This is a genomic window from Flagellimonas aurea (assembly GCF_017313785.1).
Classification (GTDB): domain Bacteria; phylum Bacteroidota; class Bacteroidia; order Flavobacteriales; family Flavobacteriaceae; genus Flagellimonas; species Flagellimonas aurea.
The window spans coordinates 576,714-763,353 of record NZ_JAFLNL010000001.1; the positions used below are offsets into that span (position 1 = coordinate 576,714).

Annotated in this window: 175 protein-coding genes, 1 tRNA gene and 1 pseudogene (1 of these 177 running past the window's edge); 79 read left to right on the forward strand and 98 right to left on the reverse strand. The window is 42.5% G+C overall.

Annotated elements, in window-relative coordinates; genetic code table 11:
* The 4 genes in view from J0656_RS02520 to J0656_RS02535 are tightly spaced (at most 4 nt apart) and all read left to right on the forward strand, a layout consistent with a single transcriptional unit that may run on beyond the window.
* Positions 1–346, forward strand: the 3' portion of a protein-coding gene (locus J0656_RS02520; protein WP_207031259.1) for a tetratricopeptide repeat protein. The gene continues 572 nt to the left of window position 1, outside the view; only the last 346 of its 918 coding nucleotides appear in the window; its start codon lies off the left edge, out of view; its stop codon occupies positions 344–346.
* Positions 346–1,125 (forward strand): lipoprotein insertase outer membrane protein LolB1, encoded by a 780-nt coding sequence (gene lolB1 / locus J0656_RS02525; protein ID WP_207031261.1) that lies wholly within the window; start codon positions 346–348, stop codon positions 1,123–1,125. Before J0656_RS02520 ends, lolB1 begins: the two co-directional genes overlap by 1 nt.
* 1 nt (position 1,126) lies before the next feature.
* The gene (locus J0656_RS02530) at positions 1,127–2,353 is read left to right on the forward strand and encodes a murein hydrolase activator EnvC family protein (RefSeq protein ID WP_207031262.1); all 1,227 of its coding nucleotides are present in this window, start codon (positions 1,127–1,129) and stop codon (positions 2,351–2,353) included.
* A gap of 4 nt (positions 2,354–2,357) precedes the next feature.
* Positions 2,358–3,194 carry an aldo/keto reductase gene (locus tag J0656_RS02535; RefSeq protein WP_207031264.1) on the forward strand — a complete coding sequence of 279 codons (837 nt, stop codon included), beginning with the start codon at positions 2,358–2,360 and terminating at the stop codon, positions 3,192–3,194.
* 3 nt (positions 3,195–3,197) lie between these two features.
* Here the strand turns inward: J0656_RS02535 and J0656_RS02540 are convergent, their stop codons facing one another.
* Positions 3,198–3,710, reverse strand: a complete 513-nt coding sequence (locus J0656_RS02540) for an acyl-CoA thioesterase (protein ID WP_207031266.1) — start codon at positions 3,708–3,710, stop codon at positions 3,198–3,200.
* 58 nt (positions 3,711–3,768) lie between these two features.
* The gene (locus J0656_RS02545) at positions 3,769–4,713 is read right to left on the reverse strand and encodes an HU domain-containing protein (RefSeq protein ID WP_207031268.1); all 945 of its coding nucleotides are present in this window, start codon (positions 4,711–4,713) and stop codon (positions 3,769–3,771) included.
* Between the two features lie 105 nt (positions 4,714–4,818).
* On the opposite strand from J0656_RS02545, the gene J0656_RS02550 reads away from it, so the two are divergent.
* On the forward strand, positions 4,819–5,715 hold the full coding sequence (locus tag J0656_RS02550; RefSeq protein WP_207031270.1) for a DNA-processing protein DprA: 897 nt from the start codon (positions 4,819–4,821) through the stop codon (positions 5,713–5,715).
* A gap of 329 nt (positions 5,716–6,044) precedes the next feature.
* Here the strand turns inward: J0656_RS02550 and trpS are convergent, their stop codons facing one another.
* Complete coding sequence (trpS, locus tag J0656_RS02555; protein WP_207031272.1) at positions 6,045–7,013, reverse strand: tryptophan--tRNA ligase; 969 nt, start codon at positions 7,011–7,013, stop codon at positions 6,045–6,047.
* A 115-nt stretch (positions 7,014–7,128) separates the two neighbouring features.
* On the opposite strand from trpS, the gene J0656_RS02560 reads away from it, so the two are divergent.
* On the forward strand, positions 7,129–7,866 hold the full coding sequence (locus tag J0656_RS02560) for a lysophospholipid acyltransferase family protein (protein ID WP_207031274.1): 738 nt from the start codon (positions 7,129–7,131) through the stop codon (positions 7,864–7,866).
* Here the strand turns inward: J0656_RS02560 and J0656_RS02565 are convergent.
* Entirely contained in the window at positions 7,863–8,075 is a 213-nt protein-coding gene (locus J0656_RS02565) for a hypothetical protein (RefSeq protein WP_207031276.1), read from the reverse strand. The genes J0656_RS02560 and J0656_RS02565 overlap by 4 nt on opposite strands.
* A gap of 8 nt (positions 8,076–8,083) precedes the next feature.
* Positions 8,084–8,515: a sensor histidine kinase gene (locus J0656_RS02570; RefSeq protein ID WP_207031278.1), complete on the reverse strand. Its 432-nt coding sequence runs from the start codon at positions 8,513–8,515 to the stop codon at positions 8,084–8,086.
* On the opposite strand from J0656_RS02570, the gene J0656_RS20075 reads away from it, so the two are divergent.
* Positions 8,507–8,662, forward strand: a complete 156-nt coding sequence (locus J0656_RS20075; protein WP_237688819.1) for a hypothetical protein — start codon at positions 8,507–8,509, stop codon at positions 8,660–8,662. The genes J0656_RS02570 and J0656_RS20075 overlap by 9 nt on opposite strands.
* A 38-nt stretch (positions 8,663–8,700) precedes the next feature.
* Here J0656_RS20075 and J0656_RS20410 read toward each other — a convergent pair.
* The 5 genes and pseudogenes from J0656_RS20410 to recA all read right to left on the reverse strand — a co-directional run.
* A pseudogene (locus J0656_RS20410) lies at positions 8,701–9,114 on the reverse strand (7TM diverse intracellular signaling domain-containing protein); the annotation flags it as partial.
* 693 nt (positions 9,115–9,807) lie between these two features.
* The gene (locus tag J0656_RS02580; protein ID WP_207031282.1) at positions 9,808–11,265 is read right to left on the reverse strand and encodes an outer membrane beta-barrel protein; all 1,458 of its coding nucleotides are present in this window, start codon (positions 11,263–11,265) and stop codon (positions 9,808–9,810) included.
* A gap of 10 nt (positions 11,266–11,275) precedes the next feature.
* Positions 11,276–11,806, reverse strand: a complete 531-nt coding sequence (locus J0656_RS02585; RefSeq protein WP_207031284.1) for an RNA polymerase sigma factor — start codon at positions 11,804–11,806, stop codon at positions 11,276–11,278.
* Positions 11,807–11,834: 28 nt separating this feature from the next.
* Positions 11,835–12,278: a hypothetical protein gene (locus J0656_RS02590; protein ID WP_207031286.1), complete on the reverse strand. Its 444-nt coding sequence runs from the start codon at positions 12,276–12,278 to the stop codon at positions 11,835–11,837.
* 99 nt (positions 12,279–12,377) lie between these two features.
* Positions 12,378–13,385 carry a recombinase RecA gene (gene recA, locus J0656_RS02595; RefSeq protein ID WP_207031289.1) on the reverse strand — a complete coding sequence of 336 codons (1,008 nt, stop codon included), beginning with the start codon at positions 13,383–13,385 and terminating at the stop codon, positions 12,378–12,380.
* Between the two features lie 268 nt (positions 13,386–13,653).
* On the opposite strand from recA, the gene trhO reads away from it, so the two are divergent.
* The 7 genes from trhO (at position 13,654) to J0656_RS02630 (ending at position 21,056) form a co-directional block, all read left to right on the forward strand.
* On the forward strand, positions 13,654–14,685 hold the full coding sequence (gene trhO, locus J0656_RS02600) for an oxygen-dependent tRNA uridine(34) hydroxylase TrhO (protein WP_207031290.1): 1,032 nt from the start codon (positions 13,654–13,656) through the stop codon (positions 14,683–14,685).
* Positions 14,686–14,788: 103 nt separating this feature from the next.
* Positions 14,789–15,949 (forward strand): PSP1 domain-containing protein, encoded by a 1,161-nt coding sequence (locus tag J0656_RS02605; RefSeq protein WP_207031293.1) that lies wholly within the window; start codon positions 14,789–14,791, stop codon positions 15,947–15,949.
* On the forward strand, positions 15,939–16,430 hold the full coding sequence (locus J0656_RS02610) for a gliding motility lipoprotein GldH (protein ID WP_207031295.1): 492 nt from the start codon (positions 15,939–15,941) through the stop codon (positions 16,428–16,430). The genes J0656_RS02605 and J0656_RS02610 overlap by 11 nt, the downstream gene beginning before the upstream one ends.
* Positions 16,430–18,754, forward strand: a complete 2,325-nt coding sequence (locus tag J0656_RS02615) for a penicillin-binding protein 1A (RefSeq protein WP_207031298.1) — start codon at positions 16,430–16,432, stop codon at positions 18,752–18,754. Before J0656_RS02610 ends, J0656_RS02615 begins: the two co-directional genes overlap by 1 nt.
* A 100-nt stretch (positions 18,755–18,854) precedes the next feature.
* Positions 18,855–19,556, forward strand: a complete 702-nt coding sequence (locus tag J0656_RS02620; protein WP_207031300.1) for a CoA transferase subunit A — start codon at positions 18,855–18,857, stop codon at positions 19,554–19,556.
* Between the two features lie 2 nt (positions 19,557–19,558).
* A complete protein-coding gene (locus tag J0656_RS02625; RefSeq protein WP_207031302.1) occupies positions 19,559–20,212 on the forward strand; it encodes a CoA transferase subunit B in 654 nt (217 codons plus the stop codon).
* A 325-nt stretch (positions 20,213–20,537) separates the two neighbouring features.
* Entirely contained in the window at positions 20,538–21,056 is a 519-nt protein-coding gene (locus J0656_RS02630) for a GNAT family N-acetyltransferase (RefSeq protein ID WP_207031303.1), read from the forward strand.
* Here the strand turns inward: J0656_RS02630 and J0656_RS02635 are convergent.
* Positions 21,002–21,361, reverse strand: a complete 360-nt coding sequence (locus J0656_RS02635; protein ID WP_207031305.1) for a hypothetical protein — start codon at positions 21,359–21,361, stop codon at positions 21,002–21,004. The genes J0656_RS02630 and J0656_RS02635 overlap by 55 nt on opposite strands.
* A gap of 140 nt (positions 21,362–21,501) precedes the next feature.
* On the opposite strand from J0656_RS02635, the gene J0656_RS02640 reads away from it, so the two are divergent.
* Positions 21,502–22,203 (forward strand): helix-turn-helix domain-containing protein, encoded by a 702-nt coding sequence (locus J0656_RS02640; RefSeq protein WP_207031307.1) that lies wholly within the window; start codon positions 21,502–21,504, stop codon positions 22,201–22,203.
* Here the strand turns inward: J0656_RS02640 and J0656_RS02645 are convergent.
* The 6 genes from J0656_RS02645 to J0656_RS02670 form a co-directional block, all read right to left on the reverse strand.
* Complete coding sequence (locus J0656_RS02645; RefSeq protein ID WP_207031308.1) at positions 22,178–22,666, reverse strand: very short patch repair endonuclease; 489 nt, start codon at positions 22,664–22,666, stop codon at positions 22,178–22,180. The genes J0656_RS02640 and J0656_RS02645 overlap by 26 nt on opposite strands.
* A 68-nt stretch (positions 22,667–22,734) precedes the next feature.
* Positions 22,735–23,481, reverse strand: coding sequence for a succinate dehydrogenase/fumarate reductase iron-sulfur subunit (locus J0656_RS02650; RefSeq protein ID WP_207031309.1), 747 nt, complete (start codon positions 23,479–23,481; stop codon positions 22,735–22,737).
* 6 nt (positions 23,482–23,487) lie between these two features.
* On the reverse strand, positions 23,488–25,491 hold the full coding sequence (locus J0656_RS02655) for a fumarate reductase/succinate dehydrogenase flavoprotein subunit (RefSeq protein ID WP_207031310.1): 2,004 nt from the start codon (positions 25,489–25,491) through the stop codon (positions 23,488–23,490).
* Positions 25,492–25,493: 2 nt separating this feature from the next.
* On the reverse strand, positions 25,494–26,159 hold the full coding sequence (locus tag J0656_RS02660) for a succinate dehydrogenase cytochrome b subunit (protein ID WP_207031311.1): 666 nt from the start codon (positions 26,157–26,159) through the stop codon (positions 25,494–25,496).
* Positions 26,160–26,411: 252 nt separating this feature from the next.
* On the reverse strand, positions 26,412–27,032 hold the full coding sequence (locus tag J0656_RS02665) for an SIMPL domain-containing protein (protein WP_207031312.1): 621 nt from the start codon (positions 27,030–27,032) through the stop codon (positions 26,412–26,414).
* A 62-nt stretch (positions 27,033–27,094) separates the two neighbouring features.
* Complete coding sequence (locus tag J0656_RS02670) at positions 27,095–27,709, reverse strand: collagen-like protein (protein ID WP_207031313.1); 615 nt, start codon at positions 27,707–27,709, stop codon at positions 27,095–27,097.
* Positions 27,710–27,962: 253 nt separating this feature from the next.
* Between J0656_RS02670 and J0656_RS02675 the strand changes: the two genes are divergently transcribed.
* From J0656_RS02675 to J0656_RS02685, 3 genes are all read left to right on the forward strand, one after another.
* Positions 27,963–28,697, forward strand: a complete 735-nt coding sequence (locus J0656_RS02675) for a LytR/AlgR family response regulator transcription factor (RefSeq protein ID WP_207031314.1) — start codon at positions 27,963–27,965, stop codon at positions 28,695–28,697.
* 9 nt (positions 28,698–28,706) lie between these two features.
* Positions 28,707–30,239 (forward strand): sensor histidine kinase, encoded by a 1,533-nt coding sequence (locus tag J0656_RS02680; protein ID WP_207031316.1) that lies wholly within the window; start codon positions 28,707–28,709, stop codon positions 30,237–30,239.
* Positions 30,240–30,322: 83 nt separating this feature from the next.
* Complete coding sequence (locus J0656_RS02685) at positions 30,323–31,210, forward strand: RimK family alpha-L-glutamate ligase (protein ID WP_207031318.1); 888 nt, start codon at positions 30,323–30,325, stop codon at positions 31,208–31,210.
* A gap of 11 nt (positions 31,211–31,221) precedes the next feature.
* Here the strand turns inward: J0656_RS02685 and J0656_RS02690 are convergent, their stop codons facing one another.
* Positions 31,222–31,653 carry a hypothetical protein gene (locus J0656_RS02690; RefSeq protein ID WP_207031319.1) on the reverse strand — a complete coding sequence of 144 codons (432 nt, stop codon included), beginning with the start codon at positions 31,651–31,653 and terminating at the stop codon, positions 31,222–31,224.
* A gap of 183 nt (positions 31,654–31,836) precedes the next feature.
* Complete coding sequence (locus J0656_RS02695; protein ID WP_207031320.1) at positions 31,837–32,226, reverse strand: DUF2721 domain-containing protein; 390 nt, start codon at positions 32,224–32,226, stop codon at positions 31,837–31,839.
* 79 nt (positions 32,227–32,305) lie between these two features.
* On the opposite strand from J0656_RS02695, the gene J0656_RS02700 reads away from it, so the two are divergent.
* The 3 genes from J0656_RS02700 (at position 32,306) to J0656_RS02710 (ending at position 34,480) form a co-directional block, all read left to right on the forward strand.
* Positions 32,306–33,598 carry an aminopeptidase P family protein gene (locus tag J0656_RS02700; RefSeq protein WP_207031321.1) on the forward strand — a complete coding sequence of 431 codons (1,293 nt, stop codon included), beginning with the start codon at positions 32,306–32,308 and terminating at the stop codon, positions 33,596–33,598.
* Between the two features lie 5 nt (positions 33,599–33,603).
* Complete coding sequence (locus J0656_RS02705) at positions 33,604–33,780, forward strand: hypothetical protein (protein WP_207031322.1); 177 nt, start codon at positions 33,604–33,606, stop codon at positions 33,778–33,780.
* Positions 33,781–33,850: 70 nt separating this feature from the next.
* The gene (locus J0656_RS02710) at positions 33,851–34,480 is read left to right on the forward strand and encodes a cation efflux transmembrane domain-containing protein (RefSeq protein WP_207031323.1); all 630 of its coding nucleotides are present in this window, start codon (positions 33,851–33,853) and stop codon (positions 34,478–34,480) included.
* Positions 34,481–34,653: 173 nt separating this feature from the next.
* On the opposite strand, the gene brnQ is transcribed toward J0656_RS02710, so the two are convergent.
* Positions 34,654–35,943 (reverse strand): branched-chain amino acid transport system II carrier protein, encoded by a 1,290-nt coding sequence (gene brnQ / locus J0656_RS02715; RefSeq protein WP_207031324.1) that lies wholly within the window; start codon positions 35,941–35,943, stop codon positions 34,654–34,656.
* 242 nt (positions 35,944–36,185) lie between these two features.
* Between brnQ and J0656_RS02720 the strand changes: the two genes are divergently transcribed.
* The gene (locus J0656_RS02720; RefSeq protein WP_207031325.1) at positions 36,186–36,440 is read left to right on the forward strand and encodes a DUF1660 family phage protein; all 255 of its coding nucleotides are present in this window, start codon (positions 36,186–36,188) and stop codon (positions 36,438–36,440) included.
* A 121-nt stretch (positions 36,441–36,561) separates the two neighbouring features.
* Here J0656_RS02720 and thiL read toward each other — a convergent pair whose 3' ends face one another.
* Positions 36,562–37,608, reverse strand: a complete 1,047-nt coding sequence (thiL, locus tag J0656_RS02725; RefSeq protein WP_207031327.1) for a thiamine-phosphate kinase — start codon at positions 37,606–37,608, stop codon at positions 36,562–36,564.
* Between the two features lie 248 nt (positions 37,609–37,856).
* Between thiL and J0656_RS02730 the strand changes: the two genes are divergently transcribed.
* The 10 genes from J0656_RS02730 (at position 37,857) to J0656_RS02775 (ending at position 46,266) form a co-directional block, all read left to right on the forward strand.
* Positions 37,857–38,186 (forward strand): HesB/IscA family protein, encoded by a 330-nt coding sequence (locus J0656_RS02730; protein ID WP_207031329.1) that lies wholly within the window; start codon positions 37,857–37,859, stop codon positions 38,184–38,186.
* A 40-nt stretch (positions 38,187–38,226) separates the two neighbouring features.
* Positions 38,227–39,672, forward strand: coding sequence for a Fe-S cluster assembly protein SufB (gene sufB, locus J0656_RS02735; RefSeq protein ID WP_207031330.1), 1,446 nt, complete (start codon positions 38,227–38,229; stop codon positions 39,670–39,672).
* A gap of 87 nt (positions 39,673–39,759) precedes the next feature.
* The gene (gene sufC, locus J0656_RS02740; protein WP_207031331.1) at positions 39,760–40,512 is read left to right on the forward strand and encodes a Fe-S cluster assembly ATPase SufC; all 753 of its coding nucleotides are present in this window, start codon (positions 39,760–39,762) and stop codon (positions 40,510–40,512) included.
* Positions 40,513–40,589: 77 nt separating this feature from the next.
* Positions 40,590–41,906, forward strand: a complete 1,317-nt coding sequence (sufD, locus tag J0656_RS02745) for a Fe-S cluster assembly protein SufD (RefSeq protein ID WP_207031332.1) — start codon at positions 40,590–40,592, stop codon at positions 41,904–41,906.
* A gap of 27 nt (positions 41,907–41,933) precedes the next feature.
* Positions 41,934–43,160, forward strand: coding sequence for an aminotransferase class V-fold PLP-dependent enzyme (locus tag J0656_RS02750; RefSeq protein WP_313790172.1), 1,227 nt, complete (start codon positions 41,934–41,936; stop codon positions 43,158–43,160).
* Between the two features lie 72 nt (positions 43,161–43,232).
* Positions 43,233–43,655, forward strand: coding sequence for a SufE family protein (locus tag J0656_RS02755; protein ID WP_207031333.1), 423 nt, complete (start codon positions 43,233–43,235; stop codon positions 43,653–43,655).
* Between the two features lie 6 nt (positions 43,656–43,661).
* Positions 43,662–43,991, forward strand: coding sequence for an iron-sulfur cluster assembly protein (locus J0656_RS02760; protein WP_108245524.1), 330 nt, complete (start codon positions 43,662–43,664; stop codon positions 43,989–43,991).
* 22 nt (positions 43,992–44,013) lie between these two features.
* Positions 44,014–44,247, forward strand: a complete 234-nt coding sequence (locus tag J0656_RS02765) for a TIGR03643 family protein (RefSeq protein WP_207031334.1) — start codon at positions 44,014–44,016, stop codon at positions 44,245–44,247.
* Between the two features lie 29 nt (positions 44,248–44,276).
* Positions 44,277–44,783 (forward strand): DUF2480 family protein, encoded by a 507-nt coding sequence (locus J0656_RS02770; RefSeq protein ID WP_207031335.1) that lies wholly within the window; start codon positions 44,277–44,279, stop codon positions 44,781–44,783.
* Between the two features lie 550 nt (positions 44,784–45,333).
* Positions 45,334–46,266 (forward strand): DUF3078 domain-containing protein, encoded by a 933-nt coding sequence (locus tag J0656_RS02775; RefSeq protein WP_207031337.1) that lies wholly within the window; start codon positions 45,334–45,336, stop codon positions 46,264–46,266.
* A 262-nt stretch (positions 46,267–46,528) separates the two neighbouring features.
* On the opposite strand, the gene hflX is transcribed toward J0656_RS02775, so the two are convergent.
* Positions 46,529–47,740 (reverse strand): GTPase HflX, encoded by a 1,212-nt coding sequence (gene hflX, locus J0656_RS02780; protein WP_207031339.1) that lies wholly within the window; start codon positions 47,738–47,740, stop codon positions 46,529–46,531.
* Between the two features lie 148 nt (positions 47,741–47,888).
* Between hflX and J0656_RS02785 the strand changes: the two genes are divergently transcribed.
* From J0656_RS02785 to J0656_RS02795, 3 genes are all read left to right on the forward strand, one after another.
* Positions 47,889–50,618 (forward strand): M14 family metallopeptidase, encoded by a 2,730-nt coding sequence (locus J0656_RS02785; protein WP_207031341.1) that lies wholly within the window; start codon positions 47,889–47,891, stop codon positions 50,616–50,618.
* Between the two features lie 20 nt (positions 50,619–50,638).
* On the forward strand, positions 50,639–51,589 hold the full coding sequence (locus tag J0656_RS02790) for an endonuclease/exonuclease/phosphatase family protein (RefSeq protein ID WP_207031343.1): 951 nt from the start codon (positions 50,639–50,641) through the stop codon (positions 51,587–51,589).
* A gap of 150 nt (positions 51,590–51,739) precedes the next feature.
* Positions 51,740–53,935, forward strand: a complete 2,196-nt coding sequence (locus J0656_RS02795; protein ID WP_207031345.1) for a S8 family serine peptidase — start codon at positions 51,740–51,742, stop codon at positions 53,933–53,935.
* A gap of 687 nt (positions 53,936–54,622) precedes the next feature.
* Here J0656_RS02795 and J0656_RS02800 read toward each other — a convergent pair.
* From J0656_RS02800 to hemA, 12 genes are all read right to left on the reverse strand, one after another.
* Complete coding sequence (locus J0656_RS02800) at positions 54,623–55,336, reverse strand: 3'-5' exonuclease (protein WP_207031347.1); 714 nt, start codon at positions 55,334–55,336, stop codon at positions 54,623–54,625.
* Between the two features lie 9 nt (positions 55,337–55,345).
* Positions 55,346–55,816 (reverse strand): methylated-DNA--[protein]-cysteine S-methyltransferase, encoded by a 471-nt coding sequence (locus J0656_RS02805; RefSeq protein ID WP_207031349.1) that lies wholly within the window; start codon positions 55,814–55,816, stop codon positions 55,346–55,348.
* Positions 55,816–56,937, reverse strand: coding sequence for a CNNM domain-containing protein (locus J0656_RS02810; RefSeq protein WP_207031351.1), 1,122 nt, complete (start codon positions 56,935–56,937; stop codon positions 55,816–55,818). Before J0656_RS02810 ends, J0656_RS02805 begins: the two co-directional genes overlap by 1 nt.
* A gap of 40 nt (positions 56,938–56,977) precedes the next feature.
* Positions 56,978–58,285 carry a serine hydrolase domain-containing protein gene (locus J0656_RS02815; protein WP_207031352.1) on the reverse strand — a complete coding sequence of 436 codons (1,308 nt, stop codon included), beginning with the start codon at positions 58,283–58,285 and terminating at the stop codon, positions 56,978–56,980.
* A 13-nt stretch (positions 58,286–58,298) separates the two neighbouring features.
* Complete coding sequence (hemB, locus tag J0656_RS02820) at positions 58,299–59,288, reverse strand: porphobilinogen synthase (RefSeq protein WP_207031355.1); 990 nt, start codon at positions 59,286–59,288, stop codon at positions 58,299–58,301.
* A gap of 23 nt (positions 59,289–59,311) precedes the next feature.
* Positions 59,312–60,100, reverse strand: coding sequence for a PhzF family protein (locus tag J0656_RS02825; RefSeq protein ID WP_207031357.1), 789 nt, complete (start codon positions 60,098–60,100; stop codon positions 59,312–59,314).
* 28 nt (positions 60,101–60,128) lie between these two features.
* Entirely contained in the window at positions 60,129–61,031 is a 903-nt protein-coding gene (hemF, locus tag J0656_RS02830; RefSeq protein ID WP_207031359.1) for an oxygen-dependent coproporphyrinogen oxidase, read from the reverse strand.
* A gap of 2 nt (positions 61,032–61,033) precedes the next feature.
* A complete protein-coding gene (locus J0656_RS02835) occupies positions 61,034–61,519 on the reverse strand; it encodes a DUF6973 domain-containing protein (RefSeq protein WP_207031361.1) in 486 nt (161 codons plus the stop codon).
* On the reverse strand, positions 61,516–62,541 hold the full coding sequence (gene hemE / locus J0656_RS02840) for a uroporphyrinogen decarboxylase (RefSeq protein WP_207031363.1): 1,026 nt from the start codon (positions 62,539–62,541) through the stop codon (positions 61,516–61,518). The genes J0656_RS02835 and hemE overlap by 4 nt, the downstream gene beginning before the upstream one ends.
* A 69-nt stretch (positions 62,542–62,610) precedes the next feature.
* Positions 62,611–63,282 (reverse strand): uroporphyrinogen-III synthase, encoded by a 672-nt coding sequence (locus J0656_RS02845; protein WP_207031365.1) that lies wholly within the window; start codon positions 63,280–63,282, stop codon positions 62,611–62,613.
* Positions 63,260–64,186: a hydroxymethylbilane synthase gene (hemC, locus tag J0656_RS02850; RefSeq protein ID WP_207031367.1), complete on the reverse strand. Its 927-nt coding sequence runs from the start codon at positions 64,184–64,186 to the stop codon at positions 63,260–63,262. The genes J0656_RS02845 and hemC overlap by 23 nt, the downstream gene beginning before the upstream one ends.
* The gene (gene hemA, locus J0656_RS02855) at positions 64,183–65,439 is read right to left on the reverse strand and encodes a glutamyl-tRNA reductase (protein ID WP_207031368.1); all 1,257 of its coding nucleotides are present in this window, start codon (positions 65,437–65,439) and stop codon (positions 64,183–64,185) included. The genes hemC and hemA overlap by 4 nt, the downstream gene beginning before the upstream one ends.
* Before the next feature lie 210 nt (positions 65,440–65,649).
* On the opposite strand from hemA, the gene J0656_RS02860 reads away from it, so the two are divergent.
* Positions 65,650–66,528, forward strand: coding sequence for an AraC family transcriptional regulator (locus J0656_RS02860; RefSeq protein ID WP_207031369.1), 879 nt, complete (start codon positions 65,650–65,652; stop codon positions 66,526–66,528).
* A 13-nt stretch (positions 66,529–66,541) separates the two neighbouring features.
* On the forward strand, positions 66,542–67,300 hold the full coding sequence (locus J0656_RS02865) for a ThuA domain-containing protein (protein WP_207031370.1): 759 nt from the start codon (positions 66,542–66,544) through the stop codon (positions 67,298–67,300).
* Here J0656_RS02865 and J0656_RS02870 read toward each other — a convergent pair.
* From J0656_RS02870 to J0656_RS02880, 3 genes are all read right to left on the reverse strand, one after another.
* The gene (locus J0656_RS02870) at positions 67,286–68,110 is read right to left on the reverse strand and encodes an N-acetylmuramoyl-L-alanine amidase-like domain-containing protein (protein WP_237688821.1); all 825 of its coding nucleotides are present in this window, start codon (positions 68,108–68,110) and stop codon (positions 67,286–67,288) included. The genes J0656_RS02865 and J0656_RS02870 overlap by 15 nt on opposite strands.
* A gap of 25 nt (positions 68,111–68,135) precedes the next feature.
* Positions 68,136–69,485 (reverse strand): hypothetical protein, encoded by a 1,350-nt coding sequence (locus tag J0656_RS02875; protein WP_207031371.1) that lies wholly within the window; start codon positions 69,483–69,485, stop codon positions 68,136–68,138.
* Between the two features lie 85 nt (positions 69,486–69,570).
* Positions 69,571–70,644 (reverse strand): mechanosensitive ion channel family protein, encoded by a 1,074-nt coding sequence (locus tag J0656_RS02880; RefSeq protein ID WP_207031372.1) that lies wholly within the window; start codon positions 70,642–70,644, stop codon positions 69,571–69,573.
* A 146-nt stretch (positions 70,645–70,790) separates the two neighbouring features.
* Here J0656_RS02880 and hemH point away from each other — a divergent pair, with 146 nt between their 5' ends.
* The 4 genes from hemH to J0656_RS02900 are packed head-to-tail and all read left to right on the forward strand — an operon-like array spanning position 70,791 to position 75,241.
* Positions 70,791–71,837 carry a ferrochelatase gene (hemH, locus tag J0656_RS02885; protein ID WP_207031373.1) on the forward strand — a complete coding sequence of 349 codons (1,047 nt, stop codon included), beginning with the start codon at positions 70,791–70,793 and terminating at the stop codon, positions 71,835–71,837.
* Positions 71,838–71,871: 34 nt separating this feature from the next.
* Positions 71,872–72,663 (forward strand): DUF3050 domain-containing protein, encoded by a 792-nt coding sequence (locus J0656_RS02890; protein ID WP_207031374.1) that lies wholly within the window; start codon positions 71,872–71,874, stop codon positions 72,661–72,663.
* Between the two features lie 47 nt (positions 72,664–72,710).
* Positions 72,711–74,087, forward strand: a complete 1,377-nt coding sequence (locus J0656_RS02895; RefSeq protein WP_207031375.1) for an MATE family efflux transporter — start codon at positions 72,711–72,713, stop codon at positions 74,085–74,087.
* Between the two features lie 53 nt (positions 74,088–74,140).
* Positions 74,141–75,241, forward strand: a complete 1,101-nt coding sequence (locus J0656_RS02900; protein ID WP_207031377.1) for a lactonase family protein — start codon at positions 74,141–74,143, stop codon at positions 75,239–75,241.
* Here the strand turns inward: J0656_RS02900 and J0656_RS02905 are convergent, their stop codons facing one another.
* The 6 genes from J0656_RS02905 to J0656_RS02930 form a co-directional block, all read right to left on the reverse strand.
* Positions 75,242–76,336 carry a TFIIB-type zinc ribbon-containing protein gene (locus tag J0656_RS02905; protein WP_207031379.1) on the reverse strand — a complete coding sequence of 365 codons (1,095 nt, stop codon included), beginning with the start codon at positions 76,334–76,336 and terminating at the stop codon, positions 75,242–75,244.
* Positions 76,337–76,519: 183 nt separating this feature from the next.
* On the reverse strand, positions 76,520–77,659 hold the full coding sequence (locus J0656_RS02910; protein ID WP_207031381.1) for an SPFH domain-containing protein: 1,140 nt from the start codon (positions 77,657–77,659) through the stop codon (positions 76,520–76,522).
* 99 nt (positions 77,660–77,758) lie between these two features.
* Positions 77,759–78,835 carry a DmpA family aminopeptidase gene (locus J0656_RS02915; protein WP_237688822.1) on the reverse strand — a complete coding sequence of 359 codons (1,077 nt, stop codon included), beginning with the start codon at positions 78,833–78,835 and terminating at the stop codon, positions 77,759–77,761.
* A 61-nt stretch (positions 78,836–78,896) separates the two neighbouring features.
* Positions 78,897–79,403: a DinB family protein gene (locus J0656_RS02920; RefSeq protein WP_207031383.1), complete on the reverse strand. Its 507-nt coding sequence runs from the start codon at positions 79,401–79,403 to the stop codon at positions 78,897–78,899.
* A gap of 18 nt (positions 79,404–79,421) precedes the next feature.
* Positions 79,422–80,846 (reverse strand): Gfo/Idh/MocA family protein, encoded by a 1,425-nt coding sequence (locus J0656_RS02925; protein ID WP_207031384.1) that lies wholly within the window; start codon positions 80,844–80,846, stop codon positions 79,422–79,424.
* Between the two features lie 10 nt (positions 80,847–80,856).
* The gene (locus J0656_RS02930) at positions 80,857–81,645 is read right to left on the reverse strand and encodes a 3-keto-disaccharide hydrolase (RefSeq protein ID WP_207031385.1); all 789 of its coding nucleotides are present in this window, start codon (positions 81,643–81,645) and stop codon (positions 80,857–80,859) included.
* Positions 81,646–81,752: 107 nt separating this feature from the next.
* On the opposite strand from J0656_RS02930, the gene J0656_RS02935 reads away from it, so the two are divergent.
* From J0656_RS02935 to J0656_RS02965, 7 genes are all read left to right on the forward strand, one after another.
* Complete coding sequence (locus tag J0656_RS02935) at positions 81,753–84,887, forward strand: WD40/YVTN/BNR-like repeat-containing protein (RefSeq protein ID WP_207031386.1); 3,135 nt, start codon at positions 81,753–81,755, stop codon at positions 84,885–84,887.
* A 77-nt stretch (positions 84,888–84,964) separates the two neighbouring features.
* Positions 84,965–88,090, forward strand: coding sequence for a VPS10 domain-containing protein (locus J0656_RS02940; protein ID WP_207031387.1), 3,126 nt, complete (start codon positions 84,965–84,967; stop codon positions 88,088–88,090).
* A gap of 18 nt (positions 88,091–88,108) precedes the next feature.
* Positions 88,109–88,654 carry a CopD family protein gene (locus J0656_RS02945; RefSeq protein ID WP_207031388.1) on the forward strand — a complete coding sequence of 182 codons (546 nt, stop codon included), beginning with the start codon at positions 88,109–88,111 and terminating at the stop codon, positions 88,652–88,654.
* Between the two features lie 130 nt (positions 88,655–88,784).
* Positions 88,785–90,200 (forward strand): sensor histidine kinase, encoded by a 1,416-nt coding sequence (locus tag J0656_RS02950; RefSeq protein ID WP_207031549.1) that lies wholly within the window; start codon positions 88,785–88,787, stop codon positions 90,198–90,200.
* Between the two features lie 39 nt (positions 90,201–90,239).
* Positions 90,240–91,022 (forward strand): enoyl-CoA hydratase/isomerase family protein, encoded by a 783-nt coding sequence (locus tag J0656_RS02955; RefSeq protein WP_207031390.1) that lies wholly within the window; start codon positions 90,240–90,242, stop codon positions 91,020–91,022.
* 24 nt (positions 91,023–91,046) lie between these two features.
* Positions 91,047–92,600: a hypothetical protein gene (locus J0656_RS02960; RefSeq protein WP_207031392.1), complete on the forward strand. Its 1,554-nt coding sequence runs from the start codon at positions 91,047–91,049 to the stop codon at positions 92,598–92,600.
* 109 nt (positions 92,601–92,709) lie between these two features.
* Positions 92,710–93,783, forward strand: a complete 1,074-nt coding sequence (locus tag J0656_RS02965; protein WP_207031394.1) for a PA0069 family radical SAM protein — start codon at positions 92,710–92,712, stop codon at positions 93,781–93,783.
* Between the two features lie 65 nt (positions 93,784–93,848).
* On the opposite strand, the gene J0656_RS02970 is transcribed toward J0656_RS02965, so the two are convergent.
* The 4 genes from J0656_RS02970 to J0656_RS02985 all read right to left on the reverse strand — a co-directional run bounded on the left by J0656_RS02970 (position 93,849) and on the right by J0656_RS02985 (position 97,222).
* A complete protein-coding gene (locus J0656_RS02970; RefSeq protein ID WP_207031397.1) occupies positions 93,849–95,273 on the reverse strand; it encodes a Gfo/Idh/MocA family protein in 1,425 nt (474 codons plus the stop codon).
* A 65-nt stretch (positions 95,274–95,338) separates the two neighbouring features.
* Positions 95,339–95,998, reverse strand: coding sequence for an HD domain-containing protein (locus J0656_RS02975; RefSeq protein ID WP_207031399.1), 660 nt, complete (start codon positions 95,996–95,998; stop codon positions 95,339–95,341).
* Entirely contained in the window at positions 95,998–96,732 is a 735-nt protein-coding gene (locus J0656_RS02980) for a lysophospholipid acyltransferase family protein (protein WP_207031400.1), read from the reverse strand. The genes J0656_RS02975 and J0656_RS02980 overlap by 1 nt, the downstream gene beginning before the upstream one ends.
* Before the next feature lie 79 nt (positions 96,733–96,811).
* Positions 96,812–97,222, reverse strand: a complete 411-nt coding sequence (locus J0656_RS02985; protein ID WP_207031402.1) for a BrxA/BrxB family bacilliredoxin — start codon at positions 97,220–97,222, stop codon at positions 96,812–96,814.
* Positions 97,223–97,344: 122 nt separating this feature from the next.
* Here J0656_RS02985 and J0656_RS02990 point away from each other — a divergent pair, with 122 nt between their 5' ends.
* On the forward strand, positions 97,345–98,082 hold the full coding sequence (locus J0656_RS02990) for a TerB family tellurite resistance protein (protein WP_207031403.1): 738 nt from the start codon (positions 97,345–97,347) through the stop codon (positions 98,080–98,082).
* Here J0656_RS02990 and J0656_RS02995 read toward each other — a convergent pair.
* Positions 98,079–99,233, reverse strand: coding sequence for a PepSY-associated TM helix domain-containing protein (locus J0656_RS02995; RefSeq protein ID WP_207031404.1), 1,155 nt, complete (start codon positions 99,231–99,233; stop codon positions 98,079–98,081). The two genes, J0656_RS02990 and J0656_RS02995, sit on opposite strands and share 4 nt — an antisense overlap.
* A gap of 239 nt (positions 99,234–99,472) precedes the next feature.
* Here J0656_RS02995 and J0656_RS03000 point away from each other — a divergent pair, with 239 nt between their 5' ends.
* From J0656_RS03000 to J0656_RS03010, 3 genes are all read left to right on the forward strand, one after another.
* Positions 99,473–100,057 (forward strand): HupE/UreJ family protein, encoded by a 585-nt coding sequence (locus J0656_RS03000; RefSeq protein ID WP_207031405.1) that lies wholly within the window; start codon positions 99,473–99,475, stop codon positions 100,055–100,057.
* Between the two features lie 85 nt (positions 100,058–100,142).
* Entirely contained in the window at positions 100,143–100,580 is a 438-nt protein-coding gene (locus J0656_RS03005) for a deoxycytidylate deaminase (RefSeq protein ID WP_207031406.1), read from the forward strand.
* A gap of 14 nt (positions 100,581–100,594) precedes the next feature.
* Positions 100,595–102,223, forward strand: coding sequence for a S41 family peptidase (locus J0656_RS03010; RefSeq protein WP_207031407.1), 1,629 nt, complete (start codon positions 100,595–100,597; stop codon positions 102,221–102,223).
* A 1-nt stretch (position 102,224) separates the two neighbouring features.
* Here the strand turns inward: J0656_RS03010 and J0656_RS03015 are convergent, their stop codons facing one another.
* Entirely contained in the window at positions 102,225–102,425 is a 201-nt protein-coding gene (locus tag J0656_RS03015; protein WP_207031408.1) for a hypothetical protein, read from the reverse strand.
* 9 nt (positions 102,426–102,434) lie between these two features.
* The gene (locus tag J0656_RS03020) at positions 102,435–103,019 is read right to left on the reverse strand and encodes a MarC family protein (protein ID WP_207031410.1); all 585 of its coding nucleotides are present in this window, start codon (positions 103,017–103,019) and stop codon (positions 102,435–102,437) included.
* A 122-nt stretch (positions 103,020–103,141) separates the two neighbouring features.
* Here J0656_RS03020 and J0656_RS03025 point away from each other — a divergent pair, with 122 nt between their 5' ends.
* A complete protein-coding gene (locus J0656_RS03025; protein WP_207031412.1) occupies positions 103,142–103,714 on the forward strand; it encodes a DUF3109 family protein in 573 nt (190 codons plus the stop codon).
* On the opposite strand, the gene J0656_RS03030 is transcribed toward J0656_RS03025, so the two are convergent.
* The 4 genes from J0656_RS03030 to J0656_RS03045 all read right to left on the reverse strand — a co-directional run bounded on the left by J0656_RS03030 (position 103,704) and on the right by J0656_RS03045 (position 109,907).
* Positions 103,704–105,671, reverse strand: coding sequence for a tetratricopeptide repeat-containing sensor histidine kinase (locus tag J0656_RS03030; RefSeq protein ID WP_207031414.1), 1,968 nt, complete (start codon positions 105,669–105,671; stop codon positions 103,704–103,706). The genes J0656_RS03025 and J0656_RS03030 overlap by 11 nt on opposite strands.
* 15 nt (positions 105,672–105,686) lie before the next feature.
* Positions 105,687–106,421, reverse strand: coding sequence for a LytR/AlgR family response regulator transcription factor (locus tag J0656_RS03035; RefSeq protein ID WP_108245468.1), 735 nt, complete (start codon positions 106,419–106,421; stop codon positions 105,687–105,689).
* A gap of 1,114 nt (positions 106,422–107,535) precedes the next feature.
* Positions 107,536–108,189 carry a gluconate 2-dehydrogenase subunit 3 family protein gene (locus tag J0656_RS03040; RefSeq protein ID WP_207031416.1) on the reverse strand — a complete coding sequence of 218 codons (654 nt, stop codon included), beginning with the start codon at positions 108,187–108,189 and terminating at the stop codon, positions 107,536–107,538.
* Entirely contained in the window at positions 108,189–109,907 is a 1,719-nt protein-coding gene (locus tag J0656_RS03045) for a GMC oxidoreductase (RefSeq protein WP_207031418.1), read from the reverse strand. Before J0656_RS03045 ends, J0656_RS03040 begins: the two co-directional genes overlap by 1 nt.
* Before the next feature lie 136 nt (positions 109,908–110,043).
* On the opposite strand from J0656_RS03045, the gene J0656_RS03050 reads away from it, so the two are divergent.
* The 5 genes from J0656_RS03050 (at position 110,044) to J0656_RS03070 (ending at position 115,258) form a co-directional block, all read left to right on the forward strand.
* Positions 110,044–111,042, forward strand: coding sequence for a sugar phosphate isomerase/epimerase family protein (locus tag J0656_RS03050; protein WP_207031419.1), 999 nt, complete (start codon positions 110,044–110,046; stop codon positions 111,040–111,042).
* 23 nt (positions 111,043–111,065) lie between these two features.
* Positions 111,066–111,509, forward strand: coding sequence for a DinB family protein (locus tag J0656_RS03055; RefSeq protein WP_207031420.1), 444 nt, complete (start codon positions 111,066–111,068; stop codon positions 111,507–111,509).
* A 23-nt stretch (positions 111,510–111,532) separates the two neighbouring features.
* Positions 111,533–112,762, forward strand: coding sequence for a nucleoside permease (locus J0656_RS03060; protein WP_207031421.1), 1,230 nt, complete (start codon positions 111,533–111,535; stop codon positions 112,760–112,762).
* Positions 112,763–112,864: 102 nt separating this feature from the next.
* The gene (locus J0656_RS03065; RefSeq protein WP_207031422.1) at positions 112,865–114,100 is read left to right on the forward strand and encodes an MFS transporter; all 1,236 of its coding nucleotides are present in this window, start codon (positions 112,865–112,867) and stop codon (positions 114,098–114,100) included.
* Positions 114,101–114,121: 21 nt separating this feature from the next.
* Complete coding sequence (locus J0656_RS03070) at positions 114,122–115,258, forward strand: Gfo/Idh/MocA family protein (RefSeq protein ID WP_207031423.1); 1,137 nt, start codon at positions 114,122–114,124, stop codon at positions 115,256–115,258.
* Positions 115,259–115,307: 49 nt separating this feature from the next.
* Here J0656_RS03070 and J0656_RS03075 read toward each other — a convergent pair whose 3' ends face one another.
* Positions 115,308–115,772, reverse strand: a complete 465-nt coding sequence (locus J0656_RS03075; protein ID WP_207031424.1) for an ASCH domain-containing protein — start codon at positions 115,770–115,772, stop codon at positions 115,308–115,310.
* 9 nt (positions 115,773–115,781) lie between these two features.
* Positions 115,782–117,485, reverse strand: coding sequence for a GMC oxidoreductase (locus J0656_RS03080; protein ID WP_207031425.1), 1,704 nt, complete (start codon positions 117,483–117,485; stop codon positions 115,782–115,784).
* Between the two features lie 142 nt (positions 117,486–117,627).
* Between J0656_RS03080 and J0656_RS03085 the strand changes: the two genes are divergently transcribed.
* The 6 genes from J0656_RS03085 to nadD all read left to right on the forward strand — a co-directional run bounded on the left by J0656_RS03085 (position 117,628) and on the right by nadD (position 122,303).
* Positions 117,628–118,680: a sugar phosphate isomerase/epimerase family protein gene (locus J0656_RS03085; protein WP_207031427.1), complete on the forward strand. Its 1,053-nt coding sequence runs from the start codon at positions 117,628–117,630 to the stop codon at positions 118,678–118,680.
* On the forward strand, positions 118,677–119,423 hold the full coding sequence (locus J0656_RS03090) for a 3-keto-disaccharide hydrolase (RefSeq protein WP_207031429.1): 747 nt from the start codon (positions 118,677–118,679) through the stop codon (positions 119,421–119,423). The genes J0656_RS03085 and J0656_RS03090 overlap by 4 nt, the downstream gene beginning before the upstream one ends.
* A gap of 37 nt (positions 119,424–119,460) precedes the next feature.
* Entirely contained in the window at positions 119,461–120,180 is a 720-nt protein-coding gene (locus J0656_RS03095; RefSeq protein WP_375587862.1) for a 3-keto-disaccharide hydrolase, read from the forward strand.
* 84 nt (positions 120,181–120,264) lie between these two features.
* A complete protein-coding gene (locus J0656_RS03100) occupies positions 120,265–121,122 on the forward strand; it encodes a YicC/YloC family endoribonuclease (RefSeq protein WP_207031433.1) in 858 nt (285 codons plus the stop codon).
* A complete protein-coding gene (gmk, locus tag J0656_RS03105; RefSeq protein WP_207031435.1) occupies positions 121,119–121,715 on the forward strand; it encodes a guanylate kinase in 597 nt (198 codons plus the stop codon). The genes J0656_RS03100 and gmk overlap by 4 nt, the downstream gene beginning before the upstream one ends.
* Before the next feature lie 3 nt (positions 121,716–121,718).
* Positions 121,719–122,303, forward strand: coding sequence for a nicotinate (nicotinamide) nucleotide adenylyltransferase (nadD, locus tag J0656_RS03110; protein WP_207031438.1), 585 nt, complete (start codon positions 121,719–121,721; stop codon positions 122,301–122,303).
* A gap of 1 nt (position 122,304) precedes the next feature.
* Here nadD and J0656_RS03115 read toward each other — a convergent pair whose 3' ends face one another.
* The 3 genes from J0656_RS03115 to J0656_RS03125 all read right to left on the reverse strand — a co-directional run bounded on the left by J0656_RS03115 (position 122,305) and on the right by J0656_RS03125 (position 126,644).
* Positions 122,305–123,027 (reverse strand): DUF6503 family protein, encoded by a 723-nt coding sequence (locus J0656_RS03115; protein WP_207031439.1) that lies wholly within the window; start codon positions 123,025–123,027, stop codon positions 122,305–122,307.
* Between the two features lie 36 nt (positions 123,028–123,063).
* A complete protein-coding gene (locus tag J0656_RS03120; RefSeq protein WP_207031440.1) occupies positions 123,064–125,358 on the reverse strand; it encodes an inorganic phosphate transporter in 2,295 nt (764 codons plus the stop codon).
* Positions 125,359–125,429: 71 nt separating this feature from the next.
* Positions 125,430–126,644: a porin gene (locus J0656_RS03125; RefSeq protein ID WP_207031441.1), complete on the reverse strand. Its 1,215-nt coding sequence runs from the start codon at positions 126,642–126,644 to the stop codon at positions 125,430–125,432.
* A gap of 301 nt (positions 126,645–126,945) precedes the next feature.
* On the opposite strand from J0656_RS03125, the gene dgt reads away from it, so the two are divergent.
* Entirely contained in the window at positions 126,946–128,304 is a 1,359-nt protein-coding gene (gene dgt / locus J0656_RS03130) for a dGTP triphosphohydrolase (protein ID WP_207031442.1), read from the forward strand.
* On the opposite strand, the gene J0656_RS03135 is transcribed toward dgt, so the two are convergent.
* Positions 128,301–129,359, reverse strand: coding sequence for a DUF3078 domain-containing protein (locus J0656_RS03135; protein ID WP_207031443.1), 1,059 nt, complete (start codon positions 129,357–129,359; stop codon positions 128,301–128,303). The genes dgt and J0656_RS03135 overlap by 4 nt on opposite strands.
* Positions 129,350–131,161 (reverse strand): 1-deoxy-D-xylulose-5-phosphate synthase, encoded by a 1,812-nt coding sequence (locus tag J0656_RS03140; RefSeq protein ID WP_237688823.1) that lies wholly within the window; start codon positions 131,159–131,161, stop codon positions 129,350–129,352. Before J0656_RS03140 ends, J0656_RS03135 begins: the two co-directional genes overlap by 10 nt.
* Positions 131,162–131,211: 50 nt before the next feature.
* Between J0656_RS03140 and J0656_RS03145 the strand changes: the two genes are divergently transcribed.
* Positions 131,212–131,661: a nucleoside deaminase gene (locus J0656_RS03145; RefSeq protein ID WP_176618924.1), complete on the forward strand. Its 450-nt coding sequence runs from the start codon at positions 131,212–131,214 to the stop codon at positions 131,659–131,661.
* Between the two features lie 53 nt (positions 131,662–131,714).
* On the opposite strand, the gene J0656_RS03150 is transcribed toward J0656_RS03145, so the two are convergent.
* From J0656_RS03150 to aspS, 4 genes are all read right to left on the reverse strand, one after another.
* Entirely contained in the window at positions 131,715–131,909 is a 195-nt protein-coding gene (locus J0656_RS03150; RefSeq protein ID WP_108245446.1) for a cold-shock protein, read from the reverse strand.
* An 83-nt stretch (positions 131,910–131,992) separates the two neighbouring features.
* Positions 131,993–132,253 (reverse strand): hypothetical protein, encoded by a 261-nt coding sequence (locus J0656_RS03155; protein ID WP_207031444.1) that lies wholly within the window; start codon positions 132,251–132,253, stop codon positions 131,993–131,995.
* The gene (locus J0656_RS03160) at positions 132,250–134,034 is read right to left on the reverse strand and encodes a chloride channel protein (RefSeq protein WP_207031445.1); all 1,785 of its coding nucleotides are present in this window, start codon (positions 134,032–134,034) and stop codon (positions 132,250–132,252) included. The genes J0656_RS03155 and J0656_RS03160 overlap by 4 nt, the downstream gene beginning before the upstream one ends.
* Positions 134,035–134,098: 64 nt before the next feature.
* Positions 134,099–135,847 (reverse strand): aspartate--tRNA ligase, encoded by a 1,749-nt coding sequence (gene aspS, locus J0656_RS03165; RefSeq protein ID WP_207031447.1) that lies wholly within the window; start codon positions 135,845–135,847, stop codon positions 134,099–134,101.
* 366 nt (positions 135,848–136,213) lie between these two features.
* On the opposite strand from aspS, the gene J0656_RS03170 reads away from it, so the two are divergent.
* Positions 136,214–136,564 carry a toxin-antitoxin system YwqK family antitoxin gene (locus J0656_RS03170; RefSeq protein WP_207031449.1) on the forward strand — a complete coding sequence of 117 codons (351 nt, stop codon included), beginning with the start codon at positions 136,214–136,216 and terminating at the stop codon, positions 136,562–136,564.
* A 72-nt stretch (positions 136,565–136,636) separates the two neighbouring features.
* Here J0656_RS03170 and J0656_RS03175 read toward each other — a convergent pair whose 3' ends face one another.
* The 7 genes from J0656_RS03175 to J0656_RS03205 form a co-directional block, all read right to left on the reverse strand.
* The gene (locus J0656_RS03175; protein WP_207031451.1) at positions 136,637–140,149 is read right to left on the reverse strand and encodes an efflux RND transporter permease subunit; all 3,513 of its coding nucleotides are present in this window, start codon (positions 140,147–140,149) and stop codon (positions 136,637–136,639) included.
* Positions 140,150–140,169: 20 nt separating this feature from the next.
* On the reverse strand, positions 140,170–141,342 hold the full coding sequence (locus J0656_RS03180) for an efflux RND transporter periplasmic adaptor subunit (RefSeq protein ID WP_207031453.1): 1,173 nt from the start codon (positions 141,340–141,342) through the stop codon (positions 140,170–140,172).
* Positions 141,343–141,364: 22 nt separating this feature from the next.
* A complete protein-coding gene (locus tag J0656_RS03185) occupies positions 141,365–142,696 on the reverse strand; it encodes a TolC family protein (protein ID WP_207031455.1) in 1,332 nt (443 codons plus the stop codon).
* Positions 142,697–143,302 carry a TetR/AcrR family transcriptional regulator gene (locus tag J0656_RS03190; RefSeq protein ID WP_207031457.1) on the reverse strand — a complete coding sequence of 202 codons (606 nt, stop codon included), beginning with the start codon at positions 143,300–143,302 and terminating at the stop codon, positions 142,697–142,699.
* Between the two features lie 92 nt (positions 143,303–143,394).
* Positions 143,395–143,544, reverse strand: coding sequence for a hypothetical protein (locus J0656_RS03195; RefSeq protein ID WP_207031459.1), 150 nt, complete (start codon positions 143,542–143,544; stop codon positions 143,395–143,397).
* Entirely contained in the window at positions 143,522–143,956 is a 435-nt protein-coding gene (locus J0656_RS03200; RefSeq protein ID WP_207031461.1) for a hypothetical protein, read from the reverse strand. The genes J0656_RS03195 and J0656_RS03200 overlap by 23 nt, the downstream gene beginning before the upstream one ends.
* Positions 143,946–144,494 carry an RNA polymerase sigma factor gene (locus J0656_RS03205; protein WP_207031463.1) on the reverse strand — a complete coding sequence of 183 codons (549 nt, stop codon included), beginning with the start codon at positions 144,492–144,494 and terminating at the stop codon, positions 143,946–143,948. Before J0656_RS03205 ends, J0656_RS03200 begins: the two co-directional genes overlap by 11 nt.
* 174 nt (positions 144,495–144,668) lie before the next feature.
* Here J0656_RS03205 and J0656_RS03210 point away from each other — a divergent pair, with 174 nt between their 5' ends.
* Positions 144,669–145,652 carry a polyprenyl synthetase family protein gene (locus J0656_RS03210; RefSeq protein ID WP_207031465.1) on the forward strand — a complete coding sequence of 328 codons (984 nt, stop codon included), beginning with the start codon at positions 144,669–144,671 and terminating at the stop codon, positions 145,650–145,652.
* On the opposite strand, the gene J0656_RS03215 is transcribed toward J0656_RS03210, so the two are convergent.
* From J0656_RS03215 to J0656_RS03225, 3 genes are all read right to left on the reverse strand, one after another.
* Positions 145,649–146,791 (reverse strand): lycopene cyclase family protein, encoded by a 1,143-nt coding sequence (locus J0656_RS03215; protein ID WP_207031466.1) that lies wholly within the window; start codon positions 146,789–146,791, stop codon positions 145,649–145,651. The two genes, J0656_RS03210 and J0656_RS03215, sit on opposite strands and share 4 nt — an antisense overlap.
* 79 nt (positions 146,792–146,870) lie before the next feature.
* Positions 146,871–147,335, reverse strand: coding sequence for a hemerythrin domain-containing protein (locus tag J0656_RS03220; RefSeq protein ID WP_207031468.1), 465 nt, complete (start codon positions 147,333–147,335; stop codon positions 146,871–146,873).
* 118 nt (positions 147,336–147,453) lie between these two features.
* Positions 147,454–149,724 carry a TonB-dependent receptor gene (locus tag J0656_RS03225; protein ID WP_207031470.1) on the reverse strand — a complete coding sequence of 757 codons (2,271 nt, stop codon included), beginning with the start codon at positions 149,722–149,724 and terminating at the stop codon, positions 147,454–147,456.
* Positions 149,725–149,803: 79 nt separating this feature from the next.
* Between J0656_RS03225 and J0656_RS03230 the strand changes: the two genes are divergently transcribed.
* Positions 149,804–150,460, forward strand: coding sequence for a metal-dependent transcriptional regulator (locus J0656_RS03230; protein WP_207031472.1), 657 nt, complete (start codon positions 149,804–149,806; stop codon positions 150,458–150,460).
* Positions 150,460–151,281 (forward strand): ZIP family metal transporter, encoded by an 822-nt coding sequence (locus J0656_RS03235; protein WP_207031474.1) that lies wholly within the window; start codon positions 150,460–150,462, stop codon positions 151,279–151,281. The genes J0656_RS03230 and J0656_RS03235 overlap by 1 nt, the downstream gene beginning before the upstream one ends.
* A gap of 1 nt (position 151,282) precedes the next feature.
* On the opposite strand, the gene J0656_RS03240 is transcribed toward J0656_RS03235, so the two are convergent.
* The 6 genes from J0656_RS03240 to J0656_RS03265 all read right to left on the reverse strand — a co-directional run bounded on the left by J0656_RS03240 (position 151,283) and on the right by J0656_RS03265 (position 161,879).
* Positions 151,283–152,407: an efflux RND transporter periplasmic adaptor subunit gene (locus tag J0656_RS03240; protein ID WP_207031476.1), complete on the reverse strand. Its 1,125-nt coding sequence runs from the start codon at positions 152,405–152,407 to the stop codon at positions 151,283–151,285.
* 2 nt (positions 152,408–152,409) lie between these two features.
* On the reverse strand, positions 152,410–156,753 hold the full coding sequence (locus J0656_RS03245) for a CusA/CzcA family heavy metal efflux RND transporter (RefSeq protein ID WP_207031478.1): 4,344 nt from the start codon (positions 156,751–156,753) through the stop codon (positions 152,410–152,412).
* A 77-nt stretch (positions 156,754–156,830) separates the two neighbouring features.
* Positions 156,831–157,232: a hypothetical protein gene (locus tag J0656_RS03250; protein WP_207031480.1), complete on the reverse strand. Its 402-nt coding sequence runs from the start codon at positions 157,230–157,232 to the stop codon at positions 156,831–156,833.
* Between the two features lie 155 nt (positions 157,233–157,387).
* Entirely contained in the window at positions 157,388–160,504 is a 3,117-nt protein-coding gene (locus tag J0656_RS03255; protein ID WP_207031482.1) for a VPS10 domain-containing protein, read from the reverse strand.
* Positions 160,505–160,639: 135 nt separating this feature from the next.
* Positions 160,640–161,116 carry a hypothetical protein gene (locus tag J0656_RS03260; RefSeq protein WP_207031483.1) on the reverse strand — a complete coding sequence of 159 codons (477 nt, stop codon included), beginning with the start codon at positions 161,114–161,116 and terminating at the stop codon, positions 160,640–160,642.
* 4 nt (positions 161,117–161,120) lie between these two features.
* The gene (locus J0656_RS03265) at positions 161,121–161,879 is read right to left on the reverse strand and encodes an SDR family NAD(P)-dependent oxidoreductase (RefSeq protein ID WP_207031484.1); all 759 of its coding nucleotides are present in this window, start codon (positions 161,877–161,879) and stop codon (positions 161,121–161,123) included.
* A 153-nt stretch (positions 161,880–162,032) separates the two neighbouring features.
* On the opposite strand from J0656_RS03265, the gene J0656_RS03270 reads away from it, so the two are divergent.
* Genes J0656_RS03270 through J0656_RS03280 form a run of 3 tightly spaced genes read left to right on the forward strand, consistent with a single transcriptional unit; the run spans position 162,033 to position 163,283 of the window.
* Entirely contained in the window at positions 162,033–162,479 is a 447-nt protein-coding gene (locus J0656_RS03270) for a hypothetical protein (RefSeq protein WP_207031485.1), read from the forward strand.
* Positions 162,480–162,481: 2 nt separating this feature from the next.
* Positions 162,482–162,886 carry a DUF2141 domain-containing protein gene (locus J0656_RS03275; protein ID WP_207031486.1) on the forward strand — a complete coding sequence of 135 codons (405 nt, stop codon included), beginning with the start codon at positions 162,482–162,484 and terminating at the stop codon, positions 162,884–162,886.
* 4 nt (positions 162,887–162,890) lie between these two features.
* Positions 162,891–163,283, forward strand: coding sequence for a DUF423 domain-containing protein (locus tag J0656_RS03280; protein ID WP_207031487.1), 393 nt, complete (start codon positions 162,891–162,893; stop codon positions 163,281–163,283).
* Here J0656_RS03280 and J0656_RS03285 read toward each other — a convergent pair.
* The 5 genes from J0656_RS03285 to J0656_RS03305 form a co-directional block, all read right to left on the reverse strand.
* Positions 163,280–163,993: a DUF4097 family beta strand repeat-containing protein gene (locus J0656_RS03285; protein WP_207031488.1), complete on the reverse strand. Its 714-nt coding sequence runs from the start codon at positions 163,991–163,993 to the stop codon at positions 163,280–163,282. The two genes, J0656_RS03280 and J0656_RS03285, sit on opposite strands and share 4 nt — an antisense overlap.
* Before the next feature lie 84 nt (positions 163,994–164,077).
* Positions 164,078–164,830, reverse strand: a complete 753-nt coding sequence (locus J0656_RS03290) for a DUF4097 family beta strand repeat-containing protein (RefSeq protein WP_207031489.1) — start codon at positions 164,828–164,830, stop codon at positions 164,078–164,080.
* 19 nt (positions 164,831–164,849) lie between these two features.
* A complete protein-coding gene (locus J0656_RS03295; protein WP_207031553.1) occupies positions 164,850–165,635 on the reverse strand; it encodes a HEAT repeat domain-containing protein in 786 nt (261 codons plus the stop codon).
* Positions 165,636–165,637: 2 nt separating this feature from the next.
* Positions 165,638–166,162, reverse strand: coding sequence for an RNA polymerase sigma factor (locus J0656_RS03300; protein ID WP_207031491.1), 525 nt, complete (start codon positions 166,160–166,162; stop codon positions 165,638–165,640).
* Positions 166,163–166,300: 138 nt separating this feature from the next.
* Entirely contained in the window at positions 166,301–167,182 is an 882-nt protein-coding gene (locus J0656_RS03305) for a helix-turn-helix domain-containing protein (RefSeq protein ID WP_207031492.1), read from the reverse strand.
* Between the two features lie 241 nt (positions 167,183–167,423).
* Between J0656_RS03305 and J0656_RS03310 the strand changes: the two genes are divergently transcribed.
* From J0656_RS03310 to J0656_RS03320, 3 genes are all read left to right on the forward strand, one after another.
* Positions 167,424–167,696 (forward strand): DUF983 domain-containing protein, encoded by a 273-nt coding sequence (locus J0656_RS03310; protein WP_313790173.1) that lies wholly within the window; start codon positions 167,424–167,426, stop codon positions 167,694–167,696.
* A 90-nt stretch (positions 167,697–167,786) separates the two neighbouring features.
* On the forward strand, positions 167,787–168,656 hold the full coding sequence (locus tag J0656_RS03315) for an alpha/beta hydrolase (protein WP_207031494.1): 870 nt from the start codon (positions 167,787–167,789) through the stop codon (positions 168,654–168,656).
* Positions 168,657–168,715: 59 nt separating this feature from the next.
* A complete protein-coding gene (locus tag J0656_RS03320) occupies positions 168,716–169,153 on the forward strand; it encodes a nuclear transport factor 2 family protein (RefSeq protein ID WP_207031495.1) in 438 nt (145 codons plus the stop codon).
* Positions 169,154–169,428: 275 nt separating this feature from the next.
* On the opposite strand, the gene J0656_RS03325 is transcribed toward J0656_RS03320, so the two are convergent.
* From J0656_RS03325 to J0656_RS03340, 4 genes are all read right to left on the reverse strand, one after another.
* Positions 169,429–169,572, reverse strand: a complete 144-nt coding sequence (locus J0656_RS03325; RefSeq protein ID WP_207031496.1) for a hypothetical protein — start codon at positions 169,570–169,572, stop codon at positions 169,429–169,431.
* A gap of 7 nt (positions 169,573–169,579) precedes the next feature.
* Entirely contained in the window at positions 169,580–171,796 is a 2,217-nt protein-coding gene (gene feoB, locus J0656_RS03330) for a ferrous iron transport protein B (RefSeq protein WP_207031497.1), read from the reverse strand.
* Positions 171,793–172,035 carry a FeoA family protein gene (locus J0656_RS03335; protein ID WP_207031498.1) on the reverse strand — a complete coding sequence of 81 codons (243 nt, stop codon included), beginning with the start codon at positions 172,033–172,035 and terminating at the stop codon, positions 171,793–171,795. Before J0656_RS03335 ends, feoB begins: the two co-directional genes overlap by 4 nt.
* A gap of 89 nt (positions 172,036–172,124) precedes the next feature.
* Positions 172,125–172,799: an SCO family protein gene (locus tag J0656_RS03340; protein WP_207031555.1), complete on the reverse strand. Its 675-nt coding sequence runs from the start codon at positions 172,797–172,799 to the stop codon at positions 172,125–172,127.
* Between the two features lie 151 nt (positions 172,800–172,950).
* On the opposite strand from J0656_RS03340, the gene rseP reads away from it, so the two are divergent.
* The gene (gene rseP, locus J0656_RS03345; protein ID WP_207031499.1) at positions 172,951–174,300 is read left to right on the forward strand and encodes an RIP metalloprotease RseP; all 1,350 of its coding nucleotides are present in this window, start codon (positions 172,951–172,953) and stop codon (positions 174,298–174,300) included.
* Between the two features lie 69 nt (positions 174,301–174,369).
* Positions 174,370–174,443: transfer RNA gene (locus J0656_RS03350), tRNA-Asn, on the forward strand.
* Between the two features lie 231 nt (positions 174,444–174,674).
* Here J0656_RS03350 and J0656_RS03355 read toward each other — a convergent pair.
* From J0656_RS03355 to J0656_RS03385, 7 genes are all read right to left on the reverse strand, one after another.
* Positions 174,675–177,752 carry a metallophosphoesterase family protein gene (locus J0656_RS03355; RefSeq protein WP_207031501.1) on the reverse strand — a complete coding sequence of 1,026 codons (3,078 nt, stop codon included), beginning with the start codon at positions 177,750–177,752 and terminating at the stop codon, positions 174,675–174,677.
* A 314-nt stretch (positions 177,753–178,066) separates the two neighbouring features.
* A complete protein-coding gene (locus tag J0656_RS03360) occupies positions 178,067–178,966 on the reverse strand; it encodes a hypothetical protein (RefSeq protein ID WP_207031503.1) in 900 nt (299 codons plus the stop codon).
* A gap of 591 nt (positions 178,967–179,557) precedes the next feature.
* Complete coding sequence (locus tag J0656_RS20330) at positions 179,558–181,831, reverse strand: S41 family peptidase (protein WP_207031505.1); 2,274 nt, start codon at positions 181,829–181,831, stop codon at positions 179,558–179,560.
* Between the two features lie 579 nt (positions 181,832–182,410).
* Positions 182,411–182,758 (reverse strand): hypothetical protein, encoded by a 348-nt coding sequence (locus tag J0656_RS03370; protein WP_207031507.1) that lies wholly within the window; start codon positions 182,756–182,758, stop codon positions 182,411–182,413.
* Between the two features lie 30 nt (positions 182,759–182,788).
* Positions 182,789–183,136, reverse strand: a complete 348-nt coding sequence (locus J0656_RS03375) for a hypothetical protein (RefSeq protein ID WP_207031509.1) — start codon at positions 183,134–183,136, stop codon at positions 182,789–182,791.
* A gap of 22 nt (positions 183,137–183,158) precedes the next feature.
* A complete protein-coding gene (locus J0656_RS03380; RefSeq protein ID WP_207031511.1) occupies positions 183,159–183,509 on the reverse strand; it encodes a hypothetical protein in 351 nt (116 codons plus the stop codon).
* A gap of 10 nt (positions 183,510–183,519) precedes the next feature.
* Positions 183,520–184,710 (reverse strand): hypothetical protein, encoded by a 1,191-nt coding sequence (locus J0656_RS03385; protein ID WP_207031512.1) that lies wholly within the window; start codon positions 184,708–184,710, stop codon positions 183,520–183,522.
* A 156-nt stretch (positions 184,711–184,866) separates the two neighbouring features.
* Here J0656_RS03385 and J0656_RS03390 point away from each other — a divergent pair, with 156 nt between their 5' ends.
* Positions 184,867–185,082, forward strand: a complete 216-nt coding sequence (locus J0656_RS03390; protein WP_207031515.1) for a helix-turn-helix domain-containing protein — start codon at positions 184,867–184,869, stop codon at positions 185,080–185,082.
* Positions 185,083–185,246: 164 nt separating this feature from the next.
* On the opposite strand, the gene J0656_RS03395 is transcribed toward J0656_RS03390, so the two are convergent.
* Positions 185,247–186,023, reverse strand: coding sequence for a hypothetical protein (locus J0656_RS03395; protein ID WP_207031517.1), 777 nt, complete (start codon positions 186,021–186,023; stop codon positions 185,247–185,249).
* Positions 186,024–186,640: the final 617 nt, after the last annotated feature.

Genomic DNA, 186,640 nt, shown 5'->3' on the forward strand with positions numbered 1-186,640 from the left:
TATCGTAGAAAACCGCGCAAACCCGGATGACCCATTGGCCCAACAAAAGGCCCAGATGGAGCAATTAATAGCAGCGTCAAATTTTAAAAAGTTATTGAACGATTCCCAAGAAGCGTTAGATGCCTATCCCTTGCAGCCCTATTTTTATTATGCCTACGGAACAGCTTTGAACAATACGGGAAATCCCAATAAAGGTGTAGAGGTTTTGGAAAGTGGTCTGGACTACTTATTGGACGACGATGGTTTGAAGAATAAAATCTACCGGCAGCTTTCCGAAGGGTATTCCAAAATTGGAAATACCCAAAAAGCGAACGAATATTTGAACAAGATCAATTCAGGATTATAATGAACCTATATAAAAACATATCTAGAATCGGCTTGATTACAGCCTTTCTTCTTGCACTTGGTGCCTGTAAAAGTACCAAGTCCATCACGGGAGGAGAAATCAATCCAAAGTTATCGGCGAAGAATATCATCAATGCCCATTATTCCAATGAGCCCAAGTTCAAGACTTTGAGGGGGCGGGTCAAGATTGATTATACCAACGGAGACGATTCCCAAGGGGTAAACGTAAGCCTTCGAATGGAAAAGGATAAGGTGATATGGATGAGTGCGCCCCTTGGTGTGGTCAAGGCCCATATCACCCCAGAAAAGGTGTCTTTCTACAACAAGCTCCAGAACGAATATTTTGATGGCGACTTTAGTTACTTAAGTGATATGCTCGGAACGGAATTGAATTTCGAAAAAGTGCAGAACCTACTTCTTGGAAATGCCGTTATCGATTTAAGAAAGGAGAAGTTCAACTCGGAAGTGTACAATGGCAACTATCAACTAAAGCCAAAAGCTGCGCAGGAATTCTTTAAGATACTGTTTCAATTGGAGCCCAAAAATTTCAAAATAGCCTCCCAACAAATATCCCAACCGGCAAGCTCAAGACAGTTAATGGCAAATTATACCTATCAGGATATTTCTGGAAAAATACTTCCGGAGGATATTAAGATAGTGGCAGAGGAAAAAGGGGAATTAACCACTATAGATTTAAGTTTTCGTAACTTGGAACTGGATAAATCCATGACATTTCCCTATAAAGTGCCCAATGGATACGATAAAATTACATTAAAGTAATATGAAAGGTAAATTTTCATATTGTGTTTACTGTTTGATAGTTATATTTTTTATCTCGGTAAAGTCATTTGCTCAAACCAGTGAGCAAAAGGCTTTGGAATCCAAGCGGGAACGTCTTCAGGAAGAAATTAAGGAAATCAACAGACTGCTCTTCGCCGAGCGTAAGGAAAAGGGAACTGTTTTGGATCAGATGGAAGCTTTGGACAACAAAATAAATGTCCGTCAAGAACTGATTCGTGTTACCAATCAACAGTCCAATTTGCTCAACAGGCAGATCAATGTCAATATCAGAAATATCAGTAAGCTCCGTGAAGATTTAAAAATCCTAAAGGATGATTACGCTGAGCTCATTCAAAAAACCTATCAGAACAAATCGCAGAACAACCGCTTGATGTTCCTGTTGTCTTCCGAAAATTTCTATCAAGCATTTAAAAGACTTCAATACATGCAGCAGTATGCAAAGCATCGGAAGAAGCAAGGTGAGGGGATTGTCAAAAAAACAGAGGAACTTACCCAATTGAATCAAGACTTGGTACGTCAACGAAAGGAAAAGGACCAACTTATTGCGGAGAATCAGAAAGCTAAGGCGGAACTGTCCAAAGAAATAGAGTCACAAAGAAGCCTTTTAACGAGCATAAAACAAAACGAAGCCAAATACACATCTGCAATTGCAGAAAAGCAAAAGGAGGCCCGCAAAATTGATCGAGAGATAGAGAGAATGATCAAAAGCGCAATTGCAAGTTCCAATAAAAGCTCAGGAAACTCTGCAAGCAGTGCCACATTCGCCCTAACGCCAGAAGCGAAACTATTGGCCGATAACTTCTCATCCAATAAGGGAAGGCTCATTTGGCCAGTGGAAAAAGGTATAAAAAGCCAAGGATATGGTGTGTATGCCGATAAACTCTATCCGGGAATCAAACATAGGAACAACGGAGTTACCATCACCACAGATAAAGGCAGTATAGCAAGGGCCATTTTTGAGGGTGAGGTTATTGCTATCTTATCTGTCCCAGGTGGAAACAAAGGGGTACAGATTAAACACGGAAACTACATCAGTACATACTATAACTTGTCCAATCTCTTCGTAAAAAAAGGGGATAAAGTGACCGCCAAAGAGGCATTGGGAGAAATAAATACCAATCGGTTGGACGGCACCACCAAATTGAAGTTCTATTTGTATAAGGACTCTAATCGTTTGAATCCCGAAGATTGGATCTATCAACTGTAACACTATGAAAGAAATAACAGATTTACAAGGCTCTTTTGAATTGCACAATGGGGTCCAGATGCCCTATTTTGGATTGGGTGTATATCAATCCGAGGACGGAAGCGAAGTGATCAATGCCGTAAAAGCTGCATTGAACCATGGTTATCGCCATATAGATACTGCGTCCATTTATGAAAACGAGGAGGGCGTTGGCACGGGTATCCGTGAAAGCAACGTGGACCGAAAGGATGTTTTTTTAACGAGCAAGGTCTGGAACACCGATCAGGGGTATGATGCTACTTTAAAGGCTTTTGACGCCAGTTTGGAACGTTTGGGTACCGATTATCTGGATTTGTACCTCGTGCATTGGCCCAAAGGCGAAATTTCCAAGGAAACATGGAAGGCATTGGAAAAGTTGTACAAAGAAAAAAGAGTCCGGGCCATTGGCGTGAGCAATTTTTTACAGCATCATTTGGAAGATTTATTGAGCTCTGCAGAGATTGTGCCCATGGTGAACCAAATGGAATTCCACCCCTATTTGGTGCAACAGGACTTGATTGATTTCTGCAATTCCAAAGGAATTCAATACGAAGCGTGGTCCCCGTTGATGCAGGGAAATATCTTTGATCTGGACGTTATGAAAGAACTGGCATCAAAATATGAAAAGACCATTGCCCAGGTCGTGTTACGATGGGATCTGCAAAAAGGTGTGGTCACGATTCCAAAATCATCCAAAAAAGAACGTATTGTCGCCAACTCCGACCTTTTCGATTTTGAATTATCAAAAGAGGACGTAGAACTGCTCGATGGATTGGAAAAAGGCAAACGGTTTGGCCCAGATCCGGATAATTTTGCTTTTTAAGTATTAAGAAGTAAAAAGCGCTTTGAGCTCCGTAGCATCCGCAGGTTTCATTTTACCGGCAAGCACCAAACTCAACTGTTTTCTCCTCAGGGCGGCAGCAAAACGTTCCTTTTCCAAGTCGGTTTCTGGGTCTAATGCGGGTACTTCGGTTGGTTTCCCGGTATCATCCACCGCAACAAAGGTATAAATCGCCTCATTGGCCTTGGTACGCTCTCCCGTAAAGCGATCCTCGATCCAAACATCGATAAAAATCTCCATGGAAGTATTGAATGCGCGAGAAACGGCCGCTTCAACGGTTACAACACTGCCCAAGGGCACCGCTCTGTTAAAAGCTACGTGGTTCACCGAAGCAGTCACAGTGATTCGTCGGCTGTGCCTACGGGCCGCAATACTGGCAGCTCGGTCCATACGGGCCAAGAGTTCCCCGCCAAAAAGATTGTTGAGGGGGTTGGTTTCACTGGGCAACACCAAATCGGTCATTACCGTGCGGGATTCACTGGGTTTTTTAGCGCGCATACCTTTAAATTTTGCGCAAAGATATTGAAGTGTGGAATGGTTTTAAACGAAAGCGGGATTATTTCTCGGAAAGCAACCAAGCATCCCTTGAATCTTCGGCTTTTACCTTTCTTAAAAAGGCGAGTGCCTCTTTTGGTTCGTCAAAACTATCGTAGGCCACTTGGTGAAGTCCATACTTGTTCACGCCCAAGTAAAAGGCATTGTACCCTTTATTCTTGAGTTGCGCTACTTTTTTGTCGGCATTTTGCTCCTCACGAAAAGCACCGGCAATTACATGGTGCTTGCCCAATCGCTTTTTTGTCACATTAATGTTGATGGCCGGGAGCTCCAAAGGAGCACTTTCAAAAAACGTGGCCTCTTGGATCAAACGGGAAACCTCCTGTTGGGCATCTTGCTGAGCGGCCACTTCTTTCTGTTGAAAGTCGCCATAAGTGCTATAGGAAGTTACGCCCAAAGAAACCGCCAACAAAAACACGGCAGCATATTTTAACCAAGGCCTGAAAGATGTCTGTTCCCTTTTCTCCGGAGTGATGATAAAAGGAATGCGTTCTTCCATTTCTTCCACCTCTTCTTTGATCACTTCTCTCTGGATAGGAGTCGCAGCAAAAGTGGATAGACCAAAGGAAGATGTCAAAAAGTTGATTTTTTCCTCAGGTTGGAACTGGATACGCTGCTCGCTGTTGTGCCACAACTTACCAATCCCAAAAAGTTCAATGCTTTCGCCCTGTGCCAATTTGGAGTTCCAATCTTTGGCAATGTTTTCCACTTCCTGAAGCATATCTTCATACCTCAAGTTCTTTTCTTTGGAAATATGGGATACCAACAAACCATCATTTTTGGAAAGTTGGGCGTTAAAGGAGATGGTCTTGCTTGGAGGCACCAATGTATTGGTTGCCAAATCAATTTCTGCGGATTTACCGTGGGCCAAGAAAGCCCCAAAACCAGGTACTACAACACAATTGTAATCGAACAACAATTTTTCTATGTATGAATCTATCCGCATAGGCACAAATATTGTAAAAAATGAGACAGTACAAAATAGGCCGGATAACTTTTTATTAACATTTGAAAATCTGTATTTTGTGGACAACTTTGACGCCCAAATCAAATGACTGAACCTGAAATTATTGCGGTCTTACGGCTGCAAAAAATTCCGGATTTCGGAGATGTTACCGCTAAAAAATTAATTGCCCATTGTGGAAGTCCATCGGCCATTTTTGAGGACAAGCTCTATCACCTTTTAAAAATCGATGGCATAGGAAGGATGACCTTAAAGGGTCTTTTTGATCCTGTCCATTTGGAAGAAGCCCAAAAAGAGTTTGAATTTCTGTCCAAAGAAGACATCGATATCACATATTTTATGGATGATAATTACCCTGCCCGTTTGAAGCATTGCGTGGATGGCCCGATTTTGCTTTTCCAACGGGGAAATATCAACTTGGACAATCAAAAGGTCATCAGTGTGGTAGGTACGAGGAACGTGACCAACTACGGAACATCATTTTGTAATCAATTTATTGAAGAATTGGCGCCGCTGAACCCAGTAATTGTAAGTGGGTTGGCCTACGGGGTGGATATTGCCATTCAAAAAGCAGCAATGGACCATGGATTACAGACCATTGCCTGTATGGCCCACGGCTACCATCGCGAAGTATTTGCCGTGCCGGGCAGAGCGACCGATAAATGGAGCAAGGGCTGCAACGACCTCATCAAATATCAAAAAGCACACTTATTGACCTCTGCCGCCGAGCTGGTCTACACCTTGGGATGGGAAATTGAGGAAGAAAAACAGGAAAAAGCGGTGCAAAAACAGCTGTTCATCGAGTTGGACGAAACAGAACAGTCAATCTACTCTTATTTGCAAGTAAACGGAAAACAACTGCTGGACACCGTTGCTGTGGAGTGTAATCTACCCATTTTTAAAGTTTCTTCAACTTTATTGAACATGGAAATGAAGGGGGTGATCCGACCATTGCCCGGTAAAATGTTCGAGGCGGGTAGTTGATATAGGGAGAGGGATTCAGGTAAAAGATACAGGAGTTGTATTGATAAATGTTAGGATTTTTAAAATGAAGCACCTCTTCAGCTTAAAATTGGCATTAGCATCTGCCGTTCATCTGGAAAAACAGCAACATAAACGAATTAAAGTATTTAAAAAATACAGCTCATCGATGCAAGCGACAACAGAACAGTCACTCTGTTTTTCGGCGTATTTCAACGGGAAGTTGCCACTAAAAATCGAGATTTTGCCAGGGTTTGGTCCAACTCAGCGAGTTTACTACATTCAGGCTTCTAGAAAACAAAAGGCGATTATATCAAATTGACGATGAAAGGCTAGTATCCCAATTTTTCACGAACCCTTGCCAATACCTTATCGGCGACTTTGCGGGCTTTTTCTGCTCCAAAGGCCAAGGCTTCGTCCACTTCGTTTTTGTGGTTCATGTAGTACTCGAACTTTTCGCGGGGCTCTTCAAACTTTTCCACGATGAGCTCGTACAAGGCCTGCTTGGCGTGTCCGTAGCCGTAGTTCCCCGCCAAATAGTTGGCGCTCATTTCCTCTACCTTCACTTGGGGAGCCAATAGTTTGTATAGGGCAAAAACATTATCCTTGCTTGGGTCCTTGGGGTCTTCCATGGGAGTACTGTCCGTAACAATGCCCATAATCTGTTTGCGCAACTTTTTGTCCGGCTGGAACAAATTGATGAGGTTCCCACGGCTTTTGCTCATTTTTTCTCCATCGGTCCCGGGTACGTACATGGTTTGTTCGTGAACTTTGGCTTCGGGAATTACAAAGGTTTCGCCCATTTGGGCGTGGAACCGGGAGGCCACATCGCGTGTCATTTCCAAATGTTGCAACTGATCCTTCCCTACGGGAACGATATCGGCATCATAAAGTAAAATATCGGCGGCCATCAACATGGGATAGGTAAATAACCCCGCGTTTACATCTTCCAGCCTGTCGGCCTTGTCCTTAAAGGAGTGGGCCAACGTCAACCGTTGATATGGAAAAAAGCAGCTGAGGTACCAGGCCAATTCGGCAGTTTGTGGAACATCGCTCTGTCTGTAGAAAACAGTTTTTTCAATATCTAGGCCGAATGCGAGCCAAGCTGAAGCTATGGCGTAGGTATTGTTGCGTAGTAGTTCCCCATCTTTAATCTGGGTAAGCGAGTGCATATCTGCGATAAAGAGGAAGGAATCATTCTTTGGGTCCTGTGCCATTTCAATGGCCGGTGCAATTGCACCCAAAATATTCCCCAAATGGGGTGTTCCTGTACTTTGTATGCCCGTAAGTATTCGCGCCATGCCTAGTTTTTTGCCCGTAAAAGTAAGCATCCCTAACGTATAAAAAAAGTGGCTGTTAGTCTAAAAGATGGGATGCTACTAAAGCTAAAATTTGGAAATACTTTACATTTGGAAGATGCTTGGAGCAATCAAAAATTTGGGGCATGTGTTGTATAGGGTCTGGTTCTATATTTTGGTTACCGTTCCTATTATCCTTTTTTTTCCGGTTTTGCTTCTTTTGACCATTTCTGAAAAGACGTATCACCAATTTTTTTGGCTTGCCCGAAATTTGTGGGCCAGGCCCATTTTATATGGAATGGGTTGTTTTCCAAAAATTGTGCGGCAACAGCGCATGGAGAAGGGAAAAAGTTATATGTTGGTGGCTAACCATACCAGTATGCTGGATATTATGTTGATGCTGCTCGTTAGCCGTAACCCGTTTGTGTTCGTTGGAAAAAAGGAGCTTGGGGGCATTCCTATTTTTGGATTTTTTTACAAGAGGGTCTGTATACTGGTGGACAGGGACAGTGTTAAAAGCCGGACAGGGGTATACAGGCGGGCCCAGAAGCGGCTCAACCAAGGTTTGAGCATTTGTATTTTTCCTGAAGGAGGTGTCCCAGAGGAACATATTGTACTGGACAAGTTTAAGGATGGCGCGTTTAAAATGGCCATTGCCCACAAAATTCCTGTAGTTCCCATGACGTTTTTGGATAATAAAAAGCGCTTTTCCTTTACTTTTTTTAGTGGAGGGCCAGGACGGATTCGAGCCATTGTCCATCCTTTTTTCGAGACAGGAATTCTAGCAGCTTCCGATACCTCGACTATGCGGGAAGAGGTTAGACAGGTTATCCTGGAGGATTTAGAGAAGAATTAAAGAATCTTTAAAGGTATTCGAACGATTACTTTTGTTCCCATTGGGTGGTTGTTCTCGTCATATTTGTCCACAATGGTAATAGCGTCTTTGCTTTCGCCCAATGATTGCAACCTAAGTTTGGTGACCTCGAGACCTCTTGATTTTTTTTCATTTTGATAGATGTGGAGCCCCTCATTTGCTGCTAATCGGCGTACTCCTGTATCGTCCACAATACAAATTAAATAGTTGCTGTCAGTATTAAAAATGATATCCAATTGTTTTGGCCCGGATTTTTTGGCAATAGGCCATGTATCAGGGCGTTTTCAACGAATGGTTGTAAAATCATTGAAGGTATTTCTATTTCTTCGGGATCAATAGCTTCATCTATCGTAATGTTGTACGAAAAACTATTGTCGAATCGCAACAGTTCCAGGGATAGGTAATCTTCCAGCATTTTAATTTCATCCGCTAAAAGAATGTTGATCTCCATGGAGCTTTCCAGAACATTTCGGGTAAGCCGACTGAATTTGTTCAGATACTTTAAGGCACTTTCAATTTTTTTAACGGATACCAAATGTTGTATCGCACTTAGGGAATTAAAAATAAAATGGGGGTTTATTTGGGCCCGTAGCGCTCTTGTTTTTTCAAAAAGAGCCCTTTGTTGAAGCATAAGGTTTTTACGGAACTCCAGATGGATTTTATAGAAGAGACCAAATGCGAATATGCAACGGCCTATAATTATATAATAGAGCCCATCCAACAGAAGTCCGTCTTCCTGGGTCGAAAAAATGTCCTTACCAAAGGGGCGGCAAAGTAGGCAGATGTGGCCAGGGCCATAACATAGGCTAAAGGGTCCTTGCCAACATACATTAGGTACGCTAGACCCAAAAGTGCAGTAAAATTAAGTATGGCGTAGGCATTTTGGGTGATAAAGATAAAGCCTATGGTGTCCTCAAGAACAAACAGAACACCAATGCAGATCAGGATTATGATATTGAGAACTGCGAGCACTTGGACCAGAAAATGAACAAATGGATATTCTCTTTTAGATTGAAGGAAGCTTGCAAAGAAGAAAAGATACACAATATTGTCCACGAACAAGAAACTCTGCGAGACCCAATAGGATATATAGTTGTCGTTGAAAACAAACTCATAAATCCCAAACTTAAGGCCACATACGTACACGAAGGTCACCACAATATAAATGGAATACCAAAGAAACTCCGATTTTTTGATGAAGAAGTAAAAGGACAATGTTGTAAAACACATGAAAAAACAAAGCCCGGTAAAGAAATAGTAAGGTAACTGGTCTTCAAAATGCTGTTGGGCAATAAATGGATTGGGAGAGGTGTTGCTAATGGTGAAGCACCAATTCTGAACATCTTCCTTAAAGGTAATCCAGCTTTGCTTGTATTAATAAATGCCCATCATCGAGCAAGTTGTTCACTTTCAACTTTAAAAATGAGTAGTAATATGAATGATTAACTAGGCTGCTCTCGTTGTTTTCGTCAAACCTGCCTATTTTTCTAGTAACCATTTTATTTTGGGATTCCAGATATAGGGTGGCATGATTAAATCAAGTTGCTCAATACAGCAAAAGGATACAATATTAAAAATGAAAGCACGATCCATAAAATAGGAGAAAGATGGATTGGCAACATAACACTTACTCTCCCTAACTTAAGATGGCTACATGAAATTTTATGTGAAGTTTATTTTACTCCTTTTAGCCAGGTCCCATAGGATATCTCCTTCATTTTCTTTTCCCATCAGGGGATTTGGAAAAGTATATGAGAATGTCTTCAAACTGTTCAGGGTTCACACTGTCAACAAGTTGGTTGGTATATAAATTGAAAAGCAAGAAAAATATGTGAATGTTTTTTTGCATAAAAAAAGCGCCCTGAAAATGGACGCTTAATTAATTGCTTAAAGGAGCAATCTTCCTAACCAACTTCTTCTGTGCTAAAACTTAAAGGTAAATCCACTGTACACGCCAATGGAGTAGGGCTGAAAATTACCGGAAACATTCGAAAACGTATTTAGCTGGTACTTGAAAACGGGTTCCACATTAAACCTGAATTTTGGAGTAAAGTGATAATTGAGCCCCATACCAAAGTTTGCACTAAAGTTTAATGAATTGATGTTGTTGGCCTCTCCCATTTCGGTGACCAGTTCATTGGATTCCAACAAAACCGAGTTGTTCACAAGGAACAATGAACTTACGCCCCCTATAAGGTCAACCCCGAATTTTTTGTCGAGCAGGGCATAGTTTACTTCCAACGGAACTTCGATGTAGCCCAATTGTTGGACCATTTTCCCCTCCAAGCTAGGTACTTCATTAAAAGCGACTTCTTTGGCACCCAACACAGGGGAATTGTTCTTTGCACTTTCCTTGCTCTGGACCAGTATGGTCTCGGAATTTTGGTCGTAATCTATGTTCGCGATCCTATTGCTCGCTGCTGCCTGTAGGGTAGAGGAAAAGACCACATCGTTGGTGTTGTAACCAAAGTTTACCCGGTGCACCCCGGAGCGTATCTTTACTTTTTTGCCAACCTCATAGGCAACGTTGACGCCATAACTCAAGTTGAGGTTTCCTGTTTTGGAATTAGCGGTAAAATCAGCGCCTACGGGAGACCCATCACCTGCACCATTAAAATACACGGGCGCCAACGATGGACCAACGGACCATTTTCCAGAATTGTTTTTGGCGACTGCTTCCTCCAATCCTTCCTGTTCGGCAATGGCATCATAGATGGACTGCTTTTCAGATTCATCCTTTTCTGTTATATTTTCGGCAACCTGTTCATCGTTCTTTTCGGATGACAGGGTCGATTGTTTTTCAGAAGATTCCTTCCGGTCATCGTTCATAGCAATGGCACTGTTGTTTTTTGCACCTTCGTCATCTGTAGAAATTCTTTCAGCTTCTTTTGAACGGCTATTAGTGACCTGAGCTATTGCATTTGAAGCATTTCCGTTTGATGTGGAAATAGTATTTTCAATATTTGAAGCTTTGGTTTTGCCAAAACCGTTATCCGCAGCTTGATTACTTTTTTGAATCGGGGAGTCTTCTTCAGAGGTGTCCGCCAAACTATTTTGCCCATTTGGATGGGTAGTGGGAGGGATGAAATCTCGATTTATCTCCTCTTCTGGATTTGTTCTACTTTCGGGAACGGTACTATTTTCCGTATCCGTTATAATTTGCTCCTGTTCTTGTTCCTGTCCGAACGGATTAATGGCAAGCAATGCGATGACCAAGGCCGCCGCCGCACCCCCTAGGCCCCACCAAATAGGAACGGCCCGCTTCTTTTGCTTTTTCTTGTCCAAAGAAGCTTCGATGGAAGCCCAGACCTTTTCGTCCGGAACTTCCTGAAAGTCCTGAAAGCTTTCTTTGAACAATTCCTCTAAATTCTTTTTCCCCATTGTCTTCTATTTAAGCAATGTTTATTTTGGCTTTTTCTATTTTTTCCCTCAAAATGGCCTTTGCCCTTGCCAAGTTCGATTTTGATGTTCCAGTGGACGTCCCCAACATCTCACTGATTTCTTTATGGCTGTAGCCATCGAGCACATATAGGTTGAATGTTAGCCTATACTTGTGTGGCAACTCTTGAATGTACCCCAGTAATGTAGATAGGCTTATATCCATATCCTCCGTCTCTACCTCCACCTCTCCTTCAGTGTTTTCAGAAACCACGTTAAGGTGCTGGTCTTTTCTGTACTTTTGGAGCACGGTGTTTACCGTAATTCTTTTGATCCAACCCTCAAAAGACCCTTTAAAACCATATTGGTCAACTTTGTCGAATATGGTCATAAAACTGTCGTGCAGATTGTCTTCCGCCTCCGTTTTGTTACGGGAGTACTTCAGGCACATACCGAAAAGAATACCGGAGTATCTCCGGTATAGTTCAGCCTGTGCCTGTCGGTTGCCCTTTTGACAGTTATGTATCAATTCTTCAAGATCCAAATGTTGGTCAATTTTGGATTGTTGCTATTTAATTTGTCGGTTCACTTTCTTCCGCAATCGGAACCGTGTATTCTAAAAATTTAGCATTTCCTTCTTCATCATCCCCGGCATAAAAACGGAAGGTGTAGTCCTTGGTGTAAATTACATTAAATTTTAAGGTGGCCGTTACTTCTTCAACGGCTTCGGTACAGGCTCTGTCCTCATCGGTGAGCACGGAACCGACCACTACGACATCACGACCCGTTTCGGCAGTTTGCGATACATCGAAACCTTCAAAAAATGTACAACCATTAGGTCTTAGGTAGGTTACTTCAATATCGTACGTTTTACCAAACTCGAACGATTCTGGAACTTCGGCCTCCACTGTGGTAAGGGCAGTAAAGTAAAAATTGGGGGAATCATCATCCACCTCACAGGAGATGAACCATGAGCATGCCACGATCAACATAAAGGGCATTAACATTTTTTTCATAATAAAAATCCTTTTATTCCCTAGATGTGCAGTATGCGTAGGGGTTGCGTAGGATTTTCACAACCAAAAGTTAAACTCCCCAAAAAATCGATAAAAGGGCTATTCGCTTACAGCGGCGATGGCTTCTTTTATTTTGCTCTCCAATTCTTCGGATAGTTCGGGGTTGTCCACAAGGAGAGCCTTAACAGCATCTCTTCCCTGCCCCAATTTGGTGTCGCCGTAGCTGAACCAAGAACCACTTTTCTTTACGATTTCGTAGGCAACTCCCAAGTCGAGTATTTCTCCGATCTTGGAGATTCCTTCACCGTACATAATATCGAACTCCGCGGTTTTAAAAGGAGGGGCCACTTTGTTTTTTACCACCTTCACCCTGGTCTTGTTCCCTTGGACATCGCCATCGGTACTTTTTATTTGGGTAGAGCGTCTAATGTCCAGTCTGACGGAAGCATAGAATTTAAGAGCGTTACCACCCGTTGTGGTTTCCGGGTTCCCGAACATTACGCCAATTTTTTCACGTAATTGGTTAATAAATATTACGGTACATTTTGTTTTGCTGATGGTTGAGGTCAGTTTTCTCAAAGCTTGGGACATCAATCTGGCGTGCAGACCCATTTTTGAATCCCCCATTTCTCCCTCGATTTCACTTTTTGGGGTCAATGCGGCCACGGAATCCACGATTACGATATCGATGGCTCCGGAACGTATCAGGTTTTCTGTGATTTCCAAAGCCTGTTCCCCATGATCGGGCTGGGAGATGATCAGGTTGTCGATATCAACCCCTAATTTTTTGGCATAAAAACGGTCAAACGCATGTTCTGCATCTATAAATGCTGCGATACCTCCCGCTTTTTGAGCTTCGGCAATGGCATGCAGCGTCAATGTGGTTTTACCTGAAGATTCCGGACCGTAAATCTCGATTACCCTTCCTCTCGGATATCCGCCTACACCAAGTGCAATATCCAATCCCAAAGAGCCAGAAGGAATCACTTCGACATCTTCAACAACGCTATCGCCCATTTTCATGACAGCACCTTTGCCGTAGGTCTTGTCCAACTTGTCCAACGTAAGTTTTAGTGCCTTTAATTTTGCTTCTTTCTCTTTGCTCATGGTAAAAATTGTTAGGAAGGCTAAAATACCATTTCTTTCCACATGAAAAAAAGGGCACGCAACCTTTTTAATAACAATACATCTTAAGGGCACTAACTCATCTCCATAGAGCCGTTTAGGGCTCGCAATTGCTATGAGGAAGAAAATTCAGCTATGAAAAACGGTAATGGATTAAGGGGGCCTTCGCGGCCCTTTTAATTTTACTCTCCCTTTAATTTTTATCTTTGCACAAATTTTAGAACCATTCTTTAACTTAATCAAGTATAGCATGCAACTGTACAACACATTAAGTGCAAAGGAAAGGGAAGCCCTTATCGAAGAAGCCGGGAAGGAACGGCTTACCATCTCTTTCTATCAATATGCACGAATCGGCAATCCACAAATTTTAAGGAACCATCTTTTTTTGGCCTGGGACGACATGGAAGTTCTGGGGCGGATTTATGTGGCACACGAAGGGATAAATGCCCAACTATCGGTACCAGCAGAAAACTTTAATGTATTCAAGGAACATTTGGACAGTATTTCCTTTTTGGAAAATGTACGATTGAACATTGCAATAGAGCAGGACAACAAATCTTTTTTGAAACTGAAAGTAAAGGTCAGGGACAAGATTGTGGCAGATGGATTGAACGACGACACTTTTGATGTCACCAACAAGGGCATACACGTGGGCGCGGAACAGTTCAACGAACTTATTGAAGATGAGAACACCGTTTTGGTCGATATGCGAAACCATTACGAAAGTGAGATTGGACATTTTAAAAATGCCATCACGCCCGATGTGGACACCTTTAGGGATTCTCTCGATATTATAGAACAGGATCTGGCCGAGCACAAAGAAGATAAAAAACTGGTAATGTACTGTACCGGTGGCATCCGTTGCGAGAAGGCAAGTGCTTACTACAAACATAAAGGCTTTAAGAATGTCTACCAGCTGGAAGGCGGGATTATCGAGTATACCCGACAGGTACGCGAAAAACAGCTGGAGAATAAATTTCTGGGCAAAAACTTTGTTTTTGACCATAGGAGGGGAGAGCGTATTTCGGAAGACGTGATAGCACACTGTCACCAATGTGGTAAACCTTGCGACACCCATGTAAACTGCGCCAACGAAGCTTGTCACTTGCTATTTATACAATGTGAAGAATGTGCCGAAAAAATGAACAATTGCTGTTCAGTAGACTGCATGGAAATACATGCATTGCCTTATGAGGAACAAAAACGTTTGCGTAAGGGCAAAGGAGCCAGCAATAAAATATTCAAAAAAGGCAGGTCCCCGGTTCTTAAATACAAGAAGTAGTATTTCAATGCTGCAACAATTTGTAGTATATTTACAACTAGTAATTTTTTATGAACCCTTTTTAGGGAAGCGCATTAAGTTTCCTTAAATCAAGATATTATATATGGCGTGTAGCAGTTGTTCAACCGGCAAGGATGGACAACCGCGTGGTTGCAAGAACAATGGTACTTGCGGCACTGATGGTTGTAACAAGCTGACAGTCTTTGACTGGCTTTCCAATATGTCGTTGCCCAACGGTCAAAAACCTTTTGATTGCGTTGAGGTACGTTTCAAAAACAGTAGAAAGGAATTCTATCGAAATACGGAGAATCTTACCTTGTCCATTGGCGATGTGGTGGCCACTCAGGCCAAATCGGGCCACGATGTTGGTGTGGTGACCCTGACCGGCGAATTGGTGCGTATTCAAATGAAGCGCAAAAAGGTATCCCTGGACGACAAGACCATTCCCAAGATTTACCGAAAGGCCACGCAACGGGACATCGATATTTGGCAAAAATGTAGGGATAGGGAAGAGGAAATAAAAAAACGTTCCCGGGAAATAGCCATTTCGTTAAAGCTCGAAATGAAACTCAGCGATGTAGAGTTCCAGGGAGACGGGTCCAAGGCAACGTTTTATTACACTGCAGAGGATCGTGTTGATTTTAGACAGTTGATCAAGGATATGGCCAAGGCCTTTGGAATCCGAATAGAGATGCGTCAAATCGGTTATAGACAAGAAGCACAGCGGTTGGGGGGCATCGGTTCCTGCGGACGCGAACTTTGCTGTTCTACCTGGTTGACGGATTTCAGGTCCGTGAGCACGGCATCGGCACGTTATCAGCAATTGGCCTTGAACCCCCAAAAATTGGCCGGGCAATGTGGAAAGCTCAAATGTTGCCTCAACTATGAGCTGGACATGTATCTGGAAGCATTGAAAGATTTCCCACCATCGGATTGCAAGCTTAAGACCCAAAAAGGATTGGCCTTCTGCCAAAAGGCGGATATCTTTAAAGAAACCCTTTGGTTTTCGTATAAAGATGAGCCAGCAACTTGGCACACCCTTTCCAAAGACCAAGTTTTGGAAATTCTGGAACTTAACAAAAAAGGTGATAAAGTTGCCAGTCTTGAGGAGTACGCCGCAGATAATGTAGCGGAAGAAAAGACTACTTTCGAAAATGTCGTAGGCCAGGACAGCCTTACCCGTTTTGATAGGCCGAAGAACAAGAAGAGAAGAAAGAAAAAGCGTAGAAAACCAAAATCCAAAGCATCCTCCAATGCGAAATAAATTTTTGTTTCTTTCGATTGCGATTCTTACCCTGTCGTCTTGTAACGAATTGTTGGTTTATTCAGAGTATAAACCGGTTAAGGAAGCCAAATGGGAGATGGGCCAAGATGTCGATTTTCAATTTTCGGAACTGGATTCTACCCAAACCTACAACCTGTTCATAAACATTAGGAACGATGATAATTTTGCCTTTAGCAATTTATTTTTGATAACCGAGTTAGAATATCCGAGCGGCAATACCGTTAAGGACACGTTGGAATACAGAATGGCCGAACCCAATGGGGAATGGCTTGGAAAAGGAATGGGCAGCGTCAAGGAAAATAAACTTTGGTTCAAGGAAAACATCGATTTTCCCGATTCCGGCGTATATAAGGTGAATATTTCCCATGCCATGCGTAAAAATGGCGATGTGGAAGGCCTCCATGTTTTGGAGGGAATAACGGATGTTGGTTTGGAAATAGAAAAAGCACCCAAATTATAATGGCAAAGAAACGTCACAAAAAACAGCAGCAGAATTTTTTCCCCTTTATCAAGTGGTTTTGGATCATATTCGGAGCAGGTGTCCTATCCGTAGTACTTATTTTTCTACTGGCCTCATGGGGAGTGTTTGGGGAAATGCCAACCTTTGAGCGTTTGGAAAATCCCGAGACCAACTTGGCCACCGAGTTTATCTCCTCTGATGGTGAAACTTTGGGGAAACTCTATTTGGACGACAACAGAACTTGGGTAGACTACGAAACCCTTCCGCAAAACATTGTAGATGCCTTGGTAGCTACCGAGGATGCCAGATATTACGACCATTCCGGTATTGATGCCCGCGGATTTGCAAGGGCCTTGGCCTTTTTGGGGACCAAGGGTGGGGCAAGTACCATTTCGCAGCAATTGGCACGCCAACTTTTTGTGGGAGTTAGATCCAGGAACTTGTTTGAGGCAGTAACCCAAAAAATAAAGGAGTGGGTCATTGCAACCCGTTTGGAGAGAAACTATACCAAACAGGAAATCATAGCGATGTACCTTAATATTTACGATTTTGGGTACAATGCGGACGGCATTCGTTCCGCATCCAGGATTTACTTTGGAAAAGAGCCTGCCGATCTCAAAACCGAAGAATCCGCTGTTTTAGTGGGCATGCTCAAGAACTCATCGCTCTACAATCCAATGCGCCGTGAGGAACTGGTGTTCAATCGACGCAATACCGTACTTGGACAAATGGCAAAGTATGGATATATCACAGAAAAGGAGAAAGACTCGTTGCAAAGCAGGGAAATGAAAATAAATTTTAATCCCGAATCGCATAGGGAAGGATTGGCCACCTATTTTAGGATGTACATGCAGCGCTATTTGAACCAGTGGGTCCGTGAAAACCCAAAACCGGACGGGGAGCATTACAATATATATTTGGATGGACTGAAAGTCTACACCACCATCGACTCCAGAATGCAGCGTAATGCGGAAGAAGCCGTACAGGAGCACATGAGTAATTTGCAAGCCGAATTCTTCCATCAAAACACACCAGACCGTAACCCTACCGCTCCTTTTTTGGATTTACGAAAAGGAGAAATAGATACTATTTTGCGAAATGCCATGAAGCGTTCTGCAAGATGGCGTCATTTGAAGCGAGAAGGATTGTCCGAAAAAGATATCGAGGCCACTTTCCATAAACAAACGGAAATGACCGTTTTTGATTGGAACAGCGATTCCTACGAGAAAGACACTATCATGACACCGATGGACTCCATTAGGTACTACAAGACCTTCCTACGCACCGCCATGATGTCCATGGAACCCCAGACCGGTCACGTAAAGGCATGGGTTGGCGGAATTGATTACAAACACTTTCAGTACGATAATGTTATTCAAGGTTCAAGACAAGCTGGATCATTGTTTAAGCCATTTGTATATGCAGCTGCCATTGATCAATTACGATATTCTCCCTGTTATACCCTTCCTGATAACCAATATAGTATTGAGCCAGGAAAGCATGGGAATATGTTGGCATGGACGCCAAAGAATTCCGATGGAAAATATTCAGGGGATGATATGACCTTAAAGAATGCACTGGCCAATTCGGTAAACACCATCACAGCGCAACTTATTGATAGAGTAGGCCCGGGAGCTGTAGTTTCCATGGCCAAAAATATGGGGATTACCAAGGAAATCCCTGCAGTACCATCCATTGCACTCGGTACTCCAGATGTAAGTGTGTATGAAATGGTGGGCGCCTTCGGGACTTATGCGAACCAAGGTGTATATGTGAAGCCCGTAATGGTAACACGCATCGAGGACAAAAATGGCACCGTGCTTTTTGAATACAAACCAGAAACAAAGGATGTCTTGAGTAAGGATGTTGCCTATGCGATGATCAATCTTTTGGAAGGGGTAACCCAATACGGTTCTGGGGGACGTCTAAGGCATACTTATGGAAAGAACAACACCGTATATAAGAAAATTATAACCGGCTACCCATACGAATTGACAAACCCGATAGCAGGTAAAACAGGGACCACACAGAACCAAAGTGATGGTTGGTTTATGGGAATGGTGCCCAATTTAGTGACCGGTGTTTGGGTCGGTGGAGACGATAGGTCCATACACTTTAGTGGATTAAGTTATGGTCAGGGGGCATCTATGGCATTGCCGATTTGGGCCCTTTATATGAAAAAGAACTATGCCAACGATGAAATTGGTGTTTCAAAGGAAGCTTTTGAGGTGCCAGAAGAAATGTCAATAGATTTGGATTGTTCCCAACAACAAAAAGACGAAAATATCGATACCGATGATGATTTGGACGACTTAGACTTCTAGTTCAACTCATTTTTGAAAAAATAAAGCCCCAAGCATATTCTAATTTGCTTGGGGCTTTTTTATTTAAATCGTAATTTCAGGGAATATTAATAAGAATTCTATGATCAATAAAAAAGTTGCCAATGTAGCCGATGCCTTGAAGGGAGTAGAAGATGGAATGACGTTCATGTTAGGTGGATTTGGCCTATGCGGAATACCGGAGAATGCTATTGACGAACTCGTGCAATTGGGTATTAAAGATATCACTTGCATATCCAACAATGCCGGAGTGGATGATTTTGGACTGGGACTGCTCTTGCAAAAGCATCAAATCAAAAAAATGATATCCTCCTACGTGGGCGAAAATGACGAGTTCGAACGTCAGATGCTGAGCGGCGAACTGGAAGTGGAACTGACACCCCAAGGAACGCTTGCAGAGAAATGCAGAGCGGCACAGGCAGGGTTCCCTGCCTTTTATACCCCTGCGGGATACGGAACCGAGGTGGCTGAAGGCAAGGAAACCCGTGAGTTCGATGGCAAGATGTATGTTTTGGAGCCCGCTTTTAAAGCTGATTTCGCTTTTGTCAAAGCTTGGAAAGGAGACGAGGCAGGCAATCTCATCTTTAAAGGGACTGCGCGTAATTTTAATCCATGTATGTGTGGTGCGGCTACAATTACCGTGGCCGAGGTAGAAGAACTACTTCCGGCAGGTAGTTTGGACCCCAACCAGATTCATATTCCCGGAATATTTGTACAGCGAATTTTCCAAGGGCGGAAGTATGAGAAAAGAATTGAGCAACGAACAGTTAGACAGAAAGCATAGATATGTTGGATAAAAACGGAATAGCAAAACGTATAGCGAAAGAGGTCAAGGACGGATACTACGTCAACCTCGGTATAGGAATACCCACATTGGTCGCCAATTTCGTGCGGGACGATATCAGTGTAGAATTTCAAAGTGAGAATGGCGTTCTTGGGATGGGTCCTTTCCCTTTCGAAGGGGAAGAAGATGCCGATATAATTAATGCAGGCAAACAGACCATTACCACATTGCCCGGCGCTTCATTCTTTGATTCTGCAACCAGTTTTGGCATGATACGTGGCCAACATGTCCACTTAACCATTTTAGGCGCTATGGAAGTGGCGGAGAACGGTGATATCGCCAATTGGAAGATACCCGGTAAAATGGTGAAGGGTATGGGAGGCGCCATGGATTTGGTGGCATCTGCGGAAAACATCATAGTGGCAATGATGCACACCAACAGGGACGGAGATTCAAAACTTTTAAAAAGATGTACGTTGCCGTTGACGGGCGTGGGTTGCGTTACAAAAATCGTGACCAACCTTGCGGTATTGGAGGTGACGGACCAAGGATTTAAACTGTTGGAAAGAGCACCAGGTGTTTCCGTAGAGGAAATCAAGAACGCAACCGAAGGGAGGTTGGTTGTGGATGGTGACGTTCCGGAAATGAGGATTTAATAAATATCCTTGGCATTTTTACAACATTTTAAAGCTATTACACAACAATAGTTTTAGAATGCCGTTCATCGATTATATATTTGGTTATATCGAAATTTTTACCCAAATTAACACCACCAAAACCGCTTTGACCATGGCACTAAAAACACAGACTACAATGGATGAAAACGTCCAAGTTTACCGAAACGATTTTTTCACAGGATTTATGCTTTTGATTAAAAAGCTTTTTATGCTTTAAATCAGTAATATCCCCCTGAAAAATTTGGAGCCAACACCCTTGTTCGGCTCTTTTTTTTGCTATAATTTTAAAGAAAACCATTCAGATATGTCGCTTCACTTTCGGGAATGCGAGGGTACCGATTTGGATACCTTGGTGAATATATCCAAAAGCACCTTTTCCGATGCCTTTGAAAAGGACAACGACCCCGAAGACTTCCAGAAATATATCAATGAGGCCTTCCATTATAAAAAGCTAGCCGCCGAACTCGCAAATAGGGATAGTCTTTTTCATTTTGTTTATGACGATGAAACATTGGTGGGCTATTTCAAATTGAATATTGGTGCCGCCCAAACCGATGTGCACGACCCCAATGCCCTGGAAATTGAACGCATTTATGTTATAGGAGAACATCAGGGCAAAAAAATCGGTTCTTGGATGCTCAAGAAAGTAATGGCCCAAGCTGAATCATTAAAGAAGAATTACATTTGGTTGGGAGTTTGGGAGCACAACCCAAAAGCCATTCAATTTTACCAAAGGCATGGCTTTGCCAAGTTTGGGGAACATCCGTATTATATTGGTTCAGATAGGCAGACAGACTGGTTGCTCCGGCTAAATATTAAGTAATCCGCCCAGGTAAACATTATCCCCCCCGCTTGTAATTTATGCGCTACGGAGTTTTCAAAAGCGGCATGCATCAACAGAGAGATTGCCTTTGCATTCAGCTTTGTTAGACTATTTGTTCTGTATACCACATCACGAATAGTGGAAAAGCTCACATTGCTCTTAATGGCAATATTGGCCAAATCGTTTTTGGATGTGTTTCTGCGGAGAACCTCGGAGAGCTTTTTGCTTATCGGTTTGCCGTAATTTTCATCAGTAAAGATCAGTTCGATTTTAAGGAGTGGCCCAAGGCCTTTCATGGAACCCATATATAATTCAAGTTTAAATAATTATATGTCGGGGTCAGATCCTATTTTCTATATTTGGCTTGTAACCCAATTACAGAAAAGTAGATAGATTGCTGCGTTAAGCGCATATTGCGTAACAATAGTACACAATATAGAAATAAATGTATATAATCAAGCAGTTACGAAGAAAAAATAATATAAGTCAATCGCAATTGGGCGAGGAAATTGGGGTAAGTCTTCGTACGATTCAGCTCTACGAACGCAAGGACGCCAATATCCCGATCAAAAATCTAACCAAGATAGCCGAGTATTTTGGCCTTACCATTGCCGAGCTGTACATGCACGAGGTAAACGATATGGGCGAGGCCTATACCAAACGTCAGCCATTTACCAAGCATGGAAGCGTTTTTTACCCATTGGAGCATGGTAAATATTTGGTTATGGCTCCTTTGATACTGATAGAGTGGCAAAAAGAATATATTGTAAATATACGGAAGGATAACTTCAGCAATCCATTTCAGGGAGGTTTTATTATTGATTTTTTAACCGAAGAACCCCACCGTATATTCGAAGTATCTGGCGATTCCATGAACGATTCCAGTGCTGAATCCATTCCTAACAAAGCATACGTTCTTGGTCTGGAAATCAAAAAAGAATCGTTGACCCGTAATGAGACCTTATGGCGGCAATCCTATATATTGGTTTGTGCGGATAGGATTATCTGTAAGCGGCTTACAGGATATAATAAAGAAAAAAGGACATTGGTTTGCCACAATTTGAATACTTCTCCAGAATTTCAAGATTTTGAATTGTCTTTGGAAGATGTGCTACAAGTCTTTAGGATAGTGAAAAAGCAGCTTTGACCTTGTTGAGGTGGGTCAATACCTGCTCCAAACACCCATCCAAGTCCTTTTTTATTTCAGTTTCCCAAAATCGGAAGACGGTATATCCTTTGTCCTTTAATGCCTGATTTACTTCTTGGTCCCGTTGTATGTTGCGTTCAATCTTTGGAATCCAGAACTCACGGTTGGTCTTGATTTTTTCCTTTCGTTCTTCCCAATTATGGCCATGCCAGTATTCCCCATCAATAAATATGACGGTCTTGTACTTTTTAAGGGCGATATCAGGCTTTCCGATGAGTTTTTTATAATCGATTCGATATCTATAGCCCGATTGCCATAATGCTTTTCTAAAGGCAAGTTCCGGCTTGGTGTTCTTACCTCGTATTTTTCCCATGATCTTGGAACGTTCCGGTGTCGTATAGAAACCTGATTCCTCATTGAATCGAGGCACTTTGATGCGTTCTTTTGGGTATTCTTTGCGCATACCGTAAGATAACAAAAAACCCAAACTCCTATTGGAATTTGGGTTTTGTATGTCGAAATGAGATTTGTTTACCCTTTTAAGGTAGCGGATAAGTATTCACGGTTCATTCTAGCAATGTTGGTCAATGAGATACCTTTTGGGCATTCCACTTCACAAGCTCCCGTGTTGGTACAGTTACCAAAACCTTCCAAATCCATTTGGCGGACCATGTTCTGCACACGCTCGGTAGCTTCCACCTGACCTTGGGGCAACAGGGCAAATTGAGAAACTTTGGCAGATGTGAACAACATCGCACTTGCATTTTTACAAGCGGCCACACAGGCCCCACAGCCAATGCAGGTTGCAGCATCCATAGCTTCGTCAGCAGCATGCTTATTGATGGGAATAGCGTTGGCATCTATAGTATTTCCAGAAGTGTTCACGGAAATATATCCGCCGGCTTGCTGAATACGGTCAAACGCACTACGGTCCACGATCAAATCCTTGATAACCGGGAATGCAGTGGCTCGGAAAGGTTCAATGACAATGGTATCCCCATCATTGAACTTTCTCATGTGCAATTGACAAGTGGTTACCAATCTGTCCGGTCCATGGGGCTCCCCATTGATTTGAAGCGAACATGTTCCGCAGATACCTTCCCTACAATCGTGGTCAAATTCTACGGGTTCCTCTCCTTTGGAGACCAATTCTTCATTTAGGATATCCAACATTTCCAAGAAAGACATATCTCCTTCTACACCATCAAGTGTATAATCAACTATTTTTCCTGGTGTGGATGCGTCTTTTTGACGCCATATTTTTAGATATAATTTCATGGCTTCTTATTTGTAGGATCTTGTCTTCAGTTCAATGTTCTCGTATACCAAGTCTTCTTTGTGCAATTCGGCATCTTTAGGCTCTCCCTTGTACTCCCATGCGGCGACGTATTTAAAGTTCTCGTCATCACGGAGAGCTTCACCTTCTTCGGTCTGATACTCTTCACGGAAGTGACCTCCACAAGATTCGTTTCTGTGCAGTGCATCTTTTGCGAAAAGTTCCCCCAACTCCAAGAAATCCGCAACGCGTCCGGCTTTTTCGAGCTCTTGGTTTTTGGAACCGATACTTCCCGGAATTTTTACGTTCTCCCAGAAATCCTTTCTAAGTGCAGAAATTTCCTTGATGGCTTCCTTAAGCTCTTTTTCATTTCGGGCCATACCACATTTGTTCCACATGATCTTGCCCAACTTTTTGTGGTAGTAGTCTACGGAATGGATTCCTGAACCGCTCATCAACTTTTCCATTCTCTCGCGAACTTGTTTTTCGGCTTCCTCAAACTCCTTGGAGTCTGTTGGTATTTTTCCGGTTCTGATATCTTTTGATAGATAATCTCCAATGGTGTAAGGCAACACAAAATAACCGTCAGCAAGGCCTTGCATCAACGCAGAAGCCCCCAAACGGTTTGCCCCGTGATCACTAAAATTGGCCTCGCCCGCAGCGTAGCACCCCGGAATGGTGGTCTGTAGATTATAATCCACCCAAAGACCTCCCATGGTATAATGCACGGCAGGATAAATCATCATTGGGGTCTTATACGGATTCTGATCTACGATTTTTTCGTACATCTGGAACAGGTTTCCGTATTTGGCCTCAACAACTTCTTCTCCCAATTTGATGATGGTTGCTTTGTCCGGATCTTTGAGACCAGAGGTCAAAGCTTTTTCTTTTCCATAACGCTCTATGGCAGATGCGAAGTCCAAGAATACCGCTTCTCCGGTTTTGTTTACGCCAAAACCTGCATCGCAACGTTCTTTGGCAGCCCTTGATGCCACATCACGGGGCACAAGGTTACCAAAGGCGGGATATCTTCTTTCCAAATAATAGTCCCTATCTTCTTCGGCAATTTCCGTTGGCTTCAGTTTGCCTTCGCGTACGGCAATAGCATCTTCTTTTTTCGCAGGCACCCAGATTCGTCCATCGTTCCTAAGGGATTCCGACATCAACGTCAATTTGGATTGATGGTCACCTGAAACTGGAATACAGGTCGGGTGGATTTGGGTAAAACATGGATTGGCGAAGAAAGCTCCTTTGCGGTGCGCTCTCCAAGCGGCCATCACATTGCTTCCCATGGCGTTGGTTGAAAGGAAAAATACGTTTCCATATCCTCCGGTGGCCAAAACTACTGCGTGGGCGCTATGTCTTTCAATTTCTCCACTTACCAAGTCCCTTGCGATAATTCCTCTTGCCTTACCATCGACCAAGACCAAATCCATCATTTCATGACGGTTGAAGGCTTGAATCTTACCACGGTTTATCTGACGGTTCATTGCAGAGTAGGCACCCAACAATAATTGCTGACCGGTCTGTCCTTTGGCATAAAAAGTCCTCGATACGAGAACCCCACCAAAAGAACGGTTGTCCAACATACCACCATACTCACGGGCAAAGGGAACACCTTGTGCCACACATTGGTCAATAATGTTTCCTGACACCTCGGCCAGTCGATAAACGTTGGCTTCACGGGAGCGGTAATCGCCACCTTTTATGGTATCGTAGAAAAGGCGGTAGTTGCTATCGCCATCTCCTTGGTAGTTTTTTGCCGCATTGATCCCTCCCTGGGCAGCAATGGAGTGTGCCCTACGCGGAGAATCTTGATAACAGAATGTTTTTACATTGTAACCCAACTCGGCCAAAGTAGCTGCAGCGGCACCACCTGCAAGTCCTGTACCTACAACAATGATGTCTATGTTCCTTTTGTTGGCAGGGTTAACCAGATTGATGTCGTTTTTATGCTTGGTCCATTTGTCGGCCAATGGCCCAGATGGAATTTTAGAGTCCAATATGCCCATACTTAATGTGTTATTGGGTTAAGGTGGTGATACAAGGCGATAAAAGCAAATGCCAAGGGTACCACTACCGCAAATATTTTAGCAAATTTTGTGAATCCAACGGTGTACTTGTTATTGGCACCCATGGATTGGAAAGAGGAAGCAAAGCCATGCCACAAGTGCAAGCTAAGCAACACAAAGGAAACCACGTAAAGAATGGTTCTCCAGAAAGGAGCAAATTTCTCTACCGTTTCATGATAATAACGTGTGGGGTCCTCAGGATTGGCCTCTACATATTTGTAGGCCATTTCGTGTATCCAAAAATCGTAGAAGTGCAATGCCAAGAATGCAAGGATGACCAGACCTGAATAAATCATGTTTCGGGAAACCCAGGGCGCATTGGCGCTACCATTGTACTTAACATAACCCACGTTCCTGGCCTTTCTGTTCTGGATTTCCAAAACAAAACCCATTACAAAGTGTACGATGACACCAGCAATAAGGATAGGCTGCATCAAGAACTGGACTATGGGATTGTAGCCCATAAAGTGGGATGCTTCATTAAAAAAATCAGGAGAAAATACCGAGGCCAAATTAATGGTCACGTGAAGAATCAAAAATGTGACCAAAAAAAGACCCGATAGGGCCATAACATATTTTCGGGCCAGCGAAGATTTTATCAAACTCATTAGAAGTTAGTTTTTACACAAATTTACGGCACGAATGAGTTTTTAACAAGTAATAAACAAGTAGACCCCCCTTATTTAGAAACATTATAGGGAAGGGGCAATGCTTTGAAAATGATATACTAAAAGTTCGCAATGTAGCTTGGGCGGAATTAATAATTCCGATAAAAAAGTGGGCACATCCGTACATGCCGTACAGAATGTTGGATTTGAAAAGGGATTGCGATATTTTGGGGGAGATGTTGGTTTTGAGGTTTATTTGGTTTCGAAGATCACTTGAAGGGAATAGATGTATTCCCCGACTGGACGATCGTAATATATGGAGGTTTCCACTTGCTCGTTAAGATATTGATTGTCCTCTACAGTGATTACATCACCAAGTTCCTTGCCCAGGGTGAGCGCGATTAAGGACGCTTTTTTTCTGGCGTTTTCCATTGCTTTGCCATAGAGTAGTTTAGCCACGTTTTCATCTATTTTTATAACAGCAACGCTATTCAAACGCTGAAGCCCCAACGATTTTATGGTCAAAAAGGTCCTCATTTTTTCGATGGACGAAGTTGAAAATTCATAGATGGCACCCTCTTTATCGTACCCCATGGTCTCAAAACCAAATTCATATGGTCTCTCCTTGATTTCCTTCCAAGAGATACCTTGCAACTCCAATGCCTTTTGGTAAAGGGATCTTAGTTCCTCGAAATCCATGCCGTCCGAAGCATAACTAGAGTATGCAGGACTTATTGAAACCGTAGCTTTATAGGTGGGAGAGGAATCCACATGGATGGCCCTGGCCAATACTTTAATGGTAGCGCTTTGTTCTTGGGCCGCCATTACGGAAGGCATCATTACCACCAAGAGAACGTATAATAATTGTTTCATCTTTATATAAGAGCTTAAATAATAGGTGTGTTTTGAATTAGGGGGAACTTTATAGAATCTGATTATTCAGGAATATTGAAATATTCGATGACTTGTTCGTAGCTCATTTTGGTAAAATCTATGTTTGATTTACCAGAAGTGGATACTCCACCAGGGATGAGGACATATCTGAAGTCATCAAAATAAGTAAACAAGTTGGTTCCTCCATCAGTGGCCAGTGCTTCTACATATAGTGCTATAAATCCGCTACCTTCAGATAATCTATACCTATAGATTTCATTTTGGGAAATTAGCTCAAAGGGCAATTGATAGACCTCGTTTGATATTACATTGATTTCACGTCTTCCATAGACAAGGAGAACGTCATTTGCATTGTTGAATTCCCCTAGTCCAAAGGAAACCAACAATTGATCGGATTCTTCGGCTGCAGCAAGACCTCCAAATTCGGATGCTATCCAATCCGAATAGATAACATTGGCCGTACCTGTTTCTCCTTGCTCGCCCTGTTCCCCCTGTTCCCCTTGAGGGCCTGCAGGTCCGGCGACCCCTTGCTCACCTTGAGGTCCTTGTGGGCCAACGGCACCATCCTCACCATCTTCTGGAGAGCAAGAGACAATCAACGCGACCGACATTACTGTTAAAAGAAATGCTTTAATTGATAATTCACTTGTTTTCATGTTTAAATTTTTTGGGTTTCAGAGGTCAAATTAGAATTGCTGGACCAGTTGATGAACTCGTTCCTTACCATAGGTGTATATTATTATGCTGGCTGGTTGTTTTTTATTGCCAATGGAACTTTCCTTTCTTTTTTGGAAAGATTTACCATTCGTACAGCATACATGTAGCTTACACACCATTTTGTGTTAAATATCACTATGGTTGGGTTTTGTAGCGGTTCAATTTATAATTTGGGGTAAAGAAGAAACCATCATGAGGGTAATTATTGTAGATGACGAGTTGGCCGCCATAAATAGCTTGTCTTGGGAATTAAGGAAACACTCGGACTTTATCTCGATCATTGAAACATTCACCTCTCCTGTAGAGGCCATATCGGGAATCAATTACCTAAAGCCCGATTGTGTTTTTTTGGATATTGAAATGCCCGAAATGAGCGGGTTCTCTCTTTTGGAAAAATTGGAATATCGCAACTTTGCCATAGTTATCACCACAGCATACAATCAATATGCCATTAGGGCCATTAAGGAAAGCGCGGTGGATTACCTGTTGAAACCAGTAGATCAAGACGATATTTTGGGTGTGGTGGAAAAGCTGAAAAAGCTGAATGGAGCGCAAAGTTTTAAACATCAATTCGAACAAACGTTTGAAGCCCTTTCCCGGGCAAGTTCGCCACAGATCGTCCAGATTCCGGTAAGTGGAAAGATTTTGTTCTTGCGTGTGAACGAAATTGTGTATTGCGAATCGGACGGGAATTACTCAAAAGCCTTTTTGGAATCCGGAGAACAGTTATTGGTATCAAAAAAACTGAAAGAGCTGGAGGACATGCTTCCCAATCGAATGTTCTTCAGGGTACACAATTCCTACATCGTCCATTTGCTAAAGGTAAAAGAGTATTTGCGGTCCGAAGGGTACTTGGTCTTGTTGAACCAAAAGAAAATACCTGTTTCAAGGACCAAAAAAGAGGCTTTTTTAAATAGGATGAGCTAATATGCCCTTATGCTGAAAAATTTGACAGACTTCTTCAAGGAAAGTAACCAAAATGGATTTGGTTTCTTTGTGGTTTCCGTACTGTTCTATCTTTTTGTTTTTTTTCTGATACAGTTTTTTCAGCATAAGAAAAGATTTTACCTCTTTTACTGTTTATATGCCCTGGTTACCGGCGTTACGTTGATGAAATATGTGGAAGGTGTCTTTTTTTCGGACTTTTTTCATAGTCCTTCCGGAAGAGGCTTTGTAGCCTGGGTTCATTACCCCACACAATTGTTTGCCTCGATGCTGTTCAGCTTTTTTGTCCTGGACATAATGCAGCTCAAAAACGGACATCCCAAATTCGTTAAATGGGCATACCGGGCCTATTTGGGCGTTGCCCCGATATATTTGACCTTATGGGCCGTTCAATTGATGAATCGCCGATCCTACTTGATCGATTATTTCCATGGGTTTTTCTTTTTGCCCATGAGCCTGATCGTGTTTGTGGGAGGATTCTATTTGGTACTGAAACAGGATCGCATAATCAAGTGGTACATCCTATCGGGTATGTCGGCACTTTTTGTGTCCTACCTCATCATCACTTTGTATTCGTTTAAGGATAGTAGGGCCAATGACGAAACACTGTATATTTTTTACTTGGGGGTATTGTTGGAAAGTCTCTTGTTTGCCCTCGCCATTGGTTTGGAGCAAAAAATGGTCTATAGGGATAAGGCCCAAGTACAGAAAAAATACATAGATCAGCTAGAAGAGAACCAAGTGATCAAGGAGAGTATCAACCGAACACTTTCGGATGAACTTTTGCAGACCAAGGCCGAAATAGAGGGGCTCAGTTCGGAGGCCCAAAGGGAAAGAACCGAAAAACTCACCATGAAAATGGAGAACAGGTTCGCACAGCTCAGGCTCGATGCCCTGCGCAGTCAAATGAACCCTCATTTTATTTTCAATGCGCTCAACTCCATTAAATCCTATTTGATAGAAAACAATCAAGAAAAGGCCATTTATTACTTGGGAAGGTTTTCCAAGCTTATCCGTGGAATCTTGGAAAGCTCAAGGAAGGACCTTGTCACCATAAAAGAGGAGTTGGCCATTATTGAAATGTACACTGAAATTGAAAGTGACCGCTTCAAAAACAATATTGAATACATTGCCGAAATTGATGATGGAGTATCTACGGACACTATTTTGATTCCCTCGCTCATATTACAGCCTTTTGTGGAAAACTCCATTTGGCACGGACTCACAACAAAAAGAGGTAAAAGGCGGTTGATTATTAAAGTCCAGGAAAGCGATAAAGAGGACTGTCTTAAGGTTATAGTGGAAGACAATGGTGTGGGACGACAGGCTTCCCGTCTTAAAAACCTTCAAAATCCGCTCAAAGGGCAATCGTTGGGATTATCAATAGTTCAGGATCGGTTGGATTTTTTTTCTAAAAAATACCACGAAGATTTCAGCTATACCATTTACGATATAAAAGACGAAGAAACTGGAAAGGCACTGGGAACAAGGGTAATCGTGAACCTGCCAAAAATTATGGTGTAAATCCAATTGGAATCAAAAGAAAAGCAGCCGGCAAAAGGAAAATCCAAATAATTGTCCGAATTTGGATAAAATTTAAAGAACCGATGGACGTTGCCATACTTTCCGTGAGCTTAAATGTATATTCTTCTGGGAGAATCGCCGAGGAGTTTGAAAAGGCAGGCCATTATGTAGAGCATATCGATCACACAAAGTGCTCGGTACAATTGGGAGGGGACAAGCCACAAATTTTTTACGGAACCGAGAATATTACGGATGATTTCGATGCCATTGTCCCCAGAATAGGAACCACTGTTACCAGGCATGGCGCTGCCATAGTAAAGCAGTTTGAGATGAGCCATGTATTTAGCACGGCAAAGTCTCTTGGAATCATTCGGGCAAGGAACAAGGTCTCTACCCTACAAATGATGTTCAAAAAGGGAATTCCAGTACCAAAAACGGTGTTTTCCATCAATCCAAATAATGTAGACCACCAGATTGAGCTCTTGGGCGGTGCCCCGGTAATAATCAAACTGCAGGAAGGAACCCAGGGCAAAGGGGTTATCTTGGCCGAAAGCAAAAAATCTGCAAAATCTGTCATAGATACCCTGTACAATATGAATACAAGCATTTTGTTGCAGGAGTATATCGAGGAAGCCAATGGCGAAGACCTTCGGATAATTGTTGTTGACAATAAAATTGTGGCCAGCATGAAGCGAACCAGCGGCCTGGATGATTTTAGGTCCAACGTTCATCGTGGTGCCGAGACACAAAAAGTACAATTAACGCCCAGAGAAAAGTTTATGGCGATAAATGCCACCAAACATTTGGGGCTAGGTGTGGCCGGGGTGGATTTGATTCGGTCAAAGAACGGTCCTTTGTTGATCGAGGTGAACGCCTCGCCCGGCTTAAAAGGAATTGAGGCCGCAACGGGTGTCAATGTGGCCAAAAAAATAGTTCAGTTCGTGGATAAAAATGCTAAACGTAGCAGATAAGGCAAAAGCATTTACGTATGCTGGTCAATTTCGCTATTGTTGATTTTGGCAAAGCACCATCCTACGGCATCTTCAAGGCTTGAGAACTGACGTATTTTATCTTTGAAGAATAATTTTTCTAAAATCACACTTGTCAATCCGCTATTGTTGTAGGCAACAATGGAATAGAATTCCAGTTTATGGCGATTTTTGTAAAACTTTAGCCAATCCGTGGGTACAACGGAATAATTGTTAATTCGATTGCTGATATAGGCAATTGGCCTATCCTTTCCTGAGACTTCGTAAGCTACATCTATTATTTTTTCCGCTTTGGACCAATTAAAGGTTTCACCTTCGTTCATTTCTGAGATGACCAATCCATCAAAAAAATAAAAAGTGCCAAACTCATATTCCTTGATCTGTTTTATTTTTTTAAAAAACTCCAAATCCTTAACACGCTGCATAAATCTATTCTTGAGGATATATAAAAATTACTCGGCAAAAGTAAATGTAAGCGATTGTTCCATTATGGTCGGGTTTACCAATGGGCAGTTAGGATTGGTGCAAGGCCCTTTTCAATTGACGATTGTATTTTCAGTAATAGAACGGTAACGAAGTATTCTTACATAGATTGTTTTAATGCCTGATTATTTCTCCATATTTTTTAATTGAATCCCTAGAGCTTTTGTAGATAGCTGTACTTCTAAAAGAGAGAGAATCAAGGAAATCATTAAAAAAACCAAACTTATTCCAAAAATAATGTTGGCCCATACCTCCATTTCCACATATACAAGGAACATCGTCACCGCCGCCAATAAAAAACTGATAATGGCCGACGCCTGCATGTTCTTTATAATACCCAAACGGTTTCTTAATTGATTGATTTGTTGCTTTAGGGGCTGGGCGGAAGTCTCCTCGAACTGTTTGTGGAGTTGCCTGATCAGTGCCGCAATGGCCAAATATCTTGCATTATAGGCCAGCATGGTCAAAGAAATGGCAGGAAAAAGTAGGGCGGGGATGCTTAGGTTGAGCTGCATTTTTTCAATTTGATATGGAAGGTAAGAATTTGTCTTCGGTAACGCAATTACCTAAATTTGGGCAAATCAAAATTCAACTATGAAATACTTCCAGATAGACAGCAATCTTTTTGTGAAAAACCGTAAAAAATTTATGGCCCAAATGCGGCCCAAGAGCATTGCGGTATTCAACTCCAACGATATTTATCCCATTGGGGCCGATAGTACCCTGCCCTTTGAGCAAGATCGTGATCTTTTTTACTTGTGCGGAGCGGACCAAGAGGAAACCATTTTGTTGTTGTTCCCAGAGGCCATGGACCCAAAGCACAGAGAGGTTCTTTTTGTTAGGGAAACCAACGACCATATTGCAGTTTGGGAGGGAGCAAAGCTCACCAAAGAAAAGGCGACCGAAGTATCGGGGATAGAAACCGTGTATTGGCTCACAGATTTCGATAAAATCTTTTTTGATTTGATGACGGAGGCGGACACGATTTATTTCAATACCAACGAGCATTACCGCCAAGCGGTGGAAACCCAAACACGGGAAGATCGCTTTATAGAAAAGTGCAAGAAGGAGTATCCTGCTCACCAATGGGCAAAGAGCAACCCTATTTTGCAAAATATCCGTGGAGTAAAGGAACCCGAGGAAATTGAATTGATGCAGAAAGCCTGCGATATCACAGAAAAAGGATTCAGGCGCATATTGGGGTTTGTAAAGCCCGGAGTTTGGGAACACGAAATTGAAGCTGAGTTCCTTCACGAATTTGTCCGTAACCGCTCCAAAGGTTTTGCCTACAGTCCCATTATAGCCTCTGGGGGCAATGCCAACGTACTTCACTATTTGGAGAATAACCAAGAAGTGAAGGATGGCGATATGATTCTTTTGGATCTTGCTGCTGAGTACGCCAACTATTCCAGCGATATGACGAGGACCATTCCCGCCAATGGAAGATTTACAGATAGACAGAAACAGGTTTACAGCGCAGTGCTTCGCGTTAAGAATGAGGCCACAAAGATGTTGGTGCCCGGAACCATTTGGGCCGAGTTCCACAAAGAAGTAGGCAAGCTCATGACTTCCGAGTTGATGGGTCTGGGCTTATTGGACAAGGCCGATGTTCAGAACGAAAACCCGGATTGGCCGGCATACAAAAAATACTTTATGCACGGGACCAGCCATCATATCGGGTTGAACACACACGATTACGGAGAATTAAAAACCCCTATGAAAGCCAATATGGTATTTACGGTGGAACCTGGAATCTACATTCCGGCAGAAGGAATGGGCATCCGTTTGGAAGATGATGTGGTCATTCAAGAAAAAGGAGAGCCATTTAACCTAATGCGCAATATTCCTATCGAGATTGAAGAAATCGAAGAGTTGATGAATACATAGTCACAATGAAGTTCCTGTTCTTGTTCATTCAACAATCTGACATTGAAAAAAAGATAGCGGAAGCTCCCGATAGCTCCTACGAAATAGGTGTGGTCATCGGGAGCTATCTCCCTTTTGTGATTTTGGCAGGTATTGCCTATGCCATTTATCACTATAATAAAAAGAAACGCGGCTCGGAATAGATATGTTACATGTATCTTTTGCCTTTTCCATACAAAAAAGCGAACTTCAACAAAAGCAAATTCGCATAGTTTGGAAAAGCAGCATAAACTTTACCGTACCGCATTTGTCCTAGCACTCATCACCATTTTTTATAACATTGGTGAAGGAATTATTTCTACATATCTTGGTTTTGAAGACGAAAGTCTTGCTCTTTTCGGTTTTGGCACGGACAGTTTTATCGAAGTTATTTCAGGATTGGGCATTGCCCATATGGTGTTGCGCATCCAAAGGAGCCCCGAAAGCAATCGGGACAATTTTGAGCGCACAGCTTTAAGAATTACAGGTGTTGCCTTTTATATTTTGGTCGTGGGTCTTGTAGTATCGAGCATATACAATATTTGGACCGGCCATAAACCACTGACCACTTTTTGGGGCGTCATCATTTCCTCCATATCCATACTAATTATGTGGATTTTGGTCTGGTGGAAGAGAAAAGTGGGGCGGGAACTTGATTCGGCTCCCATTTTGGCCGATGCCAATTGCACATTGGTCTGTGTGTACATGTCCATTATCCTTTTGATAAGTAGCGGTATCTACGAGCTTTTCAAAATTCCTTATATAGATAGTTTGGGGACCTTGGGCTTGGCCTATTTTGCGTTTTCTGAGGGAAAGGAATGCTTCGAGAAAGCTAAAAGTGACAAACACTGTTGTTGTGATTAAGAATGATTTACCTTTCAGCTAAAAAAACTGTGAGCCATTCATTGTCCAGGGGACACCATAGGTCAAATAGACCTTAAACATATCTGGACAGAATGGCGGGAGAATTTAGAGGAGGGGCTGCCTAAGGCCGAAGCGGACAATATTGCTGGCAGGTTTGAATATTCGACAACCTTTTAACTTTTCTCACCTAGATTTCCGACGATAAAAACAACCAATGCAGGCAAAACCCACCCCATTTGATGTTGGCTCAAGGGAATCCAATCTACATAATGCGAAATGTGTTCGTCCAACCCAATGCTTCCCAAAAAATCAGGTACACTGAAGAGGATTGTAGTGCCGACAACCCATCTGAACACTTTTTCAGAAGCGTATTTCCCAGGAGAAACGTTCAGTAAAATCAAAATAATAGTTATAGGATATATGAACATTAAGGCAGGAACGGCCACAGTAATAATGTAGCCCACATCGAACTGACCTATTAAAACACCAAGTACACAACCTATAAAAGCTGTGATTCGGTACGCCCATAAAGAATCGTTGAATCGGCCTTTTATAAAATCTGAAGTGCCCGTCACAATTCCGACAGCAGTGGTAAAACAGGCCAAGCTTACCAGTATGCTCAATAAAAGATTGGCTGTTTCGCCCAGAGTTTTTGTGCTTATTCCACGTAAGAGTGCTGTTCTGGTTATTTCGTTGTCAAAAGAGTTCCCAAACAAGGCCCCGGTGAGAATCAGTCCTCCGTAAACTAAAAATAATCCAGCACCTGCCCAAAGACCGGCCCTCCTTATGAGTCTTCGTTTTTCTTCATAAGAAGCAGATTTTTCTTTGATGTTGACCGATATAATGATCACGGCACCAACCACAACGGCACCAATGGCGTCGAAGGTTTGATAACCCTCCAAAATACCGGAACTAAAAGGTTGGATCATGTCAGAGGGGACAAAATCAAAATCCAAGGTAAATATGGCGGTCATGATGATGATCAAAAGGATGATAAGGATGCCAGGGGTCAATATTTTTCCAAGGGCATCCAAAACTTTGGTTCTGTTGATGGCAAAAACAAAAACCAACATAAAGTAGATAAGGCTGGTAAGTAATGATGATGAACCCCAAAAAGGCTGAATTGCCATTTCGTGGGTTACCGATGCTGTTCGTGGCGATGGCAAAGCAATTGCAATTGCGTAAATCAAATAACAATATGCTACACTAAATGATGGAGAGACTTTTTTTGCAAAATCGAACAGGGTGCCCTGTAGTTTCGCATGGGCCACTATCCCTAAAATAGGAACAAGCGCTCCCGAAATACAGAAGCCCAAGGCCACCAACCACCATAAATGACCCGATTTAAACCCCAGCAATGGTGGCAAAACCAGGTTGCCTGCTCCAAAAAAGAGGGAAAAAAGCGCAAATGCAGTGACGGTTAACGATTTTTTATTGATGGATTGTTGATAATTTGTTTTCAATGCGGTATCTTACAAAAGCGTTTTTTGACGGAAAAAGGCGACTTTTTATCGATTTTGAGGTATTTCATCGAAAAAAATATTATCTCGATACATTTACAAAATAAAAAGTTATCAACATCCGTTCCTATAAAAATTGAATCTCAAAAATAATTTATATAACAAAAAATTACCATTAACCAAAGTAAGCATTTTTCGAAGCCCCATTTCGTAATTATATGCTTTTCTCCAAACAACACCCGCCTATGAAAACAACTACTACGCAGCATGGCAACAAATTTTCTTCCTTCTTTTGCAGCTTGTTCGGACACCATTACACGGTATCCAAAAAAGTGACACAGCATATAAAAGAGTATAAATGTCTTCATTGCCAAAAGCAAGTCACAACAGATGTCAGCGGAAAGCTCTCCGCCTTGACACCTCAAATGCAAGAGATCAACAGTACACTGGAAGACATGTACAGAAAAAGACAAAGTAGGGTAGTGCACCAAGTGGCATAGCCCTTTTTTGTTTTAGGAAAAGGCCCAAATCTTATCCCGGAAACTTAAGTAATTGCCTACTGCTAATGGTTGCGTGCCCCAATACCATGATGTAGGGATGCCCTTGATTTTCGGGATTTTTTTATCCGTTGAACGAATTCCACCCCTGTGCCGTGATCGGTATCTTGGTCTCTGCCCTGGTAATTAAGTGAATGCCTTCATTCTTTTCCGTCATATGCCCAATTACCGTCAAGTTGGGGTTTCCTTTAATCTTGGGAAAATCTGCTTGGTCAATAGTGAACAACAACTCATAATCCTCACCGCCGCTCAAGGCAATCATGGTACTGTCCATTTTAAATTCTTCGGATGCGGAAATCACCGTGGGATCCAATGGGATTTTCTCTTCAAAAACATTACAGCCAATATCACTATGCTTGCATAAATGAATTACTTCCGAAGAAAGGCCGTCGCTGATGTCTACCATGGAAGTCGGCTTTACCTCCAATTTTTTGAGCAGCTCTACAATGTCTTTTCGTGCTTCCGGCTTTAATTGCCTTTCTACGATGTAAGAATAGGGTTCAAGATCGGGCTGACTGTTCGGATTTACCTTGAACACCTCTTTTTCGCGTTCAAGGACCTGAAGGCCAAGATAGGCACCTCCCAAATCGCCAGAAACCACCAATAAATCGTTGGGCTTGCTGCCTTTTCGGTAAACGATGTCGTTATCATCCGCAGCGCCGATGGCAGTTACGCTTACGATCATTCCCCTTGTTGAAGAGGTGGTGTCTCCACCCACCAGGTCAACATTGTACAGCTTGCATGCAAGTGCTACTCCTTCATAAAATTCTTCTAGCGCTTCCAAAGGAAACCGGTTGGAAATGGCCAAAGAAACTGTTATCTGTGTGGCCATGGCGTTCATGGCGTAGATATCGGAAAGATTCACCATCACCGATTTATAGCCCAAGTGCTTCAAGGGCATATAGCTCAGGTCAAAATGAACCCCTTCCACCAACATGTCGGTGGACACGATGATTTTTTTGCCATTATGATCCATTACGGCAGCATCATCGCCCACCCCAACTATGGAAGATGGTTGTTTGAGTTCAAAGTTTTTGGTAAGATGGTCGATCAGACCAAATTCGCCCAATTCTTCCAAAGATGTACGTTCTTGATTCTTGTCTTCTAGCATTTTGCAAAAATAATGAGGATAATCGTAAATCCTGTAGTCGGATGGAACATAAAATTTTTTCGGCAAAAACCTGTCAAAAGTCACTAAGAATACTTGCAAATTCACGACTGATGGGACTTGTGGTCAAATTGCACTAATTTTTCATAGGAAACACCTATGGAATCATTCGTTATATTAATGTTAGTTGCTATGGTAAAACCCTTTAGATACAGTATATTTGTAGGCTATTTAGATTAAATTCAAGTAAGATGATTAAGGTTTCAGAATCAGCAAGGCACAAAGTGGTGTCCCTTATGACCGAAGAAGGTTATAATGCGACCACGGACTATGTGCGCGTTGGCGTAAAGAGCGGAGGGTGCAGTGGATTGTCTTATGAATTGACCTTTGACAATTCCGCTACCGATACAGATAAGATTTTTGAAGATAACGATGTGAGAATCATCGTGGACAAAAAAAGCTTTTTGTATTTGGTGGGCACCACATTGGAATATTCCGGAGGTTTGAACGGAAAGGGTTTTGTGTTCAACAACCCCAACGCTCAACGAACCTGCGGATGTGGAGAAAGTTTTTCACTATAAACATTGACTTAAAGCCTGTAATTGGCTAACTTAAAGATATATGGCTTATACAGAAGAAGAATTAAAGAAAGAGTTGGAGACCAAAGAGTACGAGTATGGTTTCTACACGGACATTGAATCGGATACCTTTCCAAAAGGGTTGAACGAGGACATTGTTATTGCCATTTCCAAGAAGAAGGAAGAACCCGATTGGATGACGAAGTGGCGATTGGAAGCATTCCGTGCCTGGAAAGAAATGGAAGAACCCGAATGGGCGAACGTAAAATACCAAAAGCCTGACTTCCAAAATATTTCCTACTACTCGGCTCCCAACAAAAAACCGAAGTACGATAGCTTGGACGAAGTAGATCCAGAATTACTGGACACGTTCAAAAAGTTGGGAATTTCGGTAGATGAGCAGAAAAAGTTGGCAGGTGTTGCGGTGGATATCGTAATGGACTCCGTATCCGTGGCCACCACTTTCAAAAAAACATTGGCAGAAAAAGGCATTATTTTCTGTTCCATTTCCGAAGCTATCAAGGAGCACCCTGAATTGGTGAAAAAATATTTGGGAACTGTAGTTCCACAAAGGGACAATTTTTACGCGGCATTGAACTCAGCGGTATTTTCCGATGGATCTTTCTGCTACATTCCAAAAGGAGTGAGGTGTCCTATGGAACTTTCCACCTATTTCCGAATCAACCAAGCGGGAACTGGACAGTTCGAGAGAACCTTGGTCATTGCCGAAGAAGGCAGTTATGTGAGCTATTTGGAAGGATGTACCGCCCCAATGCGGGACGAGAACCAATTGCACGCAGCAGTGGTAGAGCTTATAGCTCTGGACAATGCGGAAATCAAATATTCCACAGTTCAGAACTGGTTTCCTGGCAACAAAGAGGGAAAAGGAGGCGTTTACAACTTTGTGACCAAGCGCGGTCTGTGTGAAAAGCATGCCAAAATTTCTTGGACGCAGGTCGAGACAGGTTCTGCGGTAACATGGAAATACCCATCATGTATTTTGAAAGGCGATTATTCCATTGGTGAATTTTATTCCATTGCCGTGACCAACAATTTCCAACAAGCGGATACAGGGACCAAAATGGTTCACTTGGGCAAGAATACCAAGAGTACCATCATTTCCAAAGGTATTTCAGCAGGACAGTCACAAAACAGCTACCGTGGATTGGTGCAGGTGAACAGCCGTGCTGAAAATGCAAGGAACTTCTCCCAATGCGATTCCCTATTGATGGGTAACCGTTGCGGGGCGCACACGTTCCCTTACATAGAGGTCAAGAACAAAAGCGCACAGATAGAGCACGAAGCCACGACCAGTAAGATTGGTGAGGATCAGATTTTCTACTGTAACCAAAGAGGAATTGATACCGAAAAGGCCATTGCCTTGATTGTAAACGGATTTAGCAAGGAAGTATTGAACAAACTACCAATGGAATTTGCCGTAGAGGCACAAAAATTATTGGAAATCAGTTTGGAAGGCTCCGTAGGATAACTTCGGCCATTCTCAGCTACCCAATCCAATCTGGTGATTGAGCGAAGTCCAAATCACAATTATTAAGACAGAACACAATTTTACAAAATGCTAGAAATAAAGAACTTACACGCAAGCGTAGACGGTAAAGAAATCCTTAAGGGAATCAATCTAAAGGTGAACGCAGGAGAGGTACACGCCATTATGGGCCCCAACGGCTCTGGTAAAAGTACCTTGGCCGAAGTAATCGCAGGACAGGAGGAATTTGAAGTAGGCGAAGGAAGCATCCTTCTGGAAGGGGAAGACTTGGAAGAACTTTCCCCAGAAGAAAGAGCCCACAAAGGAGTGTTCCTATCGTTCCAGTACCCAGTTGAGATTCCAGGGGTATCGGTGACCAATTTTATGAAGACCGCTATCAACGAATCCAGAAAAGCACAAGGTTTGGAAGATATGCCAGCCAACGAAATGCTCAAGAAGATTCGTGAGAAGTCCGAAATGTTGGAAATCGACCGAAAGTTCCTTTCTCGTTCCTTGAACGAAGGGTTCTCCGGAGGGGAAAAGAAACGTAACGAAATCTTTCAAATGGCTATGATGGAACCCAAATTGGCCATTTTGGACGAGACCGATTCCGGTTTGGATATCGATGCCCTGCGTATCGTTTCCAATGGTGTAAACAAATTGCGCAGCAAGGACAACGCCATCATCGTGATTACACACTACCAACGATTGTTGGAGTATATCGTTCCCGATTTTGTACACGTGTTGTACAACGGGAAAATCGTAAAATCCGGAACCAAGGAATTGGCCCTGGAACTGGAAGAAAAAGGATACGATTGGTTAAAAGAAGAAGCTGCAGTTTAAAAAACAGATGTAAGACTTCAGACATCGGGTTTCAGAATACCTAAACTGAAAGCTGACCACTGAAAACTTAAAAAGATATGGATTTAAAGGAAAAATTAGTCTCCTCTTTTATGGCATTTGAAGATGGCTTGGATTTAGATCATCCAGTACATGAGGAAAGATCCAGTGCCATAAAGAATTTTGAGACCAAGGGCTTCCCGACAAAAAAGGATGAAGCTTGGAAGTATACCTCGTTGAGGGGCTTGGAAAAAATAGATTTCAGCATCTTTCCAAAGCATGAGACCACGTTGGAATACAAGGATGTGAAAAAATACTTCCTCCACGAGATAGACACCTACAAAATTGTTTTCGTTGATGGGGTGTACAGTTCATACCTCTCCGAAACCACACATGATGGCGTAGATGTCTGTTTGATGAGCTCTGCCTTTAGTAAGCCCATGTTCAAACAGGTGATAGAAGTATATTTTAACAAAGCGGCCTCCAAAGATGAGTCGTTGACCTCTTTGAACACAGCTTTTAGCAAAGAAGGAGCGTACATCTATATTCCCAAGAACAAAATGCCCAAAAAGCCTATCCAAATTTTACATTTGGCCACGGGCAAGGAACCAGCCTTGATGTTGCAACCCCGTAACTTGATCGTTGCCGAGGACAACGCTGAGGTTCAGATCATAGAGCGCCACCAAAGTTTGACGGGGAACGAAGTGTTTACCAACTCAGTGACCGAAATTTTTGCTGGCAAGGACGCCATCGTGGACTACTACAAAGTTCAGAACGATGAGCCTACCGCCTCCTTGGTGGACAATACATATATCTCACAAAAAGATAGCAGCGTTGTAAGGGTGCATACGTTCTCCTTGGGCGGAAAGTTGATCCGTAACAACCTGAACTTTTACCAGAACGGGGAGCGTATCGACTCTACCCTGAAAGGGATTACGATTTTGGGCGATAAACAGCATGTGGACCATCATACTTTGGTGCACCACGCACAGCCCAATTGTGAGAGCCATCAAGATTATAAGGGTATTTTCGGGGATAGCTCCACAGGAGTGTTCAACGGAAAGATCATAGTGGACAAGATTGCCCAAAAGACGGATGCCTTTCAGCAGAACAACAATATTTTGTTGAGCGATAAATCGACCATCAACTCAAAACCCCAATTGGAAATCTTCGCGGACGATGTAAAATGTTCGCACGGGTGCACCATTGGTCAGTTGGACGATGAAGCGCTCTTTTATCTGAGGTCAAGAGGAATTCCAAAGAAAGAAGCCAAGGCTTTGCTGATGTACGCTTTTGCCAACAACGTTTTGGAAAGTGTCCGTATCCCAGAGTTAAAGCTGCGGATCAATAAGATCATTGCTGATAAACTGGGTGTACGCATGGGTTTTGACCTGTAAAACAAACTTTTTCACGATTACATTACAATGATAGGGACCACTTTGGACATACAAGCCATTAGAAAGGATTTTCCCATCCTCCAAAGAGAGGTCAATGGGAAGCCTTTGGTGTATTTGGACAATGCAGCTACCTCGCAGACACCGCAGCAGGTAATCGATGTCATTGTTGATTATTATCAACGGTACAACGCCAATATCCATCGAGGGGTACATACCTTGTCTCAAGAGGCCACCGATGCCTACGAAGCGGCGCGGCAGAAAATCCAAAAGCACTTTAACATTGCGCATTCCCGCGAAGTGATCTTTACTTCGGGAACTACTCATGGCATCAATTTGGTGGCAACGGGATCCACTTCCTTTTTAAAGGAGGGGGACGAGGTTTTGGTATCGGCAATGGAGCACCACTCCAATATTGTGCCTTGGCAAATGCTGTGCGAACGCACGGGGGCAACCTTAAAAGTGATTCCAATGAACCTGGAAGGGGAATTGGTGATGGAGGAATACCACAACCTATTGTCGGATAGGACAAGATTGGTGTTCTGCAACCATGTTTCCAATGCATTGGGAACCATCAACCCAATAGAAGAAATCATTGAGGCAGCCCATAAAGTGGGAGCAGCCGTATTGATAGATGGTGCACAGGCAGCAGCACACATCAAACCCGATTTACAGGCACTTGATGTTGATTTTTATACCGTTTCCGCCCATAAAATGTGTGGACCAACTGGAGTTGGGGTATTGTACGGAAAAGAAGAATGGCTCAAAAAACTGCCACCGTATCAAGGCGGAGGGGAAATGATTGCCGAAGTCACTTTTGAAAAGACGACCTATGCCGATCTGCCCCATAAGTTTGAAGCAGGAACGCCGAACATTTCTGGAGGTATTGCCTTTGGTGCCGCATTGGACTATATGAACAGTATCGGTTTTGATGCCATTGCCCAGTATGAAGATGAGCTATTGAATTACGCCACGGAGCAGTTGCTCACCATCGATGGCTTAAAGATTTACGGGACCGCAGCGCACAAAACTTCGGTAATATCCTTTAACATAGAAGGTATTCATCCTTACGATATCGGAACCATTGTGGACAAATTGGGCATTGCTGTTCGAACAGGCCACCACTGTGCACAACCAATAATGGATTTTTACCAGATTCCGGGAACGGTAAGGGCCAGTTTCAGCTTTTACAATACCAAGGAGGAAGTGGATAAACTGGTGGAAGGTGTTACACGTGCAAGGAATATGTTGCTATAGCCAGACCGTTATCATTATCATAAAGACTTGAATGGCAACCCTCCGAGTTGTACTTTTGAACAAAATCATCGCATGACCATAAAAGAGATACAGGAAGAGATAATAGATGAGTTTTCCATGTTCGACGACTGGATGCAGCGTTACGAATACATGATCGAGCTCGGAAAATCACTTCCATTGATAGCCGAACAGTACAAAACCGATGACAACCTGATCAAAGGATGCCAGAGCAAGGTGTGGGTGCATGCCGAACTCGATGGTGACAAATTGGTGTTCACGGCTGATAGTGATGCCATCATTACGAAAGGAATCATTGCCATTTTGGTCAGGACGTTCAGCAATCAAAAGCCACAGGACATTATTGATGCCGATGTGGAATTTATTGATGAAATAGGTCTTAAAGAGCATTTGTCGCCAACGCGGGCAAATGGATTGGTAAGTATGATCAAGCAATTGAAATTGTATGCGGTTGCCTATCAAACACAGTTAAAATAACACAGAATGAGCGAAGAAACTACCATAGATACACAAGAACTGGGCGAAAAAATCGTAAAGGTGCTCAAAACCATCTACGATCCAGAAATTCCTGTGGACATTTACGAACTGGGATTGATTTACGATGTGTTCGTAAACGAGGAATACGAAGTAAAGATCTTGATGACCCTTACCTCGCCCAATTGCCCTGTGGCCGAAACCTTGCCCGTGGAGGTAGAGGAGAAAGTGAAGTCCATTGATATGCTGAAGGACGTGGAGGTGGAAATCACTTTTGACCCACCATGGACCCAAGAACTGATGAGCGAGGAGGCGAAATTGGAGTTGGGCCTTTTGTAAAACCCCGGTAAACCTAAAAGACATGACCACAAGACAAATCGATAGAATTATTGAGATGGCTTGGGAGGACAGAACCCCGTTCGAAGCCATAGAGTACCAGTTTGGTTTAAAGGAAAACGACGTGAGGGAAGTGATGCGAAACAACCTCAAACGGTCCTCTTTTGAGTTGTGGAGAAAACGGGTAAAGGGAAGAAAGACCAAACACCAAAAAACGTCCCCGGCCAATAGATTTAGGTCGCAGAATCAAAAATTATAGCGGTTCCAGCCCTTGCGAAAAATACAAATATGGAAAAGGAAATTGTAAATAGAGTGGCCCAAAGCAAGTTGATCACGTTCGACCTGGAGGATTATTATCCGAAAGGGGAGCGCAAGGTCTTGGACATCAAAGATTGGTTGTACGAGGGATTTATTCTTCGTGAAAAGGAGTTCCGCGCCCATGTTGATGTGCATGATTGGTCAATGTACCAGGAAGCTTATGTGGCGCTTCAATGTTCTTCGGATGCCATTATTCCAGGCTGGGCCTTTATGTTGGTTGCCTCCAAACTGCAACCCTACGCCAAAAAAGTAGTTCAAGGAAATTTGGAAACCTTGGAAACGGCACTTTATCAAACTATTTTGGAAAAGTTGGATGTGACCGAGTTTGCAGATAAGCCTATAATCATAAAAGGTTGCTCCAAAAAACCGGTACCCGAAAATGCCTATCTAATGGCAGTGGCCAAAATCCAAGAAGTGGCCAAAAGTGTCATGTACGGGGAAGCCTGCTCTTCGGTACCCCTGTTCAAGAGAAAATAGTAGTTTTTGTAGTCAGTGGACGGTCGCTGAGCACCCGGCCTGCCGGACGGACAAGAAGTTGAAGCATATGGCCGGATATCGATATTTTACGCGGAAAGCCTGTTGGTTCTTTGATGTCAGAAGTGATATAAATCCAGCATTTTGGTATAAAAGTCCTTGTTTTCCCGATTTCTTGTGGCGAACCCTCGCTCAACTGCGGGCAAAAACAGGGTGACTGTTCTGTTATCGTCCATTTCGATGAGTGGCCATGGTTTGAGATACTTCGCTCCGCTAGGTATGATAACTCGGTCGCTGAGCGTAGTCTAAGCGACATGCATGTTATCGACATTTTATTGATTGTACATTGAATGGACACGAATTCCATGGATTATCATGAGCTTTTATGGAGTAGTCAGATTTCAGGGGTCTGATGTCTGACTACTGATATCTTGGTTCTTTGCTCTTGAATCCACCCAAGCCTGTCCCATTTTTAATTGGTAATTGTGTATTGTTGAATGAAAAAGTGGTGACATTTTTTACTTTTGCGGTTCTAAACAGTAAACTCCATACTATGAAAAAACTACTTTTTATTGCTTTGTCCTTTTTTGTTGTTTCAATGGTTTCGGCCCAGACAGAAGAGGAACTTAAAGCTCAAATTGCTCCAAAGAAGGACTCGATTGCAGCTATACAATCACGTGTAAATGCCTTACAGAAACAATTGGATGCCCTCCCCGGCTGGAAAATAGGCGCCTTCGGTACCATTGGTGGGAGTATATCCCAGTTCAACAATTGGTTTGCTCAAGGAATTCCCAACAACTCATCGGGCAACATCGGATTTACGGTAAATACCTTCGCTAATCTTCAGGAAAAGAAGTTTTTTTGGAGAAACGCTGCCAATGTTAACCTCTCATGGGTAAAATTGGACGATAAGGACGACCCAACGGACGATGATAGCTTTCGTCAAGCTACGGATGTCTTTAATATTTCATCGTTGTACGGTAGAAAACTAAGCGAGAAGTTTGCTATTTCCGGTCTTGTGGAATATAGGACCACAATACTGAGCAACTTTAACGATCCTGGGTATTTAGACCTTGGTGTTGGTGCCACTTGGACCCCGATATCAGATTTGGTCGTTGTAATGCATCCGCTCAACTACAACTTTGTGTTCAGCAACGAGGATACCATTTTTGAATCCTCAATGGGTGCCAAGATACTTGCCGACTATACCAAACAAATCGGCGCGGTAAGCTTTAAGAGCAACCTGTCCCTGTTTCAAAGTTATAAAAGCAACGACCTGAGCAACTGGACCTGGACCAACTCCTTCAGTTATAAATTATGGAAAATGATAGGGGTAGGGTTTGATTTTGGTTTGAGAAACAACAAGCAAGAGACGCTTAACTATATCGTGAACAATGCCCCGACCCCCAATCCGGATGCTACCTTCGATACCATTGATAACGAGTTGCAGACCTACTGGACTTTAGGGCTCAGCTACAAGTTCTGACATAAAATACGAAGTATAAAAAAAGCCACCGTTTCGGTGGCTTTTTTGTGGGGTGAAAATGTTTTCTATGTTTTTAAGACCATGGTCTAAGTAGGTTAAGATCGATTAAGATCTGCGTTCGACACTAAAATGACTTAAAAACAATGTGAAAGTATACCTTACGTTGCCTTTCCCTAAATTTTTGTTGTGAATTGGCACATAATTGTTGTGAAGCAAAAGATTCCTTGCTTTTCACCGAAAAAGTAGACTTCGGTGAATGGGTTTAATATTCATCCAAATGCTCTGGATACAGAAAGTTGTTGTACGGGAAACGGGTAACATGAATGTCCCGTACCGCATCGTAAACACGTTTTCGGAACTCGTCCAGGTTTTCCTTGTTGAGCGCAGAAATGAACAACGCCTTGTCCCCAAGCTTGTTGAAATAGGTTTTTTTCCATTCCTCGAGCGTAAAATGTGCCTTGGTACGTTCGGTCACCAGGTCGTCCTCATCAATGGTTTCGGGAACATACTGATCTATTTTGTTGAAAACCATGATACAGGGCTTGTCGGAACTGTCAATTTCGTCTAAAATCTGATTCACGGAATCAATATGTTCCTCAAAATTCGGATGGGAAATATCCACCACATGAAGCAGCAGGTCAGCTTCTCGCACCTCATCCAAAGTACTCTTAAAACTTTCCACCAATTGTGTAGGCAGCTTTCTGATAAATCCTACGGTATCACTCAACAAAAAAGGAAGGTTGCCCAAGACCACTTTTCTGACCGTAGTGTCCAAAGTAGCGAACAGCTTGTTCTCCGCAAATACTTCGCTCTTGCTGATCACGTTCATCAATGTGGATTTGCCCACATTGGTATAACCGACCAAGGCCACTCGTACCAAAGACCCGCGGTTGCCCCGTTGTGTCTCCATTTGGCGGTCTATTTTGGCTAGCTTCTTTTTTAGAAGGGCAATTCGGTCACGAACAATACGTCTATCCGTTTCAATTTCCGTTTCACCAGGTCCGCGCATCCCAATACCGCCACGTTGCCGCTCCAAGTGAGTCCAAAGGCCTGTAAGTCGTGGCAACAAATATTCGTATTGGGCAAGTTCCACCTGTGTACGTGCATAGCTTGTTTGGGCACGTTGGGCGAAAATGTCCAGAATAAGGCTAGTCCTGTCCAAGACTTTGCACTTCAATAACTTTTCTATATTGTTCTGTTGTGCAGGGGACAGCTCATCATCAAAAATAACGGAGCCGATTTCATTTTCCTTTACAAATTGGCGTACTTCTTCCATCTTACCGCTCCCGATGTAGGTTTTTGGGTTGGGCACATCAATCCGTTGCACAAACCTTTTTTCAACCTCGCCACCTGCAGTGTAGGTCAAAAATTCCAGCTCGTCCAGGTATTCCTTTACCTTTTCCTCATCTTGGTACTGGTTCAATACACCAATAAGTACCGCCTTTTCATATTCTATTGATTTCTTTTCTAGCATCAAATGGATTTAGACTACAAATTTACATAATGTTTTGGAAGCTATTTTGTGCTTTCTTCCTTTTAAGCACTGATGAACAGGGCGAAAGGCTATTATTTGTTTGTATTGTTCCCTATCTTGATGCCCAAAACCAACCTAACTCAAAATAATGTCTAGAATTCAACCTCTCTTGAGCTTAAAAAGCAAGTGTTTTATTGGCTCTTTTTTGATGATGCCCTTGCTTGTCTTCAACCTGAAAGCGCAAAACACTACTCTTCCCAATCCTCATGAAGTCATAGGATTTGAAGTAGGTTCGGATTTTCATTTGGCCACCTACGAACAGTCCATCGAGTATTTCAAAAAGTTGGATGCAGCCAGTGATTTGGTGCAGATGCGCGAAACCGGAAAAACCTCTGAGGGCCTTACTTGGTACTATGTTTTGATTTCTTCCGAGGAGAATCTTTCCAAAATTGACCATTACAAAGAGATTTCCCAACAATTGGCCCATCCCAAAGGGATGACCCGCGAAGAGGCTCAAAAATTGGCAGAGGAAGGTAAGGCCATTGTGGATATCAGCGGTGGACTTCATGCTTCCGAAGTTGCCGGGGCACAACATATTATCACCCTGGCCCATCAAATTGTAAGTGAGGCCAATTCCAAAAAGTTTAAACCCATTTTGGATGATGTGATTTTGGTTTTGTGGCCGTCTCTAAACCCTGACGGACAAAATATTATTGCCAATTGGTACATGTCCAATGTAGGCACGCCCTACGAAACGGCACGAACACCCTGGCTCTATCAAAAATATGTAGGCCACGATAATAATAGGGATGCGTATATGCTCAATATGCTCGAATCAAGAGTTGTGGGCAGGACATGGCGAGAATGGGAGCCCAACGTAATCCATGTACACCACCAATCCTCCCCTTTTCCAACTAGAATATGGTTGCCGCCTTTTGCAGAGCCGATTGCCCCACAAACTCCGCCCATTGTGGCAAGGGAAGTGAACATGATCGGTATGGCTATGGCCCAAGAGCTGGAAACCGAAGGGTTACCGGGGGCCGTGCATATGGGAAAGGGTTTTGATGCTTGGTACCCAGGCTATATCGATTACCTGCCTGCGATGCAAAATATCCCCTCATTTTGGACCGAGACGGCTTTATACCGGTATGCGACACCTTATTTTTATACCCTTCGGGATTTTCCTGAGTCCAGAAAGGATTTACGAGTGGAATCGTTGTACAATAGCCCTTGGAAAGGCGGATGGTGGCGATTGAGCAATGCCATGCAATACATGCAGACGGCTTCCATTGCCGTTTTGGACTATGCATCAAAATATAAGGAAACCTTGTTGTTCAATAAGTACCAAGCGGCGATGACCACTATTGAAAAATATAGGAACGAGCCGCCGTATGCTTATATCATCCCACAAAAACAACGCGACCCCGTTCGTCCCGTAGAATTGTTGAAGCGATTGGCCTTTAATGGTATCCAGATTTCACAATTTGAGCAAGCTATGGACTATGCAGGGGTAAACTATCCCAAAGGCACTTGGGTCATCCCGATGGATCAAGAGTTTGCCGAAATGGCGCGTCAGGTTTTGGATGTGCAGGTATACCCTGATTTAAGGGAGTCTCCCGATGGGCCATTGGAACAACCGTATGATGCTGCAGGGTGGACATTGCCTTTTCAAATGGAAGTAGATGTGGTTACGGCAACCGTTCCTTTGAGCGATGCATTTAGAAATGCTTTGACACCTGTGGAAGGCTCTCCACTTGAAACTACCGATGATGAGAAAAAGGATTTGAACAAATCGGATTTCGCTCCAGGTGCAGGCTTTGATACGGATAAGGTGGCGTCAGGGATAAAACCATTGCCGGGAAAACTAAGCGGAGGCGGCAGCACTTTGTGGCTGGACCCAACTCAAAACAATATTTTTCGTGTTTTGGCAGAGGCCATCAAGGAAGGATACGCCATCAATTATGATACAGATACCAAAAAATATGGAGTGCGAGGGGCATCGCGTGGTAAAATCAACCAATGGATCAATGACTACGCCATACAGGCGAATCTGGGTTCAGGTTCAGGTGATGCCAAAGTGAATTCCAAAATTGCGGTTTATCGACCATGGACCGCCAGTATGGATATGGGTTGGACACGCTGGTTGCTGGATAATTTTGGATTTTCATATTCATCTATTCGGGATGCAGACTTCAAATCCAACAATTTAAGGGAACGTTTCGATGTAATCGTTATGGCATCCGAATGGCCCGGATCTATTGAAAATGGATTGGAACCTGGTTCTGCCCCTCCAGAATATACCGGCGGATTGGGTGAACTGGGAATCCGAAATCTAAGTACTTTTGTTAAACAGGGAGGAACATTGATCACGTTGAACAAAAGCTCCGATTTTGCAATAAATGCCTTGCATCTGCCTGTTACCAACGTGGTCAATAAAGTGGATAGGGCCAGGTTTTTTACTGGTGGCTCCATCATGCAGGTAGAGACCAACCCCAACCATCCGGTAATGGCCGGTATGCAATCCAATGCCAATGTGTTTGTGTATAACAGCCCCATTTTTAATACCAAAGAGGGGTTCACTGGGGAAATATTGGCAAAATATCAGAAAAAAGGTTCGCCCCTAATGTCCGGGTTTTTGGTCGGAGAGGAATATATGAACGGAAATGCGGCGGCAATGGATGTAAAATATGGCAACGGACATGTACTGCTATTTGGTTTTCAACCGCAGTGGCGAGGACAACCCATGGGAACCTATCGAACTTTGTTCAATGCCCTGCTGTATGCCAATGAATTGTCCAATTTAGACAGAGAAACCAGTGATGAATGGCTTTCCATTGGCAGCAAACCTGTCATAGAAATATCAAACGGTCAGGAATAAATTTATAATAAGAGTTTGCCTTGAAGAAAAATCTTAACCGATACACCATAGCATTTTATAACCTTGAAAATTTCTTCGATACCGTAAACGATCCGTATTTGTTGGATGATGACTTTACGCCGAACGGGTTTAAGAAGTGGAACAAGGCCAAATTTTGGAACAAGGCCAATAAGATTTCAAGGACAATTTCCGCGATAGGTTCGAACGAAAGTGATTATCCACCGATTCTGATCGGCTTGGCGGAGGTTGAAAATAAAAATGTGCTAAAATCTTTGTTGAAATCAAAACAGCTTCGGGATATCGATTACGCATTTGTCCATTTTGATTCCCCGGATGAACGGGGTATAGATACAGCGCTTATCTATCATAAAGAACGTTTTATGGTACTGGAATCGGAGACCATCCCATTGATGGTGGAAAACACCAATGGCGAGCGCGACCTCACTCGTGATATTCTTTATGTACGCGGAAAGCTGCACCAAGAGGAGGTCCACATATTCGTGAACCATTGGCCATCTCGGAGGGAGGGTGCAGAAATAACAAGCTATAAACGGATAAAAGCAGCCAAGACCATACTCGGCAGAATCGGCCAGATCCAAGAGAATAATCCAAATATTATTATCATGGGCGATTTTAACGATGGCCCAAATTCTGAAAGTATTCAAACCCTGATGGATACCGGCCAATTGATAAATCCGATGAAAAAACTCTTGTCGCCCGTCACCGGAAGTGCCAACTACAAAAGAACATGGAGTCTTTTCGACCAAATCCTAATTTCGCACAGCTTCTTGAACTACGAAACAAACACCCACAGTTTTGTAAAGGCTAACATATTTGCGCCTCGTTTCCTAAAGGAATGGAAGGGCAGGTACAAGGGAAATCCATTTAGAACTTATGCTGGAGACAAATATTTAGGAGGGTATAGCGACCATTTTCCCGTTTACATACTCATGGATGAGAACAAAACCTGAAAGTAGGAATAAAATTACACCACAGAAAAGTTAATTTTCACAACAGTTACAGATAAAAGCGATGTATTTCATCGAATATAGTAGGAATTTTATCGATGAATCCTACATATCAAATTATATTAGTAATCCAAATCTTACCTTAACTTAACTATGGATTACAGATTTCCTTTAGGGGCCAAGGAAGTGATCTTCACCATTTTACTTTCGCTTTTAAGCGGAGCCTCTATTCTTGCTCAGTCTGAAAATGCCAAAAAGCAGATTAGCTTTTCCTACGATCAAGCTAAAATCTCTTCGTTGATTTCTGACATGGAAATGGAGCATGAGTCCAAACGTAAGAAAATAAGTGAGTTAGTCAAATCCAAAAGATTTAAGGCCACCGAGAACAAACCCAACGGTACACAGCTTGCACTAAAGGATATCGGCACCGATGGCACCCCATTATATTATACCACACTCAACGACCCGGCCTCAAAAACTTCCAGAGCATATACCCTATACGATAAAGGCCTTTTGAATCTGGGACTTACCGGTACAGATATGGAAGTTGGCGTATGGGATTCCGGCGTGGCCCTATCGTCCCATCAAGAATTTGATACCCGGGCCAAAAATGTCGATAATGCAGACGAAATTAGCCTGCACGCCACTTTGGTTACGGGAAACTTAATTTCTGCTGGTGTTGAACCCAATGCAAAAGGGGTTGCCTATGGTGCCCAAGCCCTTACTCATGATTGGAGCAGGGATAAAATCGAAGTTGCGGAAGCCGCCGCCAATGGTATGCTCTTGAGCAACCATTCCTATGGAATTTTGTCGGACAGAGTGCCCGATTGGTATTTTGGGGCCTATATTAAAGTGACCCAGGATTGGGACAAAATCATGTACAATGCACCATATTACCTGATGGTGACCGCAGCGGGCAATGCCCGGACCTCCGGTGACAACGAAGCTCCAATTTATGGTAAAACCACTGATGGCTTTGACCTTCTGTTGGGCTTTACCACTACTAAAAATGGATTGACGGTCGCAGGTGCCAATACAGAGATAGGGAGCAATGGAGAGCTAAAAAAAGCCACGGTAGCGGGATATAGTAGTTTTGGTCCTGTGGATGACGGCCGTGTAAAACCAGACCTTGCCGGTGATGGCGGAAACATACTTTCCACCAGTTCGGCCACCAATAGCAGTTATCAGGTTTCAGCAGGAACTTCGATGGCGGCACCGGGAGTGACAGGATCATTGTTGTTGTTGCAGCAGTACCACGAAGAGCTTTTTGGCAGTTATATGAAAGCGGCGACCTTAAAGGGACTTGCACTTCATACTGCTGATGATGTTGATGCCAAAGGACCGGATTACAAAATGGGCTGGGGAGTAATAAATGCCAAATCTGCGGCAGAAGTTCTTCAGCATAAAGATTATACCGCCTTAGTGAACGAAGAGAGCCTTTCAAACGGTGAAACCTATAGCATAACTGTAAATGCAATTGATGGTGCTCCATTGGTGGCTTCGATTTCTTGGACCGACCCAGAATCGGAGAATATAAACCGAGGCGGACTCAATAGTACTAACCCCGCTTTGGTGAACGATTTGGACATTAGGATCACCAAGAACGGTGAAACTTATTTCCCTTGGAAGTTGAACCCTGCAAAAGCAAACGATGTCGCCACCAAGGGCGACAATAAAGTTGACCCGTTTGAACGGGTTGAGGTAGACAATGCAAAAGGTGCCTACACCATTACAATTTCTCACAAGGGCAGCTTGAAGAACGGTTTTCAGGATTTTTCGCTGATAGTTTCAGGAGCACAGATTTCCAATTGCTCTATCGGTATTCCTTCTGATGTTGCATTGGAAAATTCAACCAACGAGGGCACCACTATTACATGGGGAGAGGCAAAAGAAACATTGTTCGAGATTCAGTACAAGAGTATTGATACCGACAATTGGTCGAACGAATTGATTTGGGACAACAATTTTGAACTTACCGCTTTGGAAGCAGGGAAAGTGTACGAGGCGCGTGTACGTTCCATCTGTACCGAAAATGCCGTTTCCGAATTTTCCGAAACCATCGAGTTTGAATTTAACGGCGAAGAAACCGTATTGATAGAGAATACGCCCATGTTTGTACCCCAAGAATTGAATATCTCCATATTCCCAAATCCTGCTGTGGATTATCTAAATGTTGAAGCAGAACTATCCAAAGATGCAGAGTTCTCCATCGTGACCACTTCTGGCAATGTGATTAAAAAAGGAAAGACCGAGGGTTCCATCAATGTATCGTCGCTTTCTTCAGGACTGTATGTGTTGGTGGTTCAGGACTATTCCGGGATTAAAAGCACCAAGTTTTACAAGAACTAGAACAAGTTTAAGTTCAAGTCTCAAGTCTCAATGCGAAGTTCAGTAGAATTACGCAACCAACCATTGAACTTTTACCTTTTCTGCCTTTGACCCAAGTTCGCGATAATTCGTGAGATTCGTGTCTGGGGTTACGGGATAAGAATCAAGAAAACAGAACCAGGGCATAGGACTTCTTGTTGGAGAGCAGGTTCTGTCATTTCGAAATGAGGTGCAGGGCACCGATCGGGAAATTTCCCTTGCCCTTCGCATCACAAGATTTCTCACATCGGTTCGAAATGACACTCGGAACCTTTTACCCTTCACTTTTTCCCTTTGGCCAATTGCCCGTGCGATTCGTGTCGCTTCTACTACCTGCCCGTCCGGTAGGCGGGCGCTCAGCGACGGGGTTGTCATTCCTAGCGGAGCGAAATCTCAACCCACAGCCACTCATCGAAACGGACGATAACAGAACAGTCACTCTATTTTGTGAGCAGTTGAACGGGAACTTGCCACAAAAAATCGGAAAACAAGGGCTTTTATACCAAAATATTGAATTTGTATCGCTTTACACAAATGTAAACCAACAGCTTTTCCACGTAAAATATCGACAACATGCGTGTCGCTGAGCGGAGTCGAAGCGACCGAGTTGTCATACAGAACGAAGCGACCATTTTCTCATTACCCAATACACACTACCGACATCCAAAATCAAACCTTTTTGATTTCATCGTCCGACAGGAGCTCCTCATTTCGTAAGCGTAAAAAAACCTGTGCGGTGGTCACTACATCCAGTTCACAATAGTTGATGATTCGGTCGATGTCCTTTTCCTTGTAGAACACATCTTTTACCATACCGCCATCCATATCCTCTTTTGGGGAAGGGATGCCCAGTATATGCGCCAATAATTTGAGCGAGGTGTAATGTTTATAATCGCCGAACTTCCAAAGTTCCATGGTGTCCAGATGGGGTATTTCCCATGGCTTTTTTCCGAACAGGTCCAGCTTGTAGGGCAGATTTATGCCGTTTATGATCATTCTGCGGGCGATATAGGGGAAATCGAAATCTTTGCCATTGTGGGCGCACAAAAGATGTTTTACGCCGCTAAAATAACCTGTCAGCAGTTGTTTGAACTCTTTCAGGATTTTAGTCTCGTCACCATAAAAGGAAGTGGTCCTAAATGTCCTTAGGTCTCCTTGTATTTTAAAATAGCCTACGGAGATGCAGACAATTTTGCCGAATTCGGCCCAAATGCCAGCCCGGTCATAAAATTCCTCGGGCGTGAACTCTTCTTTGCGCTGGTACTGTGTTTTTTGTTCCCATAATAGTTGGGCAGTTTCATCCAAATCGGTGAAATGTTGTTGTTGGGGTACGGTCTCGATATCCAAAAAAAGGATATGCTCCAGGTTAAGTTTATAAAGCATGGTAGCCAATTAAAAAAGAGTCGTCTGCTTTGCAGGACTCTCGTGTTCCAATAACCATTTTTTTCTATGCAGTCCACCTGCATAGCCTGTGAGGTCTCCGTTGGTTCCAATTACACGGTGACAGGGAACCACAATCCAAAGTGGATTTTTGCCATTGGCCGAGGCTACTGCACGAATGGCCTTTACGTCACCGAGTTGTTTGGAAAGTTCCAAATAAGAAATGGTTTTTCCAAAAGGAATCTGTAACAAGGCATCCCAAACCTTTTTCTGAAAATCGGTGCCCGTTGGATTCAATTTAAGGTCAAATACCGTTCGGTCTCCATTAAAGTATTCTTCTAATTGGCTTACGGCATCCATTAAAACCTCAGGAATTATACCATTTAGTTTTTTATCGTCCAAAACGGTAATCGAAGCAAGGCCCTTCTCATCACCTTTTAACTTTGCCGTTCCGATAGGAGTTTGTATGTAAGCTATTTGCATCACTCTAATTCATCTTCACCTTCAATAATTCCCAATCGCTTTGCTCTGGCGTGCCAGTTTTTTCTTGCCAACTTTTGGAGGTCTTCCACGTTGTCACTTTCATCCATGATCTCAAAACCGAGCAAGGTTTCGATGACATCTTCCATAGTCACGATACCACTAACCGAACCATATTCATCGACCACCAAGGAAATGTGTTCTCTTTTCTGGACAAACTTTTTAAAAAGGTCGTTGATGGATTTGCTACGGTTGGTCACCAATAATTCCCTTCGTATGGTGGCCAGGGTTTCATTTCCTTTTTTATTGATGATGGCCTCCAACAATTCGTCCTTTAAGAAGAAGCCAGTAATATTGTCCATACGATCTTTGTACAACGGTATCCTAGAAAACCGCAAGGGGCGGTTTTTTTCAAAAAATTGCTTTATCGGGGTGTCCTCGGACGCTACTTTCATAACGGTCCTGGGGGTCATCACATCGCGAGCCAAAATCTCATCAAAATAGAGCAGGTTCTTGATCATCTTGGATTCCGATTCCTTGAAAACACCTTCTTCGTGGGCGATTTCCGTCATCGCGCTAAAATCTTCACGGCTCAATACGCTTCCATGTTCCCCTTTGGCGCCCACAAGTTTGGTAAAGAGCTGCAATAGCCATAACAGTCCCGTCCATTTTAGGACGAATACCATAATGTTCAATGCTTTGCCTGTAAAGTTGGCCAATTGCTTCCAAAAAGTGGCCCCTATCGTCTTTGGTATGATCTCTGAAGCAACCAGGATCAATATCGTCATTAGGGTAGATACGATTCCGACCATAAGGTCTTCCGTTAATGTAAATCCGAATATGGTGCGCTCTGTGGCGCCATACATTTCTGCATAGGCCACTTTTGCCTGCACCCCGACCAAAATTGCTCCAACGGTATGGGCAATGGTATTTAACGTGAGAATGGCTATCAACGGCTTGTCCACATCCTTTTTAAGGGTTTCCAAGGTGGCCGCATAATCTTTCCCTTCTTGTTTTTTTACATTGATAAAGGTGGGTGTGATACTTAACAGCACCGCCTCCAATATGGAGCACAGAAACGAAAAGAATATGGAAATAAGGGCATAAAATAGTAGTAGTCCCATAGAATGGCAGAATCTTTAGTACCAAGATAGGGAATAGGAATTAATTTTGAATGTTTAATGCTTCCGCTTTGTAAAAAACATCCTGAAGGGCCTGTCGAATATCCAAACTATAGAGTTTTCTGTGGTCGCGCGAAGGATATACCCGATTGGATAGGAAAATAAACGTCAAATTTTTTACGGGGTCTGCCCAAACAAAGGTGCCTGTAAACCCAGAATGCCCAAAACTTTCGGGTGAAGCCAAAGGGGAGGGGTACGCTTCTTCCAAAGGGAGTTCCGAATTGTTCAAAAGAGGTTTGTCAAAACCTAATCCTCTATAATTTTCATTTTCAGGATATTGGACCGTTGTAAATTCCTTTACGGTTTCAGCTGAAATGAGTTGTTTGCCGTCGACGCTCCCATAATTTTGATAGAAAAGCATCAGTTTGGCCAAGTCATCTGCCGTACCGAATAATCCCGCATTGCCCGAAACACCTCCTTTGAGGGATGCATTTTCATCGTGCACCCATCCTTTGACCAAGGTTTTCCTGAAGAGTGAATCCACTTCGGTAGGGACAATGGCATTTACGTAGTTGTTTTCCTTGGGAAGATATCCGAGGGTATGGCAACCTAAAGGTTGATAGAAGTTTTCATCCAAATAGGTTTGATAATCCATTCCTGTGAGTTGCTCTATCAAACTGGGAAAAATAAGAAACGTAAGCCCTGAATATTTGTATTTCTTTTCATCCGAAACTTTGGACCGATCGATGATTCGGTTCATTTTCCTTTCAAAACGATCGTTGATGTAAAGCCCATCATACACTTGTCCTTGAAATCGTTTATCCGATGCATTGTGGACAAATCTGCTTTTGATCTTGCCGTTCTTTCGAAGTACTTTTTGTAAAAATACGATGTAGGGCACCAAACCAGCTTGATGCGCCAAAATCTCCCGAAGGGTAAGGTCTTTTTTGTCTTTTCGATGCTGCCAAGGTTCCCAATAGGTACTAAAAGGTTTGTCCAGATCAAGTTTGCCCTCGTCCACCAACTTCATCAAAGCGGGAAGCGGCCCTGATATTTTCGTTACGGAGGCCAAATCATACATATCGTTCAACGCGACGGGTTGAATGTTGTCGTAGGTGTGGAAACCGTATGCTTTATGGAAAATAACGGTATCGTTCTTGGCTACCAATAGCTGTGCTCCTGGAAATGCCAGACTATCGATGCCCATTTCCATAATGGAATCCACTTTTTGGTCGATGAAAGCTTCGTCGAACCCTAAATTGGAGGGAAGGGCATGGATGAGCTCTCGTTGGGCAAACCCCGAAGGCATCACTAAAGTGATGAAGAAAAATGAAACTGCTAGTTTTTTCATTCTGGTTTAAGGTTTATCCCAAAGTACGGATAAAATCTTTCGCAAAATAACTGGCAATAATATCAGCGCCAGCTCTCTTAATGGCGGTCAATTGTTCCAACATTACGGCATCGTGGTCCAACCAACCTTTTTCGGCAGCAGCTTTGACCATCGCATACTCGCCAGAAACTTGATATACGGCAATGGGTACTTCGACCTCATTTTTGATTTCCCGAACAATGTCCAAATAGCACAATCCAGGTTTAACCATCACAATATCGGCCCCTTCGTCAATATCCATTTGGGTTTCCTTGATGGCTTCATACCGATTGGCATAATCCATTTGATATGTTTTTTTGTCCTTGGGCACATTGGCAATATCAACAGGTGCAGAATCCAGGGCATCACGGAAGGGTCCATAAAGTGCACTGGCATACTTGGCGGAATAGGCCATAATTCCCGTGTTGATGAATCCTTCATCTTCCAAAGTTTCGCGAATGGTCAATATTCTGCCGTCCATCATATCGCTGGGCGCTACAAAATCGGCTCCTGCCTTGGCGTGGGATACGCTCATTTCTGCCAGTACTTCCGCGGTTTCATCGTTCAGGATTTGCCCTTCGGCCACAATGCCATCATGGCCATAGGAAGAAAATGGATCAAGCGCCACATCGGTCATCACCAACATCTGTGGACAGGCATTTTTTACGGTTTTTATAGCGCGCTGCATCAACCCATTGGGATTGAGTGCCTCGGTTCCCTTATTGTCCTTGAGTTTGTCATCGACCTTCACAAAAAGAAGTACGGAACACAATCCCATTTTCCATAGTTCTTTCACTTCTTTTTCTAAATGGTCCAAACTCAACCTAAAGTAGTTGGGCATCGATGGAATTTCTTCTTTGATTCCCTTTCCTTCGGTCACAAACAAGGGTACCAAAAAGTCGTCTGGGGCCAAGGTGGTTTCCCGAACCAATCTTCTGATGGATTCGGATGCGCGGAGTCTTCGGTTTCGTATGAGTGGGTACATGGTTTTAGTTTTTAGTTGTTTTCTCAGATATCAATCTCTCCAGTTAAATAAAGCACGGCCTTACCCGAAATTTTAACGCGTTCGCCCAAATATTCGCAGACCAAATCGCCTCCACGCTTGGAAAGTTGTTTGGCCGACATTTTGGTTTTGTCCAAAACCTCGGCCCAATACGGCGATAATGAGGTGTGGGCGGAACCTGTAACGGGGTCTTCGGGAATACCACAGGCCGGAGCAAAAAAACGCGAAACAAAATCCACTTCGTCCCCTGGTGCGGTAACGATAACCCCGCGAATATCCAATTGCGCCAACAAATGATGGTTGGGTTCAATGGCCTCTATTTCTTTTTGGGAGCGGTAGACCATCATATAGTCTGTTTTGCCCTTCAAGGTTTTTAGTGGAACTTGACCGATAGCGTTGTCCAACTCCTCAATATTCTGAATGGCAATGAGGTTGTCCGAAGGGAAATCCATGGTCAACCAACCATTGTTTGCTTTGTTTACGGTCAAATTTCCGCTTCGCCCTGAATAAAACTGAACGGTATTTTTTTTAAGTTCGTAAAAGTGGAACAGTACAAAAGCGGTTGCCAAAGTAGCATGTCCGCATAGGTCCACTTCCACTTCGGCGGTGAACCATCGTATCTCGTAAAGCTCGTCCTTTTTGACGGCAAAGGCGGTTTCGGCCAAGTTGTTCTCCTGTGCAATTTTTTGCATCAACTCTGGATTCAGCCATGAATCCAAAATACAGACTGCGGCAGGGTTTCCGCCAAAGGTCTGGTTGGTGAACGCGTCTATTTGATAAATTTTCTGTCTCATGGGTTCGGTTTCAGGACAAAGCTACGGATTAAACCCAATTTTTTGGGTTTTGAAGCACTGCTATCAATTTCTCTTCTTCGCTTCCTTTTTCGGGATGGTGGTCGTAACGCCATTGCACGTGAGGTGGCAGACTCATTAAAATACTCTCGATACGGCCGTTGGTTTTGAGTCCAAAAAGAGTGCCTTTGTCGTGCACCAGGTTGAATTCCACATATCGTCCCCGTCTTATTTCTTGCCAGTCGCGCTGATCTTTGGAATAGGGAAGGCCCTTTCTTTTTTCCACAATGGGTGCGTAGGCATCCAAAAAACTATCCCCTACTTCGGTCACAAAATTGTACCAATCTACCATGCTGGTTTGCTCGGTTGCTTTGCAATAATCGAAAAATAGTCCGCCTATGCCACGGGCTTCGTTTCTGTGTGAATTCCAGAAATACTCGTCGCATTTCTTTTTGTAGTTGGGGTAAAATTCTGCGTTGTGGGCATCACAAGCCTTTTTGCAAATCGTATGAAAATGGGCAGCATCCTCATCGAACAAATAATAGGGGGTAAGATCCTGTCCACCACCGAACCATTGGTCCACAATATTGCCGTTCTTGTCGTACATCTCAAAATAACGCCAATTGGCATGTACGGTGGGCACCATTGGGTTTTTGGGGTGGATGACCAAGCTCAGCCCACAGGCAAAGAAGTCGACATCTTCCACGCCAAAATAGTTTTGCATGCTTTTGGGCAATGGTCCGTGGACTCTGGAAATATTGACACCTCCTTTTTCAAAAACCGACCCGTTTTCAATCACACGTGTTCTGCCTCCTCCGCCTTCTTCGCGTTCCCAAAGGTCTTGTTGAAACTTGGCGTTTCCATCCAATTCTTCGAGTTTGGATGTAATGGTATCCTGTAATTGTTGAATGTATGCGTAAAACGTATCTTTCATTGTTATAAAATATGTACCATCCGGTTTTTATGTTCTGAAAGTGTTGATTTCTCATCAATTTTGATGGATTCCAAAGTCATTTTTCTTAATAGTTCAACGATTTCCTGTTCGGTTTTTTCTGTGTTTTTAACAAAAATGAAACGACCCACTTCATTGTTGTGCAAATCCATGGCCTTTGCCAATTGTTTGTTCGGAAATGAATCCTCGTGCCAATCGGTTACTTTTTTTGCCCAAACCAAAACAGCTTCCTCATTTCTTTGCCAGTTAAAACAACGTTTCGCAATCAAATAATTCCAAAAAGCGTGTCTAAACGCATTGGCAGGACCATTTTTATGATGCAGCTTGCCGTAGTTTTTGGTCGAAATGGCTATGCAATCCTTGGTGGCCTTAATGGTGGGCAGTATAAAGTGAGGACGACTCAAACCAAAAAATACACCTTTCAGTATATTTTTAAAATCGACCCGCTTTGCTACTGCTAAAAGGTTCACTCTTGATATTCTTTTACCGCATCAATAAATGCTTTTGCATTTTCCACAGGGATGTTCGGTAAAATCCCGTGACCCAGATTCACAATGTATTTGTCCTTGCCAAAATCACGGATCATTTGCGTGACCATTTCCTTGATTTTCTCGGGCGGCGAAAGCAAGCGCGCAGGGTCAAAATTACCCTGGAGGGTAACATTGCCACCTGTCAAGTACCTTGCATTTTGTGCCGAGCATGTCCAATCAACCCCTACGGCAGAGGCTCCCGAGTTTGCCATGTCTTTTAACGCAAACCAGCATCCTTTCCCAAAAACAATTACGGGTGCTTCGTCTTTCAATGTATCCACGATTTGCTGAATGTATTTCCAAGAAAATTCTTGATAATCTTGAGGGGATAGCATACCGCCCCAAGAATCAAAAACCTGAACGGCATTTACACCAGCCTTCACTTTGGCCTTAAGGTATGCAATGGTAGTGTCCGTTATTTTTTGAAGCAGTTCGTGCGCAGCTTTGGGCTGGGTAAAACAAAACCCTCTGGCCTTGTCAAAACTCTTGCTTCCTTGGCCTTCAACGCAGTAGCAAAGAAGCGTCCATGGCGAACCTGCAAACCCGATCAAGGGAACTTCGTTATTTAATTTTTCCTTGGTCATTGTGATGGCGTCCATCACGTAACCTAAGGTATCTTGAATATCGGGTACGATCACCTTGTCCAAATCCGCTTGCGAACGGATAGGATTGGGCAAATAGGGTCCAAAATTAGGTTTCATTTGCACCTCGATGTCCATGGCCTGAGGGATTACCAAAATATCGCTGAACAAAATGGCGGCGTCCATGCCATATCGGCGAATGGGCTGTACGGTGATTTCCGAAGCCAATTCCGGCGTCTGACAGCGGGTAAAGAAATCGTATTTTTTACGGAGCTCCATAAACTCGGGCAAATACCGCCCAGCTTGCCGCATCATCCACACGGGTGGACGTTCAACGGTTTCGCCTTTTAATGCTTTTAGGAACAAGTCGTTTTTTATCATAAATTTTAATTTGTCATTCCTGCTTAGGCAGGAGTCTTATTTAGATTGTGCGGGGGACTTCGACTACGCTCAGTCCCCCATTTTGATTGATAATTCTTTAATCGCCTGCACCAACACATTTTCCACGGTCGGTTTATTGGCTACAATAATTTGGTTTGAATGTTTTCTTGCTTCGGCAGCGGTCGTTTCCCCAATACAGAACAATGTGCTGTTCCCCAGAGTGTTTTCCAAAAGATAGCTTCGGATGCCACTTGGACTAAAAAACAGAATGCCATCAAAATCCCTTTGAAATTGCATTGGATTGAACAAAGTTCTGTAGACTTCCAATTCTTTATACTGAACGTTATTTTTTGACAAGGTATCAGGGAGTTCATCCCTTCTTTTATTGCCGCAAAGAAATAAAAATGACTCGTTTTGGTGTTTTTCGACCAAAATTTTAGCTAATTCTGATGCGTTTTCTGCCATTTCCACCACTTTTAATCCATTTTCTTTCAAAAGGGTTTTTGTCTTTTCCCCGACACAAAAGGCATTGAATTTGGACAAATCAGAATCCTTGGCCTGCTTCAAAAATGCTTTTACCGCATTTTTACTTGTAAAAATATAGTTACTGTGAGTGAATGGGATTTTTACATCCAACTGTTCAATTTTTAGGGCATCGTACTCCACCAATCCCAAACCAGAACTTAGAAAAAGCTCTTTTTGGGACGGGCTCAACATTTTAGTGGAAAGTACTGTTTTCATTTCTGATTTCTTGCATCAATTTGTCGCCTCCTTTTTGCAACACTTCTTCTGCGCTGGTCTTTCCAAGGCCTTTGGCATCCGACAGCTTTACTTCTTTTTTGATATCGATTTTCTGTTTTCCATCCAGTGAGAAAACCACGCCATCAAAATAAACCTTTTGGTCTTTTATTTGTGCCAAGGCACCTATCGGAGCGGTACAGCCACCTTCCAGTGTGCGCAAAAACTCTCGTTCTATGGTTGTGGCCAATTCGGTTTCGGGATGGTTGAGTTTGCCTGAAGCCTCTCTTGTAAATGTGTCTTCTTCTTTGGCGACGACCAGCATAGCCCCTTGGGCGGGAGCTGGGATCATCCAATCCAATTGAATGGCATCCTTGGGCAATAACTTGATACGCTCCAGTCCAGCCTGCGCAAAAATCGCACCTTGCCAATCGTTCTCAATGAGTTTTAGGAGTCGGGTGTTCACGTTTCCCCGAAGGTCCACCACTTTGTGGTTGGGGTATTTGTTCAGCCATTGGGCCTTTCGTCTCAAACTTCCCGTGGCAATGGTGGCAGGTTGATCGGTTTCCAAAAAATTGGCCCCTTTGTGCACCAAAATATCGTGAGTGATGGCGCGTTCCAAAACGGCCACCTGCACAATTCCCTTTGGTAGTTGTGTAGGTACATCTTTCATGGAATGTACCGCAATATCAATGTCTCCTTTGAGCAGGGCAACGTCCAAGGTCTTTGTGAAGATTCCTGTAACACCGAGTTCGTAAAGTGGCTTGTCCAGCACTTGATCGCCCAAAGATTTGGTCGGTACCAAAATGGTATCGTACCCAAGTGCCTCCAGCTTTTGTTGCACGGTGGTTGCTTGCCACAACGCCAATTCGCTGTCGCGTGTTCCAATGCGGATTATTTTGCTCATTTGGAGTGTAGTTCTAGCTGAAAAACTTTCTGGATAAGTTCCAGGCTATCATCGGTATCGACCTCGTTGCTCTTTAAGTGATTGGCAAACTGCTTGGTAATTTTTTGAATAATCCTGTCGGAGATGATTTCTGCCTGAATCTGGTCGAAACCTTCAATTTTTTTGGTCTGAAAATCGATTTCTTCGGTTTTCATGGTGTTCAGTTTGTCCTTAAGTGCATTGATCACAGGGGCAAACTTTCGGGTTTCCAACCATTTTAGGAAATCCTTTTTTACTTTTTCTATGATCGCTTCCGCTTTGGGAACATATTCTTTCCGTTTGGCCAAGGTCTCATCCGTAATCTGGGAAAGTTGGTCCAAATGAACCAAGGTCACATTGTCCAATTGCTTCACATCGTCCGATACATTTTTGGGAACGGACAGGTCCAATACCAACAATGGTTTTTTCGGATAGATCAACGCTTTGGAAACCGTGGGCAATTGTGCTCCCGTGGCGACAACCAAAATATCGGCCTTTCGGATTTCCGTTTGTAGATCACCGTAATCCTTTACCGTTAAATGAAATTTGCCTGCGATGTCCTCCGCCTTTTCCCGAGTTCTGTTGATCAGGGTAATATGGGAGTTGTTGGAATGCTTTACCAGGTTTTCGCAGGTATTTCTACCAATCTTACCCGTTCCGAACAACAGAATGTTCTTGTTGGAAATATCGGTTACATTGTCCAATATGTACTTCACCGAGGCGAAAGCTACGGATGTGGCACCTGAAGACAGTTCGGTTTCGTTTTTGATACGCTTGCTGGCCTGAATCACAGCATTGCACAAGCGCTCCAAGAACGGATTGGCCATATCATACTTTTTGGCACGATAAAAACCTTGCTTTATTTGGCTGATGATTTCAAAATCACCTAAAATCTGACTGTCCAGACCCGTACCTACTTTGAACATATGCGAAATGGCATCATGATTCTTGTATACATAGGCAACTTCCTGAAACTCTTCAACAGTTCCATGGGTCTCGTCGCAAAGGAGTTTGATAAGCTGGTAGGGGTGTTGTGCAAAACCGTAAAGTTCGGTTCTATTGCAGGTAGATATGGCCAAGAGCCCATCAATTCCGATTTCCTTGGCCTTGCCCAAAATATGGTCAATGGCAGGAACATCCAGACTGAACTTTCCTCTAACCTCTGCATCCGCCTTCTTGTAACTCAACCCAACGGCATAGAAGGAATTATGTTTTGAAATATGGTAGTCCCTCATAAAGGATATAAATCGCAGCACAAAAATAACAGGCTTATAGGTCAAAAAATAACGCTAGCGGTACTATAAATAACCACGGCTGTTATTTTATGATTTATTTTTGATTAAAATGACGGTACGCATTGGTATTATTGATAATTTTGATAATCAACAATACAATTTAGAGCGATTCTAAATTAAGTCAAAAGCAAAATCAGATTGAAAACCAATATGAAAAATATCGCTAGCGGTTCATATGATGAAATTTTGGTCGAAGATGGAATTTACATCCTCAAAATCCAGAACGATACCCAAGAACCAAAACTGATAGCGCGGGATATTGACAGCTCCTACATTCAATTTCACTTTTGTTTGAAGGGCAGGTCAAAGTTCAATTTTAACGAGGGCAATTACTATTTGGAGGTAAATGAAGAAAACTCCCTTTTGCTCTACAATACCCAAAAAGATTTACCGCTCGATTTAGTGGTGTCGCCAGGGTCTTGGCTGCTCTCGGTGGTCATGACCATCAGGAAATTTCACTCTTTGTTTTCCGATGAAGCGGACTACATTCCATTTTTGAGTGAGGAAAACAAGGAGAAAAAGTATTATTCCCAAGAAATAGTGTCCCCTGCCACGGCCGTTGTCCTAAGCCAATTGATGAACTATAACCTGCATCCATCCATCAAAAAACTGTATCTAAAGGGAAAGGTCTACGAGTTGATTTCCCTCTATTTCAATAAAACCGAGGACGCCGACTTGGAGCAATGCCCCTATTTGGCCGATGAGGACAATGTGCGCCGTATCAAAATGGCAAAAGAAATCATGATTTCCCGCATGGCCGAACCGCCAACCTTGGCCGAACTGTCCCAAGAAGTGGGATTGGGCCTTAAAAAATTAAAGGAAGGCTTCAAACAAATCTACGGAGACTCCGTATTTGGGTTTCTGTTCGATTACAAAATGGAATATGCCCGCAAAATGTTGGAAACCGGCAAGCACAATGTAAATGAAGTAGGATTAAAGGTTGGTTATAGCACGGCAAGTCATTTTATAGCTTCCTTTAAAAAGAAGTTCGGGACCACACCAAAAAAATACTTAACTTCAAATGTCTAAACAAACCGTATATATGAGAATTATCACACTGTCCTTACTTGCTTTTTGTTTTGTATTACAAATAGCGGCACAAGATACACCTACAACCGAAACTGAAGCTCAAAAAATGCCGGAACTGGTTTTGGTATTCACCAAAACTAAAGGTTGGCGGCATAAATCCATTGAGAAGGGAGTGCAAACCCTTAGAGAATTGGGTCGAGAGCATGGTTTTATAGTACTTCAAACAGAATCGGGAGAGGACTTCACAACCTCTGACCTTAAAAATTATAAACTCGTCGTTTTCCTGAGCACTACATTGGATGTATTGGACAATGCACAGCAAAGAGCATTTGAGTCCTATATTAAAGGCGGGGGTGCTTTTTTAGGGATTCATGCAGCGTCAGACACCGAATATGATTGGCCTTGGTACGGAAAGTTGGTAGGGGGTTATTTTGTAAGTCACCCCAGCGACCCCAACGTCCGGCAGGCAAAAATTGATGTGGTGAGCAAGGCGCATCCATCAACGGAGCACTTAAAAGATACTTGGACCAGAACCGATGAATGGTATAACTTTAAAAATCTTAACCCTGACGTTACGGTGTTGCTCAATTTGGATGAGACCACTTACGAAGGGGGCGCCAACGGATCCAATCACCCTATAGCTTGGTACCACGAGTTTGACGGCGGAAGGGCCTTTTATACTGGAGGAGGCCACACCGAGGATTCATTTGATGAACCCATGTTCCGTCAACACCTTTTGGGAGCCATTGAGTGGTGCTTAAAGCGAAAGTAGGGTTGGTCTCGCTACGATTATCCCAATATTGCTTTTGATGTTTTTGAGATAATCCGCCAAGGGCAGTTCGGATATTTCCACTTCGCCATTTTTACTAGAGGCGTGCAATAGATGCAATCGTCCGTCAGGCTGATGGATGGCAATTCCCGTGTGGGTCACATCCAATCCTTTTATAGAGGTGGCCAAAGCGATAATATCCCCCGATTTGATGAGGTGTTCCTTGCTTACGATTTGTTCCTGTGGCAAATAGCACAATTTTTCTTTGGCGATTTCTTTTTCAACCGCTACCATAGCTTCATAATTCTCGTCCCTGGCCAAAAACGGGTATAGATTTCGATGCGTACCCATAAAATTGATAGCTTTTTCAAGCTCCACTCCGCCTAGTTCGGCGGTGATATCCTTGACCAAACCCTTTCTCTCGTTGTTTCGAATCCATTCCGTAAAATAATGGAGGCGAGAGGGGTATCCTTCTAAATTACCGTTTCTATACCGAACGGTCTCTAGGTTTTCCGTGAAATTTTCAAAATCCTGCTGTTGGTTTTGGAGCATTAGGCTAAAGGCCAGTACATTTTCCACAAAAGTGGTGCAGTCCAGACCGCCAAAGTTTACCACCAAGGTTTCCGTATCGCCAACCTCAAGGGTTTTTTCCACGTAAGGCGTTCCCAAAAAGGATTGTCCAACCAAAGCTATGGTATCGCCTAGGCTCGATGCTTTTGTTTGTTCCAGCACAGATATTTTGGTCTCGAAAAGGGATTTGTCCTCTGGAGAACAGGTGATTTGTTGGGCAGAGATGGTAGATAGTATTCCCAAAGTAAGGAGTATGAAAAAACATACCTTAATGTTTAAACCTAAAATATTCATGGGACTTGTAGTACGATTTTAATTCTGGATTAATGAACTCGACCTGCAATAAATCAGGGTACGTGATGAAATCTAAATGTAATGTGGTCGCGGTCAAATTTAAATCTTCAATCTTTAAATTTGGGTAAGTTGCTTGTATTTCTTCTGGAATCTCCCCAAAAGTTCCTGAATTCCCTGGCGCAGAAATAATATTCCAATTGGTTTGAATTAAATCGACATATCTTTCACCTTCTGTAACCTCCCAGGAAACATCTTGCATTTGAAAATCCAGATTGGTTTCAAATTGATAATTGGAAATCGATTCATCTAAAACATTTATTGTCGCATCATTAGGTATGGATATTTCATTCGGCTTGTCACCAAATTTCACTAAGCTATAAGCGTAGGAGTCATTATTTAATGATAGAACACTGTGATATTTAGAATAGGCATCCAAATAGCCAAGCTTTAGTGGGTCGGTGTAACCTGAATCAACAATGTCAATAATAAAATAGAAGTGAATACCATTGGACACACTTATATTTTGATTTTCTTCAAAGGCATTTACCACAGCCAATAGATTGTGCGAAGCACCATCTTGTGGAAGGTTCACCTCAAGATAGCTATCATAGGACTGGAAATCTGAATAATTTAAAATGATTTCCTCGCCGTCAGAAATATTTTCGATTGAATAATATTTTACGTCGTTGTTGGAGTCATAGAATGAGTAGAACAGCATTTCTTCTTGATAAATAGAAATATTTTCATTGAAAATATTTTGTGTGACACCTTCAAAATCCGGGCCGTAATCCGACTGTATAAATCCTCCTCTATCTGAAAAGAACTGATATTTGGGAGATATAGCATCGTTCACCGTTATGCTTACGCTGCCAATTGTACTTCCCCTTTGAACTTCGTTGTTTGCTTTAGCATTAGGAGTATGCCTCCAATTTGATTCCGCCGATATATTTGGATAGGATTTAATTGTATGCAACATTTCTCCTTCAACTGAATTTTTGTAGTTGAATAATGTAATGGTGAAATTATCTGGTTGCGGTTCTTCTTCTGAAACCTGAAATTCAAAAATATCTCCGAATTCGAATGGCCTAAAGTCTACTAAAACCCCATTTTCATCATGGATGATAATCCAGTCATCGGTCTCACCAGTGTTGGTTAAGGCCTCAAATGTGAAATAGGTCACCATTTCTGGCTCTTGTTCGTCAGGGTTTTCAGTTGTTGGTCCTTCTCCTTCTGTAGGATTGGGATTAGGTGGTTGGGATTCGTCTTTGGAGCATCCATAACAAATAAAAAGAATGCCCAGTAACAATGGGAATAGGTTTTTCATGTGCATAGTTTAGTTGCTTTAAAGGTAAGTATCTCAATAAAATACCGTAGAAAATTCTGGCAAACAGTAAAAAACAAGGTTGAGTTTAAGCGTTGGTGTGGTTGTCATCTTTACGTTCAACCGTCAATCGGGTGGTTCTAGCAATACTTTCTGGGTAATTTTTTTGTAAAAATTCGATCAGCCTTTCTCGGACGTGTACCCGTAAATCCCATCCTGTCGGGGAATCTTTGGAACTGACCAAGCACCTGATCTCTACATAATTGGGTTTGGTGTCCGTAACCTGTACCACATCTACATTACCGTCCCACAGGTCCGTGTTGTTTAAGATACGTGTTTGTTCTTCCCTGATTTTATCAAAAGGAACATTGTAGTCCACATATAAAAATATGGTCCCCAGTAGTTCCGATGAGGTCTTGGTCCAGTTCTGGAACGGTTGGTTTATAAAGTAGGGAGTGGGAACTATCAATCGTCTTTTGTCCCAAATGCTCACCACCACATAGGTCAAAGTAATCTCCTCGATTCGCCCCCATTCGCCTTCCACGATCACTACATCATCCAGTTTTATGGGCTGGGCAATGGCAATTTGGATTCCCGCCAAAATGGTCCCTATAAATTGCTGTGCGGAAAAACCAATAATGATTCCCGCAACACCCGCAGAGGCAAAAATACTGATGCCGACTTCTCGGATTTGCTCAAAGCTCATCAACACAAACCCTGTGCCCAGCAGAATAATGATGAAAATAAAAATTCGCTCCAGAATGGTAAACTGGGTATATACCTTTCGGGCCTTAAGGTTGTCAGCCTCTCCAATATCGTAGTTTTGTATGACCGCTTTTTTTACAATTTTAAGCAAGGCGATCATGGCCCAGGCCATGGCAAAAATAAAAAGGATGGTACTCGCTTTTTTAAACCAGAATTCCGCCTCCGTCATGTTTAAGATTTCCCGTAGTGGTTTCATCCTCAGGAGGACTGAAACAAAAATGAGGAGCAGGGGCAATGCCAATCGTTTGAACGCGCTTTTTGGCAGTAGATATTTTGGGTTCTTACCGAAACGTTTCAGTATGACGGAGGTGCCCCAATAAAGAATTACGAGTACCAGCAGGGCGATGCCCAAATAGATAAGGGATTCTTTGGAAACATTGTCGTAGAAGGACTCCATATTTCAAAAATAAGACAGAAAAGCCCAAGGAAGGAAGAATGCTTCAACAAAATCGAAAATGATTATTTCATCATAAGAAAGTATTTTGATGTGGAAAAGGTGAAGTCCGCTTCGTGTTGTATTTTAGCTGCCTAAACTAAAATGTCGTGAAAAAAGGAGTTTTATTGGTCAATTTGGGATCTCCCGATAGCCCTACCGCAAAGGATGTAAAACCATATTTGGATGAATTTTTGATGGACGAACGCGTTATCGACGTCAATCCAATTTTAAGAAACATCATCGTTCGCGGAATCATTTTGAACACCCGTCCCAAAAAATCGGCAGAGGCCTATTCCAAAATTTGGTGGGAGGAAGGCTCCCCCTTGATCATCCTTTCCGAAAGATTCACGGAAAAGGTTCAAAAACATACGGGCCTTCCCGTGGCCCTTGGGATGCGTTACGGCTCTGGGTCCATTAAGGAAGGGTTACAAGAATTGAGGGAAAAAGGGGTCGATGAGGTGTTCTTGGTACCATTGTACCCGCATTATGCCATGTCGTCCTACGAAACAGTCGTTGTAAAAGCACTTGAAGTGCAACAGCAGGATTTCCCCCAGATGCACATAACTACATTGCCCGCTTTTTACAGCAATCCGGATTACATTAAAATATTATCAAAAAGTATTGCCGAAGGTTTACAGGGATTTGATTACGACCATATCCTATTTTCCTATCATGGAATTCCCGAAAGGCATATCAGAAAATCGGACCCCACCAAGTTCCATTGCCAATTGAACGGAGCTTGCTGCAAGACCAATTCTGTGGCCCATCAAACCTGCTACAGGCACCAATGTTATGATACTACCGAGCTGGTAAAAAAGGAACTTGGCCTGCCAGAGGCTAAAGTGAGCACTTCGTTCCAATCCAGATTGGGAAGCGACCCTTGGTTGCAACCCTTCACGGACAAAGAGTTTGAGCGCTTGGGGGAAGAAGGTGTCAAAAAACTGGCCGTGATCACCCCAGCATTCGTCAGTGATTGTTTGGAGACTTTGGAAGAGATCGCCATGGAGGGAAAGGAGCAGTTTCAAGAAGCAGGAGGTGGTGATTACATCCACATCCCCTGTTTGAACGACCGTGATGATTGGGCCGAATTGATGGCCAAATGGATCAAGGAATGGGAGGAAAAGGATGTTTTGCCCGAAACCAACATCCGATAAATTCCGTAAAGAAGGAGAGAACAAAATAATTGCCATGAAAATTGAGAACTTGGAGCAAGAGCTTCAACCCCTTCGGGAAAAATTAAAGAACCACCCACTGTATGCTCAATTGGAATCCGTTGAGGACATTACAACCTTTATGGAGAGCCATGTCTATGCCGTTTGGGATTTTATGTCGCTCTTAAAAGCCCTGCAGCAACATCTGACCTGTGTGAGCTTGCCTTGGCACCCCGCCGACGATACTTCGGTGGTACGGTTCATCAATGAGATTGTGCTGGAGGAGGAGAGCGATTTCAACGAGGAGGGAGAACCCAAAAGTCATTTTGAAATGTACCTCGATGCCATGCAAGAGGTGCAGGCGGACACCCAGAAGGCTGAAGCTATCATTTCGTCTTTCACTGATTTAAAAACGATTTCAAACCAAATTGAAACGGCAGAACTCAATCGGGCCGAAAAGAATTTTCTTCAATTCACTTTCGAGGTCATCAACAGTCAACGACCGCATCGTATTGCGGCTGCCTTTACCTTTGGTCGCGAAGACTTGATTCCAGATATGTTCTTGGGCATCATTGAGCAATCTGGGGAAAAAGGTGCGAGCAACTACAAAAAACTGGAATATTACCTCAAAAGACATATCGAATTGGACGGGGACGAGCACGGCCCTTTGGCATTGCGCATGATCAAGGCACTTTGCGGTACCGACGACCAAAAGTGGAACGATGTTTTACAATACAGCAAGCAAGCGCTCCAATTCCGAATTGAGCTTTGGGACAGTATTGCCGAAAAACTTAAAGAGAACAAAGGGAATTTGGTGAATGCGTTGTAGTTTTGAACCAGGATTGCCTTCATTTTAAATAAAGAATACCCGCTGGCATGGCCAAAATAACCTCCGAGGAACTTGGGCAGGAACCCATTGGAAAATTACTGATCAAACAGGCCGTACCCGCTTCTATCGGTATTTTGGTGATGTCCCTGAACGTGCTGGTGGATTCCATTTTTGTGGGCAACTGGATAGGTTCCATCGCCATTGCCGCCATCAATGTGGTATTGCCCGTATCTTTCTTTATTGCCGCTTTGGGCATGGCGATCGGTATCGGTGGTTCCAGTATCATATCAAGGGCGCTTGGGGCAAATAATCGCGATAAGGCCCTAAAAACCTTTGGCAACCAGATTACTTTGACCTTGTTGGTTACCGTCACCATGGTGGCTCTTGGCCTTTATTATGTGGATGGTTTGATTCCAGCCTTTGGCGGCAAGGGAGACATTTTTGAACCCGCCAAGGTTTACTATACCATCATTTTGTACGGAGTTCCTTTCTTGGCCCTCTGTATGATGGGAAATACCGTGATCCGTGCAGAAGGCAAGCCTCGGTTTGCTATGATCGCCATGATCATTCCGTCCGTTGGCAACCTGCTCATGGACTATATCTTTATTTATGTGTTCGATTGGGGGATGCACGGAGCCGCTTGGGCCACCACGGTGGGCTATTTGCTCTGCTTTTTTTATGTGTTTTACTTTTTTCTATCGGACAACTCCGAATTAAAAATCGATATCTCCCATTTTGGATTAGATCGACCCATTCTTCGGGAAATTGGTTCTTTGGGTTTTGTGACCTTGGCCCGACAGGCGGTTACCAGCATCACATATTTATTGATGAACAATATATTGTTCAATTTGGGTGGCGAGGCCATGGTGGCGGTATATGCCATAATCGGTAGAATGCTGATGTTCGCCCTGTTCCCCGTTTTTGGTGTCACCCAAGGATTTTTGCCCATCGCAGGCTATAATTATGGGGCTTTGAAATACGATCGGGTAAAGGAATCCATTTACACTGCCATTAAATACGCAGCTTTGGTGGCAACCCTTGTTTTTGTGGTGTTGATGGTTTTTCCTTCGGAGATAGCCTCCCTGTTTTTGAGCAATCGCCCTGAGCTGTCCCCAGAGGAAATAGAGACCAATAATTTTGTGCTCCAACATACGCCCTTGGCCATGCGATTGGTTTTTGCCGCAACGCCGATCATTGCCATACAGTTGATAGGTGCCGCTTATTTTCAGGCCATTGGCAAGGCCATTCCTGCTTTGTTGCTGACTTTGACGCGTCAAGGCTTCTTTTTTATCCCGTTGATTTTGATTCTTCCCAATTTCATGGGAGAAATAGGGGTGTGGCTATCCTTTTGTATTGCCGATGTGCTTTCAACGGTCGTCACAGGATTTTTTCTTCAGAAAGAAATCAGGTCCGAACTATCCTAAATACTTCCAGTTTGATCTAGAATGTTTAATTTGTATCGTTTAACTAAACATCCATGAAAAAATTTGTTCTTGCGGGCGCAGCTCTAATTTTAGCATTGGCCTGCTCCGAGAAACCTGAAGAAAAACCCATGTACACCTTATTTGTTGGAACCTATACCGATGGCGATAGTGAAGGAATCTATACCTATACTTTTGATACAAATACAGGGGAGCTTTCCAATCAAAAACTGGCAGCTAAATTGACAAACCCATCCTACTTGGCTATTTCAGAAGATAAAAGCAACCTCTATGCCGTGCAGGAAACCGATGATTTCGATAGCTTGGGCGGAGCAGTAACTGCCTTTCGTTTGAACAAGGATCTTCTGGAACTTCAAAATAGCATGGGAACCCAAGGAGCACATCCCTGTCATGTATCACTTTCTGGTGATGGACTTTTGGCCGCTGCCAATTATACGGGCGGTAATGTTTCCATTTTTTCTCTGAATGATGATGGTTCCTTGGCCGAAAATCCGCAGGTAATCGATCATAAACCTTTGGATTCCGTAAAAACTTCGCATGCTCACATGGCACAGTTCAATATCGATGGGCTTATGGTAACCGATTTGGGATTGGATGCTGTAAAAAGATACAGGAAAGAAGAGGGTAAGTTCGTCCCGGCCGAACAAAATTCAATACCATTTGAAGATGGGGCAGGGCCACGCCATTTTACCTTTGGTAATGATGGTCGATTACTTTACGTCATCAATGAACTGAACAGTACCATTTCAGTTTTTGAAAGGGTTGAGAACGCAAATTACCAAGAAGTTCAAGTGGTTCCAACCTTGGCTCCCGATTTTGATGGGGAAAGCTTTTGTGCCGACCTTCACCTATCACCCGATGGAAAGTTTTTGTACGGTTCCAACCGTGGGGAAAACACCATCGTAATTTTTGCTGTGGATCGTACTTCAGGAAAATTGGAATTGGTCGGAAGGGAATCGGTTCGCGGGGATTGGCCCCGAAACTTCTCCATGGACCCTACGGGAGAGTTCTTGTTGGTCGCCAACAAAAAGACCAGTAACATCGTGGTTTTCAAAAGAGATAAGGAAAACGGAACCCTGACTTTTTTGAATGAGACGGAACACCCTAGCCCTGTTTGTTTGGTGTTTTTGGATTGATTATTTCTTGGACAGAAAAACAATCACTCCGATAACCGCCAACACAGCCAGAACAGTAAAGAATATTTTCCAGAAACTATAAGGTCGTGTACCCGAAATTTGCCCGTTTTCCCCATTGATAAAAAAGTTGTACTCCTTGCCATTGTATCGGTAGGCGCTCACATAAACGGGCAATAAAATGTGTTTGAAAGTCTCTTCGGTCAATTTCATGTCCATACTGGTTACACGCTGGGTATCTCCACCAATATCGCGTCGGCACCAGGTATCAGCAATACCACGTGCCACTTCTTTGGAGTGAAGGTGTCCATCTTTTAATGGAATGGTATATTTTTCCGTGACAAATCCGGATAAAAAACCGCTGTTGAAGGGTTGAAGTTTTTTTAAGTCCCAAAAGGCGATCTTTCCAGGGATTCTTCCAGCCTTTTGGTGTGATGCCTTGATCAAGGTATCGTCCACAAAACCTGAAACTTCTCCAGCTGCTGGGTACCATCTGGTTTTCCTGACCCGTTGGGTCACCATTTTACCATTGGAGTTGCGAACCCTTTTGGTCTCGTAATAATATTCGCCCCGTTGGCCCGTGTAGGAAGCATACAGTTGTGCATCAAAAGTCCAATAGGGCAGATAAAGCCCTTTGGTAAATTGAGGGTCGAGAGACGCTTTTTTTAGGTTGTTCGGGGCAAACCACAAACGTTTTACCCAGTTCTTAAAAATTAGAAACGACTTTTTTTTATCAATTTGAAAGGGCAAGACCGCGCCCGGCAAAATCCACTTTTCTTTATAAGCGTCCTCTATAACCAAGGGCTGACCGCAATACACACAATGGAGCGATTTATAGTTTTCTTCCACATGCTGGTCGGCACCGCAATTTTTGCAGTGCATCATGGAAATTTCCTCGCTGTGCTTTTGTGCGCCCATTTCCTTTAGGAAAGGGTACAGCTCCAGTTCCTCGAACCCACTTTCATCCAAAGCAATGGTCTCCTGGTGCCCGCAATATTCGCAACTAATATTGGTGGTACCAGGCTTGTATTTAAGCTCCGCCCCGCAATTGGTGCAGGCTTTTTTGAGTTCGGTCTTTTGGATTTTTTGTTCTCCCATATCTTCATTCCCGTGAAGACGGGAATCTTGATGGTTTAAGAATCCCTGCTTTCACAGGAATGATAGTATAATTAATGTTCCGTTTGTCATTTCGAAGGAGTTTACGACCGAGAAATCTAAATGGCAACGCTGAGATTTCTCAATCGTTGCCGAGCAACTCATTTCGAAATGGCATTGAAATGATTATTCCGATGGTAATGGAGGTGGCGTATTGCCTCCCAAGAACGATTTCAATTCTTCCACTTCTTTCAAGGCCGTCCATGCCGACATGCCCTGTTTCCATACCAAACTATCACGATTGATGGTTCGCGAAGCGAACAAAGATTGCATTTGCTCAAAGGTTACTGGGCCATGCTGCGCCCCGTTGGATGCATAATAGTACATGGTCTGTGTTGGCATTGGTGGCGGCACGGCTCCTCCCGTAGGCTGTGCTGCTTGTTGCGGGGCTGCTTGCGTATTTCCGCCCATCATGCCGCCCATTTGTTGGGCCAAAACAAATCCCATTCCCATGCCCATTCCAGCACCTGCGGTCCCACCTTCGTTTTGGGCAGCGGCCTCGATTGCCTTCGCGGTTTTGAATTTGGTCAATTTGTCCAAATCAAGCTTATCAATACGGCTGTATTCGAAGATTTCCTTTTTGAGGTCTTCTGGCATGGATACGTTCTCGATGTAGAATTTCTCCAAGGAAATGCCTACACTTTCAAACTCGGGCGACATGACCTCGCGACACGTATCCGAAAGTTCGGTGGTATTGGCCGCATAAAGTTCAATGGGCAGATTGGCCTGTCCAACAGTATTGGTGAACCGTGTAGCAATTAAACTTTTTAAGTGCTCATTGATCTCAAAATTGGTAAAGTTGCTATCCGTACCAACGATATCTTTTATGAATTTTCCCGCATCGGAAATTTTAAAGGCATAGGTTCCGAAAGCCCGTATCTCTACAAGACCAAAACGGTCATCACTTAACGTAATCGGACTTTTGGTTCCCCATTTCTCGTCAGTGAACAAATGGGTGTTTACAAAATATACCTCAGCTTTAAAAGGCGAGTTGAACCCATATTTCCAACCTTTCAAGGTGGCCAAAATAGGCAAGTTTTTCGTAGTGAGGTCGTAGGTGCCTGGGCCAAATACATCGGCCAGCTGCCCTTCGTTGATGAAAACCGCGGTCTGCCCTTCGCGCACAATCAGTTTGGCGCCATTTTTTATTTCATTCTGATACCGCTCAAAACGGTGGGCAATGGTATCGTCCGTGTAGTCCAGCCACTCAACAATGTCAATGAACTCGTTGCTGAGTTTTTCCTTTATTTTTCCAAAAATATCCATGGTCGTGTTTTTAGTTTAATTGATGCTTAATTTATAAAAAAAGAAGATCGTTTCCGTTAGATTAGTATGAAATGACGTAGGATTGTTACAGTTGGCGAATCATCTGTCAAGTTTTCCTGCATCCTTCAACATTGCCAACACTTTTTCCTTTGGAAGTGCCTCAATTTTATGCCCATCTCTACCGATCATGGTCTCTCCTGCAAAAAGGGAATTCAAAATAGCTTCCTCGGTCGCTTCGATGGTGGCAAGGAACAGTGGGGTCATGGCCTCATTTCTCAAGGTCGGAACATTCTGAATCGGATTTTCACTCTCATAAGGAATTCGGCATGCCTCTGCCGTAGAAACGGCAATCACGTAATCACCGCTACCATTGCTTGCAATGCCGCCTGTGCGCGAAAGCCCCAACATGGCCCGTTTGGCCAAACGCTCCAAATTTCTGGAGTCCAACGGTGCATCGGTGAGTACGACCATCATACAGGAACCATCGGGGGAATATTTAAAACTATCGGAATAATGCCCCAGTTTTTTACCCACTTCCACTCCAGCTACTTGCAAAACACCTCCAAAATTGGTCTGTACCAATACGCCCACGGTATACCCTCCTGATTCCTTTGGCAATACCCTGGATGATGTTCCGATACCGCCTTTGAAACCAAAACAAATGGTTCCCGTTCCTGCTCCGACACTTCCTTCTGCCACAGGGCCCGTTGATGCATTTTCAATGGCTTTAAGCACATGCTCTTCTGTGATGTGACGGCCTCGAATATCATTGAGGTAGCCATCGTTGGTTTCGCCGACCACGGCATTTACGGAACGGACATTTTGGTTTTCAGGTTGATTGAGCGTATAACCGATGACGGCATTTACAGCCGTGGGAACACTCAAGGTATTGGTCAATATGATGGGTGTTTCCAGATTGCCCAGCTCTTTTACTTGGGTATATCCTGCCAACTTGCCAAACCCATTGCCCACGTAGATGGCAGCAGGCACTTTTTCCTGAAAGATATTTCCTGAGTGGGGTAGAATTGCGGTGACGCCCGTTCGAATATCATCTCCTTGGTTTAAGGTAAATTGACCCACTTTTACCCCTGGAACATCGGTGATGGCATTTAAAGTCCCTGGACGCAACACGCCTACTTCAACACCATGATCTCTAAGTCTGCTTTGTGCTAGCATCAATACTGGCAATATGAAAAATAAAAAACAAAAACGCTGGTGTAGTCCATTCATAACTGACTTATTGATTTTTCAATGCGCTAACCGTCACCAACAATTGTCCCACATGGCGTTGACTGTGCTCGGCGGCATGGAACAGCAATCCAGTAACCGTTGATGGCAATTTTTTACGCCCCACAAAACGTTCTTCGGTTAGTATGGACTCGGATGTGTTTTTAAAATATTCCAAGGCTTTATTGACCTTTGCTTCAAAACTGTTGATCAACTCTTGAGACGATGTCGCATGATTTCCATTACCTTCATTCTTTAAAAAATCAAATTGTTCCTCGGTCAACGTGTTACTGTCTGCATAGGTGAGCATGCGGTCCAAAACCCCAGTAATGTGACGTAAATGAAACCCGACCGAAGCGCGACCAAAAGGATTTTCCCAAAGCTTTTCTTCTGGAAAATCCTCCAAATACGCTTTTACCTCCCGTACCGATTGCAACAAGGCATGGGCCGCAGGTTGCAATAATACAGGAACATCAGGTATAGGACCACTCAACCAATATTCTTGGGTCGTTGGCATTATCTGTTCATTGTCTTTTTAAAAATCTCTGTAGTCTCCGGACAGATATTTGTTTGCCTTTTCTTCTTGGAACTGTGCCGTTTCGGCGTCCCAGTGCAAGGTTTCCCCTGGGAATCGTCCTGCAATGGTCCCCAAGAGAATGGTCTCGGTCAATCTGGCGGCATAATCAAATGGCGCTGTTGTTTCTCCCTTGCCCAAACAGGCATCCACGAATTGGTGGTAGTGCTTGGGCCCTTCGGTGCCATAATTTCTTATTGGCTCGCCCAGATTATGCTCTTCGGATACCTTGGCTATTTCTTTGGAGATATCCACATATTTGCCACGAACGATCTTTTTGGGCAATTGCATAAAGTGGGGCAACAATAAACGTCCTTTGGTTCCGACGAACATGGCTCCTTGTTCTGGCAGTTCGTTCTCGCCCGCAACACCAGCATCCAATGAAATGCTGTTTTCATCACTCTTACCGGAGGTATCTTTGTCCTTTTTCATTTCCATGCCCGGCAACAAAAGGTCTTCGTGCATCTCGGGGGCCCCTGGGCCATCATACCAAACCCATTTCAGGGATTTTCCGGTGTATTCGGTTCCTGGAAACTCGTAGGTTACGGTATTCTTTTCCGGAAAACCGAATCCGTTGGTCGGTCTACATTCCGTTTTAATGGTTCTGGGCACATCCAGATTAAGGGCATTGTACGGCGTGTCAAAAATATGAACCCCCATATCGCCCAAGGTACCGCAACCGTAGTCCATTAACTTTCTCCAGTTGCCCGGGTGGTACATATCATCTTTATAGGGACGTTGTTTTGATGTTCCCAACCAAAGGTTCCAATCCAACTGGTCCGGAACGGGGTCTTCACCCTCTGGTAATGGGCCATCATAACCCCAGTTTTTAGGGGACCATGCGTGTACGGTATGTACTTTACCAATAATGCCGGACTGTATCAAAAGCGTGGCCAGTTTATAGTCGTAAAAGGAGTGCACCTGTATGCCCATTTGAGTGACCAGTCCTTTCTCGGCGGCCACCTTTTTCATTTCCCTGGATTCGGAAACGTAGTGGGTCAACGGTTTTTGACAGTACACGGGCTTGTCCATGTTCATGGCCATCAATGAAGCAGGTGCGTGGGTGTGGTCGGGTGTTGATACGATAACGGCATCGATTTCGTCCCCCATTTCTTCCAACATGGCACGGTAATCAAAAAAGATACGTGCCCCAGGGTGCATTTTGTGCGCTGCTGATAGATTTAAGGCATCCACATCGCATAGTGCTATCACTTCAACAGCACTATGGGAAGAGACCGCTTTTAAATCCTCCATTCCCATGTTACCGACCCCAATATGGGCGGTGCGAAGTTTGTCTTTTGGGAATCCTGCCTTTAAAATTGAAGGTGCCAGCATAATACCGAGCGCCCCAACACTACTTTTTTTTAAAAATTCTCTTTTGTTCATGGTCTGGAGGTTATAGTTTTTTAATTTTTATGTTTCTGAACCAAATTGGACTTGAATGGTCCTGCAGGGCAATGTACCCAGTTTTGTATTTTCCATAATCAGGGGCGTTGTCCCATTTTCCCGATGCTTTTTTGGCGTTCCATTCTTGTGACCAAGGGACAAATTCCAATAGTTTTTTGCCATTGAGCCAGTGTTCCACCTTTTCGGGGGTGAACACAATTTTGGAGGAGTTCCATTCGCCCACGGGATTCAACTGCTTTTGTGATTCATCAGCGGTGTGCATGGCATAGTCGGCGCCCGTTTTTTGCCAATCCTGCAGGAGTTCGGGATGCTCTGCGCCAAACTGTGAGTTGTAACCGGTCAAGTCGTGTATATTGGCATAGTTTTCATCATCTATAATTTGATATTCCGGTGCAACCACGGGAGGGCCATCATACCCTTCTTTCACATGATAAAAAATTCCGCTATTGGCTCCCTCAGGTATTCTCCACTCAAGATATAGTTCAAAATTATCGAACTCCTCGGCACCATAAACAATATCCTTTCCGCCGGTATAGTCCTGCTCCAGTCCCAGTTCGGTATCAAAAGTGAGGATACTGTCCCGTATGGTCCATCCCGGGGGCAGGGAGTCCATCCCATAACCACGCCAGCCTTCCAGACTGGAGCCATCAAAAAGATATTTCCATTCGGATGCTTCCTTTTCGGGCTCTGGGATTGCTGTTTCTTCCTTTTTGTTGGTTTGATTTTTGCAGGCGGTTATCGCCAGAATCAAAATGGCGACCTTTAAAAATTTAAGCATTGTTTAGTTTTAGGTTTAAATAAGCTGGGTTAAAGTACAAAATATTGAACAACTTTTTTTGTGTCTTTTTCACTACATTTAAAGCCGACTAACTCAACACTTTAAAAATGAAGACTTGCTTTTTCAAAATTGGTATGCTTTTGCTTGCCACAACATTAGTTATTTCCCCTGCTCATTCCCAGCGTAGGAACAAGAAACAAAGTTCACTCGAATATCCTCAAGAACTTTACTCCAGTTTGGAATACCGATTGATCGGCCCATTTCGTGGAGGACGCTCTGGCACAGTTGCCGGTGTGCCAGGAGAACCTAACCTATATTATTTTGGCGCCACAGGAGGCGGAGTTTGGAGAACCAAAGATGGAGGCCGTACTTGGGAAAATATTTCCGACGGTTATTTTGGAGGAAGTATCGGTGCCGTTGAGGTAGCGCAAAGCGACCATAATGTAATTTATGTTGGTGGAGGCGAGCAGACCGTTCGCGGTAATGTTTCCTCAGGTTACGGTGTTTGGAAGACCGAGGATGCCGGGAAAACTTGGAAATCTTTGGGATTGGACAAAAGCCGTCATATTTCCCGAATGAGAATTCATCCCCAAGACCACAACATCGTGTACGCTGCCGTGATGGGCAATCTATACAAACCTACGGAAGAGCGCGGTGTTTACAAGAGTACCGATGGTGGAGAGACTTGGAAAAAAGTGCTTTATGCCAATGATATGGCAGGAGCTGTTGATCTTACTTTTGACCCCAACAACCCAAGAATTTTATATGCATCTACTTGGAGAATTGAACGTACACCCTACAGCTTGAATAGTGGAGGGGAAGGTTCCGCACTTTGGAAAAGTACGGATAGTGGTGAAACGTGGACCGAAATTTCCAATAACGAAGGCTTTGCAACCGATACTTTAGGAATTATCGGGGTGGCCGTTTCGCCTCAAAACAGCAACAGGGTTTGGGCAATGGTAGAGAACAAGGAAAAAGGAGGGCTCTACCGTTCGGAAGATGCAGGTAAAACTTGGTCCTTGGTCAATAGTGATAGAAGTTTAAGACAGCGTGCTTGGTACTATACCAGGGTTTATGCGGATACCAATGATGAGGATGTAGTATATGTGCTCAATGTAAGCTATCATAAAAGTACCGACGGAGGAAAAACCTTTGAATCTAACAATGCTCCCCACGGTGACCATCATGATTTATGGATAGCTCCGGAAGATTCCGACCGTATGATTATGGCAGATGACGGGGGTGCCCAAGTGAGTTACGATGGTGGAGAAACATGGAGTACCTATCACAACCAACCTACGGCACAATTTTATAGGGTCACTACGGACAATGCCTTTCCATACCGTATTTATGTGGCGCAACAGGACAACTCTACCCTTAGAATCAACTACAGGAGTGATGATGGTTCCATAGGTGAGGATGACTGGGAGGAAACAGCTGGTGGTGAATCCGCCCATATTGCAGTGGATCCCGAGAATAACGACATTGTTTATGGTGGTAGTTACGGTGGCTTGTTGACCCGTGTCAATCATGGGAAGAATACGGCAAGGGCCGTCAACGTATGGCCAGATAACCCCATGGGCCATGGTGCCGAGGGAATGAAGTACCGTTTTCAGTGGAACTTCCCCATCATGTTCAGTAAGCACGATCCTAATAAACTCTATACCTTCTCCAACTATGTGCATATGACCACTAACGAAGGCCAAAGTTGGGAACTCTTGAGTGGTGACCTCACTAGGAACGACCCCACAAAATTGGTGTCCAGTGGCGGACCCATTACACAGGATAATACGAGTGTGGAATATTATTGTACCATTTTCGCGGCCAACGAAAGCCCCTTAAAAGAAGGATTGCTTTGGGTGGGTAGTGATGATGGACTTATCCATGTGACCAAGGATGGAGGCCAAACATGGGAAAACGTGACTCCTCCGAGTATGCCAGAATGGAACATGATCAATAGTATCGAGCCTTCCGCTTTTGATGAAGGTACTTGCTACGTCGCCGCAACGCGGTATAAGCTGGGCGATTTTGCTCCGTACCTTTACAAGACCACCGATTATGGTAAAACTTGGACCAAAATCACCAACGGAATAGAGGACGAGCACTTTACCCGTGTGGTCCGCGAGGACCCGAAAAGAAAAGGCTTGTTGTATGCAGGAACCGAAACGGGAATGTACATCTCTTTCAACGATGGTGCCAATTGGGAAAAATTCCAGTTGAACTTGCCCATAGTGCCCATCACCGATTTGGCCATTAAGGACAACAATTTGATCGTAGCGACCCAAGGTAGAAGTGTTTGGGTAATAGATGACCTTACCGTGCTTCATCAATTGGATGATGTGAAAAAATCGGCCGATGCCATTTTGTACAAACCAAGGGACAGCTATAGAACCAAAGGAAGAGCTTCAAGTAGACCATCAAAAACAGAAGGGGAAAACCTTCCCAATGGTGTAATCACCCATTTTTATTTAAAGGATTTCTCGGAAAAGGACAGTATTGCCCTGACCTACTCCAAAATGAATGGCGATACGTTGGAAACCTACAGTACTTACGCCAAGGAAAAGAACAAAAAACTGGAAGCCAAAAAAGGTGGAAACACCTATGTGTGGGATACCCGTGGCAAAGGTGCTGAAAGATTGGACGGCATGATCCTGTGGTGGGCCAACTTAAATGGACCGAAAGCAGTGCCTGGAACATACAAGGTCACGCTGAACGTAAACGGTGAGACCCAGACCGAAAACTTTACCATTCTTCCCGATCCAAGGGCAGAGGTCACCGCGGCCGATATGCAGAAACAGTACGATTTCATCACCGAGGTGAACGAGACTGTGGACAGGGCGCACCAATCCATTAAAAAGATCAGGACGATCAACGGCAAACTGGACGACTTCATCAAAAAGTATAAAGATGATGAAGCTACGAAGGCCTTGGTAGAGAAAGCCAAAAAGATGAAGGAAGAATTCGGGTCCATTGAGAAGGAGCTCTATCAGACCAAGAACAGAAGTAACCAAGACCCATTGAACTTCCCTATCAAATTGACCAACAAATTGGCGCATTTGAACAGCTTGGTTTCGATTGACGATTTCCCTCCAACAGAGCAGGACATTGCCGTAAAAAATGAAATTGGTGGTCAAATCAAAGAACAATTGGAAGCCTTTGATGCTTTGGTCGACAAGGAGATTTCAGCCTTCAACGAAGAATTCAATCAACTCAAATTAGATTATTTGAGTATCGAGGAATAATAATACGGCCCCTATGTTTTTGCATGGGGGCTTTTAGATTGTACACCACCTACCAATAATACAAATCAACCATCACCATGAAAAGAGGATTTCTTTTTTTGCTGAGTGCAGCTTTTGGAACGCTCACTTTTGCACAGACCGCCAACGATTATTTGGAACCCATGAAATTCAGGAACATTGGTCCTTTTAGGGGCGGACGTTCCGTAACAGGTAGTGGCGTAGTGGGAGACCCTTTGACCTATTACATGGGTACGACGGGAGGTGGCCTTTGGAAGACCACCAATGCTGGAGGCCTTTGGGAAAACATTTCGGACGGTTTTTTTGAAATGGGCTCTGTGGGTGCGGTTGCCGTATCACAATCCAGTCCCAATATTGTGTACTGTGGCATGGGCGAGCATGCCCCGAGGGGAGTAATGACCTCTTATGGAGATGGCATGTACAGATCCAACGATGCAGGAAAAACATGGATCAAGTTGGGCCTTGAAAAGACACAGCATATTTCGCGGATCATTATCCACCCGACCAATCCTGATATTGTCTACGTAGCTGCTCAAGGGGCACTGTACGCCCCAAATGAAGAACGAGGGGTATACCGTTCCATGGATGCTGGAAAAACGTGGGAGAAGATTCTTTATGTAGACCAAGGTACGGGAGCAGCCGAACTTTCTATGGATGCCAATAATCCATTAGTGTTGTACGCGGCCATGTGGGAGCATCAGCGGAAACCAAATAAAGTAATCAGTGGCGGTCCTGGAAGCGGATTGTACAAAAGTACCGATGGCGGTAACACTTGGAAAGAAATGACCAAAGGACTGCCCGAAGAAAAAGGGAAAATGGCCATCGCAGTGAGCGCCGCCAATTCCAATAAGGTGTACGCATTGGTAGAAAGTGATTCCAATCAAGATAAAGGCGGCTTGTTCGTTTCCAATGATGCAGGGGATAGCTGGTACATGGTAAGTGGCGACAACCGTTTGGTGCAGCGTGCGTGGTATTATATCGAAGTATTTGCCGACCCCAATGATGAAAATACCGTGTATGTACTAAGTGCTTCCATGTTCCGCTCCGAAGATGGTGGTAAAACATGGGAAACCATTTCCGTTCCGCATGGCGATACCCACGACTTGTGGATCAATCCAAACAATTCCAAAAACATTCTTTTGGCAGATGATGGCGGAGCAACCATTTCGTTTGATTATGGAGAGAATTGGACGCTTCAGGACAATATGCCTACCGCCCAGTTTTACCGTATCAATACGGACAATATGTTTCCCTATAACATTTACGGTGGACAGCAGGACAACACCTCGGTAAAGATTGCAAGTCTTTCCGTGGGCCGATGGAGTATCAACCAAGAAGATTGGCATTATTCGGCAGGGGGCGAGAGCGCATTTTTGGGCTTTGACCCCGATGATCCACGCTACGTTATGGGTGGAAGTTATTTGGGAACCATCGAACTGTTGGATATGGAATCCAAAATGTCCAGCAACGTGATGGCGGCACCCATTCAATACTTGGGACGCGATGCCCGCGATATGAAATATCTCTACAATTGGAATGCACCCATTATTTGGTCCAAGCATGAACCTGGAACATTTTATCATGGGGCACAACTGGTACTCAGAACCAGAGACAATGGAGTTACATGGGAGGAAATATCCCCTGACCTCACCAGAGATCAAGACGAACTGCAAGGAAAAGGCGGTGGTCCCTATACCAACGAAGCGGTTGGAGCCGAGAACTACGGTACCTTGGCCTACCTGATTGAATCACCGCATGAAGCGGGCGTTTTGATTACGGGAAGTGATGACGGTTTGGTACACATCACTAAAAATGGAGGGGAATCATGGGAAGAGATTACCCCGAAGGGCTTAAAGGAGTGTTTGGTGAACGCCATTGAAGTATCGCCTCATGACCCAGGCACTATCTACATTGCCACCACCCGATACAAATTCAACGACTATACACCTGGATTGTACAAAAGTACCGACTATGGAAAAAGTTGGACCCATATCAGCGAAGGAATCCCTTACGGAGCCTTTACCCGGGTGGTTCGTGAAGACCAGGAACAGAAAGGATTGTTATATGCAGGTACCGAGAAGGGTCTTTATGTATCGTGGAACGATGGCAAAACATGGGAAGCCCTGCAATTGAATTTGCCCAAGACACCCATCACCGATTTAAAAGTACATGAGGGTGACTTGATCGTGGCAACATCGGGAAGGAGTTTTTGGATTTTGGACAACATCACCCTGCTTTCCCAATACAAGGGAAATACAGGGGAGTTGAAAATGTATAAGCCAGAAGAAGCCATTCATGGGTACTGGGGAAGTCCGCTCAGCAGTAATTCCAAAAGTGTGACAGGCACCAATCCATATGAAGGGGTTAACCCGGCCAATGGTATGGTGATGTATTACAATCTTCCAAAGGAAATGGATTCGACCGAAGTGACCATGGAAATTCTGGACCGGTCGGGTAAATTGGTCCGTAGCTTTACCTCCAAGAAAGATGATAGTTATATTCCGCACAACGGAGGGGGTGCCCCGCCCAAACCAGTTCTGGGGACGGATAAGGGACTGAACCGTTTTGTTTGGGATTTAAAGACTCCCATCGTTCCAGGCGTTCCAGGCGTCTATATCGAGGCCGATTTTTCAGGACATAAAGTGCCGCCGGGCACATACACTATTAATTTAAAAGCAGGAGATAAAATGGTTTCCACAGTAGGCGATATTGTCCCTACGCCGAACACCAACATGACCGAGGAGCGTTTTGAAGAGTATCATACCATAATGACGGATTTTGAGAATAAGTTGACGGATATGCACAACAAAGTGAACAAGTTGAAAGAAGTGCAAGGTCAGTTGGAGGCCCTTTTGAAGGATTTGGACAATGAGGAGCTTAAAAAGGAAGGCCAAGCACTGCTGGATAAATTAAAGGAATGGGATGGCGAAATGGTACAGCGTAAATCACAAGCATATGATGATGTGGAGAACTTTCCCAATAAGTATACCGCTGAATATTTATTTGTAATGAACCATAGCAATAGCGCTTTGCCACATATCAATCAACCATCAAAGGATAGAAAAGCAGAGTTGGATGCACAATGGGTGGGATTAAAACGGCGTGCAGAAGCACTGATGAATTCAGAAATACCTAATTTTAACGCCAAACTTTGGGAGAATGGCATCGGCGCCATTCGAATGTAACATCTAAAAACAGGTCAATTGCTCTATCCCTATATAAAATCGTTGCACCTCATATTTGTGGTGACCTGGTTCGCGGGTCTGTTCTACATTCCCAGACTCTTTATTTATCATATTGAGGCTTGGCAAAAACCATCGCCCGACAAGGAAATATTGTCGGAGCAACTCAAGTTGATGACAAAGCGGCTTTGGTACATCATCACTTGGCCATCGGCAATTTTATGCACGCTTACGGCCATTTGGTTGTTGATTTTAATGCCAGCATGGTTGCAACAACCTTGGATGCACGTAAAATTGGCGTTTGTGCTCCTGCTTTTTGTATATCATTTTAAATGCCATCAAATTTTTAAGCAGTTGCAGCGCGATGAGGTCAAATACACCTCAAAATTTATGCGGATATGGAACGAGGTGGCAACCATTATTCTTTTTGCCGTGGTCTTTTTGGTGGTACTAAAAAGTGCCTTCAATTGGATTTATGGGATAGTGGGCATGTTTGTACTTATGATTCTGTTGATGCTTGGCATTCGATGGTACAAAAAGGTAAGGGACCGTAATCCCAATGCATAGCAAATCCAACGGATTTGAACTTGGCTCCTGAATTTGCGCTTTGTTTGGCTCGATAATTGCTTAAATTTAATACCAAAATCAAGCGGGCTTGCTAAAAAAACTTTCCTTACGGTCAAGAATATTTATTTCCATGATCACCTTGGTGGTGCTGGCCTCCGTTCTTATTGCAGGGGTCACCGTTTATCAATATAAGGAGCAGGGAAACGATTATCACCAAGAAAGGTTGGAGCGAAAAGAAGAGCAGCTCATCAAGAGTATCAATTATACGCTAAAGGAAACCACTTATCCTGTTACCACCGAAAATTTGCACTTGATTTTTAGCGAGGAGATCTATGAAATCGCGAACATTCAGAATGTGAATTTTAACATTTATGATCTTGAGGGCAATTTGATCAAAAATTCAAGGCCCAGTTTTGATTCGAATACCATTGCCACTTGTTTGGACGCCGAAGTGCTCAATTTTTTAAGGGAAAGTGGCGAAACACGATTTGTTGAAGCACAAAGGGCGGCAGGCGATAATTACCAGGCAATCTATACGTATATCTACGACCTTAAGTTCAAGCCCATTGGAATCTTGAACCTTCCGTATTTTGAGGACAATACCTTCAATAATATGGAGTTGAAGGAATTTCTTTTCAGGTTGGGGATGGTATATCTGCTCATGTTGGTCATTGCCATCATTCTGGCATATTTCATTTCAAAATACATTACGAGGTCCCTACAGACCATTTCGGACAAGATCAACCGGACCAACTTGACCCGTCAAAACGAAAAAATCTATTTGGAAAGCCCAGGTGAAGAAATAGGCAAATTGGTGGACTCCTATAACCGAATGATCGATGAGCTCGAGGAGAGCGCGGTGAAATTGGCACGTAGCGAACGTGAACAGGCTTGGCGCGAGATGGCCAAGCAAGTGGCGCACGAAATCAAAAACCCATTGACCCCCTTGCGTCTTACCGTACAGAGTTTTGAACGTAAATTCGACCCCAACGATCCAGAAATACAGAAAAAGGTAAAGGAGTTCTCGAAGACCTTGATTCAGCAAATCGATACCATGAGCAACATTGCCACGGCTTTTTCCAGCTTTGCGGACATGCCCGCCCAGCAAAACGAGACCTTGAATGTGGTTAAGGTGGTAAAATTGGCATTGGAGATCTTCAATGAGGATTACATTCACTTCATCACAGACGAAGAGGAGGTGGTTGCTAAACTGGACCGTACCCAATTGATACGGGTGATAACCAATTTGGTCAAAAATGCCATTCAGGCCATTCCCGAGGTGGAATCTCCACGGATTTTGGTTACTGTGGCAACGGTGGGCGATCGGGTAAAGATTTCTGTTGCCGATAACGGGCTGGGCATTCCAGATGAGAACAAGCACAGGATTTTTGAGCCCAAGTTTACTACCAAGTCCAGTGGAACTGGCTTAGGGTTGGGCATGGTAAAGAACATTGTGGAAAACTATGGAGGAACCATTACCTTTACTTCAAAAGTTGGAAAAGGCACCGTATTTACCATAGATTTTCCAAAGGAACAGAAGAAATAACGGCAAAACGTATAATTGCCGCCCCAAATAGCAATCGATATGGATTACGAAAACATTTACATTGAAGAGGAGAACAATTTGGCCACCATTACCATAAATAGGCCCAAAAAGCTCAATGCACTCAACAAAAGGACCATAGAAGAGCTACATGTGGCTTTCAAGGAATTGGATGAGGACCCGGAAATCAAGGTGATCATAATTACCGGAAGTGGCGACAAGGCATTTGTGGCGGGCGCAGATATTTCAGAGTTCGCAGATTTTTCGGTAAAGGAGGGACGACAATTGGCGGCAACTGGACAACGGACCCTTTTCGATTTCGTTGAAAACCTGTCCACCCCCGTTATCGCTGCAATCAATGGATTTGCATTGGGCGGCGGACTGGAACTGGCCATGGCGTGCCACTTTAGGGTGGCCAGCAGCAATGCCAGAATGGGACTTCCCGAAGTATCTTTGGGTGTAATCCCCGGATATGGCGGCACACAGCGCTTACCACAGTTGGTAGGTAAGGGCCGGGCCATGGAAATGATCATGACGGCCGGGATGATAGATTCCGATAAGGCCTTTGGCTATGGACTGGTAAACCACGTGGTGGCCAGCGAGGAACTTCTGCCTTTTTGCATCAAGATAGCGAGCAGGATATCGAATAATTCTTCTATGGCCATAAAACATGCAATAAAAGCGGTAAATGCAGGTTTTAGGTATGACGCTGATGGCTATTCGGCGGAAATTGATGCTTTTGGAACTTGCTTTGGAACCGATGATTTTAAAGAAGGGACCTCTGCATTTTTGGAAAAACGCAAAGCCGATTTCCCTGGATCATGACCATTGGCCTAACGAAGCCTAATCATGAAAAAACAGTTACTCCTATTAATCAGTTTTGTGCTGACCGGTATGGCCGTCACCGCACAAAAAATGCCCGTTTCTTACGATTTTGGTGAAAAATACAGGGACCGTTACCGGTATTCCAATCTAGTGGCCATGGACGAGGACGATTCCGGGGGCTACATTTTGGTGCGCGCCTATTATCAAGGACTTATTCTTAAGCCAAAAGGATATCTCATCGAAAAATACAATAGCGATCTAAAGCTCGTGGAAGAGTACAATTATAAGCTCAAGGACCTTGATTTTGTAGATGGATTCCTTAAAAACGGCCAGTTGAACCTTTTGTTTCTAAACTATAACTCAAACAGAGGTGAATACGAATATTGGGTGCACAGTAGCCCGATTATCGATTTCAATTTTCAAGAGAAAAAGTTGCTCTCCATCGCTTCGGAAAAAGTGGATGATCCGGTCGGGAAGAATTATTATAACCGTGATTTCTCGCGCGGATTTACCACGGCCATCCTTTTTAATGAGGAAAAAACAGGTTTTGTGATCAGTACGCATCACAAAAGGGGCAAAAGCAACAAACATATGATCTATATGTACGATACGGCGCTCAATAAAAAGTTCGAGTTCGATTTTTCGGATGAAATAGAGGAAAAGAACTATGCTTTTGAGAACGTTGCATTTTCAAAGGATCTTCAAACTGCTTACATAGTAGGCAAGGCTTACTTTAAAAAACGAAGGTTTAGGGTCGATGAGAGAAAGTTTCAATATGAACTGATAAAAGTGTCCCAAAGTGAGAGCAGGACACAGTCGTTTGTAGACCCCGGAAAATACCCCGAAGCATTATACCCCGTTTTGATGGGAAACAAACTGGTCTGTACGGGCTTTTATGCCGATAGAAAGGACAACAGGTATAATGGGATCGTTTATTTTGATGTAAATCCGAACACTTTGGACATTCGTTCTCAGAAATACAACCCTTTTTCACAGCAATTTATGGACGATAAGTTCGGTAGGGAAGAGGATAAGGACATTAAAAATCTTGTTTTTAAAAATGTGGAGGTAAATGACAAGAACGAAATGTTCTTCAATGCAGAAGAATACTTCGTAACCTCGGGCTTGGAAACCACTGGTGCAGGGCAACGAGTAAAAATTGAACGGTACCACCATAACGATATCGTCAGTGTCAAACTCGACCCCTATGGAAATATGGAGTGGGCGAGGAACATCAACAAAACAGAAGTGACCCAAGGAGATGGTGCTTATGCTTCCTACAGTTCGTATTGTAAGGACGGCAATACCTACTTCTTTATCTGTACTGCGGCAGAAAACCCCCAATTGATCAACAACGAGCGTTTGATCTTTAAACAGGGCTTTAGCCGTAACAGGAATGTCTTTATGATCTCTTTGGACAAAAATGGGGTCATGGACTATGAAAAAATCATTGATCAGCAAGAAGCGAGGTTACCACTTATGGTTTCCAAACCCTTAAAGGATGAGACAGAGGATAAAATGTTGTTCTATGCCAAAAGAGGAGGCAGAAAGCAACTCGTAAAAGTTGACTTTAAATAGTTGAGCAATACATAGTTTGATAGTAATGGCCTCCAATGGAGGCTTTTTTTATGACTACCATTTAAATTAAACAAGGATATAATCCATATATTTGGAATAAATCCAAAATATGTCATCCAATGAATTCTTGAAGGGAAGGGGAGCTCAAAAGAATACCGACAATCGGTTTTTGCAGCATGTATTCGAAATGCGGGACGACTTTTTGGAGTTCTGTCGATTGGAAGGTGAAGAGTACGAAAGCAATAAAACCCAGTACATACCCATTTTCCCAAAGACAATCGTTAACAAAGTGAACAGCCCCGATGTGGGCATGGGATATTCCATGAACCCCTACCAAGGTTGCGAGCATGGTTGTATTTATTGCTATGCCAGGAATACACACGAGTATTGGGGCTATAGCGCGGGACTCGATTTTGAGCGAAGGATTTTGGTGAAAAAAGCTGCACCACAACTTTTGGAGGCCAAGATCAAGCACAAAAACTGGAAAGCGCACACGATTGTTTTATCGGGTAACACCGATTGTTACCAACCCGCCGAGCGGAAGTTCGAGATTACCAGAAAATGTTTGGACGTTTTTTTAAAGTATCGCCATCCGGTGGGCATCATCACAAAAAATGCCTTGGTGTTGCGCGACCTCGATATTTTAAGGGAACTCAATGAACATCAACTCATTGGTGTCAATGTGTCCGTAACATCATTATCAGAAAAAACAAGACGCAAGCTCGAACCTAGAACGGCATCTATTCAAAAAAGACTCAAGACCATACAAGTGTTATCCGAGAATAAAATTCCGGTAAATGCTATGTTGGCTCCCATGATTCCGGGAATCAATTCACATGAATTATTGCCGTTGGCCAAAGCAGTGGCAGACCATGGAGCCCTTTCATTTGGGTTGACCGTAGTAAGGCTCAATGGGGCGATCGGCCAAATATTTTCGGATTGGATTAAAATGGCCATGCCTGACAGGGCTGAAAAAGTATTGCACCAAATTCAGGATTGCCATGGAGGAACAGTCAACGATAGCAGGTTTGGTACCCGGACAAAAGGGGAGGGCAAAATTGCGGAACAAGTTCATGAAATGGCCTATATAGCCAAAAAGCGCTATTTCAAGGACAGAAATTTTCCGGTTTTGAACACAGCGCTTCATGAACAATACAAGGACGGACAAATGAGATTGTTTTAGTCTTCAAATAGTTTGGAAACAAAAAATGGCCCGGATTGGGCCATCTTAATATAATTGTTGAAAGTTTATTTCAATTCCCAGCCATCACGGTAATCACGGGTTACCCATTCGTTGGCTTTATCGTAGTTGGTAATCTTCATATTGTCGCCGTCCCAGAAAAGTTTTCTTCGACCTGGGAAACCATAAGGATCCCAATCCCCTAATTTTTTACCTTCCTTCAGTTCTTTGTATTGGTAGGCCTTTACTGCCAAGTTGCCCATCAATACGGTCTCTGTAAGCCTTCCCGCCTTTTCAAAATTGGAAGAAGTTGGCGTACCGTTCTGGCAACCATCCACAAAATTGGCAAAGTGGCCATCTATTCCCCCTGGTACCCTATCATATTTTGGGGTTGGGGATTTGTATAGGTCCATCATTTCGGAAGGGAGCAATCTAGCGTTTCGGGAATAGGTGTCGCAAATCAAAATGCCTTTATCACCATAAAAAATACTTCCTCCACCAGAATCACCAATGGTCTCGCCATCCTTAAGTTCGTCCGGTAGGTCTGGCTTAAGGCCACCATCATACCAGTTCAATGCAATATCACCGTGCTCTTCGTGTTCAAACTTCAAATGTATCTTGGACGAAGGCGGACAGGAGTGACTGTAATCCGCTTCCACAAAATCATCCACCCAAACCGTAGTGCAACTGGCCTCTGCTTCGGTAGGATAGCCTAGATCAAGTACGCTAAAGGGTGTTTCCATGATATGACAGCCCATGTCCCCCAATGCGCCGGTACCAAAGTCCCAGAAACCTCTCCACTTAAATGGAAGATAAGCATCGTTGTAGTCTCTCATCTTGGCTGGGCCCAACCATAAGTCCCAATCCAATCCTTTGGGAATCCTGTCTTTTTTTGTTGGTAGAGGAACACCTTGCGGCCATACAGGTCGGTTGGTCCAACAATCTATGGTGTGTACCTTTCCAATAACACCCGACTCTACCCATTCGCGGGCAATCCTGCTTCCATCACTGGATGCACCCTGGTTGCCCATCTGGGTCACGATTCCCTGTTCCTTGGCGACCTGGGTCATTAAACGGGCCTCGTAAATATTGTGGGTCAACGGTTTTTCCACGTAGGCATGTTTTTTCTCGCGCATAAACGGCAAGGAAATGGTCGCGTGCGTGTGGTCCGGACTTGCCACGGCAATGGCATCGATATCACCTAAATGTGCATCAAAAACCTTTCTAAAATCTTTATATCGTTTTACATCGGGAAACTGCTCGTAGGTTTGTTGGGCACGGCGGTCGTCAACGTCGCAAAAGGCAACAAATTTTACTCTTCCGGTATCGTTGAGGCCGTTTATTACTGAATTTCCCCTTCCGCCGACCCCAAATCCGGCTACATACAGGGTATCACTTGGAGCAATGTGGGTTTTTCCCAGAACATGACTGGGTACAATCGAAAATGCGGCCGATGCAGCAGCTGCATTTTTGATGAATTTTCTTCTTTGCATTATGTTTAGTTTGATATTATGTGAGTCCCCAAGATACAAAAAAGGTAAAAAAGAAATTCTAGGGCTTATTTAGTTCCGTTCCACTCTTTATAAAACTGATCAAGGTAGTCCAGCATAAACTTATGGCGCTCTTCCGCCAACTTTTTTCCGGTTTCCGTATTCATTTTATCCTTGAGCAATAATAGCTTCTCGTAAAAATGATTAATGGTGGGAGCCGTGGATTTTTTGTATTTTTCCTTGCTCATGTTAAGGTTGGGCGGGACATCCGGATTGTGCAACTCCCTATTTTTAAAACCTCCGTAGTTGAAGGCCCTGGCAATGCCTATGGCCCCAATGGCGTCCAAACGGTCTGCATCCTGTACAATTTGAAGCTCTTTAGAGGTAAATGATTCTCCGGTTTTGTCCAGGCTATTTTTAAAGGACATATGCTTGATGATGTTCACTACGTGGTCAATGGTCCGCTCATCAACGGAAAGGGATTCCAGAAAGTTTTTTGCTGTTTGTGGCCCAATGCTCTCATCTCCACCATGGAATTTTGGGTCTGCAATATCGTGAAGCAAAGCAGCCAACTTCACGACCGTAGCATTTCCTTCTTCATGTTTCAATAGTAGATTGGAGATATTGAAAACACGCTCAATATGGAACCAATCGTGCCCACCTTCGGCATCTTGGAGCTCTGCCTTTACAAAAGCGATGGTGTGTTGTATAAGTTGTGTTTCCTTCATTAGTTGGTATTGACCCCTCCCACGATGGTGCTTTCTATTTGGGCGATAAGTTCATCGGCTTTACCTTCATTTTCAATGGGAGGATGTACCTCGAACGTAACCTGGGAACCCAATCCCATGGGAAACTTTCCGTAACGCAGCAACTTCCATGAGTTATTGATGCTGATGGGTATGATCAATGCCTCGGGTGCATTTTTAAGCATCACTTTGAGTCCGGTGGTTCTGAATGGTTTGGGTACTCCGTTCCTGCTTCGGGTACCCTCGGGGAAAATTACGGCACTTCGGTTGTTCTCATTAATGTACTTGGCCAATTTCTGAAGCTCGGAAATGGACTGTTTAGGGTCTTTTCTATCGATCAAGGCCGAGCCACCATGTCTTAAGTTATAAGAAACACTGGGAATCCCTTTTCCTAGCTCTATTTTACTTACAAACTTGGGGTGGTACTTTCGCATGTACCAAATAATTGGGGGAATGTCGTACATGCTTTGGTGATTGGTAACAATGATCAGTGGCCTATCGGTGGGAATGTTTTGTTCGTTTATAAAACGGTATCCGGTACCCAGAACATTGGTGCACCGCATAATGAACCAATTTAATATGGAAACACTTTTTTTGTGCGCATTGTACCCGAACACTTTTAGGCAAAACCATTGTATGGGATGGAATATGACCAGAACCAGACCAAAAAGCAAAAAGAATAGAGCGGTAAGTGGGTATGATAACAGTTTTAGCACGTAAACAGATTTAAATTAAGGTAAAAATAAAAAAACCACCCATTAGGGTGGCGTGTTCAATATCTTATTTTACTTGGGTTTAGCAATGCTCGTTGTATGCTTCCATCAAGTTTTCTGCGATCAGCTCTGCCGGCCTACCTTCAATGTGGTGCCTTTCGATCATGTGCACCAACTCTCCATCTTTGAACAAGGCCATGCTTGGTGAAGAAGGAGGGAATGGGACCATGTGATTTCTTGCGGTTGCAACGGCCTCCATGTCCACACCGGCAAAAACGGTAACCAAGTTGTCTGGAGTTTTGCTGTTTTGCAAGCTCAATTTAGCGGCAGGTCTTGCGTTGGCCGCGGCGCATCCACAAACCGAGTTCACCACTACCAAGGTGGTTCCATCCTTTTTTAGTGCATCGTTCACGGCTTCACTTGTATGTAGTTCTTCAAACCCGGCACTTGCCAAGTCTTCGCGCATAGGTTTTACCAATTCTTCTGGATACATAGACTTCTTTTTGATTATGTTACAAAGATACGGTATTGTTAGGATTTTTTCATCACCGTTAACATTGCATAAAGCTTTGTTTGTTAATCAAACCCCTATCTTTGCGCTTTAAATTTTGAAACATGATCAAGTGGATAGCCGCCTTGCTCGGTTATTTTATGTTTAGATTTCCAGGTGCGGTATTAGGGTTTATCGTAGGGACCTTTCTGGATAATTTTGGAGGTTCCGGAAAAAGGGCTGGCTCTATTTTCGAAAATGTGACCAGGCAATCGGTCTCCCCGGCCGATTTTGAACTAAATCTGTTGTCATTGTGTTCGATCATAATTAAGGCGGATGGACAGATAAACCAACGGGAGCTCGATTATGTACGACAATATTTTTTGAGCACCTACGGAAAAGAAAAGGCGAATGCCATCTTCCGGACCTTCAACGAGGTCATTAAAAAGAGGGAGATATCGGCGCAGCGCATATGTACTTTTATGGTACAGCGTACCCGGTACGAGGTTCGCTTGCAAATGCTTCACTTTTTGTTCGGTATTGCGCAATCCGACGGGCAGGTAAGCAAAGCCGAAATTGAAAAATTAAGGGAGATTGCAGGCTACTTTCGGGTAAATCAGCATGATTTTGAAAGTATCATGGCTATGTTCATCAAATCTACGGACAACTCGTACAAAATTTTGGAAATCGAGAAGACCGCTACCGATGATGAAGTGAAAAAGGCGTATCGAAACATGGCCAAAAAGTACCATCCCGATCGTGTGGTGACGGAAAATGAGGCCATCCGTAAAGGTGCCGAGGAAAAATTCAAGGAAGTTCAGAAAGCCTACGAGACCATTCAAAAAGAAAGGGGAATGTCCTAGGCCGTGGCCAAACTCCTTTTGCGCTTACTCTTCTTTTTAAGTTTATTGATGTAAATAATGGTACCTGTTATCGGCAAACTGGTCGCTATCAAGCAGGCCAAGAAATATATCCATTTGCTAAAGGCGCCGTAAATAGTTCCTGTATGGATTGGCTTAATAGCAGAGGCAATCTTTACGTTCAGTGGTTTGTCCGCATAGATCTCTTTGCCCACCACTTTGCCCGATTTGTGAATTTGTAATCTATCTTGAGCAACAGTAGACCAGGAATCGTCTGCCAGTTTTCTAAAACTGTACATGGGGTTCTCATCACTTGGCAGACCAATGGATAGGAATCCTTTGTAATCCAGTTCTCTGTTTGCAAGGGCGATGGCTTCTTCCAAGCTGATTGATTTTTCGTTGTCGAAACTTTCCAAATCAATTTCCGGACCTCCGCCGCGGTTCCCGAACACCCTTGTGCCCATAATGGCACTTAAACCGTCCCTGTAACCTTCGAACGACCAACAGAGGCCCGTAATGCCCATAATCAGGATCAAGATACAGGCATAAAAGCCCAAAGTATTGTGCAAATCGTGATTGATGCGCTTCCAGTTGGCATTGGTCCTTATCTTAAAGCCAGCTTTCACGGTTTTCCATTTTATCTTTTTAGGGAACCATAGCACAATTCCGGAAATGGCCAATATCATAAAAATAATGGTGGCAATGCCCACAATAGGTCTTCCCCATTTAATGTCCATCATTAACCATCTGTGCATACGGAACATACTGAACATAAACTTGTCTATTCCCGTATCTTCAGGGGCTAAAAATTCCGCGGTGTAAGGGTTTATCTCATATGTTTTTCCCCTTCGCTGTTTGGGGTCTTCTTTAATGGAAAATTCATACGGAGAGGTTTCATCGGCTGGAATGGTGATGGATGTGAGAACTCCTTTTTCCTGGATTGCAGGGTAATTTATCAAATTGGAAATCGACTTTTTGGTTCCTACGGCCTCAACCTTCATGTCCTCTTTGAACCAACCCTCGATTTCCTCCTCAAAGGTCAGAATGGTTCCGCTAAGGCAGACCAAGAACAAAACAATACCGCTAACGAGCCCCAACCATAGGTGAACGTCGTTGATAAAGTCTCTGATTCCGTATTTCTTATTTTTTCCCATAACGATTATTAAGCGCTCATGTTATTTCAACTGGATTAAATGAATCAAATTCCGGTATACGACTGCACATCTGTTCAATCGTTTAATTGATTTAATGTTGAAATCCAATTTTCGCAAATATAATGGCTGGTCCCTAAAACAGAATCATTATTTGGATTAATTTAAAATAAATTCAAGGGTGTTTATCGGCTTTTAGAGGAGGAAATGTTTTTTATTGGTAAATTTGAAAACAAAACTTCATGCAAGAATTTCTGTTCTACATAGAATTGGGACTTACCCATGTTTTGGATTTTGGAGCCTACGATCATATCTTATTCTTGTCGGCCCTTGCAGTTCCGTTCACTTTTAAAAGTTGGAAAAAGGTACTGGTCTTGGCCACTATTTTCACTATTGCCCATTGCACATCGTTGGCATTGTCCGTGTATGAAGTGGCCGCGGCAGATGCTGGTCTTATTGAGTTTTTGATACCGGTCACCATTTTGCTTACAGCCTTGTTCAACTTTGCATATGTGTTCAAGGAATCCCTGGATATTGGTCTTTTTCTGCATATTTTGTCCACAGCTTTTTTTGGTTTGATACACGGTTTTGGATTTTCCAACTATTTTAAGATGTTGATGGCCGAAGAAGAGGACAAGATTACCCCCCTATTGGGTTTTGCGACCGGCATAGAGTTATCGCAAGTGACCATCATACTGGTTGTATTGGCCATTGCCTATGTTGTTTTGGGCCTGTTGAAGGTAAAACGGCCTATTTATATTGCGGTCGCTTCAATTTTGATCATAGCCATTACAATACCCTTGCTTATAGCTACGTTCCCCATGTAGGCCCTTAGTTAAAATTTATTGAAGAAGGTTGTGAGGGTCTATCAAAGCAGGTATATTTATTTAATTATCAGCGTTTTTTTGATTTATGAAGGCGAGCAAACAAGAAAAGTACGATAAAGCCTATTTGAGGATGGCCCAAGAATGGGGGAAATTATCGTATTGTAAAAGAAGGCAGGTCGGAGCTATTATAGTTAAGGACAGGATGATCATTTCCGATGGGTACAATGGTACCCCAACAGGATTTGAAAATTATTGTGAAGATGAGGAAGGGTACACCAAATGGTATGTCCTTCACGCTGAGGCCAATGCAATTCTCAAAGTCGCCTCTTCAACGCAGTCTTGCGAGGGTGCCACATTATATATCACATTGTCCCCATGCAGGGAGTGCAGCAAGCTAGTGCACCAAGCTGGCATAAAACGTGTGGTATACCAGAGTGCATATAAAGACGACTCTGGAATAAAATTTCTGGAAAGGGCAGGTGTGGAGATTGTTCATTTGCCAGTTCTGGAAGAAATGGTTTAAGACCATATTGCTATATGAAAAAGATTAAAGGATATATTTGGCCCACCCTACTTGCTTTGGCAGTTGCCATAGGCATATTTATAGGTGGCAAGCTTCATTTTAACGATTCCCCGGAGAAGCTCTTCTCCACCAATTCAAAAAAGGACAAGCTCAACCGGCTTATCGATTATATTGACTACGAGTATGTGGATGATGTAGATACCGATAGTATCGTAGATGTAACGGTCAATAATATTTTGGGCAAGTTGGATCCTCATTCTGTATATATTCCAAAGGATGAAATGAAGGATGTCGCCGAAAGCATGAAGGGCGATTTTGCGGGAATAGGAGTTAGCTTTTATATGTACCGGGACACTATTACCGTGATAAGAACCATCAAGAACGGCCCCAGTTACATCAGCGGTATAAAACCCGGTGATCGTATTCTTATGGCCGACACCGATACACTGTACGGTAAAAGAATAGTTAACGATGATGTGGTCTCGACCCTAAAGGGCAAAATAGGTACCAAGGTCAATCTGAAAGTTTATAGAAAAACGGAAAACAAGATGATCAATATGTCCGTGGTCCGTGATCGGGTTCCCATCAGAAGTGTGGAGGCCTATTATATGCTGACCAAGGATATGGGCTATATTAAAATAAACCGTTTTGCCGAATCCACGTTTGATGAGTTCAAAGATGCTTTGCGCAAATTGAAACTAAGGGGTGCTGAAAAACTGACCTTGGACCTTAGGGACAACCCTGGGGGCTATTTGGGCATAGCCGAAAAATTGGCGGACGAGTTTTTGGGGGACGATAAGCTTATTCTCTTTACAAAAAACAAAAAGGGAAGAGTCAAAAAAGCTTACGCTACCAAGAAAGGTGATTTTGAAGATAGGGAGGTATACGTTCTTATCAACGAACGCTCGGCATCTGCCAGTGAGATTATTGCAGGAGCTTTACAGGACAACGATATAGGCACCATTGTGGGACGCCGTTCGTTCGGAAAAGGATTGGTACAGCGAGAAATGGATTTGGGCGACGGGTCTGCCGTTCGTTTGACCGTTTCACGCTATTATACCCCAACGGGGCGATCCATCCAAAAATCCTATAAAGACGGGAACCATGACTATTACCAAAGGTTTATGGAGCGCTATGCAAGTGGCGAACTTCAGTCGGCGGACAGTATCAAGGTGGCGGACTCATTAAAGTTTGTTACACCCAAAGGCAAAGTAGTTTATGGAGGTGGAGGAATCATCCCCGATGTTTTTGTTCCGATCGGGAACAATCAGGAGGAGGCCATCGAGAGCATGGACGATACCTATCAGTTTTTCGCACGTTTTGTGTTCGAGCATTTAGAAGAGGACAGAACCATGTACGATAGCTATGAACAAAACCAATTTTTGGACGAATTCCAAGTGGACGACATCCTTTTTGATAACTTTATCCAATTTGTGCTGGACCGTAAGATTAAGCTGGATTTTTACGCCTATGAGGACAAGATCAAGGCATTCATAAAGGCCAATATCGCGGAACAATTGTTTTCGCCAAACCTGTCGGCCCAAATAAAAGGAGAGTTCGACCCAATGCTCAAAAAGGTAAAGGCTTTGGACAAGGCCAAGATTGATGAATCCCAACTAGGGGCAATAGACATCAAGCCTTAACTTACTTCTTCAGTTTTTTGTCAATCTTTTTGGAAGTCATAAAAATCAACATCAATACAATGGCACATAAAGAAGCTACGATTCCTATTAGGGCAATCGTACTGTCACCTTGTATTGGATTTTCAAAATCTACCAAAGTCACGTTGTAGGCGATAAGACCCAACGCCAGTAGTATCAAAATTAAAGCAAATGTCCTGTTCATATCAATGTTTTAAGCACCGTGCGATAGTAGCCCGTTTACATTGGTCACAAAAAGCTTTACGGCAATAGCCATAAGAATCACTCCAAATACTTTGCGGATAATGTTCAGTCCGTTTTTTCCCAATATACGTTCAATCCGGGCACTGGATTTAAGCACGATGTACACAAAGATAACGTTTATAATAATGGCCACTATAATGTTCTCCACATGGTATTCCGCCCGCAAGGACAAAATGGAAGTAAGCGTCCCCGCACCCGCGATCAACGGGAAGGCAATGGGCACAATGGAAGCAGTTTCCGGTTCATCGTCTTTATAAATCGAGATTCCCAAGATCATTTCAATGGCAAGAAAAAAGATAATAAAGGCCCCTGCGACAGCAAAGGAGTTTACATCGATACCAATTAGGGAGAGAATACTTTCTCCAACGAAAAGAAAAGCAATCATGATCGAAATGGCCACGATGGAGGCCTTTTCCGATTGTACATGACCCACCTTGCTTCTGAGCGATAAAATAATAGGGATACTTCCTAAAATATCGATTACGGCAAACAATACCATTCCAGCGGTCGCTATTTCCTTAAAATTGAAATTCATGGCGTCTTTTTTTTTGGACGGCAAATTTACGGGTAAAAAATACTTTTGGATCATATAAAGTGTTTATAAATCATCAATTTTTTGGTTTTGATTTACCTTTGCCCAAAAAGTAAGGGCAGATTATGTTCCAGATAGGAAAGACCATAGTATCCGAAGAGATACTGGAAAATGATTTTGTTTGCAACCTGAATGCATGCAAAGGGGCTTGTTGTGTGGGTGGCGAGTATGGTGCGCCGTTGGAGGATTCCGAGACCGACAAGCTACTCAATATTTATGATGAGGTGAAGCCCTTTTTGCGCCCGGAAGGTATTGCTGCCATTGAAGAGCATGGGGTTTTTGTAAAAGGAGAGGATGGCGAATGGGAAACCCCTTTGGTGAACAACAATGAATGCGCTTATGTGGTTTTTTCCAATGATGGCATTGCTAAATGTGGACTGGAAGCTGCTTATGAGGCCGGTGCCACCAAATGGAAAAAACCTATTTCGTGCTATTTGTACCCGGTTCGTACAAGGGAGTATTCGGAATTTACCGCGGTCAACTACCATAAATGGGAAATCTGTGACCCGGCCTGCTCGTTGGGCAAGGAATTGAAAGTGCCGATTTACAAGTTTGTAAAGGACGCTTTGATCAAAAAGTTCGGAAAGGCTTGGTACAAGGAATTAGAGGAAGTGGCTGCGGAAAAGACTAGATCGTAGGGATGTCCAAGACCACTTTGGTTCCAATGGGGTCGCCGTTCTCATCGAACAGGTCCAAGATATCCACATCAAATTTGTTTTGATAGTCCTTGGCAAAATTGGCCAATCGTTCCTTGGTAATGCGAATACCCAAGGATTTCCTTTTTAGCACACGGTTTTCTTTGTTTACCTCGGCCATGGTTCGGCCGACACCATTGTCCACAATTTCTATCGTAACGTGTCCTCGGTCCTTGTGCTTCACGTTAATTTGAATTTTCTTTTCTCCTTCTTTGGGAGATAGGCCATGCCAAAGGGAGTTTTCCAAAAAAGGCTGAAGTGTCAAAGATGGAATTTTGATATTATCTATATTGATGTTCTTTTCTACTTCGATTTTAAAATCTATTTCGTTGGAGAACCGGATATTTTCGATATTCATGTATAGCTCCATGGTTCCCAGTTCTTCGGATAGCGGGATTTCCTTTTGGGAAGATGCTTCTAGAATTTTTCGGACAAGTTTGGAGAACTTGTTCAGATAATGAACGGCATTTTTTTGTTCGTTGTTTATAATATAAAGCTTGATCGAGTTCAAGGAGTTGAACAAGAAATGGGGGTTCATTTGGCTGCGCAGCATTTGTTGCTCCAAAGTGAGTACCCTCTTCTCGTTCTTACTCTGGTATTGTCGGTAAAGAATGTAGAGTATGGATGAAATAAGCCCAACGATCAATGCACTTACCAGAAGAGTTGTCTGATTTTTTTTAAGCCTTAGCCGAACGATTTCGTTTTCTTTCGCTAAAACCGCGATCTGGCTGTTCTTTTTGTCATTTTCGTACCTAACGATAATATCGTTCATGTACCTTAGGTTGGTAGCGCTGGAAATCTCCTTTTCGTGTTCACTGGCCTTTTTATAGAACTCGTAGGCTTTTTTAAAATCACCTTTGGCGTTTTCTAGATCGGACATCTTTTCGTACGCGTACAAAATATTGCTGGGCATATTTCGGTTTTGTGCCATTGTAAGACCTTTTTGTATAAAGGTCTCGGCTTCCTCATAGTTGCCCAATTTGGTATGTGCCCATCCCGTATTGATATACACCAGGCCCGTTACGGAGAAATCGCCTATTTTTTCGGATTCTGAATGTAGGGGCTCTAAAAGTACCAACGCCAAATAGGGCATGTTCTGTTTTAAATAGATTTGGGCCAGACTGTTCTTGCATATAACACGGCCTACTTCCGAATCGATTTCCTCGTTATAGGCCAAGGATTTCCTGTAATTTTCCAAAGCCTCCTCCAAATCGCCCTTTTCTTCTAGGCAATGCCCAATATTTTGATGGTTTATGGCCAACCCCAATTTGTTGCCCAGTTCCTCTTCCAGTTTCAATGCCCTTCTAAACTGTAATATGGCCAAATCGTACTGCTCCAAAGTTTGGTAAAGGTTTCCAATACCATTCAGGGCAACATTTATACTTCTTTTGATATGGTTGGATGGGTTCTCGATTTGTTCTGCCAGTTCAAGCGCCTTTTGGTGATAATCCAATGCGGTCTTTATCCCATCGGTACGTCTATAGACCACACCTAGCATATTTAAACTGAGTACTTTAAAATCAATGTTGTTCGCTTTTTCAGAGGCGGCCAAGGCTTGTTCGTGCAATGCAACGGCCTGTTCATATTGGGAAAAGTTCCGATACTTCATGCCCAATTGGTTCAAGGCATAGGATTGTCCTTCTAAATAGTCGTTTTTTTTGCTAAAGTTGGCAAAGTATCTTAATAAGGAGGTGTCCCGTTTTTCGGAAGATAGCTCTTCATCCAGTGCCTCGTAGGTCTTGGGTTTAAGTTTTACCAGTATTTCCGTTTTGTCAATAAACTCGTCAGAGAGATCTTGAGCGTGTAAAGTATATAAAAAGGAGAACAGCAAAAAGGTGACCAGAGACCCGGTTCGCGCTCGATGCAGGTTTTTGATAAGGAGGAACTTTACTATAGGCACGGGAACATTTTGAGATTATAGCATATCCAAAAAGTCGGATTTTTTTTGCCGGGAAACAGGGATTTTATGATTGGATTCCAGAACCACATAGCCGTCGGTTTTGAGGAATTCTTTTATTTTGTTGAGATTGATTATATAAGAGTTGTGTATTCTAAAAAAGCTGCTTTCTGGCAACAAAGCATTGACTTCCTTCAATTTTTTCGTGAGAAGGATTTTTTGTCCGTCCTTTAAAAAAATAGTACTGTAATTACCATCCGATTCTGCATACAGGATTTCATCGCTGTTCAAAAAGACCAATTTACCGTCCGTATTGATGGTTATTTTTTTGCTCTGCGATTCCGAATTAAAGTTAAGAAGAATTCTTTCCAAGCGTTCAACGGTCAAATTTTTAGCGTTGAACTTTTTTATTTTGGCTATGGTTTCCTCCAGATCATCCGAGTCTATGGGCTTTAGGAGATAGTCGATGGCCTCATTTTTCAAGGCCTGCAGGGCATATTGGTTATAGGCTGTAGTAATGACTACCGGAAAATCCTTGTTTTTCAAGTTTTTTATAAACTGGAACCCGTCCATTGCTGGCATTTCAATATCCAAAAATAGACAATCGGGAGTGTTCTTTTCCAAATAGTCCAAAGCTTCCCTGGCATCTGTAAAAGATGCAATAATATCCACTTCATCGCTCAAGTTGGTAAGTTCCCAGCTTAGGCTTTGAAGGGCTTTTATCTCGTCATCAACTATTACTGCTTCTAGCATAATCTAATATAGGTTATACCAAATTTAGAATTATTCTCTACATGGCAATAAAATAATGTGTTAATGGATATTTAGCACGTATAACTGGTATAAAAAGGGGAATCAGGTGAAAAATCACTTGTTTTTTCTGTTTGGGACTATAGTTTACAGGAAAGCTAAAGCTAGTTTCCCATACCCAAAAACCAATTATACATAAAACAGAACAGTTTATACATACGCATTATATGTGTGAAATTTAGTTGTCTATATTCGGCATGTCAAAAATGAGAGGACAATTTTGAAATAGCCAGAAAATGAAAAAATGTGCAATATTGTTTTTGATTTTGATAGTGGCCCTGTTTTTCGCCGCAGTATCAGAAAAGAACAACGCTCAATTGGGCAGCGATTGGGATAAGGTTGTTGCAAGGAAATAATCTTGTAACACGATAGCTCTTAAAAATTTTGTATTACCAAATAATTGTACGGCCACGGCAACCAATCTTTTGATTGTATAAACCGCTTGCACAATTAACTTCTGTTTGGCCATAATCTGGATTTGGTTTTAGGTTTCGGGGGAACTACCTAGGACAAAAAAAGATTTAGTAAGGCTCGATTGAAGAGGCCGTACTCTTTGGTAATATTTGACTGTTTAACCGGTTCATCATAGAAGCAAGACCAAGTAAGCATACTGATATGTCACTTGGTCTTTTTGTTTTTACAGATTTTGTAAAGTATTGCTTACAAATTAAGCCAGTGCCTAGATTTCAACATTTTATGTTAAAAACTTTACGGGTGTTTTTAGCGTTGAATCTTTAAAAACTCAAGGTATTTTTAAATCTTTGTCGGCGTTGACCCAAGAACTAAATTAGGTAGATTCCACACGCTGAAAAGCGTAGTATCCTAAAACCGTTTTAGGAAATCTTCAACAAATTGCTGTGCCGATACAACAGATATTCCTGTATTGTGTATACAGTTATTTTGTGCCTAGAATGGCACAGGTGATAGTGTTTATTGATTTAATACCTCGGAAATGTTCACCCCACAACAGAACATCCGGGGTATTTTTTTAGAAACCGACATAAAAAAACCTCCAATAATTTGGAGGTTTTTTAATTTCATGGATGTTATCCAAGCCTTAGATTGACCAAGCTTTTCCACCTGTCAAGGTTTCAAGGTCACCACAACCGATGTATTCACCAGGAATTGGCAAATAAGCTAATACCTCTTCACCTACATACTCAGAAGATTTGTAGGCCCAGGTGGCCAGGTCTCTTAGGTCGTTTGCAAAAGAGAATCGTGCAATATCTTCGTCCAGACTAGCCTCACCTCCTTGCATAATGGCCTGCATATAGTTCATGATGGCTTCGGAATGTGCTTCTTCCTCTTCGTCCGAACGCTTTCTAAGATAAGCTTGTAATACAGGCTCTATATCCATGGCTTCTATATCCATTAAGGATTCTTTACCGGAATCTGCCAAGACCTTGTCGTAGAACTTGTTCATTTTCATGACCACAAATTCTCTTTGGTCCAATGGCATTACTTCGTCCAAGTAGGCATCTATAAACGTATGCACGTTTACCTCGGTGGCAGAAGGCGTGTCTGTTTTGGGAAGAATCACGTCTACTGTTTGCGCCAAGGCATACCCTTGTTCCTTGCTCAGAAAGCTGGGCACCCATTCAGCATACGCTGGTTTGTCCTTACAGCTCTGCAGTAGCGATAACAAAGTTGGTGTGGCCACGGCATAACCGAAGGCCAATCCCATATTTTTAAGTGCTGATCTTCTTTCCATTATATATTTCCTTTTTTAAGTTCTTGGGCTGCATGGTTGGCGGCCCTTGCTGTAAATGCCATATACGTCAACGATGGGTTTACACAACTTGCAGATGCCATAAAGGCGCCATCGGTAACATATACGTTCTCACATCCGTGCACTTGGTTGTTGCCATTTACAACGGAAGTCTTTGGATCTCGGCCCATTCTTGCGGTACCCATTTCGTGTATACCAAGTCCTAAGGCATATGGCGCATCGTAAGGGGTAATGTCTTTTGCACCTGCTTTTTCAAGCATTTGAACCGCTTGGTCTTGCATGTCTTTTCTCATGTTCAGCTCATTCTCACGAATTTCCGCATCAAAAGTAACCGTGGGAAGTCCCCATTTGTCTTTCTTGTCGTAATCCAAGGTCATTTTATTGTCATGGTAAGGCAAAGTTTCACCGAACGCGAGCATGTTCATTGTCCAGCCTCCTGGGGTAAGAATAGCATCCTTATAATCTTTACCGAACGAAGCTTCCGCAATCAATTCTTCATAATTTCCCCTGCCGGCACCTCCTTGGTAACCATAACCACGTTTAAAGTTTTTCATATCGGAATCACCGCCAAGGTTTCTAAATCTTGGGATGTAGATTCCGTTTGGTTTTCTACCCTTGTAGTATTTGTCTTCGTAACCATCAAATTTACCTGATGCACCAACCAAGAAATGGTGGTCCATAACATTATGGCCCAATTCTCCGGAGTCGTTTCCTAAACCATTAGGGAACCTATCTGATTTGGATTGCATCAAAATAGAAGTAGATGCTATGGCTGAGGCACAAAGGAAGATAACTTTTGCCTTGAACTCAAACTCTTCTTTGGTTTCCCTGTCGATGACTTTTACTCCTGTGGCTTTTTTGGTGTTAGGGTCGTAAATGACCTCGTGTACAATGGAATCAGGCCTAAGAGTCATATTTCCAGTAGCTTCGGCGGCTGGCAATGTAGAAGAAACACTGCTAAAATATGCTCCGAAAGGACATCCTCTGATACAACGGTTCCTAAATTGACAACGAACACGGCCGTCACCATCAAATTGCTTGTCACTGTTAATGTGGGCTACCCTACCTGCGGTGATCACACGGCCACCAAAGTGTTCGGCAACCTTGCCCCTTACATGGTCCTCTACGCAGTTGAGTTCCATCATGGGTTCAAACTGTCCGTCGGGAAGTTGAGGCAGGCCTAAATTTTCACCGGATACACCGATATAACTTTCAACTTTATCGTACCAAGGAGCTATATCCTTATAACGTACTGGCCAATCAACGGCGATTCCTTCGTTTTTGTTTGCAGTAAAATCAATGTCGCTCCACCTGTAGCTGTGTCGTCCCCACATAATAGAACGTCCACCTACGTGGTAACCTCTCATCCAATCGAAACGTTTGGTCTCGTTGTAAGGATGGTCCAAGTCGTTTACAAACCAATGCTTTGAAGCTGCACCGGTGGTGTAACCGGTTCTGGATTGTTTCTCTTGTTGCTTAACGTCTTCTCGGGTTGCTCTGCCCGCATGCTTAAAATCCCAATCGTCCATATTGGCCGTAGGGTAATCTTCACGGTGTTTTACCATGGGGCCACGCTCCAAGACCAAAGTCTTGAGACCGTTTTCGCACAACTCTTTTGCAGCCCAACCACCGCTGATACCCGTACCTACCACTATGGCATCATAGGATTCCTGCTCCTGATTGTAATAAAATTTACTCATTTATTCGGATTGTTTATTTGCTAAATGTATTAATTATTAAATTAATTTTCTACATTTAATCCCTATGTTTATTGAGAATTCAGCACTATAACGTTGTAGTTTTTGGATTCCGCACGAAATTAACTAACGTAAAAATATGAACAGAAGTAGTTTAGCACAGAAAAGTATTGTCACACTTATTGCCGTGGCTTTTTTAGGATTTTATTCCTGTAAAGAGAATTCAAAGAAGGAAACAGCAGAGGAATCCGCTACGGAGGCAGTAGCAGAAGAGCAACCCAAACCGGACATTAAGCTTTCTTTGGCACAATGGTCCATACACAAAATGATCTTTGAAGAGGGAGTTGACCCTTATACTTTTGCCGCCAAAGCAAGTGAATGGGGTTTTGAGGGCTTGGAATATGTGAGTGCACTATACTATAAAGAATTGCAAGCTGCCAATTTTTCCGAAGAGGCCATGGCCAAATGGGTGGAAAAAAGTAAGGCAGAAAGTGAAAAATATGGCTTAAAAAACCTTTTGATCATGGTGGACGGCCAAGGAGACATCGCTGTTCCAGATGAAGCAGAAAGAACAAAAGCCGTGGAAAACCATTATAAATGGGTGGATGCAGCGGCAGCTTTGGGTTGCCACTCCATCCGGGTTAACCTTAACGGAAGCATGGAACCCGAAGTTTGGATGCCTGCCTCCGTTGCAGGACTTACCCAATTGGCCACTTATGCAAAGGACAAGAACATCAATATTATTGTAGAGAACCACGGAGGGCCATCTTCCAATGCCCAAATGCTGGCCGAAGTTATGGAAAAGGTGGGCATGGACAATTGCGGTACGCTTCCAGATTTTGGAAACTTCTGCATCAAAAGAGAAGCAGGCGACTACTATTCATCAGAATGTTTGGAAGAGTACGACAAATATAAAGGGGTAAAAGAATTGATGCCCTATGCCAAAGGTGTTAGCGCGAAGTCCTACAATTTTGATGAGAACGGTAATGAAACCGTCATTGATTTTGAAAGACTCATGGATATTGTTATCGAGGCTGGATACGAAGGTTATGTGGGAGTGGAGTACGAAGGTTCTGAACTTAGCGAAGAAGAGGGAATATTGGCAACCAAGAAACTTTTGGAAAAAGTACTGGAATAGTACTACTAAATATAAATGGGTAGATGAAGGGATTTTTACAACAGCTCTTCGATTACAATTTTTATTGTAACAAAAAAATAATTGAACAATGCAGTGGTCCGGGCCAGGTTCCGGACAACTGCATTAGACTTTTTAGTCATATACTCAATGCCCATCATATTTGGAACCAAAGGATACTGGAATCCCCAACTGAATTTGGAGTCTGGGACCTGCATGAGGTAGATACATGGGAAGACATTCATTACGAAAATCAACGAACTTCCTTTGAAATTGTATCCAGCACGGATACTTTTGATAAACGAGTGGAATATACCAACAGTACAGGAAAGAATTTTTCAAATAAACTGGAGGACATCCTTTTTCATATCATCAATCATTCCACGCACCATAGAGGGCAAATTATGATGGAGTTGAGAAATGCGGGGATAGTGCCCGAGCCTTTGGACTATGTGCATTACAAACGATAATTACTAATTTTTGAATACCAACAATGAATATTAAGACCAAATTCCAACTATCCTTTATGATGTTCCTCGAGTTTTTTATCTGGGGAGGTTGGTTTGTTACCTTGGGAACATTCCTAGGGAATAATCTAGAAGCAACTGCAGGGCAGTCATCAATGGCTTTTTCCACACAATCTTGGGGCGCTATCATAGCCCCGTTCATTATAGGACTGATTGCCGACAGATATTTTAATGCCGAACGAATTTTAGGAGTACTGCACCTTATTGGTGCTTTTTTAATGTACCAGATGTATCAGTCAGAGGATTTTGTTGCTTTCTACCCCTATGTGTTGGGATACATGATTTTGTATATGCCAACATTGGCTTTGGTGAATTCCATTTCCTTTAACCAAATGAAAGACCCGGCAAAGGAGTTTTCGAACATCCGTGTGTTTGGAACCATTGGATGGATTGTTGCGGGATTGGTCATCAGCTATCTTTTTGTTTGGGACTCTCCCGAAGCCTTGGAAGCGGGAATGCTTAAAAATACATTTTTGATGGCAGGAATCGCTTCGGCAATTTTGGGGCTTTTCAGTTTTACACTTCCCAAAACACCACCAAAGGTGGACAAAGGCGAAAAAGTGACCATTTCTGATGTGTTGGGACTTGAAGCATTGAAACTCTTGAAGAACAAAAATTTTTTGGTGTTCTTTATCTCATCGGTATTGATTTGTATCCCATTGGCTTTCTATTATCAAAACGCCAATCCGTTCTTGGCAGAAATAGGGTTGCCAAATCCAACCGGTAAAATGGCCATAGGCCAAATTTCCGAAGCACTTTTTATCCTCGCACTACCTTTCTTTTTTACCAGATTTGGATTTAAGAAGACCATATTGGTTGGTATGTTGGCCTGGACGGTTCGTTACCTGCTTTTTGCCTATGGTAATGCGGATGAATTGTCGTTTATGCTGATTCTTGGAATTGCACTGCACGGAATTTGTTATGATTTTTTCTTTGTATCCGGACAGATTTACACGGATACCAAAGCAGGGGAAAAGTACAAGAGTGCCGCTCAAGGGTTGATTACATTGGCCACTTATGGAGTGGGAATGCTCATAGGTTTCTGGATTGCAGGACAAATTACAGATTCACTTACCATGGAAGATGGTGCCCATGCTTGGGAGAGTATCTGGATTTATCCAGCAGCGTTCGCAGCAGTCGTATTTATCCTATTTGCACTAATATTCAAGAACGAGAAAGTCGAATATAAATCGTAGGCAACCGAGAATGCACATGCTCGGACATCCTTTGATTCAATATGATAAAAACAAGAAGAGACATAAGATTTATAGATTAAACCACAATTAACCGAAACAAACATGAAAAACGTAAACAAGAATCAGCTATTTGTAGCGGCCTGTATATCACTGGTGGTTACATCCATGACCTTTGCCATCAGGGCGGGTATATTGACCCAGCTAGGAGAGGAATTTATGCTTTCCAACCAACAGTTGGGCTGGATAAACAGTATGGGTTTCTTCGGGTTCCCGATTGCCATGATCTTTGGTGGGTTGCTCTACAATAAAATTGGAGCTCGCAAACTCATGGTAACGGCATTTGTATGCCACCTTATTGGCTTGGTCATGACGATGATGGCAGGAGGTTTTTGGACCCTGATCATATCCACATTCTTTATAGGTTTTGCAAATGGTTCTGTAGAGGCGGCCTGTAATCCTATGATTGCCGATATGTTCACTAAAAACCGTACGGCCATGTTGAACAGGTTCCATGTATGGTTTCCGGGCGGTATCGTGATTGGATCACTTATTTCCAAGTTCATGACAGATTTCGGAATGGGATGGCAATTGCAGATTGCGGTAATGTTGATCCCTACACTTATTTACGGATATATGTTCTTTAAGCAACAGTTTCCAGAAAGCGAACATATCGAAACGGATACCACCAAGAACATCAAAGGTCTTGCCGACCCTTTGTTCATTTTTATAATGGTATGTATGACCCTTACCGCAATTTCAGAATTTGGCCCTCAACAATGGGTGGAACGAATTTTGGGTAATTCCGGGGCTAGTCCAATGCTGGTCTTGGCCATGGTCACGGGCATTATGGCAATAGGAAGATATTTTGCCGGGCCCATTGTACATAGGCTCAATCCCATTGGGGTTTTAGTGATGTCCGCATTGATAACGACTGCAGCAGTGTATAGCATGAGTGTTGCCGAAGGTTCAATGATTTATTTGGCAGCCGTTCTTTTTGCGTTGGGAGTTTGTTATTTTTGGCCTACCATGATAGGGTTTACCTCGGAATATCTTCCGAAAACAGGGGCATTGGGGATGTCCTTGGTAGGGGGTGCGGGAATGTTCTCCACGGCCATTTGGCAACCAGTGATTGGTGGGTGGTTGGACACTGCAAAAGAAACGGCAGTTTCATCTGGACTTGCAGATGAGGTGGCGGAATTGGCAGCGGGAAAGGCAACCTTGGGGAAAATGATGTTTTTTCCGTTGGCAGTGTTGATTCTGTTTTCCATATTGTTCGTATTCCGTAAGAAATTGGAAGAAAGAAGAGTGCCGCAGGGCCATACAGAAGAAGTAGTATAATTAGAAAATAAAACAATAAAAATGCCTAAAAAGATTAGACTTGGAATTCTCGGAGGAGGAGGGGATTCGCTTATTGGTGTGCTGCACAGGGTGGCAGCCTTCATTAATGATAATTACGAGATTGTTGGTGCTGTGTTTAACCCAGACCATAGTGAAAGTATAGCCTTTGCCAAGGAAATTGATATTCCAACCAATCGTATCTATAAAGATTTTGATACATTGATAGAAGAAGAAATGAAGCTTCCAGAAGACGAACGTATTCAAGTTTGCTCCATTCTTACGCCTAACTTCTTGCACTTTCCAATGGCAAAAAAACTTTTGGACAATGGTTTCCATGTCATCTGTGAAAAGCCGATGACCACGACATACGAAGAGGCCAAAATCCTTCAAGAGACCCTTAAAGAAGTCAAAAAGGTATTTGCCGTAACACATACGTATACAGGTTATCCGATGGTGCGTCAAATGCGCGAGATGATCAAAGATGGTGTTATTGGGAAAGTGCACAAAGTTGATGCACAATACTACCAAGGTTGGATGAATCCCATCATCCACGATAAGGAAAAGCGTGGAACCGTGTGGAGACTCGACCCCAAAAAAGCTGGAATCAGTTCTTGTATGGGAGATATCGGCGTACATGCCTTTAACATGATAGAATATACCACTGGTCTTAAGGTGCAATCCTTGCTTTGCGACTTCAACTACATGTACGATGACAATGTGATGGACATGGATGGTACCGCCCTTATCCGTATGGACAAAAACGTAAAAGGGGTAATCAGGGCAAGTCAAGTGGCCACAGGAGAAGAAAATAATCTGACCATTGCCATTTATGGCCAAAAAGGAGGTTTGAAATGGGAACAGGAAAACCCTAATTATCTATACAAATTGAACGACCCCGAACCGTTGCAGGTCTACAAACCGGGACATGAATACAATTCCAAACTGTCTTTGGACGGAACCAAGTTGCCTCCAGGACACCCAGAAGGTATTTTTGACTCTATGGCCAATATCTACCTAGGTGTTGCAAGAGCCATTCGTGGTGAAGAATACAATGATGGTGAATTCCCTACAATGATGGACGGTGTACGTGGTCTAAATTTTATAGAGAACACGGTAGCATCCCATAAACAAGGAAACATTTGGGTGGATATGGATTAAATCCCGACCCATTCAAAAAACATAGATAATGGCTGCCAATTGGCAGCCATTATTTTTTGTACAACATCTCAAACTGCTCAAACACCACAATCATACTTTCGGTAGGTTTGGTTCCTAATTCAGATAGTTCCCGGGTGTAATACTCCCAATGGACTTTTTTCCAATGGTCGAGGCTTTTATCGCCTTCACCCTCCAAACGGGCATGCTCTTCCCTGATGCTGAAGTAGGGAAGAAGCTTAACCGCGGTGGTCCGAATAATACATCTGGCATTGCCGCCCCAATCCGTTACCACATAAAAATCTCCGATTTTGGGCAAAGCTTCATTGCGGAGCTGTATCCCTTTTAGGGAATGTGTTGTTGCCCTTTTGGTTTCTTTGCAGATTAAATCAGCACACAAATTGGCATCTTTTTCATTATCACAAAAATGAATCACCTTTGGTGCGTCCTCGGAAGCAAACTCCAAATGGGCATCCAAAAAATCGCCCCAAAGATTTCGGGCTGAAGCATTTTCCATAAGTAGGTTTTAAGCAAATTTATTTTGTTTGAACTGTTCTGCGGCATGGTTGGCGGCCCTTGCCGTAAATGCCATATAGGTCAAAGACGGGTTTACGCAACTGGATGAGGTCATAAAGGCACCATCGGTAACATAAACATTGGGTACTGCATGCAATTGGTTATGTTTGTTCAGCACGGAGGTTTTTGGGTCGTGGCCCATGCGGGCACCTCCCATTTCGTGAATGCCCAGACCGGGACCAGTTTCCCTGTCGTACGTGGAAATGTTCTTAAAGCCCGCCGCTTTCAACATTGCCACGCCCTCCTCTTTGATGGCCTCCCGTATCTTATATTCGTTCTCCTTGAATTCAACATCAAAATCCAGTTGGGGCAGTCCCCATTGATCTTTTTTGTCCTTGCTCAATGTTACCCGATTGTCATGGTAGGGTAGCATTTCTCCAAAGCCGCTTAATCCAATTTCCCAGCCTCCAGGTTGTAATATAGCCTCCTTAAGTGCCTTGCCATATCCCATTTCCGCTACCATTTCCGACCAATCGCCCCTGTTGGCGCCACCTTGATACCCAAAACCCCGAAGGAAATCGGGGCGTTTGGTTTTCTCGTCCAAATTAACAAACCTCGGGATATAGACCCCGTTGGGTCTTCTGCCCTTGTAGTATTTATCCAAATGTCCATCGACCTTGGCAGATGCGCCCAATTGGTAGTGATGGTCCATGATGTTTCTCCCTAGCTGGTCATGCTCGTTCCCCATTCCATTGGGAAACCTGTTGGATTTAGATTGTAGTAGAATACCCACCGATGCCATGGAAGAGGCACAAAGAAAGACAATCTTACTATTGAATTCCAATTTTTCATGCGTTTCCGCATCTATGATTTTAACGCCGGTCGCCCTGTTCCTGTTTTCATCATATACCACTTCATGTACAATGGAATTTGGTCTCAAGGTCAAGTTTCCGGTTCTTTCCGCAGCGGGCAATGTTGATGAGTTACTACTGAAATAACCGCCAAAAGGGCATCCTCTCCAACAACGACTTCGGTATTGGCAGGGTCCTCGACCTTTAAAGTCAGTTGTGTTTTCTGTAATATGGGCGGCGCGCCCAATAGTGAGTAGGCGACCATCATCAAACTCTTTGCTCAGCGACTCCTGGAGCTCCTTTTCAACACAATTAAGTTCCATGGGGGGCTGAAAAATTCCATCGGGCAGTTGTTTGAGACCCAAAGCCTGTCCGCTAACGCCTATGTAGGACTCAACTTTATCATACCAAGGAGCAATGTCTTTATAACGCACCGGCCAATCCACGGCAATACCCTCCTTCTCGTTTGCTTCAAAATCTATGTCGCTCCACCTGTAGCTCTGTCTGCCCCAGGTAAGGGACCTTCCCCCGACTTGGTAGCCCCGAATCCAATCAAAACGTTTGGTCTCTTGGTAAGGGTGTTCCAAATCGTTCACAAAAAAGTGTTTTACGTCTTCTTTGGGCGCCCACCCGACCCTAAGTTGTTTATGATATTTTTCTTTGTCCTCACGGGAAAGCTCCCCTTTAAAGTTATAATCCCACGAATCATCGTTCATGGTTTTATAATCTTCGATGTGCTTTACCATGGGCCCTCGTTCCAACACCAATACGTTGAGTCCGTTTTCGCATAATTCCTTTGCGGCCCAACCGCCACTTATGCCCGTTCCTACAACAATGGCATCATAAACTTTGTTTTCAATCACTTTAATGTTGTTTTAATTGTTAGCTAATCCCTATATTTATGTTTTTCTACATGAGACCTAAAAATAGCATAGTTTTTTTCTTAAATATAAAAGATAAATCCCAATTAATTTGGGATTTCCTAATTCCTTAAATTTTAACTAAATGAAGACAATTAAAGGACCGGCCGTATTCCTAGCGCAATTTGTGGACAATCAACCTCCGTTCAATACTTTGGACGGTATGTGCAAATGGGCCTCAGATTTAGGCTACAAAGGGATTCAGATACCAACGTGGGAATCCTTCCTGATAGATTTGGACAAAGCGGCCGAAAGCCAAGATTACTGTGATGAGCTCAAAGGAAAAGTAAATTCTTATGGTTTGGAGATTACCGAGCTCTCCACTCATTTGCAAGGGCAATTGGTAGCGGTGCATCCTGCCTATGATATCATGTTCGATAACTTCGCTCCCGAAGCATTGCACGGAAAGCCAAAAGAGCGCACAAAATGGGCGATAGAGACCGTTAAAAAAGCTGCTACGGCAAGCCGAAGACTTGGACTTAAGGCCCATGCCACATTTTCAGGTTCCTTGCTTTGGCACACCGCTCACCCATGGCCGCAAAGACCGGCTGGATTGGTAGAGATGGGTTTTGAAGAGCTGGCCAATAGGTGGATGCCCATCCTTAATCATTTTGATGAAGAAGGCGTGGATGTATGTTATGAAATCCACCCAGGAGAAGACCTGCATGATGGTGATACTTTTGAACGCTTTTTGGAAGCTACCGGCAACCACAAAAGAGTGAATATTTTGTACGACCCGAGTCACTTCGTACTTCAGCAGTTGGATTATATTACCTACATTGACCACTATCATGAGTTTATAAAATCTTTCCACGTGAAGGATTCCGAATTTAATCCAACTGGGAAAAAAGGAGCCTTTGGCGGTTACAATGATTGGGGCGATAGGGCAGGCAGATACCGTTCTTTGGGGGATGGACAAATAGATTTTAAGACAATCTTCTCCAAACTGACCCAGTACGGATGCGATGTATGGGCCGTAATGGAATGGGAATGCTGTATCAAAAGTCCGGAGCAGGGAGCTCGCGAAGGCGCTAAATTTATTCAAGACCATATTATAGAAGCAACCACAAAAACATTTGATGATTTCGCTGGAGCGGATATCGATGAACAAAAACTTAAAAACATATTAGGATTATGAAAAAACCATTGTTGTTTATAGCTCTTGCAGCAGTATTTGCCTGTAAGGACAAACCAAAGGAAAACAAAGAAGAGGTTCAAGAAGAAATGACGGAAATTGTTGAAGAAAAAGAATCTGAATGGATTACCCTATTTGATGGGACCAACTTTGATGGCTGGCACATGTACAATGGGGGCGAGGTTACCGAACCTTGGAAACTGGAAGATGGGGCCATGGTGCTCTATCCGCCAGAGGAACGCCCCGAAGGTGCCAACTACAACTTGGTTACCGATGAGGAGTTTACCGATTTTGTACTGACCCTGGATTGGAAGATTGCCGAAGGGGGCAACAGTGGATTCTTTTGGGGAGTAAAGGAAGGTGAGGAATATGGCCAGCCGTACGTTACCGGGCCGGAAATTCAAGTTTTGGATGATGAAAGACATCCTGATGCAAAAAATGGCGAAGATCGTTTGGCGGGATCTTTGTACGACATTGTTCCACCATCCGAAAAGGTGGTAAAGCCGGCAGGCGAATGGAACTCAGTGGAATTGATGATCAATCATAAGACCAACCAGGGTCATGTGATTCAAAACGGCACCAAGATTGTTGAATTCCCGGTGGAAGGTCCAGAGTGGGATGAATTGATAGCCAACTCCAAATTTACGGACTGGGAAGATTTTGCCGCCTTTAAAACAGGTAAAATCGGACTGCAGGACCATGGGAATGTAGTAGCATTCAGAAATATCAAGATTAAAGAGTTGTAGCATGAAAAGATTGAGATATACTTTGGGTGTAGTTGCCATGATGACAGGTTTCTATATCAATGCTCAGGAAGTGGAACCCACAAAACCCGAAGCGACCGAATTGTATAAACCTGTTCCGCCAAAAGTGACCCCTGGTGAGAATGGTGCACCGCCAAGCGATGCCATTGTCTTGTTTGACGGGACTTCTTTGGATAAGTGGATGAGTGCTGCGGACAGCACTGATGCCAAATGGGTTTTGAACAAGGATGGCAGTATGACCGTGAAGGATAAAACGGGCGATATTGTGACCAAGCAGAATTTTGGGAGCATTCAGTTACATATTGAATGGAAATCACCTGCCGAAGTACAGCGGGATGGTCAGAATAGAGGAAATAGTGGAATCTTTCTGAACGGGCTCTACGAGGTCCAGGTGTTGGACAATAATGATAACGATACCTATGTAAATGGGCAAGTTGCCTCCATTTATAAACAGCATACACCCCTGGCTATGGCTTCCGTGCCCACTGGGGAATGGAATACCTACGATATTATTTACCACGCACCCGAGTTTGAAAAAGGTCAAAAAGTAAAATCCGGAACCCTTACGGTGATACATAATGGTGTTTTGGTACAAGATCATGTAGAGATCAAAGGAACTACCCCTTACATTGGTTGGCCCAAAAACCCACCACATGGAAAGGGGCCGCTTAGGCTTCAGGATCATGGGGACAACAGTAGGGTGAGCTTTAGAAATATTTGGGTAAGGGAGTTGAATTAACTCCCTTTCACCATTTGCCAGGTAGAATCTTTAAAGTGCCAGTAACCTATTTTGGTTACCTTTGGCAAAATTTATCATACATCTATGATTCAATCCATGACAGGCTTCGGGAAGCACATTGTACAGCTTCCTTCCAAAAAAATCACTATAGAGCTCAAGTCGCTTAATAGCAAGAGTTTGGACATCAATGCCAGACTCCCTCAATTCTATCGCGAAAAAGAACTGGAACTGCGCAAAATGATAGCTGGAGCTTTGGTGAGGGGCAAGGTGGATTTTAACCTTTATGTTGAAATAACCGGGGAGGAGACCACGGCAGAAGTCAATCAAGGAGTAGTTAGAAATTACATGGACCAATTGGCAAATATTGTCAATGGGGATGATATTAAACTATTGGAGATGGCCCTGCGGATGCCGGATACGTTAAAAACGGATAAGGATGATATTGATGAGGAGGAGTACAAGTCCATAATCGAAGCAATGAACGAAGCGCTTTCCAAAATAGTTGAGTTTAGGAATGAAGAAGGAAAAGTTTTGGAAGAAGACTTTGTAGCAAGGCTCAACAACTTGAACGATTTATTGGAAAAGGTGAACACCATGGATCCCGAGCGACTTGGGACAGTGCGCGAACGATTGGAGAAAGCGGTTGCCGACCTAAAAGTGGAGCTCGATGCCAATAGGTTCGAGCAGGAACTCATCTATTATTTGGAAAAATACGACATCACAGAAGAGAAGGTCCGGTTGGCCAACCACCTGAAATATTTTGAATCGACCTTAAACTCCGATGATTCCAATGGAAAAAAACTAGGATTCATTTCCCAAGAAATCGGAAGGGAAATCAATACCATTGGTTCCAAGGCAAACTATGCACCCATGCAACAATTGGTAGTGCAAATGAAAGACGAATTGGAAAAAATCAAAGAACAAATGCTGAATGTGTTATGACGGAAGGCGGTAAACTCATTATTTTCTCGGCACCATCGGGTAGTGGAAAAACGACCATTGTGAAACATTTGTTGGATCAACCCGAACTCAACTTGGCATTTTCCATTTCTGCCACTTCACGCCCACGGAGGGGCAAGGAAAAGAATGGTGTCAATTACTATTTTATGTCCGTTTCCCAATTTAAGCGGCACATCAAGGACGGTGACTTTTTGGAATGGGAGGAAGTGTACAGGGACAATTTTTATGGCACCCTTAAAAGCGAAGTGGAAAGACTCTGGGCAGAGGGAAAAAATGTAATTTTTGATATTGATGTGTCCGGTGGACTCAGAATCAAAAAGAAATTTCCCGAGAAGACCTTGGCGGTATTTGTAAAGCCGCCTAGCGTGGATGAATTGAAAATAAGGCTCAAGAAGAGAAGCACCGAGAGCGACGATAAGATCAACATGAGAATTGCGAAAGCTTCAGTGGAACTTGCCACGGCTCCTCAGTTTGATAAGATCATCAAGAACTATGATCTAAATGTTGCTCTGGATGAAGCCCATAAATTGGTGGCCGAATTCCTCGGTGTCGAGATACCTCCAAAAGAAAACTAGACCATGAAAAAGGTAGGGCTCTTTTTTGGGACCTTCAACCCCATACATATTGGTCATTTGATCATTGCCAACCATATGGTGGAGTTTTCCGATCTGGATGAGGTTTGGTTCGTTATTACCCCACAAAGTCCATTTAAGGTCAAGCAATCGCTTCTGGACAATAATCATCGGTATCAAATGGTTTTTGAGGCAGTACAGGAGTATCCCAAACTAAAGCCCAGTAAAATAGAGTTCGACCTCCCGCAGCCAAACTATACGACAGATACATTGGCCCATTTGGATGACAACTACGGCAAGGACCATCGTTTTTCACTGATCATGGGAGAAGATAATTTGAAGAATTTCCATAAATGGAAGAATTATGAAACCATTTTGGAGCACTATTCCATTCATGTCTATCCTAGAGTTTCAGAAGGCGTTGTGGAACATGAATTTAAAGACCATCCCAAGATCACTCGGGTCGATGCCCCGATTATGGAAATTTCCTCCACTTTTATTCGTAAGGCACATAAGGCAGGAAAAAATATCCGTCCGTTATTGCCATATACGGTTTGGAAGTATATGGATGAAATGAATTTTTATAGGTAGGCTATTGTGCCTCTTTTGACAAGGTATCGGTGCCCAAATATTTATCGTCCTTGTTCATGTACCACGCTCTTGTTTTTGGCATTTTTATCCCCTCAATGGTTTCCAGTCCCTTTAAAATGATGTACTCTCCATCATTTTTGTTTTCATCATGGTAAAACTGGTATACCTCCATGGCATAGGTGGTAGGGTCAAAGTAAAAATACCAGGTATCCTTTCCTATTTCTGCATCATAAGTCACCTTTAGAACAAGATAATCTTTGCCTTCGAATGTTTTCTTTTCAGTTTTTGGATCCAAGTTGGTTCCTGGATCGTTCAGCTTCATGGGGAGTCCGTAGAGATACGTGTAGTAATCCTTCATAAAATTACCGCGCTCACAGCTCAGTTTGAACTGCTCGGCTTCCTTTTGGGTGTATTCTTTACTTCCGTTCAAGGTAATCTCACAGGATGTATCCTGGATTTGGTAGGAATACGTATGATCTCCTTGGGATACATCCAGATTAAATTCCTGTTTTGGAAAATCAACCTGAATTACACTAATCCTTTCTGGGCTGTTAGGGGTTTCCATCACAACTTTAAAGGTGGCCTGCAAGCTTTGCCAATTTCCATTCGGATCGTGAAAAGCAATGGCTTTTTCCAAAACCTCCTCCGCTGAAACTGATTGTGAATACCCGGAGGCAGCGGATAACAGGCCAAAAACAAATAGAGTAAAACAATATCTTTTCATCCTATTAAAATTAATGAGGACGAAAAGATACCGTTTTTATTTTTTTTCGATAGTGGCTGGTTGAACCGTACTATCGTGTTCGCGATAGTATTGTTCCAAAAGGTTCATCATAGCGGTTATCAAGTCCCTTGTTTCGAGCAATAGGGAGAAGTAAAGAGTGGTGTTCTTTGGGCTCGATTCCTCTGTTCTTGTTCGGGATACTTGGATGTCTATCTTTTGGGAAACAAGATCATAAAGCTCTTGCTTGGAATCCAATATTGCACCTATCTGCTCAAAGGATTTTTCTTCGAACGCCTTTTGGGTACTGTTGAAGATTTCCTCCAATTTATGGTCGATTTCCTTGAGCTCCTTTATTTGATTGTACTTTAGCTTTTTATGATTGTTTTGAACGTGGTTGTAACTCACCTTTCCAATGTATTCCAAGGATTGGGACATATCTGTCAGGTACCCCATTATGTTTATGTAGAAGTTACTGGCTCCAATATGGGCCTCTTCCAAGTTCTTGATGAAATAAAAGGTGTGTTCCCTGAGGTCTTCTATTTCCAAGGCCAGTTTATTTCCTTGTTTTTTGTTCTTTTTCAGGGAATCCAAAGCCTGCTTGGCAAGACCATTAATGGAGTTGGAGTAAATTTTGTTGCTACGCTTTACCACATTGGCAATGTTGGTCGCGGTTTCTTCGATAACGCCTTGTATGGAACTACTTTCTGCTCTTCTTAAACGATCTTCGACCTTGATTTCCTTGGATTTTTTGTTATAGGAGATATAATTTCTTACCAAAAGAAGCACCGCTGCGAACAACAACATGGCTATGGCGGCACCTTTCCCAAAATTAATGAGGGACAAGACCACTCCTGAAGCAATAAAAGCGATTATGGCCGTGCTGAACCATCCGGCGATTACGTTCAAAACCCCAGCGACTCGGTAAACCGCACTTTCAGCACCCCAGGCCCTATCGGCCAAGGAAGTACCCATGGCCACCATAAAGGTGACATAGGTGGTTGATAGGGGGAGTTTGTAAGATGTAGCTATGGAAATCAAGATACCGGCAACCATTAAATTGACCGAAGCCCTGATCATATCAAAAGCGGGTAATTGAAGCACCTTTTCCTTTGAAAGGTTCACAGTGGGCTTTTCAAACCGTTTATTGATTTTGTTTTGTAGGGAGTTGGGAACTATAGAAGATGCCCATGTTGACAAGTTTATGGAAAATCTTACCAGACCTCTTGATAGAAAGTTTGGCTGAAATTTTTCCTTGGCCTCACCTTCTCTGGATAAGTTTATTTCTGTATCGGCAACATATCTAGCTTTTTTGGACATCCATAAGGTGGCTACCATGATCATCCCTGATAGGAACAACAAAAGGGTAGGGGTTTCAACTGTGTTGGCCAAGATTCCCATGCTAAATTCAGAAGCATCCACTCCTGATCCCGACCATGCTATGTAGGATTGCCAAGCAGCAATGGGCACACCAATAAAGTTGACCAGATCATTGCCTGCAAAAGCAAGTGCCAAAGCGAACGTACCCACCCCAATGATAACTTTGTAAATATTGACTTTGGCGAACTGTATAAGTACAAAGGACAAAATGGCCCAAAAAGCAAAATTGATAAAGCCCACCTTGTAGACCTCTGTCTCCAAATAATCTTTAATGGTGACACCTCCTATAAAACCATAAGTCTGGTCGGCAAAAGGAGTTCCCTTTATTCCTTTTAAAAGGATAAAATAAGAAATGGCAGACAGCGCGATTCCCGCAAAAACGGCGCCGACCCAATTTGCCTTTCTTTGAAATTGATACGAGAGCAATACCCTGGATACCCATTGCACAAAGGCACCAATGGAAAAAGCAATCACAACTGACGAAAGTATACCTATGATTATTTCAATGGCCTTGTCCGTATTGATGTAATGAAGAATATCCGAAAAACTACCATTTACATTTGCTATTTTTAAAATTGCCATAGCAACAGCGGCACCCAAAAGATTGAAAACTATGGAAACAGTGGTTGATGTGGGCATTCCTATGGTATTGAAAAAGTCCAATAGCAGTATGTCAGTGATCATTACGGCCATAAAAATGAACATGATCTCATCAAAATAAAATTCACCGGGGTTAAAAATACCTTTCCTTGCAACTTCCATAAGACCGCTGGAGAAAATGGCTCCACAGGCTATTCCCACACTTGCCACGATCATGATGGTCTTGAACGATATTGCCTTGGAACCAATAGCAGAATTCAGAAAATTTACAGCATCGTTACTGACGCCAACAACAAGATCTGCAATGGCCAGAATGCCCAAGGCTACAAGGATTAAAAAGTAAATGTTGTCCATAATTAGAATTCAAAAAAATTTTTCAAATATCAAGAGAATACACTTTTGATAAGTTATGTTAAGGTTATTTTTTAGAAATGTACATCTACCTGTAGGCGGTACATCAGCTCATCCAAACCATTGTCAATATTTAAATAGCTAAGGTCTGTTTGAACCTTTAGTTTATGTCCTACAATATATTTTGATAGCCCTAATGTATATTGTTTTTGCGGATTTTTACCTGTGATTTCCATATCCAATTCAATGTTAGTGAATCGGGCCGATACCTCCCAATTATTTTTGAACAAGTAACCCGATTGCAGGTTAAGTCCATTTCCTACCTGCACAACGTCTCCCGTAGGAGTGTTATCTGGGTTCAATGCCACTGGTTCACTGGCATCGCGATGCGCAAACTCCCCCATAAGTGAAAAGCCCCTGTATTTGAACATAAGGTCAAGGAACAGGGTATAGATGTTGGTTTCGTGGAACCCAATATCATTGGACATATAACTTCCCATATTGCTCCTAGTTTTAACCGCGTTGTTGTTTATGTCATAAGTAGTTCCGAACATTAGCTTTGGGGTTTGCTCACGGTTGAGGTCGGCGGCCCTATAGTCTCCTTTTTTAATGAAATTCCCAAAGGGAAGCAGTTCAATTCTTGAGGTGTATTGGTGCCCTCCTAGATTACCTTGTGTAACGTTTCTTCCCTCACCTTGTGAGAATGCGAATTTTTCACGGACCAAAAACCTATTGCCCAAATAGAAATGATGTCTGAGCTGAAAGCCCATATCCCTGTCTATATTGAACCTGCTATTCAACAATGAGCGATCTACCTGTTGAAGATTTCCGGAAGAGATGACCCTTTCAATGTTACCGGGCAATTTGGTCTGTCCAAACCAAAGTTCAAAGTTCTGGTAGAAATTCCATATGACCACGGCATCAAGAATGTACCTTGGCGTATTGCCCGTAAACTCTGAGGACCCCGACATATCCCTGTTGGAAAGACCAAGCTCTATCTTATATTTAAGTTTTGGGGAATAGGCAAAGCCGTTAAACTTAAGCCGCGCACGTCTTACCAAAAAATCCTGCTCAGGATTGGCAAATTTATTTTGCCCTTCATCAGTCCAGCTAAAATTGGACAATAATTGCATTCTTGCTCCCACTTTCATGGACCAAGTGCTGTCTTTGCCCATAATGTTGAGCAATCCGTCGCCAAAACGCGTTGAGCTAATTTCTTGGGAATAAGAAAAATGCGTGCAAGTGAATATAAAGATAATCCCAATTAGGGTTAACTTTTTGGTATTCATTACGGTACTAGTTTTTGTCGCTGCAAATAACCGCACCCAATGTTAAGTTAACATTTCCTGTATGTTATTTTATGTATGTCATTTTAATAAAAAAGGCTACCTCTTGAAAGGTAGCCATCAGATTTCGAAGAATAGTCGACAAAAACTAATATCCATAAAGAAATCCAATTCAAAATTGAACTTTGGAAATTTCTTTACTGTAATTTTAAGTTTAAGTAATCATTAAGCATTGTAAAGCAATGTAAAGCCCCTATGTTGGTCTATGATTTAGGTTAAACGTATATTGCACCAATAAATCATTATGAACTGGGAACAGCTACTCTCTTTAAAAAGATACGGGGACACCGGAAAACGCCTGCGGAAGGAACAGAACGAAACCCGGCTAGGGTTCGAGGTGGACTACGACCGAATCATTTTTTCATCGGCATTTAGGAGTTTACAGGACAAAACACAGGTGTTTCCAATGCCGATTGCCGTAGGCTCGCAGAAGAATTTTGTGCATACCCGCCTTACGCACAGTATGGAAGTGTCCGTAGTGGGAAGAAGTTTGGGGCGTATTGCCGGACAACAGGTTTTAGCGAAGTATCCGTTCTTGTCCGAAGTTCATGGCCATCACTTTAACGATTTTGGAGCTATTGTAGCCGCCGCAGCCTTGGCCCATGATATTGGCAACCCTCCGTTTGGGCACAGTGGGGAAAAAGCCATCGGCAATTACTTTAAACAGGGCAAAGGAAAATTCTACGAAGATGTTCTCGCAGCAGAAGAGTATCAAGATTTGATTGATTTTGAAGGTAATGCCAACGGGTTTAAGTTGTTGACAGAATCCCGTGAAGGAGTGCCAGGGGGATTGCGGTTGAGCTACGCTACTCTGGGAGCATTCATAAAGTACCCCAAAGCTTCTTTGCCAAAAAAACCGTCGAGGAACATTGCCGATAAGAAGTTTGGTTTTTTCCAGTCCGAAAAAGAGTTTTTTAATGAATTAGTGGGGGAAATAGGTCTTTTGCCCAATCCTGCCCACCCGAAAACAGGATTTTTAAGACATCCATTGACCTATTTGGTAGAGGCAGCGGACGATATTTGCTATACCATTATCGATTTTGAGGACGGCATCAATTTGGGATTGATACCCGAGGAATATGCCTTGGAGTACCTTATCAATTTGGTAAAGGACAACATCAATACCAAAAAGTATAATGCCATGACTACCTCCAGTGATAGATTGAGCTATTTGAGGGCGCTTGCCATCAGTACCTTGATAGGAGATGCAGTAGACGTTTTTGTAAATAACGAGGAGAAGATTCTCAATGGTGAGTTTGATGCATCTTTACTGGACAAAGGAAAGTACACAGCGCAGGTCGATGACATCATCAAATTGAGCGTGGAAAAGATATATCAATCCACCGAGGTAGTGGATAAGGAATTGGCGGGATATCGAATTATTTCGGACTTATTGGATATGTACACTACGGCCCTTATCAATGTAAAGGAGGGAGAGGATACCAATTATGACCGATTGCTCATCAAAAGTTTACCTGAAAACTATAGGAATACGGATGTGCCCATCTATAAGATATTATTGGACACCAGTTGTTTTGTGGCCAGTCTGTCCGATAGTGCCGCCGTTCATATCCATGATAAACTGACAGGGCGAAAGGTCTAAAACGAATAGAGCAGCCCTACCCCCAGTAACTGCTTAAACTGGACTTTGGCCACGCCCGGGCTTATTATGGTTCCATCCTCAGCAACTTCCTCATCAAATTTGATGTCATCATCAAAGATGATGTGCGTTCCAATATTGGCATTTAGAAAGTCGTTCACCTTGAGATTGAAGTTAAGCTCCCAATCCACATCTATGTTCCCAAAACTCCGAACATAATCTGTATATAGATTGAGGCGATGGCTCATAAGAACGTTGTTGGTAATTTCGGTTTCCCAAGTATTCGTCACCAAAAAACCAAGTTCCAAAAACACTCTATCCCCTTCTTCCACACCAAAGGCCCCTTGGTTGGAGAGATTCTCATCCAATACAAAAGTTGATTTCATGGTAGCGGGTGAAATGTAAAGGTTGAACTGATCTTTTGGGGGTATATATGATGTACCGACACCGACAAACAAATATCCAGGGGCCATAAATCTTGAAATTGGCGTCTCTCTATCAGGATATTTATAACCATTGGAAAATTGCGTCCGAATATTGGCCTTTACCGAATAGTACCAATTGGTGATGGTGTCCTTCCTAAAACTGAGAGTCGTGGAGAGTCGGATCTGGTCGTCGGTTTTTCGTAGCTTCCTTCCTTCTTGGGCATTGAGGCCGTATCGAAACTGGGCTTCGTTGTTCCAATTTAGATACCGGAATTTATAGTTACGGGCAAAATCTGCGCTCGCAAGAGCCGAAACAGAGTTGTCTCCCCCTGCGTTCCAGTTTACAAAAGAAACTTCACTGACGTTGAGACCAAATTTGTTGACCTTTTTCCAGAAAGATGTTGGTTTGAAACGATTGTACCATATACTCAAAGGCTTTACCCGGTTCAATACCGTACGCGGGTCGGTCAGTTTTGCGTTTCGGGTGAGGTACTTGAGTTTTACATCCTTAATGCGAATTATCTTAAAACTGCCATTAGTGCTATCAATTTCAAACGCCTTTAATTGGGTAACTTGGGAATGTGCAGATAGAAAAACGGCTAGGAATAGAATTAAAAAACAGTTTAATCGCATTGGTTCAAGGTTGATTGTATGTATGAGTGTATCGTATCAAAATCTATACCAGCCATTTGGTGGGTTTCCAAGACATCGCCATGATCCACAAATTGGTCTGGGATTCCAAATATTTTAACAGGTTTTGATAAGTCTTCCTCGTTGATAAATTCGAGTATAGCAGAACCAAGACCACCCAGCTTTGTGCCATCTTCCACGGTAATAACATGCTCGTATGTATTGAAAACACTTCGGAGAAGATTCTTGTCCAGAGGTTTTACGAAGCGCATATCATAGTGCCCCACTTCTTCAGGCCTATCCAATTTTTGAATGAGTTCGGCAACCGTATTGCCAATATGTCCAATGGTCAAAACAGCAATTTTGGAACCATTTTTAAGACTGCGGCCAGCACCTATTTCTATGGATTCAAAATCATTTTTCCAGTCTATGGTTGCGCCACGACCTCGAGGGTATCTTATTGCAATCGGTCCATCCAATCCGAATTGTGCTGTGTACATTATGTTTCGTAACTCCATCTCGTTCATTGGGGAGAATATGATCAAGTTGGGAATACAGCGCAAGAAGGCCATATCAAAAACACCATGGTGCGTAGGACCGTCCTGTCCCACCAAACCAGCCCTGTCCAAACAGAAAATTACAGGAAGTTTTTGTAGCGCAACATCGTGTATGACTTGATCATAGGCTCTCTGCAAAAAAGTAGAATAAATATTGCAAAACGGGACCAATCCCTGAGTGGCCATACCTGCGGCTAAGGTTACGGCATGTTGCTCGGCGATGCCTACATCAAAGGCCCGCTCTGGAATTTCTTCCATCATAAATTTAAGGGAGCTTCCACTGGGCATAGCCGGGGTAATCCCAACAATTTTTTGGTTTATTTTGGCCAATTCCACAATGGTATGTCCAAACACATCTTGATATTTGGGAGGCTGTACCTCCCCCGATTTTTTAAACCGCTCCCCAGTAATCTTATCAAATTTTCCAGGGGCATGGTAAACCACTTGGTCTTCCTCGGCCTGTTTTAGCCCTTTCCCTTTTGTGGTGATAATATGAAGCAGTTTTGGACCATCAACATGCTTTAAACGTTCCAGTTCCGTCACCAAAGCCTTTAGGTCATGACCATCGATTGGTCCTGTGTAGTCAAGGTTTAGGCATTCAAAAATGTTCTCGTCCTTGGCGGTGCCGGCCTTAACATTGGTAAGGTATTTTTTTAACGCACCTACGCTTGGGTCTATTCCGATAGCGTTATCGTTCAAGACAATTAATGCGTTAACATCTGTCACTCCCAAATGGTTAAGCCCCTCAAAGGCCATTCCACTTGCAATTGATGCATCGCCCACTACGGCGATATGTTGCCTGTTAATGTTGCCCTTTAATTTAGAGGCCATGGCCATGCCAAGAATAGCAGATATAGCGGTGGAGCTGTGTCCGGTCCCAAAATCGTCGTATTCACTTTCACTTCGTTTTGGAAAACCACTGATGCCACCCAATTGTCGGTTGGTATCGAAAATTTCTTTGCGTCCCGTTAAGATTTTGTGTCCGTAGGCTTGGTGACCTACATCCCAAATAAGTTTGTCATATGGTGCATTGAACACATAATGAAGGGCAATGGTAAGTTCCACAACCCCCAAACTGGCACCTAAATGCCCTTCCTTGGTAGAAACAATGTCAATAATGAATTCCCTCAATTCCTGAGCGAGCTTGGGCAGCTCGTCCAAGTTCAATTTTTTGAGGTCCTTAGGGGATTCGATATGTTTTAGCAGTCTTTCCAATGAATAAAAAACAAAAGTATCGATTCTCCTCAAAATTATTTTATGTGTAGCTTAGCAATCTGTTGAAAAGTGACATAAAAATCGTGGAGAACCCATTTGACGACAATTATTTTATGAAAAGAGCCATGCAAGAGGCGGAAATCGCTTTTGAAAATGGGGAAGTACCCGTTGGTGCGGTCATAGTGGTGAACAACCGGATCATTGGAAGGGCCCACAACTTAACCGAGCGTTTAAAAGATGTTACCGCACATGCCGAAATGCAGGCCATTACGGCTGCATCGAACTTTTTAGGCGGGAAATACCTGCAGGGGTGTACGTTGTACGTGACCTTGGAGCCTTGCCAAATGTGCGCAGGGGCATTGTATTGGAGCCAAATCTCCAAAGTGGTTTATGGCGCTTCAGATCTGGAGCGCGGATTTAGTGTTATGGGAGGGCACCTCCATCCCAAAACCGAGGTCGTAGGTGGTGTTATGGAAAGGGAAGCTTCAGAAATGCTCAAGCGATTCTTTATTCAACGAAGAAACCTTAACTAAAGAAAAAACCCCGGCATTGCCGAGGTTTTAAATCAAATCAAAATAAAATATTTTTATCCGATTACTTGCACGCGTGCAGCAACCACTCCTTTTCTTCCTTCTTCTTCGATGTATTCTACTTTGTCGCCTTCGTTCAATTCCACTCCGTTCAATGCTGTAACATGAACAAAGATGTCTTTTCCTGTGTCGTCGTTCGTAATGAAACCATAACCTTTGGAATCATTGAAAAATTTTACTGTACCAGTCATTAAAAAATAAATAAAATGTTAAAATACGAATGTAACTTTTTTTATGACTGATTGGATGAAATGAAGTTTAAATCTTATGAAAATTATTGATTTTCAGTCTTTTTTCGTTCTTTTTCTTGCATTTTCTTAATATTTTCCTTGGTAAGCATGTAATCTTTCATGTTTTTGACCTTGCTTTCTTTCCACAGGAAAAGCGGCATGGCCACCAAAAATAGACCAATTGTGCCTCCTCCAATGTATTTGGGTGCCTGTGGATGCCCTTCTTCCAAGGAAAGACCGTAGAATATGGAGCCAAGGGAAGCGAGCATGATCAGAAAAACGATATGTTTGAGTTTTATCTTCATTGAGAGTAATTGATTAATTTTCTGCGATATGCGGTCAACATTTTTGATTTACTGATAAAGCCTTCGTACTTGCCATCTTTAATGACAGGTAAATTCCAAGCACCGCTATCCTGAAACTTTTTCATTACCTGTTTCATATTGTCCGTTTCGTAGAATATAATCTCTGGCGGGGCATGCATCAAATTTTTCACAAAAACCGTGTCATAGAGTTCGGTATCGAACATCATGGGCCTGATATCGTCCAAGACGATTATGCCTATCAGTTTCTTTTCATCATCCAACACGGGAAATAGGTTCCTTTTGGACTTGGATACGGATTGATGGAGCATTTCGCCTAATGACATTTTAGGGTGAACGGGCTTAAAGTTCTTTTCGACAACATCGTCCATTTCCATGAGTCCAAGTACCATCTGGTCCTTATTGTGCGATAAGAGCGCTCCGATCTTGGCCAGTTCCTTGGTGTAAATGGTGTAGTCCAGGGCGTTTTTGGTTATCAAATAAGAGATTGCCGCTGTAATCATTAGAGGGACAAAGAGTTGATATCCACCTGTAATTTCTGCAATCAAGAAAATTGCGGTCAAGGGTGCGTGGATTACCCCTGCAATGAGACCTGCCATACCGATCAATGTAAAGTTGCTTTCCGAAACCGATAACCCCAACCCCAAATTGTTGATGACCTTGGCGACAACGTTGCCCAATGCACTGCCCATCACCATGGTTGGAATGAAAACCCCTCCTGCTCCTCCCGCACCTATGGTGGTCGTCATGGCAATTGCCTTAAAAATGGTGATTCCGAACAGAAGCGCTATTACTACCCAAATATTATCGGTAAAGGCATCGAAAGGGGTGGTGCCCAGAGCTTTTAAATGGTCGCCATCCAACAGATTGTTAATGAATCCGAAACCTTCACCATAGAGTGGGGGAATGGCGTACAACATGATTCCAATAGCAACACCACCTACCAAAAGTTTGTATTTGGGACTTTTTAATTTTTTGAAAAGCGATAAAATCGCAAAGTACATTTTGGTAAAATAAATGGATGCAAAACCTGTGCCCACACCCAAGAGAACGTAGAAGGCCGTATCTTCCAGTTTAAAACCTTCGGACAGGGAAAAACTGAACAATACTTCGTTTCCCAAAAAGAAATAAGAGGTCAACACGCCCGAAATCGATGCCAAAAGCAAAGGGAGCATGGACATCATAGTCAAATCCAACGTAAAAACTTCCACCGCAAAAATGATGGCGGCAATGGGTGACTGGAAAATGGAGGCTATGGCCCCGGCGGATGCGCAAGCGACCAAGAGCGTCCTTGTCTTTGCATCTATATGGAAAAATCGGCTCAAATTCGAACTGACCGCCGAACCGGATTTTACGGCTGGTCCCAACAAACCGACAGAACCACCGAAACCTACGGTGAGGGGAGCGGTGATCAAAGGGGTGTAAATGTCCTTTAGTTTGAGCAGGCCCCGTTTTTTCGATAGGGAGAATATAATGGAGGAGACGGCATGTTGTAAGGGCTCTTTATGTATGAATTTTACGTAGAGGTAGACTAAGGTTAGACCTATGGTGGGCAGTATGAAGTATAATTGGTTTTCCGAGAAAACGATTCCTTTTTTTAGGAGTGACTCGATAAAATAGGTGGAGTTCTTCACGGTAACCGCGACCAATCCTGCCAAAAAACCTACGATTAGGCTCATTATCTGAATAAAGGTCCTGTTGGAGATATTTCTATATCGCCATTTTAGGAATCGGGTGAGCACTTTTTTGTTGCTGTAGGGCATGGAGGTCCGTAATACCGATTAAAAGTATTAAAAAATCCCGCTTACAAAACGGGATTTTCTTATATCACAAGTCCAATTTTAAATGGAGCTCTTTTAGTTGCTCGTCGTCAATGTTGGCTGGGGCATCGATCATTACATCGCGTCCGCTATTGTTCTTTGGGAATGCAATGTAGTCCCGAATGGTCTCCTGTCCGCCCAAAATCGCCACCAATCTGTCCAGACCAAAAGCAATCCCACCATGTGGAGGTGCACCATATTGGAAAGCATCCATCAAAAATCCGAATTGTGCTTTGGCCTCTTCCGGGGTAAAGCCCAAATGTTTGAACATGGTCGCTTGGGTCTCCTTGTCATAGATCCGTATGGAGCCACCGCCAATTTCGTTTCCGTTCAGCACCAAATCATAGGCGTTGGCCTTTACTTCACCCGGTTTAGTGTTCAGTAATTCCAACTGACCAGGTTTTGGAGAGGTAAAGGGGTGGTGCATTGCGTGGTACTTTCCAGTTTCCTCATCCAGTTCCAACAATGGAAAGTCCACGACCCATAATGGCGCGAACTCATCTGCTTTTCTAAGGCCCAAGCGTGTTGCCAATTCCATTCGCAATGCGCTTAATTGGCCGTGTGTTTCGTTGGTGTTGCCTGAAAGTACGCAGATAAGGTCACCAGGTTTTGCCCCGGTGGTCTCTGCCCATTTGTCCAAATCTTCTTGGTCGTAGAACTTGTCCACAGATGATTTATAGGTTCCGTCTTCGTTGCATTTTACATACACCATTCCCTTGGCACCTACCTGAGGTCTCTTGACCCAATCGATTAGACCATCTATTTCTTTTCGAGTGTAAGAAGCTGCTCCCGGTACTGCTATTCCGACAACCAATTCGGCGGAATTGAACACATTGAAATCTTTGTGCTGTGCTACTGTGTTAAGCTCTCCGAATTCCATCCCAAATCGGATGTCGGGCTTATCGTTTCCATAAAGTCGCATGGCGTCATCGTAGGTCATGCGAGGGAATTTGTCCACTTCCACACCTTTGATTTCTTTTAGAAGATGCTTGGTCAGACCTTCAAAAGTGTTCAAAATATCCTCTTGCTCTACAAACGCCATCTCACAGTCAATCTGGGTGAATTCGGGCTGGCGGTCGGCACGAAGGTCTTCGTCCCTAAAACATTTCACAATTTGGAAATATTTGTCCATTCCTCCGACCATCAACAGTTGTTTGAAGGTCTGGGGAGATTGGGGAAGGGCATAAAACTGTCCTTCGTTCATGCGGCTCGGAACCAAAAAGTCCCTCGCGCCCTCAGGAGTGGATTTTATCAAATAAGGTGTTTCAATATCAATAAAACCTTGGTCGGACAGATATTTTCTGACCTCCATGGTCACCTTGTGCCTAAAAATGAGTTTGTTCTTTACGGGATTTCTGCGAATGTCCAGATAACGGTACTTCATTCGTATGTCCTCTCCGCCATCGGTTTCATCTTCAATGGTGAATGGGGGCAGGAGGGATTCATTCAAGATCGTAAGCTCGGTTACGAGCACCTCGATTTCTCCCGTAGGAATATTCGGGTTTTTGGAAGCCCGCTCTATAACCTGCCCCTTGGCTTGGATAACGGTTTCACGTCCCAGTTCGCGAGCTTGTTCCAATAGTTCTTTGGAAGTGCGTTCTTGGTCGAACACCAATTGGGTGATGCCGTAGCGGTCACGAAGGTCTACCCATGCCACGAAACCTTTGTCGCGTAGCTTGTGGACCCATCCACTTAATATTACCTCTGAACCTATGTCCGATGCCCTCAGGGCACCGCAAGTATTGCTTCTGTACATGATGTTTGTTATGAGAGCGCAAATTTAATAGGAATGTGGATATTTTATAGGAGATATACTGTTTTTCTCTTGGACTTGTGTTTTGAAATTCCAAAATGGTCGTTAAACTTCATATTTCTTAACGTTAAATTAACATTAGAAATGAAAGTTGAGTAACTTTTGGTGGGCTATAAGGCAAAATTCTCCGACAAAACGATTCAATTTTAATACTTATGAGTTAAGTAACTGATTGATATAGTGTATATTGCTTTTTTAAGGTTAATTTAATGTAAACTAAATGTTATGTGAATGTGTGATTAATGTAAAATTTAAGTAACTTTGATTCGTTATCATATTGATACTAACAATATTAAATCCCATATAAATATGAAAAAAGCAGTATTTTTTTTGGCGGTGATGTTTGCGGTTGGTGTATCTGCACAAGATACCAAGCCGACCTTTGAAAAAATGGGAAATATGGTGAAAGCCACTTATTTTCATGACAATGGTGAAATTGCCCAAACAGGTTATATGTTGAACGGAAAGTTACATGGAGATTGGGTAATGTTCAATGTTGAAGGAAAAAAAATTGCCACCGGCCAATACGACAACGGAGAAAAGACCGGTAAATGGTTCTTTTGGAAAAATGATGAATTAAATGAAGTTGACTTTACTGATAACCGTATTGTTCAAGTAAAAAGTTGGAGCCAAGGCGATGCCGTAACGGTAAACAAATAAGCGAATAAACCAATGTTTAAAAAAAAGCCCCGACCATTTGGTCGGGGCTTTTTTTTATTGCTTTGCACTATATTATGTAGTTGCAGTTTCAATTTGTTCTTGTTTGCGTTCTTGCCTTGCCAACTTTCTTTTTCTAATCCTTAGCTTTAGTTTGTATACCAAAGTGAATAGGATGGGCACAACAATCAATGTAAGGAAGGTCGCCACCAACAATCCGTAGATTACGGTCCAAGCCAATGGTCCCCAGAATATTACGTTGTCACCTCCAAAATAAATACCAGGGTCAAACTCGCTCATTAGGGTAAAGAAGTTGATATTGAATCCTGTTGCCAACGGAATCAAACCTAAAATGGTGGTAATGGCAGTTAGCAATACGGGACGCAATCTCGATTTTCCTCCTTTTACAACGGATTCCAAGAAATCATCAGGCTCCAAAAGCCCATCTTCATCAAGGTCTAATTTCACCTTTTTCCTATCAATAAGCAATTGGGTGTAATCCAATAGTACCACACCATTGTTCACCACAATACCTGCCAGGGATATAATTCCCATCATGGTCATCATGATAACAAATGCACTTCCCGTAGCAACGATACCGCCAAATACGCCTATCAAACTCAAGAAAATTGCAAGCATGATAATGCCCGGTTTACTGATCGAGTTGAATTGGAATATCAGAATAAAGAATATCAGTCCTAGACCGGTGAAAAAAGCACCCATCAAAAAGGCCATTTGCTTATTTTGTTCCTCTATCTGACCTGTATAATCTATTTTGATATCATCCGGAAGATTTTCGAAATCGTTCATTTCTTCCTGAATTTTGCCCACAATGGCACCGGCATCCGTATAGCCCGAAGCCAACGCGGAATAAACGGTTACCACCCGTTTTACATCCCGGTGTTTTATGGCGCTGAACCCAGTGCTATTGGTCTGTTTGGTGACCGCGGAAATAGGAACTTCCTTGATCTGTCCACTGGATGGGTCCCTAAATGTGATGCGCTGGTTGAAAAGTGCACTGGTATTGTACCGGTCCTCTTCGTTGAACCTCACATAAATATCGTAATCTTCACCACCTTCTTTGTAAATACCGGCTTTGGAACCGAAGATGGAACTACGTAGCTGCTGACCAATTTGGCCAGTCGCAATACCCAGTTCACCTGCTTTTTTACGGTCCACCTGTACCAACATGGATGGCTTGGATTTGTTTACATCTATCTTGAGCTCATCAATTCCGGGAATGTTCCTTGAATTGATAAAATTTCGCATTCTTTCCGCGGTATTGATCAATTCGGTATAATCCTCTCCCTCCAATTCTATATTGATAGGGTAACCGACGGGAGGCCCAACGGCGTCTTTTTCAACGGAAATGGCAACACCAGGATACACATCTTTCAATGCTTCCTGAACTTTTCTCAAAAGTTCTTGGCTATCCGCACCTTCACGGTATTTGAATTCCCGTAAGGTGGCCGTGATTTTACCCCTGTTCGGCATTTCCGCACTGGAACCACCATCGGTCTGGGGGTTACCGGCACCTTCTCCTACTTGGGATACGGCACTTTCGGTCATAAAATTGTAGTCACCGTTCATGTAAGCGTCCGAATTGATGATGTCGTATACCCGCTCTTCAATGTCCTTGGTGATTCGATTTGTCTTTTCTATATCGGTCCCTTCAGGATATTCGATATAGACAATGATCTGGTTGGGCTTGTTATCTGGGAAAAACTCCACCTTGGTTCTTTGGCTGCCTACGGAAGCACCAAAACCAATAAAAGCGATCACAAGTAGGACAAAAGTGGTAATGGCAATAAAAATGGGCCTTCTTCCAGCAAGGGAATAGCGAAGAGTCTTTTCGTAAAAGCTTTCCCATTTGGGAAGGATCCTATTTTGGAATATCCCAGCCCAGTTTCTAAGGAACAAACGGTAAATCCATAACATGATTGCCGTAAGTACCATTAGGGATCCCAATGACCTATATGCTCCACCGAAGATAACGATGAGAATACCGATTGCGGAAATAATGGATGTAATGCGCACAATCTGTTTTAGGGGCATCTCTTTGTCCTCAGTGGTCATATATCTAGATACCAGAACCGAGTTAAAGAAGATCGCCACAAATAGGGATGACCCCAAAACCACCGACAGGGTAATAGGGAAGTACTTCATAAACTGCCCCATGATTCCCGGCCAAAGTCCCAAGGGCACAAAGGCTGCAACTGTAGTCAGCGTGGATATGATAATGGGGAACGCAATTTCGCCGATACCTTTTTTCGCGGCTTCGATACGGGGCATTTTTTCCTCGTCCATAAGGCGATAAATGTTCTCCACGACCACAATACCGTTGTCCACCAACATTCCCAATCCCATAATAAGACCAAAAAGGATCATAGTGTTCATGGTGTAGCCCAAAACGTTCAATATCATCAGGGACATAAACATGGACATTGGGATAGCGAAACCTACGAACAATGCATTTTTGAAACCTAAAAAGAACATCAGGACGGTCACCACCAAGATGATACCGAAGATGATATTGTTTACCAGATCATCTACTTGACCAATGGTCTTGGAAGATTGGTCGTTGGCTATGGTTACCGTAAGATCTTGAGGAAATTCATTCTCAATGGCATCGTCAACGATTACTTTGATCTGGTCCACTGCGTCGACCATGTTTTTACCGGAACGTTTTTTTACATCGAGCATTACCACGGGGTGTCCAAACTCCCGTGCATATGTGGTCTTTTCCTCTTCCTTAAAGGTAACCTTGGCGATATCCTTTAGGTAGATGGGGTTTCCGTTTTCGGATTTCACCACAAAGTTCTCCAGTTCGTTTGGCTCATCGATTTCTCCAACTATCCTAATGGTTCTACGTTGCCCGCTGGCCACAAGATTTCCGGCCGAAGTGGTCAGGTTTTCGTTGCTAATACTGTTGATGACATCGTTGAAACTGACTTTGGCAGCCATCATCTTGTAAATGTCCACGGCAACTTCCACTTCTTTTTCTTGGGCACCGCGAATGTCCACTTGTTTGATTTCTTGAAGGCCTTCTATTTCGTCTTCCAAGTATTCACCGAACTCTTTGAGTCTTTCAATAGGGTAATCCCCGGAAATATTGATGTTGAGTATGGGTATTTCCTCGGAAAGGCTCAAGTCAAAAACATTGGGTTCTACTTTGGCCCCGTTAAAGGTGGGCCAATCCTCCCCGGCTGTTTTGGAGTCGACTTCGTCCTTTACTTTTTGAAGGGCTGCCTCGACCGAAATGTTTTCATCAAACTCCACAATGATCATGGAGTAATCCTCTTGTGATGTAGAGGTGATCTCTACCAGATTGCTTACGGTCTTGAGTTCGTCTTCAAGTGGGTCTGTAATGAGTTTTTCAATGTCCTCCGCGGTGTTTCCCGGATAGATTGAACTTATGTATATCTTGGTCTCCTTTACCTCTGGGAAGCTTTCCCTGGGCATACTGAAATAAGCCATGCCACCAAGGATAAGGATAACCAGGATCAGCACATACATTGTGGTCTGGTTATCGATGGCCCAAGAGGACAGCCGAAACTCCTTGTCTACACTTTTCTTTTGTTTGCTCATAATTTATTTGCTTTGGCTGTCTAGCTATTTTTTATGTTGACTTTTTGTCCTTCTTTCACACTTCGGGCACCTTCATCGATAATGGCATCCCCTTCATTTATTCCGGAAAGTACTTCAACGTAATCGCCTTGTGTTTTTCCTGTTTTGATCACTACTTTTTTGGCTACTGGATCATTCTGAATGGAATCGGCATCCACCAAATACACATATTGCTCGCCATCGGCGTTTTCTGACAGTACACTTTGCGGGATAAGTATGGCCTTTTCACTGGTATAATCATTGATCATTACTCTTGCGGTAAGATTTGGTTTTACCTTGCCATCTAGGCTTGGTACTGGAATTTCAGCTGTAAAAGATCTATTACTGGGGTTGATGAAATTTCCGGTTTGCCTGATTGTGGTGGCAACACTATCGCCAAGAACAGGGAAGTACACTTTAACGTCTTTACCAGGGGTAACATTTGGTAAGTGGCTCTCGGGAACTTCCACGTTGATGTACATATTGGAAAGGTTCACAATTCGGAACACTTCGGAACCTGGACCTGGACTAACCACGGTACCTTCATCTTTTATGACATCGTCGATGATACCGGTAAACGGGGCACGTATGCTCGATTTTCCTACTTGGCTTTCCATCTGTTTTACGGCACTTTGTTGTGCTTCGTAATTGGTCTTGGCTTGCAAATACTGTATTTCAGACCCAATATTTTGTTCCCAAAGTCTTTTTTGACGTTCAAAAGTAGTCTTGCTCAATTCAGCCTGTGTTTTGAGCTGTGCCAACTGACTGGACAGTCCACCATCATCGATTGTGGCCAGTAATTGTCCTTTGGAAACATTTTGACCTTCTTTTACGTAAACGCGATTCAAGGTCCCGGACATTTCGGGATATATGAGCACGTTTTGTTTGGTTTTAACATCTCCTTGAAGTTCCAAGTAGTGGTCAAATTTCTCTGGATGCACTTCAATTGTAGTAACCAAGGGCAGTTTTTCGGATTTATCTAGCAGCGCAATGGCAGAATCCAAGGATTTCAACTGTTTTTCCAATGCTTTCTTTTGGCTGGAAACCTCTGCATGTTTGGAACGGATTGTCTCAATGTCCTTGCTAGCCAACGCTTTGTCCAAAGACTTGTTGCTGTTGCCTCCGCAAGAAGCCAGAACTACTGCGGTTAGTGTTATATATATTGCTTTTCTCATGATGGAATGGTTTTCTCTTTTGTTATTTGTTTAAAATATTTTCCAGTGCTGTCTTTTTGTTGATGACATCTACCATGGATTGTAAATATTCCTGTTGGCTTGTATACAATTGGGTTTGGGCCTGTCTCAGTTCAAAACTGGTCGCCAATCCTTCCTCGTATTTAACCTGGTTTTTGTTTTCTATGCGTTCGGCCAGTTCCAAGTTTTCTTTGGAAGTTCCATACTGCTCTATAGCAAGGATATAATCACTTTTGGCACTTTCCAATTGGAGGCGGATCTGTGCTTGGGCCTCGGTGAACTGTGTCTTGGCCTTTTCCAAAGCTATCTTGGCGCGCTGTGTGCTTGCACTTCTGCCGAGAGAACTGAAGATGGGTATGTTAAGGTCTACTCCTAAAATGGATGACCCGAACCATTGCTGACCGCTGTCCAAAAAGTTAAAATCATTGCTGAAGGAGTTTCCTCCGTAGTTGATAAAGGCATTCAATGTGGGAAGCGCACGACTCTTGGCCAATTTTAATTCCAAAAACCGTTGTTCGTTGAGGTTGGCGGCCATTTTATAGTCCACATTGTTCTCAATATTAAATTCGGAATCAATCAACCCAAGATCAATTTCCTTTTGGGTAAGGTCATCCAGATTTTCGGTCAAAATCGTCGGTGTCTCAATGGGAAGACCCAGTACCAAGTTCAACATTTGAAGGGTTATCTCCTCCATTCGGCGGGCATTTTTCAGCTGGTTGTCCACCGTTGAGAGTGTTATCTGTAATTGATCCACGCTTTCCTCATCACCAAGGCCATTTTCATAGATTCGCTTGGTTTCGTAGAGGTTTTCTTCCAGTGTGGATTTGTTCTTTTCCGAAATCTGAACACTTTCTCGAGCTAAAAGCACATTTCCATAGGCTTCCACCACAGATTTTCGGACTTCCAGTTCCGTTTTTTCTTTATTGTTCTGGCTGTATTCCAAAAAAGTTTTGGTGGCCTGAACACCAACAATGTAGGACCCGTCAAATATCTGTTGCCTTAGGGTTGCTGTTGCTGACATGGATTGTGCTTGACCAAATACAACTTCTTGATACGTTCCAGGCTCCCCACCAAAAAACTCGGCAGGAATCTGTGAAACAGGTTGTTTTAACTGGTTTTGATAGCTAACGGCACCATTGATCTGCGGAAGTCCGGTTGCAATGGTCTCCCATTTTTGCTTTTGGGCATCTACAATGTCTCGCTCAGCGTTTATGGAGCTATAGTTGTGCTCCAATGCATAGGCAATGGCCTGGTCCAAACTAAGGCTTGGTATGGTATCCTGAGCGGATGCCAGCCATGGTAATATAAGTAATAGACTGATTAACGTTTTTTGCATTTATTGATTATTTGAATTGATGATTGAGTTGAGTATTTTTCTTCCTTCTGGAGTTACAATGCCCCTTAAATGATATTCCAGATAATAATCCATTAGTTCCGCCTTACTGAAAATTTCCGTGGGAAACAGGCCATTGTCCTTTAAACTGGTTATCCCCGTAAAATAAATTCGAGATACAAATTCCACGTTTAAGTTGTCCCTGTAAATTCCCATTTGCATACCACGCTTAACATTTTTGGCTACGCAACGATGGGTGCATTCAAATTGTACTTCCTTGAGGGACGTATAGATTTTTGGGTAATATTTCTGTAGTTGGTACAGCGGTGATGATTTTTCATCTTTTAAATGAAGCATCACAAACCTTTTGATCTCATAAAGTTCCTCAATAGGATTTTTTTGCAATGCCACGATATCATCTATGCCGCATACGATAAAATCGGTCATCGACATTGCCGTTTGCTCAACCAGATCCGTTTTGTTTTTGAAATGGGAGTAGATCGTTTTCTTGGATATCCCCAGTTCGTTTGCCAAATCGTCCATGGTAATGCTCTTAAAACCTAGGTTTAAGAACATTTCGCCCGCTTTTTGAATAATCTTTTCCCTCATAATCAGGGGCAAATGTAAAGATGGAAACTTTAAAAACAAAAAAAGTTTCCATGGTTTTACAATTTTTTAACGAAGGGTTTTTATCATTTGTTTCAACTGGACTCTTTTGTATTGGCAAATACAGGGCTAAGTTGTGCATCTTTGTCGATGGTATCGCCATCAATGTTTCCCAATCGCCATAAAAAGGGACTGAACTGAAGTAAGTATTTCTTCTTGCTGTTAGTTTTCTTCTGATGTATCATGATTTTCGTTTTTGATTTTTCTCACATATGTTTTAAAAGCTTCTTCGCCTTCCTCTTTCCAAAATTGGTCGTAGTGCTTCCATTCATCAAAATCCCTTCTCCAAGACCGACATTTATTGGACGATTTAATCTTCTTTTTGTGACTGGAGCCTCCTTTGCTTTTTCCTCCGCCTCCGCCAAAGCCGAACAACAGTTTAGCTAAAATAAAGACGCCCAAAGCTTGCCAGTAGGTAACGGTTCCCACACCAAAAAGGTCTGGCATCAACCAGTTCCAAAGCCGCATCAGGAGATAATTGGCCAGCAGGAATATCACGACCCCCAATATGACCATGGCAATAACCTTAACCACCTTTTTCACGGTTCTCTCCACCTTCTTTTCTACCGCTTTCTCGAATTCTTTTTTATGTTCCATAACTCAGTTCTTTTAAATTCTCTAATGTTTTTGATAGTTCCGACATGGCCCTGTGCCTTCTGGACACTAAAGTGCCTTGCGGTATTCCTGTTCTTTCTGTTATTTGTTTGTAATTGTATCCTTCAAAATCAATGGCGATAATGATATCCCTGTACGCAGGTTTTAAATCTTCTACGGCTCTTTTGAGTGCTTGTTCCATTTCCGGAGAGTAGCGGTTGTCCGCATCCCCATAAAAAAACTCGGCAAATTCCCGCCATTGTTGGTCTATATCTTCGCTGGGAAGTTTCCGCTCTTTTTTGCCGCGCATAATATCTATGATCCTGTTTCTAATGGCATTGTAAACGAATCCCCCTACGTTGGTTATGGGCAAGGCATCATCTGACCGTGAAAACATCCGCAGGGCAACATCCTGTACAATATCTTCCGCATCCCTTTCCGATGTATCCCTGATCTTGGACTGCACATAGGAGCGCAGCGAGCCATACTCCTCGGTAAAGAAGTCGGTCAGGTTGTTGCGATTATCGGTTTTGGCTGCCATTCGGTCGAATCAGGTTGCTTTTCACTTATAGAGACGAACAAAAACTATTTCATTGCAATTTTTCTGAATTTTTTTTTCAAAAGATTCCTTTTTTGGAAGGGAGGATACTTTGTATCCGGCTTTTAAGACGCTAAGTCCATCACAAATTGAATATTTGAATGTATTTTTGGCTCTATGTCAGATATCGATATCATTAGTCAGTATAGGGAGCAGTTTGTTACGTACCTCAATGAAAGGAACCAGTTAGGGGAGCCGAAGAATCTCTACGATCCCGTGAAATATATTTTGGGATTGGGGGGTAAAAGAATGCGGCCCATCCTCACTTTAATGACCGCCGAGGCCTTTGGAGGTAAGGTAGAGTATGCTATGGACGCTGCATTGGCAGTGGAGATGTTCCACAACTTTTCCTTGGTCCACGATGATATTATGGATGATGCCCCATTGAGGCGGGGAAAGGTCACTGTCCATGAAAAATGGGATGTCAATACAGGGATTTTGTCGGGCGATGCCATGTTGATTTTGTCCTATCAGTTCTTTGAAAGTTATCCGGCAGAAACTTATGTTGAACTCACCAAATTGTTCAGTAAAACTGCACTTGAGGTATGTGAAGGGCAACAGTACGATGTGGATTTTGAGACCCGGGACGATGTAACCATTCTCGAATACCTCAAAATGATTGAATATAAGACCTCTGTTTTGGTCGCTGCCGCTATGAAGATGGGGGCCATCGTGGCCAAAGCGTCCCAAAAAGATGCCGATGCCATTTACGAATTTGGACGTAATCTGGGTATTGCCTTCCAATTACAGGATGATTATTTGGATGCCTTTGGAGACCCTAAAACCTTTGGTAAGCAGGTCGGGGGCGATATCATGGAAAACAAAAAGACCTATTTGTACTTAAAATCCTTGGAAAAAGCCTCCAAAGATGACCAAGAAGGGCTGTTGCACCTTTATTCCATTAAACCTGATGATTCTACCGATAAAGTCGAGGCGGTAAAAACTATTTTTAAGGAAAGTGGTGCAGTGGAAGAAACCAAGTACGCGATAAAGAGTTTTACGCAAAAAGCATTTGATGCCCTGTCCGAAACAGGCTTGCTTGAGAAAAACAAGGCTTTGCTAAAGCAATTTGGTGAAAGTTTAATGGAACGGACCGTTTAGAACATTCGCTTAAACAAAGCTCTGATGAAGGGCATGGGTTTAGGAGCTGTTACTATTTTAAGCTCTTCCCACAAATTTGTCTCGTTCTCGAGAAATTTTAAGATTAATGAAGCCTTTCTTCGTTTGAACATGGACTCGAAAATTTCATGTCCCAAGTGATTGTTCTCGCACAGAATATCCAACAAGAGCATATCGTAGAAGAGAAACCTATTTTTTTGATTGAATTCTGTCAACAGCTTGCCCGTTTTTAGGTGGTTCACCAATTTAGGCACTATTCTACTAGTGTTGTAAAAGGTATAGCCCGTACTTGGTTTGGCCCATCCTCCTGCAATTCCTATATTAAAAATCCGATTGGTATTATGTTGATGAAACGGATAGCAGGTCATTGGAATGCTGCCAAATTCGGTTTCTTTAATAGTGTAGGGAGTATTCCCAAGATTAGTGGCAATATATGTTTTGATGGCCTCCTCATAGTCATTTTTGTCCAAAAGATGCTCGGAGAACAGAGTGTATTCTACCAACGCTTCGTTATCTGAAAAGGGAAGCACATACATAAAGCGTGTGTTGCCTTTCTGCTCCACCGAAAAGTCCATAAAAGTAGCTTCTTTTGAATCAAATACCGACTGTTCGGTTTTAATTTGCCAACCAACAAAGTGTTGTTGTAAAACGGGAAATTTACTTTGTTTTAAAGGAAGGGAAGGATCATAGAGGCTGGAAAATACCGTTCGTCCCAAATATTTTTGAGAGGAAGTCGTAACCAAAACTTCGTTTTCCTGTTCGTCAATGTGTTGCACTTCTTCCTGCACCCAAGTAATGTTCGGATATGCCCTTACTTTTGGTAAAAAGTGGTTGTAAAAGTCAATGCCACGGAGCATTTTATAGGTGTAGGGAGCAATCGAAGTTGACTTTTGAAGCTGCTTTCCACCCACGTAAATGGAGTCCCAAGTTTTATAAAGCAACTTATCGAATTCGCCTAAGCCACGTTCCCAAAAGCACCAAGTTCGGTCGTTCTTGGATTTATCGTCTTTGTCCAACACCAAAATGGTTTTGGATGCAAAGAATTCATCCTTGCCCAAGGCATCTGCCAGTAACAGTCCAGCGGCACCTGCGCCAATAATTATATAATCGTAGTGGGACATGGAGTAAAAATAAGCAAAGGAAGTGTAGAATGAACTCAACTTGCTACGGTAAATTTACTCCTGCCCTCAAACACTAATTCTACTTGCCGGGAATGGACTCCGGCCAAGTTTTACGGTATTCATCCATTGTGGCCTCATAGCTTTTGGCTAGTGATTCTGCCTCATCTTCGGCATACAGGTCTTTTGCCTTATCAAAAAAATCTTCCTCTTCATCCTCAAGGTGATGCTCCACTTTCTCGATTAATTTTTTTAAGGTTGCCAACCAATGCGGAGAACTCATGTCCGTATCATTGAGTTCATCAATCAACTCATCCATTTCATGATGCTCCGCCATTCCATGCCTGGCATCTTCTTGCATCTCATCGCTATCCACCAAGGGTGAATAAAAGTAACGTTCTTCGGCTACGGCATGTACCTCAAGTTCTCTTTGTAGTTGTTCCCATAGCTCCTTTCGTTCTTCGGTATCGCCAGATGTGTTACGGATTTTATGGCATAATTCCCTTTGGATATCATGGTCTTTTTTAATGGCTTTATAAATCTTCATATACTTTTTGTTTTAAGATAAAGGTAAACCTCACCTTTTTGGAAGATTAGCTCATTCAGACAAATTATTGATAGAATTGGTTTTTTTATATTCAGGATGGTAGAGTATGAGAAACGATTTAGAAAACCGTGTACCGTAGCCCAAAGAAACCCCGAATCCCTTGATTGGGTCCGTACACATAACTTGGGTCAAAAGTTAAGGCATAAGGATTGTTTGGTGTAGCTACGGCATTGCCATTATTGTCAAAAGTTACTTCCTTATCAAAAGGGTCGCTAGCACGGGCGATGATAAATGGATTGCCACGGTTCGGGGTCCAGTCCAATAAGTTTTTAATGCCTCCGTACACTTCAAAATTATTTAACCCCTTGTAGGTAAATTGGATATTCTGGATGCTCCAAGTAGGGGAGTATTCGCTTCGTGGATCCAAATCGCCCAATAGCGGCAAGCGCATCGGGCCATATAAATTTCCCGTATAATCGGCCGTTAGGTGGAGCGACCTAAAAGTGTACGATAGATTCCACGTAGCGGTAATACTTTCGGTAAGGATTTGCTGTTGGGTGACCCCATTTTCGGTGTTGCTTACATCCTGCCAAGTAGCTCCCACCATAATTTTAAAACTGCTCGGAAAAGCAATATCCACGTTGGCACTTATCCCTTGAGAAACGGATTTGCCATCCAGATTATCATAAATGATCTGGTTGGGATTGGTCTCATAATCGGGCAAGATTACGTTCGAGAATCGGGTATAAAAAGCTGAAGCATCCAATCCGATGAAGGTACCGTTATCGCTATATATTTTCTTTAAATAATTGATATTGACATTGACAGACCGTTCTGGTTTCAATTCCTCGGCAATAACCACTTCTCTAGACCCCGTCAGTGCTGCGTGATCTTCCGTAAATAAATTAACTACGCGAAACCCTGTCCCAGCATTTACACGGAAAATATCATTGTCGGAAATCTTCCATTTGTACGCGGCCCTCGGGGTTAGAATATTGCCGTGCCTTTGATCATAATCATACCGCAGGCCTGCCAAAAAAGAATGTTTGGGAGCAAAGGAGTATTCATCCTGTGCAAATACACTGGGAATCCAAATCTTGTCCGCCTCGGTGGTCGCTGGCGTATTGTCATCATAGTAATTATAACGAACCGCGCTCCCAAATAGCAAATCATGGTTCCCAGCAGTCCTGTCCCAGGTCAGTTGGGCAAAACCAATACGCTGGTCGGCCAAGTACTCTGTGTCGCCATATACCGAGTTTTGGTTGTGGTCGTTATAGGAGAAGGAGAGGAGAAACTTTTCCTCAAACGGCAACTGATACTTGCCCAACAGCTCCCAACGTCTTGTATAGATGCTTTCCCCATAAATCTCATCCCCGCCACGATACTCTGGGGTCCATTGCATTTCTCCGCCCCAGCGATCTTCATAAAAAAAGCGCCCAGCCAACGAGAGCAAACGGTTATGCTCTCGTTCAAAATCCCATTTTTGAAATAGCGAAATACGATCTTGCAGGGTAAGATCTGTAAAATTGTCGCCATTGTTGTCCACAGGAACATCGTAATTAAAGTAGTTGATGCCCAAAAGCAGGTTTGTTTTATCACTGACGGATATTTTGCTGCCCACATCCAAATTGTATTCGCCCCAGCCTGTAGCAAAGCCATCAGCAAAGAACTCCGGAGCACTAATGGCTTTTTTTGTGATGATGTTAATCAATCCGCCCACAGCTTCGCTGCCATAAAGTGAAGACGCAGGCCCTTTCACGATTTCAATCTGCGCGATCAGCGAGTTTGGGATGCCAGTGAGTCCGTAGACCGTACCCAAACCACTCACAATGGGCATTCCATCAATAAGAACCAAGGTATAAGGCCCTTCCAATCCGTTGATGTGGATATCGCCCGTGTTGCACACATTGCAATTGATCTGTGGTCGAACCCCGTTCACATTTTGGAGCGCATCAAAAACGCTGGCTGTGGGATTCTTTTTCAAAAAAGCAGGGGAGTAAACCTCTACGGGTACTGGACTTTCCAATCGGCTAACAGGTTTAAGGGTGCCCGTCACCACAGTTTCTTCCAAACTTTGTGCAGAAGCTTCGAGCTGTATGTTGATGGTTTTATGGGCTCCCGCCCCCAAATTGATTTTGGTTTGATAGGGCTGATACCCCAATGATGTCACCAATACCATATAGTCTCCTGCTGGAATGTCGGTCAACTCAAATGCACCATCAATATCCGTAGCGGTACCAATTTCCGTGCCTTTCAATAATACGTTGGCCAAGGGTAAGGGTTCCCCGTTGTCGGTCACCTTTCCGCTCAGGGATGTAGTCTGTGCGAAACAATAACTGCTAGTTAAGGCTATCCATAAAAGGATGCTATGTTTATGAAATGATTTCAATTAGTATAAAATTAAATTTAGACAAATCTAAAAATAGATTTTGTCAAATAAAAATGTATTTTTGAAAAAATATTTTTTGATGACTCGATCAGAGGAGAATTATTTAAAGACAATTTTTCATTTGGGAGGTGGTGACTCCAAGTCCATTACCACCAATGCCATTGCGGAGCAGATGGAGACAAAACCATCTTCGGTAACGGACATGGCCAAGAAATTGTCAGAAAAAGGATTGGTGGACTATGTGCGCTATCAAGGGGTGTCGTTGACAGCTGTGGGAGTGAAAACGGCCTTGTCCATTATCAGAAAACACCGTCTATGGGAAGTTTTTTTGGTAAAGAAGCTAGATTTTACCTGGGATGAGGTGCACGAAGTAGCGGAACAGTTGGAACACATCAAAAGTGAAAAATTGGTTGATAAAATCGATGAGCTTCTGGATTTTCCCAAGTATGATCCGCATGGGGACCCCATTCCCACCAAAGATGGAAAGTTCCAAGAGCGGGATGAAAAATTACTCAGTGAAATGCCCATCAATTCTCAAGGAGTTTGCGTGGGGGTGAAAGACTCCTCCGTACCTTTTTTAAAGTTTTTGGACAAGAACAGAATCGCTTTGGGAAATACCATCAAAGTATTGGACAAGGAAGATTTTGACAATTCTCTTCGTATTCAAATGGATGGAAAGGAAATGCGGATATCACATCAAATTGCAGCTAACCTCTATGTAAAAAAGAACGACTGATGGAACAAGTAATTCAATATTTTCAAGAAATAGACCCCGTATTGGCGGCATTGTACGCAACTCTTTTTACTTGGGGATTGACTGCGGCGGGAGCAGCTCTAGTCTTCTTTTTTAAAGGCATGAACCGTGCATTGCTGGATGGAATGCTCGGATTTACGGGAGGGGTTATGGTAGCCGCAAGTTTTTGGAGTTTGTTGGCTCCTGGAATAGAAATGAGCCCGGGCGATGGTTTTGTAAAGGTAATTCCAGCTGCGGTTGGTTTTTTGCTTGGAGCAGGTTTTATTTTTGGATTGGACAAGATTTTGCCCCACTTACATATCAACTTTAAAATGAGTGAAGCCGAAGGGGTAAAAACCCCTTGGCACCGAACCACTTTGCTCACTTTGGCGATTACCTTGCACAATATTCCCGAAGGATTGGCAGTAGGAGTCTTGTTCGGCGGTGTCGCAGCTGGTTTTGAGGGAGCCTCTATCGGTGGTGCTGTGGCATTGGCCTTGGGTATCGGGCTACAGAATTTCCCCGAAGGGTTTGCAGTGGCCATGCCCTTAAGAAGACAGGGGCTTAGCCGAACAAAAAGCTTTATGTATGGACAGGCGTCCGCACTGGTGGAACCTATCGCTGGAGTATTGGGTGCTTGGGCCGTGTTGACTTTTGAGCCTATTTTACCCTACGCACTTTCTTTTGCTGCGGGTGCGATGATCTTTGTGGTGGTCGAAGAAGTGATTCCAGAAACGCAACAGGACAAATACACCGATATCGCTACAATGGGCTTTATCGGTGGATTTATTATTATGATGACCTTGGACGTGGGACTGGGATAGATTACCCCCCAATCATATCAAAGACACCCTTGGTCAAAAACTGGTCTGTTTCGTTCAGTTCGTTAGATATGATCTCGGTATACCCGTCAAAGGTGCCTCCTTGTTTTACAGCTAGCCTGTCAAAGGTGTAGCTTCCGTCTTTTTTTGCTATCAATTTAAGCACGTAGTGGTTGCCTTCTGATTCGATTATGGCCTCTTCGGGTAAGGACCAAGTTTTGATGGTATCCGTAATGATCATGGCATCCACGAACATTCCTGGCAGAAAATTACCGTCTTCTTGCTCCAAGTGTCCGTGGACTTTTATGGTTCGTTTGGCGTTGTCAATGGAAGTGCCCACCAAATGCACCTCTGCATTAAAGGCCTCTTCGGATGCCTCTGGAATCCTAAACTGAATCTTTTGTCCCTTCTTCACTTTTAGAATGTCCTTTTCAAAGACCGTGAGTTCCAAGTGCACATGTTCGTTGTCGACGATTTCCAATATTTCGGTGGCAGGTGAGACATAGCTTCCCTTGGCCACGTTCATTTTTGTGACGCTGCCCGAAATCGGTGCGTAAATTGAAGCTTGGGATGTGATAATTCCTTTTTCCACATTGCTGGGCGAGATGTTGAGCATTCGCAGCTGCTCCCCTAAACCTTGATAGCGGGCTTGGGCCGTTTGGTAATTGCTCTTGGCCTGAAGAAGATTCTTTTGGGAAGCGATCTGTTCATCAAAAAGGGTCTGGTTCCTTTCAAACTCCGCTTTCAAAAAGTCCAGTTGGTTGAATACCTCGAGATATTCCTGTTGCATTTGCACAAATTCCTGGTTTTCCAAGACCACCAAAAGCTGTCCTTTTTTTACTTTGTCCCCGATCAGAAGCGATGTCTTTTTCACAAAACCGCCCATAAAGGCCGAGACACTGGCTCGGTTTTCTGGCGGAACATCTATCATACCAGAGGTTTCCACCATTTTAGGGAAGGTTCTTTTCTCCATCGTACCCATTGTTAGGTCGTTGGTATCGAATTGATCTTGCGAGACCACGATCCCTGTTTCTTCCCCTTGTTCTTCGGAAGCCGATGCTTCACTGTTCTTATTGCCGCAGCCCATCAATAGAAGGAAAACAGCGGCGAATTGAAGTATATGTTTCATGTTTATAATGTTATTGTCAAGTAATTAATGGCGATTACGGTTTGATTGTATTGGTTGAGCACATCCAGATAATTGAGTTGGATGTCATAGGCATTTTCCAAACTTTGGATGTACTGGAAAAAGTCGATTTCCCCATTTTGAAAATTCCCCGAGGCCGCTTTCAAAATTTGATCGGAAAGTTGACCGCCTTCGTCCTCGTAATAGGAAAGTTCCTTGGCCTGTTGCTCCAGTTGTCCCAACAGCGTTTTATAGCGCTGGTTCATGGCCACGGAAATCTCGGTGTTCTCCATCTCTGTGATCTTGGTCTGGATTTTGGACGATTTTACTTTACTGCTATGTCCAAAGAAGAAAATCGGGATGCGTACCCCCAATTGAATGCCGTAAAGTGAAGTCCCTAGCCCACTGTTTGTCCCTTGGAAATATTCAAGGTTCAGGTCGGGCAACAATTTGTTTTCCTCTAAACTTTTTTGGGCATTGCTCAACTCTTGGCGATGGTCCAAAAAGGAGGTTTCCTCCTCCAACATTCCTTGGGAATTCAGTACCGTCAACTTTTCTGGTTTTTCATTCACGATTTGCAAGCTGTCCTCACTTTGCACCAAACTAACGATCTGACCATAAGTGGTCAACATCTGTTGCTTTATCTTGGAGTAGGTGTTGGCAATCTGCCGTTGCTTGGCCGTGGCCGTTACCTTTTCCAGATAGTTGGTCTCGCCAAGCTCAAAACGCCTGTTGGCCGCATGGGCAAAATTGCTGTAAATACTGTCCAGCGTACTGTAGAGCTTTGCTTTTTGACTCAATGTCTGGTATTGATAGTATGCATTGCTCAGCGATTGGTACAGTTGCTTCTTTTGAATCTCAAACGATGATTTTTGTAGCTCATAATTCGATTTTTGAAGCCTGTTCTTGGCCCCGTACACTGTCGGGAACTCAAATTGTTGCTGTGCACCAAAAACCTTTAATGGTTCCCCATTTAGCGCCAAGTTGTTTTCATCATACTGGTAGTAGATATCTGTTTTGTCAAATTCAAAAGCGGTTCCCTTTAGGGTTTCCGCCTGATCTACCAATAAAGATCCTGCTTGGATTCCCTTATTGTTTTCCAAGGAAAGGGCCATCAAATCTTCCAGATCCAATTTGGTTTGAGAGAATCCCGAAGCAGTCACTAAAAGCAACAGCACAGTCAGTGCATTTTTGTTCATTTTGCGTTCTCTTCTTTTTCTCATTCCACGGAATTTAATGTTATGGGTATATGCATATAAAACGGGCAAAACCACCAAGGTGAGCATGGTGGCCGTTACCAATCCGCCAATAACTACCGTGGCAAGGGGGCGTTGCACCTCGGCGCCTGCATTGGTGGATACGGCCATGGGCAAGAAACCTAAAGCAGCTGCGGAAGCCGTCAACAATACGGCACGGAGTCTATCTTTGGTTCCTTGTTTGATTAGATCCTCCATGGAATCAAAATCTTTTCCCTTGAGTTCCTTGAAATGCTCTATCAATACGATTCCGTTCAAAACGGCGATACCGAACAGGGCAATGAACCCGACACCCGCCGATATGCTAAAAGGCATATCTCTCAGCCAAAGCAAGAGGACACCTCCCACTGCGGAAAGTGGAATTGCGGAAAAAATGAGCAAAGCTTCCTTTACTGAGCCGAAGGCAAAATAAAGCATGATGAAGATGAGCAGCAATGCAATGGGCACGGCAATCATCAATCGGGCTTTGGCATTTTGTAGGTTTTCAAACTGCCCACCGTAGGTAATCGTGTAGCCTGGCGGCAACGAGATGTTCTCGTTGACCAATAGTTGCACATCGTCAACAACGGATTGAAGGTCACGATTTCTTACGTTGATACCCACAACAATCCGTCGTTTGGTATCATCCCGAGAAATTTTTGCAGCTCCTTTTTGATAGGTGATCTCGGCAAGTTCGCTCATCGGGATTTTTCCGCCATTGGGAATATCCACATAAAGGTTTCTGAGGTTGGAAATATCCTGACGGTTCTCGGCATCCAACCGAACGGCAAGGTCAAATTGACGCTCGCCCTCAAATATGCTTCCAACGACCTTACCTGCAAAGCCCATCGAGATCATTTCATTGAGGTCGGCAATGTTGAGCCCGTGACGTGCAATTTTGGCACGGTCGAAGGATACGTTCATCTGTGGAAGCCCTTCTACTTTTTCAACGATGATGTCCGAGGCCCCTTCCACATCTTGGATAAGGTCTTTGATCTCGTTGGCCTTTTTATTCAATGTTTCCAAATTCTCCCCAAAAATTTTGATGGCAATATCGGCCCGTACTCCCGTGATCAATTCATTGAAGCGCATTTCAATGGGCTGGGTAAATTCTACCTCCATTCCTGGAATCACGGCTAGAGCTTCCTTGAACTTGTCGGCCAGTTCATCCTTGGTTTCCGCAGAGACCCATTCATCTTTAGGTTTTAGGGAAATGATCACATCGCTCTCCTCCATGGACATGGGGTCGGTGGGCACTTCTGCGGCACCGATACGGCTTACCACTTGTTTCACCTCAGGAAATTGATCTAGGAGGATTTTTTCGATTTTGGTGGTCGTCTCCACGGTCTTTGCCAAGGATGTCCCCGTTTTTAATACAGGTTGAATCACAAAATCACCCTCGTCCAGAGTCGGCACAAATTCCCCACCCATGGAAGAGAACAGCAAAATGGCTCCGACCAATAAAGCCGCAGCGATGGTGAGTACCAATTTTTTGCTTTTCATGGCCCATTCGATAACAGGTTCGTATTGCTTGTTGATCCAGTTGACCAAACGAACGGATATGTTCTTTGAAGATTCTTTGGATGGTTTCAAAAATAGGGCAGATGCAACGGGCACATAGGTAAAGCACAACAAAACGGCGCCCAAAAGAGCAAAACTGAAGGTAAGTGCCATGGGCTTGAACATTTTACCTTCCACACCGCTGAGTGATAGGATAGGGATGAAAACAATCAAAATAATGAGCTGTCCGAATACGGCGGAGTTCATCATTTTGGTAGCTCCCTCCACAGTTATTTTATCCTTTATGGATTGTGTGGCTTCCTTACCCAGATTGACAAGTTCGGTTTGCCGTCGTGTAATCTGAAACGCAATGTACTCGACAATGATGACCGCTCCGTCTATAATGATACCAAAGTCGATGGCTCCAAGGCTCAACAAATTGGCATCGACCCCAAAAATGTTCATCAAGGTGAGGGCAAACAGCAGGCAAAGTGGAATAACTGAAGCTACAACAAGTCCTGAACGCCAATTGCCCAGGAGCAACACCACTACAAAAATCACGATCAAGCAGCCCAACACCAAGTTTTCGGTAACGGTGAAGGTCGTTCTTCCGATAAGTTCGCTACGGTCCAAAAATGGGTTGATATAAACCCCTTCGGGGAGTGATTCCGAGATGGCTGCCACTCGTTCTTTTACCGCTTCGATAACGCGTTTGGAATCGGCATCCTTGAGCATCATAATCTGGCCGAGCACTTTTTCGCCCTCTCCATTCCCAGTGATGGCTCCAAAACGGGGAGCGCTACCAAAACCAACTTGGGCCACATCCTTGATATAAATGGGGATGCTGTTCCTTGTGGTCACCACAATATCCTCGATGTCCTTAAGGCTGCTCACTAAACCTTCCCCGCGAATAAAATAGGCTTGGTTCACTTTTTCGATATAACCTCCACCAGTGACACTGTTGTTTTTTTCCAATGCAGTGAAAATTTCCCTTGCAGTTATATTGAAAGCGTTGAGCTTTTGGGTCTGGATGGCCACCTCGTACTGCTTTAGATGTCCTCCCCAAGTATTTACCTCGACCACACCTGGAATACCCGAAAGCTGACGTTTTACGATCCAATCTTGGATGGTGCGCAGCTCGGTGGAAGAGTACTGGTCTTTATACTTGGGTTCAACATCCAATATGTATTGATAAATCTCTCCCAATCCTGTGGTGATAGGGCCCATTTCGGGGGTTCCGAAACCTTCGGGGATTCGGCTGGATGCTGATTTTATTTTTTCGGCAATGAGCTGTCTTGGCAGATAGGTACCCATGTCGTCCTCAAAGACAATGGTAACTACCGATAGGCCGAATTTGGAAACCGACCTTATTTCCTTTACACCGGGAAGGTTCGCCATTTCCAACTCAACGGGATAGGTGACGAACTTTTCCATATCCTGTGTGGAAAGTCGATTTGATGTGGTTAAAACCTGTACTTGGTTATTGGTGACATCGGGTACAGCTCCGATAGGTATTTGTGATAGCGAATAGAGGCCGACAAAGGCGATAAACGCGGTGAACAAAAGAACAATAAACTTGTTCTTTATGCTAAAGTTTATAATTTTTGAAAACATGATTCATAGAGAATGATAGCATTATTAAATAGAATAAAGCTTGAGAAAAGTGTCCAGCTAGGCTGAAATACTATGAATTATGCTTGTTTTGGCGGTTGAAAAGGACCATCTCCCCATACCAGGGAATAAGAAAATTGATAATGGAAATTTCCTTTGGCGACCAAAGGGATTTCAGAATAGGAATTGATCAGGCTTTCTGATTCCAGAACAAATACCAAGTGCTGTGCACAAGGCGCCTGCTGGTGTTGAAAAGGAAGTTTTTCATGCTCTTTTTGTTCCTCTTGGTGCTTTTCGCTGTGAGAAGCTTTTAGTTCACCGTAGTGTTTGGAAACAAAAAGCATAAAATCGTCACCATATTCCTCATTGTGGAATTGGTAGTGCTCGACCAATTGTCCCATTTCGACCAAATCCTTTAAATGGATATTGGCTCCTTGAAGCAAAATGAGCAGGGATATCCCTATGATAACTATTTTATTCATCCTGAAGTATCAAAATTACGAATTAAACAGGCTTTACGACAATAGGCATCATAATTTGTAATGAATTTAAATTCTCCTTAAAAATTTTTCGTGATAAATAAAAACATGCCCTTTTTGAGGACATGTTTTTATCGAACTTGATTGTTGAAATCCTTTTATTTGGAACTTATAGGTTCCATTCCTTCTTTTTGAAGGACCGAATTTATTTTGGGCAGTTTGTTTTTCAATGCGCTGTTCAGTTTGGCCATGTGAGTCTCCAATTCGGCAACAAGTTCATCATATACCACATAAGCGGCATCCGTTGGTCTGGCGTCCCCGTTTTCAATACTTCTTTGCAGGGCATTGAACCTATTGTTCAATTTGATGGGGAAGTTCAAAGGATCTTGTCCTGATTGGTTTTTGGTCTGATAAAGATCATTCTCGATTTCGGTCAGCGTTTCCATAAGATCTTCTGATGCTTTTTGGAAAGATCTGCTGCTAATATCAGTTCCCAAGCTATCTATTTGCTTACGTATTTCCCGTATTTGAATAACTGCTTCGTTGGCGATGGTCGCTTTCTTGGTGATTTTGGAAGCCAATTCAAATTGCTTTTGAAGGTCTTCCGTTGTAATCCCTTTCAAGTTGGGGTCCATTTCAATTTTAAACGGATAGCTTTTGATGACCTCTTCACCGACTTTCATTTGTACGGTGTAGTTTCCTAAAGGAGCTTTAGGTCCTGTTGTAGCCGAAGCCCCCCAAATAATGATGCCATCAAAAGTAGTGGGCCCTGGATATCTCAAGTTCCAAGTAAAAGTGTTGATGCCTTTTGCCGTAGTGGGCTTGGTACTGCTAAAACGGCTCCACCAGGAAGATTCGCCAGAATCTTCATATTTTGGTTTGTTGCCGCCAAACGATTCGATGAGGTTATTATTCGCATCGAAAATAGAAAAGGTTACTGTATCCACCTCTTTTTCCAAATAGTACTGGAAATTGGCGTTGTAAATACCTCTAATGGCATCGGAGGGTTTGAACAAGACATTTTTTTCACTTTTTAAATCTTCTGAATACTCCCTAAAAGGCTGAATGTCGTCCAAGATCCAAAATCCTCTGCCATGGGAGCCCAAAACCACATCGTTGTCCTTGATCACCAAATCCCTGATCGGGGTATCGGGCAAGTTCAATTGTAGTGATTGCCATTCGGCACCATCGTTTATGGAGAAATATACTCCGTGTTCGGTCGCCAAAAACAGTAGTCCTTCTCTTTTATGGTCTTCACGGATTGCCCTGGCAAAGTGACCATCTTTAATTCCTGTAATAATCTTCGTCCAGGTTTTGCCATAATCATGTGTTTTAAAAACGTAGGGAGCCCTGTCATCCACTTGGTATCTGTTGGCGGCCACGTACAAAGTTCCAGGATTATGGATGGATTCCTCGATAATGCTGACCCTTGAATATTGCGGTAAGTCTTCGGGTGTAATATCTTCCCAGTTTTCACCACCATCCCTCGTAATGTGAATCTTTCCATCATCGGATCCTGCCCAAATGGTATTGATATCGTGATTGGAAGGAGCCAAAGCAAACACCGTAGCATAAATCTCAGGTCCGTTCATGTCCATTGTCAAAATACCCCCCGTTTTGCCCAAGGTTTCTGGGTCGGCATAGGTAAGGTCTGGACTTATTTTTTCCCATGTCTGGCCGTCGTTTGTTGTTTTCCAAACATGTTGGGAGCAGGTGTACATTACATTGGGGTCCTTGGGAGCGAACATAATGGGGAACGTCCATTGCCATCTTTCTGGAAGAGCGCTGGCAGGTTCTCCAGAGAAGAACCTTGGATATACCTGAATGTCCCGCGTTTGGCCATTGCTTCGGTCATACCTTGTCAAAAGTGCTCCTTGGCTTCCTGCATAAAAAATATCGGGATTGGTCGGACTTTGTGTGATCCAACCACTTTCCCCGCCACCGACTGCGTAGTACCATTCGGAACTTGGCCCCCTAGCTTGCATAAAGTCCCACCCTTCACTGGGCATGGCCAAGGTGGAGTTGTCCTGCTGGGCACCTGCAACGTGATACGGAACATCGCTAGTGGCCATTACATGATAAAACTGTGAGGTTGGATAGTCCTGTTCGGTCCAGGTTTTTCCTCCGTTGATGCTTACCACGCCACCTCCGTCATTGGAACTGATCATCCTATCGGGATTGTTTGGGTCGATCCACAGATCATGGTTGTCGCTATGTGGGGTGTTAATTTTTTCGTCAAATGTTTTTCCTCCATCGCTAGATTTAAAGAAACCGACATTCAAACCATATACTACGTCTTTGTCTTTGGGGTCAGCATAAATTCTGGAATAGTAAAAGGCACGTTGTCTCAGTTTACGTTCGTTGTTGGTGAGTTCCCACGTCTTGCCAGCGTCATCGGAACGGAAAACCCCACCTTCATTGGCCTCTACAATGGCCCAAACCCTGTCAGAATCTGCAGGGGAAACGGTTACCCCAATTTTACCGATCGGGCCTTCGGGCATCCCTGGATTTTCGGTGAGGTCTGTCCAAGTTTCTCCACCATCTGTAGACTTCCAAAGTTTACTATCTGGACCACCGCCCCACATTTTCCATGCTTTACGGTACACTTGCCATGTGCTGGCATACAATACATCGGGATTATTTCGGTCTATGATCAAATCGGCAGCACCAGCTTTATCGCTGACATAGAGTACTTTTTTCCAAGTTTCGCCTCCATCTACGGATTTAAAAACACCGCGTTCCTCGTTTTCGCCGTAGGGGTGTCCCAACGCGGCCACGTAGACAATATCTTCGTTCGTCGGGTCCACTCGAACCCTGGAAATGGCTTGGGTTTCTTCCAAGCCTAGATGTTTCCAAGTTTTTCCGCCATCTGTTGTTTTGTAAACACCGTCACCCTGGGTGATGCTTCCGCGCAGCTGGGTTTCTCCCATTCCGATATAAACCACATCTGGGTTGGTTTCGGCCACCGCTACGGCGCCTACGGATGAACTGGTAATTTGGCCATCGGTTACACATTTCCATGTGTTTCCTCCATCGATGGTCTTCCACAGACCGCCTCCAGTGGCTCCAAAATAATATTCATTGGGTCGGGAAGGGCTTCCTGAAGCCCCTAAGCTTCTACCGCCACGGTTCGGGCCAATGTTCCGCCATTCAAAACCGCTGTAAAAGCTGGTGTCAATGGTAATAGGGGGTTCATTTTGTGCGTAAATAAATAAGGTTGAAAAAAACATGAAAAGTAATGTCCATGTCTTCAGGGAGGTTGTTGGCATTCTCATGATGTCAAGGTTGGTTATGAGTAGTTAGAATAAAGTCACAATTTACTCAATATGGATGAGAAAATTTAACCAAATCATCCAAACTCTTGAATATTTTGAGTTTTTTTAGGGAATTTGATGTGTTTTTTTGTGCAATCAAAAATGGAGCTCCTCAAGAATTACCCCATAATCGTATTGCAAGTCTTCATGCAGTAATGGGATTTTCTTTTTGATGTACTCCAATTGACGGTTATACAAATTCATCAATGTGGTATTTCTGTTGATGGAAGGACGGAATGATTTCAACTTTTCACAGAAATACAGCAACAGTTCCACTTCGGTAGCCTTATTCCCCGAATACCGAATATATTTTTTGATGGTCCGAAGTATTTTCCGAACACTTTTTTTGATGTAGAAATAACTGTTCACGTTGATGTCGGAGAACATGGAATCGACCTCCTCTTTTACGGTTTCTATGTATCCTTCCTCGCTATCTGATTCGAACAGCAAATAGGTGAGGAGTTCCTTGTTTTCTTTTTTGAAACGTGCCAAACGAAGGCAAAGCTCAAGGACTTCGTCCTGCGACTTGAATTTGAGTTCTTTTTTGAGTTGTGCTACGGTGGCGGCCTTCATATAATCAACTTCTTAGGTATGATGCCCCGTTAACATCGATGATGGTTCCAGAGGAGTAAGCGGCCTCGGAGGATGCCAGGAACAATATCGCATGGGCCACCTCTTCGGGCTGTGCCATACGTTTAAAAGGGGATTCGCGCAACAGGTTTTCCCGCTCGGCAGGGGTAAGGGTCTCTTTGGCCATTTCGGTTTCGGTGAATCCAGGGGCGACCACTCCGACATAAATGTGGTGAGGCGCCAATTTTTTGGCCAGGGACTGACTCATGGAATTCAATGCAGCTTTGCTTGCCCCATAAGCTGGTTTGGTGGGTTCGCCACGAAATGCACCCCTAGAGGATACGCTTACGATATGTCCGCCACCGGTTTTCATCATGGCCTTGGCTCCCCAATAGCATAAATTGGCCACGGCAAATAAGTTGGTTTCAAAGGTTTTTTCCCAGGCGTTCGTCCAATGGTCAAAATCAACTTCGTCTATTTCATGAAAAATGGAAATGCCTGCATTGTTCACTAAAACGTCCAGTTGGCCATAGGCTTTTACAAAATCAGTAATAAGAGCTTCCGTTTCAGATTTTTGGGAAATGTCTCTTTTAAAAAGTTGATGCCCTTCCCCAGGTAATTCTGATAAAGTTTGATGGGCCACTTCATCATTACTGCGATAATTGATGCCCACTTTGGCTCCTTTTTTGGTGAATGCCATGGCGGTTGCCTTCCCGATACCTCGCGAGGCACCTGTGACCAATACGTTTTTGTTGTTGAAATTCATAGGCTTACTTGGGTGATGAAAACAATTCGAGTTTTGATTTTTTAAAGATAAAAAGATAGGGCACAATATTGGATGGATTTCAATGTTGTTCTATTAATTATGTTTCTTTGTGGTCGACACTCTTTTTGAACACAAGGAATTTCGAGAAATACTATGAAATCAAAAAAAAGACATTGGTTGTGGAATGTTCTCATCATTCTGACCGTGGCGCTATGTGTTTTCGCCTTTGTGGAACACTATAAAAACTGGCACAAAATTGAGGAGGGAAACCTAAAGATCTACTCGGGGATCTACTATCAAAAAATACCTTTAGCGGAACTGGACAGCGTGGTTTGGGTGGAGAAATTGCCCGAAATGGAGCGATCCAACGGTTTTTCTTGGATGGAAAAGGAAAAAGGGGTTTTCAAGGACTCCATTACCAATACCAAAGTCTATGTTTTTGTGGACGACCTCTATCAACAAAAAATAAAAGTGGTGCACCACGATTCCCTTAAATTGTATGTAAATCTTCAGGACAGTCTTAAAACAGAGGAATTATTTGCAATTTTACGGACTGAATTGATGAACAATCAAGAAACCGCCAGAGGAACCAATAAATAGATATGAAAGCTTTTATTTTTTTATTGTTGTTGCCCGTGATAGGCCTTTCTCAGAATACACTTTCCATACAGGTCAACAACGTGGAGTCCGCAAAGGGCAAGGTAAGTGTGGCCGTTTATGATTCCGACGAAGCTTTTTTGTCCTTTGATCATGTATTGAAGACGAACAGTGTAGTGGCCCACCAAGGAAGTGTGATGATGCATATTACCGATCTTCCTGCGGGCGAGTATGCATTGGCCATTTTCCATGATGAGAACAATAATGGAAAACTGGATACCAATTGGTTGGGGATTCCAAAGGAAAAGGTGGCTTTTTCAAAGGCAAAGATGAAAACCTTCGGTCCGCCCAAGTTCAAGGAATGTGCCTTTAAGATGAGCTCCGATCACGAAATTCATATAGATCTTTAAAAATATGGGAACACTATTTATGGCCCAGTTCATGGGAGCGTTGTACGGGCTTTTATCCGTAATTTTTGGTGCATTTGGTGCCCACGCCCTAAAAAAGAGATTGACCCCCGAACTACTGCAAAGTTTTGAGACAGGGGTCAAATATCAGATGTATCACGCTATTGTGCTATTGGTCCTAGGATTTAATTTAAGCTTTGATCAACCACTGGATTCTTGGATAGTCAACTGTTTTATTTTCGGGACCCTATTGTTTTCCTTCAGCATTTACGCCCTTTGTTTGGGCGCGGCAAAAGGCAACAAACCAAAGTTTCTGGGCCCAGTGACCCCGCTTGGTGGATTGCTTTTGACAGCAGGATGGGCTTTGTTGCTCTATTCCTTTGTTTCCAATTTGGTTTAAAGCCTTAGGTACATGTTACCGTTTATGGTATTCAGTTTTAGTCGGTGCGTGGCATTGTCGAAACTACCTTCCACCTTTTGGCCCACATATCGGTCACTTACGGTCAGTTCCATACCCTCATCGGCATAAATGTTGCCATGGATGGTTTCTGCGACCAATCTGGAATTCTTCATTACCAAATCTATTTCTCCGTTGATGGTCTGTAGGTCCATGTCACCATCATATTTGGCAATATCAATGTCCCCGTTGATCAAATCCGCGGTTAAATCCCCTTCAATAATTTCAGATTTGAGGTCACCGTTTATACTGCTGACTTTAAAGGTTGTGCCTTTGGGCACATACAGCACATAATTGAACTCATAGGTGTCATGCGTAAAATAGTAACGCTTCTCCTTATTGGGGTTGTTTTTGTTCCATTCATCGTGGAATGCTTCAAAAACGGGTTTTGCATCTGATTCGATATGCAGTGAACTGCTTCTCTCATCAATATCCAATTTATAGAGGTCAATAAATTTACCGTCCTCTGTTTTTATGTCGGCCTTAAAATAAACGGTGGATTTATCCCAAGTTTTCACCTCGATGTTATTGGCGAATTTTACATCCAGGTCAATGGATTGCCCAGAATAATTGAAGCTTTTTTCAATGACTTTTTGTGCGGCCAAGGATAGTATGGCCAACCCCATAAATACGGTGGTGATGAATTTTTTCATGACTGTTCGATTTTTTGATTTTAATATGTAATTGATGTTTTGCCATCTTGAGCATTTCGACTGCGCTCGATGTGACAGTTTGATTTATTTTTTTCTTAGGTACATGTTCCCGTTGGTGGACTTCATGGATATTTTAACCCCACCTCCGTTAATGGATGCTTTAATGTTCCTTCCTAATACAGATTTCAACCCATTTTTATCCTCGGATTTTACCTCAAAATCGGTGTAGACATTTCCGTTTAAGGTGCTCAGGGCCAAATTGGCGGGTGTATTCGATGGAAGGCTGACATCTACGGCCCCGTTGGTGGAATAGAGGGAAATAGGGGAATCCTGCGTCACTTTTCCGAAAACCACTTCCAGCTCACCGTTCAATGAGTTCGCCGTAACAGGTCCGTTTACGTTCAATAGTTTTACACCTCCGTTGAGTTGTGCATCCGCTTCTATTTCTCCCGAAAAACCATCGATTTCAATATCGCCGTTCCAGGTACTCTTTACGGCAATGTTCTGTGAGGCGGGGAGGTAGATTTCGGCACCTTTGCTCTTGCGGAGGTTGTAAACGATCAGGGTATTCCCGTCCTGTACCACGGAAAAACCTACGTTGGTATTGTCCGTACCGCCTTCGCCGACCAATTTAAGGCCTTTGGCGCGTTCGGGTGTTTTTACTTCGGGCCCCGATTTGATCAACAGTTCATTGGAGCTGTGGGTTTTGACCACAATATCGGTTTTGGACTCGATTTTTACCCATTGGATTCCATTGAGGGATTTGGTGTAGTCGCTTTGTGCTCTGGCAATGGTGCCCACAAAAAGGGCCATTAAAATAAATGTGAATTTTCTCATGATTTTCGCTTTTTGATGTTTATGTTATGCTTGGCAATACTGCCCTGATTTGATCTTTGATAAAAGGTTGTGTGTCTTCTTTTTCCAGTAACTTTTTCATGGGTTCGGCCGCTTTTTTCTCCTGTATTTGCACCAAAGCCTGAATAATCGCCACTTGGATACTTGGGTTTTTTTCTTGCTCCAAGGCGTTTATAAAAGTGGTTTTAACGGTTTCGGAGGAAGTGAACTTGACCAGTGCCTCAAAGGCGGTCATCCGAACATTATCATTTTCATCATAGAGCAATCGGTTGGCAAGGGCTTGGATGATGGCTTCATCGGGCTGTTCAAATTCCTCGATATAGTTCACTCCTTGAATACGCTTACTGGCAGATTGGTTCTCCATCAACGATAACATGGCCGTTTGCTTCATCTGATTGGTCTCGTCCTGAAGCTGCGCAATGTCTTCGTTCACTTTTCGCTGCTGGAACAGACTTCCCATTTGGAAGGCGGCAACCAACAGTGCAATACTCGCTGCGATTTTCAAAATATTTCCTATCCAGTTTGATGATGGTTTGGCTTCAAGTTGAACTACTTTCCCCTGATTTATTTTTTCCTGTTCAAGTGTAGATTCAAACTTTGCTTTAAGCCTATCCGAGGGTGTTGGAACCTCTTCTTCAAACACATTGAAAAAGGTCTTCATCTCCTCCAGTTCCTTTTGGCAATCGGCACATTGTTCAAGGTGCTTTTCAAATTCAGCCTCGGCAGATTTGTTCAAATTGCCATCCAGATAATCGGGTATTTGGTCAAAAACATGATTCTTTTCCATGGCTATATGCTTTCTAAATAGATATTCTTCAATTTTTTTAAGATTCTGCACACTCTGGTCTTTACGGCTCCAGGGGTACTCCCCATTATTTCCGCAAGGTCATCGTACTTGATTTCCCTGTATCGGTTCAAAATCACAAGTTCCCTATCGTACGGATCAAGTTGGCTCAGGGCATATTGCAGGTGGGCATTGTTCTCGCTTGTATCATTTTCTTCTTCCACTGCTTGGTATGCCAATACCTCGATATCATCATGCGACTTATGGTTTCTTGTGTAATATGTTTTTAGGCTGTTGCGCGCTATAGTAAACATCCACGACAAGAAGGATCCATTGTTGTATGAGTTCCGATACTTGATCAGTTTGTAAAAAACATCTTGTGTAAGATCTTCGGCCAACATGCGATCGCCCGACATTTTGTACAGAAAATTGTACACATGTTTGTGGTGTCGGTCAAAAAGTATCTTGAGCAGATCCAAGTTGCCTTCGGATACTTTTTGCATGATCATTTCATCTGAAAGTGTTTCCAAATGCTGTTTTTTAGTTGGTGTTTAACTTATATAGTCAGGAAATTAAGAAAGGTTACAGAAAGGGAGGAAAAAAATTGAAAAATTGTGATTTGTGAAGATAAGTTGTTGGAAATAGGATGTGAGAACGTAGTCGCGAGGTCATGAAACTGAACTTTTGTATTTCTTTCTAAAATCTGTTGGTGTGGTTCCTGTTTTAGCTTTAAAAACTTTAGAGAAATGGGCATAATCCTTAAACCCCAGAAAGTCAGAGATATTTACCAAGGAATTTTCTGAATGTACCAAGAGTCGCTTGGCTTCCAATAATAAACGTTCTTGGATTAGTTCTGAGGGTGACTTGCCAATGGATTCCATGGTAACTCTGTTCAAATGCTTTGTAGTGATGTTTAGTTTTTCCGCGTAATACCGTACCCTTTTTTCCTTGCTATAATTTTTTTGGATCAAGGTTTCCAAGTTCCTTAGAGTGTTGAGATAGGTTGTTGAAGCTATAATTTTGTGCGATTCATATGAGGAATATAATCGGGACAGGTCAATATAGGTTAGTCTTATCAAACTCTGTAACTTTTGTTCTTTAAAGGGTAGATTTTTATGGTATTCGGAATTCAATTCGGCAAACCGCGTCTTGATTTGTTCAAGATTATCCAAATTTATGTGAAGGTTTGGTGGGTTTTCATTAGAAAAGTAGAAAGGGAATTGTTCAAGTTTGGTATCCGAAAAGCCAATTTCAAAGAAATCCCTGGCATGAAAAAATATGAAACCATCAGGCTCGCTGTCAAATTTCCATAAATGGGTTTGGCCCGGTTTTAAGAAAAACACACTCCCTGGGCCAAGGTCATAATTGTTGAAATCAATTTCATGTGTACCTCTTCCCTTGGTAAAAAGGACGCATAGGAAAAAATCATGTTTATGAGCCGTGTGGACTATGTCACTGTTGTTCATCAGGTGCTTTCCCAGTTCATTGCTGTATACCTCATTTGTGCTTATCTTTTTTTCAAACTCCGATATGTTTAAAATTGGAATCATGGATTTATTGTATGTAAATGTCCTAAATGTACAAATAATGGAGAGTATTGTATAAGACTAAGAATGGTTTCGTTTTTACCTTTGTCATTTAAATTAAAAAGGTTAGCGTTTTTAAAAATTGATCATGGAAATTTTTGAAGGTACAAAGGTCTATAGTGTTTTTACTGGTAAATGTCCTGTTTGTCAAAATGAAAGTATGTATGAGGAACCAAATCCCTATAAATTGCACAGTACTTTGAAAATGAAAGAAAGATGCAGCCACTGTAAAACGAAGTATAAGATAGAACCTTCCTTTTTTTACGGTGCTATGTATGTAAGCTATCCTGTGGGCCTGGTTTTTGCCATTGCAACCTTTGTGTTGGCATTTCTCATTTTTGATTTAAGCTTAATTACGACCTATTGTGCAATAGTGGTAGTAATGATTTTGTCACTACCCTTGATTTTAAGGATTTCAAGGAACATTTGGATCAATTTCTTTATGTCTTTTGACAAGAACAATAAGATTGCAGATTGAATATATCTGGATGCTGATCTGGATTGATCAAGTTAAAGTACGCACACTTATCTTCAAACAAACAGTTAACTCTTGCCTATACCATTTAATATGAGATATTTTATTGTTCTAGGGGTCATTTTATGGAATACTTTGTCTGTAAATGCCCAAAATCAAGGAAAGGTTTATGAAGCCAAGACTCTTGAAAGCTCCATTCTAAAGAAAGAGCGACACTATTCCATTTATTTGCCACAGGGTTATGATACTTCCGATAGGACCTACCCGGTTCTTTATCTGTTGCATCCCGCTGGACCTCGAAACACGGTTCCAGATCATCGGTCTTGGCTCTATTATGGGGAATTGAAGCATTACTTGGACAATGCCATCGCAAATGGAGATATAGTTCCTATGATAGTGGTGACACCGGATGCCAACTATGGGTCAAAAAGAATCAGTTATTTTAATGATCCCGAAGGCGATTTTGATTTTGAGGATTTCTTTTTCAAGGAATTCATTCCACATATCGAACAAAACTATCGATGCCGTAAAGATAGGGATAGCAAGGCCATTGCCGGGGCTTCCCTGGGGGGTGCGGCCGTGATCCAATATGCCGTTCATCAACCGGAAGAATTCTCGGTGGCCTGCGCTTTGAGCGGAGCAGTAAGAAAATATGATTCCCAATTCCTGAAAGGAAAGTATCCGAATGTCAGTGAAAAGATATTGATGGATTGGTACAAACCTTATGATGTGATATCATTTTTTGAAAACCAACCTAAGGATGCGGAACAAAACATAAAATGGTACATAAGCTGTGGCGATGATGATCATTTGTCGCCCAACAATGTGATGTTGCATACAGTGCTGAAGGCCAAGGGTGTGGCGCATGAGTTCAGAATTCAAAATGGTGCCCATGACTGGGCCTATTGGCGTGGGATATTGCCCGACTTTATGACCTTTATATCAGACTCTTTCAGGAAATAATTTATTTTTTATGGATAATTGGAATTACGTACGCAAAATATGGACTTAACCTTATGACAATGAAAAAGATAAGCTCCCTTACACTGTTGCTATTGATGGTATGCCTTACCTACGGGCAGTCGAAGGATGAAATGGAAATTCGAAAATTGGAAAAAAAATGGACGAAATTGCTGGACGAAGGGGATACAGCCGCATTGTTGGATATTTGGTCCCCTGATTATGTTGTGAACAATACCAAAGGAAAAATAGTGACTCCCAAGGAGATAGTTGCACTAATGGAAAATGGACATACCTTTCCCAAGGTAAAACGAATCATCGAGAGAATAACCTTTAATGACAATGTAGCCGTGGTTATGGGAAAGGAGTTGCAGCAACCACCGAGTATGACCACAGATGAGAATCAATGGATACCAAGGCGATTCACGAATATTTGGATATCGAGCAATAAGGGTTGGCTTTTGGCGGCAAGGCAATCGTCAACCATAGTTTTGGAATAGGGCTTGACTATGAACAGGCCTATGAATTGAGGGATAATTTTAAATATAGAACAGAATACTTCTAGATTATTTCTATTCTTATCGAAGTTTAATCAAACAAGATTTGTGTTCAAAAGTTGTTTTTTGCTTACCGTGTTCTTAACGGTAATATCCTATGGACTAAAGTAGTAAAACAATGATATTCAGTGTAATAATATTTAGTCGATGATTCAATCATCATTTACTATTCTAAAGACCTCGACTGCGCACGACCTGACAACTGCATTAAAAAGAAGTTAACTGCAACCGCAGTTGTCGCTTCCGCAGGAATTGGAATCTTTGCCTCCTTTGCTGAAGAGTGATTTGGGAAGCAAGAATTTCCACACCAAATAGCCTGCTGCAATAATCAATGTTCCGTATGCTAAAATTTGTTGAACCATTTTTGGATTAACTTAATATTTGATAGGCCATCAATGCCATAATATATGCAAAAACGCTCATAAAGCCCAATTGAATCATGGGCCATTTCCATGAATTGGTTTCTCTTTTTACAATGGCGAGCGTGCTCATGCATTGCATGGCAAAGGCATAGAACAACATTAAAGAGATGCCGGAAGCCAAATTGAACAGTGGTTCGCCATCTTCATCCAGTTCCGCGGCCATACGGTTCTGTATGGTTTCTTCTTCATCGCTTCCCACACTGTAAATGGTAGCCAAGGTCCCTACGAACACTTCGCGTGCGGCAAAGGAGGTCAAAACGGCTATTCCGATTTTCCAATCGTAGCCCAAAGGCTCGACAAGTGGTTCAAAAGCTTTTCCTGCTTGACCAATGTACGAGTGCTCTAATTTGTAGCTGGCAATTTCCTGGGCAACGGCTCTTTCGGAAAGTTCTTCCCTGAGCATTTGGATGGAATCCTGTATTGCACCAGCGGCCATACCTTTGGCTTCTGCGTTGGTGCGATAGGCATCTATATTGTTCTGGACATAATTTTTGCTGTAGGTGCTCAATCCTTCGTTCTCGATACGTTCGGCTACAATACTTTCGGCATTCTGGAAATCATCAGAATAACCGTTGGAGCCCAAAAACCATAATACAATTGATATAGCCAAAATAATCTTACCTGCACCGAGCACAAAGCTCTTGGTCTTTTCAATCACGGTATAGCCAACATTTTTCAGCAAGGGCAAGCGATAGGTCGGCATCTCGATCATAAAAATGGCCCTACTCTTTATTTTAAGGATCTTATTTAGGACCATAGCAGATAAAAGAGCCATTCCAAAGCCAATGAGATATAGGAGCATCAAAGTCAATGCTTGGAAACTTAATCCTAAAAAGCTTCCTTCCGGAATTACGAGCGCTATCAGAATTAAGTAAACGGGCAATCTTGCGGAGCATGTGGTAAAGGGCGTCACCAAAATGGTAATAAGGCGTTCCTTCCAATTCTCTATGGTACGTGTGGCCATAATGGCCGGAATTGCGCAGGCATTTCCTGAAATCAATGGGACGACGCTCTTCCCGCTCAATCCAAAGGGACGCATCAGCCTATCCATCAAGAATACTACGCGGCTCATATATCCGGATTCTTCCAATAATGAAATGAAGAGGAACAAGAAAGCGATTTGGGGAATAAAAATGACGATTCCGCCAATACCGGCCACTATCCCTTCCGCAAGTAAATCGGTGAAAACCCCGGGAGGTAAGGTATTTTTGATCCATTCCGCAGCCAAGGCAAAGTTTTCATCAATAAAATCCATGGGGTAGGAGCTCCACTCAAAAATGGCTTGGAAAATAAGCAATAGGATGGCAAAGAAAATAAGGTAACCAAAGACTTTGTGGGTCAAAATCTTATCCAATGATGCCCGAAGACCTTTGGCGGCCATAAAATCGACCTTGTAGGTTTCCTTTAAAATATTGTTGATGAGTTGGTATCTGAGTACAGTCTCCTTATGCTGTAATTTTTTGAGTTCGTCCTTGGACTTGGTGGAGAAATCGGTCGCATCCTGAATGCGTTTTTTCTCGATGGGCATAAAGTTGACATCCTGCGTGATCACCAACCACAATTTGTAGAGGTCTTCTTGTGGAAAGGTGCTTTTTAGACGCTCAAAATATTCCGGGGAAATTCTGGAGGTATCCAAGATAGGTTTTGAGGAGATGCTCTTGTAGTCGGCAATAAGTTCCTTGATTCTATCTATTCCGGTATTTTTTCTGGTACTCACGAGGGCAATCTTGGTGTCCAGCTTTTTTTCCATGGCCTCCACATCCAACGAAATGCCCTTACGGTCCATACGATCCGCCATATTGATGACCAGAATGCTTGGAATCTTTAGGTCTTTTATCTGGGTGAAAAGCAGTAGGTTCCTTTTTAGGTTTTCCACATCGCTGATCACTACGGCAACATCTGGATAGTCCTTGTCGTTTTTATTGAGCAAAAGCTCTACGACCAGACTTTCATCCAACGAAGTAGTGTTAAGGCTATAGGTGCCGGGCAGATCCAGGATATGGGCCTTTACGCCCCTTGGAAGTTTACAGATTCCTTCTTTTTTCTCAACCGTTATGCCTGGATAGTTCCCTACTTTCTGCTTGAGACCGGTAAGTTGATTGAAAACTGAGGTTTTTCCAGTATTGGGATTGCCGATCAGGGCTACATTGATGTTCTTGCTCATTTGGCCTGCGTTTCTTCAATAATTTCCAGCTCAATAAGTGCAGCCAAGGATCTTCTGATTGCCAAATGGCTTCCGCTGAGGTTGATATAGATGGGGTCGTTCAACGGTGCAATTTGCAAAAGCTCCACACTATTTCCGGGCAAGCACCCCAATTCCAACAACTTTATAGGAAGTATATGTTCGGTGAAATCTTTGATTATCCCCTTTTGTCCATATTGTAAATCTGCAACGGTCACCACTGTTCTTATTTAGAATAAATTTAAGTAAGGCCAAAAATAAGTAAAAAAGGATAATTTAATGGTCTAATTATAGAGAAAGGTGCAGGGAATCATTCTTTATAGCTGGCTTCAAGTATTTTAATGTCGCCAAGTAGTCGGTCTATTTCTTCCCGATCGGTACCATCATAAAAGCCTCGAATCCGTTTTTCCTTGTCCACCAAAATAAAATTTTCGGTATGGATCATATCGAACGGCCCTCCGTCCCCATCGTTTTTAACTGCTAAATAAGATTTTCTGGCGAGCTCATAAATCTGTTTTTTATCACCGGTCACCAAGTTCCATTTGCTATCGATCACCCCTTTTTCCAGGGCGTACCGTTTTAATTGGGCAACCGTATCGATTTGCGGCGTGACCGAATGGGAGAGGAGCATAATGTTTGGGTCGTCCTTTATGGCTTCTTGGACTTCGCCCATATTCTTGGTCATAATGGGGCAAATGGTGAGGCAGGTGGTGAAAAAGAAATCGGCCACGTAAATTTTGTCCCTGTAATCTTCCTGTGTGATAGTTTCCCCATTTTGGTTCACCAGAGAAAAATCTGCCACTTTGTGGTATTTTTTGGTGTAGTGCAAGGTGCTGTCCACTAGAGATTTATCCACCATGGAAGGCTGATAGACCGGGAGCATTTTTTTGGGTTGCAGTGCATTGTAAAAGAGATAGACAATGATGCCGGAGAGTACCAGCATTACGATTCCGAACATTTTGTACTTGGCGAAGAATGATCCCATAGTTGCAAAATTACGCTCCAAATAGCTATTCTTCAAGGAGAAAGAGGCTTATTGTTGCTAAATCTTTCTTAAATGATACCAGGATTAAAATTGCGGTTTTTTTATCAATCCCTAAAAGGTTACTTTTGTGCGTTTTAACAAAAGACGACGGATGACCCCTATAGTTATAAAGACCATACAATTCTTTCTAAGTTTATCGCTCTTGATCGTACTTCACGAGTTTGGACACTTTATCCCGGCAAAGCTTTTTAAGACAAGGGTGGAGAAGTTTTATCTCTTTTTTGATGTGAAGTTCTCTCTTTTCAAAAAGAAAATAGGGGAGACCGTTTATGGTATTGGGTGGTTGCCCTTGGGCGGATATGTAAAAATATCCGGGATGATCGATGAGAGCATGGACAAGGAGCAGATGAAGGAGGAGCCAAAACCATGGGAGTTCCGTAGCAAACCAGCTTGGCAACGTTTGATTATTATGCTCGGTGGAGTAACCGTTAACTTTGTTTTGGCGGTGGTCATCTTTATCGGTCTTGTTTTTACCTATGGCGAGCAGTACATTGCCAACGATAGCCTTAAGGATGGGATTTGGGTTACCGAGAAAAGCTTGGGAGATGAGTTGGGTGTCCAGACAGGGGATAAAGTTTTATCCATTGATGGTAAAAAGGTGGAGGCTTTACAGCAAATACTTCCTGAAATGATAGTAGGAGAAACCTATACCATTGAGAGAGATGGAAAGGTTATTGAAAAAGCAATCCCGGTTGATTTTATAGAAACCTTATCGGAGGATAAAGAAAAAGCACGTTTTATTTACTACAGGGTTCCGTTTGTTATTAGTGGAATTCCTAAGAAATCGCCCAATTTGGGCAGTGGCCTGCAAGAAGGAGATGCTGTAGTTGAAATGGCAGGAAAACCAGTGGAATACAAAGATCAGGTTATTCCTATATTGGAAGCCAACAAGGGAGGTACCGTTCCTGTAAAGGTTAATCGCAATGGAGATATTGTGGACTTGACATTAAATGTTTCTGAAGACGCAGCTTTGGGAGTTGCTTTAGGGATGACCCCAGAGGAATACAAAGAAAAAGGCTATTTGGAGCAAAGAACATTGACTTATTCATTCTGGGAATCCATTCCTGCTGGATGGAACAAGGGTGTAAAAACGCTTTCTGACTACATCAAGGGAATGAAAAAGATATTTAATCCGGATACTGGAGCCTATAAAGAGGTTGGTGGTTTTGCAGCTATTGGAGGTATGTTTCCCGATACTTGGAACTGGCCGGCATTTTGGGCCACAACGGCATTTATATCCATTATTTTGGCCTTTATGAACATTTTACCCATCCCTGCATTGGATGGAGGACATGTAATGTTCCTGCTCTACGAAATGGTAACGGGACGCAAGCCGAGCGATAAATTTTTGGAATACGCCCAAATGATAGGATTCTTTATATTGATCGCTTTGTTGTTGTTTGCCAATGGTAACGATTTATACAAATGGCTTTTTAAATAGAAAAGCAATTTTTTTGTTTGTGGTGTAAAAAAGAATCCATTATATTTGCACCCGCTTAAGGTAAAATATTCCTCCTTAGCTCAGTTGGTTAGAGCATCTGACTGTTAATCAGAGGGTCCTTGGTTCGAGTCCAAGAGGGGGAGCAGAGATAGCAAGGCTTCAGAGAAATTCATACTCTGGAGCCTTTTTCATTTGCACGCAATTTGCACGCGCATTGAAAAAAATAAGGTTTGGGGCCAAACTTTAACATTTAAGGTCAAAATTTTCCAGAATAATTTGAGGTTTATCCCAAATGCTTAATCTTTTTGAACCTCTTCCCGTTTTTATTTAGGTACTGGTAATATCTGTAGACATAGATTAACAGAAAAGAATTACTAACTCCCTAATCTTTTTCTTTTTTTCTGATCTGAGATTTCCTGTTGGATTAAACCCCTGTCCGTTGTTTTATTAATTTTTAGTCTTTGGTTTTGAATGGCTTTCCCTAGCATCCTTTCCAACTCTTTATCTTCATTTGTTTTGAAAACCAAATACTCGTTTAACTTTAATAATATTGCAAAACGTAAAACGGGAATGGTTATTAGTTCGGATGCCTCCTTTATAAATTTGTTATTTCCTTTTATGTTTAAATCTACCAGCATAAAAAGAAGAACGAATAATTCAAATTGATTTTCTTTTCCAAAGTGGTCTTTTTTAAGTAACTCAATCCTATCAAGAATGATTCCTTCAAGATTCCTATGTAAAATATGATTAGATGCACTAGTTTGAACAACATAGGGAATTATCTTTTGTGTTAAATCGTATAATAGGTCAATTTCATCTTCCGTTTCCACTTTAGTTTGAAAATCAATTGCTTTTGAAGTATCTATAATTCTTAATCCCCACTGACAAACTGATTTTATGTAATAATTAAAAATATCCTTTACTTTTTTTTCGGAATTGATTTCATCAATATTTCTAAAAACTCTACCTAGAATAAACAGAGCATTATCTAATACACCAATATCTTCTTGGTTCAATTCGATAGCCTGTTTTTGTTTTACTCCTTCAATTGTCTGAGTATCAATGTCAAGTTCATTTGCCAATTCGTCCAATTCATCAAGTTCCTCAAAAGTCAATGACCTTGTTTTTCTTGATAGTTCCATCATCTTTCTTTCATAATTGGGTAGGATCCTAGCTCGAACATTGAGTGATTTATCTAATGATAGTGTATCAAATTCAGTATTCAAGGACTCAAAAATCACTTTGGATTTTTCAAAAATAGCATCCAGAAAGGCTTCATCGCTTCGCGAAAGACCAGCGTAAATCTCAAATTCATTTTTAAAAGTAATGTATAATTGATCACTTTCTAATACATGTTCCTTGAATTTGGGGTCCACTTTCATGTGATATCCAAGGAAATATTCAAAAACACCATTCAATCTAAAACTATAATTATCATCATCTACTTTTTTAAAGATTCCTCTTTCTTTCAAATATTCCCAGACATCTACTGGACTTACTTTTTTGTTCCTAGGGTTCTGTCTCAAATAATCACCAATAAAATTTAGGATTTCAAGTTCGGGTGCACTGTATGTGCTTTTGTGATAATTTACAAGCAAATGGTAGGCTAAATGACTTAATAGTTTTAGATACTTATCATAATCAAAGTTTGCATTTGATTTAATTAAGTTTTCTCTTTCAAGTAATGATTCAATATACAGGTTTACTAAGCCAACATTGTTTTGAATACTCTTTTCTCCACTTTTTTTAAACACCCAAAGGAAAAGAGATACTGTCCAAAAATTAAATGGAATTGAAAGTTGTTTGAAAATTGAACTTATTTTAGTTACTACCTCTTCAGTTTTATGGGTATCTAGTGGTGTCCATTTCTTAGTTAATGCGCGTACTTGCTTCTTTCTTAAATTCTCAAATTTCAGGGGAATAAATTCATTGCCATCAAGGCCAGGTGATTTTATTAGAAACTCGGTGCCTTTCTCGCTCGTTCCAACTATTTTGCTTAATGGATAATTATCAATCAAATACCTGACGAAATTTTCATGAGTTTGATTAGTAAGATCAAAATTATCTAATAATAAAATCAAATTTTTGCTACCCAATAATTCTCTAGTAGTATTTGTGTTTAAATCATAGTAATTTCTAAATTTTTTTTCGAACTCCTCTTTTGTGCCAATAAACTGCGTTACACGAAAATCAACAAAAAAGGGAATCGACTGTAGATACTCATAGTTTTCGAGTAATTCGATTTGAATTTTTTTAAGTAAAGACGTTTTTCCACATTTGTCATCACCAAAAATGAGATAACTATTATCATCTTTGATAATGTCATCTAAATTATAGGATTTAAGCTTTGACTTGCTTTCTCCAAAATTGTGTTTCTTAAGAATTGGAGAAACAAAAACATCAATGAAACTCTTATTTTTTTCACTAAAGGAAACAAACAAGTCCTGAGCTAATTCTTTTTCTTTTCTTAAAACCTTACGAAGAGTTCTTCTAAAAGAATTTTGCTTTTTTGTTATCTCATCCTCAGGTATTTCGTACCATATTTGATTAGGACTTTTGTAAAAAAAATTATTTCTTTCATCATAAAGTAATGTATCTACCATAAACCTAGATTCGTCAAAATCAAAATTTATTAATGAAAAACCTATCTCTCCACCTTGATGATATTTTAAAGAAGCTGGGGAAATAATTTTTATCAAACCTGTTTTTGGAGTATAATCTAGAGATGTAATTGATTTGTGAATGTGGCCAAAAAATGTTAAATCAAATTTGTTATGGATTATATCTTCAATAACGTATTGGTTGTTAGACTCCAAAAAGCTTAATGGGTGGTGATGAACTAGGATTTTCCTATCAACCCCTTCGATTTTTTCTATGGATTCATAAATGAACTTAGTAGGAAATAACAATTTATTTTCATCATTACCAGTGGATCTCCATGAAGTATTAATTGAAACTATCCCTAACTTCAGTCCATTTACGGATCTTTTGTGCACAGTGTACATCTCACTCAGGTAATCTTCTTTTGGAAAATTAAGACCAGATATAAAATCAAAATAGTTTTTGGATGATTCTAAGGTATCGGTAAAATCATTTTTGGAATAATCTGAAAAATCGTTTAAATCATCTTCTGTAGTTATTTCTTCATCTAGATATTTTATAAAGGGTTCTCTTATTTTCGTTCTATCGACATCATGATTACCTTGACAAAAAAACACATCAGAAATACTTTTTTGTTTTAATTCTAAGATTGGTTTGATTAATGAGTCAAAAGCTTCTCGAAACCAAATAGATTCAGAACCGGTATGAACTAAGTCTCCTGAAAAAATGATGAAATCAAATTCTAAATCCTTTATAGCTTTTAATAAGGCTAGAACTAAGTCCTTCTGTTTTTGAATTGATTTTGGTCCTGATTTAGCAAAATGATAATCTGTTAAATGTAGAATTTTCATTAAAAGGTTGGTTTTATGTAAAACATTGAAAGTGAGAAGTATTATAGCGAAATTTAATAAGAAAATTCTGTTTTCCCTTTGAACAAAGCAAAATTCTCCAAAAACCTAATATACTTTTAGTCCACGATTACAACTCCACAATATTGTAATAAAATATGTGTTTCTTTTTTTAAATTGTACCTAACGGTTTGTGTATGATTGGTTAAGAACTCCCTCATGTACGGCATGTCCGCCTATAATAAAGATAATTGATTGCAGGAAATTCCCTTTTTGAATTTCCGACGGCAATTAATAATACAACGTGTTATATGCAGCTATTTTATTTTGTGATAATTGTATCTTTTTTCTTTGATGTCTTTAAGGTTGTAGAGCCCAAAAAAGTAGACTGATTTAAAGCTAGTGTCGTTAAACGCTTTTTTCAATTCTAAGATAATATGAGGTGTTGTATTATAAAAATGTAATTCATCTCCCCATATTATTAGAATTTCTGAGTTGCCTCCATTCTTACTTTGATATATCTTTTCAGCAGTTTCTTTTATGTCCTCTTCATGAATTAATACATAGTCAAACCCATAGTCAATAAAGATATTATTCCTCCCAAAATAATTTGATTTGTACCGTTCCGGTACTGGATATAGGTTATAGCTTTCAGCTATATTTTTAAAATCATTCTTATCCAAATCAAAATTTAAATATTCGTTCTTCGTTTTTAAATGCTTAATATTTTTTTGAATGCTTTCTGCAATAACTTTTGCTAGTTTTTTATAAGTTTTAATTTTTCCTTGTGGAATTGCATCACTGTCCCAAGGTGTACATATTTGGATATTAACTATTATTGGAGGGTTGTAAATTTCTGTTATGAAGTCGGATAGCTTTTCACAAATATTCTTTGCTTGATTAAATCTGGCTAGATAATCCCGTATCACAAATTGTGTAACCTGAACTCCAATATGTTTTCCCTCAGTACTTAGGAATAAGTCAGGATTTTTATGTCCATCATTGTCGTTTGGGAAGAAATGTGAAATCTGTCTTTTTTCAATTTGACGGAGGTAACCTATAAAAATATGTCCAATTAAGTGTTCAACCTTTTTAGTGTCATTTTCGTCAACTAATTTTGGTCGATTGTATGAATGGCCATTGAGCGAATATGGTAGTTTGAATTGTCCAAAAAGTTGATTCTTTCCCTGATTTAGCTTGTGATTAAGTTTAAGCACTTTTCTTTTTAATAATTACACACACCTTTTTATATGCTGAATTTTGTTAGGTATCTTCATATTTAACTTCCAGAAGGGCAGGCTATGCCCTAGTTTTATGTTTTAATGTAAAACATAAATTTCCTTTTATTCAACTAAGGTTTGGGGTAGGGTAGATTGATTATAAATATAAGAATTTTCTAGGAAAGGAAAATGTGTGCAATTCTGCAAGTGTTGTAATTATTTTATCTTATAGATTTTTAATGTTTTATTTGGATTCCAAACTTGATTGCTTTCTTTTTTGTTTTGCTCTGCAAAAGAAAAATGTAAAGCAAGAGGGCAACACGGCAGACCGGTGTTGCAAGGGTGGATATACAAATAACCTGCTATATAACAGCATCTTAACTTAAAATGACTTTGAAAAAGGTGCGTTTAGCTAGTCAAATTTGCGGCAAATACCCTTGAATCCCTTATAAACAGCCCTGAATTTGCGGCAAATCCATAAAATGAACCGGATTTACAAATAGAACTAGAGCTTGAATATGGAAATTAGGCGTTAATGCTAATTTTATTAAAATTAGTAAGTGAGTCTACAAAGTCCGAATAAAAGTCTTACTTCCTAGTGAGTTCAATTGCTGCCTCCAAATATTCATCTTTTCCCTCTTTCACACCTTCAATTGTACGATGAACATATATATCAGGAAGAAAGCCAATCCCGTGCAATGTTGAACCATCATGTTTGACAACTTTCATGCCTGTCCACCTAATATTATATCCCCCTGGCAGTTCAAAGCGATTGATATTGCCATTCGTTCCAGCAGTGGGCTCGCCTATTATCGTAGCCAATTTATATCCTTTTATGAATCCCATATAACTCTCAGCATAACTAATGGCGGAACCTTTGATCATGAAAATTATTTGCTTGTCCCCCAAATAAGGTTGTTTGTTCGGTAACAGCCAATTTGCATTTTGAAAGGTGGTTTCATTCCTATCAGGGTAGATGTTTTGAGGGATTTGCATCCACGAGTCCGATGTATCTTTTTCTTTCAGCAAATAGGAAATGAAACCATGGTTGCCTCTTGGATATACCCTCAAATCACAGATAATTGATTTTGATTTGGCCAGTTCTGGAAGAAGCTTTTCAATATCTTCCATTGCTATACTGTTTAAATTCAGATAAAAAACACTGTCATTGATTTTTTCATAATCTGACATCCGGGTGGCAGAGCTGAACGGGTATTGACTCCTGATAAGCTTTATGTTCTCATTGCCAACCTTAATATTCAATTCTGAACCTTTCTCTCCCATTAAGCTTTGCTGTTCTGCCCTATGGTTCAGCCACCCTTTTGTTCCAGCTGAGATTCTTGAATTTATCTCTTCAAAATATTCAACAACGCTCTCACCATTTATTTCCGTGACAACATCACCAACCCTTAAAGGAATTTTGCTGTCCAAAACGTTGGTGATTACAAGTTTTTCTTCAACCCAGGTCCAAGTAATCGGAGGAGTCAGCCATCCAGTATTCTCTTTGTATGAGACCACAATATGGCCATCTTTTAATGGAGCAGTGAATTTTTGTAGCGTTGTCAAGTGGTCCATTCCCGTTGAGTCTTTGAAACTGTTCGTTAAGGCTTTTTTTAGCTCGTCTAGCCAATTCAAATCCACGACATCAAAGTAAGGGTAGAAGTGCTGAAAGACATTATATGTATTAATCACATTGCCCAGTCTAACCTTTAAATAGGCCGGATTTCTAGGTGTTTCTTCAAGTGTAAGCTTTAATCTCTCCAATCCTTCTTGGTTTGTTTTGGGATACGTTCCTTCATCGTTTGAATATAAAACCAATGGCATTTGAATATAGATCTCACTACCAACCTCCTTGGTCAATGTTTCTCCAAACTTTGGTTGTGAAGGGAACAAGGACTGACCTTTTTCCTTTTCAACAACTCCAGAGTATTCTAACAAGACCGATTTGGACCCGCTGTAATGATCCAAATCTGTTACAGAGCATAAATACCCAACACCCTCAAAATACCATTTATTAGGTTGATTTTCATTGAATGTAACATCCGTTTCAAAATCATTGTTTGATAACGGAACTTGGACCCAATTGTCATTTTCCTCATAATACAACATAGGCAAATCATACAGTATCGAACCCTTGCCCTTAATGGCAGAACCGAGATGAATCAAAGTAGTGATGGAATCAACCTGGGTAATTATCTCGTATTGCTTCCATTTATCGCTCGTGATGTTTTCCATTTTCAAATCAGAAGTGCCATCTGATTTCTCCAATGCTAACCTTAGATATGCTTTCTCCAAAGGAACATCCCCTTTTTTTGCCCAAGCAACATACTTTATCTTTTTCCCGAGGTATTTGGAAGCATCGATTCCTATGGAAAGTTTACCGACCATATGGGAATAGTCTTTTTTTATAAGCCCATTTACCCTTGAACTTTGGTACGGTGTTCTAAGTTGGGGATCCATGCCATATCCAACACCTCTGTGCTGCCAATATGTTGGTTCCATACCTCCTATGTCCTCAGGCGTTATAGATTTCAGATTATATTGGCCTGGTTGGTTTTTTGAAAAGATTACTGTGGGGGCAATGGGCTTAAAGAGTGCTTTAAGTGTATCAATCAACTCATCCTTATTTTTGCAGCTCTCTACACGGTCGGCTCCATAGATGGCAAACGAAGCCCAATCAATTTCCGAAGCCATATCACTTGGATGAAAATATTTTACATATCCATAAACTTTTGAAAAGGTTTTTAGATTTTCAACTTTTCGGTCAAACTCCTTATCATATGCTTCATTATTACAGCTTGATAAAAGAATGACATATATGGAAATAGATGCAATAAATGTCAAGCCTGAAATTTTTGCCACTTTTCTCATATATTTAACTTGATATTATAAATTACTATTTAAAAACAAGCTTTTCGGGAGAGCTTACAATTTAAGGATATTTTCCTACAATGAATCCGGAATGGAATCTTCAAGCTTTCTTTTTTGTTTTGCTTCGCAAAAGAAAAATGTAAAGCAAGAGGATAGCGCGCAAGCGCGACGCTATTGATTCATTTTCCTTCGGAAAAACCCATTTTCAGTGTGTTTTTCGAAAATAATGAAGAATGAAGTTTAGGGCATTTTTGACTAAAAAAGGCATTCAGCCCAGTAAAATCAATAGATTTTTGACTAAAAAACGATTTTTTGAAGTCTCTATAAATTGAAAAAGTAGACAATTATTTGAACAATTAATTTTGTAGATTGATTTTCGTTTTTGATGAAAAAATGCTCTGAGCCCACTAAAATCAGGGAATCTTTGATGAAAAAATGATTGCGCAGTATTCAAATTAAGTGAGATTAGTTTTTAGAATTTTGGCCATCTGTGATTTAAGGATTAACATTTAGAGCGCAATTAAAAAGTCAGTATCTCATTTCGAAAAAAAATCGCTTATCCACTCCAAATCATTCCTCATCTTTCGATTTCTTTTCTTCCCTGTAAAATAGGTTCAAATGGTCCATCAAAGCTTCCTCCCCAACAGGCATCAATCGGTTGGCAATGGTCATCGCCTGATGGATGAATTCCTCTTCGTTCCTGTCCATTACATCATCCGAACCCAATTCGGGTTTTATTGCCCTCATGGATAGGTATGTCAATGCGCGAACGGTCAACAATAGATCGGCATAACCATCAAGGTAAAAGAAGGTGGGTTGGAATTTTTCCTTGAACCAAGGATGGGGAACCAAGGTAGGGGAGTGGTCGTTCGAGTGGTGTCTCAAATCCTTTAGGAGCTTTTCTTCGTTTGGGTTCATGATATGATGTATATGAATTGATTTATGAGATTAACTGTTTTCAAGTTTCGATAGCACTTCATCTATTTTATCCATATAATACATTTGGCTATCTGGAAGGATGCAAAGTACCAGTTCCAGTACTTGGGTAATACTATCTTCCTTTGATGCATTTTTGTTTTTAGGGGCCAACATCATCCCATCACCGTCAAGAGCGAATACACAGAGGTGCAATAGGCTTCTGATCTGCATCAAAAGGTGGTTGTTGTTCCTTACTTCAAAGGACACATGGTTTCCTTTTGGATCAATGGTCTTTTTGTTTCCAAGCAGCCCGGTAAGATTTTTTCTAAGGTCTTGGATTTCCTTTAAGGTTTTGAGTTGCTCCTTTTTGTGTTTCATTGTTATGTTTTTAGTTTGGTTATCATTCTTCTTCCTTCAAAAGGAGTTTTTCTATACGGTCATAGCTGTCCAACTGGTCATCAGGAAGAATGTCAATGACCATCTCCAGTATGGTGATCACCGCATCATCCTTGGATAGAAAGGGAAGTCTTGGAGAGTCGAGTTCGTTTTCATTGTCAATGGTGGACATACATAATCTCAGTAGGCATGAGATGACATAACGCAGTTCTGAATTGTTTTCCACCTTGAACACTACTTCTTGGACTTGCGGTTCATCCTTCCCATGATACCTTCGCTTTCTAGGGTTCAACAAACCAATCACTTTGTCCAAAAGTTCTTTTTCGTTGATTTGGCTTTCCTCGTTCTTTTCCATGGCTACTTTGTTAAGTTGTGGTTTCTTTATCGGAAAGCATGAGTTCCCGCATTTCATCCAGATAGTTGCCCTCTTCCAAGGGTATGAGGTTCTTTGCAAACTCCAGCACGGTCTTTACATCCTCCTTTATGTTTTTAATGTCCAAGGTCATATCACATTGCTCATCCAAGGCCAGGACACATACATTGAGGGTCGATTTTAAGGTATAGAAAAGTGAAAAGTGACTGTGGATATAGACATGGTTGAGATAAAATCCTTTTTTGGTCCTTCGATTTGTAGGTCTCATCATTTCAAAATTCTCCTTGCTCAATTGCCTGATCGTGTCCAATAGGTTCGGGTCTTCTATATTTTGGGTTTCGAGCAAAGCCTTTTTTCCTCTGGTAATAAGGGTCTGTAAAAGTTGAATTTCCTCTTCAAATAATTGCCTGATGTCATCCAAAAAGAGTTCAAGCTTATGTTCCAAAATGTCCAACTGACCCCTTTCAATATGGAAGGAGTTTTCATACCTTGAACTGGAATAGGCCCTGTCCAATAATTGCAACAACTCCATTTCTGTGGGGTCATCAAGGTTGAACATTCCCTTTGTTCGGTGTATAATCCTTTCCAAGAACTTTTGATGTACCTCTATCTTATGGCAAATTTTGACTTTCCCGCAAAGAAAGCCTTCCAAGACCCGGTATCCTAGTTCAAAGCCTTGATGGGCCATAAAGGCGGCTTGGGAAAGGTTGCCCTCCGACTTGAAGTATTTGAACCCTTTTTGAAAGGCCAAACAGCCTTTCAAGGATGTTCGAAAGACCTCTTCAATGATTGTCAGAAAGTCTTCGTTTGTTATATCTTCAAAATGGTTCCAAGGAAAGCCAATATCCTGATCTCCAAAGATGAGATATTCGGTCCGACAATGGTTGATGAAATAAAGATTGCCATTTGCCAGTTCCGTTTTGGCGTAAACTAGCGAAAAGATATTGTGGAAATGATTTTGATGGTCAAAAAACAACCCTTGGACAATGGGAAGTAACTTGTTGTTGATGTCATTTTTGGGTGCATCAATAATGATGTTCCACCTGAATTTAAAGGTGTTCTTTTTTTCGTGGCCCTTGTTCAGATAGACCTGTGAAACATTCGGAATTACTTTGATAATATCCGATAAAACCCCCTGTATCTCGGGGTCTAGCTGTTTCTTTCTTTGTGCTAAGGAATCCATATGTCGAAGTTTTAAGGTGAATTTCAATCCATTCGTGTAGATTTTCTATACCAATGTATAAAATAAATACTCATTTTCTACACGAATCAGATAAAATTTTATATAAGTGTATCTAAAATCTATCTTTATGTATCAAAATTTTACATACACTCCATAATGACAGACCTAGGATTATATTTGGCCAAAAAGTCCATCAACAAAGCGGAAGTGGCGAGAAGGACAGGCATAAGTAAATCAAGGATAAGTCAATTGAGTTCCAACCCGACCACGAAACTAAGGGCGGAGGAACTCTACCTGATTTCATTGGCCATTGATATAGACCCCTGTGAAGTAATGAAGGAATTATACGGAAATGTAAAGCTTCCTAATTGAGGTTTTACCTCGCTCAGTAGTATTAGTTTGTGTAAGATTTGGGCTTGCAGCACTTCGCTTTGCTTCGTTCGCTTTTATTTCAGTTGCCAAAAAAGATAGCTTTTTTAAAAAGTCGCCATCTGAATAGTAGTAATATTAAATTGTGCAATGCGTTGAAATTCTTTTCAACCCCTGAAACCAAAGGAATATACTTCTCTTGCATTTCCTGTAAGCTTTATGTTTTTAATTGACCCTGTCCCCTCGAAGAAAATACAGACTCCTATTATTTTACTTTTGGGATTGGGAACGTTAAAGGAATAAGCTGGTTCTTCATTTACAAAAATGACCAATTCTTGGTCTTTTGATACACATTTTAACTGAACATAATCAGTATAGTCAACACCAAAATTTTCTAGGTCATTTTTCTTTCCGTCTACTCTTTCTCCAAAAGCAAACAAAGAAATATCTGAAATACATCCCTTATTGCAAATTGGAACCACAATTGGCCCTACTTCACTCACAATCGTCACTTGGGCACCTTGGCATGGAGTGTTACCGGATTTAAAATTGTTTTTTAATAAAGCGGTTAATTCAAAATCATCCGTGTATACTCCACCAAAGTCCCTTATTTGATAAAACCCTACAAGAGTTTTTGACTCAAATGGGTCTTTTCCATATTTTTTTAGTGATTCGGTTCTTACAGAAAGTTCTCCATCTATTCGGAAATCCTCATTGTTCAAATATATGGGCAATGAATCAGTTTCAATAGTAGCCATCCAGTCATTTGAAGGAATGAAAACATTCTTTTCCTTGATGATTGAATCATTGACCACCAATTTTGACTTGAAGAACCCGGGATGATAATATATACTGGTTGAAATGCTGTCATTTTTATCAACAATCACCCGTTTACGTTCATCCCAATCCTGTTGGATTTCAACCTTATCTTTTTCGCCTATCATCGAAGCGTCATATTTAAAGATTACGGAATTTGGCAATCCAGTGGTGACCGATTTTACCGAAAATTTAAAATCACTTGGGTCATAGATAGTAGTGCTGTTTTCAAAAAAATGAAAGATTGAAATTGCTAGGATGACCAGCAAAATAGGAATCACATAAATGAACCACTTCCATGATTTTTCCTTTCTCTGAGTTTCTATATAATTGACAGGTTCCATCTCAAGCAAAAACATACGCCAATTGTCATAGCCTATATATTTTGCCAAAGTGTCGAGAGATGACCTGTTGGGTTTGGAACGATAATTAACCCTGCCGCTCAAACGCTTCAATGTGGATATACTCAATAAAGTACCAGTTTCTTTATATACAGAATCACTTAAAATTTGAAAATCTTTCGTGTCCCAATTATCTATAGAGCCAATGGACAGTTTTCTTTCTATCCGTTCAAAGCAAAGAGAGATATGTTTTTTGAAATTTTCCACAATTTATTTCTCGTGATGGAAACGCCGGACATAGTATACCACCCTCGCTGGGTTAAAGTGACCATAGCTGGCCGGACGAAAGTGACCCACCTTCGCCGGGTCAAAGTGGACCACCTTTAGATTAGATCTATCTGTAA

Coding starts and splice junctions, on each gene's coding strand:
- J0656_RS02805 (WP_207031349.1), bottom strand. CDS start 55,816: ATGCAAATAGCTTACATACAAACTCCTATCGGAACGGCAAAGTTAAAA.
- J0656_RS02655 (WP_207031310.1), bottom strand. CDS start 25,491: ATGGGCATATTGGACTCTAAAATTCCATCTGGGCCATTGGCCGACAAA.
- hemF (WP_207031359.1), bottom strand. CDS start 61,031: ATGAAAGATACGTTTTACGCATACATTCAACAATTACAGGATACCATT.
- J0656_RS03395 (WP_207031517.1), bottom strand. CDS start 186,023: ATGATAGGCGAAAAAGATAAGGTTGAAATCCAACAGGATTGGGATGAA.
- J0656_RS02925 (WP_207031384.1), bottom strand. CDS start 80,846: ATGAACAAAAGAGAATTTTTAAAAAAAAGTAGTGTTGGGGCGCTCGGT.
- J0656_RS02760 (WP_108245524.1), top strand. CDS start 43,662: ATGAGCGAAGAAACTACCATAGATACACAAGAACTGGGCGAAAAAATC.
- J0656_RS02590 (WP_207031286.1), bottom strand. CDS start 12,278: ATGAAAAAAATGTTAATGCCCTTTATGTTGATCGTGGCATGCTCATGG.
- J0656_RS03025 (WP_207031412.1), top strand. CDS start 103,142: ATGTTCCAGATAGGAAAGACCATAGTATCCGAAGAGATACTGGAAAAT.
- J0656_RS03115 (WP_207031439.1), bottom strand. CDS start 123,027: ATGAAAAGATATTGTTTTACTCTATTTGTTTTTGGCCTGTTATCCGCT.
- J0656_RS02720 (WP_207031325.1), top strand. CDS start 36,186: ATGAAAACAACTACTACGCAGCATGGCAACAAATTTTCTTCCTTCTTT.
- J0656_RS03185 (WP_207031455.1), bottom strand. CDS start 142,696: ATGCAAAAAACGTTAATCAGTCTATTACTTATATTACCATGGCTGGCA.
- J0656_RS02580 (WP_207031282.1), bottom strand. CDS start 11,265: ATGGGGAAAAAGAATTTAGAGGAATTGTTCAAAGAAAGCTTTCAGGAC.
- J0656_RS03010 (WP_207031407.1), top strand. CDS start 100,595: ATGAAAAAGATTAAAGGATATATTTGGCCCACCCTACTTGCTTTGGCA.
- J0656_RS02865 (WP_207031370.1), top strand. CDS start 66,542: ATGAGAATTATCACACTGTCCTTACTTGCTTTTTGTTTTGTATTACAA.
- J0656_RS02930 (WP_207031385.1), bottom strand. CDS start 81,645: ATGCTTAAATTTTTAAAGGTCGCCATTTTGATTCTGGCGATAACCGCC.
- J0656_RS02695 (WP_207031320.1), bottom strand. CDS start 32,226: ATGCAGCTCAACCTAAGCATCCCCGCCCTACTTTTTCCTGCCATTTCT.
- J0656_RS02860 (WP_207031369.1), top strand. CDS start 65,650: ATGAAAAATATCGCTAGCGGTTCATATGATGAAATTTTGGTCGAAGAT.
- J0656_RS02785 (WP_207031341.1), top strand. CDS start 47,889: ATGTCTAGAATTCAACCTCTCTTGAGCTTAAAAAGCAAGTGTTTTATT.
- J0656_RS02770 (WP_207031335.1), top strand. CDS start 44,277: ATGGAAAAGGAAATTGTAAATAGAGTGGCCCAAAGCAAGTTGATCACG.
- J0656_RS02630 (WP_207031303.1), top strand. CDS start 20,538: ATGTCGCTTCACTTTCGGGAATGCGAGGGTACCGATTTGGATACCTTG.
- J0656_RS02940 (WP_207031387.1), top strand. CDS start 84,965: ATGAAAAGAGGATTTCTTTTTTTGCTGAGTGCAGCTTTTGGAACGCTC.
- J0656_RS03055 (WP_207031420.1), top strand. CDS start 111,066: ATGAAGGGATTTTTACAACAGCTCTTCGATTACAATTTTTATTGTAAC.
- gmk (WP_207031435.1), top strand. CDS start 121,119: ATGACGGAAGGCGGTAAACTCATTATTTTCTCGGCACCATCGGGTAGT.
- J0656_RS03120 (WP_207031440.1), bottom strand. CDS start 125,358: ATGGACAACATTTACTTTTTAATCCTTGTAGCCTTGGGCATTCTGGCC.
- sufC (WP_207031331.1), top strand. CDS start 39,760: ATGCTAGAAATAAAGAACTTACACGCAAGCGTAGACGGTAAAGAAATC.
- J0656_RS02795 (WP_207031345.1), top strand. CDS start 51,740: ATGGATTACAGATTTCCTTTAGGGGCCAAGGAAGTGATCTTCACCATT.
- hemE (WP_207031363.1), bottom strand. CDS start 62,541: ATGATAAAAAACGACTTGTTCCTAAAAGCATTAAAAGGCGAAACCGTT.
- J0656_RS02690 (WP_207031319.1), bottom strand. CDS start 31,653: ATGCAGCGTGTTAAGGATTTGGAGTTTTTTAAAAAAATAAAACAGATC.
- J0656_RS03235 (WP_207031474.1), top strand. CDS start 150,460: ATGGAACAAGTAATTCAATATTTTCAAGAAATAGACCCCGTATTGGCG.
- J0656_RS03045 (WP_207031418.1), bottom strand. CDS start 109,907: ATGAGTAAATTTTATTACAATCAGGAGCAGGAATCCTATGATGCCATA.
- J0656_RS02900 (WP_207031377.1), top strand. CDS start 74,141: ATGAAAAAATTTGTTCTTGCGGGCGCAGCTCTAATTTTAGCATTGGCC.
- trhO (WP_207031290.1), top strand. CDS start 13,654: ATGCAACTGTACAACACATTAAGTGCAAAGGAAAGGGAAGCCCTTATC.
- J0656_RS02625 (WP_207031302.1), top strand. CDS start 19,559: ATGTTGGATAAAAACGGAATAGCAAAACGTATAGCGAAAGAGGTCAAG.
- J0656_RS03060 (WP_207031421.1), top strand. CDS start 111,533: ATGAATATTAAGACCAAATTCCAACTATCCTTTATGATGTTCCTCGAG.
- J0656_RS03090 (WP_207031429.1), top strand. CDS start 118,677: ATGAAAAAACCATTGTTGTTTATAGCTCTTGCAGCAGTATTTGCCTGT.
- J0656_RS03375 (WP_207031509.1), bottom strand. CDS start 183,136: ATGAAACACAAAAAGGAGCAACTCAAAACCTTAAAGGAAATCCAAGAC.
- hemC (WP_207031367.1), bottom strand. CDS start 64,186: ATGAGCAAAATAATCCGCATTGGAACACGCGACAGCGAATTGGCGTTG.
- J0656_RS03005 (WP_207031406.1), top strand. CDS start 100,143: ATGAAGGCGAGCAAACAAGAAAAGTACGATAAAGCCTATTTGAGGATG.
- J0656_RS03210 (WP_207031465.1), top strand. CDS start 144,669: ATGTCAGATATCGATATCATTAGTCAGTATAGGGAGCAGTTTGTTACG.
- J0656_RS02880 (WP_207031372.1), bottom strand. CDS start 70,644: ATGGAGTCCTTCTACGACAATGTTTCCAAAGAATCCCTTATCTATTTG.
- J0656_RS02540 (WP_207031266.1), bottom strand. CDS start 3,710: ATGCGCGCTAAAAAACCCAGTGAATCCCGCACGGTAATGACCGATTTG.
- J0656_RS02615 (WP_207031298.1), top strand. CDS start 16,430: ATGGCAAAGAAACGTCACAAAAAACAGCAGCAGAATTTTTTCCCCTTT.
- J0656_RS03380 (WP_207031511.1), bottom strand. CDS start 183,509: ATGGAAAAGAACGAGGAAAGCCAAATCAACGAAAAAGAACTTTTGGAC.
- J0656_RS02665 (WP_207031312.1), bottom strand. CDS start 27,032: ATGAAACAATTATTATACGTTCTCTTGGTGGTAATGATGCCTTCCGTA.
- J0656_RS03270 (WP_207031485.1), top strand. CDS start 162,033: ATGAAATCAAAAAAAAGACATTGGTTGTGGAATGTTCTCATCATTCTG.
- J0656_RS03340 (WP_207031555.1), bottom strand. CDS start 172,799: ATGGGATCATTCTTCGCCAAGTACAAAATGTTCGGAATCGTAATGCTG.
- J0656_RS02990 (WP_207031403.1), top strand. CDS start 97,345: ATGATCAAGTGGATAGCCGCCTTGCTCGGTTATTTTATGTTTAGATTT.
- J0656_RS03160 (WP_207031445.1), bottom strand. CDS start 134,034: ATGCCCTACAGCAACAAAAAAGTGCTCACCCGATTCCTAAAATGGCGA.
- J0656_RS02730 (WP_207031329.1), top strand. CDS start 37,857: ATGATTAAGGTTTCAGAATCAGCAAGGCACAAAGTGGTGTCCCTTATG.
- J0656_RS02970 (WP_207031397.1), bottom strand. CDS start 95,273: ATGCAAAGAAGAAAATTCATCAAAAATGCAGCTGCTGCATCGGCCGCA.
- J0656_RS02610 (WP_207031295.1), top strand. CDS start 15,939: ATGCGAAATAAATTTTTGTTTCTTTCGATTGCGATTCTTACCCTGTCG.
- J0656_RS03315 (WP_207031494.1), top strand. CDS start 167,787: ATGAGATATTTTATTGTTCTAGGGGTCATTTTATGGAATACTTTGTCT.
- J0656_RS02680 (WP_207031316.1), top strand. CDS start 28,707: ATGCTGAAAAATTTGACAGACTTCTTCAAGGAAAGTAACCAAAATGGA.
- J0656_RS02875 (WP_207031371.1), bottom strand. CDS start 69,485: ATGAAAAACCTATTCCCATTGTTACTGGGCATTCTTTTTATTTGTTAT.
- J0656_RS03355 (WP_207031501.1), bottom strand. CDS start 177,752: ATGAAAATTCTACATTTAACAGATTATCATTTTGCTAAATCAGGACCA.
- J0656_RS03190 (WP_207031457.1), bottom strand. CDS start 143,302: ATGAGGGAAAAGATTATTCAAAAAGCGGGCGAAATGTTCTTAAACCTA.
- J0656_RS03370 (WP_207031507.1), bottom strand. CDS start 182,758: ATGAACCCAAACGAAGAAAAGCTCCTAAAGGATTTGAGACACCACTCG.
- J0656_RS03150 (WP_108245446.1), bottom strand. CDS start 131,909: ATGACTGGTACAGTAAAATTTTTCAATGATTCCAAAGGTTATGGTTTC.
- hemB (WP_207031355.1), bottom strand. CDS start 59,288: ATGTACCCACTCATACGAAACCGAAGACTCCGCGCATCCGAATCCATC.
- J0656_RS03075 (WP_207031424.1), bottom strand. CDS start 115,772: ATGGAAAATGCTTCAGCCCGAAATCTTTGGGGCGATTTTTTGGATGCC.
- J0656_RS03070 (WP_207031423.1), top strand. CDS start 114,122: ATGCCTAAAAAGATTAGACTTGGAATTCTCGGAGGAGGAGGGGATTCG.
- J0656_RS03050 (WP_207031419.1), top strand. CDS start 110,044: ATGAACAGAAGTAGTTTAGCACAGAAAAGTATTGTCACACTTATTGCC.
- J0656_RS03195 (WP_207031459.1), bottom strand. CDS start 143,544: ATGATACATCAGAAGAAAACTAACAGCAAGAAGAAATACTTACTTCAG.
- J0656_RS03215 (WP_207031466.1), bottom strand. CDS start 146,791: ATGTCCCACTACGATTATATAATTATTGGCGCAGGTGCCGCTGGACTG.
- J0656_RS03015 (WP_207031408.1), bottom strand. CDS start 102,425: ATGAACAGGACATTTGCTTTAATTTTGATACTACTGGCGTTGGGTCTT.
- J0656_RS02905 (WP_207031379.1), bottom strand. CDS start 76,336: ATGGGAGAACAAAAAATCCAAAAGACCGAACTCAAAAAAGCCTGCACC.
- recA (WP_207031289.1), bottom strand. CDS start 13,385: ATGAGCAAAGAGAAAGAAGCAAAATTAAAGGCACTAAAACTTACGTTG.
- J0656_RS03040 (WP_207031416.1), bottom strand. CDS start 108,189: ATGGAAAGAAGATCAGCACTTAAAAATATGGGATTGGCCTTCGGTTAT.
- J0656_RS03125 (WP_207031441.1), bottom strand. CDS start 126,644: ATGAATACCAAAAAGTTAACCCTAATTGGGATTATCTTTATATTCACT.
- J0656_RS02650 (WP_207031309.1), bottom strand. CDS start 23,481: ATGAAATTATATCTAAAAATATGGCGTCAAAAAGACGCATCCACACCA.
- trpS (WP_207031272.1), bottom strand. CDS start 7,013: ATGGCGCGAATACTTACGGGCATACAAAGTACAGGAACACCCCATTTG.
- J0656_RS02765 (WP_207031334.1), top strand. CDS start 44,014: ATGACCACAAGACAAATCGATAGAATTATTGAGATGGCTTGGGAGGAC.
- J0656_RS02815 (WP_207031352.1), bottom strand. CDS start 58,285: ATGAAAAAACTAGCAGTTTCATTTTTCTTCATCACTTTAGTGATGCCT.
- J0656_RS02915 (WP_237688822.1), bottom strand. CDS start 78,835: ATGCTAGCACAAAGCAGACTTAGAGATCATGGTGTTGAAGTAGGCGTG.
- J0656_RS02920 (WP_207031383.1), bottom strand. CDS start 79,403: ATGCCAACGACCCAAGAATATTGGTTGAGTGGTCCTATACCTGATGTT.
- J0656_RS02985 (WP_207031402.1), bottom strand. CDS start 97,222: ATGTATCCAGAAGAATTGGTAAAACCTATGCGCGAAGACTTGGCAAGT.
- J0656_RS03305 (WP_207031492.1), bottom strand. CDS start 167,182: ATGATTCCAATTTTAAACATATCGGAGTTTGAAAAAAAGATAAGCACA.
- J0656_RS03230 (WP_207031472.1), top strand. CDS start 149,804: ATGACTCGATCAGAGGAGAATTATTTAAAGACAATTTTTCATTTGGGA.
- J0656_RS02935 (WP_207031386.1), top strand. CDS start 81,753: ATGAAGACTTGCTTTTTCAAAATTGGTATGCTTTTGCTTGCCACAACA.
- J0656_RS03100 (WP_207031433.1), top strand. CDS start 120,265: ATGATTCAATCCATGACAGGCTTCGGGAAGCACATTGTACAGCTTCCT.
- hemA (WP_207031368.1), bottom strand. CDS start 65,439: ATGAGGGACTACCATATTTCAAAACATAATTCCTTCTATGCCGTTGGG.
- J0656_RS03280 (WP_207031487.1), top strand. CDS start 162,891: ATGGGAACACTATTTATGGCCCAGTTCATGGGAGCGTTGTACGGGCTT.
- sufB (WP_207031330.1), top strand. CDS start 38,227: ATGGCTTATACAGAAGAAGAATTAAAGAAAGAGTTGGAGACCAAAGAG.
- J0656_RS02965 (WP_207031394.1), top strand. CDS start 92,710: ATGTCATCCAATGAATTCTTGAAGGGAAGGGGAGCTCAAAAGAATACC.
- J0656_RS03220 (WP_207031468.1), bottom strand. CDS start 147,335: ATGAAGATTTATAAAGCCATTAAAAAAGACCATGATATCCAAAGGGAA.
- J0656_RS03035 (WP_108245468.1), bottom strand. CDS start 106,421: ATGCTAGAAGCAGTAATAGTTGATGACGAGATAAAAGCCCTTCAAAGC.
- J0656_RS03385 (WP_207031512.1), bottom strand. CDS start 184,710: ATGGATTCCTTAGCACAAAGAAAGAAACAGCTAGACCCCGAGATACAG.
- J0656_RS03265 (WP_207031484.1), bottom strand. CDS start 161,879: ATGAATTTCAACAACAAAAACGTATTGGTCACAGGTGCCTCGCGAGGT.
- J0656_RS03390 (WP_207031515.1), top strand. CDS start 184,867: ATGACAGACCTAGGATTATATTTGGCCAAAAAGTCCATCAACAAAGCG.
- J0656_RS02605 (WP_207031293.1), top strand. CDS start 14,789: ATGGCGTGTAGCAGTTGTTCAACCGGCAAGGATGGACAACCGCGTGGT.
- J0656_RS02685 (WP_207031318.1), top strand. CDS start 30,323: ATGGACGTTGCCATACTTTCCGTGAGCTTAAATGTATATTCTTCTGGG.
- J0656_RS02845 (WP_207031365.1), bottom strand. CDS start 63,282: ATGAAAACAGTACTTTCCACTAAAATGTTGAGCCCGTCCCAAAAAGAG.
- J0656_RS02660 (WP_207031311.1), bottom strand. CDS start 26,159: ATGAGTTTGATAAAATCTTCGCTGGCCCGAAAATATGTTATGGCCCTA.
- J0656_RS03000 (WP_207031405.1), top strand. CDS start 99,473: ATGCAAGAATTTCTGTTCTACATAGAATTGGGACTTACCCATGTTTTG.
- J0656_RS03255 (WP_207031482.1), bottom strand. CDS start 160,504: ATGAGAATGCCAACAACCTCCCTGAAGACATGGACATTACTTTTCATG.
- J0656_RS02755 (WP_207031333.1), top strand. CDS start 43,233: ATGACCATAAAAGAGATACAGGAAGAGATAATAGATGAGTTTTCCATG.
- J0656_RS02890 (WP_207031374.1), top strand. CDS start 71,872: ATGAAAATTGAGAACTTGGAGCAAGAGCTTCAACCCCTTCGGGAAAAA.
- J0656_RS02960 (WP_207031392.1), top strand. CDS start 91,047: ATGAAAAAACAGTTACTCCTATTAATCAGTTTTGTGCTGACCGGTATG.
- J0656_RS02560 (WP_207031274.1), top strand. CDS start 7,129: ATGCTTGGAGCAATCAAAAATTTGGGGCATGTGTTGTATAGGGTCTGG.
- feoB (WP_207031497.1), bottom strand. CDS start 171,796: ATGAGCAAGAACATCAATGTAGCCCTGATCGGCAATCCCAATACTGGA.
- J0656_RS03260 (WP_207031483.1), bottom strand. CDS start 161,116: ATGAAGGCCGCCACCGTAGCACAACTCAAAAAAGAACTCAAATTCAAG.
- J0656_RS02810 (WP_207031351.1), bottom strand. CDS start 56,937: ATGGGACTACTACTATTTTATGCCCTTATTTCCATATTCTTTTCGTTT.
- J0656_RS03085 (WP_207031427.1), top strand. CDS start 117,628: ATGAAGACAATTAAAGGACCGGCCGTATTCCTAGCGCAATTTGTGGAC.
- J0656_RS03320 (WP_207031495.1), top strand. CDS start 168,716: ATGAAAAAGATAAGCTCCCTTACACTGTTGCTATTGATGGTATGCCTT.
- J0656_RS02950 (WP_207031549.1), top strand. CDS start 88,785: ATGATCACCTTGGTGGTGCTGGCCTCCGTTCTTATTGCAGGGGTCACC.
- aspS (WP_207031447.1), bottom strand. CDS start 135,847: ATGTACAGAAGCAATACTTGCGGTGCCCTGAGGGCATCGGACATAGGT.
- J0656_RS03290 (WP_207031489.1), bottom strand. CDS start 164,830: ATGAGAAAATTCACATTTATTTTAATGGCCCTTTTTGTGGGCACCATT.
- J0656_RS03065 (WP_207031422.1), top strand. CDS start 112,865: ATGAAAAACGTAAACAAGAATCAGCTATTTGTAGCGGCCTGTATATCA.
- thiL (WP_207031327.1), bottom strand. CDS start 37,608: ATGCTAGAAGACAAGAATCAAGAACGTACATCTTTGGAAGAATTGGGC.
- J0656_RS02545 (WP_207031268.1), bottom strand. CDS start 4,713: ATGCGGATAGATTCATACATAGAAAAATTGTTGTTCGATTACAATTGT.
- J0656_RS03170 (WP_207031449.1), top strand. CDS start 136,214: ATGAAAAAAGCAGTATTTTTTTTGGCGGTGATGTTTGCGGTTGGTGTA.
- J0656_RS02955 (WP_207031390.1), top strand. CDS start 90,240: ATGGATTACGAAAACATTTACATTGAAGAGGAGAACAATTTGGCCACC.
- J0656_RS02675 (WP_207031314.1), top strand. CDS start 27,963: ATGAGGGTAATTATTGTAGATGACGAGTTGGCCGCCATAAATAGCTTG.
- J0656_RS02640 (WP_207031307.1), top strand. CDS start 21,502: ATGTATATAATCAAGCAGTTACGAAGAAAAAATAATATAAGTCAATCG.
- J0656_RS02825 (WP_207031357.1), bottom strand. CDS start 60,100: ATGAGACAGAAAATTTATCAAATAGACGCGTTCACCAACCAGACCTTT.
- J0656_RS02700 (WP_207031321.1), top strand. CDS start 32,306: ATGAAATACTTCCAGATAGACAGCAATCTTTTTGTGAAAAACCGTAAA.
- J0656_RS02775 (WP_207031337.1), top strand. CDS start 45,334: ATGAAAAAACTACTTTTTATTGCTTTGTCCTTTTTTGTTGTTTCAATG.
- J0656_RS02975 (WP_207031399.1), bottom strand. CDS start 95,998: ATGAAGGAAACACAACTTATACAACACACCATCGCTTTTGTAAAGGCA.
- J0656_RS03135 (WP_207031443.1), bottom strand. CDS start 129,359: ATGCGATTAAACTGTTTTTTAATTCTATTCCTAGCCGTTTTTCTATCT.
- J0656_RS02620 (WP_207031300.1), top strand. CDS start 18,855: ATGATCAATAAAAAAGTTGCCAATGTAGCCGATGCCTTGAAGGGAGTA.
- J0656_RS03175 (WP_207031451.1), bottom strand. CDS start 140,149: ATGAGCAAACAAAAGAAAAGTGTAGACAAGGAGTTTCGGCTGTCCTCT.
- J0656_RS02535 (WP_207031264.1), top strand. CDS start 2,358: ATGAAAGAAATAACAGATTTACAAGGCTCTTTTGAATTGCACAATGGG.
- J0656_RS03285 (WP_207031488.1), bottom strand. CDS start 163,993: ATGAAAAAATTCATCACCACCGTATTTATGGGGTTGGCCATACTATCC.
- J0656_RS03325 (WP_207031496.1), bottom strand. CDS start 169,572: ATGGTTCAACAAATTTTAGCATACGGAACATTGATTATTGCAGCAGGC.
- J0656_RS02570 (WP_207031278.1), bottom strand. CDS start 8,515: ATGCTTCAACAAAGGGCTCTTTTTGAAAAAACAAGAGCGCTACGGGCC.
- nadD (WP_207031438.1), top strand. CDS start 121,719: ATGAAAAAGGTAGGGCTCTTTTTTGGGACCTTCAACCCCATACATATT.
- J0656_RS02635 (WP_207031305.1), bottom strand. CDS start 21,361: ATGGGTTCCATGAAAGGCCTTGGGCCACTCCTTAAAATCGAACTGATC.
- J0656_RS02705 (WP_207031322.1), top strand. CDS start 33,604: ATGAAGTTCCTGTTCTTGTTCATTCAACAATCTGACATTGAAAAAAAG.
- sufD (WP_207031332.1), top strand. CDS start 40,590: ATGGATTTAAAGGAAAAATTAGTCTCCTCTTTTATGGCATTTGAAGAT.
- J0656_RS02895 (WP_207031375.1), top strand. CDS start 72,711: ATGGCCAAAATAACCTCCGAGGAACTTGGGCAGGAACCCATTGGAAAA.
- J0656_RS02750 (WP_313790172.1), top strand. CDS start 41,934: ATGATAGGGACCACTTTGGACATACAAGCCATTAGAAAGGATTTTCCC.
- J0656_RS02910 (WP_207031381.1), bottom strand. CDS start 77,659: ATGGATATTTTTGGAAAAATAAAGGAAAAACTCAGCAACGAGTTCATT.
- lolB1 (WP_207031261.1), top strand. CDS start 346: ATGAACCTATATAAAAACATATCTAGAATCGGCTTGATTACAGCCTTT.
- J0656_RS03205 (WP_207031463.1), bottom strand. CDS start 144,494: ATGGCAGCCAAAACCGATAATCGCAACAACCTGACCGACTTCTTTACC.
- J0656_RS03180 (WP_207031453.1), bottom strand. CDS start 141,342: ATGAGAAAAGCAATATATATAACACTAACCGCAGTAGTTCTGGCTTCT.
- J0656_RS02670 (WP_207031313.1), bottom strand. CDS start 27,709: ATGAAAACAAGTGAATTATCAATTAAAGCATTTCTTTTAACAGTAATG.
- hflX (WP_207031339.1), bottom strand. CDS start 47,740: ATGCTAGAAAAGAAATCAATAGAATATGAAAAGGCGGTACTTATTGGT.
- J0656_RS03275 (WP_207031486.1), top strand. CDS start 162,482: ATGAAAGCTTTTATTTTTTTATTGTTGTTGCCCGTGATAGGCCTTTCT.
- J0656_RS03020 (WP_207031410.1), bottom strand. CDS start 103,019: ATGAATTTCAATTTTAAGGAAATAGCGACCGCTGGAATGGTATTGTTT.
- rseP (WP_207031499.1), top strand. CDS start 172,951: ATGACCCCTATAGTTATAAAGACCATACAATTCTTTCTAAGTTTATCG.
- J0656_RS03295 (WP_207031553.1), bottom strand. CDS start 165,635: ATGGAAAAGAATCATGTTTTTGACCAAATACCCGATTATCTGGATGGC.
- J0656_RS03250 (WP_207031480.1), bottom strand. CDS start 157,232: ATGAATAAAATAGTTATCATAGGGATATCCCTGCTCATTTTGCTTCAA.
- J0656_RS03155 (WP_207031444.1), bottom strand. CDS start 132,253: ATGAAGATAAAACTCAAACATATCGTTTTTCTGATCATGCTCGCTTCC.
- J0656_RS03245 (WP_207031478.1), bottom strand. CDS start 156,753: ATGTTTTCAAAAATTATAAACTTTAGCATAAAGAACAAGTTTATTGTT.
- J0656_RS03310 (WP_313790173.1), top strand. CDS start 167,424: ATGAAAGAAAGATGCAGCCACTGTAAAACGAAGTATAAGATAGAACCT.
- J0656_RS02995 (WP_207031404.1), bottom strand. CDS start 99,233: ATGGGAAAAAATAAGAAATACGGAATCAGAGACTTTATCAACGACGTT.
- J0656_RS02645 (WP_207031308.1), bottom strand. CDS start 22,666: ATGCGCAAAGAATACCCAAAAGAACGCATCAAAGTGCCTCGATTCAAT.
- J0656_RS03095 (WP_375587862.1), top strand. CDS start 119,461: ATGATGACAGGTTTCTATATCAATGCTCAGGAAGTGGAACCCACAAAA.
- J0656_RS02530 (WP_207031262.1), top strand. CDS start 1,127: ATGAAAGGTAAATTTTCATATTGTGTTTACTGTTTGATAGTTATATTT.
- J0656_RS03200 (WP_207031461.1), bottom strand. CDS start 143,956: ATGGAACATAAAAAAGAATTCGAGAAAGCGGTAGAAAAGAAGGTGGAG.
- dgt (WP_207031442.1), top strand. CDS start 126,946: ATGAACTGGGAACAGCTACTCTCTTTAAAAAGATACGGGGACACCGGA.
- J0656_RS02550 (WP_207031270.1), top strand. CDS start 4,819: ATGACTGAACCTGAAATTATTGCGGTCTTACGGCTGCAAAAAATTCCG.
- J0656_RS03240 (WP_207031476.1), bottom strand. CDS start 152,407: ATGAAACATATACTTCAATTCGCCGCTGTTTTCCTTCTATTGATGGGC.
- J0656_RS02800 (WP_207031347.1), bottom strand. CDS start 55,336: ATGCTTTATAAACTTAACCTGGAGCATATCCTTTTTTTGGATATCGAG.